This window comes from Labrys neptuniae, assembly GCF_040797145.1.
In the GTDB taxonomy this organism is placed as follows: domain Bacteria; phylum Pseudomonadota; class Alphaproteobacteria; order Rhizobiales; family Labraceae; genus Labrys; species Labrys neptuniae.
The window spans coordinates 936,361-1,165,252 of sequence record NZ_JBFNQD010000001.1; the positions used below are offsets into that span (position 1 = coordinate 936,361).

General features: G+C 63.3%; 200 protein-coding genes, 1 tRNA gene and 1 pseudogene. 110 read left to right on the forward strand and 92 right to left on the reverse strand.

What is annotated here, in order from left to right:
- Nucleotides 1–559: 559 nt before the first annotated feature.
- Nucleotides 560–1,282 (forward strand): LuxR C-terminal-related transcriptional regulator, encoded by a 723-nt coding sequence (locus ABXS05_RS04575; protein WP_311935158.1) that lies wholly within the window; start codon nt 560–562, stop codon nt 1,280–1,282.
- A 158-nt stretch (nt 1,283–1,440) separates the two neighbouring features.
- On the opposite strand, the gene ABXS05_RS04580 is transcribed toward ABXS05_RS04575, so the two are convergent.
- The 3 genes from ABXS05_RS04580 to ABXS05_RS04590 form a co-directional block, all read right to left on the reverse strand.
- Nucleotides 1,441–2,415 carry a diguanylate cyclase domain-containing protein gene (locus tag ABXS05_RS04580; protein WP_311935161.1) on the reverse strand — a complete coding sequence of 325 codons (975 nt, stop codon included), beginning with the start codon at nt 2,413–2,415 and terminating at the stop codon, nt 1,441–1,443.
- Nucleotides 2,412–7,565 (reverse strand): PAS domain S-box protein, encoded by a 5,154-nt coding sequence (locus tag ABXS05_RS04585; protein WP_367623082.1) that lies wholly within the window; start codon nt 7,563–7,565, stop codon nt 2,412–2,414. Before ABXS05_RS04585 ends, ABXS05_RS04580 begins: the two co-directional genes overlap by 4 nt.
- A gap of 193 nt (nt 7,566–7,758) precedes the next feature.
- A complete protein-coding gene (locus tag ABXS05_RS04590) occupies nt 7,759–8,916 on the reverse strand; it encodes a helix-turn-helix domain-containing protein (RefSeq protein ID WP_367623083.1) in 1,158 nt (385 codons plus the stop codon).
- A gap of 600 nt (nt 8,917–9,516) precedes the next feature.
- Here ABXS05_RS04590 and ABXS05_RS04595 point away from each other — a divergent pair.
- Nucleotides 9,517–10,305 carry a LuxR C-terminal-related transcriptional regulator gene (locus tag ABXS05_RS04595; protein ID WP_311935165.1) on the forward strand — a complete coding sequence of 263 codons (789 nt, stop codon included), beginning with the start codon at nt 9,517–9,519 and terminating at the stop codon, nt 10,303–10,305.
- 223 nt (nt 10,306–10,528) lie between these two features.
- Nucleotides 10,529–12,751 (forward strand): EAL domain-containing protein, encoded by a 2,223-nt coding sequence (locus ABXS05_RS04600; protein ID WP_367623084.1) that lies wholly within the window; start codon nt 10,529–10,531, stop codon nt 12,749–12,751.
- A 365-nt stretch (nt 12,752–13,116) separates the two neighbouring features.
- Here the strand turns inward: ABXS05_RS04600 and ABXS05_RS04605 are convergent, their stop codons facing one another.
- The 5 genes from ABXS05_RS04605 to ABXS05_RS04625 form a co-directional block, all read right to left on the reverse strand.
- Nucleotides 13,117–13,821: a LuxR C-terminal-related transcriptional regulator gene (locus ABXS05_RS04605; protein WP_311935170.1), complete on the reverse strand. Its 705-nt coding sequence runs from the start codon at nt 13,819–13,821 to the stop codon at nt 13,117–13,119.
- Nucleotides 13,822–14,694: 873 nt separating this feature from the next.
- Nucleotides 14,695–15,747: an alpha/beta hydrolase gene (locus ABXS05_RS04610; RefSeq protein ID WP_367623085.1), complete on the reverse strand. Its 1,053-nt coding sequence runs from the start codon at nt 15,745–15,747 to the stop codon at nt 14,695–14,697.
- 62 nt (nt 15,748–15,809) lie between these two features.
- A complete protein-coding gene (locus ABXS05_RS04615; RefSeq protein WP_367623086.1) occupies nt 15,810–18,266 on the reverse strand; it encodes a condensation domain-containing protein in 2,457 nt (818 codons plus the stop codon).
- A gap of 5 nt (nt 18,267–18,271) precedes the next feature.
- On the reverse strand, nt 18,272–26,335 hold the full coding sequence (locus tag ABXS05_RS04620) for a non-ribosomal peptide synthetase/type I polyketide synthase (RefSeq protein WP_367623087.1): 8,064 nt from the start codon (nt 26,333–26,335) through the stop codon (nt 18,272–18,274).
- Nucleotides 26,332–28,446 (reverse strand): amino acid adenylation domain-containing protein, encoded by a 2,115-nt coding sequence (locus ABXS05_RS04625; protein ID WP_367623088.1) that lies wholly within the window; start codon nt 28,444–28,446, stop codon nt 26,332–26,334. The genes ABXS05_RS04620 and ABXS05_RS04625 overlap by 4 nt, the downstream gene beginning before the upstream one ends.
- A gap of 545 nt (nt 28,447–28,991) precedes the next feature.
- On the opposite strand from ABXS05_RS04625, the gene ABXS05_RS04630 reads away from it, so the two are divergent.
- Nucleotides 28,992–29,756 carry a 4'-phosphopantetheinyl transferase family protein gene (locus tag ABXS05_RS04630; RefSeq protein WP_367623089.1) on the forward strand — a complete coding sequence of 255 codons (765 nt, stop codon included), beginning with the start codon at nt 28,992–28,994 and terminating at the stop codon, nt 29,754–29,756.
- A gap of 223 nt (nt 29,757–29,979) precedes the next feature.
- On the opposite strand, the gene ABXS05_RS04635 is transcribed toward ABXS05_RS04630, so the two are convergent.
- On the reverse strand, nt 29,980–30,618 hold the full coding sequence (locus ABXS05_RS04635; RefSeq protein ID WP_311935179.1) for an acyl-homoserine-lactone synthase: 639 nt from the start codon (nt 30,616–30,618) through the stop codon (nt 29,980–29,982).
- Between the two features lie 76 nt (nt 30,619–30,694).
- Nucleotides 30,695–31,429: a LuxR family transcriptional regulator gene (locus ABXS05_RS04640; RefSeq protein ID WP_082980089.1), complete on the reverse strand. Its 735-nt coding sequence runs from the start codon at nt 31,427–31,429 to the stop codon at nt 30,695–30,697.
- A gap of 346 nt (nt 31,430–31,775) precedes the next feature.
- Between ABXS05_RS04640 and ABXS05_RS04645 the strand changes: the two genes are divergently transcribed.
- The 3 genes from ABXS05_RS04645 (at nt 31,776) to ABXS05_RS04655 (ending at nt 34,482) form a co-directional block, all read left to right on the forward strand.
- On the forward strand, nt 31,776–31,943 hold the full coding sequence (locus ABXS05_RS04645) for a hypothetical protein (protein ID WP_156771738.1): 168 nt from the start codon (nt 31,776–31,778) through the stop codon (nt 31,941–31,943).
- An 848-nt stretch (nt 31,944–32,791) separates the two neighbouring features.
- Nucleotides 32,792–33,403 carry a LuxR C-terminal-related transcriptional regulator gene (locus tag ABXS05_RS04650; protein ID WP_367623090.1) on the forward strand — a complete coding sequence of 204 codons (612 nt, stop codon included), beginning with the start codon at nt 32,792–32,794 and terminating at the stop codon, nt 33,401–33,403.
- 170 nt (nt 33,404–33,573) lie between these two features.
- A complete protein-coding gene (locus tag ABXS05_RS04655; protein WP_367623091.1) occupies nt 33,574–34,482 on the forward strand; it encodes a homocysteine S-methyltransferase family protein in 909 nt (302 codons plus the stop codon).
- A 63-nt stretch (nt 34,483–34,545) separates the two neighbouring features.
- Here the strand turns inward: ABXS05_RS04655 and ABXS05_RS04660 are convergent, their stop codons facing one another.
- The 5 genes from ABXS05_RS04660 to ABXS05_RS04680 all read right to left on the reverse strand — a co-directional run bounded on the left by ABXS05_RS04660 (nt 34,546) and on the right by ABXS05_RS04680 (nt 38,947).
- Complete coding sequence (locus tag ABXS05_RS04660) at nt 34,546–35,139, reverse strand: hypothetical protein (protein WP_367623092.1); 594 nt, start codon at nt 35,137–35,139, stop codon at nt 34,546–34,548.
- Nucleotides 35,140–35,284: 145 nt separating this feature from the next.
- Nucleotides 35,285–36,199: an efflux RND transporter periplasmic adaptor subunit gene (locus ABXS05_RS04665; protein ID WP_367623093.1), complete on the reverse strand. Its 915-nt coding sequence runs from the start codon at nt 36,197–36,199 to the stop codon at nt 35,285–35,287.
- Nucleotides 36,196–36,405, reverse strand: coding sequence for a DUF1656 domain-containing protein (locus ABXS05_RS04670; protein ID WP_068295920.1), 210 nt, complete (start codon nt 36,403–36,405; stop codon nt 36,196–36,198). Before ABXS05_RS04670 ends, ABXS05_RS04665 begins: the two co-directional genes overlap by 4 nt.
- Complete coding sequence (locus ABXS05_RS04675; RefSeq protein ID WP_367623094.1) at nt 36,402–38,495, reverse strand: FUSC family protein; 2,094 nt, start codon at nt 38,493–38,495, stop codon at nt 36,402–36,404. Before ABXS05_RS04675 ends, ABXS05_RS04670 begins: the two co-directional genes overlap by 4 nt.
- Complete coding sequence (locus tag ABXS05_RS04680; protein WP_311935193.1) at nt 38,492–38,947, reverse strand: MarR family winged helix-turn-helix transcriptional regulator; 456 nt, start codon at nt 38,945–38,947, stop codon at nt 38,492–38,494. Before ABXS05_RS04680 ends, ABXS05_RS04675 begins: the two co-directional genes overlap by 4 nt.
- A 134-nt stretch (nt 38,948–39,081) precedes the next feature.
- Here ABXS05_RS04680 and ABXS05_RS04685 point away from each other — a divergent pair, with 134 nt between their 5' ends.
- The 10 genes from ABXS05_RS04685 to ABXS05_RS04730 all read left to right on the forward strand — a co-directional run bounded on the left by ABXS05_RS04685 (nt 39,082) and on the right by ABXS05_RS04730 (nt 51,390).
- Entirely contained in the window at nt 39,082–39,777 is a 696-nt protein-coding gene (locus tag ABXS05_RS04685; protein WP_311935195.1) for a helix-turn-helix transcriptional regulator, read from the forward strand.
- Nucleotides 39,778–39,844: 67 nt separating this feature from the next.
- Nucleotides 39,845–41,137, forward strand: a complete 1,293-nt coding sequence (locus ABXS05_RS04690; RefSeq protein ID WP_367623095.1) for an SDR family oxidoreductase — start codon at nt 39,845–39,847, stop codon at nt 41,135–41,137.
- Entirely contained in the window at nt 41,134–41,607 is a 474-nt protein-coding gene (locus tag ABXS05_RS04695; protein WP_311935199.1) for a DUF2269 family protein, read from the forward strand. The genes ABXS05_RS04690 and ABXS05_RS04695 overlap by 4 nt, the downstream gene beginning before the upstream one ends.
- Nucleotides 41,608–41,689: 82 nt before the next feature.
- Complete coding sequence (gene panE, locus ABXS05_RS04700; protein ID WP_367623096.1) at nt 41,690–42,601, forward strand: 2-dehydropantoate 2-reductase; 912 nt, start codon at nt 41,690–41,692, stop codon at nt 42,599–42,601.
- Nucleotides 42,602–42,712: 111 nt separating this feature from the next.
- A complete protein-coding gene (locus tag ABXS05_RS04705) occupies nt 42,713–44,866 on the forward strand; it encodes a hydantoinase/oxoprolinase family protein (protein WP_367623097.1) in 2,154 nt (717 codons plus the stop codon).
- A gap of 179 nt (nt 44,867–45,045) precedes the next feature.
- The gene (locus ABXS05_RS04710; RefSeq protein WP_367623098.1) at nt 45,046–47,241 is read left to right on the forward strand and encodes a hydantoinase B/oxoprolinase family protein; all 2,196 of its coding nucleotides are present in this window, start codon (nt 45,046–45,048) and stop codon (nt 47,239–47,241) included.
- A gap of 7 nt (nt 47,242–47,248) precedes the next feature.
- Nucleotides 47,249–47,755: an acetone carboxylase subunit gamma gene (locus ABXS05_RS04715; RefSeq protein WP_367623099.1), complete on the forward strand. Its 507-nt coding sequence runs from the start codon at nt 47,249–47,251 to the stop codon at nt 47,753–47,755.
- Nucleotides 47,752–49,266, forward strand: coding sequence for a choline-sulfatase (gene betC, locus ABXS05_RS04720; protein WP_367623100.1), 1,515 nt, complete (start codon nt 47,752–47,754; stop codon nt 49,264–49,266). Before ABXS05_RS04715 ends, betC begins: the two co-directional genes overlap by 4 nt.
- Before the next feature lie 9 nt (nt 49,267–49,275).
- On the forward strand, nt 49,276–50,100 hold the full coding sequence (locus ABXS05_RS04725; RefSeq protein ID WP_367623101.1) for an SDR family NAD(P)-dependent oxidoreductase: 825 nt from the start codon (nt 49,276–49,278) through the stop codon (nt 50,098–50,100).
- A gap of 237 nt (nt 50,101–50,337) precedes the next feature.
- Nucleotides 50,338–51,390, forward strand: coding sequence for a helix-turn-helix transcriptional regulator (locus ABXS05_RS04730; RefSeq protein ID WP_367623102.1), 1,053 nt, complete (start codon nt 50,338–50,340; stop codon nt 51,388–51,390).
- 230 nt (nt 51,391–51,620) lie between these two features.
- Here the strand turns inward: ABXS05_RS04730 and ABXS05_RS04735 are convergent, their stop codons facing one another.
- The 4 genes from ABXS05_RS04735 to ABXS05_RS04750 all read right to left on the reverse strand — a co-directional run bounded on the left by ABXS05_RS04735 (nt 51,621) and on the right by ABXS05_RS04750 (nt 55,169).
- Nucleotides 51,621–52,256, reverse strand: coding sequence for an NrsF family protein (locus tag ABXS05_RS04735; RefSeq protein WP_311935212.1), 636 nt, complete (start codon nt 52,254–52,256; stop codon nt 51,621–51,623).
- Nucleotides 52,253–52,798 carry a sigma-70 family RNA polymerase sigma factor gene (locus tag ABXS05_RS04740; protein ID WP_437178635.1) on the reverse strand — a complete coding sequence of 182 codons (546 nt, stop codon included), beginning with the start codon at nt 52,796–52,798 and terminating at the stop codon, nt 52,253–52,255. The genes ABXS05_RS04735 and ABXS05_RS04740 overlap by 4 nt, the downstream gene beginning before the upstream one ends.
- Nucleotides 52,799–52,869: 71 nt before the next feature.
- Nucleotides 52,870–54,135, reverse strand: a complete 1,266-nt coding sequence (locus ABXS05_RS04745; RefSeq protein WP_367623104.1) for a D-tagatose-bisphosphate aldolase, class II, non-catalytic subunit — start codon at nt 54,133–54,135, stop codon at nt 52,870–52,872.
- A gap of 29 nt (nt 54,136–54,164) precedes the next feature.
- Nucleotides 54,165–55,169: a LacI family DNA-binding transcriptional regulator gene (locus ABXS05_RS04750; protein WP_311935217.1), complete on the reverse strand. Its 1,005-nt coding sequence runs from the start codon at nt 55,167–55,169 to the stop codon at nt 54,165–54,167.
- A gap of 459 nt (nt 55,170–55,628) precedes the next feature.
- Here ABXS05_RS04750 and ABXS05_RS04755 point away from each other — a divergent pair, with 459 nt between their 5' ends.
- The 7 genes from ABXS05_RS04755 to ABXS05_RS04785 all read left to right on the forward strand — a co-directional run bounded on the left by ABXS05_RS04755 (nt 55,629) and on the right by ABXS05_RS04785 (nt 64,288).
- Nucleotides 55,629–56,606 carry an ABC transporter substrate-binding protein gene (locus tag ABXS05_RS04755; protein ID WP_311935222.1) on the forward strand — a complete coding sequence of 326 codons (978 nt, stop codon included), beginning with the start codon at nt 55,629–55,631 and terminating at the stop codon, nt 56,604–56,606.
- A gap of 88 nt (nt 56,607–56,694) precedes the next feature.
- A complete protein-coding gene (locus ABXS05_RS04760) occupies nt 56,695–57,732 on the forward strand; it encodes an ABC transporter permease subunit (protein ID WP_311935224.1) in 1,038 nt (345 codons plus the stop codon).
- A complete protein-coding gene (locus tag ABXS05_RS04765) occupies nt 57,729–58,472 on the forward strand; it encodes an ATP-binding cassette domain-containing protein (RefSeq protein ID WP_311935226.1) in 744 nt (247 codons plus the stop codon). The genes ABXS05_RS04760 and ABXS05_RS04765 overlap by 4 nt, the downstream gene beginning before the upstream one ends.
- A gap of 263 nt (nt 58,473–58,735) precedes the next feature.
- A complete protein-coding gene (locus ABXS05_RS04770) occupies nt 58,736–59,065 on the forward strand; it encodes a hypothetical protein (protein ID WP_311935228.1) in 330 nt (109 codons plus the stop codon).
- Nucleotides 59,066–59,286: 221 nt separating this feature from the next.
- Nucleotides 59,287–59,691: a FixH family protein gene (locus ABXS05_RS04775; protein WP_367623105.1), complete on the forward strand. Its 405-nt coding sequence runs from the start codon at nt 59,287–59,289 to the stop codon at nt 59,689–59,691.
- On the forward strand, nt 59,688–61,118 hold the full coding sequence (locus ABXS05_RS04780) for an efflux RND transporter periplasmic adaptor subunit (protein WP_367623106.1): 1,431 nt from the start codon (nt 59,688–59,690) through the stop codon (nt 61,116–61,118). The genes ABXS05_RS04775 and ABXS05_RS04780 overlap by 4 nt, the downstream gene beginning before the upstream one ends.
- Nucleotides 61,115–64,288, forward strand: a complete 3,174-nt coding sequence (locus ABXS05_RS04785; RefSeq protein ID WP_367623107.1) for an efflux RND transporter permease subunit — start codon at nt 61,115–61,117, stop codon at nt 64,286–64,288. The genes ABXS05_RS04780 and ABXS05_RS04785 overlap by 4 nt, the downstream gene beginning before the upstream one ends.
- Before the next feature lie 28 nt (nt 64,289–64,316).
- Here ABXS05_RS04785 and ABXS05_RS04790 read toward each other — a convergent pair whose 3' ends face one another.
- A complete protein-coding gene (locus tag ABXS05_RS04790) occupies nt 64,317–64,751 on the reverse strand; it encodes a MarR family winged helix-turn-helix transcriptional regulator (protein WP_367623108.1) in 435 nt (144 codons plus the stop codon).
- A 107-nt stretch (nt 64,752–64,858) separates the two neighbouring features.
- On the opposite strand from ABXS05_RS04790, the gene ABXS05_RS04795 reads away from it, so the two are divergent.
- The 4 genes from ABXS05_RS04795 to maiA all read left to right on the forward strand — a co-directional run bounded on the left by ABXS05_RS04795 (nt 64,859) and on the right by maiA (nt 69,696).
- Nucleotides 64,859–66,202, forward strand: coding sequence for an MFS transporter (locus ABXS05_RS04795; RefSeq protein ID WP_311935238.1), 1,344 nt, complete (start codon nt 64,859–64,861; stop codon nt 66,200–66,202).
- 52 nt (nt 66,203–66,254) lie between these two features.
- On the forward strand, nt 66,255–67,613 hold the full coding sequence (gene hmgA / locus ABXS05_RS04800; RefSeq protein WP_311935240.1) for a homogentisate 1,2-dioxygenase: 1,359 nt from the start codon (nt 66,255–66,257) through the stop codon (nt 67,611–67,613).
- On the forward strand, nt 67,613–68,920 hold the full coding sequence (gene fahA, locus ABXS05_RS04805) for a fumarylacetoacetase (RefSeq protein ID WP_367623109.1): 1,308 nt from the start codon (nt 67,613–67,615) through the stop codon (nt 68,918–68,920). The genes hmgA and fahA overlap by 1 nt, the downstream gene beginning before the upstream one ends.
- A gap of 140 nt (nt 68,921–69,060) precedes the next feature.
- A complete protein-coding gene (gene maiA / locus ABXS05_RS04810) occupies nt 69,061–69,696 on the forward strand; it encodes a maleylacetoacetate isomerase (protein ID WP_367623110.1) in 636 nt (211 codons plus the stop codon).
- A gap of 45 nt (nt 69,697–69,741) precedes the next feature.
- Here maiA and ABXS05_RS04815 read toward each other — a convergent pair whose 3' ends face one another.
- The 4 genes from ABXS05_RS04815 to ABXS05_RS04830 form a co-directional block, all read right to left on the reverse strand.
- Nucleotides 69,742–70,038, reverse strand: a complete 297-nt coding sequence (locus ABXS05_RS04815; RefSeq protein WP_311935539.1) for a HigA family addiction module antitoxin — start codon at nt 70,036–70,038, stop codon at nt 69,742–69,744.
- A 20-nt stretch (nt 70,039–70,058) separates the two neighbouring features.
- A complete protein-coding gene (locus tag ABXS05_RS04820) occupies nt 70,059–70,340 on the reverse strand; it encodes a type II toxin-antitoxin system RelE/ParE family toxin (protein ID WP_367623111.1) in 282 nt (93 codons plus the stop codon).
- A 117-nt stretch (nt 70,341–70,457) separates the two neighbouring features.
- Nucleotides 70,458–71,723: an AGE family epimerase/isomerase gene (locus ABXS05_RS04825; protein WP_367623112.1), complete on the reverse strand. Its 1,266-nt coding sequence runs from the start codon at nt 71,721–71,723 to the stop codon at nt 70,458–70,460.
- Between the two features lie 51 nt (nt 71,724–71,774).
- Nucleotides 71,775–72,032, reverse strand: coding sequence for a hypothetical protein (locus tag ABXS05_RS04830; RefSeq protein WP_311935250.1), 258 nt, complete (start codon nt 72,030–72,032; stop codon nt 71,775–71,777).
- Between ABXS05_RS04830 and ABXS05_RS04835 the strand changes: the two genes are divergently transcribed.
- Both ABXS05_RS04835 and ABXS05_RS04840 read left to right on the forward strand, forming a co-directional pair.
- Nucleotides 72,031–72,846 carry a phytanoyl-CoA dioxygenase family protein gene (locus ABXS05_RS04835; RefSeq protein ID WP_367623113.1) on the forward strand — a complete coding sequence of 272 codons (816 nt, stop codon included), beginning with the start codon at nt 72,031–72,033 and terminating at the stop codon, nt 72,844–72,846. The two genes, ABXS05_RS04830 and ABXS05_RS04835, sit on opposite strands and share 2 nt — an antisense overlap.
- 66 nt (nt 72,847–72,912) lie before the next feature.
- Nucleotides 72,913–73,365 (forward strand): GNAT family N-acetyltransferase, encoded by a 453-nt coding sequence (locus ABXS05_RS04840; protein WP_367623114.1) that lies wholly within the window; start codon nt 72,913–72,915, stop codon nt 73,363–73,365.
- A 16-nt stretch (nt 73,366–73,381) separates the two neighbouring features.
- Here ABXS05_RS04840 and ABXS05_RS04845 read toward each other — a convergent pair whose 3' ends face one another.
- The 4 genes from ABXS05_RS04845 to ABXS05_RS04860 all read right to left on the reverse strand — a co-directional run bounded on the left by ABXS05_RS04845 (nt 73,382) and on the right by ABXS05_RS04860 (nt 77,444).
- Nucleotides 73,382–73,882 (reverse strand): 2-thiouracil desulfurase family protein, encoded by a 501-nt coding sequence (locus ABXS05_RS04845; RefSeq protein ID WP_311935256.1) that lies wholly within the window; start codon nt 73,880–73,882, stop codon nt 73,382–73,384.
- A gap of 642 nt (nt 73,883–74,524) precedes the next feature.
- Nucleotides 74,525–75,826, reverse strand: a complete 1,302-nt coding sequence (gene eno, locus ABXS05_RS04850; RefSeq protein WP_311935258.1) for a phosphopyruvate hydratase — start codon at nt 75,824–75,826, stop codon at nt 74,525–74,527.
- On the reverse strand, nt 75,823–76,836 hold the full coding sequence (locus ABXS05_RS04855) for a phosphotransferase family protein (protein ID WP_367623115.1): 1,014 nt from the start codon (nt 76,834–76,836) through the stop codon (nt 75,823–75,825). The genes eno and ABXS05_RS04855 overlap by 4 nt, the downstream gene beginning before the upstream one ends.
- Nucleotides 76,837–76,847: 11 nt before the next feature.
- A complete protein-coding gene (locus ABXS05_RS04860; RefSeq protein WP_311935261.1) occupies nt 76,848–77,444 on the reverse strand; it encodes a TetR/AcrR family transcriptional regulator in 597 nt (198 codons plus the stop codon).
- Between the two features lie 68 nt (nt 77,445–77,512).
- Here ABXS05_RS04860 and ABXS05_RS04865 point away from each other — a divergent pair, with 68 nt between their 5' ends.
- Entirely contained in the window at nt 77,513–77,941 is a 429-nt protein-coding gene (locus ABXS05_RS04865; protein WP_311935541.1) for a VOC family protein, read from the forward strand.
- Nucleotides 77,942–78,094: 153 nt separating this feature from the next.
- Nucleotides 78,095–78,622, forward strand: a complete 528-nt coding sequence (locus ABXS05_RS04870) for a DUF1269 domain-containing protein (RefSeq protein WP_311935263.1) — start codon at nt 78,095–78,097, stop codon at nt 78,620–78,622.
- 84 nt (nt 78,623–78,706) lie between these two features.
- Here the strand turns inward: ABXS05_RS04870 and ABXS05_RS04875 are convergent, their stop codons facing one another.
- Nucleotides 78,707–79,246 (reverse strand): GNAT family N-acetyltransferase, encoded by a 540-nt coding sequence (locus tag ABXS05_RS04875; RefSeq protein ID WP_311935265.1) that lies wholly within the window; start codon nt 79,244–79,246, stop codon nt 78,707–78,709.
- Nucleotides 79,247–79,513: 267 nt separating this feature from the next.
- Here ABXS05_RS04875 and ABXS05_RS04880 point away from each other — a divergent pair, with 267 nt between their 5' ends.
- Complete coding sequence (locus ABXS05_RS04880) at nt 79,514–80,569, forward strand: hypothetical protein (protein ID WP_367623116.1); 1,056 nt, start codon at nt 79,514–79,516, stop codon at nt 80,567–80,569.
- A 370-nt stretch (nt 80,570–80,939) separates the two neighbouring features.
- A complete protein-coding gene (locus tag ABXS05_RS04885) occupies nt 80,940–81,761 on the forward strand; it encodes a DeoR/GlpR family DNA-binding transcription regulator (RefSeq protein WP_311935268.1) in 822 nt (273 codons plus the stop codon).
- A gap of 54 nt (nt 81,762–81,815) precedes the next feature.
- On the opposite strand, the gene ABXS05_RS04890 is transcribed toward ABXS05_RS04885, so the two are convergent.
- Nucleotides 81,816–82,751: a LysR family transcriptional regulator gene (locus ABXS05_RS04890; protein WP_311935270.1), complete on the reverse strand. Its 936-nt coding sequence runs from the start codon at nt 82,749–82,751 to the stop codon at nt 81,816–81,818.
- A gap of 95 nt (nt 82,752–82,846) precedes the next feature.
- On the opposite strand from ABXS05_RS04890, the gene ABXS05_RS04895 reads away from it, so the two are divergent.
- The 3 genes from ABXS05_RS04895 to ABXS05_RS04905 all read left to right on the forward strand — a co-directional run bounded on the left by ABXS05_RS04895 (nt 82,847) and on the right by ABXS05_RS04905 (nt 84,326).
- Nucleotides 82,847–83,035 carry a hypothetical protein gene (locus ABXS05_RS04895; RefSeq protein WP_311935272.1) on the forward strand — a complete coding sequence of 63 codons (189 nt, stop codon included), beginning with the start codon at nt 82,847–82,849 and terminating at the stop codon, nt 83,033–83,035.
- A 45-nt stretch (nt 83,036–83,080) separates the two neighbouring features.
- Nucleotides 83,081–83,491, forward strand: a complete 411-nt coding sequence (locus tag ABXS05_RS04900) for a DoxX family protein (RefSeq protein WP_367623117.1) — start codon at nt 83,081–83,083, stop codon at nt 83,489–83,491.
- A 235-nt stretch (nt 83,492–83,726) separates the two neighbouring features.
- Complete coding sequence (locus tag ABXS05_RS04905; RefSeq protein ID WP_367623118.1) at nt 83,727–84,326, forward strand: nitroreductase family protein; 600 nt, start codon at nt 83,727–83,729, stop codon at nt 84,324–84,326.
- Nucleotides 84,327–84,438: 112 nt separating this feature from the next.
- Here the strand turns inward: ABXS05_RS04905 and ABXS05_RS04910 are convergent, their stop codons facing one another.
- The 4 genes from ABXS05_RS04910 to aroA form a co-directional block, all read right to left on the reverse strand.
- Nucleotides 84,439–85,614 carry a CaiB/BaiF CoA transferase family protein gene (locus tag ABXS05_RS04910; RefSeq protein ID WP_367623119.1) on the reverse strand — a complete coding sequence of 392 codons (1,176 nt, stop codon included), beginning with the start codon at nt 85,612–85,614 and terminating at the stop codon, nt 84,439–84,441.
- Nucleotides 85,615–85,657: 43 nt separating this feature from the next.
- Nucleotides 85,658–87,052 (reverse strand): amidase, encoded by a 1,395-nt coding sequence (locus ABXS05_RS04915; RefSeq protein ID WP_367623120.1) that lies wholly within the window; start codon nt 87,050–87,052, stop codon nt 85,658–85,660.
- A gap of 109 nt (nt 87,053–87,161) precedes the next feature.
- Nucleotides 87,162–88,625 carry a cryptochrome/photolyase family protein gene (locus tag ABXS05_RS04920; RefSeq protein WP_367623121.1) on the reverse strand — a complete coding sequence of 488 codons (1,464 nt, stop codon included), beginning with the start codon at nt 88,623–88,625 and terminating at the stop codon, nt 87,162–87,164.
- Between the two features lie 32 nt (nt 88,626–88,657).
- A complete protein-coding gene (gene aroA / locus ABXS05_RS04925) occupies nt 88,658–89,944 on the reverse strand; it encodes a 3-phosphoshikimate 1-carboxyvinyltransferase (RefSeq protein WP_367623122.1) in 1,287 nt (428 codons plus the stop codon).
- Nucleotides 89,945–90,363: 419 nt separating this feature from the next.
- On the opposite strand from aroA, the gene ABXS05_RS04930 reads away from it, so the two are divergent.
- The gene (locus ABXS05_RS04930) at nt 90,364–91,599 is read left to right on the forward strand and encodes a TCR/Tet family MFS transporter (protein ID WP_367623123.1); all 1,236 of its coding nucleotides are present in this window, start codon (nt 90,364–90,366) and stop codon (nt 91,597–91,599) included.
- Between the two features lie 29 nt (nt 91,600–91,628).
- Entirely contained in the window at nt 91,629–92,183 is a 555-nt protein-coding gene (locus tag ABXS05_RS04935) for a lysozyme inhibitor LprI family protein (RefSeq protein ID WP_311935285.1), read from the forward strand.
- A 51-nt stretch (nt 92,184–92,234) separates the two neighbouring features.
- Here the strand turns inward: ABXS05_RS04935 and ABXS05_RS04940 are convergent, their stop codons facing one another.
- Entirely contained in the window at nt 92,235–93,035 is an 801-nt protein-coding gene (locus tag ABXS05_RS04940; protein ID WP_367623124.1) for an alpha/beta fold hydrolase, read from the reverse strand.
- 153 nt (nt 93,036–93,188) lie between these two features.
- Nucleotides 93,189–94,718: a UxaA family hydrolase gene (locus tag ABXS05_RS04945; protein WP_367623125.1), complete on the reverse strand. Its 1,530-nt coding sequence runs from the start codon at nt 94,716–94,718 to the stop codon at nt 93,189–93,191.
- Nucleotides 94,719–94,877: 159 nt separating this feature from the next.
- Between ABXS05_RS04945 and ABXS05_RS04950 the strand changes: the two genes are divergently transcribed.
- Entirely contained in the window at nt 94,878–95,741 is an 864-nt protein-coding gene (locus ABXS05_RS04950; RefSeq protein ID WP_367623126.1) for a GntR family transcriptional regulator, read from the forward strand.
- Between the two features lie 11 nt (nt 95,742–95,752).
- The gene (locus ABXS05_RS04955) at nt 95,753–96,805 is read left to right on the forward strand and encodes an aldo/keto reductase (protein WP_367623127.1); all 1,053 of its coding nucleotides are present in this window, start codon (nt 95,753–95,755) and stop codon (nt 96,803–96,805) included.
- A gap of 96 nt (nt 96,806–96,901) precedes the next feature.
- Here ABXS05_RS04955 and ABXS05_RS04960 read toward each other — a convergent pair whose 3' ends face one another.
- Complete coding sequence (locus ABXS05_RS04960) at nt 96,902–97,807, reverse strand: EamA family transporter (protein ID WP_367623128.1); 906 nt, start codon at nt 97,805–97,807, stop codon at nt 96,902–96,904.
- Nucleotides 97,804–98,463 (reverse strand): nitroreductase family protein, encoded by a 660-nt coding sequence (locus ABXS05_RS04965; protein ID WP_367623129.1) that lies wholly within the window; start codon nt 98,461–98,463, stop codon nt 97,804–97,806. Before ABXS05_RS04965 ends, ABXS05_RS04960 begins: the two co-directional genes overlap by 4 nt.
- Before the next feature lie 122 nt (nt 98,464–98,585).
- On the opposite strand from ABXS05_RS04965, the gene ABXS05_RS04970 reads away from it, so the two are divergent.
- Nucleotides 98,586–99,557 carry a LysR family transcriptional regulator gene (locus ABXS05_RS04970; RefSeq protein WP_367623130.1) on the forward strand — a complete coding sequence of 324 codons (972 nt, stop codon included), beginning with the start codon at nt 98,586–98,588 and terminating at the stop codon, nt 99,555–99,557.
- Nucleotides 99,554–100,153 carry a hypothetical protein gene (locus ABXS05_RS04975; RefSeq protein ID WP_367623131.1) on the forward strand — a complete coding sequence of 200 codons (600 nt, stop codon included), beginning with the start codon at nt 99,554–99,556 and terminating at the stop codon, nt 100,151–100,153. Before ABXS05_RS04970 ends, ABXS05_RS04975 begins: the two co-directional genes overlap by 4 nt.
- Before the next feature lie 40 nt (nt 100,154–100,193).
- Here ABXS05_RS04975 and ABXS05_RS04980 read toward each other — a convergent pair whose 3' ends face one another.
- The gene (locus tag ABXS05_RS04980; protein ID WP_311935304.1) at nt 100,194–100,784 is read right to left on the reverse strand and encodes a hydrolase; all 591 of its coding nucleotides are present in this window, start codon (nt 100,782–100,784) and stop codon (nt 100,194–100,196) included.
- 387 nt (nt 100,785–101,171) lie between these two features.
- On the opposite strand from ABXS05_RS04980, the gene ABXS05_RS04985 reads away from it, so the two are divergent.
- The 7 genes from ABXS05_RS04985 (at nt 101,172) to ABXS05_RS05015 (ending at nt 106,752) form a co-directional block, all read left to right on the forward strand.
- Nucleotides 101,172–101,942 carry a GNAT family N-acetyltransferase gene (locus tag ABXS05_RS04985; RefSeq protein ID WP_367623132.1) on the forward strand — a complete coding sequence of 257 codons (771 nt, stop codon included), beginning with the start codon at nt 101,172–101,174 and terminating at the stop codon, nt 101,940–101,942.
- A 171-nt stretch (nt 101,943–102,113) separates the two neighbouring features.
- Nucleotides 102,114–102,416: a DUF2849 domain-containing protein gene (locus ABXS05_RS04990; protein ID WP_068289934.1), complete on the forward strand. Its 303-nt coding sequence runs from the start codon at nt 102,114–102,116 to the stop codon at nt 102,414–102,416.
- Complete coding sequence (locus tag ABXS05_RS04995; RefSeq protein WP_311935313.1) at nt 102,416–104,083, forward strand: nitrite/sulfite reductase; 1,668 nt, start codon at nt 102,416–102,418, stop codon at nt 104,081–104,083. The genes ABXS05_RS04990 and ABXS05_RS04995 overlap by 1 nt, the downstream gene beginning before the upstream one ends.
- The gene (locus ABXS05_RS05000) at nt 104,067–104,834 is read left to right on the forward strand and encodes a phosphoadenylyl-sulfate reductase (protein ID WP_367623133.1); all 768 of its coding nucleotides are present in this window, start codon (nt 104,067–104,069) and stop codon (nt 104,832–104,834) included. Before ABXS05_RS04995 ends, ABXS05_RS05000 begins: the two co-directional genes overlap by 17 nt.
- Nucleotides 104,835–104,893: 59 nt before the next feature.
- Nucleotides 104,894–105,394 (forward strand): DUF934 domain-containing protein, encoded by a 501-nt coding sequence (locus tag ABXS05_RS05005; protein ID WP_367623134.1) that lies wholly within the window; start codon nt 104,894–104,896, stop codon nt 105,392–105,394.
- Between the two features lie 112 nt (nt 105,395–105,506).
- Entirely contained in the window at nt 105,507–105,857 is a 351-nt protein-coding gene (locus tag ABXS05_RS05010; protein ID WP_311935319.1) for a hypothetical protein, read from the forward strand.
- A 67-nt stretch (nt 105,858–105,924) separates the two neighbouring features.
- Nucleotides 105,925–106,752: a class I SAM-dependent methyltransferase gene (locus ABXS05_RS05015; protein WP_367623135.1), complete on the forward strand. Its 828-nt coding sequence runs from the start codon at nt 105,925–105,927 to the stop codon at nt 106,750–106,752.
- A 29-nt stretch (nt 106,753–106,781) separates the two neighbouring features.
- On the opposite strand, the gene ABXS05_RS05020 is transcribed toward ABXS05_RS05015, so the two are convergent.
- Nucleotides 106,782–107,699, reverse strand: a complete 918-nt coding sequence (locus tag ABXS05_RS05020) for a LysR substrate-binding domain-containing protein (protein ID WP_367623136.1) — start codon at nt 107,697–107,699, stop codon at nt 106,782–106,784.
- 157 nt (nt 107,700–107,856) lie between these two features.
- Between ABXS05_RS05020 and ABXS05_RS05025 the strand changes: the two genes are divergently transcribed.
- On the forward strand, nt 107,857–109,281 hold the full coding sequence (locus tag ABXS05_RS05025; RefSeq protein ID WP_367623137.1) for an MFS transporter: 1,425 nt from the start codon (nt 107,857–107,859) through the stop codon (nt 109,279–109,281).
- A 32-nt stretch (nt 109,282–109,313) separates the two neighbouring features.
- Here the strand turns inward: ABXS05_RS05025 and ABXS05_RS05030 are convergent, their stop codons facing one another.
- Nucleotides 109,314–112,712 (reverse strand): YhdP family protein, encoded by a 3,399-nt coding sequence (locus ABXS05_RS05030; RefSeq protein ID WP_367623138.1) that lies wholly within the window; start codon nt 112,710–112,712, stop codon nt 109,314–109,316.
- A gap of 319 nt (nt 112,713–113,031) precedes the next feature.
- Here ABXS05_RS05030 and ABXS05_RS05035 point away from each other — a divergent pair, with 319 nt between their 5' ends.
- From ABXS05_RS05035 to ABXS05_RS05055, 5 genes are all read left to right on the forward strand, one after another.
- Nucleotides 113,032–113,502: a peroxiredoxin gene (locus tag ABXS05_RS05035; protein ID WP_311935333.1), complete on the forward strand. Its 471-nt coding sequence runs from the start codon at nt 113,032–113,034 to the stop codon at nt 113,500–113,502.
- Nucleotides 113,503–113,624: 122 nt separating this feature from the next.
- Nucleotides 113,625–115,727, forward strand: coding sequence for a molybdopterin-containing oxidoreductase family protein (locus ABXS05_RS05040; RefSeq protein ID WP_367623139.1), 2,103 nt, complete (start codon nt 113,625–113,627; stop codon nt 115,725–115,727).
- A gap of 4 nt (nt 115,728–115,731) precedes the next feature.
- Entirely contained in the window at nt 115,732–116,091 is a 360-nt protein-coding gene (locus ABXS05_RS05045) for an MmcQ/YjbR family DNA-binding protein (protein WP_367623140.1), read from the forward strand.
- 204 nt (nt 116,092–116,295) lie between these two features.
- Entirely contained in the window at nt 116,296–116,835 is a 540-nt protein-coding gene (gene fae, locus ABXS05_RS05050) for a formaldehyde-activating enzyme (protein ID WP_068289909.1), read from the forward strand.
- Nucleotides 116,836–117,078: 243 nt separating this feature from the next.
- Nucleotides 117,079–118,359, forward strand: coding sequence for a cystathionine gamma-synthase family protein (locus ABXS05_RS05055; RefSeq protein WP_367623141.1), 1,281 nt, complete (start codon nt 117,079–117,081; stop codon nt 118,357–118,359).
- 7 nt (nt 118,360–118,366) lie between these two features.
- On the opposite strand, the gene attM is transcribed toward ABXS05_RS05055, so the two are convergent.
- A complete protein-coding gene (attM, locus tag ABXS05_RS05060; protein ID WP_367623142.1) occupies nt 118,367–119,158 on the reverse strand; it encodes an AttM family quorum-quenching N-acyl homoserine lactonase in 792 nt (263 codons plus the stop codon).
- Between the two features lie 117 nt (nt 119,159–119,275).
- On the opposite strand from attM, the gene ABXS05_RS05065 reads away from it, so the two are divergent.
- On the forward strand, nt 119,276–120,133 hold the full coding sequence (locus ABXS05_RS05065) for a LysR family transcriptional regulator (protein WP_311935346.1): 858 nt from the start codon (nt 119,276–119,278) through the stop codon (nt 120,131–120,133).
- Nucleotides 120,134–120,211: 78 nt separating this feature from the next.
- Here ABXS05_RS05065 and ABXS05_RS05070 read toward each other — a convergent pair whose 3' ends face one another.
- Together ABXS05_RS05070 and ABXS05_RS05075 are read right to left on the reverse strand one after the other, a co-directional pair.
- Nucleotides 120,212–121,699 carry a hypothetical protein gene (locus ABXS05_RS05070; protein ID WP_367623143.1) on the reverse strand — a complete coding sequence of 496 codons (1,488 nt, stop codon included), beginning with the start codon at nt 121,697–121,699 and terminating at the stop codon, nt 120,212–120,214.
- A gap of 211 nt (nt 121,700–121,910) precedes the next feature.
- Entirely contained in the window at nt 121,911–123,353 is a 1,443-nt protein-coding gene (locus ABXS05_RS05075) for a hypothetical protein (RefSeq protein WP_367623144.1), read from the reverse strand.
- 257 nt (nt 123,354–123,610) lie between these two features.
- On the opposite strand from ABXS05_RS05075, the gene ABXS05_RS05080 reads away from it, so the two are divergent.
- Nucleotides 123,611–125,191, forward strand: a complete 1,581-nt coding sequence (locus tag ABXS05_RS05080; RefSeq protein ID WP_367623145.1) for an alkaline phosphatase D family protein — start codon at nt 123,611–123,613, stop codon at nt 125,189–125,191.
- A gap of 204 nt (nt 125,192–125,395) precedes the next feature.
- Here ABXS05_RS05080 and ABXS05_RS05085 read toward each other — a convergent pair whose 3' ends face one another.
- The 5 genes and pseudogenes from ABXS05_RS05085 to dctP all read right to left on the reverse strand — a co-directional run bounded on the left by ABXS05_RS05085 (nt 125,396) and on the right by dctP (nt 131,385).
- Nucleotides 125,396–126,913 (reverse strand): malonate--CoA ligase, encoded by a 1,518-nt coding sequence (locus tag ABXS05_RS05085; protein WP_367623146.1) that lies wholly within the window; start codon nt 126,911–126,913, stop codon nt 125,396–125,398.
- 10 nt (nt 126,914–126,923) lie between these two features.
- Nucleotides 126,924–128,348: a malonyl-CoA decarboxylase gene (locus ABXS05_RS05090; RefSeq protein WP_367623147.1), complete on the reverse strand. Its 1,425-nt coding sequence runs from the start codon at nt 128,346–128,348 to the stop codon at nt 126,924–126,926.
- Between the two features lie 39 nt (nt 128,349–128,387).
- On the reverse strand, nt 128,388–129,731 hold the full coding sequence (locus ABXS05_RS05095; protein ID WP_367623430.1) for a TRAP transporter large permease: 1,344 nt from the start codon (nt 129,729–129,731) through the stop codon (nt 128,388–128,390).
- Nucleotides 129,732–129,827: 96 nt separating this feature from the next.
- A pseudogene (locus tag ABXS05_RS05100) lies at nt 129,828–130,343 on the reverse strand (TRAP transporter small permease); the annotation flags it as partial.
- Nucleotide 130,344: 1 nt separating this feature from the next.
- Complete coding sequence (dctP, locus tag ABXS05_RS05105) at nt 130,345–131,385, reverse strand: TRAP transporter substrate-binding protein DctP (RefSeq protein ID WP_367623148.1); 1,041 nt, start codon at nt 131,383–131,385, stop codon at nt 130,345–130,347.
- 161 nt (nt 131,386–131,546) lie between these two features.
- On the opposite strand from dctP, the gene ABXS05_RS05110 reads away from it, so the two are divergent.
- The 8 genes from ABXS05_RS05110 to ABXS05_RS05145 all read left to right on the forward strand — a co-directional run bounded on the left by ABXS05_RS05110 (nt 131,547) and on the right by ABXS05_RS05145 (nt 139,158).
- Nucleotides 131,547–132,206, forward strand: a complete 660-nt coding sequence (locus ABXS05_RS05110) for a GntR family transcriptional regulator (protein ID WP_367623149.1) — start codon at nt 131,547–131,549, stop codon at nt 132,204–132,206.
- A 566-nt stretch (nt 132,207–132,772) separates the two neighbouring features.
- A complete protein-coding gene (locus tag ABXS05_RS05115; RefSeq protein WP_367623150.1) occupies nt 132,773–134,653 on the forward strand; it encodes an autotransporter outer membrane beta-barrel domain-containing protein in 1,881 nt (626 codons plus the stop codon).
- A gap of 163 nt (nt 134,654–134,816) precedes the next feature.
- On the forward strand, nt 134,817–135,551 hold the full coding sequence (locus ABXS05_RS05120; protein ID WP_367623151.1) for a FadR/GntR family transcriptional regulator: 735 nt from the start codon (nt 134,817–134,819) through the stop codon (nt 135,549–135,551).
- Nucleotides 135,548–136,366 (forward strand): inositol monophosphatase family protein, encoded by an 819-nt coding sequence (locus tag ABXS05_RS05125; RefSeq protein WP_367623152.1) that lies wholly within the window; start codon nt 135,548–135,550, stop codon nt 136,364–136,366. Before ABXS05_RS05120 ends, ABXS05_RS05125 begins: the two co-directional genes overlap by 4 nt.
- Nucleotides 136,367–136,523: 157 nt before the next feature.
- Entirely contained in the window at nt 136,524–137,498 is a 975-nt protein-coding gene (locus ABXS05_RS05130; protein WP_367623153.1) for an MBL fold metallo-hydrolase, read from the forward strand.
- 32 nt (nt 137,499–137,530) lie between these two features.
- Nucleotides 137,531–137,995, forward strand: a complete 465-nt coding sequence (locus ABXS05_RS05135) for a tetratricopeptide repeat protein (RefSeq protein ID WP_367623154.1) — start codon at nt 137,531–137,533, stop codon at nt 137,993–137,995.
- Between the two features lie 76 nt (nt 137,996–138,071).
- A complete protein-coding gene (locus ABXS05_RS05140) occupies nt 138,072–138,518 on the forward strand; it encodes a DoxX family protein (protein ID WP_311935371.1) in 447 nt (148 codons plus the stop codon).
- A 226-nt stretch (nt 138,519–138,744) separates the two neighbouring features.
- Nucleotides 138,745–139,158: a DUF3592 domain-containing protein gene (locus ABXS05_RS05145; protein ID WP_367623155.1), complete on the forward strand. Its 414-nt coding sequence runs from the start codon at nt 138,745–138,747 to the stop codon at nt 139,156–139,158.
- 1 nt (nt 139,159) lies between these two features.
- On the opposite strand, the gene ABXS05_RS05150 is transcribed toward ABXS05_RS05145, so the two are convergent.
- The 4 genes from ABXS05_RS05150 to speB all read right to left on the reverse strand — a co-directional run bounded on the left by ABXS05_RS05150 (nt 139,160) and on the right by speB (nt 143,423).
- A complete protein-coding gene (locus tag ABXS05_RS05150; RefSeq protein WP_367623156.1) occupies nt 139,160–140,659 on the reverse strand; it encodes a hypothetical protein in 1,500 nt (499 codons plus the stop codon).
- 78 nt (nt 140,660–140,737) lie between these two features.
- Complete coding sequence (purN, locus tag ABXS05_RS05155) at nt 140,738–141,373, reverse strand: phosphoribosylglycinamide formyltransferase (protein WP_311935377.1); 636 nt, start codon at nt 141,371–141,373, stop codon at nt 140,738–140,740.
- On the reverse strand, nt 141,370–142,443 hold the full coding sequence (purM, locus tag ABXS05_RS05160; RefSeq protein WP_367623157.1) for a phosphoribosylformylglycinamidine cyclo-ligase: 1,074 nt from the start codon (nt 142,441–142,443) through the stop codon (nt 141,370–141,372). The genes purN and purM overlap by 4 nt, the downstream gene beginning before the upstream one ends.
- Nucleotides 142,440–143,423: an agmatinase gene (gene speB, locus ABXS05_RS05165; RefSeq protein ID WP_367623158.1), complete on the reverse strand. Its 984-nt coding sequence runs from the start codon at nt 143,421–143,423 to the stop codon at nt 142,440–142,442. The genes purM and speB overlap by 4 nt, the downstream gene beginning before the upstream one ends.
- A gap of 186 nt (nt 143,424–143,609) precedes the next feature.
- Between speB and ABXS05_RS05170 the strand changes: the two genes are divergently transcribed.
- On the forward strand, nt 143,610–144,128 hold the full coding sequence (locus ABXS05_RS05170) for a PRC-barrel domain-containing protein (protein ID WP_367623159.1): 519 nt from the start codon (nt 143,610–143,612) through the stop codon (nt 144,126–144,128).
- A gap of 180 nt (nt 144,129–144,308) precedes the next feature.
- Nucleotides 144,309–144,707, forward strand: a complete 399-nt coding sequence (locus tag ABXS05_RS05175; RefSeq protein WP_311935386.1) for a (R)-mandelonitrile lyase — start codon at nt 144,309–144,311, stop codon at nt 144,705–144,707.
- Between the two features lie 27 nt (nt 144,708–144,734).
- Here the strand turns inward: ABXS05_RS05175 and ABXS05_RS05180 are convergent, their stop codons facing one another.
- The gene (locus tag ABXS05_RS05180; RefSeq protein ID WP_367623160.1) at nt 144,735–145,880 is read right to left on the reverse strand and encodes an AAA family ATPase; all 1,146 of its coding nucleotides are present in this window, start codon (nt 145,878–145,880) and stop codon (nt 144,735–144,737) included.
- Nucleotides 145,881–146,137: 257 nt separating this feature from the next.
- Nucleotides 146,138–146,320: a hypothetical protein gene (locus ABXS05_RS05185; protein ID WP_311935390.1), complete on the reverse strand. Its 183-nt coding sequence runs from the start codon at nt 146,318–146,320 to the stop codon at nt 146,138–146,140.
- Between the two features lie 296 nt (nt 146,321–146,616).
- Between ABXS05_RS05185 and ABXS05_RS05190 the strand changes: the two genes are divergently transcribed.
- Nucleotides 146,617–147,672 carry a LacI family DNA-binding transcriptional regulator gene (locus tag ABXS05_RS05190; RefSeq protein ID WP_367623161.1) on the forward strand — a complete coding sequence of 352 codons (1,056 nt, stop codon included), beginning with the start codon at nt 146,617–146,619 and terminating at the stop codon, nt 147,670–147,672.
- A 56-nt stretch (nt 147,673–147,728) separates the two neighbouring features.
- Here the strand turns inward: ABXS05_RS05190 and rpsI are convergent, their stop codons facing one another.
- From rpsI to ABXS05_RS05210, 4 genes are all read right to left on the reverse strand, one after another.
- On the reverse strand, nt 147,729–148,202 hold the full coding sequence (rpsI, locus tag ABXS05_RS05195) for a 30S ribosomal protein S9 (RefSeq protein ID WP_068289830.1): 474 nt from the start codon (nt 148,200–148,202) through the stop codon (nt 147,729–147,731).
- Between the two features lie 4 nt (nt 148,203–148,206).
- Complete coding sequence (gene rplM / locus ABXS05_RS05200) at nt 148,207–148,668, reverse strand: 50S ribosomal protein L13 (RefSeq protein WP_311935397.1); 462 nt, start codon at nt 148,666–148,668, stop codon at nt 148,207–148,209.
- Nucleotides 148,669–148,876: 208 nt separating this feature from the next.
- Nucleotides 148,877–149,455, reverse strand: a complete 579-nt coding sequence (locus tag ABXS05_RS05205; protein ID WP_311935399.1) for a nitroreductase family protein — start codon at nt 149,453–149,455, stop codon at nt 148,877–148,879.
- A 291-nt stretch (nt 149,456–149,746) separates the two neighbouring features.
- Nucleotides 149,747–150,961, reverse strand: coding sequence for an MFS transporter (locus ABXS05_RS05210; RefSeq protein ID WP_367623162.1), 1,215 nt, complete (start codon nt 150,959–150,961; stop codon nt 149,747–149,749).
- Between the two features lie 108 nt (nt 150,962–151,069).
- On the opposite strand from ABXS05_RS05210, the gene ABXS05_RS05215 reads away from it, so the two are divergent.
- The 4 genes from ABXS05_RS05215 to ABXS05_RS05230 all read left to right on the forward strand — a co-directional run bounded on the left by ABXS05_RS05215 (nt 151,070) and on the right by ABXS05_RS05230 (nt 154,109).
- Nucleotides 151,070–151,468, forward strand: a complete 399-nt coding sequence (locus ABXS05_RS05215; protein ID WP_311935403.1) for a helix-turn-helix transcriptional regulator — start codon at nt 151,070–151,072, stop codon at nt 151,466–151,468.
- 31 nt (nt 151,469–151,499) lie between these two features.
- Nucleotides 151,500–152,417, forward strand: a complete 918-nt coding sequence (locus ABXS05_RS05220) for an RgsD C-terminal domain-containing protein (protein WP_311935405.1) — start codon at nt 151,500–151,502, stop codon at nt 152,415–152,417.
- A 397-nt stretch (nt 152,418–152,814) separates the two neighbouring features.
- The gene (locus ABXS05_RS05225; RefSeq protein ID WP_311935407.1) at nt 152,815–153,519 is read left to right on the forward strand and encodes a L,D-transpeptidase; all 705 of its coding nucleotides are present in this window, start codon (nt 152,815–152,817) and stop codon (nt 153,517–153,519) included.
- 113 nt (nt 153,520–153,632) lie between these two features.
- Nucleotides 153,633–154,109: a DUF2867 domain-containing protein gene (locus ABXS05_RS05230; protein WP_311935409.1), complete on the forward strand. Its 477-nt coding sequence runs from the start codon at nt 153,633–153,635 to the stop codon at nt 154,107–154,109.
- Between the two features lie 16 nt (nt 154,110–154,125).
- Here ABXS05_RS05230 and ABXS05_RS05235 read toward each other — a convergent pair whose 3' ends face one another.
- Both ABXS05_RS05235 and ABXS05_RS05240 read right to left on the reverse strand, forming a co-directional pair.
- Complete coding sequence (locus ABXS05_RS05235) at nt 154,126–155,022, reverse strand: cation diffusion facilitator family transporter (RefSeq protein WP_311935411.1); 897 nt, start codon at nt 155,020–155,022, stop codon at nt 154,126–154,128.
- A 140-nt stretch (nt 155,023–155,162) separates the two neighbouring features.
- On the reverse strand, nt 155,163–155,765 hold the full coding sequence (locus ABXS05_RS05240) for a class I SAM-dependent methyltransferase (RefSeq protein WP_311935413.1): 603 nt from the start codon (nt 155,763–155,765) through the stop codon (nt 155,163–155,165).
- Between the two features lie 111 nt (nt 155,766–155,876).
- On the opposite strand from ABXS05_RS05240, the gene ABXS05_RS05245 reads away from it, so the two are divergent.
- The 3 genes from ABXS05_RS05245 to ABXS05_RS05255 all read left to right on the forward strand — a co-directional run bounded on the left by ABXS05_RS05245 (nt 155,877) and on the right by ABXS05_RS05255 (nt 158,025).
- Complete coding sequence (locus ABXS05_RS05245) at nt 155,877–157,181, forward strand: MFS transporter (protein ID WP_311935415.1); 1,305 nt, start codon at nt 155,877–155,879, stop codon at nt 157,179–157,181.
- A 72-nt stretch (nt 157,182–157,253) separates the two neighbouring features.
- Nucleotides 157,254–157,700, forward strand: coding sequence for an SRPBCC family protein (locus ABXS05_RS05250; protein WP_311935417.1), 447 nt, complete (start codon nt 157,254–157,256; stop codon nt 157,698–157,700).
- Nucleotides 157,687–158,025, forward strand: coding sequence for an ArsR/SmtB family transcription factor (locus tag ABXS05_RS05255; RefSeq protein ID WP_367623163.1), 339 nt, complete (start codon nt 157,687–157,689; stop codon nt 158,023–158,025). The genes ABXS05_RS05250 and ABXS05_RS05255 overlap by 14 nt, the downstream gene beginning before the upstream one ends.
- A gap of 6 nt (nt 158,026–158,031) precedes the next feature.
- Here ABXS05_RS05255 and hisI read toward each other — a convergent pair whose 3' ends face one another.
- The 3 genes from hisI to folE form a co-directional block, all read right to left on the reverse strand.
- On the reverse strand, nt 158,032–158,442 hold the full coding sequence (hisI, locus tag ABXS05_RS05260) for a phosphoribosyl-AMP cyclohydrolase (protein ID WP_311935421.1): 411 nt from the start codon (nt 158,440–158,442) through the stop codon (nt 158,032–158,034).
- A gap of 40 nt (nt 158,443–158,482) precedes the next feature.
- On the reverse strand, nt 158,483–160,111 hold the full coding sequence (locus tag ABXS05_RS05265; RefSeq protein ID WP_367623164.1) for an NADP-dependent glyceraldehyde-3-phosphate dehydrogenase: 1,629 nt from the start codon (nt 160,109–160,111) through the stop codon (nt 158,483–158,485).
- 151 nt (nt 160,112–160,262) lie between these two features.
- Nucleotides 160,263–160,910, reverse strand: coding sequence for a GTP cyclohydrolase I FolE (gene folE / locus ABXS05_RS05270; RefSeq protein ID WP_311935424.1), 648 nt, complete (start codon nt 160,908–160,910; stop codon nt 160,263–160,265).
- 146 nt (nt 160,911–161,056) lie between these two features.
- On the opposite strand from folE, the gene ABXS05_RS05275 reads away from it, so the two are divergent.
- From ABXS05_RS05275 to ABXS05_RS05295, 5 genes are all read left to right on the forward strand, one after another.
- Nucleotides 161,057–161,494, forward strand: a complete 438-nt coding sequence (locus tag ABXS05_RS05275) for an iron-sulfur cluster assembly scaffold protein (protein WP_311935426.1) — start codon at nt 161,057–161,059, stop codon at nt 161,492–161,494.
- A gap of 360 nt (nt 161,495–161,854) precedes the next feature.
- Entirely contained in the window at nt 161,855–162,184 is a 330-nt protein-coding gene (locus tag ABXS05_RS05280) for a hypothetical protein (RefSeq protein ID WP_311935428.1), read from the forward strand.
- Between the two features lie 43 nt (nt 162,185–162,227).
- Nucleotides 162,228–162,527 carry a membrane protein insertion efficiency factor YidD gene (gene yidD, locus ABXS05_RS05285; RefSeq protein WP_311935431.1) on the forward strand — a complete coding sequence of 100 codons (300 nt, stop codon included), beginning with the start codon at nt 162,228–162,230 and terminating at the stop codon, nt 162,525–162,527.
- 64 nt (nt 162,528–162,591) lie between these two features.
- Nucleotides 162,592–164,544, forward strand: coding sequence for a threonine--tRNA ligase (gene thrS, locus ABXS05_RS05290; RefSeq protein WP_367623165.1), 1,953 nt, complete (start codon nt 162,592–162,594; stop codon nt 164,542–164,544).
- Nucleotides 164,545–164,616: 72 nt separating this feature from the next.
- Entirely contained in the window at nt 164,617–165,147 is a 531-nt protein-coding gene (locus ABXS05_RS05295; protein WP_367623166.1) for a metallophosphoesterase, read from the forward strand.
- A gap of 43 nt (nt 165,148–165,190) precedes the next feature.
- Here the strand turns inward: ABXS05_RS05295 and ABXS05_RS05300 are convergent, their stop codons facing one another.
- Nucleotides 165,191–165,775 (reverse strand): TetR/AcrR family transcriptional regulator, encoded by a 585-nt coding sequence (locus ABXS05_RS05300; RefSeq protein WP_311935439.1) that lies wholly within the window; start codon nt 165,773–165,775, stop codon nt 165,191–165,193.
- An 896-nt stretch (nt 165,776–166,671) separates the two neighbouring features.
- Here ABXS05_RS05300 and ABXS05_RS05305 point away from each other — a divergent pair.
- Nucleotides 166,672–167,109, forward strand: a complete 438-nt coding sequence (locus ABXS05_RS05305; protein WP_311935441.1) for a VOC family protein — start codon at nt 166,672–166,674, stop codon at nt 167,107–167,109.
- A gap of 192 nt (nt 167,110–167,301) precedes the next feature.
- Here ABXS05_RS05305 and ABXS05_RS05310 read toward each other — a convergent pair.
- Nucleotides 167,302–167,377: transfer RNA gene (locus ABXS05_RS05310), tRNA-Thr, on the reverse strand.
- Nucleotides 167,378–167,524: 147 nt separating this feature from the next.
- Here ABXS05_RS05310 and ABXS05_RS05315 point away from each other — a divergent pair.
- From ABXS05_RS05315 to ABXS05_RS05345, 7 genes are all read left to right on the forward strand, one after another.
- Entirely contained in the window at nt 167,525–168,889 is a 1,365-nt protein-coding gene (locus ABXS05_RS05315; RefSeq protein WP_367623167.1) for an L-serine ammonia-lyase, read from the forward strand.
- Nucleotides 168,890–169,031: 142 nt separating this feature from the next.
- A complete protein-coding gene (locus tag ABXS05_RS05320) occupies nt 169,032–169,571 on the forward strand; it encodes an AAA family ATPase (protein WP_367623168.1) in 540 nt (179 codons plus the stop codon).
- A 245-nt stretch (nt 169,572–169,816) separates the two neighbouring features.
- On the forward strand, nt 169,817–170,890 hold the full coding sequence (gene plsX, locus ABXS05_RS05325; RefSeq protein ID WP_311935449.1) for a phosphate acyltransferase PlsX: 1,074 nt from the start codon (nt 169,817–169,819) through the stop codon (nt 170,888–170,890).
- Nucleotides 170,890–171,867 carry a beta-ketoacyl-ACP synthase III gene (locus tag ABXS05_RS05330; RefSeq protein ID WP_311935451.1) on the forward strand — a complete coding sequence of 326 codons (978 nt, stop codon included), beginning with the start codon at nt 170,890–170,892 and terminating at the stop codon, nt 171,865–171,867. Before plsX ends, ABXS05_RS05330 begins: the two co-directional genes overlap by 1 nt.
- 255 nt (nt 171,868–172,122) lie before the next feature.
- Nucleotides 172,123–172,440 (forward strand): integration host factor subunit alpha, encoded by a 318-nt coding sequence (locus ABXS05_RS05335; RefSeq protein WP_105862006.1) that lies wholly within the window; start codon nt 172,123–172,125, stop codon nt 172,438–172,440.
- Between the two features lie 307 nt (nt 172,441–172,747).
- Nucleotides 172,748–173,404, forward strand: a complete 657-nt coding sequence (locus tag ABXS05_RS05340) for a MerR family transcriptional regulator (protein ID WP_367623169.1) — start codon at nt 172,748–172,750, stop codon at nt 173,402–173,404.
- A 126-nt stretch (nt 173,405–173,530) separates the two neighbouring features.
- Nucleotides 173,531–175,162: a phytoene desaturase family protein gene (locus ABXS05_RS05345; protein WP_367623170.1), complete on the forward strand. Its 1,632-nt coding sequence runs from the start codon at nt 173,531–173,533 to the stop codon at nt 175,160–175,162.
- A 114-nt stretch (nt 175,163–175,276) separates the two neighbouring features.
- Here the strand turns inward: ABXS05_RS05345 and ABXS05_RS05350 are convergent, their stop codons facing one another.
- From ABXS05_RS05350 to ABXS05_RS05360, 3 genes are read right to left on the reverse strand one after another with little or no spacing between them, the layout of a single operon-like run.
- On the reverse strand, nt 175,277–177,541 hold the full coding sequence (locus ABXS05_RS05350; RefSeq protein WP_367623171.1) for a xanthine dehydrogenase family protein molybdopterin-binding subunit: 2,265 nt from the start codon (nt 177,539–177,541) through the stop codon (nt 175,277–175,279).
- On the reverse strand, nt 177,534–178,592 hold the full coding sequence (locus tag ABXS05_RS05355; protein WP_367623172.1) for an FAD binding domain-containing protein: 1,059 nt from the start codon (nt 178,590–178,592) through the stop codon (nt 177,534–177,536). Before ABXS05_RS05355 ends, ABXS05_RS05350 begins: the two co-directional genes overlap by 8 nt.
- The gene (locus tag ABXS05_RS05360) at nt 178,589–179,086 is read right to left on the reverse strand and encodes a (2Fe-2S)-binding protein (RefSeq protein ID WP_311935463.1); all 498 of its coding nucleotides are present in this window, start codon (nt 179,084–179,086) and stop codon (nt 178,589–178,591) included. Before ABXS05_RS05360 ends, ABXS05_RS05355 begins: the two co-directional genes overlap by 4 nt.
- A gap of 305 nt (nt 179,087–179,391) precedes the next feature.
- Here ABXS05_RS05360 and ABXS05_RS05365 point away from each other — a divergent pair, with 305 nt between their 5' ends.
- Nucleotides 179,392–179,985 carry a TetR/AcrR family transcriptional regulator gene (locus tag ABXS05_RS05365; protein ID WP_367623173.1) on the forward strand — a complete coding sequence of 198 codons (594 nt, stop codon included), beginning with the start codon at nt 179,392–179,394 and terminating at the stop codon, nt 179,983–179,985.
- Nucleotides 179,986–180,013: 28 nt separating this feature from the next.
- On the opposite strand, the gene ABXS05_RS05370 is transcribed toward ABXS05_RS05365, so the two are convergent.
- From ABXS05_RS05370 to ABXS05_RS05385, 4 genes are all read right to left on the reverse strand, one after another.
- Complete coding sequence (locus ABXS05_RS05370; RefSeq protein ID WP_367623174.1) at nt 180,014–182,287, reverse strand: FdhF/YdeP family oxidoreductase; 2,274 nt, start codon at nt 182,285–182,287, stop codon at nt 180,014–180,016.
- A 201-nt stretch (nt 182,288–182,488) separates the two neighbouring features.
- Nucleotides 182,489–182,815 carry an NIPSNAP family protein gene (locus ABXS05_RS05375; RefSeq protein ID WP_367623175.1) on the reverse strand — a complete coding sequence of 109 codons (327 nt, stop codon included), beginning with the start codon at nt 182,813–182,815 and terminating at the stop codon, nt 182,489–182,491.
- 200 nt (nt 182,816–183,015) lie between these two features.
- Nucleotides 183,016–183,924 (reverse strand): LysR family transcriptional regulator, encoded by a 909-nt coding sequence (locus ABXS05_RS05380; RefSeq protein ID WP_367623176.1) that lies wholly within the window; start codon nt 183,922–183,924, stop codon nt 183,016–183,018.
- 82 nt (nt 183,925–184,006) lie between these two features.
- Entirely contained in the window at nt 184,007–186,157 is a 2,151-nt protein-coding gene (locus ABXS05_RS05385) for a sodium-translocating pyrophosphatase (protein WP_311935473.1), read from the reverse strand.
- Between the two features lie 409 nt (nt 186,158–186,566).
- Here ABXS05_RS05385 and ABXS05_RS05390 point away from each other — a divergent pair, with 409 nt between their 5' ends.
- Nucleotides 186,567–188,114 (forward strand): esterase-like activity of phytase family protein, encoded by a 1,548-nt coding sequence (locus tag ABXS05_RS05390; RefSeq protein ID WP_367623177.1) that lies wholly within the window; start codon nt 186,567–186,569, stop codon nt 188,112–188,114.
- A gap of 168 nt (nt 188,115–188,282) precedes the next feature.
- On the opposite strand, the gene thiL is transcribed toward ABXS05_RS05390, so the two are convergent.
- The 9 genes from thiL to ABXS05_RS05435 all read right to left on the reverse strand — a co-directional run bounded on the left by thiL (nt 188,283) and on the right by ABXS05_RS05435 (nt 196,358).
- Complete coding sequence (gene thiL, locus ABXS05_RS05395; protein ID WP_367623178.1) at nt 188,283–189,269, reverse strand: thiamine-phosphate kinase; 987 nt, start codon at nt 189,267–189,269, stop codon at nt 188,283–188,285.
- A 14-nt stretch (nt 189,270–189,283) separates the two neighbouring features.
- Nucleotides 189,284–189,745 (reverse strand): transcription antitermination factor NusB, encoded by a 462-nt coding sequence (gene nusB, locus ABXS05_RS05400; RefSeq protein ID WP_367623179.1) that lies wholly within the window; start codon nt 189,743–189,745, stop codon nt 189,284–189,286.
- Nucleotides 189,742–190,269: a 6,7-dimethyl-8-ribityllumazine synthase gene (locus tag ABXS05_RS05405; RefSeq protein ID WP_082980224.1), complete on the reverse strand. Its 528-nt coding sequence runs from the start codon at nt 190,267–190,269 to the stop codon at nt 189,742–189,744. The genes nusB and ABXS05_RS05405 overlap by 4 nt, the downstream gene beginning before the upstream one ends.
- Nucleotides 190,270–190,421: 152 nt before the next feature.
- On the reverse strand, nt 190,422–191,057 hold the full coding sequence (locus tag ABXS05_RS05410) for a riboflavin synthase (RefSeq protein WP_367623180.1): 636 nt from the start codon (nt 191,055–191,057) through the stop codon (nt 190,422–190,424).
- Between the two features lie 3 nt (nt 191,058–191,060).
- Nucleotides 191,061–192,200 (reverse strand): bifunctional diaminohydroxyphosphoribosylaminopyrimidine deaminase/5-amino-6-(5-phosphoribosylamino)uracil reductase RibD, encoded by a 1,140-nt coding sequence (gene ribD / locus ABXS05_RS05415; protein ID WP_367623181.1) that lies wholly within the window; start codon nt 192,198–192,200, stop codon nt 191,061–191,063.
- Nucleotides 192,201–192,319: 119 nt separating this feature from the next.
- Nucleotides 192,320–192,796, reverse strand: coding sequence for a transcriptional regulator NrdR (gene nrdR, locus ABXS05_RS05420; RefSeq protein ID WP_311935487.1), 477 nt, complete (start codon nt 192,794–192,796; stop codon nt 192,320–192,322).
- 143 nt (nt 192,797–192,939) lie between these two features.
- Nucleotides 192,940–194,235, reverse strand: coding sequence for a serine hydroxymethyltransferase (gene glyA, locus ABXS05_RS05425; protein WP_367623182.1), 1,296 nt, complete (start codon nt 194,233–194,235; stop codon nt 192,940–192,942).
- Between the two features lie 179 nt (nt 194,236–194,414).
- Nucleotides 194,415–195,659, reverse strand: coding sequence for a L,D-transpeptidase family protein (locus tag ABXS05_RS05430; protein WP_367623183.1), 1,245 nt, complete (start codon nt 195,657–195,659; stop codon nt 194,415–194,417).
- Nucleotides 195,660–195,950: 291 nt separating this feature from the next.
- The gene (locus ABXS05_RS05435; RefSeq protein ID WP_068298904.1) at nt 195,951–196,358 is read right to left on the reverse strand and encodes a DUF6163 family protein; all 408 of its coding nucleotides are present in this window, start codon (nt 196,356–196,358) and stop codon (nt 195,951–195,953) included.
- A gap of 247 nt (nt 196,359–196,605) precedes the next feature.
- Between ABXS05_RS05435 and hemB the strand changes: the two genes are divergently transcribed.
- A complete protein-coding gene (hemB, locus tag ABXS05_RS05440) occupies nt 196,606–197,643 on the forward strand; it encodes a porphobilinogen synthase (protein WP_311935494.1) in 1,038 nt (345 codons plus the stop codon).
- Between the two features lie 9 nt (nt 197,644–197,652).
- Here hemB and ABXS05_RS05445 read toward each other — a convergent pair whose 3' ends face one another.
- Entirely contained in the window at nt 197,653–197,934 is a 282-nt protein-coding gene (locus ABXS05_RS05445; RefSeq protein ID WP_068298899.1) for an Rdx family protein, read from the reverse strand.
- 195 nt (nt 197,935–198,129) lie between these two features.
- Here ABXS05_RS05445 and ABXS05_RS05450 point away from each other — a divergent pair, with 195 nt between their 5' ends.
- The 3 genes from ABXS05_RS05450 to ABXS05_RS05460 all read left to right on the forward strand — a co-directional run bounded on the left by ABXS05_RS05450 (nt 198,130) and on the right by ABXS05_RS05460 (nt 200,852).
- Entirely contained in the window at nt 198,130–199,467 is a 1,338-nt protein-coding gene (locus ABXS05_RS05450) for a branched-chain amino acid ABC transporter permease (RefSeq protein WP_367623184.1), read from the forward strand.
- 114 nt (nt 199,468–199,581) lie between these two features.
- Nucleotides 199,582–200,331 (forward strand): arginyltransferase, encoded by a 750-nt coding sequence (locus tag ABXS05_RS05455; protein WP_367623185.1) that lies wholly within the window; start codon nt 199,582–199,584, stop codon nt 200,329–200,331.
- A gap of 182 nt (nt 200,332–200,513) precedes the next feature.
- Complete coding sequence (locus tag ABXS05_RS05460; RefSeq protein ID WP_311935501.1) at nt 200,514–200,852, forward strand: hypothetical protein; 339 nt, start codon at nt 200,514–200,516, stop codon at nt 200,850–200,852.
- A gap of 267 nt (nt 200,853–201,119) precedes the next feature.
- Here ABXS05_RS05460 and ABXS05_RS05465 read toward each other — a convergent pair whose 3' ends face one another.
- Nucleotides 201,120–202,046, reverse strand: coding sequence for a carbohydrate kinase family protein (locus ABXS05_RS05465; RefSeq protein ID WP_367623186.1), 927 nt, complete (start codon nt 202,044–202,046; stop codon nt 201,120–201,122).
- Between the two features lie 840 nt (nt 202,047–202,886).
- Here ABXS05_RS05465 and ABXS05_RS05470 point away from each other — a divergent pair.
- Together ABXS05_RS05470 and ABXS05_RS05475 are read left to right on the forward strand one after the other, a co-directional pair.
- Nucleotides 202,887–203,447 (forward strand): GNAT family N-acetyltransferase, encoded by a 561-nt coding sequence (locus ABXS05_RS05470; protein WP_311935505.1) that lies wholly within the window; start codon nt 202,887–202,889, stop codon nt 203,445–203,447.
- A gap of 286 nt (nt 203,448–203,733) precedes the next feature.
- Nucleotides 203,734–204,207 carry a hypothetical protein gene (locus tag ABXS05_RS05475; protein ID WP_367623187.1) on the forward strand — a complete coding sequence of 158 codons (474 nt, stop codon included), beginning with the start codon at nt 203,734–203,736 and terminating at the stop codon, nt 204,205–204,207.
- Between the two features lie 72 nt (nt 204,208–204,279).
- Here ABXS05_RS05475 and ABXS05_RS05480 read toward each other — a convergent pair whose 3' ends face one another.
- A complete protein-coding gene (locus tag ABXS05_RS05480; protein ID WP_367623188.1) occupies nt 204,280–205,422 on the reverse strand; it encodes a Gfo/Idh/MocA family protein in 1,143 nt (380 codons plus the stop codon).
- A 172-nt stretch (nt 205,423–205,594) separates the two neighbouring features.
- Here ABXS05_RS05480 and ABXS05_RS05485 point away from each other — a divergent pair, with 172 nt between their 5' ends.
- Together ABXS05_RS05485 and ABXS05_RS05490 are read left to right on the forward strand one after the other, a co-directional pair.
- Entirely contained in the window at nt 205,595–205,792 is a 198-nt protein-coding gene (locus ABXS05_RS05485) for a hypothetical protein (protein WP_367623189.1), read from the forward strand.
- 173 nt (nt 205,793–205,965) lie between these two features.
- Nucleotides 205,966–206,799: a MurR/RpiR family transcriptional regulator gene (locus tag ABXS05_RS05490; protein WP_311935512.1), complete on the forward strand. Its 834-nt coding sequence runs from the start codon at nt 205,966–205,968 to the stop codon at nt 206,797–206,799.
- A gap of 132 nt (nt 206,800–206,931) precedes the next feature.
- Here the strand turns inward: ABXS05_RS05490 and iolG are convergent, their stop codons facing one another.
- Nucleotides 206,932–207,918 carry an inositol 2-dehydrogenase gene (iolG, locus tag ABXS05_RS05495; protein WP_367623190.1) on the reverse strand — a complete coding sequence of 329 codons (987 nt, stop codon included), beginning with the start codon at nt 207,916–207,918 and terminating at the stop codon, nt 206,932–206,934.
- Between the two features lie 375 nt (nt 207,919–208,293).
- Between iolG and ABXS05_RS05500 the strand changes: the two genes are divergently transcribed.
- From ABXS05_RS05500 to ABXS05_RS05530, 7 genes are all read left to right on the forward strand, one after another.
- On the forward strand, nt 208,294–210,213 hold the full coding sequence (locus ABXS05_RS05500) for a bifunctional 5-dehydro-2-deoxygluconokinase/5-dehydro-2-deoxyphosphogluconate aldolase (protein WP_311935516.1): 1,920 nt from the start codon (nt 208,294–208,296) through the stop codon (nt 210,211–210,213).
- 165 nt (nt 210,214–210,378) lie between these two features.
- Nucleotides 210,379–212,205, forward strand: coding sequence for a 3D-(3,5/4)-trihydroxycyclohexane-1,2-dione acylhydrolase (decyclizing) (iolD, locus tag ABXS05_RS05505; RefSeq protein WP_367623431.1), 1,827 nt, complete (start codon nt 210,379–210,381; stop codon nt 212,203–212,205).
- 108 nt (nt 212,206–212,313) lie between these two features.
- Entirely contained in the window at nt 212,314–213,204 is an 891-nt protein-coding gene (gene iolE, locus ABXS05_RS05510) for a myo-inosose-2 dehydratase (RefSeq protein WP_367623191.1), read from the forward strand.
- 129 nt (nt 213,205–213,333) lie between these two features.
- On the forward strand, nt 213,334–214,128 hold the full coding sequence (gene iolB, locus ABXS05_RS05515; RefSeq protein WP_311945137.1) for a 5-deoxy-glucuronate isomerase: 795 nt from the start codon (nt 213,334–213,336) through the stop codon (nt 214,126–214,128).
- Nucleotides 214,129–214,563: 435 nt separating this feature from the next.
- Complete coding sequence (locus tag ABXS05_RS05520; RefSeq protein ID WP_311945136.1) at nt 214,564–215,307, forward strand: outer membrane protein; 744 nt, start codon at nt 214,564–214,566, stop codon at nt 215,305–215,307.
- 324 nt (nt 215,308–215,631) lie between these two features.
- Nucleotides 215,632–216,468, forward strand: a complete 837-nt coding sequence (locus ABXS05_RS05525) for a methyltransferase, TIGR04325 family (RefSeq protein ID WP_367623192.1) — start codon at nt 215,632–215,634, stop codon at nt 216,466–216,468.
- A 393-nt stretch (nt 216,469–216,861) separates the two neighbouring features.
- Nucleotides 216,862–217,758, forward strand: coding sequence for a hypothetical protein (locus tag ABXS05_RS05530; protein WP_367623193.1), 897 nt, complete (start codon nt 216,862–216,864; stop codon nt 217,756–217,758).
- Nucleotides 217,759–217,787: 29 nt separating this feature from the next.
- Here the strand turns inward: ABXS05_RS05530 and ABXS05_RS05535 are convergent, their stop codons facing one another.
- Nucleotides 217,788–218,798, reverse strand: coding sequence for a S1C family serine protease (locus ABXS05_RS05535; RefSeq protein WP_437178636.1), 1,011 nt, complete (start codon nt 218,796–218,798; stop codon nt 217,788–217,790).
- Nucleotides 218,799–219,043: 245 nt separating this feature from the next.
- Here ABXS05_RS05535 and pdxY point away from each other — a divergent pair, with 245 nt between their 5' ends.
- The 3 genes from pdxY to ABXS05_RS05550 all read left to right on the forward strand — a co-directional run bounded on the left by pdxY (nt 219,044) and on the right by ABXS05_RS05550 (nt 221,667).
- Entirely contained in the window at nt 219,044–219,892 is an 849-nt protein-coding gene (gene pdxY / locus ABXS05_RS05540; protein ID WP_311945013.1) for a pyridoxal kinase PdxY, read from the forward strand.
- A 175-nt stretch (nt 219,893–220,067) separates the two neighbouring features.
- Nucleotides 220,068–220,970, forward strand: a complete 903-nt coding sequence (locus ABXS05_RS05545; protein WP_367623195.1) for a PhzF family phenazine biosynthesis protein — start codon at nt 220,068–220,070, stop codon at nt 220,968–220,970.
- Nucleotides 220,963–221,667, forward strand: a complete 705-nt coding sequence (locus tag ABXS05_RS05550; RefSeq protein ID WP_367623196.1) for an NUDIX hydrolase — start codon at nt 220,963–220,965, stop codon at nt 221,665–221,667. The genes ABXS05_RS05545 and ABXS05_RS05550 overlap by 8 nt, the downstream gene beginning before the upstream one ends.
- A gap of 9 nt (nt 221,668–221,676) precedes the next feature.
- Here the strand turns inward: ABXS05_RS05550 and ABXS05_RS05555 are convergent, their stop codons facing one another.
- Nucleotides 221,677–221,934, reverse strand: a complete 258-nt coding sequence (locus ABXS05_RS05555) for a hypothetical protein (protein ID WP_367623197.1) — start codon at nt 221,932–221,934, stop codon at nt 221,677–221,679.
- Between the two features lie 382 nt (nt 221,935–222,316).
- On the opposite strand from ABXS05_RS05555, the gene leuA reads away from it, so the two are divergent.
- Entirely contained in the window at nt 222,317–224,023 is a 1,707-nt protein-coding gene (gene leuA, locus ABXS05_RS05560) for a 2-isopropylmalate synthase (protein WP_311945020.1), read from the forward strand.
- 78 nt (nt 224,024–224,101) lie between these two features.
- On the opposite strand, the gene ABXS05_RS05565 is transcribed toward leuA, so the two are convergent.
- The 4 genes from ABXS05_RS05565 to ABXS05_RS05580 form a co-directional block, all read right to left on the reverse strand.
- Nucleotides 224,102–224,419: a putative hemolysin gene (locus ABXS05_RS05565; RefSeq protein WP_311941533.1), complete on the reverse strand. Its 318-nt coding sequence runs from the start codon at nt 224,417–224,419 to the stop codon at nt 224,102–224,104.
- A gap of 274 nt (nt 224,420–224,693) precedes the next feature.
- Entirely contained in the window at nt 224,694–225,737 is a 1,044-nt protein-coding gene (locus tag ABXS05_RS05570; protein WP_367623198.1) for an ABC transporter permease, read from the reverse strand.
- A gap of 81 nt (nt 225,738–225,818) precedes the next feature.
- On the reverse strand, nt 225,819–227,342 hold the full coding sequence (locus ABXS05_RS05575; RefSeq protein ID WP_367623199.1) for a sugar ABC transporter ATP-binding protein: 1,524 nt from the start codon (nt 227,340–227,342) through the stop codon (nt 225,819–225,821).
- 228 nt (nt 227,343–227,570) lie between these two features.
- Nucleotides 227,571–228,608, reverse strand: coding sequence for a sugar ABC transporter substrate-binding protein (locus tag ABXS05_RS05580; protein ID WP_149251383.1), 1,038 nt, complete (start codon nt 228,606–228,608; stop codon nt 227,571–227,573).
- Nucleotides 228,609–228,892: the final 284 nt, after the last annotated feature.

Consider the following 228,892-nt stretch of genomic DNA (forward strand, 5'->3'; position numbering starts at 1 on the left):
CTGCTCGTACGACCGAGGCAGCAGGAAACCAACCCGCTCGCCGTTTGGCCGATGGCTGCTGGTTGCGACGCCATTTGCCATCGCAACCGAGCCAATCGGCTTTCCCATTTACCCCAACGTTCGCCTCGGTTCATTTCGGGGTACCGCCTTTGAGTTAGAGAGTACCTAAATCGGTCCCGACTTTCACTCGCTTCCTATCAACATTGCTAGATTGAATCAGAGCAGAGCTTGCAACATTCTGCAGATGCTCATGATGGCATTGCAGTGCTCTAGACCAAGGAAATACCAGAGTGAATCGTCGAGGTGGCGGCAATTCACAAGTTTTTCCTTCGCGGAACATCCTGGTTTTGTCAGGCATGACCAACGGACATCGGTCGAATTCATGATCCAGGGGACGCGTTCTTCATTCTGTCATCCCTGACAGTAGCTGTCTGTTTCCTGGCCGGAATTCAGTCTTACCTTATCCGTTTATATGTTGTGTGAAGTGTCCGAATTGCAATCTACAGATCTATCTCCCTCGGTGCCCTTGAGGCAGCTTGGTCAATCATATGGCCCCACCATGGTAGTAAACAGTCCACCAGGACAAATCGCCCTTATAAACCATAGGACATTACAGCGCGACTGCATCAGCCGTGTCCTGGCGGTAGAGTTTCCTGAACGAAAAATTTTGCCATTCGCCCGTCTGGACGAATGGAATGCTGTTGCCGATGAGCATGAGGAAGTCTCGCTCGTCATCATCTGCGAGGGTGACGATCCGAGTGATCTGACCTTGCTGGCAGCAGCAACCGGGCATATGCCCTCAGCCGCAATCATCATTCTATCGGACTCCGAGGATCCAGCCAGTATTTTCCGGGCTCTCGACCTCGGTGTGAAAGGCTACATTCCCAGCACGCTCGGTGCAGAGGTGGCCATCGAGGCAACACGCCTGGTCATCGCGGGCGGCGTCTTTGTGCCCGCCGCCAGTCTGATCCGGGCGGCGACCGAACCTGCCCTCGTCCGCCAGGAGCAGCCCGGCCGGAACTACCCGCGCATCTCCCCCCGGCAATTGTCGATCATTGCCGCGGTCAGTCGCGGCAAGTCCAATGCCGCCATTGCGACGGAGCTCAATCTGCGCGAAAGCACGGTCAAGGTTCACATCCGCAACATCATGAAGAAACTAAAGGTGAAGAGCCGGACGGCAATTGCCCACAAATCGCGTGATATTCTGCGCGCTGAAGGCTATGAGCTCAATAGTGCATCGGACATGCAGCGCCTCACCTTGGACATCGCGCGGTCTTCCTGACAGGCAGCCGCTTTTCTTCGCCCCGTCGGGCCAGAGAGGGGCATCCGGCGGCGGAACTCGATGATCACTGTTCCGTCCGCCATCAGAGCCGCAGGCTTTTGGCGGCGGGCTCTCCCCTACTCTCGCCGTGCTGGTGGTACCGGTTACCCGGTACTGCCTCACAGCGGCTTTCCTGGTGGCTTACTTGTTCCACCCTGTCCCACGGGAAGGAAGAGGCCTTCCTTCTGCCCCTGCCAGACCAGCACCCGGTTGCGGCCCTGCTGCTTGGCCCGATACAGCAACTTGTCGGCCCAGCCCAGCAATGCGGCAGGCTTGTCCGTCTGCGACACGAACGCCACCACTCCGCCGCAGCTGATGGTTACCGCTTCGGCAGTACGTGACCTGGCATGCGGCAGATCGAGATCGAGCACCGCCTGCCTCAGTCTCTCCAGCAGTGGCTCCAATTCATGCAGTCCCGGCAGCAGCATCACGAATTCCTCGCCGCCATACCGGGCGACGACGTCATAGGGGCGGCCGGCGGCCCGCGCGAGGGCCTGGGCAACCTGCCTCAGCGCTTCGTCGCCGGCGCCATGACCGTAATGGTCGTTATATTCCTTGAAATGATCGACATCGATCATGGCCACGCTGAGCGGATCGCCGGAGCGGACGGCATGCCGCCAGGCCAGCTCGAACGCCTTGTCGAAATAGCGCCGGTTCGCGATTCCGGTCAGGCCGTCCTTTTCCGACAGGCGCTCCAGTTCATTGCGTTGCGCCACCAATTTGAGATGGTTGCGCACGCGGGCCCTGACGATGGCGGGACTGATCGGTTTGAAGACATAGTCGGCAGCGCCCAGCGAAAGCCCGCGTTCTTCGTCCTGTTCATCCGTAAGGGCAGTGATGAAGATCACTGCGATATTGGCGGTCTGGGGCTCGGAACGCAGTCGACGCAAAACCTCGTAGCCGTCCATACCCGGCATTGAGACATCGAGCAGGATCAAGTCGATGCTTCGTTCGTCCTGTGCACGCTGCAGAGCGCTCGGCCCATCCTTCGCCAGGAGTATTCGACATTCACGCTGCAGCAGCTCCGCCAGTATCGTCCGATTGATCCGGTCATCGTCGACGATCAGCACCGTCTGCGGAAAAGCATCGCTCACTCTTGAGATCTTTCAAACACCCGTTGTTCCAGATCGGCGTTCAATTGCTGCAATAGGGTTTCTGCCTCGACCAGTTCAAGTTCCTCGAAATGGCCCAGGATCGCTCTTGCTCTTTCGGCTTCGACAGTTCCGGAGAGCTCGGCGACAACATCACCAAGAATGGCATAAGCGGCATAGTCACCGCTTTGCAACAAGGGTTTTGCGGCTGCGATGAGGTCAAGAACCTTGCGCAGACCGCCCCTCACTGGCCCTGACCCTCCAGCCGTAGCTTGTGCGGCAACACGATCGAGCTGGCTGAGCAGCAATGCGAGGTCATCCCGGAACGCGGGAAGGAGAAGCCGGACCTCATCGACGTCCCCACCGCGAGAAATCTCCTCGATACCAGCTGCTGCCGCACACAACTCATGGGCATCCAGATAGGAAGCAGCCCCCCTGACGGCATGCGCGAGCGCTGCAACGGCTGCGGCATCCCCTCGCAGTGCCGCCTGATCAAGCTGCGCGGGAGCCTCCCTGAAATCGCGAACGAACCCTTGGAGCAGGCGCTGCAATCGCTCGCGGCTATTGCCCAGGCGTTTCTGGGCCGCGGATAGATCCACCCCGCTCATTGACGCGAAAATATCCCCCGAAACACGCCCTTCCGCCATGTCTGGCGTCTCGTTTTCGGCATCCTGTGCGAGGGAGGGCGCAGGGAGCAATTCCATCAATGTCCTATAGAGAGCCAATTCGTCGATCGGCTTGGTCAGATGCGCGTTCATGCCTGCCGCGAGACTGGCTTCACGATCCTTGGTAAGGGCCTGAGCGGTCAGGGCAATCAGGGGCAGGGAAGCCCAGCGCTCTTGTGCGCGAATCCTGCGTGTGGCCGTCAGACCATCCATTTCAGGCATGTGGACGTCCATCAGGACAGCGTCGTAGGCCGCCGCTTCCAGCTTGTCCAGAGCGTCCCGGCCATTCACCGCCGTGTCCACATGCATGCCGGCCAATTGCAGGAAGTCGCCGACGACCTCCCGATTGAAGGCATTGTCGTCCACGACCAGAATACGCCGGCCCGTGAGTGCCGCCAGGATCTCGTCCTGCGCCTGCGGCGGCAAGATCTCGCCCGCTTCCTCGCCAAGAACGACAGGGGGCCCATTCGCGGCATCGTGAAAGACCCCGACGATGGTGTTGAACATCACCGACACGGTGACCGGCTTGACGAGCACACCGTGCAGACCGAGCTGCTCGGCTCGTCGAAGCACCTCTTCACGACCATAGGCCGTCACCATCAGAACGGCCGGCGTGCTCTTGAGCCTTGCATCGGTCTTGATCCGCGCTGCGGTTTCCAGGCCGTCCATGCCGGGCATGCGCCAATCCATCAGAACGACTTCGAAGGACCGTCCCTCTTCGCGGGCCTGGCTCAGCGCCGCCAACGCGGCCTTGCCGGAATCGACGACATGGCTCTCCATGCCGAAATCATGCACCATCCCTGCCAATGTTTCGCGGGCACTGGCATTGTCATCGACGATCAGGACCCTTTTGCCCTTCAATTCCCCCGAACGCAGGGTCCCATCATGGGAGGCAGCGCGCCGCGGTGACCTGAGCTCGACCGTGAAATAGAAGGTGCTGCCCTTGCCCAGCGTGCTCGATACCCAGATCTGCCCATCCATGCCTTCGACGAGGCGCTTGCAGATGGCCAGTCCCAGGCCGGTTCCGCCATATTTACGCGAGACGTGCCTCTCCGCCTGGGCGAAAGCCTGGAACAGGCCGGCGACCTGATCGGCGCCGAGGCCGATCCCCGTATCCTGCACGGCAAATTGCAGCCGGACGGCGTTTGAGGCAGCCGCCTGCTTGGCGTCGACCGACACCACGATCTCGCCCTTGTGGGTGAATTTGACGGCATTGTTCACCAGATTGATCAGCACCTGGCCGAGCCGGAGCGAGTCACCGACGAGGCGCGATGGCACATCCGGCGCCACCGCATAGATGATCTCGATGCCTTTCTCCTCGGCTTTCATGGCCGTCACGGCGGCGACTGATTCAAGCACGGCCTCCAGCCTGAATTCGCTTTCCTCCAACTCGAGCTTGCCGGCTTCGATCTTCGAGTAGTCGAGAATATCGTTGAGGATGGAGGTCAGCGTTTGCGCCGATGCGCTGATCTTATCGAGATAGTTGCGCTGCTTGGGGTCCCGCTCGGCCTGCAGTGCCAGCCGGGTCATGCCGAGCACCGTATTCATGGGCGTGCGGATTTCGTGGCTCATCACTGCCAGGAACTCGCCCTTGGCCGCCTGGGCGGCTTCTGCGGCCTTGCGAGCCTGGATCAGAGCCTGGGCCGTGCGCCGCTCCTCGGTGACATCCTGGTTGATGCCCAGAGCGCGCAGTACCGAGCCGTCATCGGCACGAAAGACCTCGGCCTGGCCTCGAATATGCCGGATGGCGCCATCGGGGTGCACGATTCTGAATTCGCTTTCGAACGTTCCCGTCCTGGCGATGGCCTCCTGCCATTGTGTCAGCACGCGGTCGACGTCGTCGGGATGGAGCAACGAAAGCCAGCGCTCGAGGCTACCGTCGAAAGCGTCGTGCTCCAGCCCGTAGAGGACATACATCTGGTCATCCCAGATATATTTCTGGTCCTGGGCGTTCATGTCCCATATGCCGACGCCGCCGACCTTGATCGCAAGCTCCATACGCTCCTTGAGGGCGACGATGAGATCCTCGGCCTGCTTGCGGGCGGTGATATCCTGCATGACACCATCCCAGATCACCGTGCCATCGGCCTGGTAGCGGGGAGCGGAACGGCAATGGAGCCAGAGAATCCGGCCGTCCCGCGTGCGAGATCTGAACTGGCAGTCGAAGACGCTGCCGCGCGAGAGCGAATCTTCGAGCAATGCGTTGTAGCGAGGCAGATCGTCTTCATGGATCGTTTGAACGAAGGCCCCTCGCCGTTCCATGATCTCGCTGGCCGGCACGCCGGTCAGTGCCAGGATGCCGGCGCTCACATAGGGCAACGACAATTTTCCATCGGGCGTCTGCACCAGGCGATAGACGGCCCCATGCGGCAGGTTGTCGACAAGGGAGCTGAGCTGGGCTTCCAGCTCCTTGCTCTCCGTGATGTCGCGCATGAGCCAGATGGCGTGATCGCCAACCTGGGTTGCAGCCACTTCCGCCAGGCGCGGCGCTCCGCCCCTGCGAAAAAAGCCGTACTGCCCGGTGCGATAGGTCCGGCCGGCCCGATCAGTGCTCGAATCGGAGACAAGAGCCTCAAATAGATCGCGACCGAAAAGCCGCGACCACGCATCGGGAATCGACAGTTCTTGCCTATCGTACCCGGTGAGTTCTTCGGCAGCACGGTTGACCAGGATCCGGTCATCGGTCACGAAAGCGGCTCCGATCGGCAGGTTTTCCATCATCTCGGACAACCACCGAACACGCGCCGACAATTCCATTTCGATCTGCTTGCGCGCCGTAATGTCGGTGTGGGTTCCGATGATGCGCAGAGGCGAACCATCCTCATCGCGCTCGATGGCCTTGCCGCGATCGAGAATCGTGCGCCAGGATCCGTCCTTGGCCCGCATGCGCAGCTCAATGACGAAGTCCGGAGCCTCGCCGCTTATGTGCCGTTCCACCGCTGCCCAGCTCGCCTGCAGGTCATCCGGATGGATGCGATCGATGAATTCTTTGAGTGTAGGCCCGATTTCGTTCTCGGCATGCCCCAGCATTGCCTTCCATTGCCGGGAGTAGAAGACATTCCCGGTGCGCAGGTCCCAATCCCACAATCCGTCGCCTGCACCATTGAGCGCGAATTCCCAGCGCGCCTCGCTATGGCGCAAAGCCGTCTCGGTGGCGCGGACATCCGTCATGTCACGGGAAACGCCGATCAAGCCGATCACGTCACCCTTCTCATCGCGCCTTGGAACCTTGGTCACGAAGAAATGGCGCCTGGTGCCGTTGACGACGAAGGTTTCCTCCATGGTCACGACCTTGCCGCGCGCCATGATCTCCCGATCGGTCCGCAGGATACGGGTTGCATTTTCCGGATCGATCACGGCCGTAAGATCCCGCTCCAGAATTTCGGACGCAGGCCGTCCCAGGAAACGGGCCGTCGCCTGGTTGAGCATCACGAAGCGGCCTTCCAGATCCTTCAGGAAAATGGCATCCGTGGTGCCATCGAAAACCGTCTGCAGCAGATCGGTGGTCTTGCGCAGTTCGGCCGTGCGCTCCGCAACCCTGATCTCGAGCTCGGCGTTGTGCCTGCGGTTGGCATTCTCGGCCTCGACCCGCTCGCTGATGTCGCGCACGGTGGCAAAGAAGGTCTTCCGAGCCTGATAGAGATGGCACGAAAGCCGAACCTCGACCGGAAAAACCGAACCATCCTTGCGGCGATGCCTGGCATAGAGTGTCGTCGCGACGCCCGGCTCGGCCTCGGCCCACACGCTCCTCGCCCATGCCAGGTCGAAATCCTCGACGATGTCGGGCACCGACATCCGCAGGAGCTCTTCCCTGGTGAAACCGGTGCTGAGGGTTACGTGATGGTTGACGTCGAGGAATCTTCCCTGATCGTCATGGACGAAGAAATCGTCAGCCACATGTTCCAGCAGCAAGCTGAAACGATTGTCGCCAAGGCGCTTTTCGGTTTCGATCCGCTTGCCGTCGCGCTGCATCTCGCTCCCGCTGAGGAAGAGCAGCTTCACATCATGCTCGATCTCGTTCCGGAAACGGATGAGCAGGCGCTGGTAGGCTGACGAGAACCCCGCCTCACCTTGCTTTTGAACCATCAGCGTGCCGAAGACCTCTCCCTTCGGTCCACGGATCGACGCGCCGAGGAAAGCCTGCCCTGCCGCTATGTCGATGACGGTCCCTGCTCGTCGGCTTTCCCGATCGGAACCGTCTGGTGCGTGTTCGCCGGCTTCGCGTGCAACCGCGATGCTGAAACGCTGCAGAGCAATCTGGCTTGCCGTCGAACCGGCTCGATATGCCTGGCCCGGCCCGTGGCTGACAGCGATGATCTCGCCACCTTCGCCGATCCCTCGCATGACAAAGGCAGCCGCATGCTCCAGGAGACCAACCAAGATATCGGCGGTAGCGGCCCATCCTTCGAGAACAGCGGCAGGAATGGCCAGCTTGCTCTCGTCCGCGCCATCTCCTTGCCGATCGTTGCTTCGCCTGTTCGAAGACATGCCTGCTTCCCTTTGAAACGCACTGCGCAGAGAAGCTGCCCATCACGCGAGGCACGGCGTCAGGGCCAATCGATCACGACATCGAGCCATCGCCATCCGGAGCAAAACGCCTTCAAGCCTGAATGCGCCTTGCTCCAACTCCCCTGTGTGGACGCATCCTTTTCCAGGCGGCTGCATCAAATCGCAAAATGTTTCAGCTTCCCAAGGCCCTGAGCCAACGCTCGAACGACGGCAGGCCGTCTGCGTCCCGGGTTCCCTCCTTCATCAGACGGCTCGGCGCGGGCGCGCTGCGGGCTTGGCGAGGACTGTAGCTGAACTCCCGGCTGAAAGCGCGGCTGAAATCGGCTGCGGAGGCAAATCCGAAACTCTCGGCAATCTCAGCAATCAGGCGACGGTCCGAGGGATCGCTGAGGGCAGCATGGGCAGCAAGCAGGCGTTGCTTCTGGATATAGTGAACCACACCGCCGCTCGGCTCGAACAATTGGTAGAGATGGGTCCGTGATATGCCGAGTTCCCGGCACAGCAGCTCAGGGGTAATGGCAGTCGTCTGCAGATTGCTGCGGATGAAGCGCCGGGCACGTTCCATGGGTGCCACCGTTCCCTGCTTGGTGGCCACCATCGCCCGCTCTTCGGTGGAAGCCACGCAAGCCAGGATCATATCCCTGGTGGCATTGACTACGCCGAGCAGGTCATCCTTGCTGAACTCGCTCAGCCGTGCCTCCACGCTGTCAACATGACTGACCAGCAGGCCAGCAAGGTTGCGCGACAAAATCCGGTTGTTGTTGGCATCGAGCACCGCAGTGGAATCGGCAAAAAGATCACGAGGCAAATACAGCGCCAGGCTCTGCGATTCGAGCATCCTGCCCCGGAAAGCGTGGCCCAGGGAACGGATCTCGACCGTTCCCGGCTGGCTCTCGGCGACACGCCCACCGACTTCGGTCCAGGCTTTTCCCTCGCGCCGGAAGATGATCACCCAGTGGTCGACGAGACTGGAACGAAGCTTGGCCGCGGAACGATGGTAGCTGTGGGCAGCCGCCTTCTGCTGCACAACCAGCATGCCACCGAGATTCCAGGCGACCTGACGTGCGGCAAACCCCTCCTGCACCGTTACGCCGTCGGGCAACGTCAGATCGGCAAGCGGCGCATTGAGCACCTGCCAGGCATCGAACTGCTCGCCAGGTGGCAATTCCTCGGTCGAAAAAATCAGGGGCGTCAGCGCGGGAGGTGGCGGTGGACCGTCACTTTGCGATGAACTGGGCTGCCGCGACCAACGACGGCGCTCCTTGCCGGAACGCGACGCCTGGGCTCCTGAAGCCGGCTGCTGATCGTTGCGGGACGCGCCATCGTCCATTCTGCTTTCCTCGCTCTCGCGGCAGGCTCACCCAAAAGCGGGAGCTCACATACTTTGCCGACGGCGCCTCGAGGTGGCGGCCGCACTTGTTATTATGAACAACAACGGAAATCTTCAAAAGAGACTTTTCAGCACGCTTCGCCCACCCTCCTTTACCTTATGCACAAGTGAATTGCCGCATCCAGCCTGTTGCCCGAGGCTGCATGTCGCACGGTAAGGTTGCGTCTTGCCCAAGGGATATTTCATAAAATCATACCGCTCTGACTGACAGATCATAGAAATTCTTATCGATTATACGGAAGCGCAAATCCGTCGCAAACTCCGCCCGCCCCCTCGCCGCAGTCACTGATGGTGCAGGCGAACGGGAGGTAGATATACGGCAAAAGAGCTCGAATCCTCGATCTCCTATTCCGCACCAGCACTGGCAAGGCGTAGGGGGCTCCTACGCCGTTGGAGTCACTTCTCTACCAAGTCCGAGCCTGATTGCCTCGGAATTTGTACTCACTGCTATGTCTGCGGACTCCAAGCTAACGACCAAATCATCGATCTCGCATAACTTGCCCCTTAGTCAGCATAGTACCAACACGTTGCGGATTGAACATGAACATCGCCCTCACAGACGCTTCCACCATCCTCGACAGGCGGCGGCCCCTGCAGTACCAGCGCGACAGGCGGGTCTTCGACGAGCGCGGTGTCGAAGCTCCTTCCGTCCGCAAGGACAAGGACGTCGCGGCAGAAAAGGCCACGATCAGCATTATCAACGACAACACCTTCACGCGCGACTGCCTGACCCGCTGCCTGGGCGATGCCGTCAGCGAATTTGAAGTCCGTGCCTATGGGAGCATCCGCGAATGGCAGGATGCAGCGGCCAAAACCGCTGCACCGATCATCCTGCTGTGCGCCACTGGGCGCCAGGCAACCGAAGCCGCGCTTCACCAGGGCCTGGATAGCATTCTGCAGGCGGCAGCCGACGCCAGGGTGATCGTGATCTCCGATGTCGAGGATCCCTCCGGCATGGTCGCTGCGTTGGAACGGGGCGCCAAGGGCTATGTCCCGATGAGCCTGGATCTCGACGTGACCATCGGCGCCGTCAATCTCGTCAATGTCGGCGGCACGTTCATTCCCGCCAGCAGCCTGCTTTCCGCGCGGAGCGCCAGTTCGCCTGCTGCGGAAACCAAACCGCAGAGGCGTGCCTCTGCTTTGCTGACCGAACGGCAGCTGACCGTGCTCGAAAATCTTCGCAAGGGTGATCCGAACAAAGTCATCGCTCACAAACTCAACATGAGCGAATGCACGGTGAAAGTTCACGTTCGAAACATGATGAAAAAGATACAGGCTCGCAACAGAACCGAACTCGTCTGCATGACCAGCGAGCTCTTTCAGTCATGAAAACGCGATCAAGACCTGACAACTGCCGACATTGAAAGTCTCGAATAGCCTGACAAACACTGCTCTGACCTCGGATTCTGATACGCCCAATGCCAATCACCGATGAAGTCTTAACAAGACCGCTGGAGTGCTATAGCATTATTGGCTACCTGGATTTCGTTGTCTGCTGCACCGAGATGCTCCAATGATCGTCAGGCATGACAAGGGCACATTGGGAACAAGCATGCCACTTACGCGTGACAGAGGTATTCACCTCCTCGGACGCTCTGTTCAGGAGAGCGATAAGGCGGTAGCGGTCCTCAATGCCAGGCGCGAAATCGTTTGGATCAACCCCAGCTTCAAAAAGATGCTCGGATATCAATCCGAGGACGTGATCGGCCGTCCGCTGGTTTCAGTGCTCGTCAGCAAGGCCACCCCTTCGGCGACTCGTCTCAGCCTCGAGCGCCTCGTCAATGCCAAGCGAGGCGGCCTGGAGGAAATCAACGGTCACGACAAGTTCGGCAATGAAATCACGCTGCTGATCTATACCGATCATATTCGCGACATCGATGAGAACGTCACGGAGACGATCGTCACCATTCACAGCAATACCCCTGCACGCATGATCCAGACACTCCAGAACACGGTGCTGGAGGAACTGGTATCCGGCGCTTCGCTGGAGAACGTATCGGAATTCATCTGCAAGAAAGCGGAGTTCATCACGCGGGACGTCATCTCGACCATTCTGAGGGTGGATCAGAACGGCCTGCTGCATCCCCTCGCCGCCCCGAGCCTGCCCCAATATTATTCGGACGCTCTGGACGGGATCGCAATCGGTCCCAGCGTCGGCTCGTGCGGGACGGCGGCCTATTTCGGCGAACCCGTGCTCGTCGACGATATCGAGACCAATCCGCTTTGGGCGCCCTACAAGGGCCTGGCGCTGCCCTTGGGCCTGCGTGCCTGCTGGTCCGTTCCCATCAAGCTGCGGGATGGTCGGGTTGCCGGCACTTTCGCCTTCTACTTCCGCGAAAAGCGAGGCCCCAGCTATCTGCACGAGGAGATCGTCTCGGCCTGTGTCCATCTCTGCGCCCTGGCGATCGAGCAACATGAGGCCAAGGAGCACATCAATCGCCTTGCCTATTTCGACATGCTGACGGGCCTGCCCAATCGCCGGCAGATCTACCAAAAGGCCGGCCAGACGATCGCAGAAGCCAGCGAGAAGCAAGGCAAGATGGCGCTGCTGCGCCTCGACATCAAGCGCTTCAAGGACATCAACGATACCTTCGGCCATTCCACGGCCGACCAGATCCTCGGCCAGATCGCCACCCGCCTGCAGAACCAGCTTCGGCCCATCGACATTGTCGGGCGCTTCGGTGGCGATGTCTTCGTGATCATCCTGCCCGACGCCGACAGCGCCTATGCCACAATGGTCGCCAGGAAGCTCGTTGACGCTGTCGCCAAACCCTTTGCGATTGCGGATCTGCTGCTGCCGATCTCCATCAGCATCGGCATCAGCCTTTATCCCGACAACGGCACCGATGTCGAAACGCTGTTGAAACGAGCCGATTCCGCCGCCTGCAAGGGCAAGGCAGCCGGGCACGAAGCCGTTTTCCTGTATGAGCATGAGGTTGTCGACGGCGCGCAGGAGCGGGTGATCCTCGGTGCGGCCTTGCGCGAAGCAGTCTCGCAGGAGCAACTACGCTTGCTCTATCAGCCCCAAGTCAATCTCGCGGACGGCACTCTACACGGTGTCGAAGCTCTCATCCGTTGGGCACATCCCGTCCTGGGCGACATTTCCACCAGCCGTTTCATCATGATTGCCGAGCAGATCGGCCTGATCGATGAAATCGGGATCTGGGCTCTCAGCGAGGCCTGCCGCCAGATGGCTGTCTGGCGCGCTGCCGGCCACCACATCCCGGCGATTTCGGTCAATCTGTCCCCCTTGCATTTCCGCAACCGAAATCTGCCGGACGTGGTGGCCCATCTGATGCGCCAATACGATATTCCCAAGCATACTTTGATGCTCGAGATCACCGAGGGCGTGATGATGGACGATCATCCGACCACCCTGGCAACCATCGCCGCCATCCAGGCGCTCGGCGTCGGGTTGTCGATGGATGATTTCGGTACAGGCTATTCAAGCCTGAGCCGCTTGACGCATATCCCTTTCTCCGAGCTGAAGATCGATCGTAGCTTCATCGAGGGAATGGTAACCGACCCCAGTGCGCTTGCCGTGGTGACGGCAATCAACAGCATTGGCCAGAGCCTCAACATCGCGGTCGTCGCGGAAGGCGTGGAAACCGAAATGCAGCAGCAAATGCTGCAGGAACTGGGTTGCGAAATCGCCCAGGGATATTTGCTAAGTCATCCCTTGAAAGCCGCCGATCTCGAAGTCTGGCTGCAGGACAGGCAAGGCGGTGCGCCGCCCGCTTCGCGACGGATGAAAACAGAGACCCTGCCCGCATAACTTCGCCCGCATAACTTGGACCGCATAACTTGGCCGGTCCGAGTTGTCCGGCCGTGAGAAGTCGAACCTTCAGACCGGCGACTGATGCGGAACTGCTCGGCCACCGAGATGCCGTCCCCTACCGCCGCAAGCCTTCCCGATCCGAATTGGCGCACCGCGCACGCTTCTTATCAGGGCTGGTAACCCGTACATCAAAACAAATCCGCCCCGATGCCTTTACGGCATCGGGGCGGTGTATCGACGTCGGCGCCTAGAACAAAGCGCGCTCATGACCGAACGCGAATTTGCTCCAACTCTTTGGTTTGACGCGTCCTTACGATTCTTGACGACTCCATCAAATCACAAAACGCGATAGGCGCGGCATCTCAGAACAGCTCATTGGTCAAGAAGGCAATCTCGGTGCGATTGCGCGCCTTGATTTTACGCATGATGTTACGGACATGCACCTTGACGGTGCACTCTCCCATATTGAGCTTGTAGGCAATGAGCTTGTTCGACTCGCCTTGGCGCAAGCGATCGATCACCTCGAGCTGCCTTTGCGTAAAGACGGTCTGACGGGAACGACCGCTGGTCTCGCCTTCCTCATTCGCCTGGACGCTTTGAGACCGCGACGACAGCAGGCCACTAGCCGGAACAAAAGTACCGCCAGCACGCACCAGTCGAATAGCGGCAATCGCAACATCGAGATTGGAGCTCATCGCGATATAGCCTTTCGCGCCCCGTTCCAAAGCAGCCACGATCTCCGTCGGTTCCTCATAGTCGGAAACAAGGATGACCCGGGCTTCCGGCGCCGTCTGGATGACAAGATCCAGATCGCGCCGTATGGCCGTGTCCGTGGCCTTCCGTCCCGTCGCGCAGAGAAGGACGATCGGCATGGTCACAGCCGCGCCGGCTGCTTCCCAATCCGCGATACGCGAATATCCTTCCGTAACGAAATTTCCTTCACTCGCAGCAAGACAACGCATCAGACAGCTGCGCGACAGAGCATTCTCATCAATGATGACGATCCGGGTTTGCAAATCCTGGTCGAGTTTGCCAGAAGCGGAGTCATCTTGAAGGCTGTCTTCCATACGTCCCTCCCTCCTAAGCTCAACTACAGAGGAAGATGACTTCAACGGCAGCACTGAACCTACCGCAAATGGCATCAAAGCTTGGCTACTCGCGGAATAATCAGTCACAGTCTCAATCTCCAAACAAGTCATCCGACAAATACCACGCGCGTGCTTGAAAAAGCAGCACCATGGCAGTCAATATTCTGGCAACCAGCGCACTCAATTCTGAGCATTTTTATTCTATGCTTGGATTAGAATAACCATATGCCGCCAATCAACGCAGCAACAGTCAAGCATAGTTTTTCAAGCTACTTACTACTATGTATCGGCCTCTTTGTAAACTCCATAAGAATGCCAAGTAGCACATGGAGTTTTGTATGATGCGTTACGTTAGACCCCAGGCTCCGTGACACCGACGTGATACTTTTAGGAGGCCAATCCGTCCAAAGTACGGCGTCGACGTATTAGCTCGCCTTATGCCGTTAGGGAAGCACTGTGTTACCTATCGAACAGGTATAATTGCACTCCTCACCAACAACAGATTCCTGCTTGTCGAAGGCACAGCACCAAGCATACGAACGGGCTCGATCTACGGACCCGTGTCGCACACCATTGAGAAACACTCTTTCCTTTCAACAGGTTAGAAGAAAAACCTTCCAGAATCGCCGCAAGAGCTTCCAGGCTTTGCTCGTTTGATTGTCCCCGCCAACCACAGACTTTGGGGAATATGATATCCTCCATTTCCGACATCGGCGCGCCTGCCGTCGACAGCAGAGGCGCCCTCGGACCGGAATATGTCGCTTCGTGGCGATTTCGTGACCCGCGAACGCGAACTGCGAATCACATCCGCGCATCGATCGTGGCCCCGGCGAGGTATGGCTGGCCGCTCTCTCATTGCGTCACCTCCATCACCGGTGCCTTGGCGAATACAATCTTGACGCGACTATCCCGTGAAGCGATGAGCTTGCCGAGATCGGAATTTTCACCGGCGACATACTGGTCCAGAAAGGCGCCGGCATAAGTGTTCACGGCCGCAACCGTGTTTCTGGCGCTCGGCAACAGGGACGCCATCCGCGCCAGGAACGACCGTTGGGAGACGTCGACGAAGCTCTGGTGCCGACTCCCCGCCATGACGAGGAAATATCCGCCATATCGTTCCATATTGGCCAGAACATGCGTGTAGTCTTCGTCCGTCAATTTGGACGTCATGCGCAGCACGGTATCGCTCGAATTGAGGTCGGCTGCCGTAGGCAACGGGCTATCGTCACTGATTTCGAGAAAAGGCCGGCTCAAGCCGAGCCTGCCGACATCCCCGAACAACCAGCCATCGAGATTGACTGCCGCCTTGAAACGCGGGTCCTGCCTGCTGGTTTCCGCGGCGACTGCACCACCAAACGAATAGCCTATGATGCCGACCCGCTCGAAATCGAGCCTCCTCAGCACGGAGGCGACATCGCCGTCCTCAGCACAGGGGGCAGCTGCCCGCAGGATGTCGAGGACGATGCTATTATCCTTGGCAAAGGCACCGGCTTTGAGGTTGACGGCCGCCCGGGTGCGCACGAATGCCTCCTCGCCCGAAAAATCGACGAACTGCCTGTAGGCTTCGGGATCTTTCTGATCGACTCCGATCACCACATAGCCGCGGTGAACCAGGGCGTCGATCTGGTTCATATGGCCCTCGACACTGCCCCCCCAGCCGGCATTGAAGAATATGACGGGCGATCGAGGCATAGCCCCGGCGCCGGCGCCGGCGACCTGCTTGGCATACCAGGCTCTGACAGCAAGGCGACCGGCGACATCGCTTGGCAGAGCGGCGGATTTGTCGCCACACAACCCCGACAATGGCACCAGCGTAACTGCAACCTCGGGATCGCCGGCCCGCGCGAGGCTTGCGACACCGAGACCGACCGCGAGCAATGCCGCCCCAAGGCAAAGCACTCCCACGAGCCCCTTTCTTCTGCTCGACCATACCGGCGATCGGATGAGAGAGGCTGGCATGGAGATCCTCAGCGGCCGGAGAGCTGTTTGAATGTTGCGTTGATGACGTCGCCGATCGTCCTGGAGGCCGTGCGGCGAATAAGCTCCTCATGGGTCGCTGCCACCGAAACCATGGTGACGCCCTTCGATGTCAGAGCATTCCAACCCATGGTCCTGTCGAGGAAATAGCCGAGCGGCATGTTCTCGTTGTGGAAGGCGAGGATCGGCATGGGAAGCGGCGTGCCGCCTTCGTCTCTGCCGGCCTCGACCACCCAATGGCCGATCCGTGCATCGTCATCCGGCCCATCCTCGAACGATTTCCGGCCGAACACCGCTTTCAGGAAGAGGCGAATGCGCCTCAAGGCGTGTCGGCGCTGTTCCGCACCACCGACGAGGCAACGAGCATAGTAGAGCCCTGACTGGATCTGATAGGAGTATCGTCCCAGCATTCCCTTCAGCCGCGACTGACGCTTCGAATAGCCAGGAGCCCAGGCATCGAGCGTCACGAACAGTTCGATTGTGTGCCCCCTCTCGATCAAACGCCGGGCGACGGCGACATTGAGCCGAGCCGCGGCGCAAAAGCCGAGCAGGATGTAGGGGCCGTGCGGGCGCACTTCTTCGATGATGCGCACGCAGTGCTCCACCATCTCCGCCCGGCTGGTTTCCGCGCCTCCCTCGACGAAGGCCGGCAACGGGATCGAAATGAAGGGCTGATCCTCCCCCAGATGGTTGACCAGCTCCTGGTAAATGAAGGTGTCGTGCAAAGCGAAGATGGGCGTGCTCGCGCCATGCGGCTGCATGACCACGGCCCCCTTCGCCTCCGTGATAACGGGCCCGCCCAGAAGTTTGGCCAACTCGCCGATGGTGGGGTGGCTGTGCAATTCGTCAAAGGAAATGCGTTTGCCGAAGACCTTCTCGACCCGCGAAAGCATGCGGAACGCCGAGAGTGAATGCCCGCCAAGCGCGAAGAAATTGTCCTTCAAATTGAGGATCGGCACCTTGAGGATGTTGACCCAGATGTCCGCAAGCTCGGCTTCCACGCGCACATGACCATCGGGAAGCCCGGGTGCGCGCGCAGATGCCAGCTGCGGGGCAGGCGCGCGAACGGGCGCCGGGCTGGCCCCCTCGCCCACCGGCCGGTCCAGATCGGCAACGAGGCCGTCGATCAGGTCCTGCAACTGGGCGAGATACCCCTCCACAGTCTCCTTGTTATAGAGCGAGGTGTCGTATTCGCAGGACATGCGCCAGCCATCGGGGCGCTCGACGAAGAAGAAGTTCAGATCATAAAGCGCGCCCGGCGAAACGGACGGCATGTCGATCAGGCTGAGTTCCGGGCGCTCATCGGTGGGTATGAACGAACGCTGGCAGATCAGGTTGACGGAGAATAGCGGATTGCGACCGGGCTCGCGCACCGGTTTGGCAATAGCGATGATGTCTTCGATCGGCATATGCTGGTTGAGCAGCGCGCCCTCGATGACGTCATGCATATGGGCCAGCAATTGCCGGAAGCTCGGATTTCCAGTGATCCTGCTGCGCAGGGGCACGGTATTGATGAAGGGGCCGACAATGTTGTTGAGCTCGACCCGATCTCGCCCGGCGATTTGCGTACCGACCGTAATGTCCTCGGAGCCGCTGTGGCGATGCAGGAGACACATCAACGCGGCTGCCCCGACCATGAAGAACGTGCAGCCCTCCGCCGTTGCCAGGGCGGACATCGCATCGGTCAATGTGCGGGGCAACTGACGCCCCACAATGAGCGCCGGCGCAGCCCCCGTTCCCCCGCGCGGCTTGTCGGAAGAAAGATCGAAGCGCTTGAATCCGGCCAGTTGCGAGGTCCAATAAGCCCGCTCGTTTTTGAGCGCGTCCGCTTTCATCCATTCGCTCTGCCACGCCGCGAAGTCGGCATATTGCAGAGGAAGATCGGCCAGTTTGGGCGCGCGCTGCCGGAGCCGGGCCTGGTAGAACTCCATCATGTCACGTGCGATGATCCCCACCGACCAGCCGTCACAGGCGATGTGGTGGACGGTAACCAGGATGATGTGCTCCTCGGCCCCGACTTTCAGCAGGGTCGCACGAAGATTGGGCACCCGCGTAAGGTCGAAAGGCTTGCGCGCCTCGATCTGGCTGATGCGCTCTCTTTCCTCGTGACGGCTCGCTTCCGGCAGCAAGGTCAGATCGATGACCGGAAGCTGGATCGATGCGTCGGGATGAACGAGTTGCTCGGGCTCTCCATCGACGTCGCGATAGCTGGTGCGCAAGATCTCGTGACGGTCGATCACCGCATTCAGCGCCTGCTGGAGCACGGCGACGTCGAGCCGGCCGCGCAAGCGCCAACGCACTGCAACGTTCAGCGCCGGGTCTTCCGGGGTGATCTGGTCCAGGATCCAGAAGCGGGCCTGGGCCAGCGAACAAGGAAAGGCATAGAGGTCCGTGTCGGCCTCCTGGGCGCCGATACCGATGTCGTTGCCTGTTTCAGAACCTGCCATCGGCTTCACCGTTCCGGAGACTGCAGAGCGCTGGCGGCAACACGGCGGCTGCTCCTGGCAACACGAACGAGCTGCGGGAGCTCGGAAGGTTCCGCGGCCGGCGACACCCCCGCGAGCGTGGCTGCCGCCTTGGCGATACTGCGCTGCTGCAGCAGGGTCTTGGCCGACAGGTTCAGCCCGGCCTGGTTCGCACGCGCCACGATCTGGAAGATATGGATCGAATCCGCGCCAAGCATGAGCAGATCGTCCGCCACACTGATTCTCCCCTGTCCAAGAACCTCGGCACAAATGTCCGCCAGGATCGTTTCGGCTTGATTGCCGGGCGCGACATAAGTGCCCGACAACTCGTTCGCGGATGTCTCGCTCGGCTTGGGCAGGGAACGGCGGTCGAGCTTGCCACTCGACCCACGCGGCATGGCGTCAAGGCGGACCCACTGGCTGGGTATCATATAATCAGGCAGGTCCCGGCCGAGGGCATTGCGAAGAGCCTCGATGCTGGGTGCGCTCGAGGCAGGCGCCTCGTAATAGGCCACGAGCCTGGGATCCCCTGGATTGTCTTCGCGCAGGATCACCGCATTGACGTCGAGGCCAGCCTTGCCGAGCGCGGCCTCGATCTCGCCGAGCTCGATGCGAAAGCCTCGCAGCTTCACCTGATGGTCGTTGCGCCCCAGAAGCTGAAGGCGGCCACCCGGCATGAGGCGGGCGAGATCTCCCGTACGATAGAGCCGCGCGCCGGGCGTGCCCGAAACACTGTCCGCAATGAACTTTTCGGCAGTCAGGTCGGGCCGGTGGAAATAGCCACGGGCGACGCCGTCGCCGCCGATATGGAGTTCGCCCACCACGCCGAGCGGCTGCACGCGATCGAACTTGTCGAGCACGTGGAACTGCGTGTTGGCGATGGGGTGGCCGACCGTGATCGGATCCGGGCCCGGACGGATATGGGCGACCGACGACCAGATCGTCGTCTCGGTCGGTCCATACATGTTCCACAGCTCGCCATCATTCTGGACCAATTGATCCGCCAGGCTGCGCGGCATCGCTTCGCCGCCGCAGAGCATCTTCAGCTTCGGCGAAGGCTTGAAACCGGATTCCAGCAGGATCACCCAGGTGATCGGCGTTGCCTGCATCACGGTGGCGCCGCAGCCTTCCAGACGCTTGAGCAGGGCCTGGCCATCGGCCGTCTCGCTCTGGGGTGCGATGACCACGCTGCCCCCGCAAGCCAGCGGCAGATAGAGCTCGAGCGCTGCGATGTCGAAGGAGATCGTGGTGACGGCCAGCAGCCGGTCTTCGGCGGTGAAGCCCGGCACCTGGCGCATCGAGGCCAGGAAATTGGCGACGCAGCCATGCGTCACTTCGACTCCTTTGGGCTTGCCCGTCGAGCCGGAAGTGAAGATGACATAGGCGAGATCCTCGCCGGTCGCCCTGGCCACCGATGCGGGCAAGGGCTGGCGTGCAGCAATCGCGTCACGGTCGCGATCGACCAGGACCGTCACGGCCGCCGCAGCCGAAGCAATGTTTTCATAGGCTGCCTGGGTCACCACGGCGGCGACTTCAGCTTCAGCCAGAATGCCATTGAGCCGGGCTGTCGGGTGATTGGTCGCGAGCGGAACATAGGCACAGCCTGCCTTCAGCACGGCCAGCAGTGAGACGAGCATGTCCAGCGAGCGATCGACCAGCACGGCAATGCGTGCGCCCTTGCCAAGACCGCGATCATGCAAATGCGCAGCGAGCTGGCCGGCGCGCCGGTCGAGTTCGCCATAGGTGAGTTGCTGATCCTCGAAGAGCGCGGCGATGCCCCCCGGATTGGCCACTGACTGGGCTTCGATCAGACCATGAATGGTGAGCAGGTTCGGATCGGAAGGCGCAGGCAAGGACGGTCCGGCCAGGGTGGCCGGCACATCGCCGGCGGCCAGCAATGGCAAACGCTCGATCGGCGTGGTCACGTCATCGGCGATCGCCTGCAGCAAGGCACGGTAATGCCCCAGCCAGCGGCGGACCGTCGCCTCGTCGAAGAGATCGGCATTGTAGTCGCAATCGATGCGCAAGCCGTTGGCGGATTCCGTCACATTCGCAAAGAGATCGAAGGTGGAGAAGCGCTTGGGGTTGGGAACGACTTCGGTCGTCAGCCCCGGAAACGCCAAGTCTCCGCCCAGGCGCTCCACGTTGAACTGGACTTCGGCGAGCGGCAGCCGGCTGGCATCGCGCGGGAGCGTCAGCTTGCGCAGGATCGTGCCGAGCGTGCAGCTGCGATGGTCATAGGCCTCCAGCACGCTCTGCTTGGTGACGGCCAGAAAATCGGCAAAGCTCATGCCGTCCTGCCAGCTCGCATGCAGGGGCAGCAGATTGACGCAATGGCCGACCAGTGCCCTGTCGTCCTCGATCAGCGATTGGCCAGCGGCCGGTATGCCGACCACCACTTCATTCTGGCCGGCAAGACGGCCCATCAGGATCTCGAAGGCAGCGAGCAAGGTAGCAAACAAGGTGCTGCCGCGTTTGGCTCCGGCCTTGCGGACCGCCTCATAGAGCGGCCTTTCGATGGCGAACTGGACCGATCCACCGTTGAAGGTCTTGATCGGCGGCCGCGCGCGATCACAGGGTAGCTCGAGAGGCGGCGGCGCGGTGCGGAACTGCCCGACCCAATAGGCTTCGTCATCAGCCACTTCCTGCACGGTCTGGGCGTAGCTGCTGAAGGGGAGCGGTTCGGCCAGTACGGGCTGGCTGTTCTCGACTTTGGCTCGATAGAATTCCGAGAGTTCGCCGATCAGCACATTGATCGACCAGCCGTCGCAGACGATGTGATGGGCGGTAAAGACGAGGACGTGCCGATCCGGCGAGAGCCGAACCAGTTCGCCGCGCACCAGCGGGCCGCCGACCAGGTCGAAAGCTCTCCTGGCATCCTGTTCGATCCGCATCTTCAGCGCCTGTTGCGGCGAGGCCTCCCCGGAAACATCCACCAGCGGCAGCTCCAGACGAAGCTCAGGTGCAAAGCTCATGCGGGTGCCGGTCGTATCGAAATGGATACGCAGCGCATCGTGTCGCGCAATGACGTCGTTGAGCGATGCGCGCAGGGCTTGCGTGTCGAGGGCTCCCTCGAAACTCAGGCTGATGGACTCGTTGAAGGCACAGGAGGCCTCGTCGCCGAGCTGCGCCGAGAGCCAGACCTCGGTCTGGGAAGCGGTCGGTGCAATGGGACCGGTCGGTGAGGCCATTTTGGCTGCCGCTCCGGTCTTGCCGTCGCCGCCCGCAAGCGGAGGGCCACCTGGCAGCATGCCGTCGGCCTGCATGGCTTCGATGCTCTCGCGGAAAGCCTGCACGATCCGAGCGACATCCTCGTCCGTATGCTCGGTGGTCAGGAAGCAGGGGAAGCCCTCATGCACATAGATGCCGCGGGCGCGCAGATGATAGTAGAGCAGGCTGCCAAAGCGGTAGTCATGGCTCGGATTGATGTAGAATAGGCTGCCAAAGCTCGGGACCGGCAGGGACAGGCCGCACGCGGCGAAACAACCAGACAGCTGTTCGGCCAGGCGCCCCATGCGGGCCGAAACCTCCTCCTGCAAGGCCGGCCCCCTGGCCTTCAGATGCTCGAGCACCGCCTCGAGCGCGGCCAGGACCAGCGGATGGCGCACGAAGGTGCCGGCAAAGAAGGTGACCCCGACTTCCGGATAGGACTCGTCGCCATAGCGCCAGTCGCCGCCGTCGAGCGCGTCCATGAAGCTGGCGTTACCGGCCAGCACGCCCACGGGCAGCCCGCCGCCGACCACCTTGCCGTAGCAGGCGAGATCGGCCTTGATGTCGAACAGGTGCTGCATGCCCGCTGGGTGCATGCGGAAGCCCGTGACCACCTCGTCGAACACCAGCGCAGTGCCGGACGCTTCGGTCACGGCGCGAACCTGCTTGAGGAATTCGACCGGGCGCAGGTCCGGGCGGCGGCTCTGTACCGGCTCGACCACCACGGCGGCGAGTTCTTCCACATGCTCGCGGATCCAGGCCAGAGCCTCCTCGGAGCCGTATTCCAGCACGGTGACGTTCTCGACCGACTGCGGCGGAATACCCGGTGCCACCGGCAAAGTGCGATGTTCGCCCTGACGGACCTGCCCCCTGACCAGCACTTCGTCGAACTGGCCGTGATAGTCGCCGGCGAACATGACGACGCGCTTGCGCCCAGTGACCGTACGCGCCACCCGCATGGCTGCCATCACCGCTTCCGAGCCGGTGTTGCAGAAGGTGGCGCGCTCATTGCCGGTCATCTCGCAGAAGAGAGCCGCAACCTTGCCCGCCCTTGCGGATTGCGGGCCGATGGCGAAGCCTTCCTGCAACTGTCTGTCGACCGCCTCGACCACGAAATCCGGGGCATGGCCAAACATCGTCTGGCCATAGCCATTGACCAGATCGATATATTCGTTGCCGTCGACGTCCCAGATCCGCGAACCCTTCGAGCGGGCCGCGATCACGGGATAGACCATCTCCTTCCAGTCAGGATTGAAGCCGGAGGCTGCGCGTGGGTCGGCCAGGACGTTGCGATAATCCTGCGTCAGCTGCTTGGAGCCGGGGCTGCGGGCATTCCAGAGCGAGGTAAGCGCCTCGATATGGCTGCGCTGGCGGGCATCGAGCCCCTGATCCTGCGACTTCTGGCTGTTCTTGTAGACGGCGAAGCGCGACGGCAATTCCTTGACCGGGGCCGCATCTGCCTGGGGTGCTGCGGCAGGCTGCGGGGCGGCCGTGGCCTGAAGCGCAGGCGTCGGGGAAGGAACCACGGGGGGTGCCATCACGGCCTGGACAGCCGGAGCCTGCAATACCGCCCCACCACGCAGCACTTCGAGCTGCTGCTGCATCAGATGCGCCATGACCTGAAGCTGGTCGCGCATCAAGCCCTCCACGCCAGCTCCCGTACCGGCAAGCGGCAACGCAGTCGAAAGGAGAGGCGCAGATTGGCCGACCGGCGAAACAACATTGGGAGCCGGTGCGGCGACCGGAGCCACTGCAACCGGAACCGGCGCCGGTGCAGCCGGTGCAGGTGCGAATTTTTCGGGCGGCAACGCCGCTGCGACATGTTCCGTCAGGGCCTCGATGCTGCCGAGATCCCCCAACAGGGCGCGGAAGGTGATCTTGAGGCCGAACTTGTTCAGGAGCTCCTGGGCAGCCTGGGTCAGGAACAGGGAGTCGAAGCCCATTTCCAGGAAGGTCGTGCCGGGTTCGGCAGAGGCCACGTCCTCGCCGGACAGGTCGGCGAAGATCGAGATAATGGCGGCCTTGATGGTGTCGGTGCGGGCGGTCATATCGGACATCACGGTTTGCGCGGGAAGCGGCATTGCGAGGATTTCGGCAGGCGGCGTATTGGCAGGAAGCGCCGGTTCGGATCGCGGAGCGACCGGCGGACTGGCCACATCCGCGGAAGCAGGCTGGCGCGTGGGCGGCTCTATCCAGTGGCGCGTGCGCTCGAAGGGATAGGTCGGCAGAGGCACTCTGCGCCGCGTCGCCTCGCTCGACTGCAAGGCCCAGTCGACGGCCACGCCGGCGGTCCACAACCGGCCCACAGCCTCCGCTACGGTATCCTGGTCGGGCCGCTCGCGTGCCGAGTCGGGCAGGCAGGAAACCACGGTCCGGCCCCGCGCCGCACCCTGCAGCGACAGCGTGGTCAAGGTGTTGCCGGCACCGACTTCAAGCAGGATCGCCGACGTATCGCCGAGCAGAAGCGACAGGCCGTCGGCAAAGCGTACCGGCTCGCGGAAATGCCGCGCCCAATAGTCGGGCGATGTTGCAGCCTCAGCCGTGATCCATTGGCCCGTGACGCCGGAGACATAAGGAATGGCGGGCGCCCTCAGTCCGATCTTGCGCACCTCCTCGATGAAGGGGGCGAGGATCGGGTCCATCATGGGGGAATGGAAGGCATGCGAGGTGTGGAGTCGGCGACTGACGACACCGCGTGCCTTCAGCTGCGCTTCCAGCGCATCGATGGCGTCGTCCGGCCCGGATGCAACACACAAGGCTGGGCCGTTGATGGCAGCGATGGCAAGATCGGCGCCGAGCAAAGGCACAAGCTCCGCCTCGGGCAGCCTCACCGCCAGCATCCCTCCCGGCGGAAGGTCCTGCATCAGGCGACCACGGGCGGCGACGAGCGGCAGCACCTCTTCGAGCGTAAAAACCCCGGCCAGGCAGGCTGCGACGAATTCGCCGACGCTGTGCCCGATCATCGCGCGCGGCACAATCCCCCGGGCGATCCACAAACGGGCCAATGCATACTCGACCGCGAAGATCGCAGGCTGGGCATAGCAGGTGGCAGCCAGCTGCTTGTGATCATCGGCCTCGCGCCTGCCGGGATAGAGCAGGTCCTTGAGATCGCGCTCCAGATGCGGCCGCAGGATCGCCGCACAAAGGTCGATGTCGGCCCGGAAGCCTGGTTCGGCCTCGTAGAGACTACGCCCCATGTCGGGATATTGCGATCCCTGTCCGGGGAACATGAACACGACGCCAGGATCGCTGGCGGCCTTGAAGACACGCGCCGCCGGGTCGTTCAGGGCCGCAACGGCTGCCGGGATATCACTGGCAGCGGCGGACCAGCGATAGTCGAAAGCCTTGCGTCCGAGCTGCAGCGTGTGCGCGACGTCCGAGAGTTCCAGCCCGGGATTGGCAGACAAGTATCCGGCCAGAGCCGAGCGGGCCTTGCCCAAAGCTGCTTCGCTGCGGGCCGACACAGTGAGGATCTCGACGCCCTTTGCCGCTGGACGCGGCGTCGGCATCGGCGCCTCTTCCAGCACCACATGCACATTGGTGCCACCGACGCCGAAGGCGCTGACGCCCGCCCGGCGCGGCTCCGGCCCCTCCTGCCAGTCCCTCAGCGCCGCATTGACGAAGAATGGGCTGTTTTCGATGTCGAGACGCGGATTGGGCTTCTTGAAGTGCAGGGTCGCCGGCAACTGGCGGTTTTCGAGGCTGAGCGCCGTCTTGATGAAACCGACCACGCCAGCAGCCGCGTCGAGGTGGCCGACATTGCTCTTGACCGACCCGATTGCGCAATACTGCCTGCCCGCGTCGCCCGTGGCGCGGAAAGCCTTGGTCAGGCCCGCAATCTCGATCGGGTCCCCGAGCGGCGTTGCGGTACCATGGCATTCGACATAGCTGATCGAGCGGGGATCGACCCCGGCATTGGCATGCGCCATCATGATGGCGGCCGCCTGGCCATCGGAGCTCGGAGCGGTGTAGCCGACTTTGGCCGAACCGTCATTGTTGACGCCGCTGCCGCGCACCACGGCATAGATATGATCGCCGTCGGCAAGCGCGTCCTCAAGCCGCTTCAGCAGCACGGCGCCGGCGCCGCTACCGAAGACGGTGCCTCTGGCGTCGGCGTCGAAGGTGCGGCAATGACCATCCTCCGACACCATGCCGCCTTCCTGGGTCAGATAGCCGCGCTTCTGTGGGAAGGTGATCGAAACGCCGCCGGCAATGACCATGTCGCTCTGGAACAGCAGCAATTGCTGGCAAGCCTGCGCGATCGCCATCAGCGAGGTCGAGCAAGCCGTGTTCAAGCTGAAGCTCGGTCCGTTCAGATTGAATTTGTAGGACACTCGCGTCGCCAGAAATTCACGACTGGCGCCGAGCAGCATCGGATATTGCCCGACCTGGAAGGCATTGGTGAAGTCCTCCGACACGTTGCGATTGCCGACGACGTGATGGAGGAAATAGGTGTTCATGCTGCAACCGGCGATGACGCCGATGCTGCCGGGATAGTTCGCCGGATCGTAGCCACCGTCCTCGAGCGCTTCCCAGGCGCATTCGAGGAAGATGCGATGCTGCGGGTCAGTCAGTTCTGCCTCGCGCGGATACATGCCGAAGAACTCGGCGTCGAAAAACTCGACATCGGGCAGGATCGGCCGCGCCCGCACGAAATTGGGCGCCCGCCGAATGTCGGGCCCGTACGTATCTTCGAGCTCACTGTCCTCGAAACGGGTGATCGATTCCACGCCGTTGCGCAGATTCTGCCAGAATTCACCGACGGAGCGGGCACCGGGAAAGCGGCCCGCCATGCCGATCACCGCAATGGCGTTGAGTGGAGGGTCGGGGATGGAGCTCACCTTGCCGCTCCCATCTGGCGCTGGCGCATGCGCTGGAGCGCCTCGGCCTGCTGGCGGGCGCGCAGATTCTCCGGCCTGGCGGCCGGGCTCGCGGCAGGCGCGGAACTCGAGCGGATGAAATTGGCGAGAGCCGTGATGGTGGGACGCTCGAACACGTCGCTCAAACGAAGCTCAGGATGGATACTCTCCTGGATTTCGTTGAGAACAGTCAGGATCTGCAGCGAACTTCCACCCTGATCGAAGAAATTGATCTTGGTGCTGACGTCGGGCACGGACAGAACCCGCGACCAGATGGCCGCAATCTTCTGTTCAATCTCGTCGCGCGCCTCCGGCACGATTGGGCTGGCCGCGAAAGTCGGGCTGGGCAGCGCTTTGCGGTCGAGCTTGCCATTCTCGGTCATCGGCAACTCGCCGAGGTCGACGAAGGCGAAGGGAAGCATGTAGTCCGGCAAGGTCTGGGCCAGATGTGCCTTTAGGGTGGCGGCATCGGCCGAAGTGGCCGAAGTGGCCGAAGGCACGATATAGGCGACCAGCTTCGCCTCCCCGGGGCCATCCGTGCGAGCGATCACGGCACAAGCCGTTACGGCAGGATGGCGCATGAGCTGGTTTTCGATTTCACCCGTCTCGATGCGGAAGCCGCGGATCTTCACCTGGTGATCGCTGCGCCCGAGATATTCGAGGTCACCGTCCGCCGTACGCCGGACGAGATCGCCGGTCTTGTACAGCTTCTCGGCTGCCTGACCTTCCGAGGGCTGCCAGTCGATGAAACGCTCCGCCGTCAGCTCGGGACGGTTCAGATAGCCCAGGCACACCCCCTCCCCGCCGACATAGATCTCGCCTTCCTCGCCCACCGGGACAGGCCTGCGGTTCTCGTCGAGCACATGGATGGTCAGATCGGGGATCGGCACGCCGATCAGGCTTGCCCGGTTGCTGTCGAGCTCGGCTGCGGACACGGGACGATAGGTAACGAACACGGTGGTTTCCGTGATGCCGTACATGTTGATGATGCGTGGCTTGGCATCGCCGTAGCGGTTGAACCACGGCCGCAGCATCTGGAACTCGAGGGCTTCGCCGCCGAGGATCACGTAGCGCAGGGCCAGGGCCGAGGCCTCTGGGCGGCGGCGCTCCACCTCGATCAAAGTGCGGAAAGCGGATGGCGTCTGATTGAGCACGGTCACCTGCTCTCGAACGAGCAGGTCGAGGAAATCTTCGGGCGAGCGGCTGACGCGATGGGGCACCACAACCACGCGCCCGCCATAGACCAGCGCTCCCCAGATCTCCCACACGGAGAAGTCGAAGGCGTGCGAATGGAAGAAGGTCCACACATCCTGCGGGCCGAAGCCGAACCAGTGGTCGGTTGCGTGGAACAGCCGCACGACGTTATGGTGGGTCAGCCGGCATCCCTTCGGGCGGCCGGTGGAGCCCGACGTATAGATGACGTAGATGAGCGATTGGGGATCGATGGCGATGTCCGGATTCGTGACCGGTTCAGTGCCGAGGCTATCGGCGTCCTGATCCAGCAGAATCATCGGCAGATCGCTCGGCGGCAGCGTCGGGCGGCCGCTGGCCGTGGTCACGAATGCCAGGGGCCGGGCATCCTCCAGCGTGAAGGTCAGGCGCTCGCGCGGATAGCTCGGATCGAGCGGCAAATAGGCAGCACCCGATTTCATGATGCCCAGCATGCCCACGACCATGTCGATCGACCGCTCCAGACCGATGGCGACCAACGTGTTGGGCTTCACGCCCATCTTGAGCAGGCGATGAGCGAGCTGGTTGGCGCGCGCGTTCAACTCACCGAAGGTGATCGAAACGCCGTCACAGGTCACCGCAAGGCTGTCGGGGCGAAGCGCGGCCTGCTCGCTGATCAATTGATGGACGGAAAGGTTGGTTTGAAACATACTCACGGAGCCCCCATGCAAAATCGTGTATAGTGCCCCGGAGGATCGTTCCGCCGCAGGCCGTGCCGCCAAGCCGCCGTTGCCGACGCCTGCAGCACCGATGTGATATCCATTGCTTTCCTTCGGCCCGTCGGGACGGCCAGAGGTGCCGAGCTTACGATTGCGCGCGAACCGGAATATCCCGGCTTTCGGACGCTTCGTGTGCGTTTTCACACATTCCCCAGCAAACCAGTCCCATAATTGCGCCGAACATTCCCAGATCAGCTATTGCCTTTCTCATTCCAGATATGCGTGAGAAATACTTCAATATCGACATAAACATATGTTTCGAAAACATGCGTGAATTTACCGTGAAACGAAAAAATCTTCGCACGTAGATTTCAAAAACTACAAAGCACACTACATTCTACGAAGGAATTATTGAGGTGGTATACCTCTTTCGCTCTCTTGACGCCGAAAAAACAAAATGACCTTTGCGGAAACCAAGAAAACAGTTGAAGCTCAATGCAGACCCAAAGAACCCATCCAGCGAAACACTGCGATTATTGTAGAGTTTGAAGATCACGGCCTCAATTCGGGAAATTGAATGCCCTCCCCCCACCCGATAGGCAAAATCGGACCAAAAGGAGTAGGCTCCATCGATCCCGGAGACTCACGCCCCTACCCCGATAGCCGTAAGGCACAGGGCTGAAGGTGGGAGTGACGGCTCAAACGCCTCCGCCATCGCGCGACCCGGGAGAGGTTGCGCGCCGGCCTCGATGCTGATCGAGTGGAATCAGTCAACCGCCACGCCAGTTGAATCCAAGCTTTCGATGCCGCTTCCCCTGCTCCCCCCCCCTACTCCACACGACGTTCATGTCTGGCAATGGAGCCTTGACGCCGACGAAGACGACTTCGAGCGCAACTGGCAGGTCTTGTCGGGGGAGGAGCGCGGTCGCGCTGACAAATTCCGCTTCGAGCGGCATCGTCGCCGCTTCGTGGCGGCGCGCGGAAGGCTTAGGCAAATTCTTGCCAACTATCTCGCGGTATCGCCGCAAGCGGTTGGTTTCGGCTATGGCGCCGAAGGCAAGCCCTTCTGCACGACCCAGCCTTCGGAATGGCGGATCTGCTTCAATCTGAGCCACAGCGAAAACACGGCCGCCCTCGCCGTCGCGAACGACTGCGAAATCGGCATCGACATCGAGCATATCCGCCCGATCGAGGACAGCATCGCATTGCAGGTATTTTCACCTGCCGAGCACACACAATTCGAGGCACTGCCAGCCGGCGTGCGGCAAGGCGTCTTCTTCGAGAACTGGGCGCGCAAGGAAGCGTGTTTGAAGGCGCTCGGCACAGGCTTTGCTCACCCGCCAACCCATTTCGAATTCGATCTTGCCATCCGGGGCGACACGGCACCCCGCTTCGTCGGTGGCGATCCCGACGAAGCGAAATGTTGGCGTATTCACGCTCTGAGATCCGCTATGAACCGCACTGGCTCGGTGGCAGCACGGCGCCTCGATTGGTCGATCGTCGAAATGGCTTGACGGACAGCATCAGCCACTCTGCCGATACGCCAGACAAGCAGCATGCCGAGGGCTTGCGGCCCTTGGACGCCCTATGACACCTCGGAATGTGGCGCCGGCTCCTGGCGACGGCATCCAGCCCACATTCCCAAGGCGACTGGGATGAGCCCGGAGCCTTCCTGGCCTCGGGCATCGAAATTTGCGCTTCTCCAGCCAATTGGCTCGCAAACTCAACGATTGCGGCTTAAGCTGCAACCGCGTGGACTTGCGTTTCGGAACGCAGGACCGAACCTGTGATCTGGCCGGCTGCAGCGATCCCGGCGCGCATCTCCTCGCTGATCTCGAAGAGACCGGCATAGGTCATCACGCGGCCGATTCTGGTCGGCACACCAATGACATCCGCCGGGCAGTTGGCCAGCTTGAAGATGCGGGCCATGCGGGCATCGTAGACAGACACCACGAAATCGATGCCAGCAAGCATGCCGACCTCGACGATGCCGCACAGCAGCTCCGTCGTCACCGAATGCAGGCGACGGTTGCCGTCATTGGCCAGGTCGGGGTCGATCGCGAAGCGGGAGCTTTCCCAAATGAGCGGACTCTCCACAATTTCGCCATCCGGCAACAGTACTGAGAAGACATCGCGCAGCATATTCGGGCCGGTCGTCGGCAACAGGCGCAGACCACCTTCCACACGACCCGTGTATTGATTTCGCGATATCAAGTAGACAGGATCACAATCGTCGAAATAGTCTATCTCGCGACCGTTGGAAACATTAACGTCCCAATCAAGCCTGTCTTTAAAGACCCTCGCACGCATCTCGTAAAGTGCATCCAGGGTTTCGGTATGTAAATGACGTTCGTAACTTTGAATGACTTCAATCATCGAACAGACCCTCCGTCGGAATCTGCTCGAATTTATTGGTCACTTATTCCCTTAGAAATACGGCGTATTTGACGGGTTACCTCGATCCGAAAAAAATGCTCATATTCATTGCCTTGGCGACGGCATGAGTAACATTAGTTGCATTCAGTTTTGCTCGAGCCAGGTCGAGGTAAAACCGCACCGTCCGATCCGAAAGGGAGAGTATCGTCGCAGTTTCCGAGACCGTCTTGCCGCGGGCAACCCATTTCAGGCATTCGATCTCACGCGGAGAAAGATGGACTTCCTCTTCTTCAACCGCCTCCGTACGCAGGATGGCATTGTGGATATGGTAGGCCAAGACCTGGAAGTCGCGCTGGAAAGCCCCCAACGTCTGATCCCATTCCTGATCGGAGACGTCGCTGGTGATGGTGAAGAGGGCGCGCTCGCCATGGCGGCCGCGGATAGGGAAGGTCAGGCCCTGACGCCCCAGCCCGAATTCGGCGGCCTCGCCGAAAAAGGCTCGGAGCTTCGACCCCTTCAGGTCGAATTTGCGCCAGTCAATGGGCAGGACGGCCGAAAACCCCTCCCTTAGAACCGGATCTATTCTAACGTAATTCTCGCTCTTATAGTGTTCAACCCAATCATCGGAGTAAGTAACGGCCAAATAGGGATCGTCACCATTAGAGCTAGGAATATTTACAGCAAAATAGGCCGCCGTACGCAGCCCGTAACTCTGAACAACACGATTCAGCATCCCTTTTACGTCACGAGACGTCGGTACACTGCCAATTTCATCGACAATATCATAATATATCTTGTCGAGCGCTCTCATATGCCGCCCCCTAAACCTCGGGGCGGTATGATAGTGCAAAACGTAGCGGGATGCTAGTTCCTAGATTACTTCTTGGGTGCCCGGCGGGATAGAATGAAGACTTGGATTATATACTTCGATGTCTCTTTAAATCTCGAAAGAAGAATGGCAGCACTCTGAGTTCATTTCAGTCCGATGCCAGTTAGTAACCAACCAACCAAGGTTGATCGGTTGAATATCTGTCAAGAAACGACAACCGTTTCAACCTTCGATACGACGATGTTTCGCCATTCCCGCGAACGGTGGGGTCGAACCGATGATAAACAGGGGTCACGACGCAATGCCTAAAGTTCAACAAGGTCAATCGATGGTCACCATCGATGACGACACCGGCACGATCACCATCGATCTGGTGGCTTATGGGCCGGTGCGAATCGTGATGACGGCCGATGGCGACATCGAGGTCGAGGGTCGCAGCATCCTGAACACGGCTCATTGGACGAGTTTTGGCAACGAGCTTCCCAAGCGGGCCTGAAAGTCGCCGCCGGAAACCTGGCTGAGATCGACACACTCTGCTGAATGACATGAAGCCCGGGCGGTCATGCTGCCGCGGGCTTCCGTCATGTCTTGATCTGCAGGGCACCGCCAAGGATGCCCACATGGCAGGTCCCTCCTATGGGCATCGGCAAGGCCGCCATGCGCGGATATGTGTGGCCAGCGTCGCTCCTCGATGATTTCCAAGGGCAGCGCGACGCCATCGTCTTTCCGCAAACATCCAATCCCGCCGGCACTCTATCCACGAGGACACCCCAAACCGAGCTTCTGGGCTTGGCTCATCGCGCTCTATTGCTCCTGCCCCAAGCGCTGTCACATACCCGCATAGGCGCAATGCTATCGACAGATAGCAATCTCATGGCTTCCATGTTGCGGATACGGCACCACCACGCTTGCAGTGCCTAGAGGCGCGCCCGGCATGGCTGCGCCGACTTGCCGATCGCGCACATGGGCCGCATGGCCTGAAGGCAATGTGCGAAATCGCACATCGCAGCCCTGCGCCATGGTGTTTCTCACTGAGAGGTGGGTGTCTACCCATCGTGTTGAGGAAGAGTGTCGAATCCAAGTCATGCCGCGTCAATTCCACGCGCCACGACGCCGGCGTATTGAATATTTCCCCAAAAAGGAAACTGTCTTCGCCTTGGATTGCGAGAATATGGAAGTTTGACATTTCGCTGAAAGTCCTTGCCTATTTCGCGATTGAAGGAGGGGAAGCAGGTGAGATCGATCGGTGAAAGTGGCCTGACACACGAGGGAGAGCGTTACTTGAAGATCCCCGTTTGTGTAATCGACAAGCGAGCCTTCTGGCGCGATTGTCTGACGATGTGCTTGACGGCCTCTTCCGCAAACCTTGCTGCCGTCGGCTATGACACCATCGATGATTGGCTGACAGCCTCCACGCATGCCCCTTCGACGATCATCCTGCTATGCGCCACCAGCGAGGAAGGCACGGCCCGAGCCATACAGTCCGGGCTCGATCGCATTCTCTCCAGCGTGCCGGGCGCGCGCGTGGTCCTCCTATCCGATATCGACAATCCGGCGACGATGGTCTCCGCCTTGGAACGCGGGGCACGCGGCTTCGTAACCATGAGCCTCAGCCTGGAAGTGGCGATCGAGGCAATCCGCATCGTGAATGTCGGCGGCACCTTCGTTCCGGCCAGTGGCCTGTTGTCGGCACGCCAGGGCTTTACAGCCCAGCTCGATGGCCAACCGCCCGCTGTGGAGGGGCGGCCGCATTTCACCGAACGGCAGCTGGCAATCATCGCCTGCGTACGCAAGGGCGAGCCGAACAAGATCATCGCCCACAAGCTCAATATGACCGAAAGCACGGTCAAGGTTCACATCCGCAACATCATGCGCAAGATCAAGGCCAAGAACCGCACCGAAGTTGCGTTTCTGACCAACGAGTTGCTGCTTCCCAACGAAAACTCGAACGACTGAGACAGTCGCCGCAGCAGCGGATATGGAATGGGCTGGAACAGGATCGCTTCCTGACGGTGCCGGCGCCTCGTCTTGCAAACGCAACTCCCCGGCCCTGCTCCTTCAGCGACGTCTTGTTCTCCTGATCGAGGATGGCTACTGGCTTGTCCATCATCGTTGGAGGACGTGACATGCCCGGAACCATCCGGATTCTCGACGGCGGCATGAGCCGGGAACTGCTTCGCCTCGGCGCCGAGCTGCGCCAACCCGAATGGTCCGCGCTCGCTTTGATGGAGGCTCCCGACATCGTCCGCCGGGTTCATGCCGAGTTCATCGAGGCTGGAGCCGAGGTGATCACCACCAACAGCTACGCCCTGGTCCCCTTCCATATCGGTGAGCAGCGCTTCCGCGAGCAGGGACCGGCCTTGATCGACCTCGCCGGCCGCCTCGCCCGGCAGGCCGCCGACAGCAATTCCGGCCGCAAGGTGCTGGTGGCAGGATCGCTGCCGCCGATCTTCGGCTCCTATGAACCCGAACGTTTCGATCCTTCCCGCGTCCAGGGCTATCTGGAAGTGCTGGTCGCCGGCCTCGCTCCCCACGCCGATGTCTGGCTCGGCGAAACCCTCAGCCTGATCGCCGAAGGCGAGGCCGTGCGCCAGGCCGCGGCCGCCACCGGCAAGCCATTCTGGGTCTCCTTCACCCTGGCCGACGAAGTGGGCGCCGAGGACGGCGAGCCGCAGTTGCGCTCCGGCGAAAGCGTGGCCGATGCCGCTGCCTGGGCGGCCGGATCAGGGGCCGAAGCGCTGCTCTTCAATTGCAGCCGCCCTGAGGTGATGGGCAAGGCCGTGCGCGTGGCTAGGGATGTCCTGCGCGAGCGGCAGTCCGATCTCGAAATCGGCGTCTATGCCAATGCCTTCGAAGAGCAGGAGGAGGACGCCGCCGCCAACGAAACCCTGCACGGCACGCGCGAGGATCTGACGGCAACGGCCTATTCCCGCTTTGCCTGCGACTGGGCTGAAGCTGGCGCCACCCTGATCGGCGGCTGCTGCGGCATCGGCGCCAGGCATATTCACGATCTCGCAGCGGCCTTAGGGCGCTGAACCTGGCGCCAGGAGCGACGGCTCGCAGGTCCCCGGTGGAAAGGTCCGCCGCAAAACCCCGGCTTACCCGGCTCGACCCAAGGCAATGGCCGATCCGGTAAAAGGCAGGACGAGATCGTACCCCTCTGGCGGCGGCGAGATCGGCACGGTCGCCGCGGTACCGAACTGGGTGATGCCGGCTCCGACTGCTTCGGCGAGATCGTAGCGCTTTCCTGCGAATTCGAATGGATGGCTTGCGATCAGGCGCGCCGAGAATACGTTGGTGCCAACGATGGCTGCGCTTGCTGCCGCAAGGGAAGTGGCGACCGTGGTGCCGACCACCAGGCTGGTGCGGCGGAAGGTGGCGATGCATTCGCCCTTCGCGAAGGAGGCCGGATCGGCAAAGCTCGCCGCCGGGGCGCGCTGCAGATACAGGGAGAATTCACCGACCGGGTCGAGCCCGAGCGAAAGCGCACCATTGTCGATCCCATCCGCCTTGAACGGCGTGGCGGCGAAGGTGAAATGAGCACTCGTCTCGGCCGGCTCGCCGGCGAACAGCGGCGCGTCGGCAAACGGCAAATGCAGGAAGTAGCCGTAATCCGCCAGCGCGCCGTCATGCGTGCGGTAGAAGCGCCCGGTGGCGTACCAGGCAAGTTCGGCTGTCAGGAGGGCGGTCATGAAGAGTCCTCTGCGCGAAAGGCACACGCCTCTATAGACCGGGAGCAAAACCCGTTCACGGCTGAACGCTTGTTTGCCCAGAATTTGGTTGCTCGAAGGATCGGGGCGGCACCGCCTCAACGAGGAGATGCTGTCCCATTTTTCCTCAGGACTTACGCGTTCCGGCTGCCCCCCCGGCACTGGCCTGCGACGGCTTCGACTTGACGGTGACGGTCGCCGTCTGGCCCGCGACCAGGCGGAAGCCATCCGGCAACTTGTCGAGTGCCACGCGGATCGGCACGCGCTGAGCCAGGCGCACCCAGGAAAAGGTCGGGTTGATGTTGGCCAGGAGGTTCGAACCATCGCTGCGTTCGCGATCCTCGATACCGCCGGCAATGCTCTCGACATGGCCCGTGATGACTGCCGGCTGCCCCATCAGATGGATGTCGACAGGGTCTCCCACCGCGATCCGGGGCAGCTTGGTTTCTTCGAAATAGCCTTCGACCCGCAATGAATCCGTGTCGAGCAGCGCCGTCACCGCCTTGCCGGCCGCGACATAGTCGCCGGGATTGAGGTTGAAATTGGTGATCACGCCATTGACCGGCGCCTTGATCTCCGAGCGTTCGAGATTGAGCTTGGCTACGGCCTGATTGGCGAGAGCCTGCTGGTAATTGGCGCTCGCGACGTCCTGGCTTGCCAGTGCCTGCTCGATCTTCTGGGCGGAGGCCACGTCCTTGCCCAGTTCGCTGTAGCGGACATAGTCGCGCCTTGCCTGTTCCAGCGTGGCCTTGGTGCCGGAGACGGCTGCATCGGCCTGCTGCAGGGCGAGTTCGAAGCGTTTGGGATCGATGCGGATCAGGACGTCGCCGCGATGGACTTCCTGATTGTCGCGGACCAGCACTTCACTGACCAGCCCGGACACGTCCGGCGTGATACCGACGATATCGGCCCGGACATGGCCGTCCCGGGTCCACGGGTCGTTCATGTAATAGTCCCACAACCGCCAGCCGAAGCCGGCAGCGATGACGACGACGATCAGGGTGATGAGGACTCGCCCCAGCGAGGCAAAAAAGCGTTTCACGACACGAACCGTTGAAAAATGGAAAACAACCCGCTGAGCACGATCACGAACAGTGCGAGATCGAACAAGGAGCGGTGCCAGACCAGGCGATAGACGCCAGCCCTGGCCAATACAGAACGAAGCAGAAGATTGGCGATGATGGCGACGAGCGCGAGGATCATCAGGCTCGGTACATAGACGCCAAAGATATCGATGTCGGCGTTCACGATGCGAGCTCCAATCTGGGAAGGACGGGCATGGCCACGGGGGCAGCCAGGTTTACGGGCGCCGGTGCGGCGGGAAAGAGGGCGCGCCGCAGGCCGACGAGCGCCTGCACCGCGTTCCGACGCACGCTCGGCTCGACGCCCTGGGCGAAATCAGAGAGGGCCTCGTCGATGGCACCCAGCAACGAAGGTGGCGGATCGACCGCCCTGCCCGTCGCCGCCCGCGTGCCATAGAAGCGGGCAATGGCATCGAGCACTTGCTGCAGGCGCCGACGTTGCGCCGATGACAGCTTGCCGCGCAGCCTCTGCAGGTCGAGCACGTTGATGCCGACCCGCAGTTCCACCAGGAGATCGGCCGCCGCAACGTCCTCGCTGACACCCTGTGCCAGCCGCGGCACCAATTGACCGAGCCGATCGAAGACCCGGCCGGCGAAGGCCTCGGCATCGGCGTTGCGCCCACCGCGCGAGGTCGCGGCAATATCCGCCCAGCCGGCCTTGACCAGGCGCTTGGCGACCATGGCCGCCCCGAAGGGCCTGGTGGCCAGGGTCCAGACCAGGGCGAAGGCACCGCCGAGGATCGAGGCGACGGACGAGTTCATGAATGCCGCGAACTCGGCGCTGTAATTGGCCTGCAGCCCGACGAAGGACGCCGTGTTCACCGCGAGCAGCATGGCGATCATGTTGAACTGCGGGCGCGACACCAGCGTCCCGACAAGGATGAAGGGCACGGCAAACATCACCACCAACCCGACATAATCATGGGCCAGCGGCAGCAGGGCGAAGAGGTACACCGCCGACAAGCCGACGCTGATGGTCATCCATATCGTGAAGCTGCGGATCTGGCTGACGGGATTGTCGATAGCGGCAAAGAAGGAGCAACCGACCGCCGTCATGATCACGCAGCCCGAACCCTCGCTCCAGCCGGTCCATATCCACATCAGGCCGGACAGGATGGTGGCGAGCGCCACGGAGCCGACCTGGAAGGCCAGCAGTGCATAATCATAGTGGCTGACCTTGCCGACGGTCCGACGCATGCGGAAGGTCGGGCGCCAGCGGCTGATACGGTCGCCGAGTTCGATCTGCCGCTGCAACTGGCGGCAATCTTCCCATAGATCGACCAGTTCCTTCATGCGCTCCAGAGTGCTCGACAGCACCAGGGCCGGCCATTGCGCCTCCTGGGCATCATCCGGGTCGACCTTCGGCTCCAGTGCGGCAATCGCGGCGAGCAATTGATCGGCCTCACCGCGTTCATTGCCCTCGCCCGAGCGCATCCAGTCGAGCAGGCGGGCACGCAAGGCCTCGATGCCGACGATCTCGCCGCCCGCCTCACGCAAGGCAGCCAAGCGGTCGTCCAGGGAAGACAGCAGAGGCAGCAGCAACGCCATGCGCCCCCGTAGCTCATGGGCGACGCGCACGGTGGCCTGGTTCGCCGTGTCGTAGCTGAGCTGGCTGATCAGCATGTCCATGGCGCGGATGTCGCTGGCCAGCCGCTGGCGTTCGAGCGTCGCGCCGGCTCCATTGTCGTCGGTCAGTACGGCGCTTGCCCAGGCTCCCGCATCGCGCAGCCACCCCTTGATCTGCTGCCCGAGCACCGGCCCGATCCGGGCCGGGAAGAACAGGGAATTCACCAGGGCAGCACAGACGATACCGAGCGTGATCTCTTCGGCGCGCGAAACAGCGACGTCGAAGATGGTCTCGGGCGCGCTGACGGCCGGCAACGCAATCAGGGGAAGCGTATAGCCTGCGAGCATGAAGACATAGCTGCGCGGCGTGCGGTCCAGCAGGGAGACGAACAGGAAGACACCGGTCCACAGGCCGACCACGATGACGAACAATTCCGGCGCCGACGCGAAAATGGGCAGCAGCAGGATCGATCCGGAGGCGCCGATGAAGGTGCCGAGGGCCCGATAGAGCGCTTTCGACGTCGTGGCGCCAGCCAGGGGGTTGGCAACGACATAAACAGCCGCCATCGCCCAGTAGGGGCGCTCCAGCCCGGCGGCCAACGCGATATAGAGTGCCAGCATCGAGGCCGAAAAAGCCTTGAGCGAGAAGATCCAGTCCCGAACGGTTGGCAGGGTGAAGCCGGCGGTCATGTCGCCGCCTCCGCCTGCTGACGGGCCGACGCCTCTTCGATGGCGCGGAAAACGCGCAGCGTGGCCTCGATATCGTCCTGCGAAAGATGACCGAGAATGCGGGTGCGCAAGCCGACGAGTTCCTGCTCGATCACGCTTGTCACTCGTTCGCCCTCGGCCGTGAGCCAGAGTGTCTTGGCCCGGCGATCCGCACCTTCGCGCCTCTCGATCAGGCCGCTGGCGCAAAGCTGGTCGAGCAGGCGCACCAGGGAAGCTCCTTCGATGCCGATCGCATCGGCGACCTCGGTCTGATTTACGCCGCCGCCCATGCGCTCGATCTGGATGAGCGGCACCGCCGCGGCGTCCGAGACGCCATGGGTCGCGACGATGTCATGCACCAGGCGGCGCCAATGGCGGCCGATCTGTTGGGTTTTGCCGGTCAATGCGAAGCGCAAGGCGTCAATCTTTTCCATGTCTAATAATTAGCATCCTAATTAAAAGCATGCAAATTATTTATTGCAACAGATATCCCGCCAAAGAGAAAGCCTCCTGACATCATCTGTCAGTCAGGCGTATAGAATGATGGCTCCACGTCAGATGAGACGCCATGGCCAGAACGAGCCGCCTCCTCTCGCTCCTGCAGATCCTGCGCGGCAAGCGCCGTCCGGTGACGGCGGCTTCCCTGGCCGAGGAACTCGCCGTCTCAGAACGAACGCTCTATCGTGACATCGCCGAACTGGTCGCGCAGGGCGCTCCCATCCAGGGCGAAGCCGGCATCGGCTACATTCTGCGCCCGGGCCTGTTCCTGCCTCCTCTGATGCTATCGGAGGACGAGACCGAGGCCATCGTGCTCGGCCTGCGCTATGTCGAACAGCGCGGCGACGACACGCTCGGCAAGGCGGCTCGCGAGGCACTTTCCAAGATCGAGGCGGTGTTGCCGCCCGCTGCGCAGGAAATCGCCCGCAACCCCGTCGCCCTGCCGGGCCCCAGCCGGAACGCCTTTCCCGACAACAAGGTCGCTATCGAGGTATTTCGCAGTGCCATCCGCGCCCAGGCCAAGCTTCGCATCGACTATGGCGACCTCAATGGCCAGGCGACCACCCGCGTGATCTGGCCGATCGCCATCGGCTTCATGAACGAGGCGCGCATGCTGGCCGCCTGGTGCGAGTTGCGTGAAGACTTTCGCCATTTCCGTACCGATCGCATCGCCGCAGCCAGCGAGATCGGCGAGCGCTATCCGGGGCGACGCAGCCAGCTGGTGAAGGCCTGGCGGGCCGTGATGGACCAAATCGCCAAGCGCTAGCCTCGCTGGCCGGTACCGGCTCTTCTTCTTCCTTGCCTCGCCCCGGCAAACCGGGCAAACGGCCCTCATGCGCATTCTCGTTCCAGGCGGCTACGGCTTGATCGGCTCGGCCATCGTTTCGGCCCTCCTCGCGGCCGGCCACGAGGTCACGGGTCTTGGTCGTTCCGTCGGCCAAGCGCGCCTGCGCGAACCCCGCGCGCGGTGGCTTCAGCACGATCTCCAGGACCTCGTCAGCGCCGAGGCCTGGCGTCCTCTCCTTGACGATGTCGATGCCGTGATCAATGCAGCGGGCGTGCTGCAAGACGGCCCCGGCGACGATGTCATGGTGACCCAATCGCTCGCCATGGTCGCCCTTTTCGAGGCCTGCGAGCAGGCCGGTGTGAAACGCCTCGTCCAGATCTCCGCCGTCGGCGCCTCGCCCGATGCCGCCACCGTGTTCATGCGCAGCAAGGGCATTGCCGACGAGGCGTTGGAAGGCTCGTCGCTCGACTGGACCATCCTGCGGCCCGGCCTGGTGCTGGGCTCGTCGGCCTATGGCGGCAGCGCCCTGCTCCACGCCCTGGCCAGCCTGCCCGGCTTCATTCCGCTGCCTCCGGCGCCATCGATCCGCAGTGTAGCGCTCGATGACGTCGCCGCAACGGCACTGGCCGCGGTGGAAGCACGTCTGCCGCATCGGCGCATCTACGATCTCGTCGAGGACAGGGCTCATAGCCTCCAGGACATCGTCGCCGCGCTGCGGGCCAGGCTCGGCCTGCCTCCCGCCCGTTTTGCCCGCTGGCCCCTGTGGATCTTCCGGCTCGGCTTTCGCCTCGGCGATCTGGCGGGCCTGCTCGGCTGGCGTCCGCCGATGCGTTCGACCTCGCTCGACCAGATCCTGTCCGGCATCGACGGCGATCCGACACCCCTTGGAGCGGCAAACGGCCGCTCGCTCAAGGCCCTGCCGGAAATCCTCGAAGCCGTCGGCGGCACCGTGCGCGAACGCTGGTTCGCCCGCCTCTTCCTGCTCAAGCCGGTGATCATCGCGACACTGGGCTTGTTTTGGCTGCTTTCGGGCCTGATCGGCCTCTTTGCGGCAGATCAGGCCGAAGTCATGCTGACGATACGGGGCTTTTCGCCCGCGATGGCGGCTCTCTTCGTGCTTGGCGGCGCCATCATCGACATTCTTCTCGGCGCCGGCATATTCTGGCGACGAACCATGCCGGTCGCCGCGACGGGCATGATCGGCGTCACCCTGGCCTATCTCCTCGCCGGCAGCCTGTTCACGCCCGATCTCTGGCTCGACCCGCTCGGCCCCTTCCTCAAGACGCTGCCGGCAGCCGTTCTCGCTCTGGTCGCGCTCGCCATCAAGGATGCGCGATGACCTATGCCGACCTGCTCCTCTGGCTCCATGTCATCGGTGCCACCGTGCTTCTGGGCACCGGCGCGGGCATCGCCTTCTTCATGCTCGTCGCCCATCGCACCGACGATGCCCGGCTGATCGCCCATGTTGCCGGCACCGTGGTTACGGCGGACCTTCTGTTCACCGCCACTGCCGTCGTGCTGCAGCCCCTCACCGGTGCCCTGTTGGCCCAAGAGATCGGCTGGCCGTTGAGCTCGCCCTGGATCGTGCTGTCCCTGGGGCTCTACGTCTTCACAGGGCTGTTCTGGCTTCCGGTTGTGGTCATCCAGGTCAAAATGCGGAATCTTGCCAGAAAAGCCGCGCAAGAGAATTCCTCTCTGCCGCCAGACTATTACAGGCTTTTCCGCATCTGGTTTGCCTGCGGCTTTCCGGCCTTCATCGCCGTGCTCGCCATTCTCTGGCTGATGCTGACCAAGCCGCAATTCGGATAGTACAAGCCTGGCTTGCTTGTCTGCGAACCCGCGGGGACCTATACCCTCAGGCACGAATACGGCCACCAATGGCGGAGTGACCATGCGCATCCTGGTTGTCGGTGCCGGAGCGACAGGCGGCTATTTTGGCGGCCGGCTAATGCAAGCGGGCCGTGACGTCACCTTCCTGGTTCGCCCCGCGCGGGCGGAAAAGTTGCGGACGGAGGGTCTCAGGATCGTCAGCCCCTTCGGCAATGCCGAGCTGGCACCAAAGCTGGTTACCAGTGGCGGTATCGCCGAGCCCTACGACCTCGTGCTGCTTACCGTGAAGGCCTACGGGCTGGAGGCCGCGCTCGATGACATCGCACCCGCCATCGCTTCCGAAACGATGATCCTGCCGGTTCTCAACGGCATGCGCCACGTCGATGTCATCAAGGCCCGCTTCGGCGAAAAGGCGCTGCTCGGCGGCGTCTGCCTGATCGCCGCCACCGTCGACGACGAGGATCGCATCGTACAGCTCACGCCCATGCACAACCTCATCTATGGCGAGATGAGCGGCGAACGGTCCAAACGCATCGAGACGGTCGATGCGACCATGCAGGAGGCCGGCTTCAACGCCAAGCTTTCCGAAGATATCGAGCGCGACATGTGGGGCAAATGGATCACACTCGCCAGCCTGGGCGGCATCTGCTGCCTGATGCGCGGCTCGGTTGGCGAGATCGAGGCGGCACCCGGCGGCCTGGCCTTCGTGCTGCGCTTCTTCGACGAGGTGGTGAGCGTGGTGAAAGCCGTGGGTAAGCTGCCGGGCGAGCCCATCCTGAACATGGCACGCTCGATGCTGACCCAGAAGGGCTCGGCCATGGCTTCCTCCATGTATCGCGACCTGCAGAAGGGCGCGCCGATCGAGGCGGACCAGATCATCGGGGATCTGTTGGCGCGCGCGCAGAAGGCTGGAATGGAAACCCCACTGCTGTCAGCGGCTTATACAAATCTGGCGATCTATCAGAACAGGTAGCCGAGAGCGAATATCGGCCGGCGTCCGCCCGAATAGTGACCGCAGGCACATGGCGGATCGCGCCGTCCCCCGCCTAGCCTGTTCCCAACCTCATCTGGGACGGGAACAGCGATGACAACGGCAGGCGCGCAGACAATCGGCAACCCCATCGTCATCGGCATCGATGCCGGCGGCACCATGACCGACACGATCCTGGTCGACGGCAACGGCCACTTCAAGATCGGCAAGGCGGCGACCACGCCGCGCGACGAATCGGAAGGCTTCATTATCTCAGCCGCCGATGCGGCCGAGGCCTGGGGCATCTCGCTGGACGATCTGTTCTCCGGCATCGACGTGGTGCTCTACTCCGGCACCGGCATGCTCAACACCCTGCTTTCGCGCACGGGACGCAAGCTCGGCCTGATTACCACCAAGGGCCTGGAGGATATGATCCTGATGGGCCGCGGCCTGCAGGCCTGGGCCGACTATTCCTATGCCGATCGCCTGCATGCGATCACCCACCACCACCCGGATCCCCTGGTGCCGCGCCGGCGCACCCATGGCGTGACCGAGCGTGTCGACCAGTTCGGCGATATCATCATCCCGCTCTACGAGCACGAAGTCGTGGCGTCCGTACGCAAGCTGATCGCCGACAAGGTCGACGCCATCTGCATCATGACGGTGTTCTCCCACGTCAATCCCACGCACGAAAAGCGCATCGCCGAGATCGCCCGAGAGGAGATCGCCAAAGCGGGCTCCGAGATCCTGGTCTATACCAGCCATGAGGTGCGCCCCGTCATCCGCGAGCAGTCCCGTCTCAACTCGGTGCTGATCGAGGCCTATGCCACCTCGCGCGGGCGCAAGCAGTTGAAAGGCATCGAGGACATCTCGAAGAAGCACGGTTACCGCTATCGCGTGCAGACCCTGCTCTCCTTCGGCGGCCTCACCTCGATCGATCATCCCCGCCTGCACGAGACCATGATCTCCGGCCCGATCGGCGGCATTCTCGGTGCCGCCTATGTCGGCAAGTTGATCGGCAACGACTCGCTGATCTGCTCGGACATGGGCGGCACCTCTTTCGACATGGGGGTGATCACCCGCGGCCAGACCCGCATCGAGAACGAGCCGATCATGGATCGGTTCAAGCTCAACGTGCCGACGCTGCATCTCGATACCATCGGCGCCGGGGCCGGCATGATCCTCAAGGTCGACCCGCTGACCCGGAAGATCAGCCTCGGTCCCGAGAGCGCCGGTTCCGATCCCGGGCCGATCTGCTTCAATCGGGGCGGTACCCGCCCGACCATTGCCGATTGCGACGCCATACTTGGCCGTCTCAACCCCGACTATTTCCTCGGCGGCAAGGTGAAGCTCGACGTCGAGAAGGCGACCAAGGCCTTCAAGGAGCAATGCGCCGACGTCCTCGGCGTGCCCCTGCATGAAGCCGCCGAGGGCATGATCCACATGCTGGAGGACGACGCCAACAACGCCCTGCGGCGCGTGATCTCCGGCCAGGGCATCCACCCTTCCGAATTCACTTTGCTCTCCTATGGCGGCTCGGGGCCGCTGCACCTGGCCGGTTGCAGCCGCGGCATCGGCTTTCGCGACATCATCACCTTCCAGTTCGCCGCCGCCTTCTCGGCCTTTGGCTGCACCACGGCCGACTATATGCGCCGCCACTCGATCTCCACCCAGATCGACATTCCCAGTGCCGCCGGCGAGGACGAACTGGCCGCTCATGCCGCACGCATCTCAGGCGTCTGGAAGGAACTGCGGGAAGCCGCGATCGCGGAGATGGTGGCCGATGGCCATCCGCGCGAGAAGGTCCGCACCGTTCCCTTCCTGATGATGCGCTATACCGGCCAGCTCGAAGACGTCGAGGTCGCCGCCCCGCTCGACCAGGCCCAGACCGCCGACGACATGCGCCGGATCATCGAGGCCTTCGAAACCGTCTACGGCAAGATCAATCATCGGGTCTCGCGCTATGGCGCCGTCGGCTATTCGGTGATGGAGCTCGGCCTGATCGCCACCGCCGACAAGGTCAAGCCGGTGCTGGTCAAGCGCCTGCTCGGCGGCGCCGATCCCGCTGCCGCGCATAAGGGCCGCCGCGAAGCCTATCTCGGCGGACGCTGGCACAAGGCGGATCTCTACGAGATGGACGATCTGCAGCCCGGCCACGAGGTGAAGGGCCCGGCAATCATCGAACACCCCGCCACCACCCTGGTGGTCCACCCCGGCGACAGCGTCTTCGTCGACGAATGGACCCTCCTGCATTACCGCCACGGCTGACGTCTCTACCCTCCCCTGGAGGGGGAGGGTCGGACCGAAGGTCCGGGGTGGGGTGAGAATCTCCACCCGTCGAGCAAGCAAGATCCATGCGGCATCTTGGATATGTCGCCCCGCCACCCCACCCCGAGGCTTCGCCTCGACCCTCCCCCTCCAGGGGGAGGGTGGAAGATGAGGACACCATGCTGGACCACGTGAAAGCCCACATGCCGCTTCGCGAAAGGATGCTCGAATCCGAGCGTCTGATGGAGGAGACCGGCTGCTATGACGGCATCACCGCACTGCAGCTGCGCAGGCAGGATCCGCTGAAATTCGAGACCCTCCACACCAAGCTGCGCGCCTTCTGTGTCTCCGCCCGTGAAATGGCGCGCCGCATCTCCGCCTCGCCCGGCGTGCGTGAGGTCGGCGAGATGGTGGTTGCCATCTACACGCCGGAGGGTGATGCCATCGCACTCTCCAACGGCATCATGGTGCATGTCCACACCATGAGCCGCTTCATCAAATGGATGATCCGCGAGGGTTACGAGGCCAATCCCGGCATCCGCCCGGGCGACATCTTCGCCAACAACGACGCCTTCATCGGCACGGTGCAGGTGCCTGACGTGATGGACGTGGTGCCGATCTTCCATTCCGGCGAACTGATCGGCTGGGCTGGCGCCGTCTGCCACGAGCTTGAAGCCGGCGGCATCACCCCCGGTGGCGACGTCTGCCTCGCGCAGGAGCGCTTCACCGAGGGCCTGTTCGTCTGCGCCGAAAAGATCGGCGAAAATGACGAGATCCGGCGCGACTACGTCATCCGCTGCGAGCGCAATCTGCGCATGCCGATCTACTGGGTGCTGGACGAGAAGGCCAAGGTCGCTTCCTGCATCGACATGCGCGAGAACCTCATCGCCCTCGTCGACGAGATCGGTCTCGACTACTGGAAGCAGATCTCCAAGGAATTCATCGAGGAAGGCCGGCTTTCGCAGCTGGCCCGCACGCGCCAGCTCACCGTGCCCGGCATCTATCGCGGCCACACCTTCTATGGCCATGTCACCGAGGGCAAGCCGGGCTTCCAGCCGCTGGCCGACCCCAACTGGCTCTACAACATCCCGGTGGAGATGGAGATCACCACCGAGGGCAAGATCAAGCTCGACTTCGAGGGCACCCAGCCCTGGGGCTACCACTCGATGAACTGCACGCCGGCCGGCATGGATGGCGGCATGTTCGTCACCCTCACCCAGCACATGAACTTCGAGGGGCTGGTGAATGACGGCGCCTGGCTTGCCACCGAGCTGAAGATCCCCAAGGGCACCTGGACCAATCCCGACAACGAGATGGTGGCGACGGCGACCTCCTGGGCCCTGCTGCTGCCCGCCTATGGCGTGTTCCAGCGCCTGCTCTCGCGCGGCTTCCTCGCCCGGGGCTTCATCGAGGAGGTGTTCGTCGGTCAGGTCAACTCCCCGATGATCGAGATGGGCGGCGAAAGCCAATACGGCACTTTGTTCGGCATGGCTCATTTCGAATGCGCCGCCGCCGGCTCCGGCGCTCTCGCCATCAAGGACGGGCTCGACACCGCCTATGTCGGCTGGAACCCCGAATCCGACATGGGCAATATCGAGATCTGGGAACAGAACATGCCGATGCTCTATATCGGCCGTTCGATCCTGCCCAACTCCGGAGGCGCCGGCAAATATCGCGGCGGCTGCGCCTTCATCTCGACCTGGCTGGTGAGCAAGTCCAACCATCTGCGCCTGGTCACCTCCGAGCATTCCTCGCGCGTCTTCGACAATGGCGGGCTGTGCGGCGGCTATCCCGCACCGACCTGCCAGATGCACCGGGCCGTGCGCGATACCAATCTCGCCGAGATCATCGCCGAGAAGCGGCCCCTGCCTCATACCATCGGCACCGACCCGGCCCATTCGGACCTGGAAAAACTGGTCGAGGGCCGGCACGTCACCGAGGAAGGCCCCTACATCACCGCGCCGCACAAGTCCGGCGATATCTTCACCCACTCCTATAATGGCGGCGGTGGTTACGGGGACGTACTGGAGCGCGATCCCGTCAAGACCACACAGGATGTGGAGAACGGCTTCCTCACCCCGGAGGCGGCCGAGCAGGTATTCGGCATCGTCATCCGAGAAGTCCCGCAGACGGATCGGCTGGAGGCCGATCTCACCGCCACCGCCGCCTTGCGCGAGAAGATGCGGGCCGAACGCATCACGACTTCAGTGCCTGTCTCGGCCTGGATCGCCGAGGAGGCCAAGCGCGTCGCCGCCAGCGACTTCGCGCCCGAGGTCGCCAAGATGCACGCCAATGCGATGAAGCTCTCGCCGCGCTTTGCCGCCGACTTCCGCAAGTTCTGGGGCCTCGACGCCTCCTTCACGGTTCACTACTGAGGTCAGCATGTCCAGCTATCCCAAGGAAACCATTCGCGAACTCGTTGCAGGCACCCTGCCCTGGCACCAGACCCGGCAGATCATGAGCGCCTACAAGGACGATGACCGTTTCCAGACCTATATCCAGGTCCTGCAGGAGCGGATGGCCTGGAAGGACCCGATCCTGCTGCCGGTCGGCGACCACCTCTTCATCGCCGACACCCCGAATGGCCGAGTCACCAAATGCGAATGCGGCCAGGAGTTCGGGCACTACAGGAAGAACTGGAAGCTCGGCGCGCATATCCGGGTGCGCCGGACCAGGGAGGCCCTGCGCGAGATCTACCCCAATTCCGATATTCCCGATCCGGAATGGATGGAGATCCGCGAATTCCTCTGCCAGTCCTGCGGCACGCTGCACGAAGTCGAGGCGGCGGCCCCCGGCTATCCCATCGTCCATGACTTCGAGCCGGACCTGGAAGGCTTCTACCGCGACTGGCTCAAGCGGCCTCTCGAACCGGAGGGAGGGAACCGGTGAGCAGGCGGCCCAACATTCTCATCCTGATGGCCGACCAACTGGGCGCTCCGGCGCTCGGCGTCTACGGCCACCCGATCGTCAAGACCCCCAACCTCGACCGCATCGCCAAGGGCGGTGCGGTCTTCGACAATTTCTACTCCAGCTTTCCCCTCTGCGCCCCCGCGCGGCTGGCGCTGATGACGGGGAGGCTGTGCTCGAACATTCAGGCCTGGGACAATGCCGCGCAGATCCCGTCCGATGTTCCGACCTTCGCCCATTATCTGCGCGTGCTCGGCTACCGGACCTGCCTGTCGGGCAAGATGCATTTCATCGGGCCAGATCAGTTGCACGGCTTCGAAGAACGGGTGACGACCGATATCTGCCCGTCCGACTTCAACTGGACGGCCGACTGGGACGATCCCTGGCGGACCATGGACTGGTTCCACAACATGAAGAACGTCAGCGATGCCGGCATCGCCGAACGGGCCCTGCAGCAGGACTATGACGAGGAGGTCGCCCACAATGCCCGGCGCTGGCTGTTCGATCAGGCGCGCGATAGCGACGATCGCCCCTTCCTGCTCGTTGCCTCCTTCACCCATCCGCACGATCCCTATGTGACGCCGCAGCGCTTCTGGGACCTCTACGATCACGACAAGATCGACATGCCCCGCGTGCCCTTCATTCCGCCGGCCCAGCGGGACGCCCATTCCCGGCGCCTGTGGGAACAATATGATCGCGGCGAGTTCGGCGTCGGCGACGAACATGTGCGCACGGCACGCCATGCCTATTACGGCAGCGTGTCCTATCTCGACGAGCGTGTGGGCGAGGTGCTCGATGCGCTCGAACGCTCCGGGCAAGGCCGGGACACCATCGTGATCTTCCTCGCCGATCATGGCGACATGCTCGGCGAGCGCGGCCTCTGGTACAAGATGAGCTTCTACGACTGGTCGTCGCGCGTGCCGCTGCTTATGGCCGGTCCCAACGTGCCGGCGGGCGCCCGCATCAAGGCGAATGCTTCGCTCGTCGATATCCTGCCGACCCTGGTCGAGATCGCCGCCGGCCCGGAATGGAACGATTACCCCGAGCGCCCCGACGGGCGCAGCCTGCTGTCCCTCCTAAGGCAGGATGCAGACGATCGCATCGCCGTCAGCGAATTGATGTCGGAAGGCGTGGCGGCCCCCTATGTGATGCTGCGCAAGGGCCGCTACAAATTCACCTATGTCGAGCACGATCCGCCCCAGCTCTTCGACATGGAAGCCGATCCGGACGAGATGCATGACCTTGCGGGAGATAGTGGTCATGCGGACGTGGTGCGAGACATGCTCGGCGACGTCGAGCGCCGATGGGACATGCCGAGGCTCAAGCGGGAAATCATCGCCAGCCAGCGTCGGCGCCGCCTCGTCTACAAGGCACTGACCACCGGCAAGGTCACGCCCTGGGATTATCAGCCCTGGAGCGACGCATCGTTGCAATATTATCGCGGAACGAAGTCGTATCACGAGGCCGAGGCCCGTGAATTCATTCGGCCATAAGGGAAGACCATGACCAGCTTGAAAGGGCGTACCGCCCTGATCACCGGCGGCCTCACCGGCCAGGGCCTTGCCATCGCCCAGGCTCTAGCTGGAGCCGGTGCCAATGTCGCGGTCGGTTCCTATATCGGCGAAGGCGCGCGCCAGGGCGATGCCGCTGCCTATCCCGCTGAGGCCGAGCTGCAGCGCGTACGCGCCATGCTCGAGGCCGAGGGCGTCAAGGTGCATGCCGGCCATCTCGACGTGCGCTCCAGCGAGGTCATCGACGCCTTCATCCAGGCCGCACAAGCCGCCTGCGGCCCCATCGACATCCTGGTGAATGCGGCCGGCACCACGGCCGAGCAGCCTATCAGCGGTCATTCCGACGCGCTCTGGGAGAAGATCCTCGACACCAACCTCACCGGGGCCTTTCGCACCACACGCAGCCTCCTGCCGGGCATGATCGCGCGTGGCTGGGGGCGCATCATCAATATCGGTTCGACGGCCGCCAGTGTCGGCTGGAAGGACAACCCGGCCTATTGCGCCTCCAAGTCCGGCCTGCTGGGCCTGACACGCTGCGTGGCACTGGAAGGGGCACCGCATGGTGTCACGGCCGTGATGATCTCGCCGACCTGGGTGGAGACCGAGCTGATGCGCCGCAACGTCGCCCAGGTCGCCGAGCGCGAAGGCAAGGGAGAAAGCCTGGAAAGCGCCATGGCGCGGATTGCCGGCCAGAACCCGCAGCAGCGCATCATCCAACCCGGCGAAGTGGCTGGTCTCGCAGTCTTTCTCTGCAGCGAGGCTGCGAAGGGCATCACCGCCGAAAACATCCAGATCACCGGAGGCGCGCTCTGGTAGAGAGCTTCAGGGAACGCTACCCTCCCCTTCGGCTACGAGTTCGCCGGTCAATAAACGTATTGAATTGGCTCGGCCTTTGTCATTGCCGGGCTTGACCCGGCAATCCAGCCCCCTTCCGGTTATCGAAGTCGGGGCCGCTGGATGCCCGGGTCAAGCCCGGGCACGACAAAGGCAGCGTCTCACTTATTGTAAGATAACGCTTATAGCCGAGCGTCACTTCGGCGTGGAAGGCTTCGGATGAAATCGACCCTGATCGCCTCCGGCCTGCCGCTTGCTACCGTCAATGCCGCTATCGGAGAGGCCGCCCGGCTGGTGGGAACATCCGACTTCTATGCCGCCCTGCTTGCGGCCTTTCGTTCCCTGGTCTCGCACGACATCGCCACCATGGTGCGCTACTCGGCGGTCGGCCGGCCGAGCTTCCTCATGCATCACGGCTTCTCGGATGCCCTGGCCCGCCAATATGAGACGACCTTCCACGTCTTCGACCCGTTCCATCGCTATTGGGCGCAAACCGAACGGCCGGGCGTGGTCAGCCTCGACATGTTCCCGGCCACGGCAACCCGGCAGAGCCGCTATGTCCGCGAATTCCTGCAGGAATCCAGCATCACCGACGAACTCGGCTACTTCCTGCCTGCGATGGGACGGGCCAGCGTCGCCCTGTTTCTCGAACGCCGTATCGGCCGTTTCCTCGAGAGCGAGCGAGCGGCGATGGAGGATTTCTACCCCCTGTTCGCCGGGCTGGAGAGCGCGCATGTCAATGCCGTCCTTGCGGCCGCGATCGGGCGCGGCGCAGGCGGCGTCTCGCTGCCGCTGGCCATCATGCTGCGCGATCTCGAAGGCTGCGTCATTCACGCATCCGAGGCCTGGCGGGACTTGGAGAGCCGGAATACCAACCTGCGGCGCGCCGTCGAACGGCTGACGGCCGAGAATGCCGGCGAGGCTGTACTGGACGACGCCACCGTTCTGCACAGGACTCGGATCTCGCCGGCCCATAGTTCCGCGCCGGAGGGCTGGCTTTTCACGGTGGAGAAATCGGCGTCCTCTTCAACAGATTACGACCAGGCGATCATCTCCGAGCTCAATCCGACCCTCACGCCTCGGGAGATCGATATCGTCAAGCTGGTGCTCGAAGGACACCCCACCGCCACCATCGCCCAGCGTCTCAAGCTGCAGCGCGGCACGGTGAAGAACCACCGGCTGCGCATCTACGAAAAACTGGACATCACCTCGGAGCGCGAACTCTTCCTCACCTATATCCAGGCGCTGCAGCGGCATCGAGCGAACGGCTAGACGCTTCAGAAAAAGCCAGTCTTTACGACATGACAACCGTAAAACTCGAACCAAATCATCCGCTTCATGATGAGGCGGCGAGGCCACCCGGCGATGATTTCCGGCGAACTCCCTCGTCGTCGAGGACAGATTTTAAATCGAACAAAATTCAACAATATCAATATATTGCTTGAATGTTCGGAAGACTCACATCGCCGCGACGGCTACCGATGTCACGGCGTGATGCCCGCTTACCAGCGCAGCAGACGACGGCCGACAAGATATCCCACGACAGTGACGATGCCCGTCGCCAGACTGTACCAGGTGGCGACGAAAAGCGGGCTGTCATCCACGCAATGGCTGGCGTAAAGGGTTGCGGCGATACCGCTGGCGGCCAGGCCTGCCACCGCTCCGGCCCTGCCGGGGTTCTCGGGCGCGCCCTGGCGCAGGGCATAGAGAATGCAGGCCAGCGGCCCGAGCGCCAGCAAGGGTATCAGCATCAGGCAGTAACGGGCATTGACGCCAATCCAGCGCGCTCCCCAGCTCGCGGACGGCATGACCATCAATTCCACAGCGACTGCGGCGGCCAGGAGCAGGGGCGCAACGATCAAGGCAAGGCGCCATCCCCCTGATCCCGCGCCCGGCCGGACCAGGCGCAGGATCAGGCCACCGGCCGAAACGGCCAGGGACGCCGTCACCACAAATTTGAACAGAAAGCGCCACGTCTCGGCGGCTGCAGCGATATCGGGACGGGGTCGGAACCCCACGAAGAAAAGCACGGCCGAAAAAGCCGTACCGACGATCACCGCCAACGCAAAACCCCTGCCGAGGGACCATCTGATCGGCGCATCCTCGGAAATGGCATTGATGAGATCGTCGGTCTTCACGACTGGTCACTCCGATAGAGCACTGCGAGCTTCTTGAGGCCCCGATGCAGGGCGACGCGGACGGCTACCTCCGTCATCGACAGCCGTGCAGCCATCTCCCGGATGCTGACGCCACCGAGGGAGATGCCTTCCACGATGTCCCGCTGCGGCGGTTTCAGATGCGCCAGCATTTTCTCGGCCTCATGCTGTGACAGTCCTGATGCCGGCTCCTCCGCCTCGAGAACCTCGATCACGTCCTCGATCGGCACCATCACCTGCCGCCCCCTGCGGCGCATGGTATCGATCATCTTGTTGCGCACGATCGCCGACAACCAGGGACCGAGCGGGCGCGAGGAATCCCAGGTTCCGCGCTTGAGGTGAATGGCGAGCATCACTTCCTGGACGACATCCTCGATTTCCGCCGGCGGCGCGCCGAAGCGCTCGCAATAACGACGCGCCGTCCCGCGTAGATAGGGCGTCACAGCCTGCAGGAACCGCCGATAGGCCGGTGCATCCCCGGCGATCGACTGCCGCAACCATGTCGCCCACTCCTCTTCGCGCATGGGATTATGCACGCGCCATCCTCTCTACGGTCGGTCTCACGGCTTTGTTACTACCGAATACCGGCACCGACTCACTGTGCCGCTGTCGCCTCGGCATAATCATCCAGTACCGCGCGTATGGCCAGAGAGAGGCAGGTCGCCATGTCGAGCGGGCCTTCATGCCCCGTCACGGCTGCCACGAACTGATGCACCAGGGTCGGCGGCAAGGCGCGCCCCGCCAGCGCCTGCGACAAACGTGCCACAGCGGCGGCCGCGACCGGATGCGGCCAGTAATAGCGTATGCGGTCGCTGTAGCTGTAGTGGCGCAGCACATGCTGGCTGGCGGCATCGCCCTGATAATAACGTTGCCAGTAGCCGGGCTCGGCCAGCATCAGGGCTTCCATCGCCTTGGCCAGCGAGCGCTCGCCATAGGAGGCATCGAGTTCCCCGGCGATGAGATCGAGGCCATAGAGCGCCTCGCGCCAGGCAAAGGTCAGGCCGGGCCCGACCTTGAGGATGGCGAAGCCGTCGGCTACCAGCCTCGTTAGCTTCTCCCGCGGCTGGTAGTCGGTGGAATGGGCTTCGAACACGAGGGAAGGTTCGTTGTCCAGCACGCCAACGAGGTCACGGGCCTTGTCGGGCTGGTAGACCACCACCTCCTCATGCCCGAACTCGACGCCGGGCTGCACCACCAGGCCGATCACGCGGTCGAGCGCCGCCTCGACGCCTTGCTGGCGAAAGATGGTCCGGTGGGTTTCGATGGTCTGCCGCGCCGCGCCCGCGGCGGTCGGCTGCAGGCCGTCGAGCGCGTGCCAGGCGCCGCCCGGCACCGGCACTTCGGTGCCGATGATATAAACCGGCGGAGGCAGGCCGTTGTCGCGCGCGGTCTGTTCCGCCACCCGTGTGAGGCGGGCAGCGCGCCCGGCGGTGGTTTCGTCGTCGAGCGCCTCGGGCTCGCCCTTGCAGCCCATGCTGGCATCGAGATGGATCTTGCCGAAGCCCGCCGCGACATAGGCCGCCATCATCGCCTCGGCCTTGGCCATCGCCTCTTCCGCCTCGAACTGGCGCCAGGGATTGGGGCCGAGATGATCGCCGCCAAGGATCAGCTTGGCGGTATCATAGCCGGCCGCTTTCGCCTTCTCGAACACGAAACGCCTGAAATCGGCCGGCGTCATGCCGGTATAGCCGCCCTCCTGGTTCACCTGGTTGCAAGTCGCCTCGATCAGAACCTCGCGTCCGCGCTCGCGGCCATGCGCCAGCGTCGTCCCGATCACGTCCGGATGAGCCGAACAGATCGAAGCGATGCCCCGTGGCTTTCCGGAGCGCCGTGCGGGAGCCAGGTCGAGAAGGGTGGTCATGTCGGGTCTCCGTGAAATGAGGATCGCAATCAGGCCGAGGCCCGCATCATCAATTGGGCACCGAGCCGCAATTGCTGCTGCCCCTGTGAAGGTTCTTCGCCCTCGACCTGGGCGAGCAACAGTTCGACGCCGAGATTGCCGAGGCGGAAAAAGTCCTGCGCCACTGTGGTCAAGGGCGGACAGCCGAAGCGGCTATAGGGCTGGTCGTCATGGCCGGCGACTCGCAGCCGGCAATCGGCCTCGCGCCCGACCTTCAGGCCACGCTGGAAGGCGGCGGCCATCACCCCCACGGCGATGCGGTCATTGGCGCACAGCACCGTCGAGGTCGGAAATCCCGCCCCGTCGATCACTCGCAGGGCTTCGGCATAGGCGATTTCCTCGAAACGCCAATCCGGCTTGCCCGCCACGGTGACGATCTCCGGCTGGAAGCCAAGCCGCTCCATCGCCTGGACATAGGCATTGCTGCGCTCGGCAGCATTGTGATTGACCGCCGGCATTTCGAAGAAGCTGGGTGGCGTCCCCGTGCGGCAGAGATAATCGGTGATCAGGCCGATGCTCTGCTCATTGTCGGTGCCGACGAAGGGCGAGCCGTCCTGCAGCGAGGAATCGAGATAGACCACGGGAATATGGGCGCGCAGGGTCTCCATCCGCGTCGCATCGGTGTAGGCGCCGAGGGGGGCGATGATCGCGCCGGCAATCTTGAGCGAAAGCAGCGTCTCCACCGAGCGGGCCTCATGCAAGGCATCCCCGCGCGAGGAGAGCACCAGCACGAAGTAACCGTCCTGCGCGCAGCGCCGCTCGATGTGTCGCACCATCTCCGAATAGAACATGTCCGAGGTGTCGGGCACGATCACGCCGATGATCTTGGGCCGCTTGCGATTGAGGTTCACCGCGAACAGATTCGGCCGATAGTCATATTTGGCTAGGGCCCTCTCGATACGGATGCGGATCGATTTGCGGACGCTGCCCGGGTCGTTGAAATATTTCGACACCGTCGGCCGCGAGATCCCGCTGAGTTCGGCGAACTCGGCCATGTTCCTGATCTTTCGCACCGTCCTGGCGCTCCCTTCCACTCGAATTGCCTCAAATCTTTACACGAGCAAACAATTTTGTTTTTTACATGCCGTAAAATTGAGACAATCGAATTCGATACCGCTTCATTTCACATTATAAATTATCATTGTTTTTCAATATATTATTCTGCATTTCCTCCAATTCGCAAAGCGGTATTTCGTCAATTTTATCACGCGCAATATCTTTAATTGACGCCTACGGCACGAAACCATAGTCTGACAATTCATAAAAGACAAAAACAAATTCAGGGAGGGAGATGGCACCGCAGGCGCACCGCACCTGCCGTGCCCGGCCGTTTACCCGGCATCCTTTCCTCAACTCGATCGGCGGCCCTGTCCGCCGTAGCCGGCAGGATACCTCGCGTTAGAGGAGGATCCGCGCCGGAGGGATCGACCCCTTCGTCAAACCGAGGAAACGATATGAGGAAATTGCTTACGGCCCTCGCGGCTCTCGCCATCGGGGCCAGCGTGCTTGCCGCCCCGGCGCAAGCCCAGGACAAGAAATATACCATCGCCCTCATCCCGGGCCTGACCACCGACGCCTTCTATATCTCCATGCGCAAGGGCGCTGAGGCGGCTGCCAAGGTGGTGGGAGCCGAGCTGGTGTTCCAGGGTGCGCCCGATTTCAACCCGGTGACGCAGACGCCCGTGCTCGATGCCGTCATCGCGCGCAAGCCCGACGCCATCCTGATCGCACCGACCGACAAGGTGCAGCTCGTGCAGCCCCTCAAGAAAGCCGCCGATGCCGGCATTCCGGTGATCACCGTCGATACCTTCATCGGCACCGGCAAGTACCAGACCGGCGCGGGTGACGCCGACTTCCCGCTCTCCTATGTCGCCTCGGACAATATTCTGGGCGGACGCATCGCGGCCCGTGCCCTCGCCAAGGCCATCGATGAGAAGGGCAAGGTCTACGTCTCCAACGTGAAGCCGGGCATCTCGACCACGGATCAGCGCGAGGAAGGCTTCAAGGACGAGATGAAGAACTACCCCAACATCACTGTCCTAGAAACCCAATTCAACGACAACGACGCCAACAAGGCCGCCTCGCAGATGCAGTCGGTCTTCGCGCGCAATCCCGACCTCGCTGGCGTCTTCGGCGCCAATCTGTTCTCCGCACTCGGTGCCGCCAATGGCGTGCAGCAGGCCGGCCAGAGCGGCAAGGTCCGCGTCGCCGCCTTCGACGCCCCGGCTTCGATCGTTGACAACATCAAGTCGGGCCTGGTCGACATCGCCATCGCGCAGCATCCGGCCGAGATCGGCTATTTCGGCGTGCTCTCCGCCTATGCCCATCTCACCGGCCAGTCGATCCCTGCTTCGATCGGCACGGGCTTCACCGTGATGGACAAGTCCAACGTCGACAAGCCGGAAGTTGCCGCCTTCATCTATAAGGAATGAGGCCCTTCCCGCATCTGCGCCGCCGGAGCCCTTGGAGCAGGACGCTCCGGCCCGGCGGCCTCTCCATGACCCCTGAACGGAGCGCCTGATGTCGGCAGCCCAATCTTCCCTCAGCCGGGCGCAGCCCGCGGCAGGCCCCCATCCCATCCTTCTGCGCATCGCAGAGCTCAGGGCCTGGCTCTTCCTGGTCCTGCTCCTGGTCTTCTTCGAATGCTGGGCCCGGATCGCCTATGGCTCGACCTTCGTGTTCTCGGTCCCGACGCTGCAATCGATCTCGATCTATGCCGTCGCACCGCTCCTGCTGGCCCTCGGTTCCACCTTCGTGATCATTTCGGGCGGCATCGACCTGTCGATCGGCTTCATCATGGGACTGTCGGCGGTGGTGGCAGCCCACACGGCCAATCTCATGGGCGCCTCCATGCCGCCCTTCCCGGCCATGCTGGTCGGCATCGTGGCCGGCGTCGCCGTCGCCACCATCCCCGGCTATATCAACGGCCTGCTGATTTCCAAGCTCCGGGTCCCTCCCTTCATCGGCACGCTGGGCATGTATGGCGTGGCTCGCGGCATCGCCTATCTGCTGGCCGGTGGCACCACCGTTCCGGTTTCGAACGCCTGGTTCGCGGCGCTCGGCAATGGCCGCTTCTATGGTGTGCCCGTCGTGGTCATCGTCGCCGCCCTCTTCCTGATCGCCATGCATTATCTGCTTTCGCAGACGCGCTTCGGCCAGCATACCTACGCCATCGGCGCCAGCGAGCAGGCTGCGCTTCGCGCCGGCATCAATGTCTCCAGGCACACCCGCAAGCTCTATGTCCTGTCGGCCGTCTGCGCCGGCATCGGCGGCGTGCTCTATGCCGCCCGTTTCACCGCCGGCGCGGCGCAAGCCGGCGAGCCGCTCCTGCTCGACTCGATCGCCGCCGTGGTGATCGGCGGCGCCAGCCTGTTCGGCGGCTCGGGCTCGATCTCCGGCACGCTGGCCGGGGCTCTCGTCATCGCCGTGATCCAGTTCGGCCTCGTTTACATCAATGTCGAGCCCTTCTGGCAATTCGTCTCGGTGGGCGTCGTCATCATTGTTTCCGTGCTGGTCGACCAGGCCCAGCGCTCCATCGCCGGAGGCCGCCGTTCATGAGCACCCAGCCCCTCCTCGACATACGCGACGTCTCCAAGCATTTCGGCGGCGTCACCGCCCTCAACGGCGTCTCACTGCAGCTCAATGCCGGCGAAGTCGTTGCCCTTGCCGGCGACAATGGCGCCGGCAAGTCGACACTGATCAAGACGATCTCCGGCGTCTACCAGGCTGATGGCGGCGAGATCCGCCTGAAAGGCGACGTGGTGAAGTTCGCCACGCCCGAAGCCGCGCGCGGCCACGGCATCGAGACAATCTACCAGGACCTCGCTCTGGCCGACAATCTCTCCATCGGCGCCAACATCTTCCTGGGACGCGAGCCGATGACCAAGGCCTTCGGCTTCCTGCCCGTGCTCGACCGCAAGAAGATGGCCAAGGCGGCGCAGGAAACCATGGCGCAGCTCGACTTCCACGTGACGCGCCTCGATGCCCCCGTCGGCAACTTCTCGGGCGGCCAGCGCCAGGCTGTCGCCATCGGCCGGGCCGTCTACTGGAACGCGCAGGTGCTGATCATGGACGAGCCGACCGCCGCGCTGGGCGTACCCGAGCAGCGCAAGGTCGTTTCCCTCATCAAGACCCTCAAGGCCCAGGGCCGCGGCATCATCTTCATCTCGCATAATCTGCAGGACATCTTCGCCGTTTCCGACCGCATCGTGGTCCTGCGCCGCGGCACCCTGGCGGGCGAGCGCAAGATCGCCGAGACCAACCATGACGAGATCGTCAAGCTGATGGTTGGCGGCTAATACTACAGTTGCGTTTGCATAATGGGGCGCGAGACATGTGGAGTGTCAGCCTCCTGGCTGACATCTTACTTGTCGGCAAGCACTTCGTTTCAAGATGTCAGCCAGGAGGCTGACACTCCAAATCCCCTTCGAACGAAACCGCAACTGTACTACTAAGAATGGCAGAGCGGGTCACCGACGAGAATGTGATCAGGGCAGGACTTCTCATTTCCCCCAGCCCGTGACATCACTCTGGCGTGACCTGCTGGCATCTCCTTTCCCGCATGCTCTCGATCGTCATGATCGCAAGCCTGCTGAGCGCTCCGATGGCGCCCTTCTCGGCCGCCATGGCGGCCGTGCCGTCGCACGCGGTGAGCCAGGCAGCCATGGCTTCCGACATGCCATGCTGCCCCGAACAGAACCCCTCGCTGCCCGGAGGGCAGAAGTCCTGCCCGGTGGCGATCGTCTGCATGGCCAAATGCGCCCCCGGTGACCCGATCGCGGTAATGGCCCAAGCACCTCTCTTCGAGACCAGCCGCCTCGCCCCGCCCGGCAACGACCTGGACAGGACGCCCTTCATCACGGCGCCGCCGGACCGTCCTCCCCGCGCCTGAATTCATCCGCGCCCCGTACTGGGGCAGTCCGTCCGGCGCCTTCGGGGCCGGACAGCATTAGCAGCCGTCGAACCTCCTCCAGAGCAAAGCGGGTCCAGGCGTAACGCCTGTCGATCCCGGCTTTCGCTCCGACGCGTCCTTGCGTTTTTCGTCGATTACGGCGCACCGCAAAGGCTTGGGAGACGTTCGCCGGTCAGGGATGAATCGGGAATATTTCAGACATGACGTCATTTGGCACCAACCGCATCGCCCTGGCGGCTGCGATCGGCCTTGCCTGCGCAACCGCCTCCCCCGCACAAGCCGATATCGCAGACTACGAATTTCAACTCGTCCGGCCCGAGATCAAGCTGAACGAGACATCGGAAATCGCCGTACGCCTCGTCGACAGGCGCTCCGGCCAGCCTGTCCCCAACGCGGTGATTTTCACCCAGCGCGTCGACATGGCGCCGGACGGCATGGCCACGATGAAGGCCCCGATCGAAGCCATCGCATCCGATGAACCCGGCATCTATCGATTCAAGGCAAAGCTGAGCATGGAGGGCGGCTGGCGGCTGTCGCTCGCCGCCAAGGTCCAGGGCGAAACCGGAACGCTCGAAAGCAAGCTCGTCTTCAAGGCCGTGCCATGAGCCGTGTCGGTCGAACAAGTCTCGTCCTCATCGCGATCGTCGCGGCCGGAACAGGCGGCTATTGGGCAGGCCAGCATGGCCCGGCCCTCTCGGCTGCGGCCTGGCAGCAAATGCTCACACTGACCGGCGGGCCTTCGTCGCCCATGGCGAGTGCGGCAGCAGGGCCGGTGATCTATTATCGCGCCCCCGATGGATCTCCCGCCTATTCGGCAACGCCGGCCAGAACGGCCGATGGCCGCGACTTCGTCGCCGTCCACGCCAGCGAGGAGGTAAGCTTCGACGGGAAGCCTGCCGACGCGGCCCCGGCACCCGCCGTCGCAGCCCCCCGTCCCATCCTTTATTACCGCAACCCCATGGGCCTTGCGGACACGTCACCGGTTCCGAAGAAGGATTCCATGGGCATGGACTACATCCCCGTGCATGCCGGGGAAGGACCGGAAACGGGAACCGTCAAGGTCGCAGCAGGCAGGCAGCAGCAGACGGGCGTCCGTACCGAGATCGCGGCAATGCGCGCCCTCGTCCGGCCCGTGCGCGTCCCGGGCAGCGTGCAGCTCGACGAGCGTCGCATCAGCGTGGTCGCCACGCGTTCGGATGCCTTCATCACCAAGGTCTCGGATGTGACGACGGGCGATCGGATCGCCAGGGGCGAACCGCTTCTTCAGCTCTACTCGCCCGAAATCGCCGCTGCCGGCGCCCAGTTCCTCACCGAGCTTGGCAATGGCGGGCGTGGCGGAACGGGCGGCGGCGCACGGCAGCGGCTGGAAAATCTCGGCGTACCTCCCGAAGCCATCGCCGAACTCGAACGAAACCGGAAGGTGCCGCCAGCAATGACATGGCGAGCCCAGCGAGACGGCATCGTGCTCCAGCGCAATGCGACCGAGGGCATGAAGGCCGCGCCCGGCGACATCCTCTTCCGCCTCGCCGACATCTCGACCGTGTGGGTGCTGGCCGATGTGCCCGAATATCAGCTCGGCGCCATCAGGCCCGGAGCCCCTGCGACCGTCCGGATCCGCAGTCTGCCCGGCCGCGTCTTCGAGGGACGGATCGCGCTGATCTATCCCGAAGTGGTCAAGGAGACGCGTACCGCCAAGGTGCGGATCGAGTTGCAGAACCCGGAAGACCTTCTGCTGCCGGACATGTATGCCGACGTGGACATCGCAACCGGCGACGCGAAGGAGGCCGTGACCGTCTCCGACAGCGCCGTGATCGACACCGGCACGCGCCAGACGGTTATCCTTGCCAGGGGAGACGGGCGTTTCGAACCGCGAGAGGTCAAAGTCGGCGCCCAGGGCGGCGGCTTCGTCGAGATCCGCGACGGCGTTGCGGCCGGTGACCGCGTGGTGACGGCCGCAACCTTCCTCATCGACGCCGAAAGCAACCTCAAGGCCGCGCTGAACGGCATGACCAGCCCGGAGGCCACGCCATGATCGCCCGGCTGATCGCCTGGTCTGCACGCAACCTCGTGCTGATCTTCGTCGGCACCGCCTTTGCTGTGGCGGCCGGCCTCTACGCGCTGAAGGCCCTGCCCCTCGACGCCATCCCCGATCTCTCCGACGTACAGGTCATCGTCTACACCGATTATGCCGGCCAGGCCCCGCAGGTCGTCGAGGACCAGGTCACCTATCCGCTGACGACAGCGATGCTGACGGTCCCGAAGTCGAAGGTAGTGCGCGGCTTCTCCTTCTTCGGCGTCTCCTTCGTCTATGTGATCTTCGAAGACGGTACCGATCCCTACTGGGCGCGCAGCCGAGTTCTCGAATATCTCAACGCAGCGGCGCAGCGCCTTCCCGCCGGCGTAACGCCAAGCCTCGGTCCCGATGCCACCGGGGTCGGCTGGGTCTATCAATATGCCGTCACTTCCAAGGACATGTCGCTTGCCGAACTGCGCTCGCTGCAGGATTGGAAGCTGCGCTATGCCGCCTCCAAGGCGGAAGGCGTGGCCGAGGTCGCCGGCGTCGGCGGCTTCGTCAAGCAATACAGCATCGTGGTGGATCCGTTGCGGCTGCGAGCCCAGGGCATCTCCCTGTCGACGGTGCGCGACGCCGTGCGGGCCAGCAATCGCGACGTAGGCGGGCGCACGCTGGAACTTTCCGAATTCGAATTCATGGTGCGCGGCCGCGGCTACGTCAAATCACCGGCCGACCTCGAGAACATCGTGCTCAGGACCAGCACCGGCGTACCGCTTCGTCTCAGGGACGTCGCCCGCGTCGAAATCGGGCCGGACGAGCGCCGCGGCATCACCGAACTCAACGGCGAGGGAGAAGTGGCTGGTGGTATCGTCCTGCAGCGCTTCGGCGCCAATGCCCTGACCGTCATCGACAATGCCAAGCAACGCCTGGCGGAGATCGCGGCAAGCCTGCCCAAGGGAACCGAGATCGTCCCGGTCTATGATCGCTCCCACCTGATCGAGGCGGCGATCGAGACGCTCAAGGGAACGCTGTTCGAGGAAAGCGTGATCGTCGCCCTCGTCTGCATCGTGTTCCTGCTTCACCTGCGCAGCGCCCTGGTCGCCATCCTCATGCTGCCCGTCGGCATTCTCATGGCCTTCGGCGCCATGAAGCTGATCGGCCTCGGCTCCAACATCATGAGTCTCGGCGGCATCGCCATTGCCGTCGGCGCCATGATCGATGCCGCCATCGTCATGATCGAGAACGCGCATAAGCATCTCGAACGTGCTGCGCCCGGCCAGTCCCGCGTTCAGATCCTCGTCAATGCGGCAAGTGAGGTCGGCCCGGCCCTGTTCTTCAGCCTGCTGATCATCACCGTCTCCTTCCTTCCCATCTTCACGCTGGAATCGCAGGAGGGGCGCTTGTTCGGGCCGCTCGCCTTCACCAAGACCTTCGCGATGGCCGCCGCCGCCCTCCTGTCGGTCACGCTGGTGCCGGCACTGATGGTGGTGTTCGTGCGCGGCAGGATCATTCCTGAGCACAGGAATCCGATCAACCGTCTCCTGATCTGGCTCTACCGACCGGTCATTCGCGGGGTCCTGAAAGCCAAGATTCTCACCATCATTCTCGCCGTGGCGGCGCTGGCCGTCAGCATCTGGCCCGCGCGCCAGCTCGGCTCCGAATTCATGCCGTCGCTGGACGAGGGAACCCTGATGTATATGCCGACCACCCTGCCGGGCATCTCGATCACCAAGGTCGGTGAATTGCTGCAGATCCAGGACCGCATCATCAAATCGTTCCCCGAGGTCGCCTCCGTCTACGGCAAGGCGGGTCGCGCCATGACGGCGACCGATCCCGCACCCACCGAAATGTTCGAGACCATCATCAATCTCAAGCCCAAGGAGCAATGGCGGCCGGGCATCACCCTCGACGGCCTCAAGTCCGAGATGGACAAGGCCCTGCAATTTCCCGGCGTATCGAATGCCTGGACCATGCCGATCCGCGCCCGTATCGACATGCTCTCGACCGGCATTCGAACACCGGTCGGCGTCAAGGTCTTCGGCACGGATCTCGCCGAGATGGAAAAGATCGCCCGCCAGATCGAGGCCATTCTCAAAACCGTGCCGGGCACCTCCAGCGCCTATGCCGAGCGAGTCATCGGCGGCTATTATCTCGACATCGTGCCGGACCGGGACGCACTCGGCCGCTACGGGCTCGCCGTGGGCGATGTCCAGGACGTCATCGCCACGGCACTCGGCGGCGAGACCGTGACCACGACCGTCGAGGGGCGGGAACGCTACGGCGTGAACATCCGCTATCCGCGCGATCTGCGCTCCAGCCGCCAGGCCATCGCCGCCGACGTGCAGGTTCCCCTCCCGGGTGGTGGCACGATCCCGCTGGGCGAGGTGGCGAAGGTCGAACTGACGCGGGGTGCGACCTCCATCCGCACGGAGAACGGCCAGCTCGCAACCTATATCTTCGTCGACATCGACGGGCGCGATCTCGGCGGCTATGTCGCCGAGGCGCAGAAGGCCGTGGCTGCGAAAATCGTGCTGCCGCCGGGCTATTCGGTCGGATGGAGCGGCCAATATGAATATCTCCAGCGGGCCGAAGCCCGGATGAAGATCGTGGTGCCGGTCACGCTGCTCATCATCTTCCTGCTGCTCTATCTCAACTTCCGCAGCTTGACGGAAACGCTGATCGTCATGCTGTCGCTGCCCTTCGCCCTGGTCGGCGGCATCTGGCTGATGTGGTGGCTCGGCTTCAACATGTCCGTGGCAGTTGCCGTCGGCTTCATCGCCCTGGCCGGCGTGGCAGCGGAGACAGGCGTCGTCATGCTGATCTACCTGCAGCAGGCCCTGGCCGAAGTGAAGGCGGAGCGATCCCGCAAGGACCAGCCTTTCACCAGGGCGGATCTTCGGCAGGCGATCATGCTGGGTGCCGTGGAACGGGTTCGCCCCAAGATGATGACGGTCATCGCCATCATGGCCGGGCTCATCCCCATCCTGTGGAGCACGGGCGCCGGATCGGAGGTGATGCAGCGCATCGCGGTTCCCATGATCGGCGGGATGGTGTCCTCGACCCTGCTGACCCTGGTGGTCATCCCCGCCATCTACGGCATTATCAAGGGATGGAGCCTGCCCACCGGCCGGCAGCAGGAGACGGATGCCGTGACACCCGCCCCTGCAGTCGAGCATCGGGCTGCATAAGGACGCGCCAAGCTTCGGTCAGGCGCGCTCAGCGCAGATCCATGCTGGCTTCGAGCTTGTCGAGGCCCTGCAACAGTGCCTCGGCCTCCGGGCCGAGGGCTGCCAGCAAGGCTGCTTCGAAAGCCAGCGCCCGCGGCACGATCTCGGCATAGACCCGCCGCCCCAGCGGCGAGAGGCTGAGGATCTCCTCGCGCCTATCCTCCACTCTCTCGCGGCGCTTGAGCCAGCGGCGTTCCTCCAGCGCTCGCACGGCGCGGCTGACCTTGGTCTTGTGCATGGAAGAATGGGCGCCGATCGCCTTCGCGCCCATCTCATCGAATTCGCCCAATGTCGCCAGCACCCGCCACTCGGGCACGGTCAGGTCGTGCTCCGGCCCGTAGACGGTGCGAAAATCGCGCGACACGGCGGCGCCGATGCGGTTGAGCCGGTAGGGCAGAAAGTTCTCGAGCGTGAGCTTGGCCATGCTTTGATAGTTACATTATCGACAGTTACAACTGCAACTTCATAAACGAGCGGCCGCTTCTCGACGTGTGGTCGCATAACCAAAGATCCGCGACCGGGAGGATGAAGATGGCTTCGATGGCGTCCCGCCTGAAGGTGATGCTTGCCGCCACATTGGGCTCGACACTGGAATGGTATGATTTCTTCATCTTCGCCGCGAGCACTGTGCTCGTCTTCAACAAGGTGTTCTTTCCAGCCGACGATCCCTTCGTGGGCACCCTGCTCGGCCTCGGCACCTTCGCCGCCGGCTTCCTCGCCCGCCCCTTTGGCGGCATCGTCTTCGGAGTGATCGGCGACCGGCTCGGACGCAAGAACACGCTGATCGTCAGCCTGTTGATGATGGGTGTGGCCACCGTCGCCATCGGCCTCCTGCCGACTTATGAGACCATCGGCGTCGCCGCTCCCCTGTTGCTCCTGCTCATCCGCATCTTCCAGGGCGTTGCGGTCGGCGGCGAGGCAACCGGCGCGCTGACCATCGTGGCCGAATCCATGCCGGCCCGGCATCGCGGTTTCTGGACCAGCTTTCCAATGGCGAGCGGCCCGGCCGCCAATGTCCTCGCCCTCGGCATTCTCGGCCTCGTCCAGCTCTGGCTCGGCGAGGAGGCGTTCCTGGCGTGGGGCTGGCGCATTCCCTTCCTGCTGTCGATCGTGCTGATCGCCCTCGGCTTCTGGGCCCGCCGGCAGGTCGATGAATCGCCGGCCTTCCTCGAGATCAAGGCCGAAACCGAAATCGCCCACGCACCGCTGGCCGAAGCCTTTGCCACCCAGAAACTCTCGATGGCCAAGGTCTTTTTCGTCAAGGCAGCCGAGAACACGCTGCTCTATCTGTTCTCAACCTTCGTCCTACTGCTGGCAACGACCCGGCTCGGGCTGAGCCGGGCGCAGGCCATTGATGTCGTCCTCGTCGCCTCGCTCGCCTCTTTGCCCGTCATCCTCGGCTCGGGCTGGCTCAGCGACCGTATCGGGCGCCGGCCGGTGATGATCGCGGGTTTCATCGGTGCCACGATCGCCGCGTTTGCCCTGTTCACCCTGGTGCAGGGCGCGGCGCCATCGGCTCTCTACCTTCGAGCCGTCCTGGCCTTGTGCACCCACGGGTTCCTCCTCGGCGGCCTTGCCCCCTATGTCACCGAGATGTTCCCGACACGCGTGCGCTACACTGCCCTTTCCGCCTCCTACCAGGCCGCCTCCGTGCTCGGCGGTTCGGTCGCCCCGCTGATCGGCGCCCTCCTGATCGAGCGCACGGGCACGCCGATGTCGGTCGCCATCTACGCCGCGCTGATGGTGGTGCCGGCCTTGCTCGTGCTCATATTGACGCCGGAGACCCGTGGTAGAGCTGCGGATGACGACATCTCCAGCCAACCCAATGCCGGTCCGTTCGGGCAGGAGGATCTGCAGCGCAGGCCGCAGCTTTGATGGTTACAAACGCAACGATTACAGTTGAAACGTTCGAATGCAGGAGGCGATCATGAATCTCCAGTCTCCCACGCCAGGCGGCGATCAAAAGAGCCAAGCCGTCAGTGCCATCCAGGCCGGCTACATGTCGGGCTTCGGCAACGGCTTCGAGACCGAGGCACTGCCGGGCGCCCTGCCCCTTGGCCGCAATTCCCCGCAGCGCTGCGCCTATGGGCTCTATGCCGAGCAGCTCAGCGGCTCGCCCTTCACGGCGCCGCGCACCACCAATGAGCGCTCCTGGCTCTACCGCATCCGGCCGACGGTGAGCCATTGGGGTGCGTTCGCCAAGGCCGATATCGGGCTCTGGCGCACGGCCCCCGCCCCCGAGGTCGAGGTTCCGATCGCGCCGCTGCGCTGGGATCCACTCCCGATCCCGGCCGAGCCGGTTTCCTTCCTCGACGGCGTGCATACACTGACCACGGCCGGCGACGCCGCCACCCATGCCGGCATGGGTGCGCATGTCTATCTGATCACCCGCTCGATGGTGGATGAGTATTTCTACAATGCCGATGGCGAACTTCTCTTCGTGCCGCAGCAGGGTTCGCTGCGCCTCGCGACCGAGTTCGGCATCATCGATATCGAGCCGGGCGAGATCGCCGTCATTCCGCGCGGCGTGAAGATCCGGGTCGAGCTTCAGAATGGCCCGGCCCGCGGTTATCTGTGCGAGAATTACGGCGGCGCCCTTACCCTGCCCGAACGAGGACCGATCGGAGCCAATTGCCTGGCCAATCCGCGCGACTTCCTCACACCGGTCGCCGCCTATGAGGACCGGGAGGTGGCCTCTCGCCTCTATGTCAAATGGGGCGGCGTCCTCTGGTCGGCTGCGATCAACCAGTCGCCGCTCGATGTCGTGGCCTGGCATGGCAATTACGCACCCTACAAATATGATCTCAGGCGCTATTCGCCGGTCGGCCCCGTGCTCTACGATCATGCCGACCCGTCGATCTTCACCGTGCTGACCTCGCCGTCGGAAACGCCGGGCACCGCCAATATCGATTTCGTGATCTTCCCGGATCGCTGGCTGGTGGCCGAGAACACCTTCCGGCCACCGTGGTACCATATGAATGTGATGAGCGAGTTCATGGGCCTGGTCTACGGCCAGTACGACGCCAAGACCGGCGGCGGCTTCGTGCCGGGCGGCGCCTCGCTGCACAACATGATGCTGCCCCATGGGCCCGATCTCGACGCTTTCGAGAAAGCCAGCCAGGTCGAGCTCAAGCCGCACCGACTGGAAAACACGCTGGCCTTCATGTTCGAGAGCCGTTTCCCGCAGCGCGTGTCCGCCTTCGCAGCCGGCTCCGGCGCCTTGCAGAAGGACTATGGCGGCTACGGCCACAAGATGACCAAGCATTTCGATCCGAGCAGGCCCTGATGATTGAACTCGACCAGACGCACGATCCTAAACTGACCAGTTGGGTCGCCTCGGCGAACGGCCATGCCGATTTTCCGATCCAGAACCTGCCTTTCGGCATCTTCAGCCCGGGCGGCGCGACCCCGCGCGCCGGCATCGCCATCGGCGATGCCATTCTCGACCTGCGCGCCATTCTCGATGGCGGCCTCCTCAGCGGTGCTGCCGAACGAGCCGCAAAAGCGGCGCGGGGGAACGATCTCAACGGCCTGCTGGCGCTGGGCGCCGGCCCGCGCCGCGCCCTGCGCCAGGCGCTTTCCAACCTCCTGGCCGAAGCCAGCTCCCTGCGCCCCCGGGTCGAGCCCCTGCTCTACAAGGCCTCCGACTGCCTTCTCCATTTGCCGGCGCGGATCGGCGACTACACCGACTTCTATGTCGGCATCCACCACGCCACCGCCGTGGGCAAGCTGTTCCGGCCCGACAATCCACTCCTGCCCAACTACAAATATGTGCCGATCGGCTATCACGGCCGCGCCTCTTCCGTCCTTCCCTCGGGAATCGCGATCCAGCGCCCGCTTGGCCAGTCGAAACGGCCGGAGGCGGAGACGCCGACTTTCGGCCCGAGCGCGCGACTGGATTACGAGCTCGAGCTCGGCGTGTGGGTGGGACCGGGTAACGATCTCGGCACCCCGATCGGGATATCGGCCGCAGGCGACCAGATCGCCGGCCTCTGCCTGCTCAACGACTGGTCGGCCCGCGACATCCAGGCCTGGGAATATCAGCCTCTCGGGCCCTTCCTGGCCAAGAGCTTCGCCACCACCGTCTCGCCCTGGATCATCACAGCCGAAGCGCTCGCCCCCTTCCGCATTGCACAGCCACCTCGCCCCGAGGGCGATCCTGCGCCACTTGCTTATCTCAACGATGCCGGCGACCAGGCCCAGGGCGCTTTCGATATCGAATTGGAGGTCCTGCTGACGACTGCCGAATTGCGCAGCCAGGAGCTCGCAGCCCATTCGCTGGCTCGCTCCAATGCCAGGCACATGTATTGGACCGTGGCGCAGATGCTGGCCCATCACAGCTCCAATGGCTGCAATCTGCGCCCGGGCGATCTCATCGGTACGGGCACCATTTCGGGGCCTGGACAAGACGCCTGCGGCAGCCTTCTGGAAGCCAGCCAGGGCGGCAAGAATCCCATCCGCCTCGAAACGGGCGAGGAGCGCCGCTTCCTCGAGGATGGCGACGAGGTTATCCTCAAGGGGCATTGCCGCCGCGAGGGCTTTGTTTCCATCGGCTTCGGGGTATGCCGTGCAGTGATCCGGCCGGCGCTTTAGTTTCGTCATAAGGATGGAGGCTGGCGCACGTTTGGTGTGCCGATCTCGCTCCGTCACGTGATGGAGTTGAGGAGATTTGCATACCGGATCTCGCGCGTATCGCACTCTGCGCATCGCCATGACAGGAAGGCAACGCGACCATGAAACTCTACACCTATTGGCGCTCCACCTCGTCCTATCGGGTGCGGATCGCCCTTGCCCTCAAGGGCCTGGAAGTGGAACAGGCCTTCATACATCTGGTGCGCAATGGCGGCGAACAGCATGGCGAGGCCTATCGGGCTCTCAATCCGCAGGAGCGTGTGCCCACGCTGGTGCTCGATGACGGCACGGCTCTGACCCAGTCCCCGGCCATCATCGAATATCTCGAAGAAGCCTATCCCGTACCGCCCCTGCTGCCTGCCGACCCCGCGCAGCGCGCCAAGGTGCGGGCGGTCGCCGCGATCATCGGCTGCGACATCCAACCTCTGCATAATCTCGGCCCGCTGACTTATCTGCGCCGGACGCTCGGCCAGGCCGAGCCGGAGGTCGACGCCTGGATCACGACCTGGGCCGGCTCGGGGCTGAAGGCGGTCGAGGCGCTGATCGGCGACGGCCCCTATTGCTTCGGCGAAACACCGGGGCTGGCCGATGTCTACCTCATCCCGCAGCTCTACGCCGCCCGCCGCTTCGGCGTGCCGCTCGACGCCTATCCTCGCATCCGCCGCGTCGAGGCCGAGGCCGAAGGGCATCCCGCCTTCGTCAAGGCGCATCCGGCGAACCAGCCTGACAGCGAGTGAGAGTGTAGCCGTCCTTGATCGGCAGCGAGGCAAGACATGACGTTGCTATGCCGCGTGCAGTGATTTCACGTCTTCGAGAGTGGAGCCAAGCCGCGCGCGCGTCGTCAGAATATCGTACCGGCTCTGCAGGTTGACCCAGAACTCCGGCGTGGTGCTCAGCACCTTGGCAAGACGGATGGCGGTATCGGCAGATATACCCATCTCCTCCTTGGCAATTCGCTCGATTCGAGTGCGAGGAACGCCGGCTGCGGCTGCAACCCTGCCAGCGGACAGGCCGAGAGGAATCAGGAATTCCTCCCGCAATATTTCGCCGGGATGCATAGGCGGCAAGGTCGCTACGATTTCGACCACGATACTCCTCCTCAATGATAATCCACGATCTCGGCACGCTCCGCGCCACCATCCGACCAGATGAAACAGACCCTGAACTGGTCATTAATCCGGATGGAATGCTGGCCGGCGCGATCTCCCCACAACACCTCGAGACGATTGCCTGGTGGCGAGCGCAGGTCGTCGAGATTATGAGCAGCATGAAGCGCTTCCAATTTACGGCGGGCAATCCTGACGATGTCCGTTGGAAAGCCCTTGGGAACGCCGCCATTGAAGACGGCTTCCGTCAGCCTATCCTTGAATGAGCGGATCATGTCTCACCCTATGCAAGGTACATGTATCATTCCTCGATACATTTTACAATGAAATGTATCTCTATCCGATACAGCCGTCCCTGCCTCTCTCTGCGCTGGCCATCATTGCCGTCACCTTCAAATCTTCACCCCCTCGGTGATCAGCCCGCGCGTGATGCTGCCGGTGGTCGGCAGCAGCGGAATAAGGCAGGCCTGGAGGGCGTGGTAGATGTCGACCTTGCCGTAGAACGGGCCGGTGTTGGGCTTGAGGTCATCGCCGAGCTGGGGGAACCAGCCGCCATGCACCTTGTCGATGAAGCGTGCGGCGCTGAAGTTCCAGATATTGCGGTACCATTCTTCGTAGAAACCGTCGCCGTCGGTGGCGTTGAGGAAAGCCGCCGCGCCGATCCCCTCGCAGCAGGGCCACCAATAGCGATCGCGAATGCGCGCCGCACCGGTCCAGTCGAGCGTATAGTAGAAGCCGCCTTTTTCATGATCCCAGCCATCCTTGACGGCCTGGCGGAACAGGTTGGCGGCGGCATCGGGCAGCCAGGTCAGCTTGCGCCCGCCCAGTTCCCACAGCTGCAGCAACAGGCGGGCCCATTCCAGCCAATGGCCCGGCGTGGTGCCGTAGGGACGGAAGACCGGGCTGCCGGAATAATCCTTGTTGAGCTGCCAATCCTGGCTGAAATGCTCGGGCAGGTGCCAGCCATTCTCGGCGGCATGGCGCCGAACGATCAGGTCGGCGATGCGCTCGGCCTTGTTGAGATAGCTGCTGTCGCCCGTTGCCTCGAAGGCCGCCATCAGGGCCTCGGTCAGATGCATATTGGAGTTCTGGCCACGATAGGTATCGAAGGACTGCCAGTCCCGCGTGAACTCCTCGGCCGTGGCACCGGGCCCCTCCTCCCAGAAATGCTCCTCCAGCACGGTGGAGATGTCGGCGAGCAGCCGGTCGGCATCGGGGTGACCGGCAACCTTGGCGCTGGAAGCCGCCAGCAGCACGAAGGCGTGGCCATAGGCCTGCTTGGTGTCGTCGGTCGGCCCCTCATAGCCGACGCCCCAGAAATAGCCGCCCTTGTCCTTGTCGCGATGGCCGTTCCAGATGAAATCCATGCCGTGATCGATCATCACGTCGGCGCCCGGGCGCCCCATCAGATGCGCGATGGCAAAGCAATGCACCATGCGCGTGGTCGAGTGGATCTGGCGGGTCGGCAGGCTGCCGGGCGGTTGTCCGGGCACGAAGGGCTTGCAGGCCATGTCGAGATCGTAGAAGCCGCCCAAGGGATTGAGGCTGTTCTGTTCGAATACGGAGAACAGCGTATCCGCCTGCTGCAGGAGCCAGGCTCGGTGGCTCGACAACGTCACCCATTTCGGCGTGGTGGGAGCGGAAGCGGCGGACGTCATCTGAAGTCTCCTCGGTACGGCACTGATTGGGGCGTCGAGCCCGCTCCCTGCTTAGAACAGCTCGGGCGCATGCGCCACCGATTGGTCAGAAGAAATAGCGTCCGACAAGGTTGACCCGGCCCTGCGCAGGCCTATGCTGCCGCGGTCATGATGATGCAGACACTCAACATCGCCACCGTCTTCTTCCTCGTCCGCTAACCGAGGAAAGACTGGATGCCGGTCCGCTCCGGCGGACTTGTCGCCGTGAATCATACGGCGGTTGCCGTTCGCCCGTGGCGGCGCAACGGCGCGATGATTGAGATTTCTCATGCCCACACTCCCACAAGAGCGCGCTCTCGATGCCGCGCAGATCGAACGATTCATCGAAGACGGCTTCGTGAGGATCGATGGCGCCTTTTCCCGCGACCTGGCGGTGCAGGCCCGTTCCATCCTGTGGCGGGACATCCCCTGCGATCCCGACGATTCCGCCACCTGGAAGAAACCCGTGATCCGACTCGGCGGCTATGACGGAGGCCCGTTCCGGGAGGCCGCCAACACACCCGTGCTCAAATCGGCCTTCGACCAGCTCGTCGGCAAAGGGCGCTGGCATCCACGGGACGGCCTCGGCAGTTTCCCGATACGCTTTCCCCACCCCGACGATCCCGGCGACGCCGGCTGGCATGTCGACCTTTCTTTTCCTGGCGAGGACTGCGACCCTGATGAGCGCACCGACTTTTCGGCCTGGCGCGTGAACGTCACCTCACGCGGGCGGGCCCTGCTGATGCTGTTCCTGTTCTCCGACGTGGGACCGGACGATGCGCCGACCCGCATTCGCATCGGCTCGCACCTCGACATGGCGCGCTACCTCGCTCCGGCGGGCGAAGCCGGGCGTTCGCGCATGGAGCTGGAACAGATGGGTGTTCGGCGCCAACAGACGCTGGCAACGGGCGAGGCCGGCACGGTCTATCTTTGCCACCCCTTCCTGGTGCACGCCGCGCAGAAGCATCGGGGCTCCACACCGCGCTTTCTGGCGCAGCCTCCGTTGATACCGAGGGAACCTTTCCGGCTGCAACGCGACGATGGAGACTATTCGCCCGTGGAGATTGCCATCCGGCGCGCCCTCTCGGAGACTGGGCCAACCTGACGATGACCGCTCTCCCCGGAGAACCGAGGAGAGCGGGAACACCGCTCACCCCTTCCGGAGGACATTATGGTCCAAGCCCTGCGCCTCGCGACCGTTGCCGATCTTCCGGCCATAGAGCACATCGTCGAGGCAGCCTACAGGCCTTATGTCGTGCGCATCGGGCGCAAGCCCGGGCCCATGCTCGACAACTACGCCGCGCTGGTAGAGGCAGGGCATCTGCATGTCCTCGTCCTTGATGGCGATATCCAGGGCATACTCGTCCTGATCCCGCAAGCGGATGCGATGCTCCTGGACAATGTTGCGGTCGCTCCAGCCGCGCAGGGGCGAGGACTGGGCCGCCTCCTGCTCCTGGCGGCCGAAGACTTCGCCCGTGAAGCGGCCTATCGCCGGATCCGGCTCTACACCAATGAGGCGATGACGGAGAATATCGCGCTCTACAGCCGCTGCGGCTATGCCGAGACACATCGCATCGAGGAAAAGGGCCTGCGCAGGGTCTATATGGAGAAAGATCTGGGCTGACGCGCTCCGTTCCCCTTCAGTCTGCGTCGACGCTTTCCAACCTGGCCTCGAGAGCACCGATTTCCGCCGGCGTGAAAACTTCGAGGCCCTCCGCCCGCAGGAGCGCGGCCGTGACGCCGGCACCGGCATGTTTCCGCCCTGCAAAAGCCCCGTCATAGATGAAGGCACCGCCGCAGGATGGGCTGCCATCGATCAGGAGCGCGAAGCGGCACCCCTCCGTCTGCGCCAAAGCCAGGGCGTTCCTAGCGCCGTCGAGAAAGAGCGCGGTTACATCGGCGCCGGTGATATCGACCACCCGCGCAGCGCCCGCCAGGACGTCGTGGCCCGACAGTCCCCCGGCGATCTCGGCTGGGGCCCGGGGTACGCTGAATCCTCCGGCGAGTTCGGGACAAACCACGACCAGACGCCCTTCGTCGCGCCAGCGCGTGAGAGCCGGGTGATCGAGCGTCTTCGCCGCACCGTCGTAACGAACAGGCCGCCCGACGAGACAGGCGCTCACCAGGATCTTGGCCGTCATTGCCGCCCCGTATCGCTCTCGAGCATCAGCGCTGTGATAGGACCAAGTGCCGGCTGCGACAACCGTCGACTTCGGCTCCCGGCTTACCGGCTGTCAATGCCCCAGCGCTGCAGCCGGATAAGTTACCGTTGGTACGGTCCTGGTATCAGTCCAGTCGCATTCTGGTTCTATTCTTGACAGGCATGCAGTGGGGATTCGCGGATACAGGTGAGCTCGAAGAGCACGAATTGTCTTAAGATTCTCACATATTGAGGCGTTCATGTCAGACAATTTTCGACCATCCAAGCAGTTAATCGATTTATCCGATGATGGCATCGGACATGCTTATTTTTTGTATTGATGAGCGTAGCCAGCTTTGTTACGGGATGGCGCAAGCTTGCACTGAAGTTATGAAGTCGCAGACGCCTTATTTGCCAGGAGATGCTTAAATTTAGCATCCAAGCGCAGATTTCGATTGCAATAACTTAACGTCATGCAAGTAAATGCCCGCCGGAGGAGGAAGACAGGCGCTTCCTCCTCCGGCTTTTCTTTGCTTGATACCCCGCCAGGTCTACCGACCAGCCGACCTCCCCCCGCACCTGCAGGCAAGCAAGCTCATCGACCTCACCCATGCAGGACCCCGGGAAGCCCTGCCAGCGGCTCTCAAGTGACGCTCTGCCGACGCTTGAAGGGCAGGCTGTCGATACCCGCAAAGCGGGCCTTGGATCCGAGGGCTTCTTCAATACGCAGGGCCTCGTTCCATTTGGCCATGCGTTCGGAACGGGCGAAGGAACCGACCTTAAGCTGTCCGGCATGCCAGCCAATCGCGAGATGCACGATGGCGACATCCTCTGTCTCCCCGGAGCGAGCCGACACAATCGTGCCGAAACCGGCGCGTCGTCCCGCCTCGCAGGCAGCCTTGGCCTCGCTGACCGTGCCGGCCTGGTTGACCTTCACCAGCACCGCATTGACGGTTTCGTTCCTCGCCGCCTGTTCGACCAGCCCGGCATTGGTGACCAGGAAATCATCGCCGATGACCTGAATGCGGTGGCCCACGGCCGCAGTAAAGCGGGCAAGCCCTTCGGCATCGTCCTCGGCGAAAGGGTCCTCGATCGACAGGATGGGATAGCGCTCGCACCAGCCCAGGAGATAGTCCGCCATGCCGTCCCGGTCGAGCTCGCGTCCCTCCAGGCCGAGCCGGTAACGCCCGCCGCGGCCGAATTCGGAGGCGGCGATATCGAGCGAGATCGCGGCGTCGTCGCCCGGTGTGAAGCCGGCTCGCTCGATGGCCAGCACCAGCGTGTCGAGCGCCTCTTCGTTGGAAGCAAATGCAGGCCACCAGCCTCCTTCATCCGCAACGCCCTGCAACAGGCCGCGCTCGGCCATGATCCTTCCAGCCGCCAGATAGACCTCGGCCGTGATCTCGAGCGCCTCGGCAAAGCTCGCCGCCTTGGGCGCCATCACCATGAAATCCTGGATATCGGTGCGGCGGCCGGCATGCGCGCCGCCGCCGAAGATCTGGATTTCCGGAAGGGGAAGGGTAACGCTCCCCTCACCCGCCAGATATTGCCACAGCGGCTGGCCCTGACTGGCGGCTGCCGCATGCAGCACAGCGAGCGAGACCGCGACGGTGGCATTGCCGCCGAGCCTTTGCTTGGTCGGCGTGCCGTCCAGCGCGATCAGCGCCGCGTCCAGCCCCGCCTGGTCGAACGGGTCGCGGCCGATCAAAAGCGGCGCGATCTCCTCACGCATGCCAGCGAGGGCTCCCTGGACGTCGAGGCCACCCAGCCTTTCGCCGCCATCCCTGCGCTCGAGCGCCTCGCGGCTGCCCCGGGAGGCGCCAGCCGGAGCAATGCCCCGCGCGATAGTGCCGTCGCTGAGCTCGATTTCGGCTTCGACGGTGGGACGGCCGCGTGAATCCCAGATGCGGCGCGCATCAAGTCTACGGATGAATATATCGGTCATTGGCGGGCCCAGGCATTGGCGATGGCAATCAGGTCTTGCTGCGGGTCGGCGATCAGCGGTCTGGCAAAGTGGCGCACGGCTTCCCGTTCGTCCTCTTGCGTCAAATATTCGACAGGCGACTTGCCATCCACACGCGCCAGGAACAGCACCGGCAGCAGGGCAGCCGTCCTGGCCTCGAGAGCAGCGCGGTCCTCCCAGTCGATCCTGGCGAAATAGGTGCCGGCAAGGGCTTCGAAGGCATCCCGATAGGCCGCGCGTGGCACGCCTCGCCGCGCCCCTTTCAACAGGAGATGATTGAGGCAGAAGGCGAGATCGAAGGCCGGGTCGCCAAAACAGGCACATTCGGCGTCGAGAAAGACAGGCCCCTTCCGTCCGCACAGGATGTTCTTCGGGCTGACGTCGCCGTGGATCAGCGCCTTCTTGCTGGCAAGCGTGCGGGCGGCGATGGCCTCGATCCTGCCGGCCAGATCGGGATGCGCGCGGGCCGTGGCCATGAGATAGGGCTCGATGCGGATCGGCCCGAAGGTCGTGTCATTGGCAAAGCGCAGAGCAAGCTCTCCCTCCCGGGCGCTGGCTGCATGAATGAGGCCGAGATCGGCACCGACACGCGCCGCGAACGCGCTGTCGACCCGCTGTTCCAGCAGATGCTCCTTCCACACCGGGTTGAGTTCGGGAGCCAGAAAGGCCATGGCGAACAGGCCGAGTTGCTCGTCCTCGCCAAGCAAGGCGGGCACGCCATCCGGCAACCACTGGCCTATCTGGCGGATCCAGGCTGCTTCCGCCGCGTTGCGGTTCGTCGGTGCCTCCCAGACGGCCGCCACCTTCAGGCGGGCCAATGCCCGCTTGACGCAGAAGCGCCGGCTCGCGGTTTCGACCAGATGGATGTCGGAAGAAACCCCACCCGTCAGGGCTGAAAAGCGCGCCGTCTCCCCCGGTCCGAGCAACCCCATTCGGCGCAAAGCCGCAGGGATCGTCAGCGAGGCATCATCGGATTGGTGATTGGAATGCATCCTCTGATCCTTCATCCAGCCGGAACGCGCAAGCCATCGAGCACGCGCCGGATGAGCGCCCGCCATTCCTCTCCGGCCGCTCCCGCGGCCATCGACAGTGCCGCCCTGTCATAGACGGCCGACAGGAGCAGCGCCGCCGTTTCGAGGGGTACCGGTCGTAACAACCCGCTTGCGACCGCTGCGGCGATACCTTCTCGCAGCGTGCGACCACCATGGGCGGCGTCGATGGCATCCACCGTCTCGCGCCCCAGCACGGCCGGGGCCTCGATCAGCAAGAGCCGGGTACGCCCGGGTTCGGACATGGCGGCCAGAAAAGCCTCGCCGCCGGCGATCAGCGCCTCCATCGCACCGAGTTCTTCCGGTGCCGCCCGTTCGATCTCAGCGGCCAGGGCAGCATTCTCTGCCTCGACGACAGCACGGAACAGCGCTTGCTTGTCGACGAAATGATGATAGAGCGCACCGCGCGTCACGCCCGCCTCGGCCACCAATTCGGGCGTTCCCGTATCGGCATAGCCCTTGGCGACGAACAGGCGCCGCGCAGCCGCGATCAAGGCCGCCCGCGTTCTGAGCGTGCGATCCTGGTTGGAGCGTCGGCCGTCCTCTTGCATACATACAGCCTGTATGTTATCAAAAAACATTCAGACTGTATGTTTATAGGGGAGGCGCAGGAATGTCCATGAAGATCACCAGCTATTATCCCGTGATCATGACCAGGCAAGTGGCCGCGACTGCGGCCTTCTATGTCGAGCATCTGGGCTTCCGGATCCTGTTCGAGGCGGACTGGTATGTGCATCTGCAATCGGCAGCTGACGAGACGGTCAATCTCGCCGTGCTCGACGGCGATCACCACACCATTCCCGAACAGGGGCGCGGTGGGCAGGTCGGCGGTCTTCTGCTCAATTTCGAAGTCGCCGACGTCGATGCCGAATATGCAAGGCTCAAACAGGTGGGCCTGCCGATCCTGCTGGAATTGCGCGACGAGGCGTTCGGGCAGCGTCATTTCATCACGGCCGATCCCAATGGCGTGCTGATCGACGTGATCACGCCCATTCCACCCGCTCAGGAATTCGCCGGCAACTATGCGCCCGATGCCGCGCCGCAGTGAAGGCGAGCCCGGATGGGCATCTATGCAGACGTTTTCACGACGTGCCGGAAGCACGATCCGTGCCCGACAATGGTCACATGGATTCCATAGGCTTGCTGGATAAACGTCCTTCATGGCGCAACACGCCATGACAGGTGAACACAGGAGTTCTTGATGTCCGATCTTATTGTCGTCGGCTTTGATTCCATCGATGAGGCCGACAAGGTCCTGCTCAAGCTGGACGCGCTCAAGAAGGAATATCTGGTCGATCTCGAGGATGCGGTGGTGGTCACCCGCAATGCCGAGGGCAAGGTTCATCTCAAGCAGAGCATCAACCTGACCGGCATCGGTGCGAGTTCCGGCCTGCTCTCCGGTGCGTTGTGGGGCGGGCTTGTCGGCCTGCTCTTCCTCAACCCGCTGGCCGGTTTCGCCATCGGAGGCGCCGTCGGTGCGGGCGTCGGCGCCCTCTCCGGTTCGCTCGCCGATTACGGCATCGACGACGACTTCATCAAGTCGCTCGGCCAGACCATTCCCAACAATTCCTCCGCCCTGTTCGTGCTGGTCCGCAAGGTCCAACCCGAGAAGGTCCTGGCCGAATTCAGCGGCCTCAAGGGACGGGTGATCAAGACCTCGCTGTCGCCGGAACAAGAGCAGAAGCTGCAGGAAGCCCTGTCGGCAGCACCTGCCCCGACCAACGGCTAAGTCCCGCTTTCTGTCCTGTAGCGGCCGGCCGACAGCCGGCCGTTGCAGGCCCTTGCCTCTGCTCCCTAGCCGGGGCTGGGTGTCTCAGCGTCCGGTCGCTTCGAGCGAAGCGAAATCGCTTCGCGTCATCTGGAAGCGCTTCCAGGTCGCGCCTTGATCATTGCGCATGCCGGCATCGCTGAGGCCCAGCTTCTGCGCGACGCGCAGCGAAGCGGCATTGCGGGGAGCGATCTCGGCTACGATCCTGTCTGCCTCGAGCGTGGCAAAGGCATGCCGAACCACCGGCACGGCCGCTTCGGTCGCATAGCCCTTGCCCCAGGCCTTCCGCACCAGCCGCCAGCCGATCTCGATCTCAGGCCCGGTTCCGTCGGCGGGAATGAGCAGGATCCACCCCAGGAAGCGATCGGGATGAAACCTGTCGACGACAGTCCCGTAGCCCAGCCCCGGCCCATAGTCGGCCTGCATGCGCTGCCTGACGAACGCCTCGTGCTGTTCCGGATCGTGCCAGGGCCCCGGAATATGCTTGGTGACCTCGATATCGCGATCCATGTCAAGGCAGGCTTCGAAATCGGCCATGGTGCGCGGCCGTATCAGCAGGCGCTGCGTTTCGAAATTCGGCAGCACGACATTTCTCCTTCACACCGATGCGATTGGCAGACTCTTCATTCCTTCTCCCGCAACGCAGCAGCAAATGGCAAATCTCATCCATGCGAATTCGCGTCGCCCTCCACAAGGATTCCTGCCCTGCGGGTGCCAGCGATAATCCTTGTGAACGGAAAATTTTGCACTGGTTTGAAAGATTTTGATCGTATATGAGTGTCATTGAAATGAATGCGACTCGCCGCAGCGAGGAAGCGGCGGCATTCATCGCCAGTCCAAGGAGCATGTGCGATGGCCTATCCCCAAACCCGTCTCGACCAGAAATTGCGCAATATCAGAGCGGGCAACTACAAGCGTTCCGACTTCATCATTGCCGATGCCAAGGACGGCGACATGGGCTCCGGCCTCGCGGCAACCGGCTTTGCCCGCAGCACCGACGGTGGCCAGGGCCGGGTGCGCACGCGCGCCGAATTTCTTGACCAGATCCAGGCCATCGTCGAGCAGGATATCGTCGACATCATGCTGGTGTCGGCCTCCAATCTCGAGCTGCTGCACGAGCGCGGCGTCTTCCGCACTTCGGCGGTGAAACCCTCCATTCGCGCCAATGACACCACCGATTGCTGGGGCGGCGTGCGCCACCAGGCCTATACCAAGCATCCCTCCCGCCATTTCCGGACCGCCAACCTTTCGCGCGTCATGTACGGCACCAACGATCCCGCGATCGGCGCACCCGTGACCGGCACCGATCTCGGCCTCTATTCGGTGACTTTCCTCAACGACATCGATCACGACTATGAGGCACTCGACGCCTTCGCCGCCTTCCGCGAAGAGGCCGCCGACAACAATTTCAAGTACTTCTTCGAAGTCTTCAATCCCAATGTCGACTGCGGCCTCGATCGCCAGCAGATCGGCGAATACATCAATGACAGCATCCTGCGCTGCCTGGCCGGCGTGACCAAGGCGGACCGCCCGCAATTCCTCAAGATCGTCTATAATGGACCCAAGGCGCTCGAAGAACTGTCGAGCTTCGATCCCGACCTGGTGGTCGGCGTGCTTGGCGGCGGCGCCGGTACCACCCGTGACACCTTCGAACTGCTCCACCAGGCCGAGAAGTATGGCGGCCGTGTCGCGTTGTTCGGCCGCAAGATCAACCTGGCGGAGGATCCGCTTGCGCTGCTGGTGCTGATGCGGCAGGTCGCCGACGGCACCATCGCACCGGACGAAGCCGTCAAGGCCTATCATGGCGAATTGTCCAAGAGCGGCCTCAAGGCCAAGCGCAGCCTGGAAGATGACCTCGCGATCACCGAGGATGTGCTCAAGCCGGCGGCCCTGAAGAAGGTCGCCTGACGGTTCCAATGCAGTTCCCTTAAGGAGGAAACACTCCGAATTGTCATTGCCGGGCTTGACCCGGCTATCCAGAAGCCTCCCCCGCGCAACGGGGCTAAAGGCTGGATTGCCGGGTCAAGCCCGGCAATGACGAAGGTCGTGCAAACTCGAAGACGCTTAAGTGAGCTGCATTGGCCTGACGGTTCCGCCATTCGATCAGACAAGGCGGGTCGTTTTGATCCGCCTTTTGTCCATCTGGGAAGCAACGCGCTTCAATGGCAGAATCTGCAAGATTGTGCCTAAGTCGAGCCTGTACCGTCTGACGGCGCCGAGGGTCTGTGCATCTCGGGACCGTGTCGATGATCTGCATGCTCAAAGGAGTCCGCCTTATATGGAAGCCCCCACCAAACGCGTCGAGATCATCCCCGCCAAAAGGCGGGCGCTCATTCTGGAGCATCTACGCATCAATGGGGCGGCCTCCATCCAGGAACTGGCCGACTCGATCGGCGGGTCGCAATCGACCATTCGCCGCGATCTCGAACATCTGATGGAAGGCGGCTATCTCGAACGCACCCATGGCGGCGCATTGCTGGTGCCGCCGCTGCAAGCGACCTTCGAACGTGAATCGCAGATCAATGCGCATATGCAGCGCGCCCAGAAGATCGCCATCGGCGCCGAAGCGGCCCTGCGCATCAACAATCGCGAGAGCGTGATCTTCGAAGCCAGTTCCACCGTGATGGAAGTGGTACGGGCCGCGGCCCTGCGTGACCTTTCCCTCACCGTGGTCACCAACAGCCTGGAGATCGCGCAGGTCAGTTCCGACGTACCGAGTTGGAGGGTGATCATGCCGGGCGGCACCATCCGGCCCGGCGGCTGGCGTTCGCTCTGGGGCGAGCCGGGCGAGAGCTTTTTCAACACCGTGCACGCCGATGTCTGCGTCACCGGTGCCTATGCCGTCAGCGGCAATGTCCTCACCGATGCCGCCCTCGAAGTCGCTTCGCTCAAGCGCAAGATGATCCAATCATCCCGTCGCACCATCGTGGTGGTCGACAGCTCGAAATTCTCGGCACCGTCCTTCTCGACCTTCTGCGAGCTCTCCGCCATCGACGAACTGATCACCGATGACGGCATCAAGCCCGAATATCTGGAAGCGCTGAACAACTATGGAACCAAGGTCACAGTGGTGCCGATGAAGGGGACGACACAGCGATAGGCCGCCTTCATCCGCGCACCCGGTGCCCTTGCCTGCCCAGCTTCCTGGCGACGCCTATGCCGCGCTGCGCGCAGCGGCAAGCGCCTCGCCGGTCTCGTCCAGCGCCGCCTTCAGCCTGGCAAGCAGCCAGCTCGCAGCGGGGCCGAGCGCCGTATCCGTGCGCCGGATGCTCTGCAGGGGATAGAGATTGCGATCCCAGCCTGTCATCGCCAGGCGCACCAGCCGGCCTGCGGCGATATCGTCGTTCACCATGTCCTCGGGCATGCTGCCCCAGCCGATGCCGGAGCGCAGCAGCATGAATTTGGCGCCGAGATCGGCGATGCGCCACGTCTTCGAGCTGAGCACGCCGAATTCCTGCCCTTCGGTGAATTTGGAACGGTCCGTCAGCACGAGTTGTACATGTTCCTGCGCCCGGACATCGGCCTCCTCGCTACCGAGGCTGGCCAGGGGATGGGAAGGAGCAGCCACGGGGATGAGCCGGATGGAGCCGATGCCCCGCCGCTCGATGCCGATGATGTCGCGCGACAGGGGCCCGCCCACGCCGAGATCGGCGATGCCGTCGAGCACATGCTGAGTGACGGCGCCGAGCGCCTCGACATGCAGTCGCAACGACACGGTGGGAAATTCCGCCTGGAAGGCGTTCAGTACCCGTACCAGGGCGCAGGGCGGCAGCATGACGTCGACCGTCAGCGTGACCTCCGCCTCCAGCCCCGAGGTCAGACCCTTGGCCTTGGCGATCAGGCTGCCCACGCCCCGCGCCACCACACGCGCTTCGGCCAGCATGGCCTTGCCGGCCTCGGTGAGTTGGGGCTTGCGGGTGGAATCGCGATCGAAAAGCTCCAGCCCGAGCTGAGCTTCCAGATTGGCGATGGTGTAGCTCACCACCGAGGTCGCGCGCCCGAGCTGACGGGCCGCGCCGGCGAAGCTGCCGGCCTCGACGATGGCAAGGAAGACCTGAAGCTGGTCAAGCGTGGGGCGCGGATCAGACATATCAACTTCCTCGAACCTAATTGTCTATATTATCCATATTTTCTTGAACATCAATCTTTGAGATAACGGCACCAAGTTCAGATGAGGTGCTCGCCATGTTCATCACCACCCTGTTCGATCGCATCCTCGGCCGAAAAGCCAACCCGGCTTTGGCGTCCCTGCTCCTCAAGGAGCAGTCTCAGCCGCTGCCGAGAATCCATATCGTGGCCCTCGCCCCCTCGGGTGCCACGGATGCGTTGGCCAAGGCGCTGGAAAGCGCGCACTTTACCGACATCAAGGCCTGAGCGGACAAAGCCGCTCACCGCCCTCAACCAAAAAGAGAAACTGCCATGTCCTCAGACGTTCGCTACACCCCCCTGCTCGGCCGCGTGCTGATCGCGGCGATCTTTCTTCTCAGCGGCTTCGGCAAGCTGACGGCTCCGGCCGCCACTGCCGGCTATATCGCGGCTGCCGGTCTGCCGCTTCCCTATCTCGGCGTCATCCTCGCGATCCTGGTCGAGCTTGTCGGCGGCATCCTGCTGATCGTCGGCTACCAGACCCGCCTCGTCGCCCTCGCCATGGCGGTGTTCTCCGTCGCCGCCGCCGCCTTCTTTCATAACAATCTGGGCGACCAGAACCAGTTCATCCATTTCTTCAAGAACATCGCCATGGCAGGCGGCCTGCTCCAGGTCGTAGCCTTCGGTGCCGGCGGCCTCAGCGTCGACGCCGCCCTCAACCGGAAAAACGTTGCGACCGCCTGAGGAGGAAGGCCGGGCCAGCCCGGCCTTGCGTCGCCAACTGCCAGACGGATCGAAAAGATCCGTCTGGCCTTTTGGCAAAACCGACCGAAGCGCTACGACATCTCAACCTTTTCGCATCTAACCATCGAAATTATCCAGATTTCCATCCCGTCACATTCGAGGCATGGAGGGCTGCGATAAGAAGTGCCGCAAGCGACGGCCCTCCTCGACGTCACACAGATAGAGAAGACTCCTCATGTCCAAGACCTTTATCGATCATATCAAGACCCGCCGCACGCAATATGCCCTGGGCAAGACGCTGCCCAAGAGCGAGGAAGAGATCAGCAGATTGATCCAGGACGTGATCAAGCATGTCCCGTCCTCCTTCAATTCGCAGAGTTCGCGCGCCGTGATCCTGTTCGGCAAGCAGAGCGACAAGTTCTGGCACCTGACCAAGGAAATCCTGCGCAAGATCGTGCCCGCCGACAGCTTCGCCTCGACCGAAGGCAAGATGGATGCTTTCGCCGCCGGCGCCGGCACCGTGCTGTTCTTCGAGGATCAGGACGTGGTGAAGAGCCTGCAGGACAAATTCCCGCTCTATGCCGACAATTTCCCCATCTGGTCGGAACAGTCGGGCGGCATGGCGCAGTTCGCCGTGTGGACGGCCCTGGCCGAGCACGGCATCGGTGCCAGCCTGCAGCACTATGCCCCGCTGGTCGACGAGGCCGTGCAGAAGGAATGGCATGTGCCCAAGTCCTGGAAGCTGCGCGCCCAGATGCCCTTCGGCTCCAACGAGCAGCCCTTCCCCGAGAAGAGCTTCATGAACGACAATGATCGCTTCAAGGTCTACGCCTGAAGACACAAGGATTGGTGCTGGTCCCGGACTGGTCCGACCCATGGAAAAGGCCGCTCCAGCAGCGGCCTTTTTGATTCATGCATCATGATTGGAATTGGTGCAGAACCAGTCCCTACTCCTTCGGCAGGTCCGGGCTCGCTGTCCGCGCCACCATCGGTTCGCCGTCGATCAGGATGGGCGTGCGTACGGACGGAATGGAGCCGCCCTTCACGCCGGGATGCGGCAGGTCGACGATCATGCCGCGATGGGTAGCCTGGGGATCGTGCAGGGCGTCGGCGACCGAATTGATCGGTCCGGCCGGCACGCCGACCTTTTCCAGAGATGCCAGCAGATCCGCCCTCGTCCGCCGCCCGGTCAATCCGGCGATCAGGGCCGCCAGGGTATCGCGGTTGCGCACCCGGTCCTTGTTGGTGAGATAATCGGGATGAGCGGCGATATCCTGGATGTTGAGCACGCCGCAAAGCTTGACGAACTGGCTGTCATTGCCGCAGGCGATGATGATGTGCCCGTCGCTGGCGGGAAAGACCTGATAGGGCACGATATTGGGATGGGCATTGCCCATGCGCGTGGGGCTCTTGCCGGAAGCGAGATAGTTCATCGCCTGGTTGGCAAGCACCGCGAGCTGCACGTCGAACAGCGACATGTCGACATGCCCGCCCAGCCCCGTCATCTCGCGGCGGCGCAAAGCCGCCTGCACGCCGACCACGGCATAGACTCCCGTGAAGACATCCGCGAAGGCGACACCGATCTTCTGCGGTTCCCCGTTCGGATCGCCGGTCAGGTCCATGATGCCGCCCATGCCCTGGATCATGAAGTCATAGCCCGCCCTGGCGGCATATGGACCATCCTGTCCAAATCCCGTGACCGAGCAGGTCACCACACGGGGATTGATCGCCTTCAGGCTTTCATGGTCGAGGCCGTATTTCTTCAGGCCCCCGACCTTGAAATTCTCAAGTACGACATCGGCCTCGCGCACGAGCGCCCGGACCTGATCGGCCCCTTCAGCCGTCTCGAAATTGAGGGCGACCGAGCGCTTGCCGCGATTGCAGGAATGGAAATAGGCAGCGCCCAGATTCTCGCCATCCTCCGTGGTGATGAAGGGAGGTCCCCAGGTCCTGGTATCGTCGCCCTGCCCCGGCCGCTCCACCTTGATGACCTCGGCACCGAGATCGGCGAGCAGTTGTCCAGCCCAGGGCCCCGCCAGGATGCGGGCGAGTTCGAGCACGCGCACGCCATGCAGCGGCTTGGGCGGATTGTGGGCGGGAAGGTCCGACAGAGGTGTCCACATGATGGCTTGCAGGGCTTTCTTGAAGGATGTGTTCTGGAACGTGTCAGGCGGCGGACGGGAAAGCCGGAGGCCTGAGGCCCTCGACCCATTTGGCCAGCGCCAGCACGCCGCGATCGTCATGGCGATGACCGACGATCTGCACGCCGGCCGGCATGCCGCTGGCGCCGAGACCCATCGGCACGGAAATGACGGGGCACGAACTGGTCAGGTTGAAATGGCCTGTCATGTCGACAGACTTGAAACGACCGTCGGGCAGGATTTCGTCACGCTCGCGCCGGGCCGGATCGGCAAAAGGTGCAGTCGTGCAGGTGGTGGGGCACAGCAGGGCATCGTACCCCTTGAGCACATCGGCAAAGGCCCGCCACAGAGCGGTACGCCGGTGCTCGATGGCCCGCAGCTTGACGGCATCGAGCTTGCGACCGGCCTCGATCAGCGCGACCACGTTCGGATCGAGGTCGCCGCGATGCTGTTCGAGGAGATAGCCGACATCGCCCGCAAAGCAATAGGCCCACAGATCCTCCCAATCGAGGACCGACTGCACGCTGAACGGCGTCTTCACCCAGGTGATCTCGGCACCGGACCGGGCAAGATCGTCGATCAGGCGATGGAAGAGGTCGGCGACCTCATCCGAGATCGCATGGGTGTCGAGATCGAGCGACACGGCAAGACGCGGTCGGGCCGGCGTCGATGCGACGGGAAAAGCCGGCGGCAGGGCAGGCAGCGACAGGGCATCCGCGTCATCCGGCCCCTCGCTGACGGCGAGGAACAGGGCGGCATCGTCGACGCAACGCGCCAGCGGTCCGAAATGGGCGAGCGTGTCATATTGCGTGCGCAAGATATCCATCGGAATGCGGCCGAAGCTCGGCTTCAATCCGACTACGCCGCACAGAGAAGCGGGAATGCGCACCGAGCCGCCCATGTCGGTGCCTTCGGCCAGCATCACGCAGCCGGCGGCGACCGCCGCCCCCGAGCCGCCGGACGAGCCGCCTGCACTGAGTTCGGTATTCCAGGGATTGCGGGTGATGCCCCACAGCGGGCTCTGGGTATTGCCGGAATAGGCGAATTCCGGCGTGGTGGTATGGCCGACGATCACGGCACCGGCCGCCTTCAGCCGGCGCACGATCACCGGATCGTGCTCGGCGACATGGTCGCGGAAGACCTTCGAGCCGAAGGTCGTCAGCTTGCCGGCGATCGGCGTGAAATCCTTGATACCAACAGGCACGCCGCACAGGGCCAGTGCCGCCCGTTCGGCTAGGGGCAGAGCATCGATGCTGGCGGCCTGCTCGCGTGCCTCATCGGCATAGATCTCGGTGAAGCAATTGATCCTCGGCTGCGCCAGGGTCGATCGCGCTAGGCTCGCTTCGACGGCTTCGAGCGCGGATGCCTTGCCGTTCCTGATCGCCTCGGCCAAGGCAACCGCGCTGTTCAACTCCGTCATGGCTCCCCCCTTCAGACTCAGCGGGCCTCAACCTAGCGGCAAGAACGCGGTCGCGGTAGGGGCTGCGACGTCGCTGCAGATCCTGGTTCAGGCCTCGGCCATACAAGCTTTAGCTACGCAGCGAGCGCCAAGCCGCCAACGCCCTTTCGCGAGCGATCTTGTGATCGACGATCGGAAAGGGATAGGTCTTGCCGAGGTGAATGCCGGCGGCGGCGAGCTGCGTGGACGAGGCCGTCCATGGCCGATGGATGAAGGGAGCGGCGAGGCGCCCGAGTTCCGGCAGCCACCTCTTCACGAAGGTACCGTCAGGATCGAACTTCTCGCCCTGGGTCACCGGATTGAAAATGCGGAAATAGGGCGCGGCATCGGCGCCCGAACCGGCGACCCATTGCCAGCTCGCCGGATTGTTGGCCGGATCGGCATCGACCAGAGTTTCCCAGAACCAGCGCTCCCCCTCCCGCCAGTCGATCAGCAGATGCTTGACCAGGAAGGAGGCCACGATCATGCGGGCACGGTTGTGCATCCACCCGGTTGCCCACAACTGGCGCATGGCGGCGTCGACGACGGGATAGCCGGTCATGCCCTTTTTCCAGGCGCCGAGATCCTCGTGGCCCCGACGCCAGGGCATCGCGTCGAAATCCGGCTGCAGATTGCGCTCATGCAAGGACGGACAGTGGTAGAGAAGGGAATAGGAAAACTCCCGCCAACCGAGTTCCAACCGGAACTTCTCGGCATCGCGATCGCCGGCCGCCATGCCACGATGCTGCCGGGCCGACAGGGCATGCCAAAGTTGCCGCGCGGATACATTGCCGGCGTGCAGATAGGGCGAAAGCCGCGACGTCGTCCTGGCGTCGAGACGATCGCGATTGTCGGCATAGCCGGCGAGATCCTCGTCGAGAAAGTCCTGGAGGCAGGCGAGGCCCGCCGCCTCGCCGCGCGTCCAGTCGGCGCGCATCGCCACGGCCCAATCGGGGCGCTGGGGATCGGGCTCGAGACCGGTTGGATAGCTGAAGTGCTGGGCAGCCTCTTCCGGAAGCGGCGCAAAGGCGCATGCGGGCGGTGCCGGCAAGGGAGGTTCGACGGTTCTTTGCTGGAAAGCCCGCCAAAAGGCCCCGAAGACGCGATAGGGTTCACCCGATTGAGAGGAAATCGTCCAGGGTTCGCTCAGGAGCGAACCATTGAAGCTATGCGCGTCGACGCCGCGAGCCCGCAGGTCCGCTTTGATCTGCGTATCGATGTCCCGCCCTGCCGGATCATAGCGCCTGTTCCAGTAGACGGCGCCGGCATCGATCTTGTCTACAGCCGTTTTCAAAACCTCGCCGGCTGCGCCGGCGAGGACGTGCAACTGTCCGCCTCTTGCACGAAGGTCCGCATCCAGCGCCGCAAGCGAGCCGTGCAGCCACCAGAGAGCCGCGCCTCCAGGCCGCCGTCCTTCGCCCGTTGGTTCATGGATATAGAGGCAGATCACGGGAACGCCGGTCTGGCAGGCGGCATGCAAGGCAGGATTGTCGCGCAGGCGAAGATCGTCGCGAAACCAGACGATGGCGGGCTTGAGCACGGGGGAAGTCGTCATCGTCACGCCATTGCCCCCGCTTCAGCCTGCTTTCACGCGCGGCCTTCCTCCAATTGCACCCCGAGCGAGGCCAGCGCCTGCCAGTAGCCGGGATAGGTCTTGGCGACACAGCCCGGATCCTGGATGGAAATGCCGTGGATCTTCAGCCCCGCCAGGGCGAAGCTCATGGCAATGCGATGATCGGCATAGCTGTCGATCGAGGCAGGCAATGTCTGGCCCGCGAGCCCAGGATCGGAGGCGACGATGAGGTCGTCGCCCTCCTCGCGGGCGAGATTGGGACGGATGCGGGTCAGGCCGTCGGCCAGCGCGGCCACCCGGTCGCATTCCTTGACGCGCAGATTGGCGATGCCGGTGAAGCGCACCGGCGTCTGGTTGAAGGCGGCCAGAACGGCCAGCGTCGGCACGGCATCCTGCATCTGCGAGCCGTCGATCACCGGCGGCAGATGCGGGTAGGCCGCGATCAGCGCATGGGCCTTGGCGTCAGGCTGGGTAAAGGCTTCGGCAGGCACGCCAAGGTCGATGGCGCCCCCCGTCAACACCTCGGCGGCCCACAGATAGGTCGCGGCGGAGGCGTCCGGCTCGATCAGATAGTCGGTGGCGCGATAGCCCGTCGGCGACACGCGCCAGGTCCGGGCATCAGGCCGCTCGATCTCCGCCCCGAAAGCCCGCATGGTGGCCAGTGTCAGGTCGATATAGCCACGGGCGCCGATCTCCTCGCCTTCCTTGCCGCCCGCCAGCACGATGTCGACCGGCTCCTTGCCGCAGGCGGCGGCCATCAGCAGGGCGGACACATATTGGCTCGACAGTCCCGCGTCGATCTCGACCCGCCCTGCCCCGAAACTGCCCTTGCCATGTACGGTGACCGGCGGGCAGCCTGTCGGCGCCTCCGCCGCGATGCCGAGGGTACCGAGGGCCGTGACCAGCGGCGCGATCGGGCGCTTGCGCATATGGGCATCGCCATCCACCACGACATCGCCGTCGACCAGGGCTGCCGCGGCGGCGAGGAAGCGAGTAGCCGTCCCGGCATTGCCGAGGAAAAGGGGCGCTGCCGGCTTGGTCAGACGGCCGGAGCTCGTGACGGTGAAACTGGTTGCACCGGGCTCCTCGACGGTGACCCCCATGGCCTGCAGCGCCACGGCCATGTAGCGGGTGTCGTCGCTCTTGAGCGCCCCGGTCAGGCGGCTGGTTCCCTTGGCCAGCGCCGCCACCAGCAGGGCTCGGTTGGTGATCGACTTGGAGCCCGGCGGCACCACGCGCCCGCGCAGCGGGTGATCCGGCGGAATCACCGTGGTCAGATCTCCGCTCCAATCCGTCGACATCCTCTATTCCCTCGTTCCAAGAGCAAAGCGCGTTTAAACGGAAACGCCTCCGTGCTCTAGATCTTTGTTTCCAAGCCAATCCGACGGATTGGGCAGGGCGTCTTTGCCATCCTTGGCGATTCCGCCAAATCACAAGACGCTCTTGCCTCGCTGCAGCGGCAGACAGACGCAATCGCGCTCTCTCTACGATTGTTGCGCGATTGCGCCAAGCAAGAACCAATCCCACGGCCTCCAGCCTTGTCGATTGCGCGGTTCGCCCACCGGCAGGTAGAAGGACAGCCCTGATATGGTCGGGTTCTTGCCGGTTCCGCGATACGGCGGGGCAGCCCAGCACGACAGTTGCATTTTGATTTGCCTGCGTCTTCGGCCGCCACCACAAGCGCAACCGAATTGCAGCTGCCGCTGAGATAGGCGTCATCATGAGCGAAGCCAAGACGATTGAAACCCGGAGCAGTCCTCACGCCCTCACCTTCGTGCTGATCACGGTGCTGATCGACATGATCGGCCTCGGCATCATCATTCCCGTGCTGCCGCGCCTGATCGAGGGTGTCGCCCATGTCGACATCGCCCGGGCCTCGGTGATCGGCGGCTGGCTTTTCGTGGCCTATTCGGCCATGCAGTTCCTGTTCGGCCCGATCCTCGGCAATCTCTCCGATGCGCATGGGCGCCGACCGATCCTGCTGCTTTCCATCGGCGGCCTCGGCGTCGACTATCTGCTCACGGCCTTCGCCCCGACCATCGCCTGGCTCTTCCTCGGACGATTGATCGCCGGCATTTGCGGAGCTTCCTACAGCGCGGCGAATGCCTTCATCGCCGACATCACCAGGCCCGAGGAGCGCGCCAAGGCCTTCGGCATGATCGGCGCGGCCTTCGGTGTCGGCTTCGCACTGGGTCCGGCGCTGGGCGGACTGCTGGCCGGGCTGGGCCCGCGTGCCCCCTTCTTCGCTGCGGCAGCCCTGTCGCTTGCCAACCTCGTCTATGGTTATTTCGTGCTGCCGGAGACATTGCCGCCCGAAAAGCGCCGCCCCTTCGCGCTGTCCCGCGCCAACCCGCTCGGCACCCTGATCGCCTTCCGCCACCATCCCTTCCTGCTCGGTGCCGGCCTGGTGCTGTTCCTGCATTTCCTGGCCAACAATGTCTACCCGGCCATCTGGGCCTACTACACGATCTACCGCTATGGCTGGAGCGAGTTCTATGTCGGCCTGTCGCTGGCGGCCTTCGGCGTGATCACCGGCATCGTGCAGGGCGGCCTGGTCGGCGCCATCATCCGGCATCTCGGCGAATGGCGCACCGCCGCGATCTGCCTGGCGCTCGAGGCGGTGGTGCTGGTCGCCTATGGCCTGGCCAACCGGGGCTGGATGATCTACGCGCTGCTGGGCTTTTCAAGCCTCGCCGGCATTGCCATGCCTGCCATCAACGCGATGATGTCCCATCAGGTCGACGACGATGCGCAGGGCGAGTTGCAGGGCGCGATTTCCGGCCTGATGGGCATCACCGCCATTCTGAGCCCGGCCATGGCGACCCAGCTTTTCGGCGTGTTCGCCGGCAAGGAGGCGGTGATCGAACTGCCCGGCGCGCCCTTCTTCGCGGCCGCCATCATCGCAGCGCTCGCTTTGCTGGCCTTTCTGGCCGTGCCGGAAAAGCGTGAGACGTGATCGCGGAGTCGCCCCCGTGCCAGGCTCCTATGACAGAAGAGAGAAAGAAAAAGAGGCAGGCTCTCAAGTTTTTAGCAATGAACGGCATTGAAAAAAGTGCATCGATGAGCGAGTTTTACGCCGCCAATTGCAGGAGACAGACGATGCGCCAACGCACTGCGCGGCTTGCGACCATCCTAGGACTTGCGGCTTTCATTCCGCTTTCGGCCGCCCAGGCCGATGATGCCTGCTACAAGAAGGCTCAGAGCCAGGCAGAGCTCACGGATTGCTCCGCAAAGGATCTCAAAGCGGTCGATGATAATCTGAACAAGCTTTACAGGCAGATGGAAGCGCGCCTGAAGGGCGACGACGACACCAAGAAGCTGCTCATCGACGCCCAGAAGAAATGGGTCGCGTTTCGCGATTCCGAATGCACCCTGTCGACAGTACGCTCGGCCGGCGGCAGCATCAACCCGATGAACTTCAACACCTGCGCCGCCGGCCTGACACAGAGCCGCGTCAAGGATTTCCAGGCTTATCTGAACTGCGGCAAGCAATCCGGTGAACAGGATTCCGACGACTGCGCGATCCCGCCGGCGCAGTGACAGGTCTTCGACAACATCAAGATCAAGCCCGATAAGGCGGGGCTGTTCCCTTCAGGCGCGTATCGCGCCTGAAGCCCCCCCCGGCGTCGGCTCGCTCCCACCCTCACCACGTACCCCGATATCGAGCCTGGCGCGAATTGCGCGAGCCCCTTCGGGAGCGTGTTCATAGACGACGCTGTTATGGTTTCCGGCGGTCCAGATCATCTCCAAGCCTTGGCGATCGGCGAAGGCCTGCATGTGGCTGCCCCGAATGTCACCCCTGCCGCACCAAAGCAGCAATGGTATCCGGATCGACGCCAGCGTCTGCGCCAACCCGTCCAACTCGGCGAGCGCATCCCAGCTCGCCCGCAAACCCGGTTCATCCTCGGGCCTCACCCACGAGACCAGATCAGGCACCATCGCCTGCGCCAATTCGAGTACCTGGTCGAAATGCAGCGGTCCCTCGAAGCCGGGCGGAAAGGCGGCGGCAACACCCTTGACCGGGTCCCAGCCACCGAGCGTCAGGGATCGCAGCCGATGAGGGCATTGCCGTGCGATGCCGGCCCCCGTCCAGGCCCCCATCGAGTGGCCGATGACATCGGCTGTCTCGAAGCCGAGCGCATCCATGACGGCGACGACCCTGCCCGCCTGTTCCTTCAGGCGATAGGCTGCAGGATCTGCCGGCTTGTCGCTCTGGCCGTGGCCGAGTGCGTCGATCAAGGCCACCGTGTGGTCACGGGTGAACACCTCAGCAAAGCCGCCATCGAGCCAGCATTGCGAGCCGAGCAGGTGCCCGTGCAGCAGCACGACAAGCGGGCCGGAACCGACCGTCCGGTAAAAGGTACGATGACCATTATGGGCGATGAAAGGCATGGCAGATGTCTTTAAGCGGAGAACGGCGCGGAATTTGTCATACCCGGGCTTGGCCCGGGTATCCAGAGGCTACCAGATGCAAGCCTGAGGCACTGGATTGCCGGGTCGAGCCCGGCAATGACAAGCCACGTGCAATCCCGCCCGATCCGAAAATCACATCGTCGCGCCGACCTGCCAAGGCACGAACTCGTTGGAGCCGTAGCCGAGTTCTTCCGACTTCGACTTTTCGCCCGAGGCGACGGCCAGGATCTTGTCGAAGATCTCCTTGCCCTTCTCCTCGATCGAGATGCCCTCCAGCACATCGCCGCAATTGATGTCCATGTCGTCCTGCATGCGGCGATAGATGTCGGAATTGGTGGCGAGCTTGATCGACGGCGTCGGCTTGCAGCCATAGGCCGAGCCGCGGCCGGTGGTGAAGCACAAGACATTGGCGCCACCCGCAACCTGCCCGGTGGCAGACACCGGATCATAGCCGGGCGTGTCCATGAAGACGAAGCCCTTCTCCTTCACCGGCTCGGCATATTCATAGACGGCGGTCAGTGTCGTCGTGCCGCCCTTGGCCGCGGCGCCAAGCGACTTTTCCAGAATGGTGGTCAGGCCGCCGGCCTTGTTGCCGGGGGACGGATTATTGTCCATCGAGCCGTTGTTCTTGGCCGTATACTCTTCCCACCACTTGATGCGCTCGACCAGCTTCTCGCCGACCTCGCGGCTGGCGGCGCGGCGGGTGAGCAGGTGCTCGGCGCCATAGATCTCCGGCGTCTCGGACAGGATGGCCGTGCCGCCATGATGCACCAGGCGGTCGGCGGCAGCACCGAGGGCGGGATTGGCGGAAATACCGGAATAGCCGTCCGAGCCCCCGCATTGCAGCGCCAGGATCAGTTCGGACGCAGGGATCGTCTCGCGCCTGGCCTGGTTGGCCAGCGGCAGCATCGCCTTGATGCGCTCCATGCCCTGCTCGATGGTCTTGCGCGTGCCGCCGGTGTCCTGGATCGTCATGGTCTGGAAATGGTCGCCCTCGACGATGCCATATTCGCTCTTCATGCGGCCGATCTGGAAGACTTCGCAGCCCAGGCCCACCAGCAGCACAGCGGCAATGTTCGGATTGGAAGCGTAGCCCCATTGCGTGCGCTTCATGATCTCGAAGCCCTCGCCCTTGTCGGCCATGCCGCAGCCGGTTCCGTGTACGAAGGGCACCACGCCGTCGATGTTGGGATAGTCGGCCAGGATGCCGGACTGGTTGAAGGCATCCGCTATGAAGCGTGCCACCGAGGCCGAGCAGTTCACGCTGGTGAGGATGGCGACATAATTGCGCGTGCCGGCCTTGCCGTTGGGGCGGCGATAGCCCTGGAAGGTCGCCTGCTGATCGAGCGGCAGGATCGCTTCCTGCCGGGCATCCTCGGCGAAGGCATAGTCACGCTCGAAGGCATGGAACTCGCAATTATGCGAATGGACATGGGAGCCCGGCACAATCGCCTGCGAGGCGAAGCCGATGATCTGGCCGAATTTGACGATCGGCTCGCCCTCGCCGATCGGCGCGACGGCGATCTTGTGCCCCTTGGGCACGCGCTGCAGCGCCGCGACGTTTTCCACCACTGCTCCGGGCTCGATCACATCGATGGCGACGAGCACATTGTCCTTGGCATTGAGGCGCAAGGTCCGGGCGGTTTCGGGAACGATCTGCATGACGACATCCAGTTGAAGGGAGCTGTAGCGTTTTGCGATTTGACGGAGTCACCCAGAATCGCAAAGACGCGTCGAAACAAAGAGCTAGAGAAAAAGTGCGGTTCGGAGAAACCGCGCTTTGCTCTAGGCAAAGCCAACGGGCATTGCTAACATGTTAGCATGCCAGACGTTGCCGTCAAAGCCTCTTATGCCTTCCTCGAGCCACTCGGCCTTACGGGCCGCGGCGGCACGACGGAACGCGTGCTGGCGGTTCTGCGGGAAGCCATCATCGGCTTCGAACTCGCGCCGGGGGAAGACATCGACAAGCTTGCCATCTGCGAAAGGCTTGGCGTGTCGCGTTTTCCGGTCTCCGAAGCCTTGGCCCGCCTGCAAAGCGAGGGCTTGGTGGAGATCCTGCCGCAGCGCGGCACCCGAGTCTCGCGTATCCGCCTCGCCGAAGTGCGCCAGAGCATGTTCATCCGCCGCGCGCTGGAGTCGCAGGCAGTGCGTACGCTCGCGCTGGGGTATCGGGCAACGCCTGTGGGTCATGTCATCCCCGGCGAAGCCGAAGGCCTCGGGAAGGGGATCCAGGGGCCAAAAGAGATCACCTGCGCCCCTCGATCCCCTTCCCTGGCGGCCACGAGCAAAGCTCGTGCCCCGCTCGCCGGGAATGACAAAGATGCGCTGCTCCAAAGCCTCGAACGCAATCTGCGCTACCAGCAGGCGGCTGCCCAGGCCGGTGACCGCCGCGGCTTCCATCTGCTCGACCTCGAATTCCACCTCACCCTGCTCGACGCGCTCGGCTTTGCCCGCGTCAAGGCAGCCGTCGAGGCGGCCCGCGCCAATCTCGATCGCGTCCGCCGCCTGCTCTCCTCGCCCCGGCACATAGCCCTTACTTTGGTCGACCACCAGGCCATCGTCACGGCCCTGTGTGCCGGTGACGCCGATGCCGCGGCCAGCGCCATGGAGGCGCATCTCGATTCCGTCATCACGGAACTGGTGGCCTTTGCCGCTGAAAATCCCACCCTGTTCGAAGATCTGTGAAGAGAGAGGCCATGACAAGTAAATCGCCCGACAGCAAATTCGCCATCCGCAAGCATACCAGCCGTTCCGGCGCGGTGATCCCTTTCACCGAGCTGGGCTTCGGCACCGCTCCGCTCGGCAATCTCTACCGGGCCCTCGACGAGGACGTCGCCGCGCTCACCGTCAATGCCGCCTGGGATGCCGGCATCCGCTATTTCGACACCGCGCCGCTCTACGGCCTCGGCCTCGCCGAAACGCGGCTCAATCCCCTGCTGCGCCGGCGCAAGCGCGAGGACTATGTCCTCTCCACCAAGATCGGACGCCTGCTCAAGGTTGTGCCGCCGGATCAGCGCACCGGCATCGGCAAGTTCTTCGACACGCCTTCGCGCCAGCAGATCTACGACTATTCCTATGATGGGGTGATGCGTTCGGTGGAATTCTCGCTCGAGCGCCTCGGCATCGACACCATCGACGTGCTGCTTGCCCACGACGTCGACATCTTCACCCACGGCTCGAAGGAGGCTTCCGACCAGCGCATCAAGGAGCTGATGGAGGGCGGCTATCGCGCGCTCGAGCAGTTGCGCAGCGAAGGTACGGTCAAGGCGATCGGCGCCGGCATCAACGAATGGCAGGTGGCCGAGACCCTGGCTCGCGCCGGCGATTTCGACGTCTTCCTGATCGCCGGCCGCTATACCCTGCTCGAACAGGATGCCCTCACCAGCTTCCTGCCCTATTGCGTGGAGAAGAAGATCGGCATCGTGCTCGGTGGCCCCTATAATTCCGGCATCCTGGCAACGGGCCCGCGCCCGGGCGCCTTCTACAATTACGATCCGGCGCCTCCCGCGATCCTCGACCGGGTCGCCCGGATCGAGCAGGTCTGCGCTGCCCATCACGTCAAGCTGGTCGAGGCCGCGCTGAAATTCCCGCTCGGCCATCCCCAGGTGGTTTCCGTCATCCCCGGCGGCCAGTCGCCCCAGGAAGTCACCCGCAACGCCGAGATCATGGGCGCCAAGATCCCCGCGGCGCTCTGGGACGACCTCAAGAGCGAAGGCCTGCTGCGCGAGGATGCGCCCGTGCCGGCCTGATCGGCGCGTCGCGCCAACGGATCTGCAGACGGCAAATGGCGGCCACCGGCCGCCATTTCGCTACTGAATACATCCGTATACTGCAGGGCTACTCCGTCATGTCCTCGCAGGTCCGGCCTGGACCATCTGGCTCAGCCAAACGCTGCCAACCACCACGGCCATGCCGAAAAGTTGCAGCAGGGTGAGTGACTGGCCGAGCAGGCCCCAGCCCAGCACCACGGCCGTCAGCGGACTGAGGAAGCTCAGGGAAGCCACGGCCGAAGGTCCGAGCCGGGCGATGCCGCGAAACCAGAGCATGTAAGTCAGCGCCGCGCCGATCAGGGTGAGATAGGCAAAGCCCGCCACGTTCTGCAGGCCGAGCGCCGGCAGAGGCGGCTCGAGCCACAATGCCACCGGTATCAGCAGGACGCCTCCCGCCGTGAGCTGCCAGGCGGTGAAGGTCAGGGTCGAGACAGGCGGTTGCCAGCGCCGGCTCATCACCGTGCCCAGCGCCAGGGAGACCGCTCCGGCCAGGCCCGCAATGATGCCGATAGGATCCAGCACCACGCTCCTGGGCGCGATGAGCAGCAAGGCGACCCCGGCAAGACCGGCCAGAGCTGCCGCGATCGCTGCCAAGCGCACCGGCGTGCCCAGCACGGCGCGTGTCAGAAAAATCACGATCAGGGGCTGGATGGCGCCGATGGTCGCTGCCACACCGCCCGGCAGGCGATAGGCCGCGATGAACAGCATGGTCAGGAAGAAGGCGATATTCAGGGCACCCAGGACCACGACCCGCCACCACCAATGCCCTGCCGGCAATTGCCGGACCAGCATCATCAGCAGCAGGCCAGCGGGAAGCGCCCTCAGCATCGCCACGGTAATGGGATAGCCCTGAGGCAGAAGCTGCGTGGTGACGATATAGGTACTGCCCCACACAGTTGGCGCGATGGCCGTGAGCAGCACGTCGAAAGAACGGCCATAGCCCATGATGCCGCCCGAGGAGGCCTGGCTGAGATTGCTCATGACAGCACCATCACTTCTTCCAGGGGACGCCTCGGCTTCTGTGGCCCGTTGCCGTCAGCGGCCCGGCCGACGGCAACCAGCATCACCGGAACCTCGTCCGGCTGGAGGCCGAACGCCGCCCTGACCGCCTCGGCATCGAAGCCCGTCATCGGCCCCGAGGCGAGACCGGAAGCCGAAGCGGCCAGGATCAGCATGGCCGCTGCCAGGCTGGCGGAACGGATCGCCTCGTCGCGTTCGGCCTGGGCGTTGCCGGAGAACTGCCGGCGGACGGCCTCCACCCAGCCCTCCGCCATGGCAGCAGGCATCAGACCCGCCTCGACCGACGGACGCAGCCTTGCGCCGAGATCGACGCTCCCCGCCAATGTGCCGCAGACGATGAAGGTGACGGCCGCCTCGCTCACCTTGGCCTGGCCATAGGCGGCTGCGCGCAGGCGTTCCTTGGCTGGCCTCTCGCGCACCACGATGAAGCGCCAGTTCTGCAGATTGTAGGCAGAGGGCGCCAGAGTCGCCAGCCGCACCAATTCACCGATTTCGGCGTCCGACAGGACATGCGAAGGATCGAAATGATTGGCCGAAACCCGGCTTTCGATGGTGGATTTCCAATGAGCCTCGATCAGCGAGGCCTCGGCAACGGGGATCCTGGCAAGAAAGGTCATGGCGTACCTGCATCACGGAATGGGGATCGCATGCGGCGATCGATGCAGTGAATTTATATGCTCACCATCACGTGATAATATGCCATGAGATTACGATATTAACTACCAATGGTGTTCAATAGATGGATCAGCTGACGGCTTTCAAGGCTTTTCGCCAGGCGGTCGAGCGCGGCAGCTTTGCCGAGGCGGCTCGTGCCCTCGGCCTGTCGCCGGCAGCCATCAGCAAGAATATCGGCGAGCTCGAGGCCCAGCTTTCGGTGCGCCTGTTCAACCGCACCACCCGCCGCATGAGCCTCACCGAGGCAGGTTCGCTCTATTACGAGCGGGTGCGCCAGATTCTCGACGATATCGACGATGCCGGCGCCTCCATCGGCGCGCTCATGCTGGCACCGACCGGCCTCCTGCGTGTCAGTGCTCCCATGACCATGGCTCTTCGGCATCTCACGCCGGCCCTGCCCGCCTTCCTCAAGGCCAATCCCGGCCTGTCGCTGGATCTCAACCTGGATGACCGCCGCATCGACATCATCAGGGAAGGCTATGACGTCGCCATTCGCGGCAGCGACGTGCTGGAGGATTCCAGCCTGGTCGCCCGCAAGCTGATGGCCGTTCCCCATATCATCTGCGCGTCCCCCTCCTATTTCGCGCGAGCAGGCCTGCCGTCGGTGCCGGACGATCTGCGCCGGCACAATTGCGTGCAATTCAGCCTGTCGGGCCACGTCAATCATTGGAGCTTCGCCAAGAATGAGGAAATCGTCGGCGTGCCGATCAAGGGGCGCTACAAGGTGACATCGAGCGTGGCGGTGCGCGAGGCGCTGCTGGCCGGCTTCGGCCTCAGTCTCATTCCCCGCACCTATGTGGAGGAAGACCTGCGCACCGGCCGCCTGCAGCAGGCGCTGGCGGACTGGTCCGGGGTGGAAACGGCAATATTCGCCATCTATCCCTCCAAGCGCCATCTCGTGCCCAAGGTCCGGGTTTTCCTGGATTTTATCGTCGAGCAGTTCGCCCGCCCGTCACTTCTCGATATCGAGGGAGGCAGGACAGCCGGACCCGAGATAAAGATATCGCCTCCATCAAACGTGACAGCGGATCCATGACGACAAGACCGTCCGCCTTGCTTCTGCTCGGCACCTCGCATGTCGGCAAATCGACCTGTGCCGCTCGCATCGGCCGCGCCGCCGGCTGGCCCGTGGTCTCGACCGACCAGTTGGGACGCCATCCGGGTCGGCCCTGGACGGGTGTGCCCGAGCCGGTCACGGAGTTCTATCTCCGCCTGACGGACGATGCCATTCACTGGTTTCTCCGGGTCCACCACGAGAATATGCGGCCGATCATTCAGGGCAGGATAAAGGCGCTGTGCGAGGCAGGCAGCGGCTTCATCCTTGAAGGCGCTGCCCTCCGGCCGGAGTATGTTCCCGACTGGGGAATCGGCGAGGCCGTGGCTGTCTGTCTTCACGTCGAGCCGCAAGTTCTGCGGGAGCGCATTGCCCGAGAAAGCCACTATTCTCGACGGGACGGCCGGCTGAAAACCGCCATCGACAAATTTGCGGAGCGATCCGTCCGCGAAAACGAGGCCTTCATCGAAGCTGCGATTCGGCACGACATTCCCTTGATGGATGTCACCGATCCGGAGGCGGCCGATCGTCTGGCGGTCGAGCTGACGTCGCGCCTTGCCGGTGCGCGAGAACTTTGACCGGCCAGAGTGCGGCGCCGCAACCAGACTACCTGACCACTCAATCCTTCATGGCTTCCTTGAGGGCGTCGATGATCACCGCACTCGACCGGATGCGGGCAACGCGCGGCAGGACGTGATCGATCGAGAAGCGATGCATCTCCGCCGTCATGCTGCTGGTGGCATCCTCGGCCACGATCGCGGCATAATTATTGGCAAAGGCATCGCGTGCCGTCGCCTCGACGCCGAAATTGGTGGCGATACCGCTGATGATGACGGTATCGATGCCACGGCGGCGCAATTGCAGATCCAGTTCAGTGCCGTGAAAGGCGCTCCACTGGCGCTTGGTGATCACCACATCGGCCTTGGACGGGTTGATCCTCGCGTCGAAGGCAACTGCCTCGGGAGGCATCTTGTCCTCGGGGAGGATCAAGGGCGCATCCACGGGAACCTTCACCACGTCCCCATAGCCATCGGAAAAAGCCACACGCACCAGGATGACCGTGCCGCCCGCTTTGCGCAGCGCCTTGCCGATGCGCAAAGATCGCTCGATGACATCCCCGCCCGAATGCGGTGCCACCGGCCGTCCGACGATCCAATTCTGCAGATCGATCATCACGAGGGCGGTATGGCGGGGATCCAGACGCAACATGGCAAGCTCCGATAAACGTCAATGCACTGGAGCAAAGCGCGTTCGCGACTGAACGCTCGTCTGCCCCAGTTCCTTGTTTCCAAGCCAATCCACCGGATTGGCCAGGGCGTCTCGCGATAATCGGCGAACCCGCCCCCTCGCAAGACACCATGGGCGCCGCGGGGCGCCATCGGCACGTGTCGTCGGGAATGACTTTTCGACAGTCCATTACCGACGACACGTGCCAGGATAGCCAGCCTTGTAGAGGCAGCCAGCCGCAAAGCTCAAGTCGACCAACCGGTCAAGCCTGGGCTACAAAAGGATGAGTAGCCGAGCCTGAAGACAAACGCCTCGCCGGCGGTCTACATGGCAGGTTGGCAGGGCTCGGCAGACAGGTAGAGTGTAAGCATGGCAGACAACGAGGACGTTCTCGCCCGGCGCGTTGAAGAGGCGTGCCTGAACGGCTGGCCGGCCCTGAAGACGATATGGCTAGACGGCTGGCTGCTGCGCTTCTCGCATGGGCATACCAGGCGGGCCAACTCCATCAGCCTGCTCTGGCCCGGCACGCGGCAGCCAAGCGAGCAGATAAGTTCGGCTGAAGCATTTTACAGCCATCACGGCCTGCCGACCATTTTTCGCCTGTCGAGTGTCTCATCGCAGGATATCGGCAGCGCCTTGGACGAGGCCGGATACGGCCCGGGCGAAGACGAGACCTGCGTGCTCTACCGCGACCTCGATGCTGCGCCGTCCCAAGGCGAGCGCGGTGCGGCCTTCGTGCGGCCCAACCTCGACGATGCCTGGTTCGGGGCTCATGCCCGCCTTCAGAAATTCTCCGCTGCGACCGCCGCCCATGCCCGCGCCCTGTTCGGCGCGGTCGCCTTGCCGACCGGATATGCCATGTCGCCGGCCAGTGACGGCAGCCCCGCGGCGCTGGCCTTCGGCGCTGTGCATGACGGTATCGTCTGTATCAACGCGGTGGCGACGGATCCCACCTTCCGGCGCCAGGGCCATGCCCACAATGCCGTCAGCGCCCTGCTCGCCTGGGCTCGCGACGATCAGGGTGCGAAAGGGGCCTGCCTGCCCGTGGTGGCCGGCAACGATGCCGGCCGGTCTCTCTACCGCTCACTCGCCTTTTCTACAGAAATCAGCCGTTATTCCTATCGTCGCAAGGTTGCATGACCGCCGATCAGCGTTGCCCAGGATGCATGCCTTTTTAGCCATCACATTGATCGGTATATCGAATTTTCATAACGAGCTCTAATTACATTATTTGTATGTATTGAAATCTATTTGACAAATTGCGCGCGAGAACCGATACCGTGGACGAATTCCAATCAGGGGTTTTTCGTCATGCCGCTCGCTATCACAGCCAACCGCCTCAAGGATGGGCGTGTGGTGTTCCGCACCCCCAATGGCAACTGGTCGCTCGACGTTGCCGACAGCGCCATCGAACCCGATCAGGCCACCGCCAATGCGATCCTTGCCAGCGTCACCGCCGCTGCCAATGAGCAGGACGTGGTCGAGATCTATGCCGTCGAGCTCGACGTCAGCGGCGAGAAGCCCCGTCCCGCCAAGCTGCGCGAGGCCATCCGGGCGCTCGGCCCGACCATCGCCTACCTGCCCAAGACCGAACTCGCCGAGGCTGCCGAATAATGGGTGCCCTCTACCGTTATGACGAGTTCGACCACGCCTTCGTGAATGCGCGCGTCGCCGAGTTTCGCGACCAGGTGCAGCGCCGTATCAAGGGCGACATCACCGAAGAGGAGTTCAAATCCCTTCGGCTGATGAACGGCGTCTATCTCCAGCTGCATGCCTATATGCTGCGGATTGCCGTGCCCTATGGCACGCTCTCCTCCAAGCAGTTGCGCACGCTCGCGACCATCGGCCGCCGCTGGGACCGTCATTACGGCCATTTCACCACCCGCCAGAACCTGCAGTTCAACTGGATCGCCCTCAAGGACGTGCCGGACGTGCTGCAGGCCCTGGCTGACGTCGAGATGCATGCCATCCAGACTTCCGGCAATTGCATGCGCAACGTCACGGCCGACCATTTCGCCGGCGCCGCTGCCGACGAGGTCGCCGATCCGCGCGTCTATGCCGAAATCATGCGCCAGTGGTCGACGGCCCATCCGGAGCTGTCCTATCTGCCGCGCAAGTTCAAGGTCGCCATCACCGGCGCCGAGGAAGACCGTGCCGCGGTCAAGGTCCACGACATCGGCTACCAGATCGTGCGCAACGAGGCCGGCGAGATCGGCTTCCGCGTGTTCGTCGGCGGTGGCCAGGGCCGCACCCCCATGGTCGGCAAGGCCTTGCGCGATTTCCTGCCTGAAGCAGATCTCCTCACCTACACCGAGGCGATCATGCGCGTGTACAATCTCGAGGGACGCCGCGACAACAAGTACAAGGCGCGCATCAAGATCCTGGTGCATGAGAAGGGCCTCGATCCGATCCGCGAGGAAGTGGAAGCCGAGTTCGACCGTATCCGTGACGGCGCGCTCAAGCTGACGCCGGATTCGGTGGCGGCGATGCAGCAATATTTCCTCGCAGGCCCTTTCGAGACGATCGGCGAGACGCCGGTCTTCGACAAGGCAAAAGCCGGCAATGCCGATTTCGCCCACTGGGTGTCGGTAAACGTGCATGCCCACAAGCAGCCGGGCTATGGCATCGCCACCATTTCGCTGAAGCCGATCGGCGGCATTCCAGGCGACGCCTCCTCCGACCAGATGGACCTGGTGGCCGATCTTGCCGATCGCTATTCGCTGGGCGAGATCCGCATCAGCCACCTGCAGAACCTCGTGCTGCCGCATGTGAAGCTCGATGACCTGCCGGCGCTGTTCGCGGTGCTGCAGGAAGCGGGCCTCGCCACCGCCAATGAAGGACTGATCACCGACATCATCGCCTGCCCGGGCCTGGACTACTGTTCGCTCGCCAATGCCCGCGCCATTCCGATCGCGCAGGGCCTGTCCGAGCGCTTCGGCTCGCCCGCACGCCAGGCGGAGATCGGCAGCCTGCCGATCAAGATCTCCGGCTGCATCAATGCCTGCGGCCATCATCACGTCGCGGCGATCGGCATTCTCGGCGTCGACCGCAAGGGCGTGGAAAACTACCAGATCACATTGGGCGGCTCGGCCCGCGAGGATTGTTCGATCGGTGAACTGGTCGGCCCCGGCTTCGGCAGCGAGGCCATCGTCGACGCGGTCGAGAAGGTGGTCGACACCTATCTGGGCCTGCGTCTCTCCCCTCAGGAAACATTCCTGGAGGCGGTACGCCGTGTCGGCCTGCCGCCCTTCAAGGAGGCACTCTATGGACAGCGTGCTTGATTTTTCGGCCGCTCCCGTGAACGTCGGTTTGGCCAGCTCGGCTATCGATCCGGAAGCACAGGCGCTCGCTTTGGCGGCGCAGTATCACAATGCCGATGCACAGACGGTGCTGCGCGCGGCACTGTCGCTCTACAAGGGCGGCATTGCCCTGGTCTCCAGCTTCGGTGCCGAGTCGGCCGCCCTCCTCCACATGGTGGCGGAAATCGACCGTGCCACGCCGGTGATCTTCCTCGACACCGGCCGGCTGTTCAGCCAGACCCTGCTCTATCGCAACGAACTCGCCCGCCGGCTCGGCCTTACCGATCTGCGCACGGCCTCGCCGCGCCAGGTGCTGGTACAGCAGGAGGACCCGGACCGGCTGCTTGCCTACAGCAATCCGGACATGTGCTGCTGGATCCGCAAGGTCGACCCGCTCGACACTGCGCTGGAGCCCTTCTCGGCCTGGATCACCGGTCGCAAGCGCCATCAGGCTTCGACCCGTGCAGCCCTGCAATATTTCGAGGCCGATGCCGGGCGCATCAAGGTCAATCCGCTGGCGGACTGGACCTCCAAGGATGTGGCGGATTATCTCGAACGCCACGATTTGCCGCCGCATCCCCTGGTGGCGGACGGCTATCCCTCGATCGGCTGCATGCCTTGCACCAGCCGCGTCGCCGAGGGCGAGGATGCCCGGGCCGGCCGCTGGCGCGGCAAGTCCAAGGTCGAATGCGGCATTCATGTTTCGCCTGAAAAGGCCGGAAGTGGTATCTAAGAGACAACTTCCACACTGTTGAAAAGCCTGCGCTTTGCGCGGGGATCTAGGAGAGACCTGTGCCCCTCTGGAAGAATGGCCGTTTCGAGGCAGACATCTACAAGCTGGCCGGCGACGAGGACACGCTGCCGGACGGTGCTGTCATCGTCTCGCTGAAACGCTTCCTGGCCGAGAAGGACAGTCTCGCCGCCCGCAATGCACCGGTCGGGGTGGTGCTGCAGCCGGCCGACGATATCGAGCTGCTGGCCGACGCGCTGCCGAGCCTGCCGCTGCTGGCCCTCGCCTTCCCCAAATTCGGCGACGGCCGCGCCTTCTCGCTGGCGCGCATTGCCCGGGAACGCTACGGCTTCGCCGGTGAGCTCAGGGCCGTCGGCGACATCCTGTTCGACCGTATCGCCTATATGATCCGCTGCGGTTTCGACGCTCTCGACATCAGCAACGCGCCGACGATCGCCGCGCTGGAAGCCGGCAAGGTACCGATCTCGCACACGCGCTATCAGCCGACCGGCGGCGACGGAACGAAGCCCGACAAGCTCAAGCCCTGGCGGCGGCTGGGATAGCAAAGGCCACGCGACGAGAAGCCTCGATCGCCCTCGCGCAGCGATGGCCCGCAACCATCGCGCTTGCCCTCGGCGACATATCGGCCCAAACTGACCGGGAATCGGAGGCTGCATGCTCTCATTCCAGGTGATGTTCATTCGGGCCATGTCTTCGGCCTTCGAAACCAGCCAAGCCAGTGCCGTAACCATCGGCCATCGTATGCCCATACTGGCGACGCTGCCATTCTGGCCCCATCCAGACAATCTGATCGAAGCCAGCCGCATGGTGACCGAGAAATTCGAGGCGCTTGCGGAGGGAGCGGTTGCGGCAACCGACGAAATGGCTCAACTGGGCCTGCGTGCCGTCTTCGGCAAAGCCGATGCGCATGATCTGGCCTCCGGCCTGATCTCCGTCGCCGTCGCGGCAGCCCGGCCGGCCCAGCGGCGGGTCCGGGCCAATGCCAGACGCCTCTCGCGGCATTGATGCCATGCGCTGGTGCTCGGATAGCCCGCAAGCGGCTTTACCGGCTCTCTCATAGCGTGCGCGGGCCATGGAAAAGGTTTCTCTGAGCCAAGAGAAGGCAACCCTTCTCATCACCCTCTACGCCAAGGGCGAGGAAAGCCGTCTGCCCGACTCGCTCCTGCAGGACCGTTTCGCGGCTTCGGCGCTCGATCGGATCGACTACGATTTCTCGCGCCTCGGCATCAACCGCGATCTCATGATCGGTCTGGCGATGCGGGCCCACATCCTCGACAACTGGGCCCGCGCCTTCCTCGCTTTCCACCCCGAGGCGATCGTGCTGCATCTGGGTTGTGGCCTGGACTCCCGGGTTTTCCGTATCGATCCACCCGCCGGCGTGCGCTGGTTCGATGTCGACTATCCCGAAGTCATCGAGCTCCGGCGCCGGCTCTATCCCGAGCGCGCAGGTTACCAATTGATCGGCACATCCGTCACCGATCCCGCCTGGCTCGCAACGATCATGCCCGAGGGCCGCCCGGCGCTGATCATCGCCGAAGGCATGTTCCCCTATCTGCAGGCCGATGAAGCCATCCCGCTGCTCGCCCGGCTGGCTGGACACTTCCCCAGCGGCGAAATCGCCTTCGATGCCTATAATCGTCTTGGCCTGCGCCTGATCCGCAAACAGCATTCGGTTCGCGTCACCGGTGCGCAGGTGCATTGGAGCCTTGACGACGCCCATGAGATCGAACGCCAGGTGCCGCGCCTCAAGCTGATGCAGGAACTGCTCTCCTACGGTCGGCAGGGCTATCATGCCGCCCAGATCGCCAGAATGTCCCTGTCCGCTCGCCTTGTCATTCCGTTCTTCAGGGCCATTCCCGCACTCGGCCGCATCGGGCGGCTGCTACGCTATCGTTTCTGAAACGGACATCACGCGCTCGCCGGTTTTGCTTAACCGCTGCCCTGCTGCTGCGCTTCGATCGCCGCGAGCATCCAGTCTCGAAAGGCCAGGATGGCCGGGTCTTCGCTGCGGTCGTGCGGATAGACGAGATGATAGGTCTGGTTCCCTGCCACCGGGACCTCGATGTTGAATAGGCGCACCAGTCGCCCCTCGGCAATATCATTGGCGATCATGGCAAGATCGGCCAGGCCGATTGCCCCGCTATCGAGCACGGCCTGTACGACATGGCTGGTATCGGCAAAGGCGACGCAGGCGCTATCGTCGAACGTGTCGACACCGGCAGCCTGCATCCACATGCGCCAATCCGGCCAGGTCAGATCGCCCCGGCGCCAATCGCGATAGCATAAAGTATGACCGATCAGATCAGCCGGCATCGTAAAATGCTGGCCGGCCTCGAGCAATCGCGGGCTGCAGACCGCCACCATGACCGTATCGAACAGCCGCACCGAACTCAGCCCGTCAAAGTTTCCGTCGCCGAAACGGATGGCCAAGTCGATATCGTCGACCTCGAAATCGCGGATCTCGTCGGTGATGTCGAAGCGCAGCTTCAGCCGAGGATGGGCCACCTGGAAGGCTGAGAGCCTCGGCAGCATCCAGTTGGTGGCGAAACGCGCGCCGAGCGACACGCAGAGCTGCCCCAAGGCGCGCTGCGACCTGCTGGCCCGGCTGACGGCGCGCTGTAGACCATCCAGCGCCTCGCCCACCGCCTCGAACAATACGCCTCCCGCAGGTGTGAGCCGGATGCTGCGGCTGGTCCGCGCAAAGAGCACGATACCAAGCTGATCCTCGATCTCCTTGATCTGATAGCTGACGGCGGCCGGCGTCAGGCCGACCTCCTCGGCCGCACGGGTGAAGTTGAGATGCCGGCCGGCCGCCTCGAAGATCTTCAGGGCCCGGGTCCCTGGCATCGTACGCTTCATAGACTTTCAAGCCAATTTTGATGTTCTATCGAGAATTACTCGTTTTTCAATCTCTTATCAATCGAGCATGACAGTCAGACTTGACAATCAGGGAGCCTGGAGCTGGGCGATGACCCGCTTTCGTGCTCCGTTTCGGAGTGACCTCATGCCCGTCAACACCGCCCCCCGCGAGGCCAGCCCGGATGATCTCGCGCGCGCCTCCCCGTCAGGTCCAGGCACAGCGTTTCGCTGGCCGGCCCGCCTGTGGATCGTCCTCCTCGTCTCCAGCGGGGTCATCCTGCTCGATGGCCTTGACGTCTCCATGATCGTGGTGGCGATACCGCAGATCCAGCGGGAATTCGGCTTGAGCGCCGCGACAGCGCAATGGCTGGCTGGCGCCTATATCCTGGCTTTCGGCAGCTTCCTGCTCCTGGGTGGACGCTGTGCCGATCTGTTCGGCCGGCGTCGCATGCTGGTCGCCGCCATGGCCGTGTTCATCCTCGTCTCTGTGTTCGGAGCCCTCACCAGCAATCCCGTCCTGCTGATCGCGTCGCGCTTCATCAAGGGCGTGGCGGCAGCCTTCACCGCACCGGCGGCGATGTCGCTGCTGACAACCACCTTTCCCGAAGGTCCCCAGCGCAACAAGGCGTTCGGCATCTTCAACGTCTTCGAGGCCTCCGGCTATTCCTCCGGCCTGTTGATCGGCGGCCTGCTCGCCACGCTGAACTGGCGGGCCATATTCATCCTGCCGGTGCCGATCGCTCTGCTGATCCTGTGGGCAGCGCTGCGCTATGTACCCGCCGATCCGCGCTCCGACCGGCCGATACGGCTCGACCTCGGCGGCACGCTGACCTTGGTCAGCGGCATGTTGACCCTGGTCTTCGCACTCGTCTTCGCCGCCGAAATCGGTTGGCTGTCGCCATGGACCGTCGGTGGCCTCGCTGTCTCGGCTCTGCTGCTGGCTGCCTTCGCCGCCATCGAGAGCCGCGTCGAGGCGCCCTTGATCCGCCTTGGCCTGTTCCGCAATCGCAGGCTGGTGGCCGCGAACGCGAGCGCCGCCCTGCTCTATGGCGGCGCCATGGGCTTCCAGTTCCTGCTCGGCCTTTACCTGCAGAACCTCCTCGGCTGGCAACCCTGGCAGATGGCGCTGGTGCTGTTGCCGGCAGGGTTGATGGTGGTTGCGATCGGTCCCAAACTCGGCGGCTTGATGGACAGGTTCGGGGTCGCGCGCATCCTGGTCGTCGGCCTCGCCGCCTTCGTGCCCTGCTATCTGCTGGCGCTGCGCCTCGGCCCCGAGCCGGACCTGTGGACCCTGTTGCTGCCGGTCTCGCTGCTCTGGGGCCTCGGCTTTGCCCTCAGCATCTCGGCCTTGATGGTCGCCGGGACCAGCGGCGTCGCCGACGAGGAACAGGGCGTCGCCGCCGGCCTCCTCAACAGCTCGCTACAGGTCGGCGGTGCCTGCGGCCTTGCCGTGGTCACGGCGGTCATCATGCCGGCAACGGAATTGGCCATGCTCTCGTCCGGCGTGGTGGTCAGCCTGGTCTTCGCCTTCCTTACCCTGCTGGTTCAGTTGCCCTTTCGGCGCGGCTGAACCCACAAGGTCAGCGTGAAGCCGGGTTCTCCTCAATTGGTCTGTTTCTGAAACTCGAAGATCTTGCGCAGGAAGCCGGGCGCGATGGCCGAGAGGGGATTGACCGTGAGCACTGGCGCGTTGACCCGTCCCGATACCTTGAAGTTGATGGCGAACAGGCCGCCATATTGGCCGCCGCTGAGCAGTCCTCCGATGAGAGGGATCTTGGAGAAGATGTTGTTCAGGGCGTAAGCGGGCACGAAGGTGCCGGTGAGGTTGACCCTATCCGTGCCATAGTCGAGATCGCCCGAGAGGCTGACGCCGACATCCGGCCCCCAGACCACGGAATCCAGGATGCCGATCCGCGAGGCCGTTCGGGTGAAGGCGAGTTCGAGCCTGGTGAACTGGGCTGAGTCGCCGCTGCCGGGGGCGTAGGAAGACAGCTTGCCGGCGTTCTTCAGCGTGTCGCGGTATTGCCCCAGGGCCGTCTCGTTCTCCACCGAGAAGCTGCGCATCACCAGGCGGCCGCGCATATTGTCGATCACCGGCGAGAAGCGGGCACCGAGCGCCCCGCCACGCAGGCGGGTGTAGAGATCCAGGAAACGCATGACGGCGCCGGCATTGGTGGACTGCACCGTGACCAAATTGCCGCTGCGCCCCTCATTGCCCAGCGAGGCAGTGACCTGGCCGTTGGCCAGCCTGCCGCTGAGATCGAGCTTGCGGATCGTCGTACCCTTGCTGTCGAGCATCAGGCCGAGATCGGCAAGAGATTCGTCGTTGAAGCCGACCACCTGGCCGAGCCTGATATCGGCATTGATGCTGGCGCTGGCGCTGCTGCCCTTGGCGCGCTTCTGCAGCATCGACAGCAGAGGGCGGGCATCGAGCCGGTTGCCGCGCACGAAGACCTTCCAGCCACTGCCGAGCGGTTCGAAAACGCCCTGGAAATCATCGCCCGGCGACAGGCTGATCACATCCATCATCGCCTTGCGCAGCTTGTTGTCCGGGCCGAGTGTCACCGTGCCGCGCAGCGAGACCGACCCGCTCTCCACCGTCAGCTTGTCGAGCGTGCCACCGCCCTTGTCGGCGGGATCCCAACTGAAGCTGACCCGCCCCGGAACGCCGGCCGCCTTCTGCCAGCCCGGCAGCAGATCCTTGATGCGCACGGCCGCCAGATCGATATCCACGTCGTAGCGCGGGTCGCGCGGATCGGCGACCGGATGGATGTCGGCCTGGATCGGCCCGGTCAGAGCATCGCCGAAATCGAAGCCCTTCCGCTTCCTGGTGGCGTCGTCCAGGATGACGCTGAGGGCCATCTGCGGTTCCTGGCCCTCGGCCTTGCGCAGGTCGAAATTGGCGGGCAGGCCATCGAACACGCCCTTGCCGGTGAGCAGCATCAACCCCGGCTCGAGCGAGAGCTTCATCGTGCCGCTCTGCAGGCTGCTGCCGGCGACGTGGTCGATCGACATTCCCTGTACGCCGCCCGTGATCGCATATTTGATGTCTTCGGGGCGAGGATGGTCGATCAGCGGCAGGTCGAGCTTGACCTTGAGATCGGCAGTGCCGTTGACCTCATCGGGCCTGATATCCAAGCCCTTGGCGGCATCGGCCAGCGGCGGCATGGTCATCAGCCTGGCCACGGCCTGCGCCGGGCCCTTCACCCCGAAAACCGCGGACTGGTTCGGCGGCTTCTGGGCAAAATCACTGATCGAATAGGTGCCATCCGCAAGCGCGAGGGTGCCGGCATCGCCGGTCTCGACCGACGCGCTGTCGACATTGACGCTAAGATGGCGCCCGGAGAAATCGACCCTGCCCTCGACGTCGCTGATCGGCGGCAGCGTATCGATGATCTGGACGATGCCCTTCGACATCGGCACCGAGCCTGAAAGTGCTTCGTCCGGCAGGGGCGGCGTCTTGCCATTGACCGAAGCCAACGCTCCTTGTGGAATGGCGAGCTTGAGCGTCGCTCCATCGACGACACCCGCCTTGATATGGTCTTCCAGCCAGATCTTGACCTCCGGCACCGAGAAGACCGGCCACACCCGGTTCAAGGCCACCGCCGACAGGGTCTTGGCCTTTGCGGTCAGGTCGATCGCCGGAGTCTTGCCGCCGAAGCCGACGGCACCGTTGAAATCGATGGCGACCGTCGGTCCCAGCACCTCGCCCTTGTCCAGGCTGAGGCGGTTGGTGGCCGGATCATAACGTCCGGCAAGATCGATGCGGTCGAGCTTCAGCGGCGGACGTTGCTCGCGGCGGCTTGCCAGCAGCACGTTCGGTGCTTGCAGGTCGTAAGTCCACACCGGCCCCGTCGTATCGGAAGGCGGAACGACCTTTCCCTTGAAATCCAGGACGCCCTCGCCCGACCTGACCATCGCCTGGCCGATCTGGACGACACCGGCCGTCTTGTCCCAGTCCAGGCTGATCTGCGCGCCGTCGAATACGAAGGGAGGCTCCTTCGGCTCGACATTCCAGCTGCCTCCGGCACTGGCAATGTTGACCTGCGCCATCTCGACAGAACCATCGGGGTTGATGCTGGCCCGGGCCAGCACATCGAAGGAGGCCTTGACCGATGGCTGCTCGACACTCGGCGCCAATGCTGCCACGAGTTCGGTGACACCGATATTGCTGGCCTTGATGTCGATCGAGCGCGGTTCGCCGTCGCCGCCTTCCGTGGTGGCATTGATGGAGCCTCCCGCTGCGGCGAGAGCCACCGACAGGCCACCGGCCGCGGCGGTGCGGCGAACGGTCAGGTCGATGCCACGATGGACGATGTCGTGGCCGATCGCCTGGTCGTGCACCGCCAGCGCGGCGTCACGCAGTTCGACCCTGTCGATGGAGCCGATCGAGGCGATCATGGTGTCGAAGCCGTTCAGAACCGCCGCAAGCGACAGGGCTCCCCCCGCAGGCGGGGCCGTGCTGTCGACCCCGGCCTGGAGCGTGAACCGGCCGTCGATGCTGACATTCACGGTCGCAGCTGCCCCCTCGACCACGATCGAGCGCGCCGTGACGTCGCCGAGCAGCAGCGACGCCAGATCGAACCCGGCATAGATGCGCGGCGCCGAGGCGATGACGACGTCATGATCCCTCACGGTCACACCGCGGATCATCGCAATCAGCCCTTCCGGGCGCCGCTCGATCGCGACATCGTCCAGGCTGAGGCGATAGCCCGGCGGCAATTTGGCAGCGATGGCTTGGTGCACGGTCTGGGTGATGAAGGGCAACGATAGAGGACCATTGCCGAGCCGCCAGTAGAAGATGCCGATGGCAACACCGACCACCACCGCCGCCGTAGCAGCCACGGAGACGGCGCTACGCAGCAATACCCGGCCGCTGCCGGGCCGCCGCCGGGGCGAAGGATCCGCCGGAGGCTCTTCCGCGGGATAGTCGTACGGCAACTGGTCCGCAGCGGTCTCCAGGGACGCCTGCTCATCGGCGGCAGCCGTCGCTTCATGCATTGCGTTGTGTGCGTCCCTCGCCATCAACGATTCGCCAGCCCCTTGCGATAAATCCTTCATGCCCCACGGCAATGCCGGCGAGATGATGGCCTCACCCAGGTTGCCGTACCGTTAAGGAGACGCAGTAGGATGAAGATGCAAATTGTTGAGATAAGCCGACAATTCAAGATCGCCTTATCCGCGGATACGCTGGGCAAACACACATCGTAGCAACTCGTCGTGAAAGACGGGCGCCCGGATGCAGAACGGCCTGGACCGCGCCTGTCCCGAAACATACACGATTGTGCTGTGACGTACCATTTTGCCGAAAGGAAGGCATATGCATCCCCTGCAGGTCGGCGAGGTCGCTCCCGCCTTTTCCCTCCCCCTCGCCGATGGTGGCACGGTCCGGCTCGAGGACTTTCGCGGCCATAAACTCGTGATCTTCTTCTATCCCAAGGCAGATACCCAGGCCTGCACGCGTGAAGCCGTGGAGTTCTCGGCCGCCAAGGCGGATTTCGCCGCCGCCGGCGTACACCTGCTCGGCATCTCGCACGATCCTGTGCGCAAGCAGCAGAAATTCGTGGCAAAGCACGGACTGACCACGGCTATCGCCTCCGACGAAAGCCTCGACATGCTCAACGCCTATGGCGTCTGGGGCGAGAAGCAGATGTATGGCCGCACCTATCTCGGCATCGAACGCACCACGCTGCTGATCGACGGCAAGGGCATCGTCGCTCGCGTCTGGTCCAAGGTACGTGTGGCCGACCACGTCGCCGAGGTGCTGGAAGCCGCCCGGACCTTGGCTTGATGATGCGCATGCGAACCATTCCCCGCGTGAATGGATTGATCAATTCTCGCAATGCCCGCACGTAAGGCTGGTTCTTGTGCCCCCCTCGCCCTACGATGCGACGGTCAGATGACGAGATCCCGATGAACAAACCGCTTGGCCCGATCCGCAGAGCCTCCGCCTGCCCGCATGATTGCCCCTCGACCTGCGCCCTCGAAATCGAGGTGCTCGACCGCAACACCATGGGACGGGTCTATGGAGCTGCCGACAACAGCTTCACCAAGGGCGTGATCTGCGCCAAGGTCGCCCGCTATGCCGAGCGCGTGCATCACAAGGATCGTCTGCTCCATCCCCTGATGCGTACCGGGCCGAAGGGATCGGGCCAATATAAGCGCATCAGCTGGGACGAGGCACTCGACCGCACCGCCGAGGCGATGCTGGCGGCCGAGCGGGATTTCGGAGCCGAAAGCGTCTGGCCCTATTACTATGCCGGCACCATGGGCCTGGTCATGCGCGACGGTATCAACCGTCTGCGCAATGCCAAGCGCTATTCGGGCCAGTACTCCACCATCTGCACTTCGCTGTCCTGGTCGGGCTATCTCGCCGGCCATGGCCGCATGACCGGCACCGACCCGCGCGAGATGGCGCAATCCGACTGCATCGTGCTGTGGGGCACCAATGCCGTGGTGACGCAGGTCAATGTGATGACCCACGCCGCCTCCGCCCGCAAGAAGCGCGGCACCAGAATCGTGGCCGTCGACGTCTATGACAACGCCACCATGCAGCAGGCGGACGTCAAGATCATCCTCAAGCCCGGCACGGACGGGGCGCTGGCCTGCGCCCTCATGCATGTGCTGTTCCGCGACGGCCATGCCGACCGGGCCTATCTCGCTAAATTCGCTGACCATCCGGCCGAATTCGAGGCCCATCTCGCCAGCCGCACGCCGCAATGGGCTTCGGATATCACCGGCGTGCCGGTGGCCGATATCGAGGCCCTGGCCAGGCTGCTGGGCGAGCGGCCCCGGACCTTCTTCCGCCTCGGCTATGGCTTTGCCCGCTCGCGCAACGGCGCGGCCTCCATGCACGCGGTCAGCGCCATTCCCGTGGTGATGGGGGCCTGGCAACATGAAGGCGGCGGCGCGCTGCACTCCAATTCGGGCATGTTCGGCTGGCGCAAGACGCTGATCGAGGGCCTGGACGTGCGCGATCCCAAGGTGCGCGAGCTCGACCAGTCCCGCATCGGTCCCATCCTGACCGGCGATGCCGAAGCGCTGTGCGGCGGCGGCCCGGTGAAGATGCTGCTGATCCAGAACACCAATCCGATGTCGGTCGCGCCCGACCAGGACAAGGTGAAGCAGGGCTTTGCCCGCGAGGACCTGTTCACCGTGGTGCATGAGCAAGTGATGACGGATACAGCGCGCATGGCCGACATCATCCTGCCGGCGACCATGTTCGTCGAACATGACGATGTCTACCAGGGCGGCGGGCAGCAGCACATCCTGCTCGGCCCCAAGCTGATCGAGCCGCCGGGCGAATGCCGCAACAATCACGAGGTGATCAGCGCCATCGCTGCCCGCGTCGGCGCCGAACATCCCGCCTTCGCCATGGATCCGCGCGAGTTGATCGACCGCACCCTCCAGGCCTCCAATCGCGGCACGCTGGCGGAGCTCGAGGAAAAGCGCTGGCTCGACGTGCAGCAGCCCTTCGAGGATGCCCATTTCCTGAAAGGCTTCGGCTGGCCGGACGGCAAGTTCCGTTTCAAGGCGGACTGGCCGAAGAACCCCTATGCGGCGCCCGCCAAGTTCGGGCCCGTGCATGACATGCCCGCCTTCCCCGACCATTGGACGGCGATCGAGCTGGCCGACGATGCCTTCCCCTTCCGCCTGACCACCAGCCCGGCGCGCAACTTTCTCAATTCGAGCTTCACGGAAACCCCGACCTCGCTCGCCAAGGAGGAACGGCCGGATGTGCTGATCCATCCCGACGATGCCGCCACCCATGGCATCGAGGACGGCGACAAGGTCGAACTCGAAAGTCTGCGCGGCAAGGTCCGGCTGCATGCCAAGCTCTTCGAGGGCCTGCGCCGCGGCGTCCTGGTGGCCGAGTCGATCTGGCCGAACAGCGCCTATGAAGACGGCAAGGGCATCAACACCCTGACGGGAGCCGACGCGCCCGCGCCGGTCGGCGGCGGCGCCTTCCACGACAACAAGGTGGCGATCCGCAAGCTGCCGGCGGCCGCCGCCTAGAGACATGACACACGAAGAGTACAACGCCTTCTGCGGCGCGCTGCCCGCCACCAGCCATGTGGTGCAATGGGGCGGAGCCCATGTCTGGAAGGTCGGCGGCAAGGTTTTCGCCATCGGCGGCCAGCAGGACGGTGTGCCGCGCTACACCTTCAAGGTGAGCGAGATCTCCTATGAGGTACTCAAGGAGCAACCTGGCCTGCGTCCTGCCCCCTATCTCGCTTCGCGCGGCATGAAGTGGATCCAGCACTACGCCGAGCCCGGCCTGAGCGACGAGGAACTGCGCGACTATCTGCGCCAGTCGCATTTCATCGTCTCGCGCGGCTTGTCGAAAAAGGTACGGGCGGAGCTCGGCCTTCCAGCCTGAGGCGCTTTGGGGTCGGTGGAACCACCAATCCTGGCGAGGGCTCAGCGAAACGCAGGTCTGAGGCAAATTTGCGACTCCCCCCGGTCAACTATGCGTCCTTTTTTCACAAGCCCCGAGGCTTGCGATTTTGAGGACCGCCGGCCCATCATCCGCTGCCGCAGAAAGGGTTCATCGTGCCGATGGGCTTGGAACAGGAGCAGTGACTTGACCGACATCATCTTTCGCACCGGCGAAGCCACCGTGCTCGCCAAGGAAGGCCAATACACGGACGCCATGCCGGAGGTGCTGATCGGCTCCGTCGACGGGCCTGTCGGCCACGGCTTCGCCGCCATGCTCGGCCAGACGGTCGGCCATACCCGCATGTTCGTGGTGCGCGACCTCAACCAGCTCGTCCGCCCGGCCACGATGATGACGACAAAGGTGACGATCCACAATGCCGCCTATGTCGAGCTTCTCGGCGGCGTCGTTCAGGGAGCGACCGGCGACGCGATCGTCGACTGCGTCATCGAGGGCGTGCTGCCGAAGGACCAGACAGACAAGATCTGCATCATCATCACGATCTGGCTCGATCCGCGCTGTCCGGCAGATCCCAATCTCGACAAGGCCGACCTCTATCGCACCAACTATGAGGCGACCAAGCTCGCCATTCGCCGTGCCATGACCGGGGAGCCCACCATCGACGAATTGATTGCCAACCGGAAGACCATCAAACATTATGCGCTCGACGGCGTCGTCGAATATTGAGCCGGCATGAGGCGCCCCCGCCGCACTTCGGAAAGAGCGGTTAACTGATCATCAGGCTGTCATCCCCGGCCGAGCGCAGCGAGGGGAAGGGGATGACAATATTTCGGTTCATTTATACTTCGTGGGCTCCGAAGGAGTCGGCCGGTCGAGCGACCGACTCCTTCCCTTTGACAGACGTCATGGCCGACCGCACCATACGCGCCACACCACTGCTTCCGAGGTTGCACGTGAAAGGAGCCGGTCATGGCCGTCGATCGCAGCCACAAGCACACGCTGGGCAATCATCCCCTGCATCCTGAAACCTTGATGCTGGGCTATGGCTACGATCCGGCCCTCTCGGAGGGCTCGGTGAAACCGCCGGTATTCCTCACCTCTACCTTCGTGTTCCAATCGGCGGAGGACGGGCGCGACTTCTTCGACTACACCTCGGGCCGGCGCACGCCGCCCGCCGGCAGCGCGGCGGGGCTGGTCTATTCGCGCTTCAACCACCCCAACACCGAGATCGTCGAGGATCGCCTCGCCATTTATGAAGGCGGCGAAGCGGCTCTGCTGTTCTCCTCGGGCATGGCCGCCATCTCCATGGCCGTGCTGGCCTATGCCCGCCCCGGCGACGTCGTGCTGCACAGCCAGCCGCTCTATGGCGGCACCGAGACGCTGCTCGCCCGCACCCTCGCCGATTTCGGCATCGGGCATGCGGGCTTCATGGACGGCCTTCATGCCGCCTCGATCAACCAGGCCGCCGACAAGGCGATGGCGGCAGGCCGGGTCAGCACCATCCTGATCGAGACGCCCTCCAATCCGATCAACACGCTGGTCGACTTCTCCCTCATCGGCGCAGCCGCCGATCGCATTGCCGACATGCAGGGTGCACGACCGGTGATCATCTGCGACAACACGCTGCTGGGGCCGCTCTTCCAGCGGCCTCTCGGCCATGGCGTCGATATCGTGGTCTATTCAGCCACCAAATATATCGGCGGCCACAGCGACCTCATCGCCGGCGCGGCGATCGGCAGCAAAACGGCGTTGAAACCGGTGCGGGCGCTGCGCAGCGCCGTCGGCACCCAGCTCGATCCCCACACCTGCTGGATGCTCGGCCGATCGCTCGAAACCTTGTCGTTGCGCATGCAGGCGGCCGCGCGCAATGCCGTGGCCGTCGCCGATTTCCTGGCCGCCCATGCCGGCGTCACCGCCGTGCATGCCCTGCATGCTCTGCCGGAGGACAGCCCGGCGCGCCGGGTGTTCGAGCGGCAATGCACCGGCGCGGGCTCGACCTTCTCCATCGAGATCAAGGGCGGCCAGGCCGAGGCCTTCCGGCTGCTCAATGCCCTGAAAGTGTTCAAGCTCGCTGTCAGCCTCGGCGGCACCGAGTCCCTCGCCAGCCATCCCGCCTCGACCACCCATTCGGGCGTGCCGGCCGAGCTGAGGGCCCAGCTCGGCGTGACCGATGCCACTATCCGGCTGAGTGTCGGCATCGAGAATGCCGAGGATCTGATCGCCGATCTCGCCCAGGCGCTGGAGGCCTGAGCGGTGGTTAATCGTAGAAATGGGGCGCCTGCCTGAAGCCGGCCCAGGCTTCGGGATCATGGCCCGGCACCACGGTCGCGCTCACCCGATCGGCGAGGAAACGCAGCTTGCGCACCGAGCGGGCCACATCGCTGGCCGAACTCATCAGGCCCGGCAGCGCCTTCTCGTTCCAGTGGTCCCAGGTATAGGCGGCATCGATCGCCAGCAGGAACGGACCGCTGTTCGGAAGATCGACCATCACGGATTGATGGCCGGGCGAATGGCCCGGCGTGAACAGGATCCGGATGGTGCCATCGCCATAGAGATCGAAGCCATCCGTCGCCTCGCCGTCCAAGAACTGCCAGACAAGACCCGGCCGGTCGAAATCCCGGCGGACATAGGCCGCCGCCGTGAACCAGTCCGGCGTGAAGGCATATTCATATTCCCGGCGTTGCACGATGTGAGTGGCATTGGGAAAGCGCCCGATGGCGCCGGTATGGTCCGAATGCAGGTGCGAGAGCAGCACGAAGCGGATATCGCCGGGCCGGATGCCGAGCGCTTCAAGCTGGGTGAGGCAGCCTTGTTCGGGTGTCATCACCGGGCGGAAGACCTCGACGCTGCCGCCCCAATAGGCCTTGGGATCGGCAAGGCCCTCCGCCGCCAGGCCACCGTCGATCAGCACTGCACCTTTCGGATGCATCACCAGGAACCAGGGTACCGGGATCTCGCAATCCTCCCCCTCGCCCTGATTCATCTTGATGTGGTGCAGCTTGCAGCGCTGGGTGCCGGACTGGAACATATACAATCGTAGACTAGACATTTGAAACTCCGACGGTCCGTCGGCTCCTTCAACGCGGATCGCAATTGTATAAGGGCGCGCTTCCAATCGGAAAATCGGGAATATATGATATCATCCATTAGGAAAGCAGATGGATAAATGCGCCCCTTCGACCTCGATCTCCTGCAGACCCTCGTCGCCATTGCCGAGACAGGCAGCCTGTCGGCAGCAGCGCCACGGGTTCATCGCTCGCAATCGGCCGTCAGCGAACAGATGCGCAAGCTCGAGCAGCATTGCGGCGTGACCTTGCTGGTGCGCGGCAAGCTCGGCGCCAGCCTCACATCCGCCGGCGAACGCCTGGTCGTGCACGCACGCCGGCTGCTGGCACTCAGCGAGGAGGCTTTTCGAGATGTCCTGGGTATGCCGCTCGCCGGCGATCTGCGCCTGGCCATAACCGACTATTTCCGCCCGGCGACGATCACGCTCCTGCTCAAGCGCCTGCGCGAGCGCTATCCGCAGCTCAAGCTGCATGTCGCGACCCGCCAGAGCCTGATGATCGAAAACCGCCGCGACTTCGACATCGGCCTGTCCATGCGCCTTCTCGACGACGACAGTGCGTCCGACGAGGACGGCCGCATCCGGCTCGGCCGCGAGCCCTTGTCCTGGATTGCCTCGCCCGCCCTTGCCCTTGATGCGGCCCGGCGTCTGCCGCTGGTCGTGCTTCCCGAGGCCTGTTCCCTTCAGCGCCTGATCATCCGCACGCTCAACCAAAGCGATATCGACTACGAGATCGCCCATTCGGCCGCCGGGGTCGCCGGCCTGCATTTGGCGCTCGCCGCCGGCCTGGGCTTGGCCTGCCTCAACCGTTCCGCCATACCGGCCGGCATGGCCACTCTCGATGGCGATTTCGGCCTGCCGGCCATGCCGGACATCGAATTCTCCATCCTGCCGCCCCAGGCCGGCGAATCCGCCCTTGTGGCGGAAGTCCGCCATTTGCTGGCCAAGGAACTTGCCTGATCGGGCTGCTCCAGACGCGAAGAGGGCAGCCTTTCGGTAAAGCCGCCCTCGAAATCCTGCCCGCCGTTTGGGAGCGCTCTATTTCTGCGCGCCCGGCCCGAAGGACTGACCGTTCACCGTGACTTTGCGGGCAAGACTGTCGAAGTCGATGTCCCAGGTCAGCCGGCCGTCCGGCCCGGTCTTGGCCAGCCCCTTGAGGAAGGCGATGCCCATGGCCGCACGCTGCGGCCCGGGATCGGAGGCACCGGCCTTGCCGAGAGCGGCGGCGATCTCATCCAGGTTGGAGGCCGAAACCGTCGCCTTGCCCTGCTGCGCTGGCAGCAGCGACGTCTCCCCCTGCCCCTTCACGTCGAAGGCGGGCGCCGTCAGGCTCTGGCCGAAAGCGAGCTTGGGCTGGCCCGCCAGAAGCAATGGCATCAGCGCCGCCTTGAGCGCATCCGGTTGAGCCGGTTTGGTGTCGGTGCCAACCTCGATCATCTTGCCGGCGATCGTCTCGAGATCGAGCCCGGTCAGGTTGAAATCGAGCGTCGCCTTTTCCGGCACCAGAGACTTGGCCCAGTCGGGCAGCATGCCATCCGGCAGGGCAAGGCCGCTCATGGCCAGATTCAGGCCGACATTGCCCGTCTTCACCAGACCGTTCGAAGCGAGGTTGGTATCCACCGTGGCAATCCTGATGATGCCCTTGGGCGTCCCCACCGTCATGTTGTCATAGCGGATCTGCGCGGACAGTGTCTTCCACAGCGGCAGCACGGCCTTCAGCTTGGCCCGCGCCTGCTCCTGGGCCGCCTTGCCATTGTCCCCCACCTTGCGGGCCGCGAAATAGGCCAGGGCCTGCATGAATTGCGCGCCGCTGGAGCCATTGGCCACGAAAGTCTCGTGCACGCGATCCGCGCGCAGCACCATCGGCGGCGCCGGATTGGCGGGATCCTTGACGGTGACCGTCTCGACGAGGTCCAGCAGGTCGCCCGTCACGTTCAGATCCGTCGTGCCGGCCTCCCCCGTTTTGCCGGTGATGGTGAAATCGATCTTGCCGACGGTGGCGTCGATGTCCTCGAGCGGCGAACGCATCGTCAGGGCGGCGGACTCGCAACGCATGGCCTGTTCGGTGAATTGCTCGGCCTTGGGGTCATAGACGCCCTTTCCGGTACAATTCTTCAAGCGCTGGACCAGTTCGCTCTGCGGTCCGGCCTTGCCCGATTTGTAGACCATATCGAGCGCAGGACTGTTCTGCTCAAAAGCATATTTACCGTCCCCCTGGGGGATCAGGCGGGCGGTAAACGGGCCGAAGCTGAATTGGGCGCCATCTGCAGGCAAGCCGAGCTTGCTGCTGCTGACATCATAGGTGAGATCATAGCTCTCGAAATTGGGTTTGACCGTGACGATACCCTTCTCGAACACTTTCGGGCCGAGATAGCGGGCGATCTCGTCGCGGATCGCCTTGGCGCCTTGCTCGGTGGCGGGTTCGGCCAGGGCCTGTGAGGAGGCCTGCGCGACAAGCGCCACGCTGGCCAGAATGACCCGGCGCCGAACACCGTATTTACGCTCAGATTTCTTCAGGAAAATCATAAAATACCCGGTCTGCCATGTGAAAGATTTCGTCCCCTGGAGCAAAGCCATTTGGACGGAAACTCTACTTTGCTCCAGCTCTCTGGTTCGGCGTGTCTTTGCGATTCTTGACGTTTCCGCCAAATCTCCCAACGCTTTGTGCCACAGGTGAAAGCGTGCTGCCTGTGAAATTTTGCTGCAAGCTATGTGTTTGAATCACCAGACAGCGTTGCTACTGGCGCGTCCCGGGCCCAAAGGACTGGCCGTTCACCGTGATCTTGCTCATCTGCCTCTCGAACTCGACATTCCAGATCAACCGGCCATCGGACCCCGTCTTTGCCAGGCCCTTGAGGAAGGCGCCCCCCAATGCAGCGCGCCGGGACATGGGATCGGAAACAGCCGCCTTGGCGAGAACTGCGTCTATGGCATCGACACCCGCAGCCGAAATGATAGCCTTCCCTCCTTGCGAGGGGAATATCGACGTCATCCCCTGCCCCTTGATGTCGTAGCCCGAGGCCGTTGCCGTCGCATCAAATGCGAGTGTCGCCCGATTATTGCTGAAGACACGCAACAAAAGAGCATGCATTTCCCCTGGCACCGGCGAGCCGCCCCTGGTAGCCACCTCGATCGCGCCATCGACAAGGCTTTCCAGATCGAGATCTTTCAACCTGGTATCGAGCGTGATCTTCTCCGGCACCAGGATGGCGGCCCAACTGGGTAGCACGGTTCCGGGTACCTGCATGCCGGAAACACTTAAGGTCCCATCCAGGTCGGTATGCTCGACCAGGCCCTCATTCTTCATGGCTGCGTCGATGACGGCGAACTTGATCGGCCCACGAGGCGTGCCCCAACTCAGATTCTCATAGTGCGACTTCAGCGAGGCATTGCTCCAAAGCGGCATGACGCCCTTGGCGAGCGCCTCAATCTCCGCGCGCGTTGCAGTGCCAGGCCCGCGGAGAAACCGATCGGATAGAAAAGCAAAGGCTGTCGTCAATCCAGTCTTCCTCAGGCCCGAAACGGAAAAATCGTGACGAATTCCGTCGACTTTGGTGGTCATCTCCGGTTTCGGCAGCGACGTCGGCAAGGCATCGCCAATCCTGGCGCCGAAGGTTTCGACAAAACTCGATACCTCATAGGATATCCGGCCATCGATGTTGCCGTCCGCCACCGCCGTGCCGGCCAACTTGAGACTGATGAGCCCTGTCTTGCCCTCCCCTCCAAAGACACCGACGGAGTTGGAGGCGGTGCTGCTTTCGCATTGAAGATTGCCCTCCGAAACCAGGAAGGCATCCAGATCGAGCAAGCCTTCACCGGAACAGTTCACCAAGCGACGCGATCCTTCTTCGCTGAAAAACAAGGCTGGGTTCCTGCAAGTCAGCTCGAGTGTGGATTTGGGAAGTTCGAAGGCAAAGCGTCGCTCTCCCTTCGGCGTGAGCCGGAGGGTGAAAGGCTTCAGGCTGAATGTCATCCCATCGCCGGGCAGGCCGAGCTTGGCACTACCGATGTCGAGTGCGAGATCGTAGCCCTCGCCATCGGGTTTCACGCTGATGACGCCCTTGTCGATCCAGACCTTGCCGAGATTGCGGCCCAAGGCGTCGGTGATCTCCCTGGCACCGCCATCTGTCGCAGGCCCGGCGACGGCCGGCTTCCCCGGCAAACCGATGGCCAGCATCATACCGGCTAGCAGGGTCGCTCTAACGGTCTTGTGCCAAACGCCGAAACAGCTCGAAGCAACCATCGATTCCCCGATTCACTGGACGAATGCCGACCTTTCCTATGCCACATCACCGACCGCCTGACTCATGAATCCGTCTGGTGAAAGCGTGGGAACGTTCGATGCCGACAACCCTCTTTATAATTCCTCCAACCATTTGACATGCCACTGTCATGTCGATGGCCAAGAAGGAGCGCATTTCAAGCTGGAGAGTCGCCATGCGCTTCATCGAAAGACCTCTGTCCCGCCGCCGCTTCCTTACCGCAACAGCCGCAACCGGCCTGCTCGGGGCCACGGGCACGTTCGCCATGCCGGGCCTGTCCCGCGCCGCCGACCGCCCCGAAGTTACGGCCGGCCTGCAGTCGGGCGACGTCGCCGGCGACAGGGCGGTGCTGTGGTCGCGCACGGACCGCCCGGCCAATGCGATCTTCGAATGGTCGACGACCGAGAGCTTCAAGACGGTGAACCGGCTGCCGACGGTGACCGCCTCGCCCGAGACCGACTACACCGTGAAGATCCTGGCCGAAGGCTTGCCGGCCGATCAGGAGATCTTCTACCGCGTGCGCTTCCAGGATCTCGCCCATACCAGCGTCGAGAGCGAAGTGGTCACTGGGCACCTGCGTTCGGCCCCGGCCGGACTGCGTGACGTCTCCTTCGTCTGGTCCGGCGACACGGCCGGCCAGGGCTGGGGCATCGATGCCGACCGCGGCGGCATGAAGATCTATTCGGCCATGCTCAAGCACAATCCGGATTTCTTCATCCATTCGGGCGACAACATCTATGCTGACGGCGTGATCAAGCCCGAGGTGAAGCTGCCGGACGGCACCGTCTGGAAGAACATCGTCACGCCGGAAAAGTCCAAGGTCGCCGAGACTCTCGACGAATATCGCGGACAGTACAAATACAACCTCATGGACAAGAACTTCCGCGCTCTCTACCAGCAGGTTCCGGTCATCACCCAGTGGGACGACCATGAGGTGACCAACAACTGGTCGTCCTCCAAGGACCTGCTCAGCGACGATCGCTACAAGGAAAAGTCGATTGCGGCCCTGGCGGCGCGCGCCGCACAGGCCTTCCACGAATATATGCCGATCGCCACCACGCTGGCCGAGCCGCGCCGGGTCTATCGCAAGATCCCATACGGCCCGCTGCTCGACGTCTTCATGCTCGACATGCGTACCTATCGCGGCCCGAACGGCGCCAATCTGCAGACCACCGAAGGCGGGGAAGCGGCCTTCCTCGGCGCCGAGCAGCTTGCTTGGCTCAAGCGTGAGCTCGCCAACTCCAAGGCGACCTGGAAGGTGATCGCCGCCGACATGCCGCTGGCTCTGGTGGTGTGGGACAAGGCCGAACAGAAGAAGGGCTTCGAGGCCGTCTCGAACAACGACAATGGCAAGCCGCTCGGCCGCGAGCTCGAATTCGCCGATCTCCTGCGCTTCATCAGGGCGGCCGGCGTCAAGAACACGGTGTGGCTGACGGCCGACGTCCACTACACCGCCGCCCATTACTACAACCCGGACAAGGCGGCGTTCCAGGATTTCGACCCCTTCTGGGAATTCGTCTCCGGTCCGCTCCATTCGGGCACGTTCGGCCCCAACGACCTCGACATGACCTTCGGGCCCGAGCTCAAATATGTGAAGGCACCGGAAGGCGGCCAGCAGAACCTGTCGCCCGCGGCCGGCCTGCAATTCTTCGGCCATGTCGCCATCGCCGCCGACACGCGGGTGATGACCGTCACCCTGCGCGACGCCGCCGATGCGGCATTGTGGTCGACGCAGCTCGAGCCGAAGCTGGGTTGAGGCCGAAAACCTTCTCCCCTTGCGGGAGAAGGTGCCGTAGCGTGGTCCCATAAGGACCACGCGTTCAAGTAAAGAACGTGGGGGCGGATGAGGGGTGTTGGCGCATGTCTTGGAAGGTCATGCTTCTCCCCTCATTCCCCTGCCGGGACCTCTAGTCAACTCAAGAGAGTTGACGATACCCGCAGGGGGAGAAGGCCACCATACTCATCCCCGCACGTAAAGATCCTTGTAGGTCGTCTGCAGCACGTTCTTCTGGACCTTGCCCATGGTGTTACGCGGCAACTCGTCGACGAAGAGCACGCGCTTGGGCTGCTTGAACTTGGCAAGGCGCCCCTCCAGGGTCTGGAGGATCGTCCGCTCCTCCACCGTGGCGCCGGGCTTGCGCACCACGACCGCCGTCACCCCCTCGCCGAAATCGGCATGCGGCACGCCGATGACGGCGCTTTCGAACACGCCGGGAATGCCGTCGATCTCCGTCTCCACTTCCTTGGGATAGACGTTGTAGCCACCTGTAATCACCAGATCCTTGCCGCGCCCGACAATATGGACATAACCATCGGCGTCGATCTTGCCGAGATCGCCGGTGATGAAGAAACCATCCGGCCGAAACTCGGACCTGGTCTTTTCCGGCATGCGCCAATAGCCCTTGAACACATTGGGGCCCTTCACCTCGATCATGCCGATCTCGCCCTGCGGCAAGGCCTCGCCCGTCTCGGGCTTCACGATGCGCAGGGAGATACCCGGCAAGGGCATGCCGACGGCGCCGGCCACGCGCGCGCCGTCATAGGGGTTGGAGGTGATCATGTTGGTTTCGGTCATGCCGTAACGCTCGAGAATGGCATGGCCCGTACGCGCTCTCCATTGCTCATGAGTCTCCGACAGCAAGGGAGCCGATCCCGACACGAACAGCCGCATATGGGCGGTCGCATCGGGCGTGAGGCCCTCCTGCTGCAGGAGGCGCACATAGAAGGTCGGCACGCCCATCATGGAGGTGGCCTTGGCCAGGTGGTGCAGCACTTCCGCCGCATCGAAGCGCGGCAGGAAGATCAGCGACGAGCCCGCCATCAAGGTGGTGTTGATGGCCACGAACAGGCCATGCGTATGAAAGATCGGCAAAGCGTGCAGCAGCACGTCGGCCTGGCTGAAACGCCAATAGTCGGCCAGGGTGACGGCGTTGGACGCCAAGTTTCCATACGTCAACATCGCGCCCTTGGAGCGCCCCGTGGTGCCGGAGGTATAGAGCAGCGCCGCCAGGTCGTCCTCGCCGCGCGCGACGTCGTCGAAACTTTCCGCTGCGCCTTTCGCCGCCTCGGCGAGCGACCCGTCGTCATGGCTTCCCAACGTCGCGACGGCGGCACCGAGCCGGGTGCCGATCTCGCCGAGTTCGCCCGCCTTTTCCGGTGCGCAGACCAGCAGGCGCGGTTCGGCATCGCCGACGAAATAGTCGAGCTCGGCCTTGGTATAGGCGGTGTTGAGAGGCACGAACACCGCACCGGCCCGCACACAGGCAAGATAGAGAAACACCGCCTGCGGGCTCTTCTCGACCTGGACGACCACGCGATCGCCAGTCTCGACCCCATAGCCGCGCAGAGCGTTGGCATAGCGACCCGACCAGGCGAGCACGGCGCCATAGTCGAAGCCGCTGCCGTCGGCGAGGGTCAGGAAGGGTTTCCCCGGTTCCGGCATCCGGGAACGGATCAGGGTGAAGAGATGGTTCGACACGCAAATTTCCTCAGGGATTGGATGACGGCCGGCCGGCCGTTTTGGAGTTGGCAGCGGGCGGCGGCAAGGCCGGTACGGCCGGCTTGCGACGCGCGGGCTTCGCTTCCACGGTTTTCAGGAGCTTGCGCACGGCCGGGCTCGCGGCGATGACGCCCTGATTGGCGAAAGCCTCGTGATTGGCCTCGATGGCATCGAGATCGTAGAGGTAGTTGACCATGAGGCCGCCGGCCTGGCGCAGCCCGTTCGGCGAGACGTCGCCGCGCCAGTTGATACGTTCGAGACGGGCGCCATTGCCGAGATGGAAGCGCGCCACCGGATCGACCGGCGCGCCCGACGATGTTCTAGCAGCGAGGAAATAATGGGCGGCAGCCGCGAGCTGCGCCTCGCGCATGGTCTCCGTCGGCCCGGTGCCGCCCTGCTCGGCCGGCCTGAACAGCCCCTCCAGCACCGTGAGATCGGCCACGCCAGGAATATGCGGCTCGTCCTTGGCGAGTTCGCGCTTAAGCCAGCCCATGAAGCCGGGAACCGGCGACAGGGTGACGAAATTCTTCAGCTTCGGCAGGTCGCGCCTCAGTTCCTCGACCACCTGCTTGATCAGGAGATTGCCGAAGGACACGCGGCGCAGGCCGACCTGGCAGTTGGAGATCGAGTAGAACACCGCGGTGGTCGCATCCTCGGCCCGGATCGGCTTGCGTTCGAGATCGAGCAGAGGCGCGATCGTCCCCGGTATGTCCTGCGTCAGGGCGACCTCGACGAACACCAGCGGCTCGTCCGCCATCTGCGGGTGGAAAAACGCGAAGCAACGCCGATCCGAAGGCTCCAGCCGGCTGCGCAGATCGTCCCAGCTATGGATGGTATGCACCGCCTCATACTGGATGATCTTGGCCAGAATGTTCGCCGGCGTCGTCCAGTCGATCCGCTTCAGCATCAGGAAGCCCCGGTTGAACCATGACGAGAACAGATGGGCGAGATCCGCATCGAGGGCCTCCAGCTTCTCATTACCCGGCAGGCCGGCGAGTACGTCCTCGCGCAGCCGTACCAGGGCAGCCGTGCCCCCGGCGGGGCGGTTGAGCCGGCGGAAGAGCTCCTGGCGCCTCGGCTCGGCGGCAACGCTGAGCTCGGCCATGGCCCGGGGCGACTTGTCCTGCAGATAGGCCTCGATCGCCGCATCGAGGCGCGGCTGGTCGGGGCCGAAACCGTCGGCCAGCGCCGCCAGATGGTGCCGCCTTTGTTCCTCATCGGCCGCGGCATAGGCGTCGAGCCATTGCTGTGCCAGGGCAACACCGGAAACTTCGCCCCGGCCGGTCAGCAACGCATTGCTGAGGGCCAGCAGATCGGCCGATCGCACCGGGGATGCGGGGCGTTCGAGGCCGATGAGGCCCCTTCCCCGTTCGGCGACCGCTTCCAGGAATTCCTGCAGGAAGTTTCTGCTCATCGCTGTTCACCATACCCTGTCAAGGTCGAGTCATTGGGATTACCCCATGATCAGATCGGGCAGCCAGGTGGCGAGGCCGGGGATCAGGCAGGCCAACACCACCGCCAATGCCATCAATCCGACGAAAGGCAGCGTACCGCGCATGATATCCCCGAGCGGGATATCCGGCGCGATATTCTTGATCACGAAGATGTTGAGCCCCACCGGTGGGTGGATCAGGCCCATCTCCATGACGATGGTCATCACCACACCGAACCAGATCAGGTCGAAGCCGGCCGCTTTCAAGGGCGGCAGGATGATCGGCGCCGTCATCAGGATGATCGAGACCGGCGGCAGGAAGAAGCCGAGGACGACCACGAAGAGCAGGATGGCGGTGAGCAGCAGCCACTTCGACAGATTCAGGCTGATGATCCAGGCTGCCGCCGACTGGCTGATCTGGAGATAGCTCATCACATAGGAATAGAGCAGCGACATGCCGATGATCATCAAGAGCATGGTCGATTCCCTGAGCGTGCCCGAGAGGATCGGCATCACCTTGGAGGGCCGCCAGATACCGTACATGGCCGAGATCACCGCCAAGGCGAGCACGGCACCGACGCCGGCCGTCTCGGAGGGCGTCGCCCAGCCGGCATAGAGCACCACCATCACGCCGGCGAGGATGGAAACAAAGGGCACCACCCAGCCGATCATGCGAAGCTTCTGGGCGAAGGTATAGCTCTCCTCGTGCAGGATGGCAGAGCGAATGCCGGTGCGCTCGGCCTGGACCAGGGCCTGCTGTTTCTCCTTGCGGTAGTGCAGCATGGCGTAGACGGCGAACATCGTCATCAGGAGCAGGCCCGGGCCGATCCCGGCCAGGAACAGCTTGCCGAGCGAGACCTCAGCCGCCACCGCATAGAGCAGCATGGTCACCGAAGGCGGCAGGAGGATGCCGAGCGTGCCGCCGGCCGCGATGATCCCGGCGGCAAAGCCACCGGAATAGCCGCGAGCCCGCATCTCCGGAATGCCGGCGGCGCCGATGGCCGAGCAGGTGGCGGGCGAGGAGCCCGCCATGGCGGCGAACAGGCCACAGGCCACCGTGTTGGCAACGCCCAGCCCGCCCGGAATGCGATAAAGCCAGGCATGCAAGGCCGAATAGAGGTCCTTGCCGGCATTGGAACGGCCGATCGCCGCCCCCTTCAGGATGAAGAGTGGGATAGCAAGAATGATGACATTGGCCAGTTCCTCGTAGAAATTCTGTGCCAGCGTGTCGATCGAGGCCGCCGGCATGAACAGAATCATGAAGGTCAATGCCACCACGCCAAGCGCGAAGGCGATCGGCATGCCCGAGAACAGCACGATCAGTGTTGCCGCGCAGTAGGCGACGCCGATGCCCCATTGGGGCAGGCCGGTCAGCAGCGGCAGCGGCGGCCGAGACCACAGGCCGAAGGCAACCACCGCGAGCAGCACGATGATGCACACCGGAAGCGATCGTTCAGCCACCTGCAGGGCGACCTGCGCAGCCAGCAGCACCATGCCTGCCGTCAGCAGGGAATAGGGAATCCACAGAGGCGGGCCCCAGGCCGAATGCGAGGTCTGCTCGTCCACCCAGGCTTCGTGCAGCAGCGAGCCCGATTTCCAGGCGAACAGCACGCAGAAGAACAGCACCAGCGCATCGACCACCAGCCGCCTGGTGCCGGCGGCAGCCGGCAACCAATGGTCAAGGATGTCGATGCCGACATGGCCGCGCACCGCCTGCACCGAGGCCGCCGACAGGAAGATGGCGCCGGCGATCAGGTAGATGGTGACCTCATCCTGCCAGAGCACCGACTGGCGCGTCACATGCCCGGTGATGACACCGAAGGTGAGGACGATGGCCGCTGCCAGCAGAGCCACGGCCGACAGCCGGAAGGCGACGGCGTTGACCATCCCGAACACCCGCCGCACCCCACCTGCCTGCTCCGCCGGGCCGGCTTCGTCGGCGGCAAGGATGGCGTCATGCTGGATCGAGCCGCCCATCTCACGCCACCTTCTGTGCGAGCTTCAGCAACTCCGCAGCTTCGCTCGAGCGCGCCGCATAATCCTTCCAGGAACTGGCTTCGGCGATCTTGCGCCACTCGGCGAGGTCGGCCGCACTGAAATCGGCTACTTCGACACCCTTGGCGGCATAGACCTTGGCGACCTCCTCGTCGTCATGCTGCGCCTGCTTGGTGGCCCAGCCTTCCATTTCGGCGCCGACGTCGAGCAGCACCTTCTGCTGATCGGCCGGCAGGGCGTCGAAGATGGTCTTCGACATCAGCAGCGGTTCGAGCATGAACCAGAAGGAGCCTTTTCGCGCCGAGGTCAGCGATTTGGCGAGTTCCTCCAGGCGGAACGAGATCAGGCTGGTCGACGAAGTCACGGCCGCGTCGAGCGCACTAGTCTGCATGCCGATATAGATTTCGTTCGAGGGCATGGTGGAGACCTGTGCCCCGGCAGCGGTGAACATCAGGTCCATTTCGCGGCTGCCGCCACGGATCTTCAACCCCTTGGAGCTGTCGGGCGTCAGCACCGGCTTGCCGCGGGAGGCGACGCCGCCGCCCTGCCAGACCCAGGCGATGATCTTGATGCCCTTGGCCTCCAGGATGCCGGAGAGCGCCTTGCCGATCTCGGCATTCTTCCAGGCGGCGCCCTGCTCATAGCTCGTCACCAGGCAGGGCATCAGGCCCAGATTGGTGGCGTGCAGTTCACCCCCTGCATAGGCGACCGGAAACAGCGACATGTCCAAGGCGCCGCGGCGCATGGCCGAGAATTGCGCATTGGTCTTCATCAGCGAGGCATTGGCGTAGACGTCGAACTTCAGCGCCCCGCTGGTGCGCTTGTCCACCTCGGCGGCGAAGATGCGGCAGAGACGGTCCCGAAAATCGCCCTGCTCCGCCGTGCCGCCGGGAAATTGATGCGACATCTTCAGCGTGGTGGCGGCGCGGGCAGCGCCGGCGGACCGGATGACCAATGGCGTTGCAAGTGCGGCAGTCAGGATCTGCCTCCGGGTAAGCGACATCTGCCTCAAGGCACGTGACATGGCGTTTTCCTCTTCAATCCATCCGAGGCTGGCTGGTTCCGCCTGCGGTTGCATTCATCATTATTGCAGTTTTGAAACAGTTACAATAAAATTGTATACAAGTTTTGCGTGATTGACTCCGTTGTCCCGGGAGTCGTACGAAATTGCGGAGGATATCGGCCATGAACGAAAAACCCGCGACGCGCCTGCGCAATCAGATCGAGGAAGAAATCGCCACCGGGGTATTCAAGCCCGGCGATCGGCTCGACGAGGTCTCGCTGGCAGCCCGGTTCGGGGTCTCGCGCACGCCGATCCGCGAGGCTCTCCAGCAATTGGCGGCTGCCGGCCTTGTCGAGATTCGCCCCCATCGTGGTGCCATCGTCAGTGCTCCCGATCCCAAGCGCCTGATCGACATGTTCAGCCTGATGGCCGAATTCGAGGCGATCTGCGGGCGCCTCGCTGCCCGCCGCCTGCTGCCGGGCGACGAGGCCGCGCTGAAAGAGACACTGGAAGCCTGCCGCAAGGCGGCCGACAGCGGCGACATGGATGTCTATTACTACGAGAACGAGCGCTTTCATCGCGCCATCTATGTGGCGAGCGGCAACGACTTCATCGCCGAACAGGCCACCGCCCTGCACAAGCGCCTCGCTCCCTTCCGCCGGCTACAACTGCGCGTACGCAACCGCATGCGCACTTCGCTGGCCGAGCACGAAGCCATCGTCGACGCCCTGCTGGCCGGCGACAGTGCCCTCGCCGCCACGCGCCTTTATGATCACGTCGCGGTGCAGGGCGAGCGTTTCACCGATCTGATCGCCTCGCTCAACCGGGCGGCGGCCGAGTAAATCCGGCGTTTCAGCACCATCCCCGCCCCCCTTCAGCACCCGTCGCCCTCGGCAGACAGGGCGGGTATCCGCCCGTCCTCTCGATCCACAGGCGGGCCATCGCTATTCTTCATATTATTCATACTAATGTCACGAGCCGGCCCTATGAAGCCCACAACGCGCTCGCCGTCGAGACTCATGCCGAATTGATCGGGCAAAAGTGTCCAAGCGGCCAACCCGTGACCAGGCATAAGTTACAATTGACAGGATCCAAGGCTTAACGCGCTATTTCGTTGAGATCATAGTGTCCGCTCTGCGGATGACGGTACGAACCGGCAGGCGAATGCTTTGTTTGTACCAGGCACACGTCGGCATGGAATTTTCCATACTGGCATGACTTCCATATCTGCTTCCCATTATCCAGGGCGAGGCCATTGTCCGGCGCCCATCGGGAGGCCATGGCCCGGCGGCAGCCGCCACCGACCGATCTAGCTCGTCACCTACCCAATCCGAACATCATCGCCGGCTTGCAGGCCGGCGAACGCTGCCGCGCAACCACAAGAACCTGCCCACGAGAGAACGAGACCATGTCCTCCATCGCCCTTGATAGGCCCAAGAAGCAGCCTGATCTGTTCCGCAAGCTTGCATGGCCCTGCCTTGTCTGTGCTCCGCTTCTCGCCGCCGCCAGCCTGCCGGCCCTCGCGGTCGAGCCCTGGATCATGGTCGAGAAATCACTGTTCTCCGGCGTAGACGCCTCCCGCGGGCAAGGCGTCACCACCGATGGCACCAATTGGTATTTTTCCGGCACCAATGCCCTGGAAATGACCAACGGCGCCTTCGATCCAAAATTGCTGGTTACCCCCGCCATTCCGGATGCCCTGAAGAACCCTTCGCAATATTCCGATATCGGGCTCAACCATATCGGCGACGTCGACTACGCCGATGGCAAGCTCTACATCTCGCTCGATACGAGCAACCGCTCGCCGACCACCAACGGGAAATATGAAAGGCCGGTCTTCGCGATCTACGACGCCAAGACACTGACCTATCTCGGCCAGGCCTTCGCCCTCAATCCTCCCCATGGCACGCATGACGTCGCCAGCTGGGTGGCCGTCGACGCCAAGAACGGCGTCGGCTACGGCATGGCCTACGAGAACGCCACGGAACTCGCCGTCTACAACCTTTCGGACTGGTCGTTCCAGAAATACATTCCCCTGTCGCAGACCATCGATCAGGCACAGGGCGGCAAGATCTTCAATGGCTGGATGTATTTTTCGACCGATAACGACCAGAAGCTGATCTACCGCGCCAATCTACTGACGGGCCAGGTCGAACTCATCGGCAATCTCAAGATCGATGGCGAGCAGGAGGTCGAGGGCCTGGTCTTCAAGAACACGCCCGACGGTTGGTCGATGCATATCCTGAACCGGGAGGAAGACCCGAACCATCCGGGCGAGACTGCGATCGGCTTCTACCGCTATGTACGTCCCTACGGGAATGCGCTTTCGGGCGAAATCCATGCCGATATCAAGGGCGCCTTCATCGAAGACAGCCGCTACCCGCGCGATGCCGCCAACCGGCGCCTGCGCTCGGCCTTCGGCGGTATCGCCGGAACGTCGGGCGGGGCCGCCACGGGCAGCACCGACGGCATCGTCGTCTGGGGCACGCCTTTCGCCGCCACCGGCAGAGCCAAGGGTTCGGGCGACGCGGCCTCCTTCGATCGCACCAGCGGCGGTTTCATCGGCGGTATCGACGCGCCGGTCGGGGACTGGCGTCTCGGTGTTCTCGCCGGCTACAGCCATACGAGTTTCGACGTCTCTGCCCGGACCTCCGATGGTTCCAGCAACAATTATCAGCTCGGCCTCTATGGCGGCACGCAATGGGGACAGCTCGGCTTTCGCACCGGCGCCATCTATGGCTGGCATAATGTCGACACCAAGCGCGACGTTGTATTCCCGGCCTTCCGCGAGAGGCTTTCGGGGCAGTACGATGCCGCGACGGCGCAGGCCTTCGGTGAACTCAGCTACCGCTTCGATCTGGGCCGGAGCGCCTTCGAGCCTTTCGCCAATCTCGCTTATGTCCATCTGGACACGAATGGTTTTGCCGAGAAGGGCGGCACCACGGCCGCGCTGACAGCCCAGAAGAGTTCGGCAGACACCGTTTACACCACATTGGGCCTCCATGCCTCGACCGGTTTCGACCTCGCCGGGACCACGCTGACCCTGCGCGGCACGCTCGGCTGGCAGCACGCCTTCGACGACGCCACCCAGAATGCAAAGCTCGCCTTCAACAACGGCTCGTCCTTCACGATAGCGGGCGCCCCGCTCGCCAAGGATGCGCTGGCGATCGAGGCCGGCGTCGACATCGCGCTTGCCCCCAACACAACCTTGGGCGCCTTCTATTCGGGCCAGCTTGCCAGCCACACCCAAGGCCATGCCTTCAAGGTCAATCTCGACATGAGGCTGTGATCTGAAGGATCCCAGGGCGGTGGGGATTGGACGCAGCGGCTTTACCAAGGCAAGCTCGCCATGCCACCTCACCGCCATCGTCCCAAGGTGCTTATCCGCGGCGTGATACGCAGCTAACAGGAATAGAATGAAGAATGCAGCCTTTCCTTCCAAGGTTTCACCCATGAGCTCTCTGGGAGGGAACGCCACCGGCACCAGCCTCTATTCGCGCCTCCTCAACGACATCGGCCAGAGCATCGTTCGGGGTGACCTCGCCCCGGGCGACCAGTTGCCCAATGCCGATGACTGGAGTGCCGCCCACGGCGTGAGCCGCACGGTGCTGCGGGAAGTCGTCAAGGTGCTCGCCAACAAGGGCATGGTGGAGATGCGCCCCAAGGTGGGCACGCGCGTTCGCGCCCGCGAAGACTGGAACTTCCTCGATCCCGACGTGCTGGTCTGGCGCTACGGACCAAGAACCACGGCCGAGGAGGCTCGCTCCCTGTTCGAGCTCCGGCGTGCCATCGAGCCGATGGCCGCCGCCCTGGCGGCCGAGCGGGCCAGCGAGGAACAGGTCGCGCAGTTGCGCCTCCTGCTGGCGCGGATGGAGCAGGCCGGCGACGACAGCGAACGCTTCGCCATACCCGATCTCGCCTTCCATCAGGCTATCTTGCGCATGTCCGGCAACGAATTGATCGGCTCGCTTGCAGCACTGATCGAGACAGCCCTGATGATCAGCTTCCGCCTGACGGACGACAATCCCGGGGGCCAGAGCCACTCGCTCGCTTTGCACCAGGCCGTCGTCGACAACATTGCAAGACGAGATCCGATCGCCACCGCCAAGGCCATCACCTCCCTGCTCGACGAGGCGGAGGAGGACGTCAAGCGCTCCCTGGTGGCAAGGCGCGAACGGAAATCATGACCGGCAACGACATCGACCGGCGGCATCGCTTTGCCCAGGACTGCGCCCGGCAGGCCGGGGCGATCGCGCGTCACTACTTCCGCTCCGGCGAGGCCCTGTCCAGCGCCGAAAAAGGCCGGCACGATCCGGTGACCCAGGCCGATCTGGAAATCGATCGTTTCCTGATCGATCAACTTGCCGGAGCGTTTCCGGCCGACGGCATCCTGACCGAGGAAACCGGCGGCTCACCCGCACGCCATCTGTGGGTCATCGATCCGATCGACGGTACGCTGAACTTTGCCCGCGGCATCGCCCATTTCGCCGTGTCGATCGCCTTTTGCGTCGACGGCCAGACGGAAAGCGGCGTCGTCTACGATCCCGTCAGCAACGAGATCTTCACCGCCCGGCGCGGCCAGGGTGCCTTCTGCAACGGCAGACCCATCCGGGTGCGAGCGGCACGCGGCCCATCGGATGCGATTGTCGATGCGGGATATTCGCTCCGACATCCTGCCGCCGACTATCTCGGGCTGATCGGCAACCTGCTTGGCCAGGGCTATGCCTTCGTCCAGAATGGCTCCGCGGCGATGGGACTGGCAGCGGTCGCCTGCGGGCGCATCGACGGCTTCTGCGAGCTTTCCCTCAAGAGCTGGGACGTTCTCGCCGGCCTGCTGCTGGTCGAGGAGGCCGGCGGCTGGACCAGCGATTTTCCGCACGGTCCCGGCCTGCTGGAGAACCACAAGGTCCTCGCCTGTACCCCTTCCATTCGCCAATCCCTGCAAGATCTCATGCTGGCGGCGACGACACCACGCGGAGAGACACTCCTTTCGTCCCGCTAGAACAGGCGCGGAACGGCCTCAGCGCGCCCATAGGCTTTTTAAAAAACTTTGCGGCGGGCGGGAATAATTCCGCACGCCGCCGGGTCTGGTCACTCAACGGAGGCACTGACAGCCCGTGCCGCCGTCCGGCATGAGCCGTTGAACAGGAGTGACCAGAATGCTGAAGATGACGCGCCGTACGGTGCTGGGTTCTGCGGCGGCAGCCGCAGCGTTCGGCCTGGCGGGAAGACTTGAATTCATAGCCCCTGCCCTCGCCCAGACTGCGGTCGAACCCAGCGTGGGCTTCTACAAATACAAGGTCGGATCCATCGAGGTGACAGCCATCTATGATGGCATCTGGCGCAAGCCCCACGACCCGACCTTCATCAAGAACGCCTCGGTGGAAGATACCAAGGCGGCCCTGTCCAAGGCCGGCCTGACCACCGAATTCATGCCGATCCCCCTCACGGTTGTCGTGCTCAAGGTCAATGGCAAGTTGATCATGATGGATGCCGGCTCGGGCGTCGGGCAATGGCAGGCCAATGCCACGCATCTGCCGGCCAACATGGCGGCAGCCGGTATCGACTACAAGGCGATCGACACCATCATGATCTCGCATTTCCATCCTGACCATGTGTGGGGCTTGATGGAAAAGGGCACCAATGCACCGGTCTTCCCCAATGCGGAACTGATCGTCAGCGCTGCGGAATATAATTGGTGGACCGATCCGTCGCGCGTCGAGAAGCTCGCCGAAGGGCGGCGGCCCGCCGGCAAGCGCATCGTCGAGAACTTTCCGAAATGGAAGAACTGGAAGCTGGTGCAGGACGGAGCGGAAGTCGCGCCCGGTATCCAGATCCTGTCGGCACCCGGCCACACGCCGGGGCATTCGGTCTATCTTGTCGGCTCGGGCAATGAGCAGTTCATGGTCTCGGCCGACATCATGTATGTGCCCGCTCTGCTCGCCCCCCATCCGGATTGGCAAGGCGCCTATGACCAGGATGGCCCCATGGCCATTGCCACCCGGCGCAAGCTCATCGACCGGGTGATCGCCGACAACATCCGGATCTGCGGCTCGCATTTCCCGTTCCCCGGCAGCGGAACCTTCGTGAAGGACGGCAACGCCTATGGCTTCACGCCGACCGTACAGCTCTGAAACCCGACATTCCCGCCCTCAGGAGAAAAATCATGCTGAAATACGCAGTCACGACTGCGGTGGCCACGCTGGCATTGGCCGCGGTCACCACCACGTTGCTCTCGATACCGGCCTATGCCGTCGACAATATCGAGTCCACCGACGCGCCCGACCTGACCTCCGTCAAGGCCAAGATCGAGGCCAAGAACTATACCGGCGCCTTGGAGGAACTGCGGGGCCTGGCCGAAGACACCCAGCAGGCCGATGTCTACAATTTGCTCGGCTTCACGCTGCGCAAGACCGGCGACTACCAGACGGCGCTCACCTACTACACCAAGGCGCTGGAACTGCAGCCCGGCCACAAGGCCGCCCGGGAATATCTCGGCGAGCTCTATGTCGAGACCGGCGACGTCGACAAGGCCAAGGTGCAATTGTCGGAACTCGGCAAGCTGTGTCCCCAGGGCTGCGAGGAACTCGAAGACCTGCAGAAAGCCATCGACACCAAGGTGACGAAATGACCTGGGTGACGAAATGACGTGCGAGCCGGCGGGCGCCAAGGCTCCTGCCGGCCTCCTTCCGTCGGAGGTGGCTGCAATGACCCCAATCAGCAAGATCAAGCCAGGGCTCGCCGATGCCGTGCTGCTCGCCGGCCGGCTGCTGCTTGCCCTGATCTTCATTCACGAAGGCACGACCCTGGCGCTGCATTTCATGCGCACCGTTGAGGCCATGGCCGTGGTCGGTATCAGCGCCCCCCTGGTCGTGGGCGTCATCGCGCTGCAACTGGGTGCAGGCTTGGCCCTCGCTTTGGGTGTGTTCGCCCGCATCGGTGCCATCATGCTAGGCCTGTTCTGCCTCGCCACGGCAACGCTCTTCCACATGGACTTCTCGAGCCAGAACGAATTGCTGCATTTCGAGAAGGACCTTGCCATCGCCGGCGGCATGTTCGTCCTGTCGATTGCCGGATCCGGCGGATTCTCCCTGGATCGGCTGCTGCGGCAAATGCCCTCGGTGCCTGGTCCTTTGAGACGGATCCTGTTCTAGAGCGTGTCGTTTGATTGCCAACCCGGATTGTCGTCATTGCGAGCGTAGCGAAGCAATGACGGCTACTTCACCGCGTGAACATGGAATCGCAACTGAAATACCAGAACAAAACACATTCCCAGCGAACCGCAACCAGCCGTTCTCGCAGCCAGCCTGTTCCCATGGGGCCGCAAGTGCCGTAAACCCCGGGCATCGGAATTGCGACTGGAACGAAATGATGGTGAGTGTGAAACGTGTCCAAGGCCCGGCAGCCTTGCGCGTCGTAGGGCGTACCTTCCTCATCCTGGGCTTCGTCGGACTGCTGGCTGCCCCGGTGCTCGGCATGAACGAATGGCGCAGCCCGCGCACGGCCTCCGCCGCGGGCACCATCGTCTCGGTCAATCCCTATCCGGTCGTCAGCTTCTCGACACCGCAGGGCAGTGTCATCCGCTTCACCAACCTCGTGCGCAGTTCGTTCCTGCGTGAAGGCGACAGCGTGACCGTCGCCTATAATCCGGCCATTCCGACCGATGCCACGCTCGACGGTTTGCTCGGGCGCTGGTTCTTTGCAGGCCTTGCCGGCTTGCTCGGTGCGGCCTTCCTGCTGGTCGGCGGCCTCATGACCATCGTCGGCCGCAGGCGCACCGCCGGCAGGGTTTGACTCAATCGGGCTGCGGCAGGCGGAAGACCTGATCGTTGACCTTCACACTATGCGTGACGATGTCGTAGGAGACGTTCCAGACCAGTTGCCCATTGCCTTCTTCCTTGGCGAGCCCCTTCACGAAGGAGAGGAAGAACACCGCCTTGCGCGCGTCCTCGGCATCGGCTTTGCTGAGGCCTTCCACCACCGCATCGAAGCCGGTAGCAGCCACTGCAAGGCTGGCCGTCGGCTCCGGATTGACCGCCGCGCTGCCGTCGCCCTTCAGGGTATAGGCAGGCGCGGCGACGTTGAAATCAACCTTGTAGTTGAGATCGCCGTCGAGCAGCCGGGTCATCAGCGCCACGGCCATCATCTTGCTGAAGGGCGGATCCTGCGTGGCATCGAGGCCGCGGATCAATACGTCCGCCATGCCGTCGAGGCCGTTCAAGGACAGTTTGGTGGAATAATTCGCCTGGGCCGGGATCAGCGAGCGGGCCCATTCGGGCACCACCACATCCGGAATCACGAGGCCGGAATAGTCGAGCGCATCGGAATAGTAGCCCTGCTTCACTAGGCCGGTGAGGCTGTAAGCCTGGGTCGCCTTGGCCAGCTTGACCTGGCCGAAAGGCAGGTTGACCCCGAGCCCTTCTATGCTCGAGGTGCTCGAAACCTCCCGCCAGAACGGCAATGCGGTCCGCAGCTTGGTCTTGAGCTCGTCCTGCGCCAGCACGATCTCCCCCTTGGAGGGGTGGTCGCGCAGGAAGGCGACAAGATCGTAGATCGCGGTAAAGCGCATGCCGGTCGCCGAAAGCGTTTGCTGGCCGCCGGTCAGTTCGAACGCAACCGGGAACTGCTGATCCTTCTTGTCCTGGACCTTGCCCTTCAGCCCTTCCAGCTTGCTGTCGAATTTGACGTCGACGCCATCGGCCTCATCAGCCTTGCTGGTAGTCTCGAAACCGAACTTGCCGGTCGAGAGGTCGACATCAGCATCATGGTTGCGCACGGTCGCGCTGCTGCCGTCGCAACCGGCGACCAAGGTCTCGAAGCTCATCAGCTTGGGCGCGAACACGCCCTGGCTGGCACAGGCAGCGAAATTCAGGCTGCCGGTCTCCGTGTTGCCCTCCCGCTCCCGGCTCCAGGCCGCGGCGATGGGCGCCGGGCCGCTCTTTACCGCCCATTTGCCGTCAGGCTGCGGTGTCAGGCGCACGACATAGGGATTGATGCGGGCCACTTCGCCGACGCCCTTGCCCTTGGCATTGTCGAGCTTGCTGCCATCGAAGGAGAGGGTCACGTCATAGCCATCGTCCTTAGGGGCGATGGTAATGAAGCCCTTCTCGAACGGCACCGAGCCGATATAGGACTGGAATGTCTCGGTGAGCTTGCGCGCGCCTTCGGCGGTGGCGGGTTCGGCCAACGCCGGCGCGGCGCCTGCAAGAGCCAGCAAGACGGCGCAGCACGCAGCGGCTGACGACAAAGCCGTTCCCTTCTTCATGCGAAACGCGACACCGTTGATGATCGACATTCTGGTTCCTCGAAAATTCCATATGAAAAGGCTGGGCCGGTAACGAGCTTTAATAGGGCGACAACGCAGCCGCAGATGTCACTCGCAGAACAGGAGATCGCCGGGTGCGATCTCGACGCGCTCGCCCATGACCGGCGCCTCGCCGCGCGCCACGCGCGCAAGGGCGGCCGGGTAGAGCTTGTGTTCGGCGTGCAGCACCCGCGCCGCGAGGTCCGAAGCGGTATCGCCGGGCAGCACGGGTACCGCCGCCTGCGCGATGATCGGCCCTTCGTCCATGCCGGGCGTGACATAGTGGACGGTGCAGCCATGCAGGCGCACCCCGGCCTCGAGCGCGCGCTCATGGGTGGCGAGCCCGGGAAAAGCCGGCAGCAGGGCCGGATGGATGTTGATCATGCGCCCGGTCCAGCTCTGGACGAAAGGCGCCGTCATCAGCCGCATGAAGCCCGCCAACACCACGAGATCAACGACATGGGCTTCGAGCCGGGCTTCCAGCGCCGCCTCGAAATCAGAGCGGCTGCCAAAAGCCTTGTGGTCGATCGCTTCGGCGGCGATACCGGCCTCACGGGCCCGAGCCAGCCCGGGCGCTCCCGGGCGATTGGAGATAACTGCAACGATCTCAACTGGATAGGCAGGGTCCTTCGCAGCCTCGATGAGCGCAGCCATGTTGGAGCCGCGCCCCGAGATCAGGATGGCGGCGCGCTTGCGTCCCTTCATAGCGTCAGCGTGCCGCGATAGACGACCCGCTCGGCACCTTCCTGCTTCACCACCGTGCCGAGGCGGGACGCCGGCAGGCCGGCTTCGCCGAGAGCCACTTCCACGGCTTGCGCATCTGCCGCGGCAGTAACGACGATCATGCCGATGCCGCAATTGAAGGTGCGCAGCATCTCATGGGCTTCGACGCCGCCCGTGCGCGACAGCCAGCCGAACACAGGCGGTGGCGTGAAGGAGGAGAGGTCGATGGAGGCGGCGATGCCATCCGGCAGCACGCGCGGAATATTGTCCGGGAAGCCGCCACCGGTGATGTGGGCGAGTGCCTTGACGGCAGAGCCCGTCGCCTTCAACGCCGCCAGCAAAGGCCGCACATAGATGCGCGTCGGCGTCAGCAGAGCTTCGCCGAGAGTCTTGCCTTCGGCGAAGGGAGCGGGCGCATCCCAGCCAAGGCCCGAAAGCTCGACGATCTTGCGGATGAGCGAATAGCCGTTGGAATGCGGCCCCGTGGACGCCAGGCCGAGGATGACGTCGCCTTCGGCCACGCCGCCACGCGGCAGGATGGCATCGCGTTCCACCGCGCCGACGGCAAAACCGGCGAGATCGTAGTCGCCGTCCGCATACATGCCCGGCATCTCGGCGGTCTCGCCGCCGATCAGGGCGCAACCGGCATCCTTGCAGCCTTCGGCGATGCCCTTGACGATGGCGACGCCCTGCCCCGGAGCCAGCTTGCCGGTGGCGAAATAGTCGAGGAAGAACAGCGGTTCGGCGCCCTGCACCACCAGGTCGTTGACCGACATCGCCACCAGGTCGATGCCGACAGTGTCGTGGATGCCGGTCTCGATCGCTACTTTCAGCTTGGTGCCGACACCGTCATTGGCTGCGACCAGGACAGGATCTTTGAAACCGCAGGCCTTGAGGTCGAACAGGCCGCCGAAACCGCCGATCTCGGCATCGGCGCCGACGCGACGGGTGGCCCGGACGAGGGGCTTGATGGCATCGACCATGGCATTGCCGGCATCGATATCGACACCGGCATCGGCATAGGTCAGGGAATTCTTGCGTTCGTTGCTCATGTCCCGGCTTTGCCCTGCTTCCGCTCAGCAATCAAGCCCAGATAATGCTGAACCACCGTCGCGCCCGCAATCGAGGTGATATCGGCATGGTCATAGGCGGGCGCGACCTCCACCAGGTCGCAGCCGACGATGTCGAGGAAGCCGAGCCGGCGCAGGATCATCAGGGCCTGGCGCGACGAGGGACCGCCGGCGACCGGTGTACCCGTGCCGGGCGCATAGGCCGGATCCAGGCAATCGATGTCGAAGGTGATATAGGTCTTGGCATCACCGACCCGCTGGCGGACGCGCTCGACCACCTGGGCGACGCTGAGCGTCTCCAGGTCTTCCCCGTAGAGTATCTCGATACCGCAATCGTCCGGCGCATGGGTGCGGATACCGATCTGGATGGAACGATCTGGCCGGATGATGCCCTCGCGCACCGCGCGTGCCACGAAGGAGCCGTGGTCGATACGGCCCTCGTCGTCATACCAGGTGTCCTGGTGGGCATCGAAATGCACCAGCGCCATCGGGCCGTGCTTGGCGGCATGGGCCTTGAGCAGCGGCCAGGTGACATAGTGATCCCCGCCGATCGAGCACAGCATGGTGCCGGTGTCGATGATGTCGCGCGCCTGCGCCTCGATACAGGCCGGGATCTCGCCGTGACGTGCATAGTCGAAGGAGCAATCGCCATAATCGACCACGGCGAGCTGCTCGAACGGGTCGGCCTGGAAAGGATATTGCGGGTCGCCGTCGAAGATCGCCGAGGCGCGCCTGACACCTTGCGGCCCGAAGCGGGCGCCGGGCCGGTTGGAGACGGCCGCATCGAAGGGAATGCCCCAGACGGCGACATCGATACCGGACAGGTCACGCTGATAACGCCGGCGCATGAAGGACAGGATGCCGCCATAGGTCGGCTCTGTGGCACCGCCAAGCACCTCCTTGCGGAAGACGGCATTGTCGGTCGGGCGCGGGCGAAGCGGATCGTCGGTTGGGCCAGCCATGGGATCTCCTCTGGCGCTGCTTTACTTAACGAATATCGCCCCTGGCTTTAAGGGCAATGCGTGACAAAGGGAATATGTCCGATGGCGGGACCCCGCCTCGCACCGCAACGGTTAGCCCTGCCGACGCGGAACATCGCATCGCCAGTGTGGTTTGGAGGGTGGAACGGCTCATCAAAGGAGGTTTCCATGATCCTGAGAAAAGCCACTTACACCATCGCCCTCGTCACCCTGCTGGGCTTGCCCGCCGCGGCTTTGGCTCAGCAGACAACCCCCGCGCCGACGGGCGCCGTTTCCTTCGTCACCAAGGCCGAGCCCGGCCAATACCGGGCCAGCCAGCTCGTCGGCGTGAAGATCTACAATGCCAAGGATGAGAATGTCGGCAACGTCAACGACGTGCTGGTCGACAAGAAAGGCACTGTGGTCGGTGTCGTCATCGGCGTCGGCGGCTTCCTGGGTATCGGGGAAAAGAATGTGGCCCTGCCCTACACCGCCATAACCTGGAGCGACACAACACCGGCACCCGCTCAACCCGCCGCCGGCGCGCCGGCACCTGCGGGCACGCCATCGGCAGCACCTGGGACTCCCGAGACCCAGCCCGTCAACCAGGTACGGGACTATCCGGCTCGTGGCATGCTGGCGATGACCAAGGAGCAGCTGGAAGCAGCGCCGGCATTCAAATACGCGTCGGAAGCCGTCACCCAATAGGCGGGCCTTCGACGCCAGCAAGGTTCGGCATGATCGCGGGCTCCCTCGTTGATGCCCACCGCTGTTCCCGGCTCGCCCCTCTTCCCGCCATCCCTGGTGGGAAGAGGGGCTGAACGGACTATGACGATGCAGCCATCACCGCTAAGATCCGGCCCCCTCCCATCGCTCACGAGGATCATCATGGACATCAAGCGGGCCGGCTCGCAGCCTTCCGGGCGCGGACCTGCGGACTGGTTCACCGGCACCGTCCGCATCGATCCCCTGTTCAGCGCGCCTCAGCCGGCGCGCGCCGTCGGCGCCAGCGTCACCTTCGAACCTGGCGCACGCACCGCCTGGCACACCCATCCGCTCGGCCAGACCCTGATCGTAACATCAGGCTGCGGGCTGGTTCAGCGCGAGGGCGGGCCGATCGAGGAGATCAGGCCGGGCGACGTGGTCTGGTTCGCGCCCGGCGAGAAGCATTGGCACGGCGCCACTGCCACCACGGCAATGACGCATACCGCCATCCAGGAGCAGTTGGACGGCAAGGCCGTCGACTGGCTCGAACAGGTCAGCGACGAGCAATATGCTACGCGCTGAGCACGCCATATCGAGCTCCAGGCGTCCTCAGTCGTCCTCGGCGAAATCCCCCGATAGCCGCAGGCCTTCGAGCCAGGTTTCGCTGCCGCGCTTGATCACGCGGTGCGCCGGCACGCCGGAGAGGGTTTCGATGGCATCCGCCAGAGCCTGTGAGTGGGTCACCAGCCAGATCTGGGTCCGGCGCGAGGCGCGCACGATCATGCCCGCCAGCGGAACCAGGAGATCGGGATGCAGGCTGGCTTCCGGCTCGTTCAAGGCGATGAAGGGCGGCAGGCGGGCCGACAACAGGGCCCCGGCCAGCGCGAGATAGCGCAAGGTGCCGTCGGAGAGTTCGCTCGCCTCGTAGACGCGCTTGGGATTGTCCGGGAAGGTCATGCCGAAGGAGGCCATGCGATCGGGCATCGGCACCACCAGGCGGGCACCGGGAAAGGCTTCATCCACGGTTTCGAATAAGGCATCGCTGTCGGCGCGAATATGGACGAGCGTTGCAAAGACAGCCGCCAGGTCGTGACCGTCCGAGGCCAGGGTCGGCGTGGCGACGGCATAGCAGGGCTGGCGCAGCGCGGAATCGCGGTCCGTGCGCAGCCCATGATAGAAACGCCATTCCAGCAAGGCGCGGCGTACAGCAGCGATGTCGACCAGGCGATCGGCATCGTGCAGTGTCGCCAAGGCCGTTTCCGAGGCCAGCAGCGGCACGCCGAACGGGCGCCGCTTGCCATCAGTGCCGGCAATGCTGACGGCCGGCCCCTTGCGCTCCAACAGCGTCTGCTCGCGGCCGCGATGGCCGAATTTGAGAGTCTCGACCTTGACCTGCGGCTCGCCGAGAAAGCCGGTGCCGAGAATGACGCCGCCGGCCTGCTGCACCAGCCCAGCCTCGATGCGGTAGCGATAACGGGCGGTATCGCTCGCCAGGCCGACATCGAGATGGATACGGGCGGGCTCGTTCCGCGGGCGCATTCCGGCCCACAGGGCCGCCGCCAAGCCACCCTCGCGTGCCAGCTCATGGGCGAAGCTGCCCTGAGCCGCTGCCTGGATCAACTGCAGGCCGCGATAGAGATTGGTCTTGCCGGTGCCATTGGCGCCGACGAACACGTTGAGCTCGCCGACCTCGAAATGGATGGAGCGCAGCGAACGATAGCCCTTGAACCAGATATCGCGGACGCTGAAGGACATGGCACGGTTCCGAATCGACAAGGGCCGAGCTTGCCATAGAAGCCGTTTCGGGCAGCGTCTTCCATCGTCACACATAGCGCAACATGCCTATCCACGCAGGCAATCCAAGTGGCGGTGCGGGCTCGGAGGCTTCCACGCATCGTCTCCCGCTCTCTCCGGATATCGCGACGTTCCGGTCCACCAATACCGGCCGCAGAGCCATGGCCCTGTCCAGCCTGAGCGAGATCCTCACATGGTGTCAAAGGAGCTCAGCGCCTTCAACGATCCTTGCGTCCGCCTCGTCCGGAAGGCCTGGGCGCGCGCCACTGGCTGATCGCCGTTGCCAGGGTGCTGTACCAGGCTCGGTTCGGCTGGGCTGCCGGCGTGGCTTCCGGCGAGACCGGCTGTTCCCAGCGACGCCGATAGGCGGTCTTGAAGAAATAGCTCGAGGGAATCATCACGGGTGCTCCGCATTTGAATTTATTGAATCGATTCAATATTCTATGCAAAAATAGCCCGCAAGCCGCGGGCAGAGAACTCTTTTACAATATATTGAATCGATTCAAACTTTAACGACGAATCCGCCATGGGTCAAGTAAAATTGAATCGATCCAACGACATGCTACAGTCGGACGCATTACTTCGCCGTCCCATCGAAGGGAGCGGTCGGACGGCGGGGCAGCCGGTAGCCCGATATCGGACGGTCCGGCAGCACGCCGGTTCGCCGAACATCGCGCAAACGCAATGGGAGAAGCCCTTGGACAAGGTCATACGGCTCGCGGATGTGGCCAAGGCGGCGGGCGTGTCGCAGGGTACCGCCTCCAACGTCTTCAACCGCCCGCGCCTGGTGCGACCGGAAGTCCGCGAGCGTGTGGAGGCGATCGCTGCTTCGCTCGGCTATCGCGGGCCAGATCCGAAGGGGCGCCTGCTGCGCGCCGGCAAGGTCAACGCACTCGGCATCGTCACGGCCGAACCCCTGTCCTATTTCTTCGAGGATCCTTTCGCCCGCCTGATGATGGCGGCGATTTCCAAGGCCTGCGACGAGCGTGGGGCCGGCATCGCCCTGGTCTCGGCCATGAATGACCAGAAGCTCGCCTGGAATGTACAGAGTGCCCTGGTGGACGGCTTCATCCTGTTCTGCATCGACGAGGGCCCGCGGCTGGTCGAGCTGACGCGCGAGCGCCAGCTGCCTTTCGTCGCCTTGCATCTGGGTACGCGCGACGAAAGCATCGCCGCCATCGGCGTCGACAATTTTGCCGGTGCCAAGGCAGCAGCCAGCCACCTGGCGGGCCTCGGTCACCAGCGCTTCGCCATCCTGTCCATGCCTTTCGCCGACGACCGCACCGGCCCGGCGACCATGCGGGAGGTCGAGACCGCAGTCTATTCGAGTTCGCGCGACCGTGTGCTCGGTTATTTCGCCGCTCTTGCCGAGCAGGGAATCGATACCGCCGGCGTGCCGATCCTAGAAACGCAGAACGAGGAAGCCGATGTCGAAAAGGCGATGGCATGGCTGTTCGCGGCCCCTGCCCCGCCGACCGCGCTGCTGGCCATGTCGGACCGCATCGCCTTCGCCGCCCTTGAATGGCTGCAGCAGCGAGGCCTGTCGGTGCCGGCGGACGTTTCGGTCATCGGCTTTGACGGCGTGCCGGAAAGTGCCTTCTCCGAACCGCCGCTGACCACCATCGCCCAGCCGATCGCGGCCATGGGCCAGCTCGCCGTCGAGATGATCCTCGATACGCCCGACGAAACCGGCCGGCAGCAATTTTCGACGGAACTCGTGGTCCGAGGCTCGACGGCTCCGCCAAAGCCGTGAACGGGGCAATAAAAAACCCCGCCGAAGCGGGGTTTTCGTAAGTTGTTTCCAGAAGCTTAGCGCTTCGAGAACTGGAAGGAGCGGCGAGCCTTGGCGCGGCCGTACTTCTTGCGCTCGACCACGCGGCTGTCGCGGGTGAGGAAGCCTTCCTTCTTCAGAGCCGAACGCAGTTCGGGCTCGTAATAGGTCAGGGCCTTGGAGACGCCGTGGCGCACGGCACCGGCCTGGCCCGACAGACCACCACCGGCAACGGTGATGTTGATGTCGTACTGGTCGGTGCGGTTGGCGACGGTCAGCGGCTGCTGGATCAGCAGGCGCAGCACCGGGCGGGCGAAGTAGACGGCCAGTTCACGGCCGTTGACCGTGACCTTGCCGGCGCCGGGCTTGATCCAGACGCGGGCAATGGCGTTCTTGCGCTTGCCGGTGGCATAGGCGCGGCCATGGGCGTCGAGCTTCTGGACATGCTTGGGCGCTTCGGCGGCGGCAGCAGCCTCGCCGAGAGCCTGCAGCGAATTGAGCGTATCGGCCATCGGATCAGCCCTTCACATTCTTGGCGTTCATGGCGCCGACATCGAGCACCTGGGGCTGCTGAGCCTCGTGCGGATGCTCGGTACCCTTGTAGACGCGCAGGTTGAGCATCTGCTTGCGGCCGAGCGGGCCGCGCGGGATCATGCGTTCCACGGCCTTTTCGACGATGCGCTCGGGGAACTTGCCTTCCAGGATGAACCTGGCGCTGCGCTCCTTGATGCCGCCCGGATGGCCGGTGTGATGATAATAGACCTTCTGATTGTACTTGCGGCCGGTGAACACCACCTGGTCCGCATTGATGACAATCACGTTGTCGCCGCAATCGAGATGGGGCGTGTAGGTCGGCTTGTGCTTGCCACGCAGGCGCATGGCAATCACGGAAGCCAGACGACCGACGACCAGACCCTTGGCGTCGATGATGACCCACTTCTTCTCGATATCGGCGGTCTTGAGCGTAAAGGTGGACATGGTGTCGCCTATGGTTGCGCTGTCGATCCGACGGTTGAAAACGACAAGGCGGCATAGTGGCTTGCAAATGCAAACCACGTCTCCAAAACGGAAACTGGGACCGCCGAGTTGGGGAGCTTCTACACGAGAGCCGGATGGACGTCAACGCGATATTTCAAGCAAGCTTCTGAATTTTCCTTTCAAAAACAGCTACTTACTTATACGGTAATTAATTACCTGCATTTTGACCATAGTAAGTGACGAGATCTTCGAGCTTGGGACGCGGCCGGTCGGGCACGGCTTCCCTGGGCGTGCCGATATGCACGAAGCCGGCGAGCTTTTCATGCGAGCCGATGCCTAGCTTGGCGAGCACCCTTTCGTCATAGGCCATCCAGCCGGTGAGCCAGCTCGCACCAAAGCCCAGCGCATGGGCGGCGATCACCAGATTCTCGCAGACCGCGCCCGCCGACAGCTCCTGCTCCCAGAGCGGGATCTTCACATGGTTGGCGGCGGTGGAGACCACGCCGATCACCAGCGGCGCCAGGGTAAAACGCGTCGATTCCTTCTTGCGGACCGCTTCGTCCGCATCGGGACAGGCCGCCATGAAGGCGTCATAGACGACCTGCCCTGCCTTCTCGCGCGCAGCGCCCTGATAGATCACGAAACGCCAGGGATGAAGCTTGCCATGGTCCGGCACGCGCGTGGCGATGGCCAGCAGCGTTTCGAGCTGGGCGGCGTCCGGTCCCGGCGCCGACAACATAGCAGGGGGCACAGACCGGCGGGTCTTCAGAAGCTCGATGGCATCCATGGCGTACATTCCCAATGCATTGCGATCCAGCGCCTGCGCCGAAAATCGCAAAGCCGCGTCCAGGCGCGGCGTTGGAGCGAGGCGGCGTTTTGATCGAACGCGCCTTGCCCGAGGAGACGAACGCTCACATAAGCCCTGCGACAGGCCTTGGGTAGGACTTCCGGCGCGATCGGCCCGAGTCCTCCCCATCTTTACGACCGGGCGATCGCGGGATGCCGTCACGCAATCGCGCCTATCTCTCTGATAAGAAGGAGATTGTCGTCCACTCCCGTTCATCGGGATGCGGCCGGGTCATTCCGCCGCATCCTGGCGGGCGATGGCACCGACCTCCGCTCCCGCCGGCGTCTCCCGGGCCGGGCGGTAGGGTGTCGCCAGCAGGAAAGCGAGTGCCAGCACCTCGGTGCCCGCTCCCACCCAGCCGATGGCCTGAACCGAATAGCGTTCGACCACCACGGCCCCGACAGCCGCCCCGGCCGCGGTGCCGAGATAGATCGCCGAGGCGTTCAGGGCGAGCACGACCGAGGCCAGGCGCTGGTCGATGGCGAGCAGGCGCACCTGCTGCACCGCCGGAAAAGCCCAGCCGAAAAGCCCCCATAGGACCAGCACCAGGCCTGCGCCGATCCAGCCGGCCAGCCCCGGCAAGAAGGCCGGGATCAGTGGCAGGATGCCAAAACTCACGACCAGCACCGTGAGGACGAGGGTGAGGAAGCGCCGGTGGTTCCAGCGGTCGGCCGCATGGCCGCCCAGCGTGTTGCCGGCGGCCCCCGCCAGGCCTGCCAGGATCAGGAAGCCGGCAACCGCCTCAGGAGAAGCGCCCAGCACGGTCTCGAGATAGGCCCCGATGAAGGTGTAGACGCCGAAAGCACCGGCCAAGACCACGACCGTCAGTCCGATGACTTCGAGCACGTCGGAACGGCGCGCCACGGCCAGGCGATCGGCGAGGCCCGGCGCCGGCGGCCCCGAAACGGCCGGCAGCTTCAGGACGATGCCGGCCAGTACCAGCAGGCTCATGGCGGCGACCATGCCGAACGTCGCCCGCCAGCCCAGATGTGCGGCGATGGCGGTCCCCAAGGGCACGCCGATCACCAGCGCCACGGTCATGCCGGTATAGATGAAGGACAGGGCCCGCCCGCGCTTGGCGGGCTCGACCGACATCGCCCCATAGGCAAAGGCAGCCGGCATGAAGGTCCCGGCCGACAGTGCCAGGACGATACGGCTTGCCGCCAAGGTGAGAAAGCCGGTGGCGAAGGCTGCCGCCAGATTGGCGAGACTGAACACCACCATGGCCGTGATCAGCAGGGTGCGGCGTTCCCAACGCGCCGTCGCCACCGCGATGAGGGGCGAGCCGACCGCGTAGGCGAGCGCAAAAATGGTGACGAGGTGACCGGCATGGCCGACCGGAATGCCGAGATCCTCGGCGATGCGCGGCAGGATGCCGGCAATCATCAAGCCTTCACTGCCGATGGCAAAGGCACCCAGTGCGAGCCAGGTCAGGGTCCGATACATGGTGAGTCCATAAGTTCAATAATTATTGAACTTATGGACTCACCCCTGCCCCTGTCAATGAGTTCAATGACTCTTGAACAAATGGGATTCAGTCGATATCTCCCTGTCATGGCCAAGACGATCTTTCATCCGGAGACCGACCAGATCGAACTGACGACGGTCCTCGAAGCGCTCAGCGACCCCATTCGCCGTGACATCATCCTCGGCCTCTTCGAGGATGGTGAGCAGAATTGCTCCGCCTTCAACGGCCTGAGTTCCAAGACCAATTTGACCTATCACTATGTTCGCCTGCGCGAGGCCGGCCTGACGCGTACGCGTCAAATGGGCACGCATCGCCTGATCACGCTACGCGCCGACGACATCGAATCACGCTTCCCCGGCCTGCTCGCCGCAATCCTGGCGGCCGCCCGGACGGAGCGCCTCCAGCGCCAGGCCCAGGGCTTGCCCGATGCCCTATCCTCGCCCAAGGTAGCCGGTGGCGAACACCATGGTGAAGATGGGGCTTGAAATCGCCGCCTTTCCGTGAATCGTGGCGGCCATGATTGCCAAGACTTCGATCTTCAAGATTCCGGTCCTCCTGCTGGCGGGCACCCTGATGGCCGTGCCCGCGGCCGCGCAGACGCCGCCGAGTCCTGCCGCCGTCCCCGCGGCAGCGCCGCAGGCACCTGCCCAGGCAGCGCCCCCGGCTGCGGTCGAGGAACCGGCTGTCACACGCAAGGTCGAACTCTCCGCCAGTTTTGCCGAAAAAGGCGCGCCGATCACATCCGGTCTGAAATGGCGGGTATTCCGCCTCGGCAAGGGCGAGGCCGATGCGGTGAAGATGGCCGAATCCGACGAACCAGCCCCCGAATTCTCACTGGCACCCGGGCGCTACGTCGTGCATGCCGCCTATGGACTCGCCGCTGCAACCAAGGAATTCGAGGTCGACAAGGCAGCCGTGCGGCAGGGCCTGGTGATCAAGGCCGGTGGCCTGCAGGTCGAAGCCTCGGTGCTCGACAAGCCGATCCCGCCCGAGCAATTGACCGCACGCGTCATGGTGATCCAGTCCACCGGCGAGCGCCGCCTCATCGCCGAGGGCGTTCCGGCCACCAGTATCCTGCGCCTGCCCGAGGGCCGCTATTTCGTCGAATGCACCTATGGCGATTCCAACGCCACCGTCTCCGCCGAAATCTCGATCGGCGCCGGCAAACTGACGGAAGCCACCTTCCACCAGATGGCGGCGACGCTGACGCTGAAGCTGGTGAGCCAGGCCGGGGGCGAGGCGATCGCCAACACGGCCTGGTCGGTCCTGACGCCGGGCGGCGACGTCATCCGCGAATCCATCGGCGCCTTTCCCTCCCTGATCCTGGCCGAGGGCAACTATACCGTGGTGGCCCGCCACGAAGGCCGGGTCTATACGCGCGAGTTCGATGTCAAGGCCGGCCATGATGGCGATGTCGAGGTGATCGCCCGCTGAGGGTGCGGCGCGAAATAATCGCATCGAATGGCTCGACCTTTGTCGTTGCCGGGCTTGTCCCGGCAATCCAACCCCTTCCGGATGAGGAAGAGAGCGGGGCCACTGGATGCTCGGGTCAAGCACCCTGGGCCTGACAAGGGCCGCGTCTTCGGCTGTTTCACGCCGCCCCCAAGCACGGGCAGTGGCCGAAGAGGCGAAATACCAGCTGCCAGGCGCAATTCTGTTGCCATTCGATCACAGTTGCGTGCGCTTTTGCCGATCACGTCCTTGTGTCTCGCTTCAATGCGCAATCCTGCCGCAATGCGCATCTATCGCCCAATTCATTGGAGCAACCGCTCCTCAGATTTGCTGGCTGATAGCCGCCATTGGAACACGGTACTGGATATTCGGGGTTGAGATGATACTGACGCGACGCATACTTCTTCTGGGCGCACCGCTTTTTCTTGCCAGTTGCGCAACGAGAGGTGGCCAGAGAAATGCCAATTTGCAGCAAGCGGCCTTTACACCTGATCCCTACTATGTCTCCCTCTACGGAGGCATCGAGGATGATCGCTTTCCCGTTCAGGCCGTGAACCTTGCCAAGGTGCCGCCGAAATATTGGCGCCGCGAAGTTCCCTACGAGACCGCGGAGCAGCCCGGCACCATTGTCGTCGATCCCAATCAGCGCTTCCTCTATCTCGTCCAGGAGAACGGGAGGGCGATCCGCTACGGCGTCGGCGTCGGCAAGACCGAGGCGTTCAATTTCCAGGGCGAAGCCACCATCTCCCGTAAGGCCGAATGGCCGCGCTGGACCCCCACGCCCGACATGATCCGGCGCGATCCGGAACTGAACGAACCCTATCGCAACGGCATGCCCGGCGGTGTCGACAACCCGCTCGGCGCCCGCGCGCTCTATCTCTACCGCGACGGCCGCGACACGCTCTATCGCCTGCATGGCACCACCAATCCGGCCACCATCGGCACCAAGGTGTCGTCGGGCTGCGTCCGTCTGATGAACCAGGATATCATCGATCTCTATAACCGCGTGCCGACGGGCACCAAGGTCATCGTGCTGCCTTCGGCACCGGCGCCGGAAGAAGCTCCCCTGCCTGACATGGTCTGAGCATTGCGGGCGCGTGCGACATCGCAGCACGCGCCCCTCGTCCTCGGCGGCTCTATACTCCGCGTCATCGCTTCGTTCTGCCGAGATCCTGGAGCGCGTGGAGCATCGTTTCCATGAAGACCATCGCCGTCACGCCCGACAAGGGTCTCACCAGCCTTCTTCCCGGCGCACAGTTCGCCGACGCCTATGCGCTGGACATGGCTCCGCCAAAACTCGACGCAAGACGGGCCGCCGAGCGCATCATGGCCCGCTCACCGCGCTGGATCGCTGCGCTTCTGGCTCTCAGGAACCTCGTCGTCGCTCCCCTTGGCCTGCATACCCGCCCGCCGTCCTCAGCGGCGGGCCTAGGCGTCCTCGGCATCTTTCCCGTCCTCAGCCAGACACCGGACCGGCTGGTCGCCGGCTTCGACGACAGGCATCTCGACTTTCGGGTGATCGTCGACGTATCGCCACGCCTCGAGCGCCAGCGCGTCACGCTCACCACGCTCGTCCTGACCCACAACCGCCTCGGGCGCGCCTATCTCGCCGCCGTGCTGCCTTTCCACCGGGTGATCGTGCGCGCCATGCTGCGGCAGGCGCGCGAGACCTGATCGCGGAGCACTTGTCTCAGGAGGCCAGCAGGACGGGCACGCCCTTGTGCTTGGCCTTCTCCTCCGGCTCGACATGGATGGTCACCCGCGCACCCTCGATCGCCTGGCGGAGCGCCAGTTCGATGCGGTCGCAGATGGCATGCGATTCGGTCACCGACATCGTGCCCTGCACCACCAGATGGAAATCGATGAAGATGATGCTGCCGACCTGGCGGGTCCTGACATCGTGGGCCTCCTGGGCGCCCTCGCTGTGGGTGGCGATGATCTTGGCGATCTGGTCGAGGATTTCCGGCGGCGCGGAGGCATCCATCAGGCTGGAGACGGAGTCGCGGATCATCACCCAGCCCGACCACAGAATGTTGACGGCGACGATCGCCGCCAGAATCGGGTCGAGGATCAGCCAGCCCGTCACGGCCACGAGGGCGACGCCGATCAGGACACCGCCGGACGACCAGACGTCGGTCATCACGTGCCGGCCATCGGCGACCAGGGCCGGCGAGCGCCAGGTCCGGCCCCAGCGCAGCAGAGTCACCGCCCAACCGAGATTGATCGCAGTCGCCACGGCATTCACTGCCAGGCCCAATGCAGGCGCATCCAACGGCCTGGGTGCGAGAATGCCGTCATAGGCCTTGATCAGGATGAGGATCGCCGCCAGCACGATCATCACGCCCTCGATCACGGCGGAAAAATATTCGGCCTTGTGATGCCCATAGGGATGGCCGCCATCGGCAGGCTTGGAGGCCACTCGCAGCGCGATGAAGGCGGCGCCCGCCGCGACCACGTTGATGATGCTCTCCAGCGCATCCGAATAGAGCGCGAGCGAGCCCGTCAGCCAATAGGCGCCGAACTTCAGCGCAAGAACGACGAGGCCGACGCCGGCACTGGCAAGGGCGGCTTTCTGGGCACGATTCATGATGGTTCCTGGTTCATGCGCAGCGCCTCCGCAAAGGTCTGTGCCGATGCGAGGTCCCTACTCCCGGAAGCTGCCGTAAGGCCAGAGCAAGTAGTATAGCCTCGGCTATCGGTGCCCTATGATCGGCGCGCCGCGCTATGTCAGTGTCCGGCCTTGCGGGCCAGGATGAAGAGCCAGTCGGTCGGCTTGTTGTCATAGCCGCCGCCCTTGGCGGCCTCGATCGCGACGCTCTCCCAGGGGCCGGGCCGATAGGCCTGCTCGAGCCAGCCCGCCGAAGGATAATTGTAATAGCGGCCGAACTGGTCCCTGCCCTCCGCCTCGCCGGCCTTGAAGCTGGCGTGGAAAACGCCGCCGGGCTTCAGCGCCCGATGGATCCTGCCGATGACCGCGGGCAGATCGGTGCGCGGCACGTGGAGCAGGCAGGCATTGGCCCAGACACCGTCATAGATCCCGACAGCGTCGATCGCCTCGAACAGCAGGACATCGACCGGCCGGCCGAGCCGCCGGGCGGCGGCATGCGCAATTTCCGGCGTACCATCAGTCGGCGTGACGTCGAAGCCACTGGCCAGCATGTATTCGCTGTCCTGTCCTGCACCACAGCCAAGTTCCAGGATGGCTCCGCCCGGAGCGATATGAGACAGAAACTGATCGAGGCGCCGTTTCTGTGCCACTTGTCCCCGCGTGGTGTAGGCAGTCGCCTGTTCAGCATAGAAAGCGATCGTCACATCATCTTTGGCAGACATCTGCGTTTCCTGTTTCACTTCCGGGCGCCCGGCGCGATAACGCGAATGCTTCGGCCCTTCTGCCGAATCAGGTCTCTCGCGATATTTCACAATTAATAGACGGAAAATAACATGGCAGGAAACGCTGAAGCCAACTCGGCTGCAGGCTCCGGTGGTGCCCAGGCAGTGCCGGGCGGAATAGGTCGCATCGTTCTGGCGAGCCTGGTCGGCACCACGATCGAGTTCTACGATTTCTACATCTATGGAACGGCCGCTGCCCTGGTGATCGGGCAGACCTTCTTCCCGTCGACCGCTCCCGGTTCACAGGCCCTCAACGCCTTCCTCACCTTCGGCATCGCCTTTCTTGCCCGGCCGATCGGCTCGATCCTGTTCGGCCATTTCGGTGACCGCATCGGGCGCAAATCGACGCTCGTGGCCTCCATGCTGGTGATGGGCCTGTCGACCACGCTGATCGGCGCACTGCCGACCTATGAACAGGCCGGCTTCCTGGCCCCCCTGCTGCTGTGCATCCTGCGTTTCGGCCAAGGCATCGGCCTTGGCGGCGAATGGGGCGGTGCCGCCCTGCTCGCAACCGAGAATGCCCCGCAGGGACGGCGTTCCTGGTTCGGCATGTTCCCCCAGCTCGGACCGCCGATCGGCTTCTTCATGGCCAATGGCCTGTTCCTGGTCCTCCTGATGTTCCTCAACGAGGCAAGCTTCCTCTCCTGGGGCTGGCGCATCCCCTTCCTGATCAGCGCCGCTTTGGTGGCGATCGGCCTCTATCTGCGCGTCTCCATCAGCGAAACGCCGGAATTTCGCGAGGCCATGGCCCGCAACGAGCGCGTCGAGGTGCCCTTGCTCGAGGTGCTCCGGGACCATTGGGTACCCCTGATCCAGGGCTCCCTCGCCATCGTGGTGTGCTACGCCCTGTTCTACATCTCCACCGTCTTTGCCCTGGGCTATGGCGTCAATGCGCTGCATATTTCGCGCAGCGATTTCCTTGGCCTGCTCTGCATTGCCGTCATCTTCATGGCGATCGCCACCCCGATCTCCGCCGCCTTGTCCGACCGTTTCGGGGCTCGCCCCGTCTTGCTGATCTCCAGCGCGCTGGCGGCGGCCTCGGGCTTCTGCCTGCCCATCCTGCTTGGCAGCGGCAACAGCTTCGAGGTCCTCGTCTTCCTGTCGCTGTCGCTCGCGCTGATGGGACTGACCTTCGCGCCACTCGGAGCCTTACTGCCAGACCTGTTCCCCACCAAGGTGCGCTACACCGGCGCCTCCAGCGCCTATAATCTCGGCGGCATCCTGGGCGCCTCGCTCGCGCCCTATCTGGCCCAGATCCTGCTGCAGCAGGGCGGCCTGCCCTGGGTGGGCTATTATGTCAGCGCAGCGGCGATCATCAGCTTTTTCGCCGTGCTGAGCATGAAACGGACCGGTTGACATATCAAGCAACCGAAAGGTTGCATAAATCATTACGATCTGACATAGATGCGCAACCAGGAGGTTGCAATTATGTCAGATCGTATCGAAAAGACCATCGAGCTGAACGCGCCCATCGAGCGGGTGTGGCGTGCCCTGACCGATCACGAGGAATTCGGCACCTGGTTCCGGGTCAAGCTGGATGGGCCTTTCGTGCCCGGCCAGATCTCGCGCGGCCGCATCACCTATCCCGGCTATGAGCATGTCGTGTGGGAAGCCAAGGTCGTCAGCATGGACAAGCCTCGCCTGTTCTCCTTCACCTGGCATCCCTACGCCGTCGATCCGGACGTCGACTATTCCAAGGAAACCCCAACCCTGGTGGAATTCCATTTGCGCCCGACGGCGACGGGAACTCAATTGATCGGTATCGAGTCGGGCTTCGGTGCCATTCCCGCCCACCGCCGGGCCGAAGCGTTCCGGATGAATGATGGCGGCTGGGAAGAGCAGATGAAGAACATCAAAGCCTATGTCGAGACTTGATATCGCTCCACCGACCCAGGATCACGCGGCGACTTTCGCGGCATTGGGAGATCCGACCCGGCTCTCCTTGCTCGGCCGGCTCAGCAGCGGACAGGCGCAATCGATCGCCAAACTGTCGACCGATACGCGCCTGACGCGCCAGGCCATCACCAAGCATCTCCACGTCCTGGAAGGAGCGGGTCTGGTCTCGAGCCTTCGTGTCGGGCGCGAGACGCAGTTTGCCTACCGCCCCGAGCAGATCGAGGCCGCGCGCTCCTACCTCGACGAGGTATCCGCACAATGGGATGCCGCCTTCGCCCGGCTCAAGGCTTTCGTGGAGAAATGAGGGCGGTCACTCCGCCATCACCAGCCGTGCCGGCCCGCCATCATCGCCCTTGACCACACGGTAGAAGCAGGAATGGCGGCCGGTGTGGCAACAGCCGCCATCGCCGCCGACCTCGACGCGCATGATCAGGGCATCCTGGTCGCAATCGGTGCGCAATTCCACCACGCGCTGCAATTGGCCTGACGTTTCGCCTTTACGCCAGAGCGCCTGGCGCGATCGCGACCAGTACCAGGCCTCGCCGGTCTCCAGCGTGCGGGCCAGGGATTCGGCATTCATATGCGCGACCATCAGCACCTCTCCATGCTCGGCACCGAGCGTCACCACCGTGATCAGGCCATCGCGGTCGAATTTCGGCGTGAAGACAAGGCCTTCTTCCAGGGAGGCCTTGTCGCCGGGCGCAGGGAACGAGGTCGTCATGCTGATACTCATGGGACGGGTGGCGGGAAACGCGTAGGGCTCAAAAGATGAAGTCCGTATGGATGAATTTCGACTTGTGGCTGCGCGTGATTTCGTCGAGCAGTTTCTTGCTGGGCTCGGTCTGCTTGGCGGCGATCATCGAACGGATCGAGAAGGACCGCAGCGCATCGGTGACAGAGAGCGTACCCTCCGCCGAATCCTTGCGGCCGGTGAAGGGGAGGATGTCCGGCCCGCGCTGGCACTGGCAGTTGATGTTGACCCGGCAGACCTGGTTCACCAGCGGATCCACCAGCGTGCCGATGTCATCCGCGCTGGTCGAAAAGATGCTGACCTGCTGGCCGTGCTCGGAAGTGATGACGTAGTCCAGCGCCGTCTCGATGTCGTCGAAGGGCATCACCGGCACGATCGGCCCGAACTGCTCCTCGCGATAGAGCTTCATGCCCTCCGCCACCGGATAAACCACGGCCGACCGGAACAATGTCTCGACCTCGTCCCCGCCGCCTTCGTTGACCACCCTGGCCCCCTTGGCCACGGCATCCTCGACGCAGGCCATCATGTATTCGGCCTTGGCCCTGTCGGGCAGTGGCGTGATGCTGACGCCCTTGTCCCAGGGCATGCCGATCCTGAGCTTGGCAAGCTCCTCGGTGAAGCGCTGCAGGAAACGATCGACGATGGAGCGGTGCACGATCAGCATCTTCAGCGCGGTGCAGCGCTGGCCGTTGAAGGACAGCGCCCCGGCAAGGCATTCCTTCACCGCCAGTTCCAGATCGGCATCGGCGAGCACGATGGCGGCATTCTTGGCATCGAGGCCGAGAATGGCGCGCAGGCGGTTGGTCTTGGGATGCAACTTCTTGAGATGGTCGGCGACCTTGCTGGAACCGATCAGGGTGAGTGCATTCACCTTGCCGGATTCCAGCAGATGCGGCACGATTTCCGCGCCCTTGCCATAGACGAAATTGACCACACCCGCCGGGAAGGCGCTGCGGAATGCTTCCAGAAGGGGCTCGAACAGCAGGACACCGAAGCGCGGCGGCTTGAATACCAGGGTGTTGCCCATGATCAGGGCCGGGATCAGCGTGGCGAAGGTCTCGTTCAGGGGATAGTTGTAGGGGCCCATACACAGCACGACGCCGAGGGGCGTGCGGCGGATCTGCCCGATGGTGCCCTCGACGATCTGGAAGCGTGAATTCTCATTGTCGAGATTGCGCACGGCATCGACGGTGGCGCGCATATAGTCGACGGTGCGATCGAACTCCTTCTCGGCATCCGGCAATGACTTGGCGATCTCCCACATGATCAGCCGCACGATCTCGCTGCGACGCGCCACCATCTGGCGGATGAAATCGAGCATGCAGGTGATGCGATCGGCGACCCGCATCGTCGGCCAGGCGCCGCGGCCATTGTCATAGGCGCCGACCGCCGCCGCGAGCGCGGCATCGGCCTCCGGGATGCCGCCGACGGGCACCGAGCCGAGGGTGACCGGCAGTAAGCGCCCTTCCCCATCGCGCAGGTGAATGGGTGAGATCACGCTCTGCTTCTCGCCGGTCCATGCTAGCAACTCGCCGTTCACCAGAACGCAATCCTGATGGATCTCGCCCGGAAGGCGAAACTCGACAGGAATGTCCTCGGCCTTCGGGAACAGCGTTTTGAGCTCAGTCGATTGCAGCATCATCGGTACTCCTTCGAGACATGGCTGCCCCAACCCGTGCACGATCCATGCCACACGCGCGCCAGCGTGCAGCACGACTCATAAAGGGAATAAGACGCTCGAACGCCGAACGACAGCGCTCGTGACGAGCAGTGCCGCCGTCGGGTGTCGCTCAGCGTGCTTTGTAGGCGCGCTGTACCAGGGACAGGAAGTGCATCTGCTGCTGCGGCTCCGACTTGAAGATGCCGGTAAAGCCGGTCGTCACCGTGGAAACGCCCTGTTTCTGGATGCCGCGCATGGCCATGCACATATGCTCGGCCTCCAGCATCACGGCCAGTCCCCGAGGCTTGAGGCGCTCCTCGATGGCCTGGGTGACGTTGGCGGTGAGATGCTCCTGCGTCTGCAGGCGCCGGGCATAGATCTCCACCACGCGTGCCAGCTTGGAGAGGCCGACCACGCCGCCGCTCGGATAATAGGCAATGTGGGCATGGCCCAGGATCGGCACGATGTGGTGTTCGCAATGCGAGTAGAAGGGGATGTCGCGCACCAGCACCATGTCGTCATAGCCGCCGACTTCCTCGAAGATGGTGTCGAGTTCTTCGCCGGCATCGTGCTCATAGCCCTTGAACATCTCGCGCCAGGCCTTGACCACCCGTTTGGGCGTGTCGATCAGGCCTTCGCGATCGGGATCGTCGCCGGCCCATTGGATCAGCGTCCGCACGGCGGCTTCGGCCTCCTTGCGCGTCGGGCGAGGCATAGGGGTGCGGGCGACGTCGTCGCGTTCCAACTTGGCCGCAGGCTTATCCACCAGTGCATCCATCAAAAGCTACTCCCACCGCCAAGGCAGACCGTCAAAAATCGGCCTTGCGGGTTTAGATCATACCGGCCTGGAGAACACCCCTCCCCAACCGACCCATTCATGCCTATATAGTTGAGAGCGAAGCGCATTCAATCAAGCGTCCACCCATGCTCGACGACGTCTATAATAAACGTATCCTCGAATTGGCAGCCAATATTCCGCGTATCGGCCATCTGCCGCGCGCAGATGCCGCAGCCACGGCCCATTCCAAACTGTGCGGCTCCACCGTTTCGGTCGAGCTGGCGGTTGAAGACGGCAAGGTCTCCGATTTCGCCCATATCGTGAAGGCCTGTGCTCTCGGACAGGCCTCCTCCTCCATCATGGCCCGCAATATCATCGGCGCGAGCGCCGACGAATTGCGGCAGGCGCGCGAGGCGATGCGCCGCATGCTCAAGGAGAACGGCCCGCCCCCCGAAGGCCGTTTTGCCGAAGCTGCTGTGCTGGAACCGGTGCGCGACTTCAAGGCCCGTCACGCCTCCACGCTGCTCACTTTCGATGCGGTGGTCTCCGCTTTCGACAGCATCGAAGCGAAGGCGGCGGAGTAAGGCTCGAAAAGGAGTGTCGATCTCCAGATCGACATTCTCGGAAACGGAGCCGTTGGATGATGTCGACCTGAAGGTCGACACTCCGATTTGGGCATTTTCCGGAGCAGCCAGGAAGCCCACGACCTCAGGATTCGCCCTGCCCCTTGCGAATTATGACGGAAAAGCCCCATTCTGCTCTTGAACTTGCCGGTTTTTCCGGAAATGAGCATCGTGTTCGGAACGTTTTACGATTTGGTGGAATCACCAAGAATCGCAAAGACGCCTTAGCCAATCCTTTGGATTGGCTTGAGAACAAGGAGTTAGAGTAAATAGTCGTTCACGCTTGAACGCGCTTTGCTCTAGGTAAAGACGGGGGCGCCCATGTTGAAACTGATCCTGCGGCGAAACGTCAAGTCGGGGTTGATCGGCGGCAAGAAGTTCGAGGTTCATAGTCGCATAGAGACGGACAAGGATCTCGTCGCCTTGTTCAAGGGCTATCCCGACGAACTGGTGCTCGCCTATAAATCCATCTGGGCGGACCGTAGTCTTTCCCTCAAGCGCAGCGAATTCCTGCGCGGAACCAAGTTCACCGTCACCTCCCTCAACGAACTCATCGAGCTGGAGGAAAGGCTGCAATCGGCCTTCGACCAGGTCCGGCGCATGATCGAGATCGTCGAGACCTTCCAGACCGACATCGCCCTCGAGCTTTGATTTCGATTCCGGCCGGAGGCTCTCACCCCTGTCGCATCTCGTCATGACCTGGCCCCGCACTGCCGCACATCTCGTCATCCGTACCTACCAGGTCACGTTGTCGGCCCTGATCGGGCGACAATGCCGCTATTTTCCGAGCTGCTCGGAATTTGCCGACGAGGCGATCGAGCGCCATGGCGTGTGGGCGGGCGGATGGATGGGCTTGTTTCGGATCTGCCGCTGCCATCCCTGGGGCGGATCGGGCCTCGATCCCGTGCCGGAACGATTGCCCGCCGACACGAGCTGGTATAGACCGTGGCGCTATGGCCGCCGACGGCCTTTTACCTGCGATGAGGGGCAGTAGCCTCTCCTATATCACCTGAAATCGCTTACCTGCTTGGTTGGCAGGAGTGAGCCTGGAGAAAACTATGCCTGTTTTGACTTTTCCCGATGGCAATCAGCGTTCCTACGATGCCGGCGTGACCGGCAAGGCCGTTGCCGAGGGCATCTCCAAATCCCTCGCCAAGAAATCCATCGCCATGAAGCTCGACGGGGTGCTGACCGACCTCGCGGAGGAGATCGGTCGCGATGCCCGCATCGAGATCGTCACCCGCGAGAGCCCGGAAGCCCTGGAGCTGATCCGGCACGATGCAGCCCATGTCATGGCCGAGGCCGTGCAGTCGCTCTGGCCCGACACTCAGGTCACCATCGGCCCGGTGATCGAGAACGGCTTCTATTACGACTTCTATCGCGCCGAACCTTTCTCTTCGGAAGACTTTCCGAAGATCGAAGCGAAGATGCGTGAGATCATCGCCCGCAACGCTCCCTTCACCCGCGAGATATGGAGCCGTGACAAGGCCAGGCAGGTCTTCGCCGACAAGGGCGAGAAGTTCAAGGTCGAGCTGGTCGAGGCGATCCCCGCCGACCAGGATCTGAAGATCTACTACCAGGACAACTGGTTCGATCTCTGCCGTGGCCCGCATATGGTCTCGACCGGCCAGATCGGCACCGCCTTCAAGCTGATGAAGGTGGCCGGCGCCTATTGGCGCGGCGACAGCAACAATCCGATGCTGACCCGCATCTATGCCACCGCCTGGCGCAACCAGGAGGAGCTCGACCTCTATCTCAAGCAGATCGAGGAAGCCGAGAAGCGCGACCATCGCCGCCTCGGACGCGAGATGGACCTGTTCCATTTCCAGGAGGAAGGCCCGGGCGTGGTGTTCTGGCACGGCAAGGGCTGGACGATATTCCAGGAGCTGATCGCCTATATGCGCCGGCGCCTGAAGGCCGACTACAAGGAGGTCAACGCGCCTCAGCTGCTCGACAAGCATCTGTGGGAGATCTCCGGCCATTGGGGCTGGTATCGCGAGAACATGTTCATGGCCAAGTCCGCCGGCGACGAGACCGAGGACGAACGCGTCTTCGCCATCAAGCCGATGAACTGCCCGGGCCATCTGCTGATCTTCAAGCACGGCCTGAAGTCCTATCGCGACTTGCCGATGCGCCTGGCCGAGTTCGGCGCCGTGCATCGCTATGAGCCCTCGGGCGCCCTGCACGGCCTGATGCGCGTGCGCGGCTTTACCCAGGACGATGCCCATATCTTCTGCACCGACGAGCAGATGGCGGCCGAGTGCCTGAAGATCAACGATCTCATCCTGTCGACCTATGCCGATTTCGGCTTCGACGAGATCGTGGTCAAGCTCTCCACCCGGCCGGAGAAGCGCGTCGGATCCGACGAGCTCTGGGATCGCGCCGAAGAGGTGATGATGCGGGTGCTCGAGCAGATCGAGGAGCAGTCGGGCGGGCGCATCAAGACCGGCATCAACCCTGGCGAAGGCGCCTTCTACGGCCCGAAATTCGAATACACCCTGAAGGACGCCATCGGCCGTGACTGGCAGTGCGGTACCACGCAGGTCGACTTCAACCTGCCGGAGCGCTTCGGCGCCTTCTTCGTGGATTCGGACGGCGAGAAGAAGACACCGGTGATGATCCACCGCGCCATCTGCGGCTCGATGGAACGCTTCCTCGGCATCCTGATCGAGAACCATGCCGGGCATTTCCCGCTCTGGCTGGCGCCCGAGCAGGTCATGGTGTGCACGATCACCTCGGACGCCGACGATTATGCCCAGGAGGTCGTCGCGGCCCTCAGGGCGGCGGGGCTACGCGCGGAGATCGATCTGCGCAACGAGAAGATCAACTACAAGGTGCGCGAGCATTCCCTCGCCAAGACCCCGGTGATCTTCGCCCTCGGCAAGAAGGAAGGTGCGGAACGCACCGTCTCGATCCGCCGCCTTGGCTCGCAGGCCCAGTCGGTGCTGCCGCTCGACAAGGCAATCGCCGAACTGGTCAAGGAAGCGACCCCGCCGGATCTGCGGCGCTAGACCGGAGGGAGACCTCCTCTCCCATGCAATGGGCGTCGGCCTGCCGGCCGGCGCCTCGGAACAGGCCATGCCGTGAGCAAGCTCTTCTTCACCGCCGACACCCATTTCGGCCATGAATCGATCATCCGCCTGTGCAAGCGCCCCTTCGACAGCGTCGAGGCGATGGATGAGGCCTTGATCGCGCGCTGGAACGGCAAGGTTGCCCCGAACGACGTGGTCTATCACATCGGCGATTTCAGCTTTCGCGCGGGCAAGCCGGCCGAGACCTATCTGGAACGCCTCAACGGCCAGATCCATCTCATCCTCGGCAATCATGACGACCAGGCCAAGCTCGAGTCGACCGGGCGCCTGCGTTCGATCACCGAGATCAAGGAATTGCGCTGGAAAGGCCAGACGATCGTGATGTGCCATTACCCGATGCGCGAATGGCCGGGGGCCTGGCGTGGCGCCTGGCATCTGTTCGGGCATGTGCATGGCCGCCTCGACGGCGAGCCCTTCGGCTACAGCCTCGATGTCGGCGTGGACAGCCACAGCTACGCCCCTCTCGCGGCAGAGGAAGTCGCCACGCTGATGGACGGGCGTCAGCAGATCTTCGGGACCTGACGTCTATAGGACGGCGGTGGAAGGGCTGCGCAGTCGATCCGGATTACTCGGCGGCAACCTTGGCCGCAGGCTCGTTTCGCACGGCCAGCCCCGCCAGCACCATGTCGAAGATCTTGTCGACATAGGCCGCATCGGGCGGCGTCACGGTGGTATGAAAACGCTGGAAGATCGGCGACATGATCAGATCGAGCACGGTATCCGGATCGACATCGTCGCGGATCTGCTTCTTGTGCATGGCCGAGATCACGAAGGCCCGGGCGATTTCCTGGCGGCGCTTCATGACGATCTCGCTGAAGCGCTCCCGGAACGGACGCTCGAACTGCGCCTCCGCCAGCAGGGCCCTGGAGGCGCCTTCCATCATCGGATCGTTGAGATATTCAGCCAGGCGGCGCACATAGTTGCGGAAATTCACCATGGGCTCGCCGCCGGCGACCATGGGCGGCAGCACCTCGGTGCAACGGGCAAGATAGGCGTCGAGCAGGAGATCGGCCTTGCTGTCATACCAGCGATAGATGGTCTGCTTGCCCACCCCGGCGAGAGCCGCGATGCGTTCGACCGAGATATCGCGATAGGGAGCGCGTTCGAGCAATTCGGCCGCTGCATGCAAAATCGCCTTATGCGTTTCCATGCAGCGCGGTCTTCCGACGGGTCGTGCCGCCTGCTGCGCAATGGCCACCGACAACTCCTATAAATGTCAAGAATATAATCTAGACGTAATGTCTCATATATAAACGCATTTCTGCTTGTTTTCAATCAACCTGACCTTGCATGGCTGCTTCGCCTCCCGTGTCGACGGCTGGAAATTAGCAAAACGGCAGCCTGGAACGGCCAAGGCCCGGGATTGTCCGTTCGTGATCGGCTCGGAAGGCACAGTCCCCCACCTCACGAAAATTTCAAGACGCCCCGTTTCATATCTCTTGCATTTAGAGACGAGGCGTCTTATAAACATCGACATGGATGGTACGGCAATCGTTTCATTGGATTGCGGACTCTCCACGGTAAGTGTTCAAGCGTATCGTCAGTTTGGTAACGATTGTTAGCACGTAAGAGTAGATGAAGGCGCGTTTGCGCCGTTCGATATTGCATAGTTTGATTTCTATTCGGGCGCCGCACCTCCCCAACAGGTGCGGCGCTTTGTTTTTGTCATCCCTTCCTCTCGACAACCACACAGGACGATACTTATCGCTTGCCGGGCGGTAACAATGTACTCGTGCTTTCCCGACCGAAATCCGGCGGGGTCTGCAGACTCGATCCGATCCGTTTTCCCGGATGGAAATCTGTCGGCGCCTGTCTCGATTGAAAACGGGCCGGGCTATATTTAGCCATCTAAGGCTCCCGGCGCGAATGAGGCTGCTCGCTAGCGGCGCAGTGACGGGCACGTCATCGCCCCCGGGCGCCCGATGCGATCGGTCGCGACTGAAATGCTCCATCAGGTTCGAGATACCAGGCTGCGCCGAGCACCGCCCCCTCGCCCACGCAGTTTTAAGCGTTTACGGCCTGGACGACCCCTTGTAGATTGGACACATGGCACTCAAGCGCATGGACAATGTCGGGATCGTCGTCGATGACCTCGCAGGGGCGATCGATTTCTTTCGCGAGCTCGGCCTCGAGTTCGAAGGGCAGGCCACGATCGAAGGCGAATGGGCCGGACGGGTCACCGGGCTCGGCGATCAGCGCGTCGAGATTGCCATGATGCGCACGCCGGACGGCCACAGCCGGCTCGAACTATCCCGCTTCCTCACGCCGCCTGTCGTCGCCGATCACCGCAACGCCCCGGTGAACGCTCTAGGTTATCTGCGCGCCATGTTCACCGTTGATGACATCGACGACACGCTTGAAAGGCTCCGTCGACGCGGCGCGCAACTCGTAGGCGACGTCGTCCGATATAAGGACGTGTATCGACTCTGCTACATCCGCGGGCCTGGCGGGCTGCTCATCGGCCTTGCCCAGGAACTCGGCTGACGACACCGACAAGAGTGCCCTTCGCCCCATCCACCTTTGAGCCTTGCCACGACTTGCCGGGCGACGGATCGCAAGTCACCGCCACCGAAGAGCTCATTCCGAAGGTGGCGTCGGATCACCCTGCGCCAGAACGAAATTCCTCCGCCAGCCGCACAACGGCAGAGTCCGAACAATTGAAACTGAGGGGGAGGATGGTGCCGGTTGCGGGACTTGAACTCGCGACCTACCGCTTACAAGGCGGTTGCTCTACCAGCTGAGCTAAACCGGCGTCGGTTTTGGGGTAGCAATTCGGGCCTCTTCGCGCAAGTTTCCTGTGCAACGAAAGTTGGTGTAACATTTGTTACGCTCCACTCGATGGTGGTGCGTTTCGATTGTGAGGGTCCAGCTGCAACAGTTTGGTGGGAACTCAACGCCGATGATCAGTGTCTTCGACATCTTCAAGATCGGCATCGGCCCCTCGTCTTCGCACACTGTCGGCCCCATGCGTGCCGCCAATCGCTTCGTGCAGTCGCTCCGCAAGCAGGGCCATTTCATCCACACCCACCGGATTGAAACCGTGCTTTACGGCTCGCTGGCCTGGACCGGTCACGGGCATGCCAGCGATATCGCCGTGATCCTGGGCCTCGCCGGCGAGGAACCGGAAACCGTCGATCCAGAGACCGTCGCCGCGATCGTCGAAGACGCCACCAGCAAGGGCATGCTCGCCCTCGGCGGCCGCCGGGCCATGAGCTTCGAGCGCAACCGCGACATCGTCTTCGATCGCAAGACGCAACCCAAGGGCCATCCCAACACCCTGTCCTTCACGGCCTGGAACGAGGGCGGCACTGCCCTCGCCACGGAATTCTACTATTCCATCGGCGGCGGCTTCGTGCTGGCCGAGGGGGAAAGCGCAGCGACGCTGGCGACGGTGGACGTTCCCTACCCTTTCGGCAGCAGCGCCGACCTGCTGCGCCTTGGTGTCGAGCACAATCTGAGCATCGGCGGCATCGTGCTCGCCAATGAAATGGCGAGCCAGCCCGAAGCCACCATCCGCGAGCGGCTCGCCGGCATCCGGTCCGTGATGAATGCCGCCATCGACCGCGGCATGAGCCAGGAGGGCGAATTGCCGGGCGGACTGCGGGTAAAGCGCCGCGCCAAGGCGCTGCACGATCGCCTGCTCACCGATATCGGCCGCAATGTCCGCGCGCCGCACGAGGTGATGGACTGGGTTTCGCTCTTCGCCATTGCGGTGAACGAAGAGAATGCCGCCGGCGGGCGCGTGGTGACGGCACCCACCAATGGTGCAGCGGGTATCGTGCCGGCCGTGCTGCGCTATTACCGGGATTTCTGCGACTACTCGGACGCCGGCGCCGACGAGTTCCTGCTCACGGCTGCCGCCATCGGCATGCTGTTCAAGATGAACGCCTCGATCTCGGGTGCGGAGGTCGGCTGCCAGGGCGAGGTCGGAGTCGCCGCCTCCATGGCGGCGGGCGGGCTTGCCGCCGCGCTCGGCGGCAATATCGCCCAGGTCGAGAACGCGGCCGAGATCGGCATGGAGCATCATCTCGGCATGACCTGCGACCCGATCGGCGGCCTGGTGCAGATTCCCTGCATCGAACGCAATGCCTTCGGGGCCAACAAGGCGATCGCCGCTGCCTCCCTCGCCTTGCGCGGCGACGGCACCCACAAGGTCAGCCTCGATCAGGTGATCACCACCATGCGCGTCACCGGCGCGGACATGCAGTCCAAATACAAGGAAACCTCGCAGGGGGGCCTCGCCGTCAATGCGGTGGAGTGCTGACGCCTATCGACTCGCTTCCTGGGGTCGGCTCCGAACAAGGCGCAATCGATGCCCCGTGACGGCGATGACAAAGACTTGCGCCGCTTCGATGCAAGCTCAATAAGGCTGCGACCTTCCTTGTCCGCCGATTATGTTTGAGCCAATGACCGACCTTGCAGGCCAGATCCTCATTCTCACCGGCCCTCCGGGTTCGGGAAAGACCACGACGGCACAAGCCCTTGCGTCCGAACCAGGCGCGCCGGCCGTGCATCTGCACGCCGACGATTTCTGGCATTTCATCAAGAATGGCGCGATCGCGCCCTATCTGGCTGAAGCCCATCATCAGAATATGGTGGTGATCGACGTTCTGGTCAGTGCAGTGCAAGCCTATGCTCGTGGTGGCTATTTCGTGATCCTGGACGGCATTGTCGGTCCCTGGTTCCTGGCGCCGTTCAGGGCGCTCGCCTTGCCGGTCCACTATGTGGTGCTGCGCCCGCTCCTGGCAGCTGCGATCGAACGCTGCCGCCTGCGCGGCGGCGACACCCTGAGCGATCCCGAGCCGATCACCGCGCTGCACCGGCAATTCTCCGACCTGGGCGCGCTCGAGCGCCATGTCATCGCGACGGAAGGGCAGGATCGTGCCGCCATGCTGGCGGCCGTCCGCGAGGCCGTTGCCGGCGGGAGGTTCCGGCTGGCGTCCTGAGGCGCCTGAGAAAGTGTCCTGCGGGGCGAAGTGAGGCAAGCGTGCATTTTCTTGCAATCGCGCCCTTCCTCACCATGATTTTGACGTGAGAATCGGTCAATCGACGGCTTCTACATCCTGGCCGTGCCTAAATTCCGGCCGTCAACCTTCGCTACACTCTTGTGGTGCATGGTCTTTTGCTGCAAAACGCAGCGCCTCCCCCGCCGTGCACAGCGGCCAGACGCAACAGGGCAACCGAACACTTCATGGCTTCCGACAATCGGGCTTCGAAAATTCGTATCGCTCTCGACGCGATGGGGGGCGATCACGGCCCCACGGTCGTGATTCCGGCCGCCGAGCTGGCGCTGACCCGCCATCCCGACCTGAGCTTCTCCTTCTATGGCGATGAAGCCGCCATCGCCCCGCTGCTGGCCGCCCGCCCGCGCCTTCAGGCCGTTTCCAGCGTCCATCACACCGATGTCGCCATCCGCATGGACGACAAGCCTAGCCACGCCCTGCGCTATGGCCGCAAGAAATCCTCGATGTGGCTGGCGATCGATGCCATCAACAAGGATGAAGCCGATGCGACCGTCTCGGCCGGCAACACCGGCGCGCTGATGGCGATGGCACGCTTCTGCCTGCGCACGCTCGCCGAGATCGACCGTCCCGCCATCGCCGCGCTGTGGCCGACCCTGCGGGGCGAATCGATCGTGCTCGACGTCGGGGCCTCCATCGGCGCCGATTCCAACGCCCTGATCGACATGGCGGTGATGGGCGCGGCCATGGCCCGTATCGTGCTGGGCGTGGAGCGCCCCACCGTCGGCCTGCTCAATGTCGGTGTCGAGGAGGTCAAGGGTCTCGAAATGGTGCGCGAGGCCGGCCGCATCCTGCGTGAGACCAGCCTGCCTGACCTGACCTATCATGGTTTCGTCGAGGGCGACGACCTCGGCAAGGGCACCGTCGACGTGGTGGTGACCGAAGGTTTTGCCGGCAATATCGCGCTCAAGACCGCCGAAGGCACGGCCAAGCAGATCGCCTCCTATCTGCGTTCGGCGATGTCGCGTACCCTGATGGCGCGCATCGGCTATCTCTTCGCCCGCGGTGCCTTCCAGGCCCTGCGCGAAAAGCTCGATCCCAACCGTGTCAATGGCGGCGTCTTCCTCGGCCTCAACGGCATCGTGATCAAGAGCCATGGCGGCGCCAATGCCGAAGGCTACGCTGCCGCCATCGATCTGGCCTATGATATGGTGAAACAAGAACTCATGACGAAAATCACCGAAAGCCTGAGCTTCGACCACCGCGCCGTGATGGCCGCCGCCAGCAATCCGGACGCTGCATAATGGCGACAATCCGTTCTGTTATCCGGGGCATCGGCTCCTATCTGCCCGAGAAACGCGTCACCAATGACGAGTTGTCCAAGCTCGTCGACACCTCCGACGAGTGGATCGTGCAGCGCACCGGCATCCGCGCCCGCCACCAGGCCGCAGAGGGTGAATTCACCTCGCATCTCGCCACCAAGGCGGCCGAGCGCGCTTTGGCCGATGCCGGCCTGAAGGGCTCCGATATCGACCTGATCGTGCTGGCGACCTCGACGCCCGACAACACCTTCCCAGCTACGGCCACCACCGTGCAGGCCAATATCGGCATGACAGGCGGCGCTGCCTTCGACGTGCAGGCCGTGTGCACCGGCTTCGTCTACGGGCTTTCCATCGCCGACAATTTCCTGCGCTCGGGCTCGGCCAAGCATGCGCTCGTCATCGGCGCCGAGACCTATTCGCGTATTCTGGACTGGTCGGATCGTACCACCTGCGTGCTGTTCGGCGACGGTGCCGGCGCCGTGGTGGTGGAAGCCACCATGAATGACGGTTCGATCCACGATCAGGGCGTGCTGGCCACCAAGCTGCGCTCGGACGGGCGGCACAAATCGAAGCTCTTCGTCGATGGCGGCGCCTCCACCACGGGCACGGTCGGCAAACTGCGCATGGACGGCAAGGAAGTCTTCAAGCTTGCCGTCGGCATGGTGCCGCAGATCATCATCGACACCATGGACGATCTCGGCCTGGCCTATGACGCGGTGGATTGGTTCGTGCCGCACCAGGCCAATGCCCGCATCATCCACGCCACGGCCGAAAAGCTCGGCCTGCCGCCGGAGAAGGTGGTGCTCACCGTTGCCGAGCACGCCAACACCTCCTCGGCCTCGATTCCCCTGGCGCTCGACACGGCAGTCAAGGACGGGCGCATCAAGCGAGGGGACCTCGTCCTGCTGGAGGCCATGGGCGGTGGCTTCACCTGGGGCGCGGCCCTGATCCGCTGGTAGTCTGACGAATTTGACGGTTGCCGAACCGAGGTCGAAGCGAACACCGGTTTCGATTGGTGGTTGACCTTGACCGATTTCGTCAATAGCTTCGCGTTTTCAGTGACATAGAGTCGGGACTTCAGTGCCGGCCCTGCTGGGATGATTTGCGGGGCGGATTCGTGGCGGGACAGGCTTCCCGCCGTTCCGGGCTGCATCGAACGGATAACAGACAGGTGGCCTCTTCACGGAGCCTGTCCAACGTGGGGCATGAAAGCGATGGCGGGAAATACCGTCACAAGAGCAGATCTTTGCGAAGCGGTTTACCAGAAAGTAGGCCTGTCGCGGACCGAGTCGTCGGAACTGGTCGAGATGGTCCTGCATGAAATCTCGAGCTGCCTCGAACGGGGCGAGACGGTGAAGCTGTCGTCCTTCGGCTCCTTCGTCGTGCGCTCCAAGGGCGAGCGTATCGGCCGCAACCCCAAGACCGGCAAGGAAGTGCCGATCTCCCCGCGCCGTGTCATGGTCTTCAAGCCTTCCAACATCCTCAAGGCCCAGATCAATGGCGAGAATGTCGATGGCGTCACCGACGACTAGTCGGGCATTGGCCTCGGCCAGCCAAATCAATAATGGACTAATCAGTCCTGTTTTCTGCGAGATGGGAAATTCCGGTCTGCCGGCGCTGGCCGCCCGCATGGCGAGGCATCCCTGAAGCGGCCAGCAGCGACAGCCGTCATCGCCTGTCGGCAATGGGCATCTCTTTCCTCCTCAAACGGTTTCAAACTACCATCCGATGAAGTTTTGGGTTGGAAACAAGTGATAAACGCTTGTCTTTCATCACAGAATCGGACGAGTGATAGGGGAAAGGCACGATTCGCCGCTTTCCGCTCGGGAGTCCGGCAGCATGGAAAAAGCACCTGACGCGTTCCGCACCATCAGCGAGGTCGCCGAGGATCTCGACCTGCCCCAGCACGTCCTGCGCTTCTGGGAAACCCGCTTCAGCCAGATCAAGCCGCTGAAGCGCGGTGGTGGGCGTCGCTATTATCGCCCTGACGACATCGATCTGCTCAAGGGCATTCGCTACTATCTCTATGGCGAAGGCTACACCATCAAGGGCGTGCAGCGCATCCTCAAGGAGCGTGGCAACCGGCATGTGATCGAGATCGGCCGCGCGCAGAATGAGGATTATGTACCACCCGTCGCGGTGATCCCGCGGGCGGACGAGGAAGAGCGCCGCCGTGAGCGGGCCGAATGGCCGGAGGCGGAGGCTCCTGCACCGGGTGATCCGGCCGGGGACTATGACGAGCGCGATGATCGGATCGAGCCCGTCTTCGACGAAGAGTCCGAAGCTTACGAGCCGCCGCCAGTCCAGGCCTCGCTGCCGCTGTCATCCCTCGCGGGACCGCCCATGCGCAGCGAGCCGCGCCCCGCGCCGCCTCCGGTCGCGCAGGCTGAAAGCGGCAGTGGATTGTCGCTGGGCGACGAGCGTCGCCGACGGCTGCAGACGGTGCTGCTGGAACTCGGCGAGTGCAAGCATATCCTGGAAGCTGCCCGCGGCTGAGAAGCCGAAGCGTCACAGCAGGTGCCACATCCGCCTCTTGGAGGCGCGGCATAGGCGGCATAAGAAGGAGCCGACGGGACGTCCGCGGCGCCAGCCGCTGCGTCATAACAAGAAGGCTTCGAGGAATTGGCTGACGCAACTTCGCCCGCGGTCCACAGCGCGAACACTCCCTATGACGCGGTCATCATCGGCGGTGGCCATAATGGCCTGACCTGTGCCTATTACCTCGCGCGAGCTGGCCGGCGGGTCAAGGTGCTGGAGCGCCGTTCCGTCGTCGGCGGCGCCGCAGTGACGGAGGAGTTCCATCCGGGTTTCCGCAATTCCGTGGCCTCCTACACGGTGAGCCTGCTCAATCCCAAGGTCATCCGGGACATGGAGCTGGAGCGTCACGGCCTCAAGGTGGTCGAGCGCCAGGCCTCCAATTTCTTCCCCTTCCCCGACGGACGCTACATCCTCTCCGGCGAAGGCCGCACCCAGAGCGAGATCGCCAAGTTCAGCCAGAAGGATGCCGCCCGCTTCCCGGCCTATTGCGACGAGATCGACACCATTGCCGACGTGCTGCGCGACCTCATTTTGGAGACGCCGCCCAACATCTCCGACGACGGCTGGTTCGGCTCGCTGCCGGAATTGCTGCGCGCCGGCAAGCTGGGGCATCGGCTGTCCAAGCTCGACATGCATCATCGCCGCGTGCTGCTCGACCTCTTCACCAAATCGGCGAGCGACTATCTCGACGGCTGGTTCGAAAGCCCGGAAGCCAAGGTCTTGTTCGGCTTCGATTCCATCGTCGGCTCCTATGCCGCCCCCTCGACGCCGGGCTCGGCCTATGTGCTGCTGCACCACGTCTTCGGTGAGGTGAACGGCAAGAAGGGCGCCTGGGGCCATGCCGTCGGCGGCATGGGCGCCATCACCCAGGCCATGGCCAAGGCTGCCCGCGAGGCCGGTGCGGAAATCGAGACGGAGGCCCCGGTCCGCCGGCTCATCATAGAGAAAGGCGTCACAGCCGGCGTCGAACTGGAGGATGGCCGGGTCATCCGGGCCAAGGCCGTGGCGGCCAATATCGGCCCGCGCCTGCTCTTCGACAAGATCGTGCCCGAGGAAGCCGTGCCGGCCGATTTCCTGCAGCGCATCCGCCGCTTCAAATGCGGCTCGGGCGTGCTGCGCATGAATGTCGCGCTCTCCGAATTACCCAGCTTTACTGCCCTACCCGGCAAGGAACAGGGCGTCCACCACACCGCCGGCATCATCATCGGGCCTAGCCTCGATTATATGGAAGATGCCTTCCTGGAGGCCCGCCGCCTCGGCTGGAGCCGGCAGCCCATCGTCGAGATGCTGATCCCCTCAACGCTCGACGACACGTTCGCGCCCAAGGGCCAGCACGTCGCCAGCCTGTTCTGCCAATATGTGGCACCGTATCTGCCGAACGGCGGGAGCTGGGATGCCCATCGTGAGGAAGTCGCCGACCTGATGATCGACACGGTGGAGCGCTACGCTCCTGGCTTCAAGCAGAGCGTGCTCGGGCGCCAGGTGCTGACGCCCCTCGACCTCGAACGCGTGTTCGGCCTTGTCGGCGGCGACATCTTCCACGGCACCCTGTCGCTCGACCAATTGTTCTCGGCCCGGCCGATGCTCGGCTACGGCGATTACCGCACGCCGATAAAGGGGCTCTATATCTGCGGCTCCGGCACCCATCCCGGCGGCGGCGTCACCGGCGCCCCCGGCCACAACGCCGCCCGCGAAATGCTCTGCGACCGGGTCTGATTGGCAATGATAGCGTGTTGCCGCCCCCACAGAGCCATATAGTAACCCAGATGTAATTGCTCGCGGTGGTGCTGCGCGACCTCGACGGAGTGGCGAGCCGTTACTCCACCGCGATCACAGCAGTTCCTCGATGGCGATCGGGAATTTCCTCACGCGCTTGCCGGTTGCGTGCCAGATGGCATTGGCCACCGCGCCCGCCGTACCGGTGATGCCGATTTCGCCGACGCCCTTGATGCCGAGCGCGTTCACGTGGGGATCGCGCTCCTCGACCAGGATGGCCTCCAGCGAGGGGACGTCGGCATTGACGGGCACGTGATATTCGGCGAGATCCGCATTCATGATCCGGCCCGAGCGATGGTCGACAACCGCATGCTCGTGCAGGGCGAAGGACACGCCCCAGATCATGCCGCCCAGATACTGGCTGCGCACCAGATGCGGGTTGACGATCCGCCCCGCCGCGAAGGCGCCGACGAGCCGGCTGACACGCACCTGCCCAAGATCGGGATCGACCTTGACCTCGGCAAAGACCGCGCCATGGGCATGCATGGCATAGCTTGCCTGCGATGCCGGATCGGCGCTGCCGCGTCCCCTGGCCTCGACCTCTGCCAGGCCGGCCCGGCCGAGAATCTCGGCATAGCTCTCGCAGCGGCTTTCGTCGTCCCGGCGGAAGAGCCGGCCCTCGCGGGCGATCACGCCGGCATTGCCCGCACCGAACAGCGGCGAACGCTCGTCGCCTACGGCCAGTTCCGCCAGCTTGGCGATCACCGCCGCGCCGGCTTCGTGGATGGCCGCGCCAGCCGTGGCGGTATGCGCCGAGCCGCCGGCGATACCGGCATCCGGCAGGTCGGAGGTACCCGCCCGGAATTCCACCTGCTCGATATCGAGGCCCAGGCCGTCGGCAGCGATCTGGGCGAGAGCCGTCCAGGCCCCCTGCCCCATGTCATGCGCACCGGTTTCCATCAGACCGGAACCGTCTCGCCGAATCACGGCCCGCGCCTCGGCCTGGAACATCAGGGCCGGAAAGATGGCGGTGCCCATGCCCCAGCCGACGAGAAAGCCTGCCTCGTCGCGCATCTGGCGGGGACTCAGCGGCCGGCCGGCCCAGCCGAAGCGCTTGGCGCCTTCGGCATAGCATTCACGCAGGGCCTTGGAGGAGAAGGGTTTGCCGGTGGTCGGCTCGATCTCCGCATAGTTCCTGAGTCGGAATTCCAGCGGATCGATGCCGCTTGCCCAGGCCGCTTCGTCCATCGCGCTTTCCAGGGCAATGGAACCAGTGGCCTCGCCGGGCGCCCGCATGAACAGCGGGGTTCCCGTATCGGTGCGCACGGCGTCATAGGTGGTGGCGATGGCGGGGCTGGCATAGAGCGCATGCGAAGCGCCGGCAGCAGGCTCGAAGAAATCGTCGAAGGTGGACGATGCCGTGCGCGCGTGATGAACGAGCGCCGTCAGTGCCCCGTCTCCGGCAACCCCGAGCCGCAAGGTCTGGCGGGTCGGAGCGCGATGGCCCACGGGCCCATACATCTGGTCGCGCCTGACCACGAGCTTCACTGGCCGTCCGACGAGGCGGGCCGCCATGATGCCCAGGATCTGCGGCCCGGCAACGAGACCCTTGCAGCCGAAGCCGCCGCCGAGAAACGGGCTGCGGATGTGGATCTTGTCGGGTGCGATGCCGAAGAGACCGGCAATGCGGCCCTGCGCCATCGCCATGCCCTGGCTGGGCGTGTCGATCGACAGGCTGTCGCCCTGCCAATGCGCGACGATGGCGTGCGGCTCGATCGGGTTGTGATACTGGGCGGGCGTCTCATACACCGCCTCGATCTTCCTGTCCGCCCCGGCGAAGCCGGCCTCGATGTCGCCATGCACGGCTTGCGACGGATTGCCGACGCCAACGGCCGGCGGCACGAAGCTGTCCCCATCGAGGCCGATCCGCGCTGTCTCGGCCTCGTAGCGCGGCGCCAGCAGCGCGGCCCCTTCCGTCGCAGCCTCCAGCGACTGCGCGATCACCACGGCGATCGGCTGGCCGGCATAGCGCACGCGATCGTTCTGCAGCACGTCGAGCCGGAACATGAAGGGATGATCCTTGGCATCCGGATCCTGCGCCAAGGCCGGCTTGTGGTCCGGCGTCATCACCTCCACCACGCCCGGATGGGCCTTGGCCGCTTGGACATCGAGGGAAGAAACCCGGCCGCGGGCAATCTGCGCAACCGCCATCACGGCATAGAGCATGCCGGCGGGATGGTTGTCGGCCGCATAGCGCGCAGCTCCGGTGACCTTGAGGACGCCGTCCCGGCGCGTCAGGGGCTGGCCGATATTGGAACCGTGCCGGACATGCGCCGGAGCCTGGTTCGGCTTGAGGTCGGGCGTAACGAGTTCAGGCATCTCGACGGGCTCCGGGGAGGGTTGAGAAAGGCGAACCTGGCAGAGCGGGGATACGATCCGGCGTGCCGGTAGCCGCTTCGGCCAGGGCGCGCACGAGCGTGCGGCGCGCCAGTTCGATCTTGAATTCATTGTCGCCGGAGGGCTTCGCCTCGGCGAGAGCCACCTGCGCGGCGCGCTGGAAGACGGCTTCGTCCGGGGTGGCGCCGGCCAGAACCGCCTCCGCTTCGAGCGGCCGCCAAGGCTTGGCCGCGACGCCGCCCAGCGCCAACCGTGCCTCGTCGATCACCCCATCCCTGAGACGCAGGGCAGCGGCCACCGATACTACGGCAAAGGCATAGGATGTCCGCTCGCGAACCTTGAGATAGCGGGCATGAGCGGCAAAGCCGGCGGCGTCGGCAGGCAATCGCACCGCCACGATCAGGTCGCCCGGCTCGAGGGCCGTATCCTGCTCCGGCGTATCTCCCGGCAGGCGATGCAACTCGCCCAGCGGGATCTCGCGCCGCCCTGCCCTGCCCTCGATTTCCACCGTGGCGCCGAAAGCCGCCAGCGGCACGCAGAAATCCGAAGGGTGGGTGGCGATGCAGGCTTCGCTCCAGCCCAATATCGCATGCAGGCGGTTCTCGCCGCCGCGGGCATCGCAGCCCGAGCCTGGTGCACGCTTGTTGCAGGCGCCGGCAGCGTCGAAGAAATAGGCGCAACGCGTACGCTGCATCAGATTGCCGCCGACAGTCGCCGCGTTGCGCAACTGGCCCGATGCCCCGGACAACAGCGCCTCCGCGACAGCGGGATAGGTTCTTGCGAAAGCCGGGTCATGGGCAAGGTCGGCATTGCGCACGAGTGCACCGATCCTGACGCCCCCATCGGGCAGCCAGTCGATCGCGCCGAGATCCGGCAGTCGGGTGACGTCAACGAGCCGGTCGGGACTGACAACGTTTGTCTTCATCAGGTCGAGCAGATTGGTGCCGGCGGCCAGAAAGGCAGAACCGGGCTGGGATGCCGCCGCGACGGCCTCCGCAATCGTCGACGGTCTCACATAATCGAAGCTCTTCATGCCGATTTCCTCCGTCCGCCCTCGGCGAGGACATGGTGAGCCTCCAGCACCGCTTCGGTGATGCCGGCATAGGCCGAGCAGCGGCACAGATTGCCGCTCATGCCTTCTCGAATGCGCTCGGGATCGTCCCCGGCCTGGCCTTCGCGGATCAGGCCGATGGCACTCATGATCTGGCCGGGTGTGCAGAAGCCGCATTGGAACCCATCATGGGCGATGAAGGCCGCCTGCATGGGGTGAAGATGCTCGCCCTGGGCGACGCCCTCGATGGTTTCGATCTCCGCGCCATCGTGGCTGACGGCAAGCGCCAGGCAGGAATTGATGCGGCGGCCATCCACCAGGACGGTGCAGGCGCCGCATTGACCGCGATCGCAGCCCTTCTTGGTACCGGTGAGATCGAGGCGTTCCCGCAGGAGGTCGAGAAGCGTCACCCTCGGATCGTCGAGTTCGACGTGACGTTGCTCACCGTTGACGGTGAGGCTGATGGAGAAAGTCATGCACTGCTCCAATCGACTGATTTTTGGACGGTCCAGGCTGCCGAGGCCAAAGCGCCTTAGAGGGAGGCCGATTCTCTCGGATCGGAGGCGCTTGTCTCTTCAGAGTCTCTGGAGGAGCGCGATCCAGGCGGATCGAACTCCAGGCTTCAGGCCGCGAGACACAATCTGAGCGGCCGGATGCAAACGGGCTGCCCTAGGGAATCGGGCATCGATTTGATTGGAGAGCATCTGTCTGATTTGATGCTCATGCAGTATTTATACGGAGGGTCCCTCCGTTTTGCAAGGGGCAGGCTGGCTGAATTCAGATGGTGGAGCAAACCGAGAAAACAAGACGCAAGCCGCGCGCCGATGCGATCCGCAATCGGGAACGGCTGCTGGCGGCTGCCAAGACCGTTTTCAGCAGAGGCGGCTCCGATGCGAGTCTGGAGGCGGTCGCAAGGCAGGCGGAAGTCGGCATCGGCACGCTCTACCGCCATTTCCCCACTCGCGAATCACTATTCGAGGCGGTCTATCGGCAGGAAGTGGATCATCTCAGCGAATTGGCGGAGCAGCTGAAGGACGATGCGGAGCCGGTCGATGCGGTCCGCCGCTGGTTGCATGCCAATGTCCAGTTGGTCGCGACCAAGAAAGGCATGCTGACGGCATTGGCACTCGCTGCCTACGCCCCGTCCGAACTCTATGCCTATTCCTTCGATCGCCTGACCACGGCGCTTGGCATCCTGCTGAACCGGGCCGTCGCCGCCGGACAGATGCGGGCGGACGTGACGCCGGAAGATCTGCTGCGGGCCCTGGTGGGCATGTGCTACATGCGCGACCATCCCGGCTGGCTGGAAGCCGTGCAGCGGCTCGTCGACGTTTTCGTCGACGGCCTGTGTGTCGGGGCCGCCAAGGCAGGTTGAGTGGCCAGCCGGCTGGCCTTCTTGTGCGTCAGCCTGTTTTCCGGATCCGCACCGGCACGGATTTGTAGGAAGGCGTCCCGCTTTCCTCATCCTTGTAGTCGAGGGGCACCAGCCCATTGGCTTCGGGATAATAGGCCGCGACCGAGCCACACGCGATATCATAGGCAATGGCGGTAAGCTTGAGTCGTCGCGGCTCGCCCGATGGCAGCGCCGTCTCGATCTCGACGAGATCGCCATGCTCCAGTCCCAGCCGGGAGAGATCCGCCGCATTCACGAATAGCACGTCACGACGGCCGAACACGCCGCGATAGCGATCATTCAAGCCGTAGATCGTGGTGTTGTATTGATCATGGCTGCGGATGGTCGCCAGCTTGAGCACGTCGGCGTCGGCGCTGGCTGTATCCTCTTCCAGCCCCTTGAAGGACAGGAACTCGGCCTTGCCCGATGGGGTCGGCCAGATGCGCTCGGTCGGCGGCAAAGGCAGGCGGAAGCCACCGGGGATGCGGATACGCTGGTTGTAGTCCTTGAAGTCCGGCAGGACATTCTCGATCGCATCGCGGATGAGATCGTAATCGGCCACCATCTCGGCCCAGTAAACCTTGCTGTCGGGCAGCGTCGCCATGGCGATGCCGGCGACGATGGCCGTCTCGGAGCGCAGATATTCGGAGGCCGGTGGCAGCTTGCCGCGCGAGGCATGCACCATCGACATCGAATCCTCCACCGTCACGGCCTGAGGCCCGCTCGCCTGCATGTCGCGCTCGGTCCGCCCCAATACCGGCAGGATGAGTGACTGCTTGCCGATGAGAAGCTGCGAGCGGTTCAGCTTGGTGTCGAGATGCACCGTCAGGTCGAGCTTGCGCATGGCGGCATGGCTGCGCTCGGGATCCGGCATGGCGACCGCGAAATTGCCGCCCAGGCAGATCAGGATCTTCGAGCTGCCTGCGTCGATCGCCTCCATGGCGGCCACCGCGTCATGGCCGTGATGACTTGGCGGCTTGAAGCCGAAAGTGCGCTCGATACCCTCGAACAAGGGAGCATTGGGCCTTTCGGTGATGCCGACCGTACGGTTGCCCTGCACGTTGGAATGGCCGCGCAGGGGGCAGATGCCGGCCCCCGGCTTGCCGAAATTGCCTTTCAGCAGCAGGAGATTGGCGATCTGCTGCACATTGGCAGTGCCCCGATTGTGCTGCGTGATGCCCATGCCATAGGCGACGATGGTGGCGTTCGAACGGGCATAGGCCGTCGCGACCTCGCCGAGCTGGGCCTTGCTGAAGCCGCTGATGGCCTCGATGGCCTGCCAGGACGTCGCAGCGAGGTCGGCAGCGAACTCAGCAAAGCCACGTGTGTGATTGGCGATGAAATCGTGGTCGAGGACTTTGTTGTCCGATGCTTCGTCCATCTCGACCAGGGCCTTCATGACGCCCTTGAGGGCAGCGGCATCCGCGCCGACCTTGACCTGATAATAGGACGAGGCGATCCGCGTGGAACCGAAGGTCCCCATCTCGACAGGGTTCTGGGGGTCGGCGAAGCGCTCGAGCGCCCGTTCCTTCAGCGGATTGAACACGATGATCGGCACGCCGCGGCGCGAGCATTCATGCAGCGTGCCCATCATGCGCGGATGGTTGGTGCCCGGATTGTGGCCCAGCGAGAGGATCAGCTCGCAATGGTCGAAATCCTCCAGCGAGACGGTGCCCTTGCCGATGCCGATCGATTGCGGCAGGCCGACGCTGGTCGCCTCGTGGCACATGTTGGAGCAATCGGGAAAATTATTGCTGCCATATTCGCGGGCAAAGAGCTGGAACAGGAAGGCCGCCTCATTAGAGGCCCGGCCAGAGGTGTAGAACTCGGCCATGTTCGGATCGGGTAGGCTGCGCAAGGCGGCGGCGATCCGCGCGAAGGCATCGTCCCATTCGATCGGCTGATAGGTATCCGTCTCCGAATCATAGGCCATCGGATGGGTGAGGCGGCCCTCGTTCTCGAGGTGGTAGTCGCTCCAGCCCAGGAGCTCGGTCACGGTGTGATCGGCGAAGAATTCCGGCGTGACGCGTTTGCTCGTCGCCTCCCAGGTCACCGCCTTGGCACCGTTCTCGCAAAACTGGAAGGTCGAGCGGTGCTCCTTGTCCGGCCAAGCACAGCCGGGGCAATCGAAACCGTCCGGCTGGTTCATCCGCAGGAAGGTCAGCGGCGCCTCGAGCACTTCCATCTGCGTGCGCACGGCCGCTGCCGTCGCCTTGAGGGCACCCCAGCCGCCGGCGGGGCTGTCATAGGCTCTGATCCCGGGAACGTCGCGCTTGCGGGCCATATATCCCTCCGCTCCTCTGAGTCTCGTTGGATCGTCGCGGGTCGCGGCCAACCCGGCCGCCCTCGCATATCGAGGAGCATACCGGGTTGTTTCGGCTCAACCCCAATCCAGCTTGCGCGTTCTCCCCATCCTGTCAACCGACATGAAAGACGCGGTCGGAAAGGTAGGCAGAGAGCCTGCGTCAGGGGAAATTGCCGCCTCTCAGATCAAGGGCGCGTAGTCGACAGCCTGCATGGCGCGATCTTCGATCACGCCGACCATCTTGCCGTCACGGGCCACGGTTTCGTCCTTGATGCGTTGCCATTCCTGATCGGCCATAAAGCGATCCCAGCTTGCTTTCATGGTCTCGGCATCCGGCCAGCGCAGCAGATAGACGAATTCCGTCCTCTCCGGCGTGGTCGTCTCCCATAGCGAAGCGAAATCAAAGCCATAGGTCTTCATGATACGGACGGCATGGTCACGAAAGCGAGCATGGAAAGCTGCCTTGTTGTGCTCGAATATTTCATAGATGCGCAATTGATAGATCATTGATTTCCTGCTCCTTCGGGCATGGCTGGAGCCGGCATGCAAAGCAAAGGCGGCCGTCATGGCAGCCGCTGCACATTTCAGGACATCGCGTCGGTCCGAGGTCTGAAGGTTCATGGCAACCGCTCCCGCTCAGCTCGGAAGCGATTTTGATCACCCAGCGATCATTGTAAAATATATTATAGATAATCGATTGATAGCTATCACATATCAAACGTGCTCAACTGACTGACGATTTCGATGAAGCTGTCGCGGATCGGCGAGGCGATATCGGCGCGCCAGCCGAGAACCATGTCCATGTGGCTCAATTCATCCGGTGCGGTGGTGACGATCGGACAAAAGGCCACGCCCTTGCGGTTCTCCTGGGTGGCCGAGGCCGGTACCAGCGCCACTCCGAGGCCGCCTGCCACCAGGCCGACGACGGTCTGCATCTCGCAGGCCTCCTGGGTGATGCGCGGCTCGAAGCCTGCATGGCGGCATAGGGCGATCAACTGGTCATGGAAGCTCACTCCCTCGTCGCGAGGAGTCATGATGAAATCCTCCCCGGCCAGTTGCTCGAGCCTTATCGCTGTACCGGCTGCGAGGGGATGATCGTCGGGTAAGGCCGCCAGGACCGGCTCACGCTCGATCCGCTCGAAGCGAATATCGGCTGCCGGTACGCCCGGCCAGCGCATGAAGCCGATATCGGCCTGTTTGCCTCGCAGGGCCTCGATCTGCTTGGCCGTGGTCGCCTCGCGCAGAACCAGTTCCACCTCCGGGAAACGGGAGCGGAAGGTTCGCAGTGCCAGTGGAACCAGATCGCGGCGGGCCGTGCCGACAAAGGTGATGGCAAGCCGACCCGCCAGTCCCGCCTCGATCCGGCGTGCGCGCAGGGCTCCCTGCTCCAGGGTTGCCAGGCAGGCTTTCGCCGTCTCCAGAAACGCGGCCCCGGCATCGGTCAAGGCGACATGACGATTGCTGCGTGTGAACAGGCGGGCGCCGACCTTCTCCTCGAGCTTGCGCACGGCCTGGCTGAGCGGCGGCTGGGCCATATGCAGGCGCTCGGCCGCGCGATGGAAATGCAGTTCCTCGGCGAGGACGACGAACTGGTGCAGGAGGCGCGTCTCGATCATCGGTCAGAACCATGGCTGCCGCTTCAAAACGAATGAGGGAGGGCATTGCCCTCCCTCACCCGCCATAGACTATCGCGAAAGCTCAGTGATGGGCCAGGATGGCCAGCAGCAGCAGCGCGACAATGTTGGTGATCTTGATCGCCGGGTTGACGGCGGGGCCTGCCGTATCCTTGTAGGGATCGCCGACCGTGTCACCGGTCACCGAGGCCTTATGGGCTTCGGAGCCCTTGAGGTGCTTGGTGCCGTTGGCGTCGATGAAACCGTCCTCGAACGACTTCTTGGCATTGTCCCAGGCGCCGCCGCCCGCCGTCATCGAGATGGCGACGAACAGGCCCGTGACGATCACGCCGAGCAGCATGGCGCCGACGGCGGCGAAGGCATCCGACTTCGAGCCGGTGATCCACAGCACCAGGAAATAGATCACGATCGGCGACAGGACCGGCAGCAGCGAGGGGATCAGCATCTCCTTGATGGCAGCGCGGGTCAGCAGGTCCACCGCCTTGCCGTAATCCGGCTTGTCGGTGCCCTGCATGATGCCGGGCTTCTCGCGGAACTGGCGCCGGACCTCCTCGACGATGGCCGAAGCGGCCTTGCCCACGGCGGTCATGGCGATGCCGCCGAAGAGATAGGGAATGAGGCCGCCGAGCAGCAGGCCGACGACCACGAAGGGATTGGCCAGCGAGAAGTTCGGCTGCACCCCGGCGAAGTAGGGATACTGGGCCGAATTCGAGGAGAAATAGGCAAGGTCCGAGGTATAGGCCGCGAACAGCACCAGCGCCCCGAGGCCGGCCGAGCCGATGGCATAACCCTTGGTGACGGCCTTGGTGGTGTTGCCGACGGCGTCGAGCGCATCCGTCGACTTGCGGACTTCCTTGGGCAGGCCGGCCATTTCGGCAATGCCACCGGCATTGTCGGTGACCGGGCCGAAGGCGTCGAGCGCCACCACCATGCCGGCGAGGCCCAGCATGGTCGTCACGGCGATCGCCGTGCCGAACAGGCCGGCAAGCGTGTAGGTGGCGACGATACCGGCGACGATCACGATGGTGGGCAATGCCGTCGCTTCCAGCGAGACCGCGAGGCCCTGGATGACGTTGGTGCCGTGACCGGTGACGGAAGCCTGCGAGATCTCACGCACCGGCCGGTAGCCGATGCCCGTATAGTACTCGGTGATCCAGACGATCAGGCCGGTCACCACCAGGCCGACGATGCCGCAGGCGAACAGGGAGGTGCCGGTGACGTCATGGCCGCCAATGGTGCCGATCGAGCCCCAGCCGATCAGGAAATGCGTGGCGACGGCCAGGCCCGCCACCGAAAGCACGGCCGAAGCGATGAAGCCCTTGTAGAGCGCGCCCATGATCGACTGGTTGGCGCCGAGCTTGACGAAGAAGGTGCCGACGATCGAGGTGACGATGCACGCCGCGCCGATACCGAGCGGATAGAGCAGCACGTTGGAGAGCACCGGCGTTCCGGCGAACAGGATCGCCGCGAGCACCATGGTGGCGACCACGGTGACCGCATAGGTCTCGAACAGGTCGGCGGCCATGCCGGCGCAGTCACCGACATTGTCGCCGACATTGTCGGCGATGGTGGCAGGGTTGCGTGGGTCGTCCTCGGGAATGCCGGCCTCGACCTTGCCGACGAGATCACCGCCGACGTCGGCGCCCTTGGTGAAGATGCCGCCGCCCAGACGGGCGAAGATCGAGATCAGCGAGGCGCCGAAGCCCAGAGCCACCAGCGAATCGATGATCTCGCGCGCCTGCTTGGGATCCGCGAAGGAGAGCTGCATCGGGCCGGTCAGCACATAGTAGTAGACGGCGACGCCAAGCAAAGCGAGACCGGCCACCAGCATGCCGGTGACAGCACCGGCCTTGAAGGCGACTTCGAGCCCCTGCCCCAGCGAGTTCATCGCAGCTTGTGCCGTGCGGACATTGGCTCTCACCGACATGTTCATGCCGATGAAGCCGGCAAGACCCGAAAGCACTGCGCCGATCAGAAAGCCGATGGCGCTCGGGATCGAGAGGAAATAAGCGACCAGCGCGAAGATGATGATGCCGACGCCGGAAATGGTGACGTATTGGCGCCTGAGGTAAGCCTGTGCGCCTTCACGCACGAAACCGGCGATTTCCTGCATCCGGGCGTTGCCGGCGGGCTGCGCCATCACCGACTGGAATGCCCAGATTCCGTAAACGAGGGAAAGCGCCCCGCACGCAATAATGACCCACAGAGAAAGCATGGACTAAATGTTCCTTGTTCTTTACTCGCACAAGCCACTGAACAAATCGCACGAACGAACGACCCCTGCCCTTCGTATCGAAGGTCAGGATATTGCAGGTGCGGCGAATCCTCCCACCGGAGCCGTCTGATTGTCCGGATTGCCGCGATGCTGCCAAAATCATACGGGCAGCGCAACCGACGCCGTGCGTTCGCGGCAAGTTCTTTCGAAGATCCTCTTGGTGCGTCACCCGCCGGAAAACTGTCACGCCTCTGTCATCGGCTCTTGCCAAGGAAGTCCACGCTGAAGCGTTTCGCAATTCGGCCATATTGCTGAAAATTGCGAAGACACGTCGAAACAACAATGACCGGGAGCAAAGACGCGTTTTCGCTGAGGCGCGTCTGTGTTCTGGCCACCGAGCGAGATTTCCATGCGCCTTCTTCGCACCATCCTTCTCACCACCCTCCCGGTTCTGCCGACGCTGGCAATGGCCGAGCCCCTTGCCATCAAGGAGCCCTTCGTTTCTTCCGCCCCGGGCGAAGAGAAGATCGATTTCGCCAGCGGCAGCTTCGTCAATCATGGCCTGGTCGGCGTCGGCCGGCTGAGTGCCGACCTCAAGGACGAAAAGGGCGACACGCTCGGCTCCTTCTCCTCCATGGCGATCGATCCCAAGAGCTGGAGCAAGACCGCCACCGGCTATATGGGCCAGCTCCGCTCCCTGCCGGACCGCGGCTACAACAATCCCGACAAGGGCCTGTTCTTTGACTATCAGGGCCGCGTCCTCGCCTTCGACTTCGCCTTCACGCCCTATTCCGGCCCTGCCCTGCCCGCCGCCGTCACCTCGCAGTCGCAGATCGAACTGAAGCCGCTCGACGGCAAAGGCGTCTTCCTCACCGGCCTCGACGGCAAGCCGACGACGGGGGCCGATCCCGCCGACAACACCGTCGAAATGGACGGCTATACCCTGCCCGTACCGCCGGCCGGAGCGCTTGGCGCCGGCTCCCTCTCCTTCGACGCCGAGTCGCTCGCCTATCGTTCCGATGGCAGCTTCTATGTCGGCGATGAATATGCCGCCGCCGTCTATCTGTTCGGACCGGACGGCAAGCTGAAGGGCCTCATCCCGCCTGGCCCGGCCCTGGTTCCCACCAAGAAGGGCAAGATCAACTTCACCTCGATGGAAGCGCCCGACACCGGCCGGCGCAACAATCAGGGCCTGGAAGCGATCTCGCTGACGCCGGATGGCAAGACCCTCTACGCCGTGCTGCAAAGCGGCGCGCTGCAGGACAGCTCGGCCGGCAAGAACCAGGCGAACCGTGCCACCACGCGGATCTACGTCTATGACGTCGCCTCGGACCCGCTGCCCAAGACCCCCAAGGCCGTCTACGCGATCGAACTGCCGGTTTATTCCAAGAAAGGCGACGGCAAGATCGACAGCACGGCCGCACAAAGCGAGATGGTGGCGCTCGACGACCACCGCTTCCTTCTGCTCGCCCGCGACGGCGCCGGCCATGGCTGCGACTGCAAGAATCCGGAGATGTTCAAGGCCATCCTGGTGGTCGACACCAGCGGCGCCACCAATCTGGCCGGCACGGACTATGAAACCGGCACCAAGCCGATCGCGCCCGCCAAGGACGACCGCAATGTCCTCGACCCCACCATTACCCCTGCCCGCTCGCAGGTGTTGGTCAACCTGTTGAACGCCACCCAGCTCGGCAAGTTCGGCCTCAACATCGACAATGCCAAGTCCAACGACCTCACCCTGTCGGAAAAATGGGAAGCCATGACGCTGGTGCCCGCCCTCGACCCGGCTGCGCCAAACGATGCCTTCCTGTTCGTCGGCAACGACAACGACTTCCTCACCAGGAAGGGCGTGATGAAGGGTCAGAGCTACGACGCCGGCCTCACCAACGACACGCTGGTGCTGGCCTATCGCCTGACCCTGCCGGAAGACCTTGCCAAGGCTTTGGCAGGGAAATAAGGGCATCGATGAGAGTGGGGGTAGTTGCCCTCACCCCCGACCCCTCTCCGAACCTGGGAGAGGGGAGCATCGGCGTCGCGGTTGATAACGGTCGGGCGAAGCGCACGACAACAAGGCGGAACACAACGCCTGCGGCTCCCTCTCCCGAATCGGGAGGGGGACAGCCCCTCAAAAATGACTGAAACTGCCTCGGGCGAACTGGACGTCGTTGCCCTCACTGTCGAACCATCTCGGAACATGATGACCCGATGTCACCACGCCGATCGGGCTGACTGGTACCCCGGAGTTCCGCGCTGCCGCTTCGAAAGCGGCGCGTTGCCCGGAAGGCACGGCGCAGAGGATCTCGTAGTCGTCCCCTCCCGTTAGGGCCGTTTCCAGCAACGTCGCGTCAAGCTTGCAGGCTGCCTGCGCGGCTGGCGAAAGCGGCACGGCATCGCGTTCGACATCGGCCGACGCACCGGAAGCCCTCAGCAGCTTGGCGAGATCGCCGACGAGGCCATCGGAAATATCCATCGAGGCCGAGGCGTGGGCGAGCACCGCCGGCGCCAGCGCCGTGCGCGGCTGTGGCAGGAGGTAGCGCCTGGCCAGGTGATCGCGCTCCACCTCTGCAAGCCCGGCCAAGGCAGCCGCGCCGCGACGTGCCAGCAGACCCAGAGCTCCGTCGCCGATGGATCCGCTGACATAGAGGATGTCGCGAGGCTGCGCGCCGTCGCGGCGCGGAATGCGATCGGAGGGCACCAGGCCGAAGGCGTTGACGGCGATCGTCAACGGCCCCGTGGTCTTGACCGTATCGCCGCCCAGCAGAGCGAAGGCGAATTCCTTGCCGTCGACCGCCAGGCCCTCGGCGAAGCGCTGCAGCCAGTCCTCACGCCAACCCGGCGGCAGGGCAAGGCAGAGCGTATAGGCATGCGGCCGCGCGCCCTTGGCGGCAAGGTCGGACAGGTTCACGCGCAAGGCCTTGCGCGCGATGAGATCGGGATCATCGTCGGCGAGGAAATGAATGTCGGCGACAAGCGCATCGATGGTGACCACCAGATGCTCGCCAGGCGGCACACTCAGCGTCGCAGCGTCGTCCGTCAGCCCGCGCGCGCCGGGATGGGTCGCGAGCGGGGCGAAGAAGCGGCTGATCAACTGGTCTTCGGTGAGCCGCGCCATGCGAGGACTGATGCTCAGGAAGCCTGGAGATGGTCGTTGCGTTCGGCCTTGGCGATCTTGTCGAGCACGGCGTTGACCATGCCGGCCTCCTCGCGATCGAGGAAGGCATGCGCGACGCTGACATATTCGGAGATCGTCACCTTCGGCGGGATGTCCTTGCGATGCAGCAATTCATAGACGCCGGCACGCAGGATGGCGCGCAGGATGGCATCCACCCGCTTGAGCGGCCAGCCATCGGCCAGCGCCTGGTCGACCTTGGGATCGATGCTGCGCTGCTCGCGCACGACCCCGCCGACGATGTCGCGGAAGAAGCTCTCTTCGGCCGGCGAATATTCCACGCCGTCGATCTCCTGGCCGATCCAGTGGTTCTCGAATTCGGCCAGCACCTCGACGACATTGGTGCCGCGGATGTCCATCTGGTAGAGCGCCTGCACGCTGGCAAGGCGCGCAGCGGAACGTTTCTGGGCGCGGCTCATGCCTCGACCCCATGCAGGCGGCGTTTCAGGGCAACCATGTGCAGGGCGGCATCGGCGGCGCCGCCACCCTTGTTCATTTCCGAAATGCTGGCGCGAACACGGGCCTGCTCGTCATTCTCGACGGTGAGGATGCCGTTGCCGAGCGGCAAGGCGCGCTGCACCGAGATGTCCATCAGAGCGCGCGAACTCTCGCCGGCGACGATGTCGTAATGGGTGGTCTCGCCGCGGATCACACAGCCCAGGGCGATTGCCGCATCATAGGCACGGCCGCGCTGTACCGCGGCGTCGAGAGCCATCACGATGGCCGAGGGGATTTCGAGGGCACCCGGCACGGTGAGCACGTCGAAGCTGCCGCCAGCCGCCTTGATGGCGCCGGTCGCGCCGGTGAGCAGCCCGTCGGCGATCTCTTCGTAATACCGGGCTTCGACGATCAGGATATGCGGCGGCAGCGGACCGCCGAAGCCGGACTCGGTATTTTCGAAGGAAGGGGCGGAGGAACTGGAAACACGCCTGGGACCGGCCATGGGAATTCTCGTCTCAGAGGAAAGGCAGGCTCTAAACGCGCCGCCTGAATGCTGTTGGATTGACGGCGTTCCTAGAGCATCGTGTCGAAAAGGGAAAGCCGGTTTTGAGCAGGAGGGATGTGACCGCGAAGCATGGCGGGGCGCGGCCTGTCTCAGCCTCCGGCGCGATCACTCCAACGTTCGGTCCCGACATCCGCCAGCCGCGCGGCATAGCGCGCCATGGTGTCGATCTCGATGTTAACAGTATCGCCCACCTCGGTATTGCCCCAGGTGGTGACGCACAGGGTGTGGGGGATCATCATCACGCCGAAATCCTGCCCCTCGACCTTGTTGACGGTCAACGACGTGCCGTCGAGCGCCAGCGATCCCTTCTGGGCGATGAAACGCGACAGGTCACCAGGTACCCGGAAGATGAATTGCGAGGTGCCGTCCTGATCCTTGCGATCCAGCACGGTCGCCACCCCGTCGACATGGCCGGAGACGATATGTCCGCCGAGTTCATCCCCGATCCGGAGCGCCCGCTCGAGATTGAGCTTATGCCCCACGCGCCAGGCGCCGAGTGTCGTGCGCCCGATCGTCTCGGAAGAGGCATCGACGGTGAACAGCGTGTCGCCACCCGGCCGCAGGGCCAGACTGGTCATGGTAAAGCAGATACCGGCCACCGCCATGGAGGCGCCCACCGTCATGGTGTCGGCGGGATAGGAGCAGGCGATGGTGATGCGCTTGGCGGAGCCGTGGTCCTCCAGCGCGACGATCTCGCCAATGTCGGTGATGATGCCGGTGAACATGGCTCAGTTCCTGCGTTGAATGGTCATGGTATCATGGCCGACCATACGAGCGGCCAGATTGGGCAATTGCCCGTCAATTTTCGCCTGAAGCTGCGACGTCAGGGCCGTCACTCCCTCCCCGATCGGTTCGGGCGAGGTGAACTGCACGAACTCCTCGACGAGATCGGCCTCGACCAGGCCGGCAGCCAGCTGGGGGCCGGCTTCGACCAGCAGGCGGGTGACGCCCCGTGTGCCGAGCAGGCGCAAGGCCTCGCCGAGATCGAGGGATGCTCCCCCGCTGGGCAAAAGGGCCGAGCAGCCGATCCGCATCACCTCCACCCCCGCCTCGACCAGGTCCCGTTCCGGTTCGACGGGGGCGTCGGCGCGAGCCATGACCCATACCGGCACCTCGCGTGCCGTCTCGACCAGCCGCGAGGAGAGCGGGAGCCGCAGCCTTGAATCGAAGACGATCCGCACCGGCGACTGGGCAGCCATGCCGGGCAACCTCACGGTGAGCATCGGGTCGTCTTTGAGCACCGTGCCGATGCCGACGGCGATGGCATCGCTCTGGGCCCGCATCAGATGCACATGGGCGCTCGCCTCCTCGCCGGTGATACGAACCGGGCGCCCGCCGGGACCGGCGAGCTTGCCGTCCGCAGAGACCGCGATCTTCACGGTGAGCCCGGGCCGGCCGAAGGTCACGCGCGTGATGTGCCCGACATGGGCCTGGAAGGCTTCATCCGCCAGCACACCCTCGCGAACCTCGAGGCCATAGCGCCGCAGCATGTCGAAGCCGCGCCCGCCCACGCGCGGGTCCGGATCGCGCAGCGCTCCAACCACACGCGCAATGCCGCCGCGCGCCAAGGCATCAGCGCAGGGGCCGGTGCGCCCGTAATGCGAGCAGGGTTCGAGGGTGACATAGGCGGTGGCCCCCTTGGCCAGTGCTCCAGCCTCGGCCAGCGCCTGCGTCTCCGCATGCGGCCGCCCACCCGGCTGCGTCCAGCCCCGGCCGACGATGATATCGGCGTCGCCGACCCGGCGGACGATCACGCAGCCGACGGCCGGATTTGGCCAGGTATTGCCAAATCCCCGCCGCCCCAGCGCCAGAGCCGCCCGCATAAAGCGTTCGTCACGCCGCAGGGCATCGATGGCGGAGACAGGCATGGCGAAAGTCACGGGAAAACATCAAACCGGCAAGGGGAGCTCGAAGCAGCAGATAAGCTTGCCGCATGCGTCATGCAAGCGCGACACGGGAATGTCGCGCCCACATGGACCGGCAGAGCTCACTCCTCGTCCACCCGCGTCTCGTCCTCAATGCTCAATTCATCGAGAACAGCCGTAAAGTCCTTGGCCTCGCTGAAATTGCGATAGACCGAGGCGAAGCGCACATAGGCGACATCGTCGAGGGCCTTGAGCCCCTTCATGACGATGCGGCCGATCTGCTCGGAGGTGATCTCGCTTTCCCCCAGGCTCTCGATCTGCCGAACCAGGCCGTTGACCAGCCGCTCAATGCGCTCCTCATCGACCGGGCGCTTGCGCAGTGCCGTGGTGATGGAGCGCGAGAGCTTGTCGCGGTCAAACGCAACCTTGCGGCCCGAACGCTTGACGACCGTCAGTTCACGCAATTGCACGCGTTCGAAGGTCGTGAACCGTCCCCCGCAGTCCGTACAGACGCGGCGGCGGCGGATCGAGGTTCCGTCATCGGTGGGGCGGCTGTCCTTCACCTGCGTGTCGGGCGCACCGCAATAGGGGCATTTCATGGATTATTCCTGGGAGTGCGGACATCCGACGTGCTCGCATGTCGCGATGTCCGCACTTCCTATACTGCACGCGATGCGTTTCCAAGAAGCGGACGTCGCAACATGCAGACATGTGGCTGAGATATCCGCTCTCCCGGCAGCGATCAGTAGATCGGGAAGCGGCCCGTCAGCTTGTTGACCTTGACGCGCACCGCTTCTTCGACTGCGCCATTGTTGTCGGCGCCGTTCTTGGCCAGGCCTTCCAGCGCCTCGGTGATGAGATCGCCGACTTCCTGGAACTCCTTGACGCCGAAGCCGCGCGAGGTGGCGGCAGGGGTACCCAGGCGGATGCCCGAGGTCACCATCGGCTTCTGCGGATCATAGGGGATGCCGTTCTTGTTGCAGGTGATGTGAGCCCGCTCCATCGCCTTCTCGGCAAAATTGCCGGTCAGGTTCTTGGGACGCAGGTCCACCAGCATCAGATGGTTGTCGGTACCGCCGGAGACGATGTCGAAGCCGTTGCCCTTGAGATTGGCGGCCAGGGCGGCAGCGTTCTCGACGACTTGGCTTGCATAGGCCTTGAATTCGGGGCGCAGCGCCTCGCCGAAAGCCACGGCCTTGGCGGCGATGACATGCATCAGCGGTCCGCCCTGCAGGCCTGGGAACACGGCCGAATTCACCTTCTTGGCGATCTCCTCGTCATTGGTGAGGATGATGCCGCCGCGCGGGCCGCGCAGGGTCTTGTGGGTGGTCGAGGTCGCCACATGGGCATGCGGGAACGGCGAGGGATGCGCATCGCCGGCGACCAGGCCGGCGAAATGGGCCATGTCGACGAAGAAATAGGCGCCGACCGCATCGGCGATCTCACGGAAGCGGGCGAAGTCCCAATGGCGGGCATAGCCCGAGCCGCCGGCGATGATCAGCTTGGGCTTGTGCTCATGGGCGAGACGCTCGACCTCGTCCATGTCGACGCGCTGGTCGTCCGGGCGCACATTGTAGGGCACCACGTTGAACCAGCGGCCGGACATGTTGACGGCCGAACCATGGGTGAGATGGCCGCCGGCATTGAGGTTGAGGCCCATGAAGGTGTCGCCCGGCTTCATCAGCGCCAGGAACACGCCCTGATTGGCCTGGCTGCCGGAATTGGGCTGGACATTGGCATAGGCGCAGCCGAACAGCTTTTTGACGCGCTCGATCGCCAGGTTCTCGGCCATGTCGACGAATTCGCAACCGCCATAATAGCGGCGGCCCGGATAGCCCTCCGCATATTTGTTGGTCATGATCGAGCCCTGAGCCTCCAGGACCGCCTTCGAAACGATGTTCTCGGACGCGATCAGCTCGATATGGTCGCGCAGGCGGCCCAATTCGAGATCGATGGTACGCGCCAGCTCCGGATCGGCAGAATGCAGATCGGCGGCGAAGAAGCTGTTCGACAGGGCGGCGGAGCGAGCGTCATTCATCGTGGCAGGGCCTCGTTGGAGAAGAGGCAGACGACATAACGGAGTTGCACCGCAAAGTCATGTCTGCAAGCGACCAAAGTTGCGCCAAGGCTGGAAAGGCGGGCTCCAAACGCGGCAACGCCGCAGACGAGGCTGCGGCGTTGCCAATCTCTTTCAGGACGGAGGGAGCAGCGCCCCGATCAGCCCTGCTCTTCCTTGGTGACCACGGAAAGCGAGGCGAAGCCATCCTTGTTGTAGATGTCGTCGCGGAATTCGACGAGGCCCTCGGGCGTCGCCCAGGCCGTGATATAGGCCCAGAACACCGGCACCTTGGCGGTCGGGTTGACGGTCGTCTGGGCGCCCGAACGGATCACTTCGTCGATGCGGTCGCGGGTATATTCGGTGCCCTGCAGGATCCAGGCGACCAGTTCGCGGACGTCCTGCACGCGGGCACAGCCCGAGGAATCGAAGCGGTAGTCCGAGCCGAACACCGACTTGTAGGGCGTGTCGTGCATGTAGACGCCATACTGGTTGGCGATGTTGATGCGCACCTGGCCGAGCGAATTGCCGAAACCCGGATCCTGCCTGAAGCGCATGCGCGTGGCCTCATCCGTGTTCCAGTTGATCTGCTCGGGCGTGATCTCCTGGCCCTGTGGGTTGAAGATGCGGATGTGGTGATCGGCCAGATAGCTCGGCTCCTTCTGCATCAGAGGGATCAGATCCTTCTTGATGATGGAGAGCGGCACGGTCCAATAGGGGTTGAAATTGATGTTCTGCACCACGGTCGACAGGATCGGCGAGGGCCGGTCCGGCTTGCCGATCACCGTGGAGTGGCGCTGCTCGACCGCGCCGTTGTTCACAGCTTCCAGCTCGGTCGCCGGAATGTTCATCATGATGTAGCGGTTGCCCAGATTGCCCATCGAGCGCAGGCGCACGATGTTCATCTGCAGCTGCTTGATGCGGACATCGATCGGAATGGCGAGGGCGGCGCGCGAGGTGTCGCCGACGACGCCGCTGGACAGGATGCCGTGGCGCGACTGGAAGCGCTTCACCGCACCGTCGAGATAGGAATCGAAGACGGGCGAACCGCCGAGCGACGGCGCCAGATCACCCGAGGCGATCAGGCGCTGGCGCAACGAGACGACGTCGGGGCTGCGCGAACCAAGCTGCAGGCGGCCCTTGCCGGTCACCTGGGGCCAGCCGCCCTGGGCAGCGATTTCACTATATTTCTGCAGGGCATTCTGCGTGGCCTGCAAGGTGTAGGCCGAGAAAGTGGGCGAGGAACTGCTGGCCTGCCCGATGGGGCTGGCCACGGAATCGTAGCGTTCCTTCATCTCCATCTGGCCCAGGCCGTAATCCTGCGCGGCAGCCGGACGCGCCAAGGCGGTCGCAGCGGCCCCGAGGGCCAAAGTGGAGAGAAAACCACGACGAGAATAGTCAGACATCTTGTTCTAATCCTGCAGCAAAGCCCGCTTGCGCCACGCACCTACCGTACCGGTAATTTCCTGCGGCCGTGAATTAGCCGAGCTCTTTACACGGGAGAGGTAAACGAACCGAGACCAAAATCAGACCTCGTCACCGGCCATTTGCGATCCCGGTATACGAAACTTGCGCAATGCCCTATCGCCAGAAAGCGGCAAAACCGGGACAAATGTGGCAAGGCCCGTCACGATCACCGCCATGTGAGCGCGAATCGCGCCTGCGTGACAAAGTTGCAACAATCCGGTCGCCGACTCTCACGGATGGCGCCGCTCGCGCGAGGCGAGAAAGGCCAGCCCGACATAGAGCAGGATCAGAACACCGATCGTCGTCATCATCGCATATTGCCGGCCGAAGATCTCCGGACGGAACAGCGAGATGATGAAATAGCTGCCGGAAGCGATCAGCCAGATGACCCCGCCCCAGGTCGCCGCCATCCACAGGCCGACGGCCGCCACCAGGTCGAAAACCGCGAACACGATCACCGCACTCTGGGTGAGGACCGGCATGCCGAGGAAGCGATCCGGATCGGCCTGCCCGATCCCCAGGATCAGGCACCAATGGATGATGCCCTTGGCCATCCATAGCACGGCGACGGCACGCATGAACCACAACAGATAGGCGCCGTAGGGCGGGCCGTCGCGGTCAAACTCGATATCGCTCATGTCGTGCCTCGTTGCTGTCGGTCCTTCTAACCGTGCAAGGAGCCGAGGGCAAATCACCCGGCCGCATGGAGGCGATCGAAGCCTGGCCGATGAAGGGGACGAGGAATGCCTGCCATCTCGCGGGTGCTCCCCGGTTTTTGACCATCGAGCCCCTGCATTTGCCGCTGCCGGGGTGTGACATGACGGCATGCCTCCGCTGCACCGGATGTGATAGAACCTTTCCAAAGTTCATTTCGAAGAGACTGCCATGCCTTCCTCCGTCACCCCGCTCAAGCCCGCCCTCGCCTCCGCCTCGGACCGTCTCGACCTCGTCGAGCGCCCGCGCCGCAACCGCAAGAGCGAATGGGCCCGCCGGCTGGTGAAGGAGAATGTGCTCACCACCAATGATCTGATCTGGCCGATCTTCGTGCAGGAAGGCGAGAATCTGAGGAGCCCCGTAGCGGCGATGCCCGGCGTCGACCGAGTCAGCATCGACATCGCCGTCGAGGAAGCGCAGCGGGCCGCCGCCCTCGACATCCCCGTGGTGGCGATCTTCCCCTACACCGATCCTTCGCTGCGCGACCCCACCGGGAGCGAGGCCCTGAACGCGCAGAACCTGACCTGCCGGGCCTGCCGCGCCATCAAGGCCAAGGTGCCCGAAATCGGCCTGCTGACCGACGTGGCGCTCGATCCCTACACTTCGCACGGCCATGACGGGCTGCTGGAAGCAGGACGCATCCTCAATGACGAGACCGTCGCCCTGCTGGTGCGCCAGGCCCTGGTTCAAGCCGAATCCGGTTCCGACATCATTGCACCGTCCGACATGATGGACGGCCGCGTCGGCGCCATCCGCGCCGCACTCGATGCCGCCGGTTTCCTCGACGTGCAGATCATGGCCTATTCGGCCAAATATGCCTCGGCCTTCTACGGCCCGTTCCGCGAGGCGGTCGGCTCCTCCGGCGCGCTCAAGGGGGACAAGCGCACCTATCAGATGGACTATGCCAATTCGGACGAGGCTGTACGCGAGGCCGAGCTCGACATCGCCGAAGGCGCCGACATGATCATGGTCAAGCCCGGCCTGCCCTATCTCGACATCGTCGCCCGCCTCAAGCAGAGCTTCGGCCGCCCGACCTTCGCCTATCAGGTCTCGGGTGAGTATGCGATGATCATGGCCGCCGCCCAGAACGGCTGGATCGACGGCGAAAAGGCGATGATCGAGAGCCTCACCGCCTTCAAGCGTGCCGGCGCCGACGGCATCCTCACCTATTTCGCACCGCGCGCCGCCGAATATCTGCGCGGCAGATAGCAGGCCGGCCTATCTATCGATATGGCCGAGATCGCGATCGGGATCGAGCCGGTCGCGCACCAGCTGCTTGAGAGCTTTCACGTCGGGAAAGCCGCCGTCGCGCTTGCGCTCCCAGATCTCCTGGCCCTCATATTCGATGCGGAAGGCACCGCCGGTGGCCGGCACCAGCGTAACCTCGCCCAGATCTTCCGAAAAGGTCGAGAGCAGTTCCTGGGCCATCCAGGCTGCCCGGAGCAGCCATTGGCATTGCCGACAATAAACGATGGTCACACTGGGCTTGCCGTCACGCATCACGAGTCTCGAAACAGGAAAGGGATTCGACGATATCCCCGCCGCCGCCTCAGGAAAAGCTCGCGATTGAGTGGCCCCTCACCCGGGACGGCCGGGTTTGCTGTCCGAATCGCGGCAAGCCTGTAATCTGCTTGCAGGCAGCGCCGACATAAAAATCGGGTCAACCGGTGTGGCGCGAAGATTCAGGCGGCACCCTTGATCCATCGTGTCATCGCCTTGCTTCTCGTCACTTTGTGCCTGGCTTCCTGTCGCGACAGCCTCGACCCGCAGGAAATCCGCATCTGCCGGCAGACATTGCCCGCCGTGGCGCTCGACGCAGACGGACTTACGGTCACTGCCGTTACCCCTGCCTCGCCACCGTTCAAGATCCGCATCGACTATCGGACGCTACACCAGGGACGCAGCAGCAATCACAGCGTGTTCTGCGCCTTCGGACCGAGCCCGCCGGATAACCGGTTCATCGAGCTGAGTGCCCTGGCCGCGGACGGCAGAGCCTTTGCTGCCTGGAAGCTCCACCTCCTCAAGCGCTATTGGCTCGAACGCCCCGAGGCCGCCCTTGCCGATCCGGGCCCCGGTGAAACCATAGCCGATATACCCGAGGTCCCCAGCAGCATTGCCTTTCTGGTGCAGAGTCTCGGCAACGGGGTGCCGACCACGGCCATGACCATGCTGATCGCAGTGGCCTATGCCCTCGTCTTCGGCCTGGTCCAGCGCATCAACCTGGCCTTCGGGGATTTCGCCACGCTCGGCGGCGTGATGAGCGTCTCGATCATGCTGATCATGCTGGCGCTCGGCTCCCGCTCTCCGGCCCTGGACCTCGTCGTCGTGTTCGCGGCTGCGGTCGGCCTCGTGGTTCTCGCCGGTCATATCGTGGAAAAACTGGTCTTCGCCCCCCTCGCCTTCCGGCGCGGCCAGACCATCCTGATCGCAACGGTGGCCGTGGCATCGGTCATGCGCGAGGCGATGCGCGTCGCCCAGGGTCCCAATGATCGCTGGGCACCGCCGGTCACCAGTCCCTATCTGCCGGTGGTGCGATCGGGCGATTTCGTCGTCCATTTCACCGTCATGCAGATGTCGATCGGTGCGGCCGCGGCCATCGTCGCCATCGCCGTCGTCGTGCTGATGCACCGCAGCGAGCTCGGCCGGCGCTGGCGCGCGATATCGGACGATGCCCTGATGGCCAACCTTGTCGGGATCTCGAGCCGGGGCATGCTGGCCTTGACCTTCGGCCTCGCCTCCGCGCTGGCCGGTTTCGCCGGTTTCATCATGACCGTCTATTACGGCGGAGCCGATGCTTATGGCGGAGCCATGATCGGCTTGAAGGGCCTGGTCGCAGCCGTCATCGGCGGCATCGGTTCGATCGAAGGGGCGCTGCTCGGCGGCCTCGTGCTCGGCCTGTTCGAGGTTGTCTGGCAGGCCTATTTTCCGATCGAGCACCGGGACGTGGCCGTGATGACCTTTCTTGTCCTCATGCTGATCTTCCGTCCGGGCGGGCTGTTCGGCTTTGCCGATGCCACGCCCCGGCAGGTCTGACGACCGGCTTCAAAAACGACGCCGGGCGCGATAATTTGATCTCGCCCGCCAGCAGGACTCTGGCGAGACGCGGCGCCCGGTGGTAGCTTTCGCCTTCATGCATGGAGAATGGCGTTGAGCATTGAAATACGCGACTCACCGCAATTCTATCTGACCGCGCCATCGCCCTGTCCCTATCTGAAGGGCAAGCAGGAACGCAAAGTGTTCACCCACCTGATCGGTGAACGGGCCGCGCGCCTCAACGATGTGCTCAGCCATGGCGGCTTCCGCCGCTCGCAGACCATTGCCTACCGGCCGGCCTGCGAAAACTGCAAGGCTTGCGTTTCGGTGCGCGTGCCGGTTGCCGATTTCATCAGGACGAAATCTTTCCGCCGCGTGCAGGCCGACAATCGCGACGTCGTTTCGCAAATGCGCAGTGCCACGCCGACCTCGGAACAATATTCCACCTTCAGGGCCTATCTCGACCAGCGCCATGCCGATGGCGGCATGGCCGACATGACGGTGCTCGACTATGCGATGATGGTCGAGGATACCCATGTGAACACGCAATTGGTCGAGTACCGGCTATCCGGTGCCGGCCTGCCGTTGAACCGGCAAGGCGAGGGTCCGCTGGTCGGCGTTTCGCTCACCGATGTGCTGGCCGACGGCCTGTCGATGGTCTACTCGTTCTATGAGCCGGGCATGGCGGCACGCAGCGTCGGCACATTCATGATCCTGGACCATATCGCCCGTACGCAGGCGATGGGACTGCCCTATCTCTATCTGGGCTATTGGGTCGAGGGATCGCGCAAGATGGCCTATAAGGGGCGCTTCCTGCCGCAGGAACGGCTCGGCCCCAATGGCTGGGATCGCGTCGAGAAATAGCGGCCGGGGCGTTTGGTGACGGGGCGGTCACGCCAAGAATCTCCACGATCCGTCACCCCGCCATCATGTTTCTGAACGTCAGATGACCAGGGCGTTCGCGCCTCGTTCAGGCAGGAACTGGCATCGTGTCCTCATTGCTCCTTGAGTTCCTACGAGCTCGAGCCCCCTCAATGAGGTAACCGATGAACCTTCTCGGCAAGACCATGATTGCGGCCTCCTTCGCGCTGACGGGCCTGATGGCCAGTGTCGGCACGTCCTCGGCCATGAACGTCGCTCCGGCGACGCCAGGCGCTTCGCCGCTGGTCCAGGATGTCCGCTGGGGCTGTGGCCCTGGCTGGCAGCCCAATCGCTGGGGCCGCTGCGTCCCAGTCCGCCGTCCCTACTATGGCTATGGCGGCGGGTATGGCTATGGCGGTGGCTGGGGTCCTCGTCCCCGCTGGGGCTGGGGCGATGGCTACCGTCCCCGCCATGGCGGCTGGGATCGCCCCTACTATCGCGAACGCCGCTGGGACAATTATTGAGCCCACCAAACGAGTTCCAGGGGGCGGTAGCGTATAACCGCCCCTCTTCCCCTATCCGGCCGAGCCACCGGTGTCCTGCGTAATTGGCTCACATTCGGAAACGGTGCCCCAGGCAAGCCCCCATATCGCGTAGGCAAGACGCCTATGGAGGCTTTACGGACGCTCCGGCCAGGCGCGACTTGTCAGGCTGCAATGCCGCGCCGAACCTGGTATCCGCGCCTGACGGCACCGTTTTGACTGAGAGCGCCGTTGCCCCCGCACCCTGCCTCAAGAGACCAGGCGCGCATCCAGCCTGGCTGCCGCTTCCACCACGGCTCGCCTTTCGGGCATGCCGTCCCAGCCATTGCCGAGGCCGCATTTGAGGCTCGCGGCCGCGCTGGCAAAACGAGCAGCATCGATCACGGACCGCCCCTCCGCCAACCCGGCGGCCAAGGCACCATGAAACACATCACCCGCACCGGTGGTGTCGAGCACACTCACCGGCAAAGCCGGCACCAGGGTCAGCCTGCTGTCGACCCACCATAGCGAGCCCCGTGCGCCCAACGTGACGCCAAAGGTGCCGCCAAGGCGCCGAGACAACGCTTCGCAGCCTTTCGCATCCGGTTGCGCCCCGGCGCTGGCAAGCGCAAATCCATCCTCCGAGAACACCGGCAGGCTCGCGCGTCGTGCCAGCTCCAACAGCCGCGCCGGATCGGTCACTTCCGCATCGAGCACCGACGGGACGCCCGCGGCAGCAGCCGCATCCAGCACCGCAAAAGAGGCTTCGTGCCAATTGATATCGGCAAGCACCGCGCCCGCCTTGGCAATGTCCTGCAAATGCAGATGGGCCGTCGAGGCCGGCAGGTCGGTGTGATCGTGACCGACGATGAGCCGTTCGCCCTGCCGATCGACGATCACCACGGCGGAGATGGTATCCATCTCCCCGCTGCATTTCACGCCGTCGATCCCGACGCCGTGATGGCGCAGGCGCTCGCATAGGAAAGCCGCTTCGGCATCGTCACCCAAACGGCTCCACAATTCGACCGGCTGCTGCAAGCGGGCGCAGGCGACCGCGGCCGTCGCGGCCGGACCGCCTCCCCGCTTGAAATGGTGCCGGGCCGTGACCTTGATGGCCTGCCGCGGCATTTCATCGATTTCCAGCACCTGGTCCACCGTCGTGGTGCCGACGCAGATGACGGCTCCCCTCGTTCTCATCGGCTCTTGCATGATCGCTTGTCTTCGCCGCCCGAAGCGTTCTGCAGGCGGACCTTATGGGTTGTTTCCTCGCGATGATATAAAGCCAGTTTGTCAGACAAAACAATATGGCCATCGGCTCATCTGGCGGGCACCGAAGCGGCGCGAACCATGATCGAGGCGGCTTGGCAAGCCTGACCAAACGTCAGCTTCCGTACCGATATAACACCCGCGTCACGCTCGTGCTGGTGTTGTCGGACCAACGTTCGGGAGGATCGAGGAAGAGCGCATGTTGCAGCTATGGACAAAAGCGCTCGCCTCGCACTGCTGTAACAACTTACCGGCGGACTTGGTCGCTTGCGCTCTTCGTGAGGCAATGAAAAGCCCGGTCCACGCAAACGCGGCCGGGCTTTCGCATGTCGGGCAACCGGGTGGCTCGAATCGGGCATCCGACCACCGTGTCTGGTCAATCACGACGGACCGGGCTCGCAATGGCGCTGTGGCTGAAACCGATTTCGGCAAGACCCTTTTGGGTCGGTATCCGATGGGTCTCCCGGCGCTTTTGACAAGCAGGAAACGCCCGACAGCAGATGTGCAATCTGGCAATGAGACTGACAAGGATCATCGCTACCTAAGGAAATTCACCGTTTGTTGCGGTGCAATATAGCGCGCCAAACCGGCCTCCAGCGACGCGAGTGCATAGCTGGCATGCAGGCCTTTCGCAACAGCCCCAACCCAGGAGCTAGGACTATCGCCTACCTGACTAACCAACCGCCCTCCGAGTTGTCGAAGGGACCCAACACGCATTTTGCACCTATCAATACGACCGATCGCACGGATGAGATCGAGGAAAGTTCACCTATGCCCCTTCTGTCGGCATTCACCGTCGCTCCCACCATCGAGACGTCGCGCTTGATTTTGCGTGCGCACAGACCCGGCGATCTGGAGAGCGTCACGGCCATGTGGGCAGAGCCCGCGGTGCTTCGTTATGTGCGCAAATCCCCCTATCCGCGCGAGGAAGTCTGGACCCGCATGCTGCGTTATGCCGGCCACTGGCTCTGGATGGGGTTCGGCTTCTGGATCGTGACCGACAAGACGGACGGGCGATTCCTGGGCGAAGTCGGCATCCATAATTTCGAGCGCGACATGGAGCCTGAATTCTCAGGCACGCCCGAACTCGGCTACTCCCTGATCGGCGCGGCCCATGGCAAGGGCTATGCCACCGAGGCAGCCAAGGCGGTGCTGAACTGGTTCGACGGCCATATCGATCTGCCGCATACCAACTGCATGACGAGCCCCGACAACATCCACTCCCAGCGTGTCGCCCTCAAATGCGGCTATGAATATCTGCGCCAGTCCATTCATCTGGGTTCCCCCGTTGCGATCTTTCGCAGGCGCAGAGTCATCGCACCGACGCCATGATGCGATGTGAAACCACGGCTTGTTCTCCTTGATGACGTTAAGGACAGCAAAACCTTGACTGAAATTCGATCAGAAAAGCTTGCCGGCGTGAAGCGCCGGCAAGCTTTTGCCGAAATGGAAACTGATCCGAGCTGATGAAGGTTCCTCTTTTTTCTTTGGCAGACTCGGTCTATCACCAGGGTGTGCCGTACCTTCGCCGTATTCCTGATCACACAAATAGGCATTCCGGCTGAGGCTTATCCAGAGTCGGCGGCGGGCAATATCCGCCGAAAATGAGGGAGTTAGAATGATGCTTCGTTCCGCCATCATTGGTACCGGACTACTGATCGCCAGCGCGGTCGCGCTTGCTGCGCCAGCGCAGGCGCTCACCATGAAGGAGTGCAGCGACAAATATCAGGCCGCAAAGACCGCGAACACGCTGAACGGCGCGACCTGGAACGACTTCCGCAAGGCACAATGCGGCACGGAAGCAATGCCGGCTGCCACCGCGCCGGCAGCACCTGCAGCCCCCGCCGCGACGACGGCTGCCAAACCGGCTCCGGCCGCCAAGCCGGCTCCGACCGCCGCCACCTCGGGCAGCGCCGTGTTCCCGTCGGCCATCGATCCGAAATATGCCAAGGAATCGGCCGGCAAGCAGCGCATGCATACCTGCCTCGACCAGTATAATGCCAACAAGGCCAACAACGGCAATGGCGGCCTGAAATGGATTCAGAAGGGTGGCGGCTACTACAGCGAATGCAACAAGAAGCTGAAAGGCTAATTCTCTTCTTCTTCATCATGCGGCCGCGGATACCCTCCGCGGCCGTTTTCTTTTACCGCTGATGCAAGGCGGTCAAGCCTTCACTTCCACCCAGCGGCCTTTGGCAAAGCTGTCCGCGATGGCGTGGATGGTACGCTCGATGGCAAGGCCATCGTCGAAGTCGAACACCGAGGCCTTTTCGCCCTCGATGCGGGCGATCAGTTCGCGGCATTCGATCACTTTCAGATCGTTGAAACCAAGCCCGTGGCCAGGCGCCGGAATGAAGCGATCATAGGGCTTGTGCACCGGCGCACTGAGAATGCTCCGGAACCCCTGGGTTTCCTCGTTGCCCTCGCGGCGGAAAAGCTGCACCTCGTTGAAGCGTTCCTGATCGAACACGATGGCGCCGGCATCGCCGAAGATCTGCAGTTGGATGCGCCCCTTGCGCCCCCAGGCGGCGCGATTGACGGTGAGCACCCCCGAAGCGCCGCTCTCCAGGCGCAGCAAGGCGGTGGCGATGTCATAGTTCTCGATGGCTCGCCTGCCGCCATCGGGGTGGGGACGGTCCGCATAGGGCCTTGCCATCTCGCCGAACACTTCGGCGACCCCGCCGAGAACAAAACGCAGCAGGCTGAGGGGATGCACGGCAAAATCGTCGAGGGCCCCGTACCCGGCGCTGGCCTCGTTGCGGGTAGCGAAGGGGGTTTGCCGGTCCGCCATGAAATCCTCGTCCATCTCCAGGCGGACATGATTGACGACGCCGATCGCCCCCTCGCCGATCAGCTTGCGGATCAGGCGCATGGCGGGATTTTGAATATAGTTGTAGCCGAGCACCGCCACCTTGCCGCTGCCGCGCCAGGCGGCGTGCATCGCCTGCGCGTCGGCAAAGACGGTCGCCATCGGCTTTTCGCACCAGACATGCTTGCCCGCCTCCAGCGCCGCGATCGCCATCTCGGCATGGAAACGGTTGGGCGTGGTGATCGAGATCACGTCGATCTGCGGGTCGGCCAGGAGTTCACGCCAGTCTCCGGTCGAGGTCGCGAAGCCGAGTTCCATTGCCTTGGTGCGGGCGAGATCGGCGGACGCCTCGGCAAGCGCGACCAAACGAGGCCTGATGACGTCACCGAAGGTCGAGGCGACCGCATTCCACGCCAAGGCATGACATTTGCCCATATATCCCGTGCCGATCAGGCCAACACCGAGCCCCTTGCCATCCGATTTGGCCAACGCGTTCATCACTACTCTCCCTTTATGTCCATTCGCCATACCGCCTTGGTATGGCCGTCATTCCATTTCATTGTGCGACGCAGCACAGATTTGTTGTATGCTGCAGTGCATCAAAATCGGCACAGATCGATTCGACTCACCGCGGGCGGGCTGCCGTCTCTCGGGGAAAGAAAGGATATCCATGCTGGCTCCGCGGTTCGCCGTCGCAGCCAAGGGGACAACTGCCATGCTGTTTACTGGCATCATCGCGGCCTTGATTGCCCGCATCATCGACAATCCGGCCCGGCACACGCCGCCGCCCTCCACCGACGCGCCACGCGATCGGGATGAGGAGAAGCCGACAACCGACGGTGTCGATCCGCACACGCGCCGGTGCTGAGCCGATCCACATCCGCGATTGCGAAACGGGTTTCGCGGTCTTTCCAGTTGCACTACCCTTCCGTTGGGCGTGCCTTTGCGGCACGATCCGGTATCGCTGCCGCGTGGCACCACCGGTAGGGTGTCAATGATAGGGAGGGCAGCGAGCACACTGCCCCGCTTCTGGAACGGGACATGGCCATGGCTGAGGACGAGACGCGCGACTTTACCGATTTTTCCGCGCGTCTCGCCGATCGCATCGATCAATTGCCCAAACGCCTGCGGCAAGTGGCTCATTTCGCCAACGACCATCCCGACGAGGTCGCCCTCGGCACCGCCGCCTCGGTGGCAGAGAATGCCGGCGTGCAGGCCTCGACCCTGGTGCGCTTCGCCAAGACGCTCGGCTATTCCGGCTTTTCCGATCTGCAGCAGGTCTTCCTCGCCCGGCTGAAACAGCGCTTTCCCGATTATCGCCAGCGCGTGGCGCTGCTGCGGACCGAAGCGAATGAGGGCTCCCTGTCGGCGCCGCTGCTCAACGGCTTTGCCGACGCAGCCACGCTGTCGATCGAGCGGTTGCGGGCGTCGGCCGATCCCGAAATGATCGATGCGGCGATCGAATTGCTTGCCGGTGCCGACATCATCCATCTGGTCGCAGCCCGCCGGCTTTTCCCGGTGGCGGCCTATCTCGCCTACGCCTTCGGCAATCTGGGCCAGCGCTGCGCGCTGGTCGATCATGTCGGCCAGCTCGGCAAGGAGCAGATTTCGCTGGCGGGGCCCAGGGACGTGGTGCTGGCGATTTCCTACAACCCCTACTCGCCCGACACCGTCGAACTGGCTGGGATCGCGCATCAGCGCGGCAATGCCATCCTGGCCATTACCGACAGCCCGGCAAGCCCCCTGGCCCGCCTCGCCCGCATTCGCCTGGATGTGGAAGAAGCCGATCATGGTGCCTTCCGTTCGCTGGCGGCGACCTTCGCTTTGGCCATGACGCTGGCCGTGGGCACGGCCGAACATAAGGGGCGCGACTGACAAGGGGTGTCCCCTGGGAGCGCGGAGGTCCTCGTCCGCGCTTGCCAACGCTCGGCTTGCCATGAAAGGCGGGTCGTCCGGCACTTCTTGAGTGCCCAGGGACGTCCGCGCTCCAAGGCAAATCCAACCGGCCTATATTTTCACCGTCATCCCCGTCCGGGCCGCCTGCGTGGCGGCATCAGCCAGAATCTGGGCCTTCAGGCCGTCCTCGCCCGAGGGATTGGGCGACTTGCCCGCCAGGATGGCGTCAAGAAAGGCCGTCATCTCGAGACGATAGGCCTCGGCATAACGTTGCAGGAAGAAATCCTGCACGGGATCGGCCAGGAAACCGGAGCCGGTCGCCACCTCGACAGTGGTCTTCGGCACGTTGTGGGCGCGGATCAGGCCTTTGGAGCCATGCACCTCGATGCGCTGGTCATAGCCGTAGGTGGCGCGGCGCGAATTGGAGATCTGCGCGATCTTGCCCGACGCCGTCTTCAGGAGCACGGCGGCCGTATCGACGTCGCCAGCCTTGCCGATGGCTGGATCGACCAGGGCCGAAGCGACCGCGTGCACCTCTACCGGCTCCTCGGCCAGCAGGAAACGGGCAAGGTCGAGATCGTGAATCATCATGTCGCGGAAGAGCCCGCCGGAGCCTTCGATATAGGAGACCGGCGGCGGCGACGGGTCACGCGAGATGATGGTGACCAGTTCCACCTCCCCGATCGCGCCCTCGGCGATTCGGTGCTTGAGGGTAGCGAAATTGGGATCGAAGCGGCGATTGAAGCCGATCATCAGGGGCTTGCCGGCCTTGGTGACCTCGGCGAGGCAGTGGCGGATCCGGTCGGACGACAGATCGACCGGCTTCTCGCAGAACACGGCCTTGCCGGCCTGCACGGCCCGTTCGATCAGATCGGCATGGGTGTTAGTCGGCGTGCAGATGAGCACGGCGTCGACGTCGGCGGCGGCGATGGCCTCGTCGATCGTGCTGACGCGGGCGCCCGTCTCGGCCGCCAGGGCCTCGGCGGAGGGCCCGTGCGGATCGGAAACCGAAATCAGTCTGGCCTGCGGATGCAGTGCCGCATTGCGACCATGGATCTTGCCGATGCGGCCAGCGCCGAGAACTGCGAGACGAACCATTTCTCTCCCCAATCGTTTGATTTGACCCGAGGACCGGGCCTGTTTGCTGTAGGATAATCGTCAATCATCGCGCCATGCCACCGAATCGCGGCCATGCACGCAAAAGCGGGCGGCGGCACAGGCTTCACGTCAAAATATGGCATTTTTATTCTATATTGACAACATAATAGAATATATGTTTCATTTTTGAAGCGCCGATCGAAGGGATGAAGCAACCGCCGCAAGGCCCGCCGACGCGCGAGACAACAACAAGGCGACAGGCCGGCACGCAGTCGCCAAGAGGAAACGTTTAGAGCCGGCCGTTTCCGCCCGTTGCGGTTGCCTTGTGCATCCGCTGTTCCATGGCGGGCCGGTCCGTCTGTCTGGAGGTCAAGCATGAGCACGCCCGCACTCGATGTCATCACGATCGGCCGCGCTTCGGTGGATCTTTACGGCCAGCAGGTCGGCGGCAGGCTGGAGGACATGTCCTCCTTCACCAAGGCCGTGGGCGGCTGCCCCGCCAACATCGCCATCGGCACGGCGCGCCTCGGCCTGAAATCGGCCCTGATCACCCGGGTCGGCGACGAGGCGATGGGACGCTTCATCCGCGAGCAGATGCAGCGCGAGGGCGTGGCGACCGAAGGCATCCACACCGATCCCGCTCGCCTTACCGCGCTGGTCATCCTCGGCGTGCGCGACGAAAAGCAATTCCCTCTCATCTTCTACCGCGACAATTGCGCCGACATGGCGCTCGACGAAAGCGACGTCGACGAGGCCCTGATCGCCTCTGCCGCCGCCATCGTGGTCACCGGCACGCATTTTTCCCAGCCCAACACCGATGCGGCCCAGCGCAAGGCCATCCGCCTTGCCAAGAAGCACGGCCGCAAGGTGGTGTTCGACGTCGACTACCGGCCCAACCTCTGGGGCCTCGCCGGACATGGGGCGGGCGAGGAGCGCTATATCAAGGCCGATCACGTCACCCAGCATCTGCAGACTATACTGCCCGATTGCGACCTGATCGTCGGCACGGAAGAAGAACTCGCCATTGCCGGCGGTTCGGAGGACACGCTCGAGACGCTGCGGCGCATCCGTTCCATCTCCGACGGCACCATCGTCTGCAAGCGCGGCCCGATGGGCTGCGTCGTCTTTCCCGGTGCCATCCCGGCCAGCTTGGATGACGGCATTCGCGGGCCGGGATTTCCGGTTGAGGTCTACAACGTCCTTGGTGCTGGCGACGCCTTCCTGTCGGGCTTCCTGCGCGGGTGGCTGCGCGGCGAGCCGCTCGAAACCGCCTGCGCCTATGCCAATGCCAGCGGTGCCTTCGCGGTCTCCCGCCTGCTCTGCTCGCCCGAGATCCCGACCTTCACCGAACTCAGCTATTTCCTCGAACATGGCAGCAAGGAACGGGCCTTGCGCAAGGATGCTGCCATCAACCATATCCATTGGGCCACCACCCGCCGCCCGGCCGCTGAGGGGCTGATGGCGCTCGCCGTCGACCACCGCGCTCAGATGGAAGCGATGGCGGACGAAATCGGCGTATCTCGAGAGCGTATCTCCGCCTTCAAGGCCCTGGCGGTCAAAGCTGCCGCCAGGATCGCAGGTGGGCGGCCCGGCTTCGGCATGCTGATCGACGGCATCTATGGCCGCGAAGCCTTGTTCCGCGCGGCCGATCACCCCTTCTGGATCGGCAGGCCGGTCGAGCTTCCCGGCTCCCGCCCCCTGGAATTCGAGGGTGGCCCCGATGTCGGTACCAGCCTGATCGAATGGCCGGTCGGACACACGATCAAGTGCCTCTGCTTCTATCATCCCAGCGACCCCCCTGCTCTCAAGGAGCAGCAGGAGCGCCAATTGCTGCGTCTTCACGCGGCTGCACGCACGGTGGGCCGCGAATTGCTGATCGAGATCATCGCGGGCAAGCATGGTCCACTCGAAGACGACACGGTATCGAGCGTGGTGCAGCGCCTCTACGACCTCGGCATCAAACCCGACTGGTGGAAACTGGAGCCACTGAAGACCGCCGCGGCCTGGCGCGCCGTCGCCGCGGTGATCGAGCGTAACGATCCGCTCTGCCGTGGCATCGTACTGCTTGGCCTGGAAGCACCGGAGGAGGACCTCGAGGCTGCCTTCGCCGTGGCTGCGAGTGAACCGATGGTGAAGGGCTTCGCCGTCGGACGCACCATCTTCAATGAACCGGCCCGTGCCTGGCTGCGCGGGGCTCTCAGCGACGATGATGCGGTCGACGCGATGGCAACGCGTTTCGCCAGGCTGGTTCAGGCCTGGGAGAGTGCCTCGGGACAGGCTGCGGCGGCCCAATAGCACTCGCGAAGCAGCTTCGCGCTGGCTATGGTCCGGCATTCCAAGCGAGGTCCGCAAGGGGCCTCCACTTCTCGACAAAGACATTTGGAGCAGGCCACTCAACCATATTGACAGTTGAGTCCAATATGCTCAGGGAGAGATTTCGTGGCAACCATCCGTCTCACAATGGCCCAGGCCCTGGTCCGCTTCCTCACCGCTCAGAAGACAGTCGTCGACGGGCAGACGGTGCCGATTTTCGCTGGTGTCTTCGCCATTTTCGGCCATGGCAACGTCGCCGGTATCGGCGAGGCCCTCTACCAGGCGCGCGAGACCCTGCCGACCTATCGTGCCCACAACGAGCAGTCGATGGCCCATGCCGCCACCGCCTATGCCAAGGCGATGCGACGGCGCCGCATGATGGCCTGCACCACCTCGATCGGGCCGGGCGCCACCAATCTGGTCACGGCCGCGGCGGTTGCCCATGTCAACCGCCTGCCCCTCCTCCTGCTGCCCGGCGACGTCTTCGCCAATCGCCGGCCGGATCCAGTGCTGCAGCAGTTGGAGGATTTCGGCGACGGCACCGTCACCCCGAACGATGCCTTCCGGCCCGTCTCGCGCTATTTCGACCGCATCACCCGCCCCGAGCAGATCATTCCGGCCCTGGCACGGGCGATGACGGTGCTCACCGATCCGGCCGATTGCGGGCCGGTGACCCTCGCGCTATGCCAGGACGTGCAGGCCGAGGCCTATGACTATCCCGCTTCCTTCTTCGAAGAACGGGTCTGGACGAGCCGGCGTACCCGCCCCGACGAAGACGAGTTGGCCGCCGCGGTCACCGCCCTGAAGGCCGCCCGCAAGCCTGTGATCGTCACCGGCGGTGGCACGCTCTATTCGCAGGCTGAAGGCACTCTCGCCACCTTTGCCGCCAAACATGGTATTCCGATCGGTGAAACCCAGGCCGGCAAGAGCGCCATCGCGCTGGACGACCCGCTCGGCATGGGCGCCATCGGCGTCACCGGCACCGGTGCTGCCAACGCGGTGGCCGAGGAAGCCGACCTGGTGCTGGCCGTGGGGACCCGCTTGCAGGATTTCACCACCGGCTCCTGGGCTCTGTTCAAGGCCGACACGCATCGCATCGTCGGCCTCAACACCCAGCCTTTCGATGCGAGCAAGCACCGCGCCTTGCCGTTGGTCTGCGATGCCAAGGTCGGGCTGGAACTGCTCTCGCATGCCCTCGGCGACTGGAAAGCGCCGACGTCATGGACGGACAAGGCGATCGCAGGCCGCGAAGCATGGCTGAAGACGGCCAGCCGCTACACCGACGCCAGCAATGCCGAACTGCCCTCAGACGCCCAGGTCATCGGCGCCGTGCAGCGGGTCGGCAAGCCCACCGACATCGTGGTCTGCGCCGCCGGCGGCCTGCCCGGTGAGCTCCACAAGCTCTGGCAGGCGGGCGCGCCCGGCGGCTATCATATGGAATATGGCTACTCCTGCATGGGCTACGAGATTGCCGGCGGCCTCGGCGTGAAGATGGCCGAGCCTGACCGCGAGGTCATCGTCATGGTCGGTGACGGCTCCTATCTGATGGCCAATTCCGAAATCGCCACCTCGATCATGGCCGGCGCCAAGCTGACCATCGTGGTGCTCGACAACCGGGGCTATGGCTGCATCAACCGCCTGCAGCGCGCAACGGGCGGCGAAAGCTTCAACAACCTGCTGCGCGACACCCGCCACGACGTGCTGCCGGACATCGACTTCACCGCGCATGCCGCCAGCCTCGGCGCGCACGCCGTCAAGGTGAAGAGCCTGGCCGAGCTGGAGGCTGCCGTCACTGCCGCGCGCGGGCACAGCCGCACGTCTGTGGTGGTGATCGATACCGATCCCTTGGAATCGACCGATGCGGGCGGGGCCTGGTGGGACGTTGCCGTCCCCGAGGTTTCCCAGCGCCGCGAGGTCGAGGCGGCCCATGCGGCCTATGTCCAGAAAAAAACACTGCAGCGCGTGGGCGACTGAGCATCATCGGGGGCGGGTCTTCAGACCCGCCTTCTCCCCTACTCCCCCCCTGTAAGAATACCGGGTCTGAAGACCCGCCCCCGAACCAATATTCTCCGGAGTTCTCCTATGCCTATCCGTATTGGCGCCAACCCCATCGGCTGGTCGAACGACGACATGCCCGAAATCGGCGGCGACACCCCGCTTGAAACCTGCCTGGCCGAGGCCAGGGAAGTCGGCTTTGAGGGCATGGAGCTCGGCAACAAGTTTCCGCGCGAGGCAAACGCCCTCAAGGCAGCCCTCGCCCCCTTCGGCCTCGCCTGTGTCGGCGGCTGGCACTCGATCGAATTGCTGACCCGGGACGAGCATGCCGAGTTCGCGGCAGCGCGTGCCCATATCGACCTGCTCAAGGCGTTGGGCACCAGCGTCTTCATCGTGGCCGAGACCTCCAACGCCATCCATGGCGACAAGGCCAAACCGCTGTCGCAACGCCCTGTCATGGCGTCCGCGGACTGGGCCGAATACGGCCGCCGCATCACCGCCTATGCCGAGATGCTGAAGGCCGAGGGGCTGCAGCTCGACTATCACCATCACATGGGCACGATCGTGCAGTCGCAGGCCGACATCGATGCCTTCATGGCGGCGACCGGCCCCGCCGTGCACCTCCTGCTCGACACCGGCCATGCCACCTGGGGCGGCTCGGATCCCGCCAATCTCGCCCGCCGCTATCGCAGCCGCATCAGCCATGTCCACACCAAGGATGTGCGAGCCGAGGTCAGGGCGCGTTCGGATGCGCAGGATTGGAGTTTCCTCGATAGTGTGCTCGCCGGTGTCTATACGGTTCCCGGTGACGGCATGATCGACTTTGCCAGCGTATTCCGCGAACTCCAGGGCTATTCCGGCTGGGTCATCGTCGAGGCCGAACAGGATCCCAAGAAGGCCAATCCGCTGACCTATGCCAAGGCCGGCTATGCGCATCTGCGAAAGGTGCTCGGCGAGACGGGATTGAAGGCAGCCTGACGAGAACGCGCGTTTTGGCAAAAGACGCGCTTTTATTCCAACCCTGTGGTTCGATGCGTTCTTCCGATCGAAAAGTCGATCGGCTTTTCAGGAAAACGCCCCGGCAGCAATGAGCCCGAGGAGGCCATCATGTCGAAACTTCTCCTCAAGCCTGGCAAGTCCGGCTCGCGTATCCACCAGGTCACGCCGCAATCGGCCGGCTGGACCTATGTCGGTTTCGAAGTCCACGAGCTTGCGGCCGGCGAAAGCCTGAGCGCCGAGACGGGCGCTACCGAGATCTGCCTGGTATTGGTGGCCGGCAAGGCCTCGATCAAGGCCGGCAGCCAGGATTTCGGCGTGCTGGGCGAGCGCAGCAATCCCTTCGAAGGCGCGCCCTGGTCGGTCTACATTCCCGCCGGCTCGAACTATGAGGTCAGGGCTGAAACCCCCGTCGAACTGGCCGTCTGCGCGGCACCGGGCACCGGTGCGCTGCCGGCTCGCGTGATCGGTCCCGACCAGGTCGGGCAGGAAACCCGCGGCAAGGGCTCGAACACGCGCCATGTCCGCAACATCCTGCCCGAATGGGAACCGGCCGAGAGCCTGCTTGTGGTGGAGGTGATCACCCCCTCCGGCAATTGGTCGAGCTATCCGCCCCATAAGCACGATCAGGACAATCTGCCCGCAGAGAGCCAGCTGGAAGAAACCTATTATCACCGCTTCAACCCGGCGCAGGGCTATGGTGTCCAGCGCGTCTATACGGACGACCGCTCGCTGGACGAAGTGATCGCTTTTTCAGATCGTGACGTCGTGCTCGTGCCGAAGGGTTATCACCCCGTCGGTGCCGCTCACGGCTATGACCTTTATTATCTCAATGTCATGGCTGGTCCCAAGCGCATCTGGAAATTCCACAACGATCCGGACCACGCCTGGCTCGTCCAGGCCTGAGGTTCACTCGACCGATACTTCCCAGCCGACGATCCATTCTTCCCAGGCCCGCCAGCTCCAAGCTCGCGGGCCTTTTGCTATTTCACGATGACGGTAGGTTCGAATACTCACCGACAAAAAGATACTGACATAATACCTTCGAGGTAGAGCCTCTGTCCGCTTGGGCTCAAAACCCCTCCCCCATCGATAGCAAGGTCTACGTCTCCATAAGTCATTTGGAACCAATTGAAGGTTAATATTTCTAAATAATGAGCTTTATTTCACCTAAAGCTAGGACATACTCCCCGAATTTTCAATTGCAAGCACCGTAGAATGGCAATTATATACCGCCATCTCCACGGCATCTATAAAAATGAACCCAGTGTGGCTTTCTTGTTACAGACTCAACGTCCGAGAAACGTCACTATTCGGAAAATGTTGTTAGGACATGTAGCCATGAAAATTTCTGCCGCAGCTCTGGCAATCCTGCTTTCCTCAACGGCTGCCTACGCCGCTGATCTCGCTCCGCAGCCCGTCGAACCGATCGCGCCAGTGGCAGCCCCCTATTCCTGGACCGGCTTCTACGGCGGCGTTCAGGCCGGCTATACTTGGGGCAAGTCCGACTATTCGGACTATTGGATCGCTAGCGGCGAATGGGACTACAAAGGCAAGTTGACCGCTAACGGTTTCACTGCCGGCGTCTACACGGGTTACAATTACCAATTCCAGAACAATCTGGTGGTCGGCATCGAAGGCGACATCAATTACGATTCCTTGAAGGGAAGTGCGAGGGCACGAGGCAACCTCAACTTCTCGCACGGCGCACCAGACCCGATCACCACCTACAAGCAGCGGGCAGAGCTCAAATGGGATGGCTCGGTTCGTCTGCGGGTTGGCTACGCCCTTGATCGCTTCCTGCCCTACGTCACGGGCGGTGTCGCGTTCGGGAAATATGATTTCGCACCCATCTGGAATGTCGACGGCCCGCTGCGTTATTCCAGCACCCAGGTTGGCTGGACTGTCGGCGCCGGCCTCGAATACGCCGTCACCGACAATCTGATCGCTCGCGTCGAATATCGTTATGCCGATTACGGCAAGAAGGATTATTTTAATTACTCGACAACGGCGGCTGGTAATTACAACGACCGGATCAATCTGAAGACCCATACAATCCGCGCCGGTATTTCCTACAAGTTCTGATCGACCTCCACCTTCCTTGCTATCTGCTGATAGCGAGGACCGGGAAGGACTGCTACGCGCTGGCTCATGCCGGCGCGTTTGTCTTTGCGTGCCGGCGGTCTGGCCGCGTCGCAGATTCCTCGTCTCGACCAGCCTTGGCACTATTACAGCGCCGACATGATGATCGACGACGATCCACTTTCATTGCACGCAATTAATCTTCATGCTCCGATCGAGATGAAGCAAATCGGGCCCGACTACAGTATGAAGGCATGGCTTCGTCCGTGGACGTCGAAACTCGACACCCGGGATCGCCAGCATGATACCCCTACTGCCAGGACTTCCATGAAACAGCTCTTCAAGGCCCTCATGATGCACAGCGCCATTGGCGCCTGGCTGGGGAAACTGCCCTTCCTGAAGGGACTCTACCTCCGGCATGTCTGGGCCGGCCGGATGGATCTTTTCTACGGGCTCTTCGGCAGCTACGCCGAAGCCGAGCGCTTTTCTGCCAATATCGGCAAGGTCGGCTGGCATGACGACACGCTCGCCGAACTGCTGGTCCGCGATGCGGAAGTCGAAGCCCCAACCCTGTTCCAGACCTCGCAATTCGCCGTCATGCTGTGGCTGTCGAAGCTCCTCCAGCCGGGCAGCACGGTGGTCGACTTCGGTGGCGCCGGCGGCATCTTCTATGAATTATGCGAGCGTTATGGCCTCCTGAAGCCGCCCCTGAGCTGGCATGTGGTCGACATGCCCGACATGGTCGAGCGCGGGCGGCAGCGCCATGCGAGGCTCGGCTCCACCATGATCAGCTTCGGGTCGGAACTGGCAGAGGCGCCGGCCCCCGACATCATGCTCATGCTGGGCATGATCCAATATCTGCCGGATCCCTTCGGCGAGCAGGGGCCCGGCATTCTGGACACGGTGCCGGCCTTGCCCGAACATATTCTGATCAACAAGATTCCGATCTCAGACGCCCCCGATGCCTGGACGGCCCAGAACCACGTATCCTCCGTCATCCCGTGCCGGCTGTTCAATCGCGCGAAGTTCCTGGCCTATTTCGAGGCGCGTGGCTATCGCCTGCAGGATCGCTGGCTGGTGCCCGAGCTCCAGGCCGAAATCCCCTTCCATCCCGAGCGCACACTGACCTATTTCGAGGGATTTTATTTGCGCCGGCAGGCCTGAGCAGCGTTCGAACCCCGCCTGTTCCTCCTGATCGATGCCGTGGCTCGACCGGAAGGAACAGGCTTGGCCAAACTGCGAAATCGTCCCCTTCGCGGAATGGCAGCCCCCTCGCGCCTGCGGCGGCGAAGCTCCGCCTTTGTGGGGCCATTCCCGCCTCCAATCGCCAAAAGAAGTAGACGGCGCTCCATCGCAGGGGTCTTGCAACCGACCAAATAAGGGCTGTCTTACGTTCGGATAACCCCCTCCGTACAATTCGGAGTACCCTCAGTATATCCAAACCTATCCACTAAGACCGCTACACTTCACATTTTTCCCAGCTTGTAACCGTCGATCTCAATAAGCAAGATACTTTCAAAATTAGTGCATGTCTTCTTTTCACGAATGGTCCCGGCCATGAGCCTTTCCGCCGACGAACTCATCACCCTCGATGCCGATGGTTATCGCGCCGCCTACGATCGCGTACCCCTTGCCTTCGAGCACGGCCTTCATCGCCTGCCGATGTTCCAGCCCGACGCGCTGGCGGCTCTGGCCGAGCGTTATGCCGACAGCCCGCAGGATTATTTCATCGCGGGATCGGCGCCGACACCGGGCACGAAGTTCTATGACGTCGAGCAGAACCGGGCCAGGCCGCACGAGGTCCTGGCGCAGTTGGGCAATGCACCCGCCCGCGTCCTGCTGAAACGCCTGGAGAACCACGATTCCGGTTTTCGCGACCTGCTGGACACGCTCTTCCGCAAGGTCACCGCACTCCGCGGCGGCCTGGGCGACGAGAGGATCGCACGGCTCGAATCCGCCCTCTTCATTTCCTCGGCCGCATCCACCACGCCCTTCCATTTCGATCCGGAAATCACGCATTTCTTCCAGATCGAGGGGCCGAAGCATTATCACGTCTTCCCGCCCAACGTGGTGGAGGAGAGCGATCTCGAACGCTTCTATGTCAGGGGCACGGTGAATATCGGCCAGCTCGATCTCGAAGGCTGCGACCCCCGGCAGGAGCACGTCTTCGACCTCGAGCCGGGCCGCGGCTTCCATCAGCCGCAGGATGCCCCCCATTGGGTGCGGACCGGCGGCGTGCGCAGCATCTCCTACGCCTTCTCCTTCGAGACCGATGCCAGCCGTGGGCGCGGGCGCGTCCGCGCTGCCAATCGCTATCTGCGCGCCATCGGCATGCATCCGCAGCGCCCAGGTCCCAGCCCGAGCGCCGATCGGGCCAAGGCCGCCGTCATGCAGGTTGTCACGCCAACCTTGCGAAGCGTACGCAAGGTCGTCAGGCAGGTGTCGGGACGCTGAGGCGGATCAGCGCAGGCGGCCTGCCGCCCTCATGATCCCTGCCGCTCCCGCGGCATCACGTCGAGGGAGCGGGGTTTGCCGTTGCGCAACACGTCGAAGCGCGTCGACCTGCCTATCCGCTCCTCGCCGAGCAGCCGGATGAGATCGTCCACCGCAGCGACACGGCGTCCGTCCAGGGCGACGATGATATCGCCCATCAGCAGTCCGGCACTGTCCGCCGGGCCACCGGCTTCGGCCGTGGCGATCATCACGCCGACGCCCTGATCGATGCCGGCCGCCATCTGCACGCGGCGGGCGATCACCGCCTGCTGGGCGGCAATGCCGATGGAGGCGCGCCGCACGCGGCCATGCCGGATGAGCTGCCCCATCACGAAGCTCGCCGTGTTCGACGCCACCGCAAAGCAGATCCCCTGCGCGCCCATGATCACGGCCGTGTTGATGCCGATGACCTCGCCGAGCGTGGAGACGAGGGGGCCGCCTGAATTGCCCGGGTTGAGCGCCGCATCGGTCTGGATCACGTCGTCGATCAACCGCCCGCTCTTGGCGCGCAGCGAGCGTCCGAGTGCGGAGATCACCCCGGTCGTCACCGTGGCCTCGAAGCCGAGAGGGTTGCCGATGGCGATCGCCACCTGCCCGCGCCGCAACAGGCTGGAATTGCCGAGCCGCGCCGAGGGCAGACTGACCGGCTGCTCGATGTGGACGAGGGCCAGGTCCGTATCGGGATCATCACCGATCAGGCGCGCATCGAAATGATGGCCATCCTGGGTTTGCACCGAAACGCGGGCGGTCCCCTGCGCGACGTGGCTGTTGGTGAGTACCAGGCCGTCCGGTGAAAGGATGACGCCGGAGCCGGACCCTGCCGGCTTGCCGCCCTTGCGGATGTCGAGCTTCACGACGGCGGGACCCACGCGTTCGGCGACGTCGATGACGGTGTTCGAATAGGCGTCAAGCAACAGCCCGTCTTCGGGCGTGGAAAGGGATGATGTCTGTTGAGGATGCGTATCCTCGTCCAAAATCACGGAGGGTGTATCGTCGAGCAACATGGTATCGACCCAAGACAAAGAAATTGAATACTGAGCACCGATATGGGAATGCCGCCGCCTCGCGGAAAGTCCCCTTCCCCCCGCCGCCGGCATGGCGGAAAAGCGGGTTCCCTTGGCTTTGCATAGCTGCGCTTGATCGAAACGATCAAAAATGATCATGACCGGCGGCATCGACGGACCGTTGCGCTCGGCTCGAATTTCGTCTGTTGTGCTGGTCCCTCAGTGTGCTTGTCCGAGTCACCATGAACATCCTGTCCATTCAGTCCTGGGTCACCTATGGCCATGTCGGCAATGCCTCGGCGGTTTTCCCGATGCAGCGCCTGGGCTGCGAGGTCTGGGCCATCCATACCGTGCAATTTTCCAATCACACCGGCTACGGTGCCTGGAAGGGCCGGGTCTATGACGGCACCATGGTGGATGAACTGGTCGAGGGCCTGGCCGAGCGCGGTGTGCTGCCCCTCTGCGATGGCGTGATCTCCGGCTATATGGGTTCTTCCGATATCGGCAACGCCATTCTCGCCGCCGTCGACAAGGTGCGCAGCGCCAATCCGGCCGCCACCTATTGCTGCGATCCGGTGATCGGCGACATCGGCCGCGGTGTCTTCGTAAGGCCGGGCATTCCCGAATTCATGCGCGACCAGGCCGTGCCGGCCGCTGATGTCATCACCCCCAACCGCTTCGAGCTCGAATATCTGGCCGGGCGGGAGGTACGCAGGCTCGCCGATGCCAAGGCCGCGGTGACCGCCCTGCATGCCGTCGGCCCCAAGGTGGTGCTGGTGACCTCCCTCGACACCGACGACACGCCGGACGACGCCATCGACCTGCTGGCCTCGGACGGCAACGGCTTCTACAGGGTGCGCACGCCCCGGCTGGGGCTCGACATCAATGGAGCGGGCGACGCGATCGCCGCACTGTTCAACCTGCACTGGAAACGCTCGGGCTCGGCAGCCGAAGCGCTGGACCTTGCCAGCGCCTCGATCTACGGCCTGCTCAAGCGCACCGCCGAGGCCGGCTCGCGGGAAATCCTCACCGTGGCGGCCCAGGATGAATTCGTGACGCCGAGCCGTCGCTTCGAGGTCGTCGCGGTATAGGGCAGAATGCGATTTCTCGCACGTTGCTCTAACTCTCTGTTTTGACGCGTTTTCTTGATCGAAAAGGCTATCAGCTTTTCTGGAAGACGTTTTCGTTTCCGCCGGATCGTCCGCGCGCAGAGCCCTGCCCTGCAGCCACTGTCCTTTACCCCTTTGCCTTGCGAGGAACCTTCTGATGCCCCGTCGTTTCTATACGCTCGATGTCTTCGCCGACCGTGCCCTGGCCGGTAACCCTCTGGCGGTGGTGCTCGATAGCGAGGGACTTGATGCCACCGCGATGCAGCAGATCGCACGCGAATTCAACCTGTCGGAGACTGTCTTCGTCCTGCCACCGGACGACGGCCGTCATCGAGCCCGCATCCGCATCTTCACGCCGGGCCTCGAAATGCCCTTCGCCGGGCACCCTACCGTTGGCACGGCCGTGCTCCTGGCACTGCTCGACCATGACCGCAAGCCGGGTGACTATCTGTTCGGGCTGGAGGAGCAGATCGGAATCGTGCCCTGTGCGGTCTCGCTCAAGGATGGCAGCGCCTATGCCCGGTTCGACATTCCGGCCCTGCCGACCGAGCGTGGCGCACCGGCAGCCACGAACCTGATCGCCGAAGCGCTCGGCCTGGGTGAACATCAGATCGGTTTCGAGAACCACCATCCCACCGTGTTCGGCACGGGTTTCCCCTATACGTTCGTGCCTGTCCGGTCGCTGGAAGCCATGGGACACATCCGCATCAATACCAGCCTGTGGACGGAGGCTTTCGGCCAGGAGGGCCTTGGCGCGGCCTATGCCTATACGCGCCAGACCGCCCAGGCCGGATCGAGCTTCCACGCCCGCATGTTCTCGCCCGGCGATGGCATCCCCGAGGACCCCGCCACCGGGTCGGCCGTGGCCGGGCTCACCGGCGTGATTGCCCGTTTCGATGATCTCGCCGACGGCACTCGGCATTTCCGCATCGAGCAGGGCTTCGAAATGGGCCGTCCTTCCCTGATCGACCTCACCATGACCATCAAGGGCACGCGTCAGGCCGGAGCCTCGATCGGCGGCGCAGCCGTGATCGTCAGCGAGGGAAGCCTGCATGTCTGAGCCGGAGATCGTCGAGCTCGACGCCATCGATTGCCGCCTGGAGCAACGGCCCTGGCGGTTCGCCGAGGAGAATGCCGAAGCGATAAGAGCGCATTGGCAGAAGGTGATCGAGGCCAAGCCGGCGAGCTTCAATGGCAAGATCCTGCTGCTGCATCGCTGGCAGATCATGGGACGCCGGTTCAGCGGCGCCTATCTGATGACCGATTATGCCAGCTTCCTGGCCTGGCGGGATTTCGGCATGCCGGGCGAGGCCCGGTGGAACTGTTTCGCCATGGCCGCGCTCGAGGCCGCCGACGGCGCCTTCCTGCTCGGCGAGATGGCCGAGCATACCTCCAATGCCGGAGCGATCTATTTCGCGGCCGGCACCCCGGACCCCTCCGACCTCGATGGCGATATCGTCAATCTCGCCGGCAGCGTGACCCGCGAACTGGAGGAGGAGACCGGGGTCACCACGGCCGACGTCGAAATCGCTTCCGGCTGGACCGCTGTCTTCCACGGCCCGCGCATCGCTCTGATGAAATCGGTGCGATCGCCCCTGTCTTCGGTCGAGCTCAAGGACGGGATCGAGCGCTTCCTGGCCGAAGACGAGAGGCCGGAACTCGAGCGCATGCATGTCGTTGCGTCACCGGCCGACATCCGCGCCGATCGCATGCCGGCCTTCCAATGCGCCTATCTGGCGCATCGGCTCGATACCTGACGACACGCCTTAGCGAACGGGGTAGCCGTGGCGGCGCTGCGTCGAGGAAATCAGCGCCTGGGCCTTGGCGTCGTCGCCGCCCCGGCAGGCCTGGCCCGCATCGGCCAGATCCTTGCTCATCGCATCATGCACCTTCTTGTCGGCAAAACCGGTCTTCACGTCACCGTCGATGACGCGCTGCACGAAGGCAATGCGCTCGGAGCAGGAAGCGGCCAGGGCCGACGATGACGAGATCGCCAGCAGGGCGAGACAGATCAGGAAGCGCATCGGGTAGGTCCATTGGTTGATGTCCTGTGATCGCAGGCAAGCGCGTCGCTCTCAAGTCCTTGCATCCACCTCTCCACCGCAAAGGCATTTTGGCGTCGTGCCCGTCGCGGCATTTCCCCTTGCCCCCTCCATCACAGCACTGTACAAGCCCTTGCACCTGATGGCTCCGGGCCATCACAGGAAAGGGATCGAGCCGTGGCGATATCGCCCGCCAAATTCGAGACGCTTGCGCATCCGGCGCCGGCGCTCGCGCTCGCCCTCCTTTCCGGCCTCCTCCTTAGCCGCCCCTGAGGGCCGGCCGGGCTTCAGCCTGGGCGCTCAGGGGAATACGATCGCGGTCGACTAGCCTCGCCGCCCCTTTCTTTGGCTAAGAGTTTTCGACATGACATATGCAGGCAAGGTTTCTCAGTTTTCCGCTCCCAAGGTTGACGTCGCCGCCAAATACAAGCCGTGGCCGCCGATCGACCTGCCGGACCGCCAATGGCCCTCCCGTGCCATTACGCAGGCGCCGACTTGGTGCGCCGTCGATTTGCGCGACGGCAACCAGGCGCTGATCGAGCCGATGGGCCACGAGCGCAAATTGCGCATGTGGGACACGCTCGTCGGCATGGGCTTCAAGGAGATCGAGGTCGGCTTTCCCTCGGCCTCGCAGACCGATTTCGATTTCGTTCGCTTCCTGATCGAGACGGGCCGCATTCCCGACGGTGTTGCCATCCAGGTGCTGACGCAGGCGCGCGAGGAATTGATCCGCCGCACCTTCGAGAGCCTGAAAGGCGTGAAATGCGCCATCGTGCATCTCTACAACTCGACCTCCGAGCTGCAGCGCCGCATCGTCTTCCGCCAGGACCGCGCCGGCATCCGCGACATCGCCGTCAACGGCGCCAAGCTGATCATGCAGCTCACCAAGGAACTGGGCATGGAGGCGAATATCCGCCACCAATATTCGCCCGAGAGCTTCATGGGCACCGAACTCGACTTCTCCAAGGAGATCTGCGAGGCGGTGATGGACGTCTACCAGCCCACCCCCGACAATAAGCTGATCCTGAATCTGCCGCTCACGGTCGAAATGTCGACGCCCAACGTCTATGCCGACCAGATCGAATGGATGTCGCGCAACATCAAGAATCGCGACAGCGTCATCATCTCGCTGCATCCGCACAATGACCGCGGCACCGGCGTGGCGGCGACCGAGCTCGGCCTGATGGCCGGGGCGGACCGTGTCGAGGGCACGCTGTTCGGCAATGGCGAGCGCACCGGCAATGTCGACCTCGTCATCCTGGCGGGCAACCTGATCATGTCGGGCGTCGATCCTCAGGTCGACATCTCCGACGTCAACGGCCTGGTGCGCGTGGCCGAGCATTGCAACCAGCTGCCGATCCACCCGCGCCATCCCTATGCCGGCGAGTTGGTGTTCACAGCCTTCTCCGGCTCGCACCAGGACGCGATCAACAAGGGCTTCAAGGCAATCGAGACGGCGACCTCGCCGGTGTGGGAAGTGCCCTATCTGCCGATCGACCCGAAGGATCTCGGCCGTTCCTATGAGGCGGTGATCCGCATCAATTCGCAATCCGGCAAGGGCGGCATCGCCTATATCCTGGAAAAGGAACACGGCATCGAATTGCCGCGCCTGCTGCAGGTCGAATTCTCGAAGGTGGTGCAGGGCATCGCAGACGGCGAAGGCGTCGAGCTCGGCGCCGACCGGCTGTGGGATGCCTTCACCCGCGAATATATCGACAATGGGCGCTACGCTTTCCTCTCTCACCAGATCGTCGGCGACACGGAGAGCGAGGAGCGAACCATCACCGCGCGCATTCGCGATGAAGGTGTCGAAAAGACCATCACCGGTGTCGGCAACGGCCCGATCGATGCCTTCGTAGCTGCGATGCGGGCCGAGAGCGGTCTCGACTTCGATGTCGCCAATTATCGCGAGCACGCCATGGGTTCGGGTGCCAATGCGGCGGCCGTGTCCTATGTCGAATTGCGCATTGCCGACGGCTCCACCTTGTTCGGCGTCGGCATCGACAAGGACACCACCAAATCAGCCCTCAAGGCTGTGACTTCCGGTGTGAACCGCATCCTCAAGCGCTGATCGGCAACTTGCTTGCCACAAAAAGGAAGCCGGCCCTGAGGCCGGCTTCTTTCTTGCTGAAGCCAGGAAAGACCGCCCTTACTGAGGCAGGGTCGCCTGCGGCTGCCGGTTGGCGCTGCGATAGAGCTTCCATTCGTCGACGCGCCGGCCATCCGGCAGCTGGCAATCGGCACGCTGGCCTCTCGCCGACTGCACGGGGATGGACCTGCCGCCCTGCTGCGCACAATAGGTCGAGGCCGGATTCGCCATGCCGGGCGCCTGTGGCGTCGCCATGCCGGGCGTCGGCGGTGCTGTCATGCCGGCCGCCTGCGGATCCGCCATCGGATCTTGCTGGTTAGAGACACACCCCGTCACGATGAGGCAGGCGAATACCAGCGGATAGAACATCTTCTGCATGGTACCTCCAGTGCTTTTTCGATGGATGGATTGAGGAGCGTGTCCGTGCCGCATGAGGAGCAGCGCACGATGCGAACAGCGTCCGCATCATCCTGGGACGCTCCGGTCAGGGGACAGTCTCTGAAGCGCCCCCACCGTTACCTATATCCTATTTCTCTCGATCTTGAACCCCGAATATCCGAATTGCCCACAGATCTACCCTAGAGACAATATAATAGGACATGGCCCGCAAATAGCGGGCCATGATGGAATTACTGTGCTATTCGGAAATCCTCTATCCTGCCGTGGCGCTCTCATCGCGCAGGCGCTGTGCGTACACATTGATGATCAGTGCGATCAACAGAATGATGCCGCGGATCAGGATCTTGAGGAAGCTGTCGATCTCGACATGATCGAGGCCATTGTTGAGCACACCGAGCACGCACAGACCGACGATGGTGTTGCCGATGCCGCCGCGCCCGCCGAACAGGCTGGTACCTCCGACCACGACGGCCGCGATGGCATCGAGCAGATAGCCGGTGAACTCGTTCTGCTGTGCGCTGCCGAAATGGGCGACGCCCACCATGCCCGCCACACCCGAGCATAGAGCCGCGATTACCATCACGCTGGCCAGGATCATCTTGACGTTGATGCCCGAGAATTCCGCTGCCTCGCGGTTGCCGCCCACCATGTAGATGTAGCGGCCAAAGCGCGTATAGGTCAGCACGATATGGCCAACGCCGAGGAAGACCGCCAGCACGATGACGATCCAGGGCAGACCGCCGACGCTGCCCGAGCCCAGTGTCGAGACCAGGTCCGGCACCGCATAGGCGATCTGGCCCCGCAGCAGCAGCGCACAGATACCGTCGGCGATCTGCATCATCGCCAGCGTCATGATGAAGGAGGGAATGCCGATCCGCGTCAAGCCGAAGGCGTTCACCAGCCCCAGCGCCGCGCAGGCCACCAAGGCCAGCACGATCGCCACGCCGCCGGGCATGATGAAATTGGCGTTGGCGATGTTCACATAGGATTCCTGCGCCGTGAAGAACGCCACCGCCACGCCTGTGACGTTGGCGACCGAGGCGACCGACAGATCGATCTCCCCGCACAGGATCACGAAAGTCAGCCCGACGGCGATGATGCCCGTCACCGAGATCTGCACCAGGATATTGGCCAGATTGTCGAGCGAGAGGAAGGAAGGGCTCGCCACTGCAAAGAAAATCACCAACGCCAGCAAGGTGGCGAAAGGCGCGATGTTGCGCATCTGGTTGCGCAAGATCGCGCCAAGGCCTTGGCGTGCAAACTGCGCCTGGCTGCCATCCTGAACCGGTGTGCTCATTCCTCAAAACTCCTAACCGATCTGGAGTGCCAGCCTCCGGCCGACAAGCCAAAGAAATGTCAGCCGGAGGCTGACACTCCGTCAGGCCGCTTCCAGCAATTTGTCCTTCGAGATCGTCTCGGCTGCGAACTCGCGCACGATCCGTCCCTTCTTCATCACCACGACCCGATCGGCCAGCGAGAGCACGGTCTCAGGCTCCGCCGAAACCACGATCACCGCGAGCCCCTTGTCGCGCAGGTCGCGCACGATCTTCACCACATCGTCCTTGGCGCCGACATCCATGCCGCGGGTCGGCTCCGACAGGATCAGGACCTTGGGCATGTGGGTCAGCCATTTGGCGAGGGCAACCTTCTGCTGGTTGCCGCCCGAGAGCGAGCCAAGCAGGGCGTTCACCATGGGCGGGCGGATATGCAGGGCCTCGATATGTCCCTGCGCGGTCTTGCGCTCCACGCCCGGCTTCAGCCAGAGCCGCGAGATCTTCTCGAGAATGCTGATCGAGATGTTGCGATAGAGCGGCTGATGATGGAACAGCATCGAGCGTCGGCTCTCCGGCACGAAGGCGATACCCGCCTCGCGCGCCTGCGCCGTATTGCGCAGGGTCCTGGCCTTGCCCTCCAGCTCGATATGCCCCTGGGCCGGCTTGAGCTTGCCGAACAGCGCGCGGGCGAATTCGAGCTGGCCGCAGCCCATGAAGCCATAGACACCGAGCACTTCGCCCGCACGAACGTCGAGCGTCACGTCGGCAAAGGCCCGCCCATAGCTGAGGCCCTGCGTCGCCAGCACGGGCGCGCCTTCCGGTCTTGCCGGCAAGGCGATCGACCCCGAATAGCTTTCCTCCAGCCCCTCATGGCCTCGGCCGATCATGTGTTCGATCAGCCAGTTCTTGTCGATGCCCTCGGTCGAATGGGAGATGACGTGGCGGCCGTTGCGGAAGATCGTCACCGCATCGGAAATGCTCAGGATGTCGTCGAGGAAATGCGAGATGAAGACGATGCTGCGGCCGTCGGCCCGCACCTTGCGCAGCACCTCGAACAGCCGCTGCACCTCCGGCGGCGAAAGCGCCGATGTCGGCTCGTCGAGGATGATGATGCGCGCGCCTGAGAACAGCACGCGGGCGAGTTCGATCAATTGCTGCAGGCCGATCGGCAACGCCCCGATGCGCATGCGCGGATCGACGTCGATGCCGAGATTGCGCAACTGCTCGCGCGCGCCCTTCACCATGGCCGGCCAGTCGACTAGGCCGAGAGCATTGAGCGGTTGCTTGCCGAGATAGACATTCTCGGCGACGGTAAGATCGGGAACGATCGAGAGTTCCTGATGGACCATGGAGATGCCGGCGGCGAGGGAGTCATGGGCGGAGCGGAAATGCACCTGCCTGCCATCGATCTCCAGGCTGCCCTGATATTCGGTGTGCACCCCGGCGATGATCTTCATCATCGTCGACTTGCCCGCCCCGTTCTCGCCGACCAGGCCGTGGATCTCACCGGCCCGCAGCGTGAAATCCACGCCCTTAAGGGCCGCCACGCCACCAAAGGACTTGAAGATGTCGGTCATCTTCAGGCGCGGAGGCGCATCGGCCGTCGATTGCTTGTCGTCTGGCGCCATCATGCCTCTCGGAAAGCCGTGGTGTGCTTGGTTTCGGACTGGAATCGAAAAGTCGCGGCCAATTCGGGAGAAACGCCACTTTTGTCATGCCCGGGCTCGTCCCGGGCATCCAGATACCGCAACCCGATGGGTCCGTGGCCCTGGATCACCGGGACGAGCCCGGTGATGACAAAAAGTGGAGGTTCCCACCATTCTTCCGGCTTGTTCGTTCAAACCGGCACGCCGACCTCAGATCAGATAGTGCTTTTCCATCCAGAGCATGCCGGCCGCATTGTCCTTGGTGACGACGGGACCGTCGGTGACGACATTCTTGGGAATGCCGCCTTCGCCGGTCTTCTCGCCACCGACCACGGCCGCGACACCGGCGACGATCGCCCCGCCATGGATGCGGCAGGACGGGTTGCGCACGGTGGCGAACATGCGTCCGTCCGCAACGGCCGAAATGGCTGGCGGCATGGCATCGACGCCGCCGATCTTGATGTCGGTACGGTTGCGCGCCTTCATGATGTTGTAGGCGGCGAGCGCCATGTCGTCATTGTGGAAGAAGGCCGCATCGATCTGCGGATATTTGGTCAGGTAGGTCTCCCATAGGCGGGCTGCCTTGGTGACGTCCCAGTCGGCGGGCTGCGTATCCAACACCTCGATGTTGGGGAACTGCTTCACCACGCTTTCGAAGCCCCTGGCGCGGCCCTGGGCACCGGTGTGGCCGAGGGCGCCCTGGGTCATGATGATCTTGCCCTTGCCGCCAATAGCGTTGCACAGGGCCTGCGTGACCGACGCGCCCATGAACTCGTTGTTCGGGGCGAGGAAGCTGTGCACGTTGATCTTGTCGAGCGGTGCGATCAGCGTGTCCATGTCGATCACGGGAATGCCGGCATCGATCATCTTCTGCACGGGCTGGGTTAGCGTGCCGATGCCGAAGGCCTGGATGGCGACGAAGTCCCATTTCTGGGAGGCCATGTTGTCGATGGCGGCGCGCTGCTTGACCGCATCGAGCTGGCCGTCAAACCAGGTGACCTCGACATTGAAGAGTTTGCCCCAATATTCGGCGGCTTCCTTGCCCTGGGCGCACCAAGTCGCCTGCAGGCCCGCGTTGGAGAAGGCCGCCTTGAGCGGCTTTTCGGAGCGGCCGGCCACCTTCGCGGCCTCGGCGGCAAAGGCCGGATCGAGGCCGAATCCCCCGAATAGGGCCGCGGCAGCGCCGGCGGAGAACGAAGCAGAACGAATAAAATCGCGCCGCGTATGCGGCGTCCTGTCCTTAGGCATCCATTTCCTCCCTCGAGCAAAGCGTGTTCAGAACGCTTGTTTGCTCTCACCCTTTGTTTCGACGCGTCCTTGCGATTCCCGGCGATTCCACCAAATCGCAAAGCGCTCCGGCATATTGCTTTCGGCGCACAGCACCGATGCGGCTCTTTGCGAGCCTGGCGCAGGCGGTTGAATCCGCTGCGCTGACACCATCTTATGTTTGTTCCGACAATTGACAACCGCTATTCTTTTGACCGGATAGTTTCTTCAAGCTGGCGAGCGCTGTGGACCGGTACCGCAGCCCG

Bases quoted from the DNA above. Each gene is read 5' to 3' on its own strand.
- ABXS05_RS04575 (WP_311935158.1), top strand. From the start codon at position 560: ATGGTAGTAAACAGTCCACCAGGACAAATCGCCCTTATAAACCATAGG.
- ABXS05_RS04585 (WP_367623082.1), bottom strand. From the start codon at position 7,565: ATGTCTTCGAACAGGCGAAGCAACGATCGGCAAGGAGATGGCGCGGAC.
- ABXS05_RS04590 (WP_367623083.1), bottom strand. From the start codon at position 8,916: ATGGACGATGGCGCGTCCCGCAACGATCAGCAGCCGGCTTCAGGAGCC.
- ABXS05_RS04595 (WP_311935165.1), top strand. From the start codon at position 9,517: ATGAACATCGCCCTCACAGACGCTTCCACCATCCTCGACAGGCGGCGG.
- ABXS05_RS04600 (WP_367623084.1), top strand. From the start codon at position 10,529: ATGCCACTTACGCGTGACAGAGGTATTCACCTCCTCGGACGCTCTGTT.
- ABXS05_RS04605 (WP_311935170.1), bottom strand. From the start codon at position 13,821: ATGGAAGACAGCCTTCAAGATGACTCCGCTTCTGGCAAACTCGACCAG.
- ABXS05_RS04615 (WP_367623086.1), bottom strand. From the start codon at position 18,266: ATGGCAGGTTCTGAAACAGGCAACGACATCGGTATCGGCGCCCAGGAG.
- ABXS05_RS04630 (WP_367623089.1), top strand. From the start codon at position 28,992: ATGCTGATCGAGTGGAATCAGTCAACCGCCACGCCAGTTGAATCCAAG.
- ABXS05_RS04635 (WP_311935179.1), bottom strand. From the start codon at position 30,618: ATGATTGAAGTCATTCAAAGTTACGAACGTCATTTACATACCGAAACC.
- ABXS05_RS04640 (WP_082980089.1), bottom strand. From the start codon at position 31,429: ATGAGAGCGCTCGACAAGATATATTATGATATTGTCGATGAAATTGGC.
- ABXS05_RS04645 (WP_156771738.1), top strand. From the start codon at position 31,776: ATGGTCACCATCGATGACGACACCGGCACGATCACCATCGATCTGGTG.
- ABXS05_RS04655 (WP_367623091.1), top strand. From the start codon at position 33,574: ATGCCCGGAACCATCCGGATTCTCGACGGCGGCATGAGCCGGGAACTG.
- ABXS05_RS04660 (WP_367623092.1), bottom strand. From the start codon at position 35,139: ATGACCGCCCTCCTGACAGCCGAACTTGCCTGGTACGCCACCGGGCGC.
- ABXS05_RS04675 (WP_367623094.1), bottom strand. From the start codon at position 38,495: ATGACCGCCGGCTTCACCCTGCCAACCGTTCGGGACTGGATCTTCTCG.
- ABXS05_RS04680 (WP_311935193.1), bottom strand. From the start codon at position 38,947: ATGGAAAAGATTGACGCCTTGCGCTTCGCATTGACCGGCAAAACCCAA.
- ABXS05_RS04685 (WP_311935195.1), top strand. From the start codon at position 39,082: ATGGCCAGAACGAGCCGCCTCCTCTCGCTCCTGCAGATCCTGCGCGGC.
- ABXS05_RS04690 (WP_367623095.1), top strand. From the start codon at position 39,845: ATGCGCATTCTCGTTCCAGGCGGCTACGGCTTGATCGGCTCGGCCATC.
- ABXS05_RS04695 (WP_311935199.1), top strand. From the start codon at position 41,134: ATGACCTATGCCGACCTGCTCCTCTGGCTCCATGTCATCGGTGCCACC.
- panE (WP_367623096.1), top strand. From the start codon at position 41,690: ATGCGCATCCTGGTTGTCGGTGCCGGAGCGACAGGCGGCTATTTTGGC.
- ABXS05_RS04705 (WP_367623097.1), top strand. From the start codon at position 42,713: ATGACAACGGCAGGCGCGCAGACAATCGGCAACCCCATCGTCATCGGC.
- ABXS05_RS04710 (WP_367623098.1), top strand. From the start codon at position 45,046: ATGCTGGACCACGTGAAAGCCCACATGCCGCTTCGCGAAAGGATGCTC.
- ABXS05_RS04715 (WP_367623099.1), top strand. From the start codon at position 47,249: ATGTCCAGCTATCCCAAGGAAACCATTCGCGAACTCGTTGCAGGCACC.
- ABXS05_RS04725 (WP_367623101.1), top strand. From the start codon at position 49,276: ATGACCAGCTTGAAAGGGCGTACCGCCCTGATCACCGGCGGCCTCACC.
- ABXS05_RS04730 (WP_367623102.1), top strand. From the start codon at position 50,338: ATGAAATCGACCCTGATCGCCTCCGGCCTGCCGCTTGCTACCGTCAAT.
- ABXS05_RS04740 (WP_437178635.1), bottom strand. From the start codon at position 52,798: ATGCGCGAAGAGGAGTGGGCGACATGGTTGCGGCAGTCGATCGCCGGG.
- ABXS05_RS04745 (WP_367623104.1), bottom strand. From the start codon at position 54,135: ATGACCACCCTTCTCGACCTGGCTCCCGCACGGCGCTCCGGAAAGCCA.
- ABXS05_RS04750 (WP_311935217.1), bottom strand. From the start codon at position 55,169: ATGGCCGAGTTCGCCGAACTCAGCGGGATCTCGCGGCCGACGGTGTCG.
- ABXS05_RS04755 (WP_311935222.1), top strand. From the start codon at position 55,629: ATGAGGAAATTGCTTACGGCCCTCGCGGCTCTCGCCATCGGGGCCAGC.
- ABXS05_RS04760 (WP_311935224.1), top strand. From the start codon at position 56,695: ATGTCGGCAGCCCAATCTTCCCTCAGCCGGGCGCAGCCCGCGGCAGGC.
- ABXS05_RS04765 (WP_311935226.1), top strand. From the start codon at position 57,729: ATGAGCACCCAGCCCCTCCTCGACATACGCGACGTCTCCAAGCATTTC.
- ABXS05_RS04770 (WP_311935228.1), top strand. From the start codon at position 58,736: ATGCTCTCGATCGTCATGATCGCAAGCCTGCTGAGCGCTCCGATGGCG.
- ABXS05_RS04775 (WP_367623105.1), top strand. From the start codon at position 59,287: ATGACGTCATTTGGCACCAACCGCATCGCCCTGGCGGCTGCGATCGGC.
- ABXS05_RS04780 (WP_367623106.1), top strand. From the start codon at position 59,688: ATGAGCCGTGTCGGTCGAACAAGTCTCGTCCTCATCGCGATCGTCGCG.
- ABXS05_RS04785 (WP_367623107.1), top strand. From the start codon at position 61,115: ATGATCGCCCGGCTGATCGCCTGGTCTGCACGCAACCTCGTGCTGATC.
- ABXS05_RS04790 (WP_367623108.1), bottom strand. From the start codon at position 64,751: ATGGCCAAGCTCACGCTCGAGAACTTTCTGCCCTACCGGCTCAACCGC.
- ABXS05_RS04795 (WP_311935238.1), top strand. From the start codon at position 64,859: ATGGCTTCGATGGCGTCCCGCCTGAAGGTGATGCTTGCCGCCACATTG.
- hmgA (WP_311935240.1), top strand. From the start codon at position 66,255: ATGAATCTCCAGTCTCCCACGCCAGGCGGCGATCAAAAGAGCCAAGCC.
- fahA (WP_367623109.1), top strand. From the start codon at position 67,613: ATGATTGAACTCGACCAGACGCACGATCCTAAACTGACCAGTTGGGTC.
- maiA (WP_367623110.1), top strand. From the start codon at position 69,061: ATGAAACTCTACACCTATTGGCGCTCCACCTCGTCCTATCGGGTGCGG.
- ABXS05_RS04820 (WP_367623111.1), bottom strand. From the start codon at position 70,340: ATGATCCGCTCATTCAAGGATAGGCTGACGGAAGCCGTCTTCAATGGC.
- ABXS05_RS04825 (WP_367623112.1), bottom strand. From the start codon at position 71,723: ATGACGTCCGCCGCTTCCGCTCCCACCACGCCGAAATGGGTGACGTTG.
- ABXS05_RS04835 (WP_367623113.1), top strand. From the start codon at position 72,031: ATGCCCACACTCCCACAAGAGCGCGCTCTCGATGCCGCGCAGATCGAA.
- ABXS05_RS04830 (WP_311935250.1), bottom strand. From the start codon at position 72,032: ATGAGAAATCTCAATCATCGCGCCGTTGCGCCGCCACGGGCGAACGGC.
- ABXS05_RS04840 (WP_367623114.1), top strand. From the start codon at position 72,913: ATGGTCCAAGCCCTGCGCCTCGCGACCGTTGCCGATCTTCCGGCCATA.
- ABXS05_RS04845 (WP_311935256.1), bottom strand. From the start codon at position 73,882: ATGACGGCCAAGATCCTGGTGAGCGCCTGTCTCGTCGGGCGGCCTGTT.
- eno (WP_311935258.1), bottom strand. From the start codon at position 75,826: ATGACCGATATATTCATCCGTAGACTTGATGCGCGCCGCATCTGGGAT.
- ABXS05_RS04855 (WP_367623115.1), bottom strand. From the start codon at position 76,836: ATGCATTCCAATCACCAATCCGATGATGCCTCGCTGACGATCCCTGCG.
- ABXS05_RS04860 (WP_311935261.1), bottom strand. From the start codon at position 77,444: ATGCAAGAGGACGGCCGACGCTCCAACCAGGATCGCACGCTCAGAACG.
- ABXS05_RS04865 (WP_311935541.1), top strand. From the start codon at position 77,513: ATGAAGATCACCAGCTATTATCCCGTGATCATGACCAGGCAAGTGGCC.
- ABXS05_RS04870 (WP_311935263.1), top strand. From the start codon at position 78,095: ATGTCCGATCTTATTGTCGTCGGCTTTGATTCCATCGATGAGGCCGAC.
- ABXS05_RS04880 (WP_367623116.1), top strand. From the start codon at position 79,514: ATGGCCTATCCCCAAACCCGTCTCGACCAGAAATTGCGCAATATCAGA.
- ABXS05_RS04885 (WP_311935268.1), top strand. From the start codon at position 80,940: ATGGAAGCCCCCACCAAACGCGTCGAGATCATCCCCGCCAAAAGGCGG.
- ABXS05_RS04890 (WP_311935270.1), bottom strand. From the start codon at position 82,751: ATGTCTGATCCGCGCCCCACGCTTGACCAGCTTCAGGTCTTCCTTGCC.
- ABXS05_RS04895 (WP_311935272.1), top strand. From the start codon at position 82,847: ATGTTCATCACCACCCTGTTCGATCGCATCCTCGGCCGAAAAGCCAAC.
- ABXS05_RS04900 (WP_367623117.1), top strand. From the start codon at position 83,081: ATGTCCTCAGACGTTCGCTACACCCCCCTGCTCGGCCGCGTGCTGATC.
- ABXS05_RS04905 (WP_367623118.1), top strand. From the start codon at position 83,727: ATGTCCAAGACCTTTATCGATCATATCAAGACCCGCCGCACGCAATAT.
- ABXS05_RS04910 (WP_367623119.1), bottom strand. From the start codon at position 85,614: ATGTGGACACCTCTGTCGGACCTTCCCGCCCACAATCCGCCCAAGCCG.
- ABXS05_RS04915 (WP_367623120.1), bottom strand. From the start codon at position 87,052: ATGACGGAGTTGAACAGCGCGGTTGCCTTGGCCGAGGCGATCAGGAAC.
- ABXS05_RS04920 (WP_367623121.1), bottom strand. From the start codon at position 88,625: ATGACGACTTCCCCCGTGCTCAAGCCCGCCATCGTCTGGTTTCGCGAC.
- aroA (WP_367623122.1), bottom strand. From the start codon at position 89,944: ATGTCGACGGATTGGAGCGGAGATCTGACCACGGTGATTCCGCCGGAT.
- ABXS05_RS04930 (WP_367623123.1), top strand. From the start codon at position 90,364: ATGAGCGAAGCCAAGACGATTGAAACCCGGAGCAGTCCTCACGCCCTC.
- ABXS05_RS04935 (WP_311935285.1), top strand. From the start codon at position 91,629: ATGACAGAAGAGAGAAAGAAAAAGAGGCAGGCTCTCAAGTTTTTAGCA.
- ABXS05_RS04940 (WP_367623124.1), bottom strand. From the start codon at position 93,035: ATGCCTTTCATCGCCCATAATGGTCATCGTACCTTTTACCGGACGGTC.
- ABXS05_RS04945 (WP_367623125.1), bottom strand. From the start codon at position 94,718: ATGCAGATCGTTCCCGAAACCGCCCGGACCTTGCGCCTCAATGCCAAG.
- ABXS05_RS04950 (WP_367623126.1), top strand. From the start codon at position 94,878: ATGCCAGACGTTGCCGTCAAAGCCTCTTATGCCTTCCTCGAGCCACTC.
- ABXS05_RS04955 (WP_367623127.1), top strand. From the start codon at position 95,753: ATGACAAGTAAATCGCCCGACAGCAAATTCGCCATCCGCAAGCATACC.
- ABXS05_RS04960 (WP_367623128.1), bottom strand. From the start codon at position 97,807: ATGAGCAATCTCAGCCAGGCCTCCTCGGGCGGCATCATGGGCTATGGC.
- ABXS05_RS04965 (WP_367623129.1), bottom strand. From the start codon at position 98,463: ATGACCTTTCTTGCCAGGATCCCCGTTGCCGAGGCCTCGCTGATCGAG.
- ABXS05_RS04970 (WP_367623130.1), top strand. From the start codon at position 98,586: ATGGATCAGCTGACGGCTTTCAAGGCTTTTCGCCAGGCGGTCGAGCGC.
- ABXS05_RS04975 (WP_367623131.1), top strand. From the start codon at position 99,554: ATGACGACAAGACCGTCCGCCTTGCTTCTGCTCGGCACCTCGCATGTC.
- ABXS05_RS04980 (WP_311935304.1), bottom strand. From the start codon at position 100,784: ATGTTGCGTCTGGATCCCCGCCATACCGCCCTCGTGATGATCGATCTG.
- ABXS05_RS04985 (WP_367623132.1), top strand. From the start codon at position 101,172: ATGGCAGACAACGAGGACGTTCTCGCCCGGCGCGTTGAAGAGGCGTGC.
- ABXS05_RS04990 (WP_068289934.1), top strand. From the start codon at position 102,114: ATGCCGCTCGCTATCACAGCCAACCGCCTCAAGGATGGGCGTGTGGTG.
- ABXS05_RS04995 (WP_311935313.1), top strand. From the start codon at position 102,416: ATGGGTGCCCTCTACCGTTATGACGAGTTCGACCACGCCTTCGTGAAT.
- ABXS05_RS05000 (WP_367623133.1), top strand. From the start codon at position 104,067: ATGGACAGCGTGCTTGATTTTTCGGCCGCTCCCGTGAACGTCGGTTTG.
- ABXS05_RS05010 (WP_311935319.1), top strand. From the start codon at position 105,507: ATGCTCTCATTCCAGGTGATGTTCATTCGGGCCATGTCTTCGGCCTTC.
- ABXS05_RS05015 (WP_367623135.1), top strand. From the start codon at position 105,925: ATGGAAAAGGTTTCTCTGAGCCAAGAGAAGGCAACCCTTCTCATCACC.
- ABXS05_RS05020 (WP_367623136.1), bottom strand. From the start codon at position 107,699: ATGCCAGGGACCCGGGCCCTGAAGATCTTCGAGGCGGCCGGCCGGCAT.
- ABXS05_RS05025 (WP_367623137.1), top strand. From the start codon at position 107,857: ATGCCCGTCAACACCGCCCCCCGCGAGGCCAGCCCGGATGATCTCGCG.
- ABXS05_RS05030 (WP_367623138.1), bottom strand. From the start codon at position 112,712: ATGCATGAAGCGACGGCTGCCGCCGATGAGCAGGCGTCCCTGGAGACC.
- ABXS05_RS05035 (WP_311935333.1), top strand. From the start codon at position 113,032: ATGCATCCCCTGCAGGTCGGCGAGGTCGCTCCCGCCTTTTCCCTCCCC.
- ABXS05_RS05040 (WP_367623139.1), top strand. From the start codon at position 113,625: ATGAACAAACCGCTTGGCCCGATCCGCAGAGCCTCCGCCTGCCCGCAT.
- ABXS05_RS05045 (WP_367623140.1), top strand. From the start codon at position 115,732: ATGACACACGAAGAGTACAACGCCTTCTGCGGCGCGCTGCCCGCCACC.
- ABXS05_RS05055 (WP_367623141.1), top strand. From the start codon at position 117,079: ATGGCCGTCGATCGCAGCCACAAGCACACGCTGGGCAATCATCCCCTG.
- attM (WP_367623142.1), bottom strand. From the start codon at position 119,158: ATGTCTAGTCTACGATTGTATATGTTCCAGTCCGGCACCCAGCGCTGC.
- ABXS05_RS05065 (WP_311935346.1), top strand. From the start codon at position 119,276: ATGCGCCCCTTCGACCTCGATCTCCTGCAGACCCTCGTCGCCATTGCC.
- ABXS05_RS05070 (WP_367623143.1), bottom strand. From the start codon at position 121,699: ATGATTTTCCTGAAGAAATCTGAGCGTAAATACGGTGTTCGGCGCCGG.
- ABXS05_RS05075 (WP_367623144.1), bottom strand. From the start codon at position 123,353: ATGATGCTGGCCATCGGTTTGCCGGGGAAGCCGGCCGTCGCCGGGCCT.
- ABXS05_RS05080 (WP_367623145.1), top strand. From the start codon at position 123,611: ATGCGCTTCATCGAAAGACCTCTGTCCCGCCGCCGCTTCCTTACCGCA.
- ABXS05_RS05090 (WP_367623147.1), bottom strand. From the start codon at position 128,348: ATGAGCAGAAACTTCCTGCAGGAATTCCTGGAAGCGGTCGCCGAACGG.
- dctP (WP_367623148.1), bottom strand. From the start codon at position 131,385: ATGTCACGTGCCTTGAGGCAGATGTCGCTTACCCGGAGGCAGATCCTG.
- ABXS05_RS05110 (WP_367623149.1), top strand. From the start codon at position 131,547: ATGAACGAAAAACCCGCGACGCGCCTGCGCAATCAGATCGAGGAAGAA.
- ABXS05_RS05115 (WP_367623150.1), top strand. From the start codon at position 132,773: ATGTCCTCCATCGCCCTTGATAGGCCCAAGAAGCAGCCTGATCTGTTC.
- ABXS05_RS05120 (WP_367623151.1), top strand. From the start codon at position 134,817: ATGAGCTCTCTGGGAGGGAACGCCACCGGCACCAGCCTCTATTCGCGC.
- ABXS05_RS05125 (WP_367623152.1), top strand. From the start codon at position 135,548: ATGACCGGCAACGACATCGACCGGCGGCATCGCTTTGCCCAGGACTGC.
- ABXS05_RS05130 (WP_367623153.1), top strand. From the start codon at position 136,524: ATGCTGAAGATGACGCGCCGTACGGTGCTGGGTTCTGCGGCGGCAGCC.
- ABXS05_RS05135 (WP_367623154.1), top strand. From the start codon at position 137,531: ATGCTGAAATACGCAGTCACGACTGCGGTGGCCACGCTGGCATTGGCC.
- ABXS05_RS05140 (WP_311935371.1), top strand. From the start codon at position 138,072: ATGACCCCAATCAGCAAGATCAAGCCAGGGCTCGCCGATGCCGTGCTG.
- ABXS05_RS05150 (WP_367623156.1), bottom strand. From the start codon at position 140,659: ATGTCGATCATCAACGGTGTCGCGTTTCGCATGAAGAAGGGAACGGCT.
- purN (WP_311935377.1), bottom strand. From the start codon at position 141,373: ATGAAGGGACGCAAGCGCGCCGCCATCCTGATCTCGGGGCGCGGCTCC.
- purM (WP_367623157.1), bottom strand. From the start codon at position 142,443: ATGAGCAACGAACGCAAGAATTCCCTGACCTATGCCGATGCCGGTGTC.
- speB (WP_367623158.1), bottom strand. From the start codon at position 143,423: ATGGCTGGCCCAACCGACGATCCGCTTCGCCCGCGCCCGACCGACAAT.
- ABXS05_RS05170 (WP_367623159.1), top strand. From the start codon at position 143,610: ATGATCCTGAGAAAAGCCACTTACACCATCGCCCTCGTCACCCTGCTG.
- ABXS05_RS05175 (WP_311935386.1), top strand. From the start codon at position 144,309: ATGGACATCAAGCGGGCCGGCTCGCAGCCTTCCGGGCGCGGACCTGCG.
- ABXS05_RS05180 (WP_367623160.1), bottom strand. From the start codon at position 145,880: ATGTCCTTCAGCGTCCGCGATATCTGGTTCAAGGGCTATCGTTCGCTG.
- rpsI (WP_068289830.1), bottom strand. From the start codon at position 148,202: ATGGCCGATACGCTCAATTCGCTGCAGGCTCTCGGCGAGGCTGCTGCC.
- rplM (WP_311935397.1), bottom strand. From the start codon at position 148,668: ATGTCCACCTTTACGCTCAAGACCGCCGATATCGAGAAGAAGTGGGTC.
- ABXS05_RS05205 (WP_311935399.1), bottom strand. From the start codon at position 149,455: ATGGATGCCATCGAGCTTCTGAAGACCCGCCGGTCTGTGCCCCCTGCT.
- ABXS05_RS05210 (WP_367623162.1), bottom strand. From the start codon at position 150,961: ATGTATCGGACCCTGACCTGGCTCGCACTGGGTGCCTTTGCCATCGGC.
- ABXS05_RS05215 (WP_311935403.1), top strand. From the start codon at position 151,070: ATGGCCAAGACGATCTTTCATCCGGAGACCGACCAGATCGAACTGACG.
- ABXS05_RS05220 (WP_311935405.1), top strand. From the start codon at position 151,500: ATGATTGCCAAGACTTCGATCTTCAAGATTCCGGTCCTCCTGCTGGCG.
- ABXS05_RS05225 (WP_311935407.1), top strand. From the start codon at position 152,815: ATGATACTGACGCGACGCATACTTCTTCTGGGCGCACCGCTTTTTCTT.
- ABXS05_RS05230 (WP_311935409.1), top strand. From the start codon at position 153,633: ATGAAGACCATCGCCGTCACGCCCGACAAGGGTCTCACCAGCCTTCTT.
- ABXS05_RS05235 (WP_311935411.1), bottom strand. From the start codon at position 155,022: ATGAATCGTGCCCAGAAAGCCGCCCTTGCCAGTGCCGGCGTCGGCCTC.
- ABXS05_RS05240 (WP_311935413.1), bottom strand. From the start codon at position 155,765: ATGTCTGCCAAAGATGATGTGACGATCGCTTTCTATGCTGAACAGGCG.
- ABXS05_RS05245 (WP_311935415.1), top strand. From the start codon at position 155,877: ATGGCAGGAAACGCTGAAGCCAACTCGGCTGCAGGCTCCGGTGGTGCC.
- ABXS05_RS05250 (WP_311935417.1), top strand. From the start codon at position 157,254: ATGTCAGATCGTATCGAAAAGACCATCGAGCTGAACGCGCCCATCGAG.
- ABXS05_RS05255 (WP_367623163.1), top strand. From the start codon at position 157,687: ATGTCGAGACTTGATATCGCTCCACCGACCCAGGATCACGCGGCGACT.
- hisI (WP_311935421.1), bottom strand. From the start codon at position 158,442: ATGACGACCTCGTTCCCTGCGCCCGGCGACAAGGCCTCCCTGGAAGAA.
- ABXS05_RS05265 (WP_367623164.1), bottom strand. From the start codon at position 160,111: ATGCTGCAATCGACTGAGCTCAAAACGCTGTTCCCGAAGGCCGAGGAC.
- folE (WP_311935424.1), bottom strand. From the start codon at position 160,910: ATGGATGCACTGGTGGATAAGCCTGCGGCCAAGTTGGAACGCGACGAC.
- ABXS05_RS05275 (WP_311935426.1), top strand. From the start codon at position 161,057: ATGCTCGACGACGTCTATAATAAACGTATCCTCGAATTGGCAGCCAAT.
- ABXS05_RS05280 (WP_311935428.1), top strand. From the start codon at position 161,855: ATGTTGAAACTGATCCTGCGGCGAAACGTCAAGTCGGGGTTGATCGGC.
- yidD (WP_311935431.1), top strand. From the start codon at position 162,228: ATGACCTGGCCCCGCACTGCCGCACATCTCGTCATCCGTACCTACCAG.
- thrS (WP_367623165.1), top strand. From the start codon at position 162,592: ATGCCTGTTTTGACTTTTCCCGATGGCAATCAGCGTTCCTACGATGCC.
- ABXS05_RS05300 (WP_311935439.1), bottom strand. From the start codon at position 165,775: ATGGAAACGCATAAGGCGATTTTGCATGCAGCGGCCGAATTGCTCGAA.
- ABXS05_RS05305 (WP_311935441.1), top strand. From the start codon at position 166,672: ATGGCACTCAAGCGCATGGACAATGTCGGGATCGTCGTCGATGACCTC.
- ABXS05_RS05315 (WP_367623167.1), top strand. From the start codon at position 167,525: ATGATCAGTGTCTTCGACATCTTCAAGATCGGCATCGGCCCCTCGTCT.
- ABXS05_RS05320 (WP_367623168.1), top strand. From the start codon at position 169,032: ATGACCGACCTTGCAGGCCAGATCCTCATTCTCACCGGCCCTCCGGGT.
- plsX (WP_311935449.1), top strand. From the start codon at position 169,817: ATGGCTTCCGACAATCGGGCTTCGAAAATTCGTATCGCTCTCGACGCG.
- ABXS05_RS05330 (WP_311935451.1), top strand. From the start codon at position 170,890: ATGGCGACAATCCGTTCTGTTATCCGGGGCATCGGCTCCTATCTGCCC.
- ABXS05_RS05335 (WP_105862006.1), top strand. From the start codon at position 172,123: ATGGCGGGAAATACCGTCACAAGAGCAGATCTTTGCGAAGCGGTTTAC.
- ABXS05_RS05340 (WP_367623169.1), top strand. From the start codon at position 172,748: ATGGAAAAAGCACCTGACGCGTTCCGCACCATCAGCGAGGTCGCCGAG.
- ABXS05_RS05350 (WP_367623171.1), bottom strand. From the start codon at position 177,541: ATGCCTGAACTCGTTACGCCCGACCTCAAGCCGAACCAGGCTCCGGCG.
- ABXS05_RS05355 (WP_367623172.1), bottom strand. From the start codon at position 178,592: ATGAAGAGCTTCGATTATGTGAGACCGTCGACGATTGCGGAGGCCGTC.
- ABXS05_RS05360 (WP_311935463.1), bottom strand. From the start codon at position 179,086: ATGACTTTCTCCATCAGCCTCACCGTCAACGGTGAGCAACGTCACGTC.
- ABXS05_RS05365 (WP_367623173.1), top strand. From the start codon at position 179,392: ATGGTGGAGCAAACCGAGAAAACAAGACGCAAGCCGCGCGCCGATGCG.
- ABXS05_RS05370 (WP_367623174.1), bottom strand. From the start codon at position 182,287: ATGGCCCGCAAGCGCGACGTTCCCGGGATCAGAGCCTATGACAGCCCC.
- ABXS05_RS05375 (WP_367623175.1), bottom strand. From the start codon at position 182,815: ATGATCTATCAATTGCGCATCTATGAAATATTCGAGCACAACAAGGCA.
- ABXS05_RS05380 (WP_367623176.1), bottom strand. From the start codon at position 183,924: ATGATCGAGACGCGCCTCCTGCACCAGTTCGTCGTCCTCGCCGAGGAA.
- ABXS05_RS05385 (WP_311935473.1), bottom strand. From the start codon at position 186,157: ATGCTTTCTCTGTGGGTCATTATTGCGTGCGGGGCGCTTTCCCTCGTT.
- ABXS05_RS05390 (WP_367623177.1), top strand. From the start codon at position 186,567: ATGCGCCTTCTTCGCACCATCCTTCTCACCACCCTCCCGGTTCTGCCG.
- thiL (WP_367623178.1), bottom strand. From the start codon at position 189,269: ATGGCGCGGCTCACCGAAGACCAGTTGATCAGCCGCTTCTTCGCCCCG.
- nusB (WP_367623179.1), bottom strand. From the start codon at position 189,745: ATGAGCCGCGCCCAGAAACGTTCCGCTGCGCGCCTTGCCAGCGTGCAG.
- ABXS05_RS05405 (WP_082980224.1), bottom strand. From the start codon at position 190,269: ATGGCCGGTCCCAGGCGTGTTTCCAGTTCCTCCGCCCCTTCCTTCGAA.
- ABXS05_RS05410 (WP_367623180.1), bottom strand. From the start codon at position 191,057: ATGTTCACCGGCATCATCACCGACATTGGCGAGATCGTCGCGCTGGAG.
- ribD (WP_367623181.1), bottom strand. From the start codon at position 192,200: ATGCCTGTCTCCGCCATCGATGCCCTGCGGCGTGACGAACGCTTTATG.
- nrdR (WP_311935487.1), bottom strand. From the start codon at position 192,796: ATGAAATGCCCCTATTGCGGTGCGCCCGACACGCAGGTGAAGGACAGC.
- glyA (WP_367623182.1), bottom strand. From the start codon at position 194,235: ATGAATGACGCTCGCTCCGCCGCCCTGTCGAACAGCTTCTTCGCCGCC.
- ABXS05_RS05430 (WP_367623183.1), bottom strand. From the start codon at position 195,659: ATGTCTGACTATTCTCGTCGTGGTTTTCTCTCCACTTTGGCCCTCGGG.
- ABXS05_RS05435 (WP_068298904.1), bottom strand. From the start codon at position 196,358: ATGAGCGATATCGAGTTTGACCGCGACGGCCCGCCCTACGGCGCCTAT.
- hemB (WP_311935494.1), top strand. From the start codon at position 196,606: ATGCCTTCCTCCGTCACCCCGCTCAAGCCCGCCCTCGCCTCCGCCTCG.
- ABXS05_RS05445 (WP_068298899.1), bottom strand. From the start codon at position 197,934: ATGCGTGACGGCAAGCCCAGTGTGACCATCGTTTATTGTCGGCAATGC.
- ABXS05_RS05460 (WP_311935501.1), top strand. From the start codon at position 200,514: ATGAACCTTCTCGGCAAGACCATGATTGCGGCCTCCTTCGCGCTGACG.
- ABXS05_RS05465 (WP_367623186.1), bottom strand. From the start codon at position 202,046: ATGAGAACGAGGGGAGCCGTCATCTGCGTCGGCACCACGACGGTGGAC.
- ABXS05_RS05470 (WP_311935505.1), top strand. From the start codon at position 202,887: ATGCCCCTTCTGTCGGCATTCACCGTCGCTCCCACCATCGAGACGTCG.
- ABXS05_RS05475 (WP_367623187.1), top strand. From the start codon at position 203,734: ATGATGCTTCGTTCCGCCATCATTGGTACCGGACTACTGATCGCCAGC.
- ABXS05_RS05480 (WP_367623188.1), bottom strand. From the start codon at position 205,422: ATGAACGCGTTGGCCAAATCGGATGGCAAGGGGCTCGGTGTTGGCCTG.
- ABXS05_RS05485 (WP_367623189.1), top strand. From the start codon at position 205,595: ATGCTGGCTCCGCGGTTCGCCGTCGCAGCCAAGGGGACAACTGCCATG.
- ABXS05_RS05490 (WP_311935512.1), top strand. From the start codon at position 205,966: ATGGCCATGGCTGAGGACGAGACGCGCGACTTTACCGATTTTTCCGCG.
- iolG (WP_367623190.1), bottom strand. From the start codon at position 207,918: ATGGTTCGTCTCGCAGTTCTCGGCGCTGGCCGCATCGGCAAGATCCAT.
- ABXS05_RS05500 (WP_311935516.1), top strand. From the start codon at position 208,294: ATGAGCACGCCCGCACTCGATGTCATCACGATCGGCCGCGCTTCGGTG.
- iolD (WP_367623431.1), top strand. From the start codon at position 210,379: ATGGCCCAGGCCCTGGTCCGCTTCCTCACCGCTCAGAAGACAGTCGTC.
- iolE (WP_367623191.1), top strand. From the start codon at position 212,314: ATGCCTATCCGTATTGGCGCCAACCCCATCGGCTGGTCGAACGACGAC.
- iolB (WP_311945137.1), top strand. From the start codon at position 213,334: ATGTCGAAACTTCTCCTCAAGCCTGGCAAGTCCGGCTCGCGTATCCAC.
- ABXS05_RS05520 (WP_311945136.1), top strand. From the start codon at position 214,564: ATGAAAATTTCTGCCGCAGCTCTGGCAATCCTGCTTTCCTCAACGGCT.
- ABXS05_RS05525 (WP_367623192.1), top strand. From the start codon at position 215,632: ATGAAACAGCTCTTCAAGGCCCTCATGATGCACAGCGCCATTGGCGCC.
- ABXS05_RS05530 (WP_367623193.1), top strand. From the start codon at position 216,862: ATGAGCCTTTCCGCCGACGAACTCATCACCCTCGATGCCGATGGTTAT.
- pdxY (WP_311945013.1), top strand. From the start codon at position 219,044: ATGAACATCCTGTCCATTCAGTCCTGGGTCACCTATGGCCATGTCGGC.
- ABXS05_RS05545 (WP_367623195.1), top strand. From the start codon at position 220,068: ATGCCCCGTCGTTTCTATACGCTCGATGTCTTCGCCGACCGTGCCCTG.
- ABXS05_RS05550 (WP_367623196.1), top strand. From the start codon at position 220,963: ATGTCTGAGCCGGAGATCGTCGAGCTCGACGCCATCGATTGCCGCCTG.
- ABXS05_RS05555 (WP_367623197.1), bottom strand. From the start codon at position 221,934: ATGCGCTTCCTGATCTGTCTCGCCCTGCTGGCGATCTCGTCATCGTCG.
- leuA (WP_311945020.1), top strand. From the start codon at position 222,317: ATGACATATGCAGGCAAGGTTTCTCAGTTTTCCGCTCCCAAGGTTGAC.
- ABXS05_RS05565 (WP_311941533.1), bottom strand. From the start codon at position 224,419: ATGCAGAAGATGTTCTATCCGCTGGTATTCGCCTGCCTCATCGTGACG.
- ABXS05_RS05570 (WP_367623198.1), bottom strand. From the start codon at position 225,737: ATGAGCACACCGGTTCAGGATGGCAGCCAGGCGCAGTTTGCACGCCAA.
- ABXS05_RS05575 (WP_367623199.1), bottom strand. From the start codon at position 227,342: ATGGCGCCAGACGACAAGCAATCGACGGCCGATGCGCCTCCGCGCCTG.
- ABXS05_RS05580 (WP_149251383.1), bottom strand. From the start codon at position 228,608: ATGCCTAAGGACAGGACGCCGCATACGCGGCGCGATTTTATTCGTTCT.